General features: G+C 67.1%; 210 protein-coding genes, 2 tRNA genes, 1 pseudogene and 1 riboswitch (2 of these 214 only partly in view). Of the genes and pseudogenes, 91 read left to right on the plus strand and 122 right to left on the minus strand.

All coding sequences use genetic code 11. From position 1 onward, the window contains the following. The 4 genes from OJA40_RS15515 to OJA40_RS11405 form a co-directional block, all read left to right on the plus strand. Window positions 1–23 carry the end of a UPF0175 family protein gene (locus tag OJA40_RS15515; protein WP_118838283.1) on the plus strand. Its footprint begins 235 nt before the window's first position, so only the last 23 of its 258 coding nucleotides appear in the window; its start codon lies off the left edge, out of view; its stop codon occupies window positions 21–23. 192 nt (window positions 24–215) lie between these two features. Beyond that, window positions 216–491 (plus strand): DUF4926 domain-containing protein, encoded by a 276-nt coding sequence (locus OJA40_RS11395; protein ID WP_119841353.1) that lies wholly within the window; start codon window positions 216–218, stop codon window positions 489–491. Window positions 492–580: 89 nt separating this feature from the next. Further along, a complete protein-coding gene (locus tag OJA40_RS11400) occupies window positions 581–886 on the plus strand; it encodes a hypothetical protein (RefSeq protein ID WP_259045185.1) in 306 nt (101 codons plus the stop codon). After that, the gene (locus OJA40_RS11405; RefSeq protein ID WP_208423497.1) at window positions 877–1,215 is read left to right on the plus strand and encodes a hypothetical protein; all 339 of its coding nucleotides are present in this window, start codon (window positions 877–879) and stop codon (window positions 1,213–1,215) included. The genes OJA40_RS11400 and OJA40_RS11405 overlap by 10 nt, the downstream gene beginning before the upstream one ends. 58 nt (window positions 1,216–1,273) lie before the next feature. On the opposite strand, the gene OJA40_RS11410 is transcribed toward OJA40_RS11405, so the two are convergent. Continuing rightward, window positions 1,274–1,666: a hypothetical protein gene (locus OJA40_RS11410; protein ID WP_259045187.1), complete on the minus strand. Its 393-nt coding sequence runs from the start codon at window positions 1,664–1,666 to the stop codon at window positions 1,274–1,276. Between the two features lie 345 nt (window positions 1,667–2,011). Here OJA40_RS11410 and OJA40_RS11415 point away from each other — a divergent pair, with 345 nt between their 5' ends. The 6 genes from OJA40_RS11415 (at window position 2,012) to OJA40_RS11440 (ending at window position 5,749) form a co-directional block, all read left to right on the plus strand. After that, on the plus strand, window positions 2,012–3,526 hold the full coding sequence (locus tag OJA40_RS11415; protein ID WP_263810722.1) for a capsule assembly Wzi family protein: 1,515 nt from the start codon (window positions 2,012–2,014) through the stop codon (window positions 3,524–3,526). Window positions 3,527–3,633: 107 nt separating this feature from the next. Beyond that, window positions 3,634–4,140 carry a Uma2 family endonuclease gene (locus OJA40_RS11420; protein WP_259099951.1) on the plus strand — a complete coding sequence of 169 codons (507 nt, stop codon included), beginning with the start codon at window positions 3,634–3,636 and terminating at the stop codon, window positions 4,138–4,140. 157 nt (window positions 4,141–4,297) lie between these two features. Continuing rightward, entirely contained in the window at window positions 4,298–4,441 is a 144-nt protein-coding gene (locus OJA40_RS11425) for a hypothetical protein (protein ID WP_162713362.1), read from the plus strand. Window positions 4,442–4,578: 137 nt separating this feature from the next. Next, window positions 4,579–4,962: a chorismate mutase gene (locus OJA40_RS11430; RefSeq protein ID WP_251941156.1), complete on the plus strand. Its 384-nt coding sequence runs from the start codon at window positions 4,579–4,581 to the stop codon at window positions 4,960–4,962. A 104-nt stretch (window positions 4,963–5,066) separates the two neighbouring features. Continuing rightward, window positions 5,067–5,498, plus strand: coding sequence for a hypothetical protein (locus tag OJA40_RS11435; protein WP_103016371.1), 432 nt, complete (start codon window positions 5,067–5,069; stop codon window positions 5,496–5,498). Between the two features lie 95 nt (window positions 5,499–5,593). Beyond that, window positions 5,594–5,749 (plus strand): hypothetical protein, encoded by a 156-nt coding sequence (locus OJA40_RS11440; RefSeq protein ID WP_158442683.1) that lies wholly within the window; start codon window positions 5,594–5,596, stop codon window positions 5,747–5,749. 214 nt (window positions 5,750–5,963) lie between these two features. On the opposite strand, the gene OJA40_RS11445 is transcribed toward OJA40_RS11440, so the two are convergent. Then, window positions 5,964–6,878, minus strand: coding sequence for a tetratricopeptide repeat protein (locus OJA40_RS11445; protein ID WP_263810725.1), 915 nt, complete (start codon window positions 6,876–6,878; stop codon window positions 5,964–5,966). Window positions 6,879–7,419: 541 nt separating this feature from the next. Here OJA40_RS11445 and OJA40_RS11450 point away from each other — a divergent pair. From OJA40_RS11450 to OJA40_RS11470, 5 genes are all read left to right on the plus strand, one after another. Next, complete coding sequence (locus tag OJA40_RS11450; protein WP_208424622.1) at window positions 7,420–8,433, plus strand: sugar phosphate nucleotidyltransferase; 1,014 nt, start codon at window positions 7,420–7,422, stop codon at window positions 8,431–8,433. Window positions 8,434–8,742: 309 nt separating this feature from the next. After that, window positions 8,743–11,202, plus strand: a complete 2,460-nt coding sequence (locus OJA40_RS11455; protein ID WP_251963181.1) for an endonuclease MutS2 — start codon at window positions 8,743–8,745, stop codon at window positions 11,200–11,202. A gap of 170 nt (window positions 11,203–11,372) precedes the next feature. Further along, the gene (locus tag OJA40_RS11460) at window positions 11,373–12,338 is read left to right on the plus strand and encodes a 2-hydroxyacid dehydrogenase (protein WP_251963182.1); all 966 of its coding nucleotides are present in this window, start codon (window positions 11,373–11,375) and stop codon (window positions 12,336–12,338) included. A gap of 184 nt (window positions 12,339–12,522) precedes the next feature. After that, window positions 12,523–12,987 carry a DUF4783 domain-containing protein gene (locus tag OJA40_RS11465; RefSeq protein WP_011403425.1) on the plus strand — a complete coding sequence of 155 codons (465 nt, stop codon included), beginning with the start codon at window positions 12,523–12,525 and terminating at the stop codon, window positions 12,985–12,987. Between the two features lie 144 nt (window positions 12,988–13,131). Further along, complete coding sequence (locus OJA40_RS11470) at window positions 13,132–17,220, plus strand: ATP-binding protein (RefSeq protein WP_263810728.1); 4,089 nt, start codon at window positions 13,132–13,134, stop codon at window positions 17,218–17,220. Between the two features lie 18 nt (window positions 17,221–17,238). Here OJA40_RS11470 and OJA40_RS11475 read toward each other — a convergent pair whose 3' ends face one another. Further along, the gene (locus OJA40_RS11475) at window positions 17,239–18,495 is read right to left on the minus strand and encodes a M48 family metallopeptidase (RefSeq protein ID WP_208424619.1); all 1,257 of its coding nucleotides are present in this window, start codon (window positions 18,493–18,495) and stop codon (window positions 17,239–17,241) included. A 140-nt stretch (window positions 18,496–18,635) separates the two neighbouring features. Here OJA40_RS11475 and OJA40_RS11480 point away from each other — a divergent pair, with 140 nt between their 5' ends. Together OJA40_RS11480 and OJA40_RS15660 are read left to right on the plus strand one after the other, a co-directional pair. Then, a complete protein-coding gene (locus tag OJA40_RS11480; RefSeq protein ID WP_103016063.1) occupies window positions 18,636–18,866 on the plus strand; it encodes a UPF0175 family protein in 231 nt (76 codons plus the stop codon). Window positions 18,867–18,938: 72 nt separating this feature from the next. Continuing rightward, on the plus strand, window positions 18,939–19,337 hold the full coding sequence (locus OJA40_RS15660; RefSeq protein WP_480918973.1) for a PIN domain-containing protein: 399 nt from the start codon (window positions 18,939–18,941) through the stop codon (window positions 19,335–19,337). A 413-nt stretch (window positions 19,338–19,750) separates the two neighbouring features. On the opposite strand, the gene OJA40_RS11485 is transcribed toward OJA40_RS15660, so the two are convergent. From OJA40_RS11485 to OJA40_RS11515, 7 genes are all read right to left on the minus strand, one after another. Continuing rightward, on the minus strand, window positions 19,751–20,044 hold the full coding sequence (locus OJA40_RS11485) for a helix-turn-helix domain-containing protein (RefSeq protein WP_013061263.1): 294 nt from the start codon (window positions 20,042–20,044) through the stop codon (window positions 19,751–19,753). Between the two features lie 54 nt (window positions 20,045–20,098). Then, a complete protein-coding gene (locus tag OJA40_RS11490) occupies window positions 20,099–20,428 on the minus strand; it encodes a type II toxin-antitoxin system RelE/ParE family toxin (protein ID WP_103016062.1) in 330 nt (109 codons plus the stop codon). Window positions 20,429–20,538: 110 nt separating this feature from the next. Next, window positions 20,539–22,311: a malto-oligosyltrehalose trehalohydrolase gene (gene treZ / locus OJA40_RS11495; protein WP_263810733.1), complete on the minus strand. Its 1,773-nt coding sequence runs from the start codon at window positions 22,309–22,311 to the stop codon at window positions 20,539–20,541. 190 nt (window positions 22,312–22,501) lie between these two features. Then, the gene (gene malQ, locus OJA40_RS11500) at window positions 22,502–24,022 is read right to left on the minus strand and encodes a 4-alpha-glucanotransferase (protein ID WP_259250315.1); all 1,521 of its coding nucleotides are present in this window, start codon (window positions 24,020–24,022) and stop codon (window positions 22,502–22,504) included. Between the two features lie 120 nt (window positions 24,023–24,142). Then, window positions 24,143–25,876 carry a PH domain-containing protein gene (locus OJA40_RS11505; protein ID WP_263810734.1) on the minus strand — a complete coding sequence of 578 codons (1,734 nt, stop codon included), beginning with the start codon at window positions 25,874–25,876 and terminating at the stop codon, window positions 24,143–24,145. After that, window positions 25,876–26,409: a PH domain-containing protein gene (locus OJA40_RS11510; protein ID WP_263810735.1), complete on the minus strand. Its 534-nt coding sequence runs from the start codon at window positions 26,407–26,409 to the stop codon at window positions 25,876–25,878. The genes OJA40_RS11505 and OJA40_RS11510 overlap by 1 nt, the downstream gene beginning before the upstream one ends. A gap of 108 nt (window positions 26,410–26,517) precedes the next feature. Then, window positions 26,518–27,057, minus strand: a complete 540-nt coding sequence (locus OJA40_RS11515) for a shikimate kinase (protein ID WP_263810737.1) — start codon at window positions 27,055–27,057, stop codon at window positions 26,518–26,520. Between the two features lie 123 nt (window positions 27,058–27,180). Between OJA40_RS11515 and truA the strand changes: the two genes are divergently transcribed. The 5 genes from truA to OJA40_RS11540 all read left to right on the plus strand — a co-directional run bounded on the left by truA (window position 27,181) and on the right by OJA40_RS11540 (window position 31,804). Further along, window positions 27,181–28,020 carry a tRNA pseudouridine(38-40) synthase TruA gene (gene truA / locus OJA40_RS11520; protein ID WP_208427546.1) on the plus strand — a complete coding sequence of 280 codons (840 nt, stop codon included), beginning with the start codon at window positions 27,181–27,183 and terminating at the stop codon, window positions 28,018–28,020. A gap of 117 nt (window positions 28,021–28,137) precedes the next feature. Then, the gene (locus OJA40_RS11525; protein WP_231847344.1) at window positions 28,138–28,326 is read left to right on the plus strand and encodes a hypothetical protein; all 189 of its coding nucleotides are present in this window, start codon (window positions 28,138–28,140) and stop codon (window positions 28,324–28,326) included. A 68-nt stretch (window positions 28,327–28,394) separates the two neighbouring features. Continuing rightward, window positions 28,395–29,702 (plus strand): arginine deiminase, encoded by a 1,308-nt coding sequence (locus OJA40_RS11530; protein WP_263810738.1) that lies wholly within the window; start codon window positions 28,395–28,397, stop codon window positions 29,700–29,702. Window positions 29,703–29,872: 170 nt separating this feature from the next. After that, window positions 29,873–30,856 (plus strand): YpdA family putative bacillithiol disulfide reductase, encoded by a 984-nt coding sequence (locus OJA40_RS11535; protein WP_011403438.1) that lies wholly within the window; start codon window positions 29,873–29,875, stop codon window positions 30,854–30,856. Window positions 30,857–31,306: 450 nt separating this feature from the next. After that, window positions 31,307–31,804, plus strand: a complete 498-nt coding sequence (locus tag OJA40_RS11540; protein WP_251942034.1) for a DUF4920 domain-containing protein — start codon at window positions 31,307–31,309, stop codon at window positions 31,802–31,804. Window positions 31,805–31,932: 128 nt separating this feature from the next. On the opposite strand, the gene OJA40_RS11545 is transcribed toward OJA40_RS11540, so the two are convergent. The 4 genes from OJA40_RS11545 to tatA all read right to left on the minus strand — a co-directional run bounded on the left by OJA40_RS11545 (window position 31,933) and on the right by tatA (window position 36,542). Continuing rightward, window positions 31,933–33,273 (minus strand): NAD(P)-dependent oxidoreductase, encoded by a 1,341-nt coding sequence (locus tag OJA40_RS11545; protein ID WP_239498334.1) that lies wholly within the window; start codon window positions 33,271–33,273, stop codon window positions 31,933–31,935. A 220-nt stretch (window positions 33,274–33,493) separates the two neighbouring features. After that, window positions 33,494–34,360: a succinate--CoA ligase subunit alpha gene (gene sucD, locus OJA40_RS11550; RefSeq protein ID WP_208427475.1), complete on the minus strand. Its 867-nt coding sequence runs from the start codon at window positions 34,358–34,360 to the stop codon at window positions 33,494–33,496. A 174-nt stretch (window positions 34,361–34,534) separates the two neighbouring features. Then, complete coding sequence (locus tag OJA40_RS11555) at window positions 34,535–36,088, minus strand: amidase family protein (protein ID WP_208427474.1); 1,554 nt, start codon at window positions 36,086–36,088, stop codon at window positions 34,535–34,537. Window positions 36,089–36,179: 91 nt separating this feature from the next. Then, window positions 36,180–36,542 carry a Sec-independent protein translocase subunit TatA/TatB gene (tatA, locus tag OJA40_RS11560; RefSeq protein WP_208427473.1) on the minus strand — a complete coding sequence of 121 codons (363 nt, stop codon included), beginning with the start codon at window positions 36,540–36,542 and terminating at the stop codon, window positions 36,180–36,182. A gap of 398 nt (window positions 36,543–36,940) precedes the next feature. Between tatA and add the strand changes: the two genes are divergently transcribed. Beyond that, window positions 36,941–37,930 carry an adenosine deaminase gene (gene add / locus OJA40_RS11565; protein WP_263810741.1) on the plus strand — a complete coding sequence of 330 codons (990 nt, stop codon included), beginning with the start codon at window positions 36,941–36,943 and terminating at the stop codon, window positions 37,928–37,930. A 317-nt stretch (window positions 37,931–38,247) separates the two neighbouring features. Continuing rightward, complete coding sequence (aroA, locus tag OJA40_RS11570; protein WP_251942033.1) at window positions 38,248–39,540, plus strand: 3-phosphoshikimate 1-carboxyvinyltransferase; 1,293 nt, start codon at window positions 38,248–38,250, stop codon at window positions 39,538–39,540. Window positions 39,541–39,715: 175 nt separating this feature from the next. Here aroA and OJA40_RS11575 read toward each other — a convergent pair whose 3' ends face one another. Next, a complete protein-coding gene (locus OJA40_RS11575; protein WP_013061280.1) occupies window positions 39,716–40,015 on the minus strand; it encodes a putative quinol monooxygenase in 300 nt (99 codons plus the stop codon). 225 nt (window positions 40,016–40,240) lie between these two features. Between OJA40_RS11575 and OJA40_RS11580 the strand changes: the two genes are divergently transcribed. Further along, complete coding sequence (locus OJA40_RS11580; protein ID WP_013061281.1) at window positions 40,241–40,534, plus strand: hypothetical protein; 294 nt, start codon at window positions 40,241–40,243, stop codon at window positions 40,532–40,534. 87 nt (window positions 40,535–40,621) lie between these two features. Here OJA40_RS11580 and OJA40_RS11585 read toward each other — a convergent pair whose 3' ends face one another. The 3 genes from OJA40_RS11585 to OJA40_RS11595 all read right to left on the minus strand — a co-directional run bounded on the left by OJA40_RS11585 (window position 40,622) and on the right by OJA40_RS11595 (window position 43,830). Beyond that, entirely contained in the window at window positions 40,622–41,563 is a 942-nt protein-coding gene (locus tag OJA40_RS11585; protein WP_013061282.1) for a universal stress protein, read from the minus strand. A 44-nt stretch (window positions 41,564–41,607) separates the two neighbouring features. Further along, the gene (locus OJA40_RS11590; RefSeq protein ID WP_011403448.1) at window positions 41,608–42,261 is read right to left on the minus strand and encodes a response regulator; all 654 of its coding nucleotides are present in this window, start codon (window positions 42,259–42,261) and stop codon (window positions 41,608–41,610) included. A 195-nt stretch (window positions 42,262–42,456) separates the two neighbouring features. Then, window positions 42,457–43,830 carry a sensor histidine kinase gene (locus OJA40_RS11595; protein ID WP_237701908.1) on the minus strand — a complete coding sequence of 458 codons (1,374 nt, stop codon included), beginning with the start codon at window positions 43,828–43,830 and terminating at the stop codon, window positions 42,457–42,459. A 243-nt stretch (window positions 43,831–44,073) separates the two neighbouring features. Between OJA40_RS11595 and OJA40_RS11600 the strand changes: the two genes are divergently transcribed. From OJA40_RS11600 to OJA40_RS11610, 3 genes are all read left to right on the plus strand, one after another. After that, window positions 44,074–44,919, plus strand: coding sequence for a universal stress protein (locus tag OJA40_RS11600; RefSeq protein WP_208426356.1), 846 nt, complete (start codon window positions 44,074–44,076; stop codon window positions 44,917–44,919). Window positions 44,920–45,054: 135 nt separating this feature from the next. Then, window positions 45,055–45,894 carry a phage tail protein gene (locus tag OJA40_RS11605; RefSeq protein ID WP_263810743.1) on the plus strand — a complete coding sequence of 280 codons (840 nt, stop codon included), beginning with the start codon at window positions 45,055–45,057 and terminating at the stop codon, window positions 45,892–45,894. 45 nt (window positions 45,895–45,939) lie between these two features. Beyond that, window positions 45,940–46,890 (plus strand): L-lactate dehydrogenase, encoded by a 951-nt coding sequence (locus tag OJA40_RS11610; RefSeq protein ID WP_208426354.1) that lies wholly within the window; start codon window positions 45,940–45,942, stop codon window positions 46,888–46,890. 79 nt (window positions 46,891–46,969) lie between these two features. Here the strand turns inward: OJA40_RS11610 and ispG are convergent, their stop codons facing one another. The 3 genes from ispG to OJA40_RS11625 form a co-directional block, all read right to left on the minus strand. Continuing rightward, window positions 46,970–48,166 (minus strand): flavodoxin-dependent (E)-4-hydroxy-3-methylbut-2-enyl-diphosphate synthase, encoded by a 1,197-nt coding sequence (gene ispG, locus OJA40_RS11615; RefSeq protein WP_208426353.1) that lies wholly within the window; start codon window positions 48,164–48,166, stop codon window positions 46,970–46,972. A gap of 128 nt (window positions 48,167–48,294) precedes the next feature. After that, a complete protein-coding gene (locus OJA40_RS11620) occupies window positions 48,295–49,221 on the minus strand; it encodes a rhomboid family protein (protein ID WP_263810744.1) in 927 nt (308 codons plus the stop codon). A gap of 350 nt (window positions 49,222–49,571) precedes the next feature. Then, window positions 49,572–50,237 (minus strand): rhomboid family intramembrane serine protease, encoded by a 666-nt coding sequence (locus OJA40_RS11625; RefSeq protein WP_263808934.1) that lies wholly within the window; start codon window positions 50,235–50,237, stop codon window positions 49,572–49,574. Window positions 50,238–50,387: 150 nt separating this feature from the next. On the opposite strand from OJA40_RS11625, the gene OJA40_RS11630 reads away from it, so the two are divergent. The 4 genes from OJA40_RS11630 (at window position 50,388) to OJA40_RS11645 (ending at window position 55,998) form a co-directional block, all read left to right on the plus strand. Next, window positions 50,388–51,143, plus strand: a complete 756-nt coding sequence (locus OJA40_RS11630) for a UDP-2,3-diacylglucosamine diphosphatase (protein WP_208426350.1) — start codon at window positions 50,388–50,390, stop codon at window positions 51,141–51,143. Between the two features lie 51 nt (window positions 51,144–51,194). Further along, complete coding sequence (locus OJA40_RS11635) at window positions 51,195–53,570, plus strand: penicillin-binding protein 1A (RefSeq protein WP_208426349.1); 2,376 nt, start codon at window positions 51,195–51,197, stop codon at window positions 53,568–53,570. A 364-nt stretch (window positions 53,571–53,934) separates the two neighbouring features. Further along, complete coding sequence (locus OJA40_RS11640) at window positions 53,935–55,230, plus strand: metallophosphoesterase family protein (RefSeq protein WP_208426348.1); 1,296 nt, start codon at window positions 53,935–53,937, stop codon at window positions 55,228–55,230. A 225-nt stretch (window positions 55,231–55,455) separates the two neighbouring features. Beyond that, window positions 55,456–55,998, plus strand: coding sequence for a hypothetical protein (locus OJA40_RS11645; protein WP_263808937.1), 543 nt, complete (start codon window positions 55,456–55,458; stop codon window positions 55,996–55,998). Between the two features lie 136 nt (window positions 55,999–56,134). Here the strand turns inward: OJA40_RS11645 and ispE are convergent, their stop codons facing one another. From ispE to OJA40_RS11700, 11 genes are all read right to left on the minus strand, one after another. Then, a complete protein-coding gene (ispE, locus tag OJA40_RS11650; RefSeq protein ID WP_208426346.1) occupies window positions 56,135–56,989 on the minus strand; it encodes a 4-(cytidine 5'-diphospho)-2-C-methyl-D-erythritol kinase in 855 nt (284 codons plus the stop codon). Between the two features lie 73 nt (window positions 56,990–57,062). Beyond that, a complete protein-coding gene (locus tag OJA40_RS11655) occupies window positions 57,063–58,022 on the minus strand; it encodes a homoserine kinase (protein ID WP_208426345.1) in 960 nt (319 codons plus the stop codon). A gap of 176 nt (window positions 58,023–58,198) precedes the next feature. Next, window positions 58,199–60,676 carry a bifunctional aspartate kinase/homoserine dehydrogenase I gene (gene thrA / locus OJA40_RS11660; protein WP_263810745.1) on the minus strand — a complete coding sequence of 826 codons (2,478 nt, stop codon included), beginning with the start codon at window positions 60,674–60,676 and terminating at the stop codon, window positions 58,199–58,201. Between the two features lie 108 nt (window positions 60,677–60,784). Next, a complete protein-coding gene (locus OJA40_RS11665) occupies window positions 60,785–61,642 on the minus strand; it encodes a purine-nucleoside phosphorylase (RefSeq protein ID WP_263810746.1) in 858 nt (285 codons plus the stop codon). Between the two features lie 298 nt (window positions 61,643–61,940). After that, entirely contained in the window at window positions 61,941–63,137 is a 1,197-nt protein-coding gene (locus OJA40_RS11670; protein ID WP_263810747.1) for a DivIVA domain-containing protein, read from the minus strand. 181 nt (window positions 63,138–63,318) lie between these two features. Next, entirely contained in the window at window positions 63,319–64,077 is a 759-nt protein-coding gene (locus OJA40_RS11675; RefSeq protein ID WP_263810748.1) for a YggS family pyridoxal phosphate-dependent enzyme, read from the minus strand. Between the two features lie 149 nt (window positions 64,078–64,226). After that, complete coding sequence (locus tag OJA40_RS11680) at window positions 64,227–64,457, minus strand: CPXCG motif-containing cysteine-rich protein (protein ID WP_011403466.1); 231 nt, start codon at window positions 64,455–64,457, stop codon at window positions 64,227–64,229. A gap of 42 nt (window positions 64,458–64,499) precedes the next feature. Further along, window positions 64,500–67,046, minus strand: a complete 2,547-nt coding sequence (locus OJA40_RS11685) for an ABC transporter permease (RefSeq protein WP_263810750.1) — start codon at window positions 67,044–67,046, stop codon at window positions 64,500–64,502. A gap of 162 nt (window positions 67,047–67,208) precedes the next feature. After that, window positions 67,209–67,718: a GAF domain-containing protein gene (locus OJA40_RS11690; RefSeq protein ID WP_263790475.1), complete on the minus strand. Its 510-nt coding sequence runs from the start codon at window positions 67,716–67,718 to the stop codon at window positions 67,209–67,211. A gap of 67 nt (window positions 67,719–67,785) precedes the next feature. Continuing rightward, entirely contained in the window at window positions 67,786–68,070 is a 285-nt protein-coding gene (locus OJA40_RS11695; protein ID WP_208426062.1) for a DUF427 domain-containing protein, read from the minus strand. Between the two features lie 499 nt (window positions 68,071–68,569). Beyond that, complete coding sequence (locus OJA40_RS11700; RefSeq protein ID WP_263810751.1) at window positions 68,570–69,511, minus strand: ABC transporter substrate-binding protein; 942 nt, start codon at window positions 69,509–69,511, stop codon at window positions 68,570–68,572. A gap of 85 nt (window positions 69,512–69,596) precedes the next feature. Next, window positions 69,597–69,719, minus strand: a riboswitch (TPP riboswitch). A 478-nt stretch (window positions 69,720–70,197) separates the two neighbouring features. Between OJA40_RS11700 and OJA40_RS11705 the strand changes: the two genes are divergently transcribed. The 3 genes from OJA40_RS11705 to OJA40_RS11715 all read left to right on the plus strand — a co-directional run bounded on the left by OJA40_RS11705 (window position 70,198) and on the right by OJA40_RS11715 (window position 73,318). Then, entirely contained in the window at window positions 70,198–70,905 is a 708-nt protein-coding gene (locus OJA40_RS11705; protein ID WP_263809769.1) for a ferredoxin--NADP reductase, read from the plus strand. Between the two features lie 415 nt (window positions 70,906–71,320). Then, window positions 71,321–72,511, plus strand: coding sequence for a carboxypeptidase-like regulatory domain-containing protein (locus OJA40_RS11710; RefSeq protein WP_263810752.1), 1,191 nt, complete (start codon window positions 71,321–71,323; stop codon window positions 72,509–72,511). A gap of 129 nt (window positions 72,512–72,640) precedes the next feature. Then, entirely contained in the window at window positions 72,641–73,318 is a 678-nt protein-coding gene (locus OJA40_RS11715; protein WP_263810754.1) for a potassium channel family protein, read from the plus strand. A 102-nt stretch (window positions 73,319–73,420) separates the two neighbouring features. Here the strand turns inward: OJA40_RS11715 and OJA40_RS11720 are convergent, their stop codons facing one another. The 5 genes from OJA40_RS11720 to OJA40_RS11740 all read right to left on the minus strand — a co-directional run bounded on the left by OJA40_RS11720 (window position 73,421) and on the right by OJA40_RS11740 (window position 76,654). Continuing rightward, window positions 73,421–73,735 (minus strand): hypothetical protein, encoded by a 315-nt coding sequence (locus OJA40_RS11720; protein ID WP_263790460.1) that lies wholly within the window; start codon window positions 73,733–73,735, stop codon window positions 73,421–73,423. A 291-nt stretch (window positions 73,736–74,026) separates the two neighbouring features. Beyond that, window positions 74,027–74,512: a DUF2214 family protein gene (locus tag OJA40_RS11725; protein WP_263810755.1), complete on the minus strand. Its 486-nt coding sequence runs from the start codon at window positions 74,510–74,512 to the stop codon at window positions 74,027–74,029. A gap of 72 nt (window positions 74,513–74,584) precedes the next feature. After that, the gene (locus tag OJA40_RS11730) at window positions 74,585–74,992 is read right to left on the minus strand and encodes a hypothetical protein (RefSeq protein WP_263808445.1); all 408 of its coding nucleotides are present in this window, start codon (window positions 74,990–74,992) and stop codon (window positions 74,585–74,587) included. A 46-nt stretch (window positions 74,993–75,038) separates the two neighbouring features. Continuing rightward, window positions 75,039–75,827 carry a hypothetical protein gene (locus tag OJA40_RS11735; RefSeq protein ID WP_263810758.1) on the minus strand — a complete coding sequence of 263 codons (789 nt, stop codon included), beginning with the start codon at window positions 75,825–75,827 and terminating at the stop codon, window positions 75,039–75,041. 434 nt (window positions 75,828–76,261) lie between these two features. Continuing rightward, window positions 76,262–76,654: a TIGR03643 family protein gene (locus tag OJA40_RS11740; protein WP_263808448.1), complete on the minus strand. Its 393-nt coding sequence runs from the start codon at window positions 76,652–76,654 to the stop codon at window positions 76,262–76,264. A gap of 539 nt (window positions 76,655–77,193) precedes the next feature. Here OJA40_RS11740 and OJA40_RS11745 point away from each other — a divergent pair. Then, window positions 77,194–77,577 (plus strand): hypothetical protein, encoded by a 384-nt coding sequence (locus OJA40_RS11745; RefSeq protein ID WP_263790450.1) that lies wholly within the window; start codon window positions 77,194–77,196, stop codon window positions 77,575–77,577. A gap of 17 nt (window positions 77,578–77,594) precedes the next feature. On the opposite strand, the gene OJA40_RS11750 is transcribed toward OJA40_RS11745, so the two are convergent. Then, the gene (locus tag OJA40_RS11750) at window positions 77,595–77,843 is read right to left on the minus strand and encodes a hypothetical protein (RefSeq protein WP_263790448.1); all 249 of its coding nucleotides are present in this window, start codon (window positions 77,841–77,843) and stop codon (window positions 77,595–77,597) included. Between the two features lie 578 nt (window positions 77,844–78,421). Here OJA40_RS11750 and OJA40_RS11755 point away from each other — a divergent pair. After that, window positions 78,422–79,462 carry a zinc-dependent alcohol dehydrogenase family protein gene (locus tag OJA40_RS11755; protein WP_263810759.1) on the plus strand — a complete coding sequence of 347 codons (1,041 nt, stop codon included), beginning with the start codon at window positions 78,422–78,424 and terminating at the stop codon, window positions 79,460–79,462. Window positions 79,463–79,500: 38 nt separating this feature from the next. On the opposite strand, the gene OJA40_RS11760 is transcribed toward OJA40_RS11755, so the two are convergent. Beyond that, window positions 79,501–80,568 (minus strand): zinc-dependent alcohol dehydrogenase family protein, encoded by a 1,068-nt coding sequence (locus OJA40_RS11760; RefSeq protein WP_263810761.1) that lies wholly within the window; start codon window positions 80,566–80,568, stop codon window positions 79,501–79,503. A 182-nt stretch (window positions 80,569–80,750) separates the two neighbouring features. Further along, complete coding sequence (locus OJA40_RS11765; RefSeq protein ID WP_263810762.1) at window positions 80,751–81,188, minus strand: hypothetical protein; 438 nt, start codon at window positions 81,186–81,188, stop codon at window positions 80,751–80,753. Window positions 81,189–81,624: 436 nt separating this feature from the next. Here OJA40_RS11765 and OJA40_RS11770 point away from each other — a divergent pair, with 436 nt between their 5' ends. From OJA40_RS11770 to OJA40_RS11810, 9 genes are all read left to right on the plus strand, one after another. Continuing rightward, window positions 81,625–82,446, plus strand: coding sequence for an uS10/mL48 family ribosomal protein (locus tag OJA40_RS11770; protein WP_263790439.1), 822 nt, complete (start codon window positions 81,625–81,627; stop codon window positions 82,444–82,446). 260 nt (window positions 82,447–82,706) lie between these two features. After that, window positions 82,707–83,225, plus strand: a complete 519-nt coding sequence (locus OJA40_RS11775; protein ID WP_263810763.1) for a 3'-5' exonuclease — start codon at window positions 82,707–82,709, stop codon at window positions 83,223–83,225. A 164-nt stretch (window positions 83,226–83,389) separates the two neighbouring features. Then, the gene (locus OJA40_RS11780) at window positions 83,390–83,905 is read left to right on the plus strand and encodes a single-stranded DNA-binding protein (protein WP_263810764.1); all 516 of its coding nucleotides are present in this window, start codon (window positions 83,390–83,392) and stop codon (window positions 83,903–83,905) included. Window positions 83,906–84,083: 178 nt separating this feature from the next. Further along, window positions 84,084–85,637, plus strand: a complete 1,554-nt coding sequence (locus OJA40_RS11785) for an HAL/PAL/TAL family ammonia-lyase (protein ID WP_263810765.1) — start codon at window positions 84,084–84,086, stop codon at window positions 85,635–85,637. 100 nt (window positions 85,638–85,737) lie between these two features. After that, window positions 85,738–88,293, plus strand: a complete 2,556-nt coding sequence (locus OJA40_RS11790) for an ATP-dependent helicase (RefSeq protein WP_263810766.1) — start codon at window positions 85,738–85,740, stop codon at window positions 88,291–88,293. Between the two features lie 769 nt (window positions 88,294–89,062). Further along, window positions 89,063–91,486, plus strand: a complete 2,424-nt coding sequence (locus OJA40_RS11795; RefSeq protein WP_263810767.1) for a TonB-dependent siderophore receptor — start codon at window positions 89,063–89,065, stop codon at window positions 91,484–91,486. 192 nt (window positions 91,487–91,678) lie between these two features. Then, window positions 91,679–91,987: a hypothetical protein gene (locus tag OJA40_RS11800; protein WP_208426045.1), complete on the plus strand. Its 309-nt coding sequence runs from the start codon at window positions 91,679–91,681 to the stop codon at window positions 91,985–91,987. A 35-nt stretch (window positions 91,988–92,022) separates the two neighbouring features. Beyond that, window positions 92,023–92,304: a hypothetical protein gene (locus OJA40_RS11805; protein WP_208426044.1), complete on the plus strand. Its 282-nt coding sequence runs from the start codon at window positions 92,023–92,025 to the stop codon at window positions 92,302–92,304. Window positions 92,305–92,317: 13 nt separating this feature from the next. Next, complete coding sequence (locus tag OJA40_RS11810; protein ID WP_208426043.1) at window positions 92,318–93,943, plus strand: PepSY-associated TM helix domain-containing protein; 1,626 nt, start codon at window positions 92,318–92,320, stop codon at window positions 93,941–93,943. 485 nt (window positions 93,944–94,428) lie between these two features. Here the strand turns inward: OJA40_RS11810 and OJA40_RS11815 are convergent, their stop codons facing one another. The 12 genes and pseudogenes from OJA40_RS11815 to OJA40_RS11860 all read right to left on the minus strand — a co-directional run bounded on the left by OJA40_RS11815 (window position 94,429) and on the right by OJA40_RS11860 (window position 102,145). Beyond that, a complete protein-coding gene (locus OJA40_RS11815) occupies window positions 94,429–94,647 on the minus strand; it encodes a hypothetical protein (RefSeq protein ID WP_263810768.1) in 219 nt (72 codons plus the stop codon). Window positions 94,648–94,895: 248 nt separating this feature from the next. Further along, a complete protein-coding gene (locus OJA40_RS15625; RefSeq protein ID WP_272506861.1) occupies window positions 94,896–95,075 on the minus strand; it encodes a hypothetical protein in 180 nt (59 codons plus the stop codon). A gap of 370 nt (window positions 95,076–95,445) precedes the next feature. Next, a pseudogene (locus OJA40_RS15630) lies at window positions 95,446–95,595 on the minus strand (hypothetical protein); the annotation flags it as partial. Window positions 95,596–95,610: 15 nt separating this feature from the next. Further along, on the minus strand, window positions 95,611–95,871 hold the full coding sequence (locus OJA40_RS11820) for a PIN domain-containing protein (protein WP_208426040.1): 261 nt from the start codon (window positions 95,869–95,871) through the stop codon (window positions 95,611–95,613). After that, window positions 95,861–96,097, minus strand: coding sequence for a hypothetical protein (locus tag OJA40_RS11825; RefSeq protein ID WP_208426039.1), 237 nt, complete (start codon window positions 96,095–96,097; stop codon window positions 95,861–95,863). The genes OJA40_RS11820 and OJA40_RS11825 overlap by 11 nt, the downstream gene beginning before the upstream one ends. A 282-nt stretch (window positions 96,098–96,379) precedes the next feature. Further along, on the minus strand, window positions 96,380–96,736 hold the full coding sequence (locus OJA40_RS11830) for a type II toxin-antitoxin system PemK/MazF family toxin (protein WP_208426038.1): 357 nt from the start codon (window positions 96,734–96,736) through the stop codon (window positions 96,380–96,382). Next, window positions 96,733–96,966, minus strand: coding sequence for a DUF2281 domain-containing protein (locus tag OJA40_RS11835; protein ID WP_208426037.1), 234 nt, complete (start codon window positions 96,964–96,966; stop codon window positions 96,733–96,735). The genes OJA40_RS11830 and OJA40_RS11835 overlap by 4 nt, the downstream gene beginning before the upstream one ends. Before the next feature lie 245 nt (window positions 96,967–97,211). Next, a complete protein-coding gene (locus OJA40_RS11840) occupies window positions 97,212–99,257 on the minus strand; it encodes a tetratricopeptide repeat protein (RefSeq protein ID WP_208426036.1) in 2,046 nt (681 codons plus the stop codon). A 162-nt stretch (window positions 99,258–99,419) separates the two neighbouring features. Next, on the minus strand, window positions 99,420–99,878 hold the full coding sequence (locus tag OJA40_RS11845) for a hypothetical protein (protein WP_208426035.1): 459 nt from the start codon (window positions 99,876–99,878) through the stop codon (window positions 99,420–99,422). A gap of 273 nt (window positions 99,879–100,151) precedes the next feature. Further along, window positions 100,152–101,051 carry a restriction endonuclease gene (locus tag OJA40_RS11850; protein ID WP_208426034.1) on the minus strand — a complete coding sequence of 300 codons (900 nt, stop codon included), beginning with the start codon at window positions 101,049–101,051 and terminating at the stop codon, window positions 100,152–100,154. Window positions 101,052–101,097: 46 nt separating this feature from the next. Beyond that, window positions 101,098–101,859 (minus strand): TIR domain-containing protein, encoded by a 762-nt coding sequence (locus OJA40_RS11855; RefSeq protein ID WP_208426033.1) that lies wholly within the window; start codon window positions 101,857–101,859, stop codon window positions 101,098–101,100. 73 nt (window positions 101,860–101,932) lie between these two features. Next, window positions 101,933–102,145, minus strand: coding sequence for a hypothetical protein (locus tag OJA40_RS11860; RefSeq protein ID WP_263810770.1), 213 nt, complete (start codon window positions 102,143–102,145; stop codon window positions 101,933–101,935). 284 nt (window positions 102,146–102,429) lie between these two features. Here OJA40_RS11860 and OJA40_RS11865 point away from each other — a divergent pair, with 284 nt between their 5' ends. Continuing rightward, window positions 102,430–103,413, plus strand: coding sequence for an integron integrase (locus tag OJA40_RS11865; protein ID WP_208426031.1), 984 nt, complete (start codon window positions 102,430–102,432; stop codon window positions 103,411–103,413). 107 nt (window positions 103,414–103,520) lie between these two features. Here OJA40_RS11865 and OJA40_RS11870 read toward each other — a convergent pair whose 3' ends face one another. Together OJA40_RS11870 and OJA40_RS11875 are read right to left on the minus strand one after the other, a co-directional pair. Continuing rightward, a complete protein-coding gene (locus OJA40_RS11870; RefSeq protein ID WP_263808465.1) occupies window positions 103,521–103,955 on the minus strand; it encodes a hypothetical protein in 435 nt (144 codons plus the stop codon). Window positions 103,956–104,033: 78 nt separating this feature from the next. Continuing rightward, on the minus strand, window positions 104,034–105,287 hold the full coding sequence (locus tag OJA40_RS11875; RefSeq protein ID WP_208426248.1) for a protoporphyrinogen/coproporphyrinogen oxidase: 1,254 nt from the start codon (window positions 105,285–105,287) through the stop codon (window positions 104,034–104,036). A 136-nt stretch (window positions 105,288–105,423) separates the two neighbouring features. On the opposite strand from OJA40_RS11875, the gene hutH reads away from it, so the two are divergent. Further along, window positions 105,424–106,944: a histidine ammonia-lyase gene (gene hutH, locus OJA40_RS11880; protein ID WP_208426249.1), complete on the plus strand. Its 1,521-nt coding sequence runs from the start codon at window positions 105,424–105,426 to the stop codon at window positions 106,942–106,944. A 63-nt stretch (window positions 106,945–107,007) separates the two neighbouring features. On the opposite strand, the gene OJA40_RS11885 is transcribed toward hutH, so the two are convergent. Next, the gene (locus tag OJA40_RS11885) at window positions 107,008–108,390 is read right to left on the minus strand and encodes a TIGR01777 family oxidoreductase (RefSeq protein ID WP_263810771.1); all 1,383 of its coding nucleotides are present in this window, start codon (window positions 108,388–108,390) and stop codon (window positions 107,008–107,010) included. Between the two features lie 288 nt (window positions 108,391–108,678). Here OJA40_RS11885 and OJA40_RS11890 point away from each other — a divergent pair, with 288 nt between their 5' ends. The 3 genes from OJA40_RS11890 (at window position 108,679) to OJA40_RS11900 (ending at window position 114,582) form a co-directional block, all read left to right on the plus strand. Next, a complete protein-coding gene (locus OJA40_RS11890; protein ID WP_263810772.1) occupies window positions 108,679–109,791 on the plus strand; it encodes an efflux RND transporter periplasmic adaptor subunit in 1,113 nt (370 codons plus the stop codon). Between the two features lie 145 nt (window positions 109,792–109,936). Beyond that, a complete protein-coding gene (locus OJA40_RS11895; RefSeq protein ID WP_208426252.1) occupies window positions 109,937–113,077 on the plus strand; it encodes an efflux RND transporter permease subunit in 3,141 nt (1,046 codons plus the stop codon). Between the two features lie 161 nt (window positions 113,078–113,238). Beyond that, window positions 113,239–114,582: a TolC family protein gene (locus OJA40_RS11900; protein WP_208426253.1), complete on the plus strand. Its 1,344-nt coding sequence runs from the start codon at window positions 113,239–113,241 to the stop codon at window positions 114,580–114,582. A gap of 52 nt (window positions 114,583–114,634) precedes the next feature. On the opposite strand, the gene hisG is transcribed toward OJA40_RS11900, so the two are convergent. After that, the gene (gene hisG, locus OJA40_RS11905) at window positions 114,635–115,486 is read right to left on the minus strand and encodes an ATP phosphoribosyltransferase (RefSeq protein ID WP_208426254.1); all 852 of its coding nucleotides are present in this window, start codon (window positions 115,484–115,486) and stop codon (window positions 114,635–114,637) included. A 124-nt stretch (window positions 115,487–115,610) separates the two neighbouring features. Beyond that, entirely contained in the window at window positions 115,611–115,874 is a 264-nt protein-coding gene (locus OJA40_RS11910; protein WP_208426255.1) for a phosphoribosyl-ATP diphosphatase, read from the minus strand. Between the two features lie 278 nt (window positions 115,875–116,152). On the opposite strand from OJA40_RS11910, the gene OJA40_RS11915 reads away from it, so the two are divergent. Beyond that, window positions 116,153–116,752, plus strand: coding sequence for a biotin transporter BioY (locus tag OJA40_RS11915; protein ID WP_208426256.1), 600 nt, complete (start codon window positions 116,153–116,155; stop codon window positions 116,750–116,752). Window positions 116,753–116,800: 48 nt separating this feature from the next. On the opposite strand, the gene OJA40_RS11920 is transcribed toward OJA40_RS11915, so the two are convergent. Continuing rightward, a complete protein-coding gene (locus OJA40_RS11920; RefSeq protein ID WP_208426257.1) occupies window positions 116,801–116,995 on the minus strand; it encodes a type II toxin-antitoxin system Phd/YefM family antitoxin in 195 nt (64 codons plus the stop codon). Between the two features lie 817 nt (window positions 116,996–117,812). Between OJA40_RS11920 and OJA40_RS11925 the strand changes: the two genes are divergently transcribed. Next, window positions 117,813–118,259 carry a PEGA domain-containing protein gene (locus OJA40_RS11925; protein ID WP_208426258.1) on the plus strand — a complete coding sequence of 149 codons (447 nt, stop codon included), beginning with the start codon at window positions 117,813–117,815 and terminating at the stop codon, window positions 118,257–118,259. Window positions 118,260–118,368: 109 nt separating this feature from the next. Here OJA40_RS11925 and xseB read toward each other — a convergent pair whose 3' ends face one another. Continuing rightward, complete coding sequence (gene xseB / locus OJA40_RS11930) at window positions 118,369–118,572, minus strand: exodeoxyribonuclease VII small subunit (protein ID WP_208426259.1); 204 nt, start codon at window positions 118,570–118,572, stop codon at window positions 118,369–118,371. 176 nt (window positions 118,573–118,748) lie between these two features. Between xseB and OJA40_RS11935 the strand changes: the two genes are divergently transcribed. After that, window positions 118,749–119,522, plus strand: a complete 774-nt coding sequence (locus tag OJA40_RS11935) for an SDR family NAD(P)-dependent oxidoreductase (protein WP_208426260.1) — start codon at window positions 118,749–118,751, stop codon at window positions 119,520–119,522. Between the two features lie 9 nt (window positions 119,523–119,531). On the opposite strand, the gene OJA40_RS11940 is transcribed toward OJA40_RS11935, so the two are convergent. Continuing rightward, window positions 119,532–120,608: a YjbQ family protein gene (locus OJA40_RS11940; protein WP_263810773.1), complete on the minus strand. Its 1,077-nt coding sequence runs from the start codon at window positions 120,606–120,608 to the stop codon at window positions 119,532–119,534. A 290-nt stretch (window positions 120,609–120,898) separates the two neighbouring features. Next, window positions 120,899–122,128, minus strand: coding sequence for an exodeoxyribonuclease VII large subunit (gene xseA / locus OJA40_RS11945; RefSeq protein ID WP_208426262.1), 1,230 nt, complete (start codon window positions 122,126–122,128; stop codon window positions 120,899–120,901). A gap of 251 nt (window positions 122,129–122,379) precedes the next feature. On the opposite strand from xseA, the gene OJA40_RS11950 reads away from it, so the two are divergent. Both OJA40_RS11950 and OJA40_RS11955 read left to right on the plus strand, forming a co-directional pair. Continuing rightward, window positions 122,380–122,919, plus strand: a complete 540-nt coding sequence (locus OJA40_RS11950) for a low molecular weight protein-tyrosine-phosphatase (protein ID WP_263790361.1) — start codon at window positions 122,380–122,382, stop codon at window positions 122,917–122,919. A 76-nt stretch (window positions 122,920–122,995) separates the two neighbouring features. Next, window positions 122,996–123,868 (plus strand): fructosamine kinase family protein, encoded by an 873-nt coding sequence (locus OJA40_RS11955; protein ID WP_208426264.1) that lies wholly within the window; start codon window positions 122,996–122,998, stop codon window positions 123,866–123,868. A gap of 20 nt (window positions 123,869–123,888) precedes the next feature. Here OJA40_RS11955 and OJA40_RS11960 read toward each other — a convergent pair whose 3' ends face one another. Genes OJA40_RS11960 through OJA40_RS11975 form a run of 4 tightly spaced genes read right to left on the minus strand, consistent with a single transcriptional unit; the run spans window position 123,889 to window position 127,085 of the window. Next, window positions 123,889–124,200: a 2Fe-2S iron-sulfur cluster-binding protein gene (locus tag OJA40_RS11960; protein ID WP_208426265.1), complete on the minus strand. Its 312-nt coding sequence runs from the start codon at window positions 124,198–124,200 to the stop codon at window positions 123,889–123,891. A gap of 41 nt (window positions 124,201–124,241) precedes the next feature. Further along, complete coding sequence (locus tag OJA40_RS11965; protein WP_013061341.1) at window positions 124,242–124,466, minus strand: hypothetical protein; 225 nt, start codon at window positions 124,464–124,466, stop codon at window positions 124,242–124,244. 56 nt (window positions 124,467–124,522) lie between these two features. Beyond that, window positions 124,523–125,572: a Brp/Blh family beta-carotene 15,15'-dioxygenase gene (locus OJA40_RS11970; protein WP_263810774.1), complete on the minus strand. Its 1,050-nt coding sequence runs from the start codon at window positions 125,570–125,572 to the stop codon at window positions 124,523–124,525. Window positions 125,573–125,609: 37 nt separating this feature from the next. Continuing rightward, window positions 125,610–127,085, minus strand: a complete 1,476-nt coding sequence (locus OJA40_RS11975) for a phytoene desaturase family protein (RefSeq protein ID WP_263810775.1) — start codon at window positions 127,083–127,085, stop codon at window positions 125,610–125,612. 228 nt (window positions 127,086–127,313) lie between these two features. Between OJA40_RS11975 and OJA40_RS11980 the strand changes: the two genes are divergently transcribed. From OJA40_RS11980 to OJA40_RS12000, 5 genes are all read left to right on the plus strand, one after another. Then, window positions 127,314–128,018 carry a hemerythrin domain-containing protein gene (locus OJA40_RS11980; RefSeq protein WP_208426267.1) on the plus strand — a complete coding sequence of 235 codons (705 nt, stop codon included), beginning with the start codon at window positions 127,314–127,316 and terminating at the stop codon, window positions 128,016–128,018. Between the two features lie 45 nt (window positions 128,019–128,063). Next, entirely contained in the window at window positions 128,064–129,446 is a 1,383-nt protein-coding gene (gene hemN, locus OJA40_RS11985; protein ID WP_208426268.1) for an oxygen-independent coproporphyrinogen III oxidase, read from the plus strand. Window positions 129,447–129,501: 55 nt separating this feature from the next. After that, window positions 129,502–130,641 carry a glycine oxidase ThiO gene (gene thiO / locus OJA40_RS11990; RefSeq protein WP_208426269.1) on the plus strand — a complete coding sequence of 380 codons (1,140 nt, stop codon included), beginning with the start codon at window positions 129,502–129,504 and terminating at the stop codon, window positions 130,639–130,641. An 8-nt stretch (window positions 130,642–130,649) separates the two neighbouring features. Continuing rightward, window positions 130,650–132,146 (plus strand): nitronate monooxygenase, encoded by a 1,497-nt coding sequence (locus tag OJA40_RS11995; protein WP_208426270.1) that lies wholly within the window; start codon window positions 130,650–130,652, stop codon window positions 132,144–132,146. 118 nt (window positions 132,147–132,264) lie between these two features. Beyond that, window positions 132,265–132,753: an RrF2 family transcriptional regulator gene (locus tag OJA40_RS12000; protein WP_208426271.1), complete on the plus strand. Its 489-nt coding sequence runs from the start codon at window positions 132,265–132,267 to the stop codon at window positions 132,751–132,753. Window positions 132,754–132,784: 31 nt separating this feature from the next. Here the strand turns inward: OJA40_RS12000 and OJA40_RS12005 are convergent, their stop codons facing one another. The 10 genes from OJA40_RS12005 to OJA40_RS12050 all read right to left on the minus strand — a co-directional run bounded on the left by OJA40_RS12005 (window position 132,785) and on the right by OJA40_RS12050 (window position 142,174). Beyond that, entirely contained in the window at window positions 132,785–133,531 is a 747-nt protein-coding gene (locus OJA40_RS12005; protein WP_263808479.1) for a LytR/AlgR family response regulator transcription factor, read from the minus strand. Window positions 133,532–133,572: 41 nt separating this feature from the next. Further along, window positions 133,573–134,712 carry a sensor histidine kinase gene (locus OJA40_RS12010; RefSeq protein ID WP_263810777.1) on the minus strand — a complete coding sequence of 380 codons (1,140 nt, stop codon included), beginning with the start codon at window positions 134,710–134,712 and terminating at the stop codon, window positions 133,573–133,575. A 43-nt stretch (window positions 134,713–134,755) separates the two neighbouring features. Then, the gene (locus OJA40_RS12015) at window positions 134,756–134,911 is read right to left on the minus strand and encodes a hypothetical protein (RefSeq protein WP_208425414.1); all 156 of its coding nucleotides are present in this window, start codon (window positions 134,909–134,911) and stop codon (window positions 134,756–134,758) included. A 17-nt stretch (window positions 134,912–134,928) separates the two neighbouring features. Next, window positions 134,929–135,782, minus strand: a protein-coding gene (locus OJA40_RS12020) for an IS5 family transposase (protein ID WP_272506845.1) whose coding sequence is annotated in 2 segments (ribosomal slippage) — window positions 134,929–135,405 and window positions 135,408–135,782 — 852 coding nt in all. Because the reading frame shifts where the segments join, the coding sequence is not laid out codon by codon here. 57 nt (window positions 135,783–135,839) lie between these two features. Continuing rightward, window positions 135,840–136,433 (minus strand): ABC transporter permease, encoded by a 594-nt coding sequence (locus OJA40_RS12025; protein ID WP_208425413.1) that lies wholly within the window; start codon window positions 136,431–136,433, stop codon window positions 135,840–135,842. Between the two features lie 130 nt (window positions 136,434–136,563). Continuing rightward, window positions 136,564–137,417, minus strand: a protein-coding gene (locus tag OJA40_RS12030; RefSeq protein WP_272506845.1) for an IS5 family transposase whose coding sequence is annotated in 2 segments (ribosomal slippage) — window positions 136,564–137,040 and window positions 137,043–137,417 — 852 coding nt in all. Because the reading frame shifts where the segments join, the coding sequence is not laid out codon by codon here. Then, entirely contained in the window at window positions 137,398–138,438 is a 1,041-nt protein-coding gene (locus tag OJA40_RS12035) for an ABC transporter ATP-binding protein (protein WP_263810779.1), read from the minus strand. The genes OJA40_RS12030 and OJA40_RS12035 overlap by 20 nt, the downstream gene beginning before the upstream one ends. A 154-nt stretch (window positions 138,439–138,592) precedes the next feature. Next, window positions 138,593–139,429: a tetratricopeptide repeat protein gene (locus OJA40_RS12040; RefSeq protein WP_263810780.1), complete on the minus strand. Its 837-nt coding sequence runs from the start codon at window positions 139,427–139,429 to the stop codon at window positions 138,593–138,595. 87 nt (window positions 139,430–139,516) lie between these two features. Further along, a complete protein-coding gene (locus tag OJA40_RS12045) occupies window positions 139,517–141,727 on the minus strand; it encodes a TonB-dependent receptor (protein ID WP_208425410.1) in 2,211 nt (736 codons plus the stop codon). 237 nt (window positions 141,728–141,964) lie between these two features. Further along, entirely contained in the window at window positions 141,965–142,174 is a 210-nt protein-coding gene (locus OJA40_RS12050; RefSeq protein ID WP_112903401.1) for a hypothetical protein, read from the minus strand. 256 nt (window positions 142,175–142,430) lie between these two features. Between OJA40_RS12050 and OJA40_RS12055 the strand changes: the two genes are divergently transcribed. Continuing rightward, window positions 142,431–142,739, plus strand: a complete 309-nt coding sequence (locus OJA40_RS12055) for a hypothetical protein (protein ID WP_112903403.1) — start codon at window positions 142,431–142,433, stop codon at window positions 142,737–142,739. Between the two features lie 74 nt (window positions 142,740–142,813). On the opposite strand, the gene bioB is transcribed toward OJA40_RS12055, so the two are convergent. Together bioB and OJA40_RS12065 are read right to left on the minus strand one after the other, a co-directional pair. Next, window positions 142,814–143,893, minus strand: coding sequence for a biotin synthase BioB (gene bioB, locus OJA40_RS12060; RefSeq protein ID WP_208425409.1), 1,080 nt, complete (start codon window positions 143,891–143,893; stop codon window positions 142,814–142,816). Window positions 143,894–144,155: 262 nt separating this feature from the next. Next, window positions 144,156–144,815 carry a DUF3267 domain-containing protein gene (locus OJA40_RS12065; protein WP_208425408.1) on the minus strand — a complete coding sequence of 220 codons (660 nt, stop codon included), beginning with the start codon at window positions 144,813–144,815 and terminating at the stop codon, window positions 144,156–144,158. A gap of 314 nt (window positions 144,816–145,129) precedes the next feature. Here OJA40_RS12065 and OJA40_RS12070 point away from each other — a divergent pair, with 314 nt between their 5' ends. The 4 genes from OJA40_RS12070 to folB all read left to right on the plus strand — a co-directional run bounded on the left by OJA40_RS12070 (window position 145,130) and on the right by folB (window position 149,665). Beyond that, window positions 145,130–145,528, plus strand: coding sequence for a hypothetical protein (locus tag OJA40_RS12070; protein WP_263808485.1), 399 nt, complete (start codon window positions 145,130–145,132; stop codon window positions 145,526–145,528). Window positions 145,529–145,756: 228 nt separating this feature from the next. Then, window positions 145,757–148,030, plus strand: coding sequence for a sensor histidine kinase (locus tag OJA40_RS12075; RefSeq protein WP_263810781.1), 2,274 nt, complete (start codon window positions 145,757–145,759; stop codon window positions 148,028–148,030). Window positions 148,031–148,238: 208 nt separating this feature from the next. Continuing rightward, window positions 148,239–149,177 carry a PfkB family carbohydrate kinase gene (locus OJA40_RS12080; protein ID WP_208425406.1) on the plus strand — a complete coding sequence of 313 codons (939 nt, stop codon included), beginning with the start codon at window positions 148,239–148,241 and terminating at the stop codon, window positions 149,175–149,177. 59 nt (window positions 149,178–149,236) lie between these two features. Further along, window positions 149,237–149,665 carry a dihydroneopterin aldolase gene (gene folB, locus OJA40_RS12085; protein ID WP_208425405.1) on the plus strand — a complete coding sequence of 143 codons (429 nt, stop codon included), beginning with the start codon at window positions 149,237–149,239 and terminating at the stop codon, window positions 149,663–149,665. A gap of 7 nt (window positions 149,666–149,672) precedes the next feature. On the opposite strand, the gene OJA40_RS12090 is transcribed toward folB, so the two are convergent. Both OJA40_RS12090 and OJA40_RS12095 read right to left on the minus strand, forming a co-directional pair. Beyond that, the gene (locus tag OJA40_RS12090) at window positions 149,673–150,527 is read right to left on the minus strand and encodes a type 1 glutamine amidotransferase (RefSeq protein WP_208425404.1); all 855 of its coding nucleotides are present in this window, start codon (window positions 150,525–150,527) and stop codon (window positions 149,673–149,675) included. Between the two features lie 111 nt (window positions 150,528–150,638). Then, a complete protein-coding gene (locus tag OJA40_RS12095; protein WP_208425403.1) occupies window positions 150,639–151,334 on the minus strand; it encodes a Maf family protein in 696 nt (231 codons plus the stop codon). 85 nt (window positions 151,335–151,419) lie between these two features. Between OJA40_RS12095 and OJA40_RS12100 the strand changes: the two genes are divergently transcribed. After that, a complete protein-coding gene (locus OJA40_RS12100) occupies window positions 151,420–152,277 on the plus strand; it encodes a ParA family protein (protein ID WP_263810782.1) in 858 nt (285 codons plus the stop codon). Window positions 152,278–152,355: 78 nt separating this feature from the next. Here OJA40_RS12100 and OJA40_RS12105 read toward each other — a convergent pair whose 3' ends face one another. Both OJA40_RS12105 and OJA40_RS12110 read right to left on the minus strand, forming a co-directional pair. Next, window positions 152,356–152,682 (minus strand): DUF8026 family protein, encoded by a 327-nt coding sequence (locus tag OJA40_RS12105; RefSeq protein WP_208425401.1) that lies wholly within the window; start codon window positions 152,680–152,682, stop codon window positions 152,356–152,358. 3 nt (window positions 152,683–152,685) lie between these two features. After that, on the minus strand, window positions 152,686–154,143 hold the full coding sequence (locus tag OJA40_RS12110; RefSeq protein WP_208425400.1) for a sodium-dependent transporter: 1,458 nt from the start codon (window positions 154,141–154,143) through the stop codon (window positions 152,686–152,688). Window positions 154,144–154,334: 191 nt separating this feature from the next. Between OJA40_RS12110 and OJA40_RS12115 the strand changes: the two genes are divergently transcribed. Continuing rightward, window positions 154,335–155,525 carry a M20 metallopeptidase family protein gene (locus tag OJA40_RS12115; protein ID WP_208425399.1) on the plus strand — a complete coding sequence of 397 codons (1,191 nt, stop codon included), beginning with the start codon at window positions 154,335–154,337 and terminating at the stop codon, window positions 155,523–155,525. 25 nt (window positions 155,526–155,550) lie between these two features. Here OJA40_RS12115 and OJA40_RS12120 read toward each other — a convergent pair whose 3' ends face one another. From OJA40_RS12120 to OJA40_RS12145, 6 genes are all read right to left on the minus strand, one after another. Next, a complete protein-coding gene (locus OJA40_RS12120) occupies window positions 155,551–156,204 on the minus strand; it encodes an alpha/beta hydrolase (protein ID WP_208425398.1) in 654 nt (217 codons plus the stop codon). A gap of 46 nt (window positions 156,205–156,250) precedes the next feature. Further along, a complete protein-coding gene (locus OJA40_RS12125; RefSeq protein WP_263810783.1) occupies window positions 156,251–156,814 on the minus strand; it encodes an LOG family protein in 564 nt (187 codons plus the stop codon). 104 nt (window positions 156,815–156,918) lie between these two features. Continuing rightward, window positions 156,919–157,479 carry a DinB family protein gene (locus OJA40_RS12130; RefSeq protein ID WP_208425397.1) on the minus strand — a complete coding sequence of 187 codons (561 nt, stop codon included), beginning with the start codon at window positions 157,477–157,479 and terminating at the stop codon, window positions 156,919–156,921. Window positions 157,480–157,517: 38 nt separating this feature from the next. After that, a complete protein-coding gene (locus OJA40_RS12135) occupies window positions 157,518–158,702 on the minus strand; it encodes a ribosomal protein uL16 3-hydroxylase (protein ID WP_208425396.1) in 1,185 nt (394 codons plus the stop codon). 147 nt (window positions 158,703–158,849) lie between these two features. Then, a complete protein-coding gene (locus tag OJA40_RS12140) occupies window positions 158,850–159,038 on the minus strand; it encodes a zinc ribbon domain-containing protein (protein WP_208425395.1) in 189 nt (62 codons plus the stop codon). A gap of 58 nt (window positions 159,039–159,096) precedes the next feature. Next, window positions 159,097–159,285: a hypothetical protein gene (locus tag OJA40_RS12145; protein ID WP_208425394.1), complete on the minus strand. Its 189-nt coding sequence runs from the start codon at window positions 159,283–159,285 to the stop codon at window positions 159,097–159,099. 134 nt (window positions 159,286–159,419) lie between these two features. Here OJA40_RS12145 and OJA40_RS12150 point away from each other — a divergent pair, with 134 nt between their 5' ends. The 8 genes from OJA40_RS12150 to OJA40_RS12185 all read left to right on the plus strand — a co-directional run bounded on the left by OJA40_RS12150 (window position 159,420) and on the right by OJA40_RS12185 (window position 166,517). Next, on the plus strand, window positions 159,420–160,121 hold the full coding sequence (locus OJA40_RS12150; RefSeq protein WP_423816503.1) for a DUF4159 domain-containing protein: 702 nt from the start codon (window positions 159,420–159,422) through the stop codon (window positions 160,119–160,121). A gap of 273 nt (window positions 160,122–160,394) precedes the next feature. Beyond that, window positions 160,395–161,693: a serine hydroxymethyltransferase gene (glyA, locus tag OJA40_RS12155; protein WP_208425418.1), complete on the plus strand. Its 1,299-nt coding sequence runs from the start codon at window positions 160,395–160,397 to the stop codon at window positions 161,691–161,693. Between the two features lie 98 nt (window positions 161,694–161,791). Then, on the plus strand, window positions 161,792–162,400 hold the full coding sequence (locus OJA40_RS12160; RefSeq protein WP_013061373.1) for an orotate phosphoribosyltransferase: 609 nt from the start codon (window positions 161,792–161,794) through the stop codon (window positions 162,398–162,400). Between the two features lie 57 nt (window positions 162,401–162,457). Then, window positions 162,458–163,318, plus strand: a complete 861-nt coding sequence (tatC, locus tag OJA40_RS12165; RefSeq protein WP_208425392.1) for a twin-arginine translocase subunit TatC — start codon at window positions 162,458–162,460, stop codon at window positions 163,316–163,318. A 39-nt stretch (window positions 163,319–163,357) separates the two neighbouring features. After that, entirely contained in the window at window positions 163,358–165,013 is a 1,656-nt protein-coding gene (locus OJA40_RS12170) for a S41 family peptidase (protein ID WP_208425391.1), read from the plus strand. Between the two features lie 141 nt (window positions 165,014–165,154). After that, window positions 165,155–165,766 (plus strand): class I SAM-dependent methyltransferase, encoded by a 612-nt coding sequence (locus tag OJA40_RS12175; protein ID WP_208425390.1) that lies wholly within the window; start codon window positions 165,155–165,157, stop codon window positions 165,764–165,766. An 87-nt stretch (window positions 165,767–165,853) separates the two neighbouring features. Further along, window positions 165,854–166,291, plus strand: a complete 438-nt coding sequence (locus OJA40_RS12180; RefSeq protein WP_208425389.1) for an NUDIX domain-containing protein — start codon at window positions 165,854–165,856, stop codon at window positions 166,289–166,291. 151 nt (window positions 166,292–166,442) lie between these two features. Beyond that, a tRNA-Arg gene (locus OJA40_RS12185) sits at window positions 166,443–166,517 on the plus strand. 144 nt (window positions 166,518–166,661) lie between these two features. Here OJA40_RS12185 and OJA40_RS12190 read toward each other — a convergent pair. From OJA40_RS12190 to OJA40_RS12230, 9 genes are all read right to left on the minus strand, one after another. Continuing rightward, complete coding sequence (locus OJA40_RS12190; RefSeq protein ID WP_208425388.1) at window positions 166,662–167,564, minus strand: universal stress protein; 903 nt, start codon at window positions 167,562–167,564, stop codon at window positions 166,662–166,664. A 365-nt stretch (window positions 167,565–167,929) separates the two neighbouring features. After that, the gene (locus OJA40_RS12195; RefSeq protein ID WP_263810786.1) at window positions 167,930–170,773 is read right to left on the minus strand and encodes a putative LPS assembly protein LptD; all 2,844 of its coding nucleotides are present in this window, start codon (window positions 170,771–170,773) and stop codon (window positions 167,930–167,932) included. Window positions 170,774–170,861: 88 nt separating this feature from the next. After that, window positions 170,862–171,845: an ROK family protein gene (locus tag OJA40_RS12200; protein WP_208425386.1), complete on the minus strand. Its 984-nt coding sequence runs from the start codon at window positions 171,843–171,845 to the stop codon at window positions 170,862–170,864. Window positions 171,846–171,923: 78 nt separating this feature from the next. Continuing rightward, window positions 171,924–172,220: an FtsB family cell division protein gene (locus OJA40_RS12205; RefSeq protein ID WP_011403551.1), complete on the minus strand. Its 297-nt coding sequence runs from the start codon at window positions 172,218–172,220 to the stop codon at window positions 171,924–171,926. A 15-nt stretch (window positions 172,221–172,235) separates the two neighbouring features. Then, on the minus strand, window positions 172,236–173,525 hold the full coding sequence (eno, locus tag OJA40_RS12210) for a phosphopyruvate hydratase (RefSeq protein ID WP_208425385.1): 1,290 nt from the start codon (window positions 173,523–173,525) through the stop codon (window positions 172,236–172,238). 259 nt (window positions 173,526–173,784) lie between these two features. After that, window positions 173,785–175,140: a tetratricopeptide repeat protein gene (locus OJA40_RS12215; RefSeq protein WP_208425384.1), complete on the minus strand. Its 1,356-nt coding sequence runs from the start codon at window positions 175,138–175,140 to the stop codon at window positions 173,785–173,787. 133 nt (window positions 175,141–175,273) lie between these two features. Then, on the minus strand, window positions 175,274–176,614 hold the full coding sequence (locus tag OJA40_RS12220) for an outer membrane protein transport protein (protein WP_263810787.1): 1,341 nt from the start codon (window positions 176,612–176,614) through the stop codon (window positions 175,274–175,276). Window positions 176,615–176,662: 48 nt separating this feature from the next. Then, window positions 176,663–177,997, minus strand: coding sequence for a hypothetical protein (locus tag OJA40_RS12225; RefSeq protein ID WP_263810788.1), 1,335 nt, complete (start codon window positions 177,995–177,997; stop codon window positions 176,663–176,665). Window positions 177,998–178,202: 205 nt separating this feature from the next. Next, entirely contained in the window at window positions 178,203–178,988 is a 786-nt protein-coding gene (locus OJA40_RS12230; protein WP_263810789.1) for a glycogen/starch synthase, read from the minus strand. Window positions 178,989–179,764: 776 nt separating this feature from the next. Here OJA40_RS12230 and OJA40_RS12235 point away from each other — a divergent pair. Beyond that, entirely contained in the window at window positions 179,765–180,391 is a 627-nt protein-coding gene (locus OJA40_RS12235; protein WP_263810790.1) for an ABC transporter ATP-binding protein, read from the plus strand. A 69-nt stretch (window positions 180,392–180,460) separates the two neighbouring features. Next, window positions 180,461–180,835, plus strand: a complete 375-nt coding sequence (locus tag OJA40_RS12240) for a hypothetical protein (RefSeq protein ID WP_208425380.1) — start codon at window positions 180,461–180,463, stop codon at window positions 180,833–180,835. Here OJA40_RS12240 and OJA40_RS12245 read toward each other — a convergent pair. From OJA40_RS12245 to OJA40_RS12255, 3 genes are all read right to left on the minus strand, one after another. Further along, entirely contained in the window at window positions 180,832–181,689 is an 858-nt protein-coding gene (locus OJA40_RS12245) for a DUF4097 family beta strand repeat-containing protein (RefSeq protein WP_208425379.1), read from the minus strand. The two genes, OJA40_RS12240 and OJA40_RS12245, sit on opposite strands and share 4 nt — an antisense overlap. 339 nt (window positions 181,690–182,028) lie before the next feature. Beyond that, the gene (gene lipA, locus OJA40_RS12250) at window positions 182,029–183,027 is read right to left on the minus strand and encodes a lipoyl synthase (protein ID WP_208425378.1); all 999 of its coding nucleotides are present in this window, start codon (window positions 183,025–183,027) and stop codon (window positions 182,029–182,031) included. 233 nt (window positions 183,028–183,260) lie between these two features. Then, the gene (locus OJA40_RS12255) at window positions 183,261–183,815 is read right to left on the minus strand and encodes a GNAT family N-acetyltransferase (protein ID WP_263810791.1); all 555 of its coding nucleotides are present in this window, start codon (window positions 183,813–183,815) and stop codon (window positions 183,261–183,263) included. 252 nt (window positions 183,816–184,067) lie between these two features. Here OJA40_RS12255 and OJA40_RS12260 point away from each other — a divergent pair, with 252 nt between their 5' ends. Together OJA40_RS12260 and lat are read left to right on the plus strand one after the other, a co-directional pair. After that, the gene (locus OJA40_RS12260; protein WP_208425376.1) at window positions 184,068–185,783 is read left to right on the plus strand and encodes an amidohydrolase; all 1,716 of its coding nucleotides are present in this window, start codon (window positions 184,068–184,070) and stop codon (window positions 185,781–185,783) included. 82 nt (window positions 185,784–185,865) lie between these two features. Beyond that, window positions 185,866–187,254, plus strand: coding sequence for an L-lysine 6-transaminase (lat, locus tag OJA40_RS12265; RefSeq protein WP_208425375.1), 1,389 nt, complete (start codon window positions 185,866–185,868; stop codon window positions 187,252–187,254). 86 nt (window positions 187,255–187,340) lie between these two features. Here lat and recN read toward each other — a convergent pair whose 3' ends face one another. Continuing rightward, window positions 187,341–189,059, minus strand: coding sequence for a DNA repair protein RecN (gene recN / locus OJA40_RS12270; RefSeq protein WP_208425374.1), 1,719 nt, complete (start codon window positions 189,057–189,059; stop codon window positions 187,341–187,343). A gap of 139 nt (window positions 189,060–189,198) precedes the next feature. Further along, on the minus strand, window positions 189,199–192,681 hold the full coding sequence (gene secA / locus OJA40_RS12275; RefSeq protein WP_208425373.1) for a preprotein translocase subunit SecA: 3,483 nt from the start codon (window positions 192,679–192,681) through the stop codon (window positions 189,199–189,201). A gap of 350 nt (window positions 192,682–193,031) precedes the next feature. Between secA and OJA40_RS12280 the strand changes: the two genes are divergently transcribed. After that, window positions 193,032–193,934 carry a universal stress protein gene (locus tag OJA40_RS12280; RefSeq protein WP_263810794.1) on the plus strand — a complete coding sequence of 301 codons (903 nt, stop codon included), beginning with the start codon at window positions 193,032–193,034 and terminating at the stop codon, window positions 193,932–193,934. 74 nt (window positions 193,935–194,008) lie between these two features. On the opposite strand, the gene OJA40_RS12285 is transcribed toward OJA40_RS12280, so the two are convergent. After that, a complete protein-coding gene (locus tag OJA40_RS12285) occupies window positions 194,009–194,956 on the minus strand; it encodes a tyrosine-type recombinase/integrase (RefSeq protein WP_208425372.1) in 948 nt (315 codons plus the stop codon). A gap of 494 nt (window positions 194,957–195,450) precedes the next feature. Here OJA40_RS12285 and corA point away from each other — a divergent pair, with 494 nt between their 5' ends. The 3 genes from corA to OJA40_RS12300 all read left to right on the plus strand — a co-directional run bounded on the left by corA (window position 195,451) and on the right by OJA40_RS12300 (window position 197,980). Continuing rightward, window positions 195,451–196,533, plus strand: coding sequence for a magnesium/cobalt transporter CorA (corA, locus tag OJA40_RS12290; protein ID WP_208425371.1), 1,083 nt, complete (start codon window positions 195,451–195,453; stop codon window positions 196,531–196,533). Window positions 196,534–196,647: 114 nt separating this feature from the next. Next, window positions 196,648–197,220, plus strand: a complete 573-nt coding sequence (locus tag OJA40_RS12295; protein ID WP_208425370.1) for a hypothetical protein — start codon at window positions 196,648–196,650, stop codon at window positions 197,218–197,220. 370 nt (window positions 197,221–197,590) lie between these two features. Next, on the plus strand, window positions 197,591–197,980 hold the full coding sequence (locus tag OJA40_RS12300; RefSeq protein ID WP_263810797.1) for a hypothetical protein: 390 nt from the start codon (window positions 197,591–197,593) through the stop codon (window positions 197,978–197,980). Between the two features lie 134 nt (window positions 197,981–198,114). On the opposite strand, the gene OJA40_RS12305 is transcribed toward OJA40_RS12300, so the two are convergent. The 3 genes from OJA40_RS12305 to OJA40_RS12315 all read right to left on the minus strand — a co-directional run bounded on the left by OJA40_RS12305 (window position 198,115) and on the right by OJA40_RS12315 (window position 200,915). Next, complete coding sequence (locus OJA40_RS12305; protein WP_208425369.1) at window positions 198,115–198,855, minus strand: transporter; 741 nt, start codon at window positions 198,853–198,855, stop codon at window positions 198,115–198,117. Window positions 198,856–199,135: 280 nt separating this feature from the next. After that, window positions 199,136–200,014: a mechanosensitive ion channel family protein gene (locus OJA40_RS12310; protein WP_208425368.1), complete on the minus strand. Its 879-nt coding sequence runs from the start codon at window positions 200,012–200,014 to the stop codon at window positions 199,136–199,138. Between the two features lie 40 nt (window positions 200,015–200,054). Continuing rightward, window positions 200,055–200,915 carry a hypothetical protein gene (locus OJA40_RS12315; protein WP_208425367.1) on the minus strand — a complete coding sequence of 287 codons (861 nt, stop codon included), beginning with the start codon at window positions 200,913–200,915 and terminating at the stop codon, window positions 200,055–200,057. A gap of 354 nt (window positions 200,916–201,269) precedes the next feature. On the opposite strand from OJA40_RS12315, the gene OJA40_RS12320 reads away from it, so the two are divergent. Then, window positions 201,270–203,054: an SLC13 family permease gene (locus tag OJA40_RS12320; RefSeq protein WP_272506587.1), complete on the plus strand. Its 1,785-nt coding sequence runs from the start codon at window positions 201,270–201,272 to the stop codon at window positions 203,052–203,054. 141 nt (window positions 203,055–203,195) lie between these two features. On the opposite strand, the gene OJA40_RS12325 is transcribed toward OJA40_RS12320, so the two are convergent. Together OJA40_RS12325 and OJA40_RS12330 are read right to left on the minus strand one after the other, a co-directional pair. Then, the gene (locus OJA40_RS12325; protein WP_263810798.1) at window positions 203,196–203,891 is read right to left on the minus strand and encodes a 2-oxo acid dehydrogenase subunit E2; all 696 of its coding nucleotides are present in this window, start codon (window positions 203,889–203,891) and stop codon (window positions 203,196–203,198) included. Continuing rightward, window positions 203,870–204,961 (minus strand): biotin/lipoyl-containing protein, encoded by a 1,092-nt coding sequence (locus tag OJA40_RS12330; protein ID WP_263810799.1) that lies wholly within the window; start codon window positions 204,959–204,961, stop codon window positions 203,870–203,872. Before OJA40_RS12330 ends, OJA40_RS12325 begins: the two co-directional genes overlap by 22 nt. An 82-nt stretch (window positions 204,962–205,043) precedes the next feature. On the opposite strand from OJA40_RS12330, the gene OJA40_RS12335 reads away from it, so the two are divergent. Then, window positions 205,044–207,443, plus strand: coding sequence for a sodium-translocating pyrophosphatase (locus OJA40_RS12335; RefSeq protein WP_208425877.1), 2,400 nt, complete (start codon window positions 205,044–205,046; stop codon window positions 207,441–207,443). Window positions 207,444–207,532: 89 nt separating this feature from the next. On the opposite strand, the gene pth is transcribed toward OJA40_RS12335, so the two are convergent. From pth to OJA40_RS12360, 5 genes are all read right to left on the minus strand, one after another. Then, a complete protein-coding gene (pth, locus tag OJA40_RS12340; protein WP_208425876.1) occupies window positions 207,533–208,099 on the minus strand; it encodes an aminoacyl-tRNA hydrolase in 567 nt (188 codons plus the stop codon). A gap of 100 nt (window positions 208,100–208,199) precedes the next feature. Then, window positions 208,200–208,895: a 50S ribosomal protein L25 gene (locus tag OJA40_RS12345; protein ID WP_263808515.1), complete on the minus strand. Its 696-nt coding sequence runs from the start codon at window positions 208,893–208,895 to the stop codon at window positions 208,200–208,202. 225 nt (window positions 208,896–209,120) lie between these two features. Further along, on the minus strand, window positions 209,121–210,068 hold the full coding sequence (locus OJA40_RS12350) for a ribose-phosphate diphosphokinase (protein WP_208425882.1): 948 nt from the start codon (window positions 210,066–210,068) through the stop codon (window positions 209,121–209,123). A gap of 46 nt (window positions 210,069–210,114) precedes the next feature. After that, window positions 210,115–210,188, minus strand: a tRNA-Gln gene (locus OJA40_RS12355). 146 nt (window positions 210,189–210,334) lie between these two features. Continuing rightward, window positions 210,335–211,618 carry an eIF2B alpha/beta/delta subunit family protein gene (locus tag OJA40_RS12360; RefSeq protein WP_208425874.1) on the minus strand — a complete coding sequence of 428 codons (1,284 nt, stop codon included), beginning with the start codon at window positions 211,616–211,618 and terminating at the stop codon, window positions 210,335–210,337. Between the two features lie 182 nt (window positions 211,619–211,800). Between OJA40_RS12360 and OJA40_RS12365 the strand changes: the two genes are divergently transcribed. Both OJA40_RS12365 and OJA40_RS12370 read left to right on the plus strand, forming a co-directional pair. Next, window positions 211,801–212,469, plus strand: a complete 669-nt coding sequence (locus OJA40_RS12365; RefSeq protein ID WP_263810801.1) for a tetratricopeptide repeat protein — start codon at window positions 211,801–211,803, stop codon at window positions 212,467–212,469. A gap of 170 nt (window positions 212,470–212,639) precedes the next feature. Then, on the plus strand, window positions 212,640–213,263 hold the full coding sequence (locus tag OJA40_RS12370; RefSeq protein ID WP_208425873.1) for an outer membrane beta-barrel protein: 624 nt from the start codon (window positions 212,640–212,642) through the stop codon (window positions 213,261–213,263). A gap of 73 nt (window positions 213,264–213,336) precedes the next feature. On the opposite strand, the gene OJA40_RS12375 is transcribed toward OJA40_RS12370, so the two are convergent. The 8 genes from OJA40_RS12375 to aat form a co-directional block, all read right to left on the minus strand. Beyond that, window positions 213,337–213,642, minus strand: coding sequence for a NifU family protein (locus OJA40_RS12375; protein ID WP_208425872.1), 306 nt, complete (start codon window positions 213,640–213,642; stop codon window positions 213,337–213,339). Between the two features lie 145 nt (window positions 213,643–213,787). After that, the gene (locus tag OJA40_RS12380) at window positions 213,788–214,912 is read right to left on the minus strand and encodes an Mrp/NBP35 family ATP-binding protein (protein WP_208425871.1); all 1,125 of its coding nucleotides are present in this window, start codon (window positions 214,910–214,912) and stop codon (window positions 213,788–213,790) included. Window positions 214,913–215,160: 248 nt separating this feature from the next. After that, entirely contained in the window at window positions 215,161–216,123 is a 963-nt protein-coding gene (locus tag OJA40_RS12385; protein WP_263810802.1) for a Ppx/GppA phosphatase family protein, read from the minus strand. Between the two features lie 6 nt (window positions 216,124–216,129). Further along, entirely contained in the window at window positions 216,130–216,972 is an 843-nt protein-coding gene (prmA, locus tag OJA40_RS12390; RefSeq protein ID WP_208425870.1) for a 50S ribosomal protein L11 methyltransferase, read from the minus strand. Between the two features lie 25 nt (window positions 216,973–216,997). Then, the gene (gene ubiE, locus OJA40_RS12395) at window positions 216,998–217,732 is read right to left on the minus strand and encodes a bifunctional demethylmenaquinone methyltransferase/2-methoxy-6-polyprenyl-1,4-benzoquinol methylase UbiE (RefSeq protein ID WP_208425869.1); all 735 of its coding nucleotides are present in this window, start codon (window positions 217,730–217,732) and stop codon (window positions 216,998–217,000) included. A gap of 304 nt (window positions 217,733–218,036) precedes the next feature. Then, a complete protein-coding gene (gene pfkA, locus OJA40_RS12400; RefSeq protein WP_043553081.1) occupies window positions 218,037–219,011 on the minus strand; it encodes a 6-phosphofructokinase in 975 nt (324 codons plus the stop codon). A 70-nt stretch (window positions 219,012–219,081) separates the two neighbouring features. Beyond that, on the minus strand, window positions 219,082–220,047 hold the full coding sequence (locus OJA40_RS12405; protein WP_263808522.1) for a DUF1460 domain-containing protein: 966 nt from the start codon (window positions 220,045–220,047) through the stop codon (window positions 219,082–219,084). 37 nt (window positions 220,048–220,084) lie between these two features. Further along, a complete protein-coding gene (gene aat / locus OJA40_RS12410; RefSeq protein WP_208425866.1) occupies window positions 220,085–220,768 on the minus strand; it encodes a leucyl/phenylalanyl-tRNA--protein transferase in 684 nt (227 codons plus the stop codon). A gap of 149 nt (window positions 220,769–220,917) precedes the next feature. Here aat and OJA40_RS12415 point away from each other — a divergent pair, with 149 nt between their 5' ends. Beyond that, window positions 220,918–221,433 (plus strand): biotin/lipoyl-containing protein, encoded by a 516-nt coding sequence (locus tag OJA40_RS12415; protein WP_221231612.1) that lies wholly within the window; start codon window positions 220,918–220,920, stop codon window positions 221,431–221,433. A gap of 26 nt (window positions 221,434–221,459) precedes the next feature. After that, entirely contained in the window at window positions 221,460–222,464 is a 1,005-nt protein-coding gene (locus OJA40_RS12420; RefSeq protein ID WP_263810804.1) for an SDR family oxidoreductase, read from the plus strand. Window positions 222,465–222,533: 69 nt separating this feature from the next. Here the strand turns inward: OJA40_RS12420 and OJA40_RS12425 are convergent, their stop codons facing one another. After that, on the minus strand, window positions 222,534–222,764 hold the full coding sequence (locus tag OJA40_RS12425; RefSeq protein ID WP_208425864.1) for a hypothetical protein: 231 nt from the start codon (window positions 222,762–222,764) through the stop codon (window positions 222,534–222,536). A 126-nt stretch (window positions 222,765–222,890) separates the two neighbouring features. Then, window positions 222,891–223,142, minus strand: a complete 252-nt coding sequence (locus OJA40_RS12430) for a hypothetical protein (RefSeq protein ID WP_208425863.1) — start codon at window positions 223,140–223,142, stop codon at window positions 222,891–222,893. A 583-nt stretch (window positions 223,143–223,725) separates the two neighbouring features. On the opposite strand from OJA40_RS12430, the gene OJA40_RS12435 reads away from it, so the two are divergent. Continuing rightward, a protein-coding gene (locus OJA40_RS12435) for a DUF4864 domain-containing protein (protein WP_263790199.1) crosses the window boundary here: on the plus strand, window positions 223,726–223,948 show its 5' portion. 203 nt of this gene lie beyond the right edge of the window; 223 of the gene's 426 nt are visible here — the first part of the coding sequence; it begins with the start codon at window positions 223,726–223,728; its stop codon lies off the right edge, out of view.

A 223,948-nucleotide genomic window follows, 5' to 3' on the forward strand; every position in this document is an offset into this window, starting at 1 on the left:
TGACGTGGTTGGGACGGATATGACGGTCATCAGCGATGCCTCGCCCTGACCGACGCCGTCCGCAGGAGGCGAGGAGGGAAGTATCCCGACGGCTATCGGGATGCGCCGTTGATTAATCTTGCGCGGATTGAAGCCCTCCACCTTCTTCCAGATCTGAGACCTGGGGCCTCGACTGGTAACAGCGTATCCCCTTTCTTCATCGGACCGGTAGGACCATGATCGAAGAACACGATCGAGTGGCTCTCACGACGAAAGAGCCCGGCGCGGGACTAGAACCGGGGGACGTGGGGACGATCGTCCACGCGTATTCTGGGGGAGAGGCCTTTGAGGTTGAGTTTGTCACCCTCACGGGAGACACCGTGGCCGTGCTGGCCGTCGACCGGGACGAGGTGCGCCCGGTTCAGTCACGGGAGTTGACTCACACCCGGAGCTTGGAGTGGGGAAAAGAGGGTTCTGCTCTTGTCGGTACTCACCGGATTCCTGAAGAATAGAACAGCTCGACAATGTGGGAGACGGTCTCGTGTATCCGAGGATGCCTTTCCCGACCCGAGAGAACCCATGACGAGATCGCCGCCCGACCGTGCCCTGTTTTTCTCCCGAAGTTGGAGCCCACCTACTGAAGGCGACGCGTTCTCAAGACCTCGATGCGGCCTTCGAAACGGTCTTTTCGGAGTACTTGTCTCTGAAGATCGACAGTCTCGAGCGTTCGATTAAGCGCAAGGAAGAAAAGTGGGGCATGGAGTTTTCTACCTTCAAGCGCCGACTGGAGGAGGATGACTTGCCGGGAAAGGCCGATTCCTACAGTGTGGAACAGGACTTCTGGGAGTGGGAGGAGGCTGAAACGCTCAAGGCCCACTACCAAGAGGTGCAGGCGGAATGGACGTAGCGACCTTCCTCTCTTCGTTGCTGGATGCGTTGGCGGATCGGCCGTTTGTCCAGTCTGTCGATCTGGAGACGGAAGCCATTGTTGTCAAAGGCCGGGTGTTGCTCGACCAGGACCGCTTCCTGGAGGTCTACTTCAACGAGCAAACGGGGACCATGGCATTTGCCCTGATTGAAGACGACCAGCAGCGCATCTGGGGCGCCGACTATGATGACCTACGTGGATGGTACGTGCATCCGTTTCGGCACCCAGATCAGCACGAGGATGTAGAATCAATGACGATTCGGGAGGTGGTCGAAAGACTGGCGAAGATGTGGAATCGTCTACCATAGTCTGTCTGCACACCGAAGACTGAGGCCGGGACGTAGGTCCGATCAACTCTTTTGGGTATCAGTCTCTTGAATGCCTCTGAGGCTCGTAGTCTCGAAGAGCGTCGCAGAGGTGTCGATGAAGCTCCTCGAACGTGAGGCGGGCGTACGCCTCGCCTGTCCGCACCAGCAGCGGATCGACGTACTCTTGAGGGCTGCGCTCAGTACCCTTGCTCGTCTGTTCTGTCACGAACACGACCGCACGCATGAATTCGTGCTCCCCGTGCTTGTTGGTTTCGAGTGGGGGCGGGAGAAACGCGCCGTAGGGATCACCGTCCTCGTATCCCAGGCCAGGCGTGGGAGAGCCAATGTGCGAGGGAACCCCTTGGGCTCGTACACGGACCCAGTCGCAGTCCAGGTGTGCGCGGCCCTGATGCGGAAACTTGAGCGTCCAGAGGGTTGCGTAGATGCTCATATCGGGGCGAAGACTGAAGTCTCATGTGGCGGCACTGGGACGTAGTACCGATCCCACTGCGAGGTTTCCCCAAAACGTTGATGTGAGGGCGGCCGGGCGTGCGGACCACGCTCTCCTCGAACAGGGCACGTCGAATGAGGCCGTTGCACACCCACGATGCCCCTGTTCTGGGGGGCAGCCATCCATGGAACCGTGTCCTGGTGGAGGGGGCGGATGACGATCGAGGGGCACTGCATGAGGCGAGCGCTCCGGGCGACGAGTCGGAACAAGGAGCGTCCACGCCGATGGACACGGGCGTTCTACGCATCGCCTCGACGCGCCGACTGCGAACACGCCGACCGCCCCATGACGGCTTCTTCCCGACATGTCCACCCCGGATGCACGACCCGGTACACAAGGGCCATCCCGGCCAGCCTGATCGTCTGGGCGGGCCTCTGCGCCTTGCTGATGGGGGCGTCCGCCCGGCCCGCGCAGGGGCAGGGCGGGGGCCCGATTCAGTCGGAGGTGTCGGTCTTCGGGGCGGGGGCGAGCACGGAGGGGCTGCCCTTCTGGCTGGGCGCGAACCAGTACGGGCGGCTGGGCCGGAGCGGGACCCCCCTCGGGGCGCGCCTCGCGGCCCGGCGGCCCTTTTCGGGCGTAAAGGGCGGGCTCGACTACGCCGTCGGGGCGAGCCTTCTGGGACGGGCCTCCGCCAACAGCACGCTCCACGTGCAGGAGCTCTACGGGCAGCTCCGGTACGGGCCGTTGCAGCTGACGGCCGGGTGGAAGAAGCAGGTCATCGGCCGGGTCGACACGGCCCGCTCGCTCGGGGGCATCACGCGGAGCGAAAACGCGACGCCCCTGCCGAAGGTGCGCGTGTCGACGCCCGGCTACGTGCCCGTCCCCGGCACGAACGGATTCCTGGGGGTGAAGGGGTACCTCGCCCACGGGTGGATGGGGGCAGACCGGGTGGTGCAGAATGCCTTTCTGCACGAGAAGTACGGGTACCTCCGCCTGCTGCCCCCCGAGTGGCCGGTGACGCTCCACGCGGGGCTGATCCACCACGCGGTCTGGGGCGGGACGCCGACGGACGCGGTGGCGGGCCGGGAGGCGGGGGCCTTCCGGGACGGCCTTCGGCAGTTCGGCCGCGTGTTCTTCGCGCTGCGCGACTCCGACGAGCGGGGGCCCGACCACATGGGCAACTACGACTTCAGCGTCGACGTGACGGCCGGGCCTGTGGAAGCACAGGTCTATCGCCAGTTCTTCTTCGAGGACAAGCCGGGCCTCTGGTTCCGGAACGTGTGGGACGGGCTCTGGGGCGCAGGGCTGCGGCGGACGGGCGGGCCGGCCCTGGTGGAGGCGGTCCTGTACGAGCACTTCCGGTTCATCCGCCAGAACGCCAAGTACGCGGAGGGGCAGCGGGCGGGGGCGGACCGCAACTTCAGCCAAGGCCTCTACCGGTCGGGCTGGACCCACCGGGGACGCACGATCGGCCTGCCGCTCGTGACGCCGCCCGCGGGCACGCCGGGCGTCCCCGACGACCGGCCCGGCATCGCCAACAGCCTCGTCGTGGCTCATCACGTGGCCGTGGAGGGCACCGTGCGGCCGGGCCTGTCCTACCGGCTCACGGGCACCTACAGCGAAAACAGCGGCTCGAAGAGCCTGTGCTCGGACCCCGAGTGTACAGACCTGCTCGACGACCGCTTTTCGCGGACGGGCCAGTGGTCGTTTCTGGTAGAGGCCTTCGGGCGGGTGCCGGGGACGGAGGCGCTTGCCTACGACCTGGGCGTGGCGGTCGACACCGGCGACTTTCGCGAGGAAAGCGTGGGCGTGCGGGTCGGCCTCACGTGGCGGGGGCTGCACGATCCGCTAGGCCGCTAGGCGGGGGGAACAGGCGGGCGGGGCGGACAACAGAGGAAGGGAACGGATCCTGTTTCGGGGCTGAGCGTTTTGGGATCTGCATATACATGAACTCTAATTGTCCAACCATGCCTGCGCCTACGACCGCAGAACAGGACCAGCAAGAGCGGTGGGTGGAAATTCGCTCGGATCCCGTTCTCCGCGAGCTTCCTTACAAGATCGAAACCAACCGCAGAGGACAGCTGATTTTGAGTCCACACTCCGCGTCGCATTCCGACACGCAGGGCGACCTCATCGCTCTTCTGCACGAGCACGCAGGCGGGGGACGGGTCCGGCCGGAGTTCCCCATCGTGACGGCGAAGGGGACAAAGGTTGCCGACGTCGTCTGGTGCACGGCCGCGCGGAGGAACGAGATGGAAGAGACGGGGGATCCCCCCACCTTGGCCCCGGAGGTGTGCATCGAAGTCATGTCCGAGTCGAACGACTGGGACGAGATGGACGAGAAGCGTGCGCTCTATCGCGAGGCGGGAGCCAAGGAGGTTTGGGTTGTAACCGAAGAGAAGAGCATCCGCTTCTTTGCCGATGAGGAGCGAGACACGTCCGATGTAATCCCGGGCGTCCCAAATCGCCTGTGAGGAACGGTTGGTGTTCAGAACGTCTGCGGGCAGATTGTCCTTCCGAATTGTCTGGAGAGACGAGGCTGACCGAACTGGATACAGTAAATGTTAGAGTTCTGTGTAGAACCGAACGGGCGTTGACATCCCTGCCTGCGTACCGTACCGTACGGTAGTCATGAATCAGCGCGCTCTCCCATCCGCCATTCCGTCCGCGGCCAGCGCCTCTGTCGGCGCGACCGAAGGCCGCTGCGCCTTTGCCCGCTTCTATCTGGGCTACGTGTATGTCTATTTTTATCTCTGGACGGCCGGCGGCTCGTAGCGCGCGTACCCTCTTGTTGTTGCACCCCGCCGGCCGATCGCCTTCGGCCCCGGCGGGGTTTTCGCATGTGTGGGCCGATGGCGCCGCGCCCGGTGGGTCCCCCGACGCATTCTGACCCCCACGCCAGCGACCCACCCATGTCCACGTCTCCCAGCCCAACGACCGTGCCGGAGGCCCGCGCCCGCATCGACGAGATCAACGAGCGGGTCGTGGAGCTGCTCGCCGAGCGGCAGGCCATCGTCGACGCCCTCTGCGAGTTGAAGGCCGACGCCGACCGCACTGTGCGCGACCCCGAGCGCGAGGCCGAACTGCTGGCCCACGTCCGGGCCGTGGCGGACGAGGCGGGCCTGCCGCCCACCCTCGCCGAGACCCTCTTCGAAGAGATCCTGGCCCACTCCGTCGAGCGCCAGCGGCGCCAGCGGGCCGACGGGGCCGCGGGGCCGTCCGCCGAGGAGCCGTCCGCCGAGGAGCCCGCGGAGAAGGCGACCGGGGCCGTCTCCACGTGTGGGGCGCAGGCGTAGGCGGGGCCCCCTCCGGCGATGTGCCCGCGCCGCCGGGGCCGAATCTCTCGGGACGGGCGGGCATTCAAGACGGGCCTGTTCTCGTGAATTGGTTGGCGTTCCTCATGAGCTCGTCCTCGGACCGCCCGGACTTCGTGCCGGAGTACAACAAGCCGGATGCGCCCGGCCTGCACATGAACTTCGACAACACGGTCTCGCTCTACCACATAGTGCGGCCGGACGACGACTTCGAGACGGCGGCGCAGGACGTCTTTGCGCTGCTCAAGGAGGCGCAGGCGGAGTTTCCGGACTGGCCGCGGGTCCTGTACCTCGACATTCAGGGGCACGCCCGGGACGACGAGCGCCTGGAGGAGGACATGGTGGAGCTGCAGCAGGAGTTTCTGCTCGCCGCCATGGGCAAGTTCTTCACCGCCCTGGCCCTGCCGCTCGTGTCGGTCGTCAACCCGGACGACCAGGTGAACGACCTGCCGGACGAGCTCGTCCTGCAGCCCCCCGATGCGGAGCTGCCCGAGGAGACGGCCTGGCCCAAAGAGTGAGGCCCCGAACGGGCAGCCTTGTCGGCCAGTCGGGCGAGCCCCGACGCCGGTGCCCCCGCCGTTCATTCTTCCCCGCGAAACGCACAGTTGCCCCCATGATGCTTCCCATCGCCCTTCTCCAGCGCGCCGCATCGTTCCAGGCGGACGCGCCGGTCGGGACGGGCATCGAGTGGCTCACCCTGGCCGCGATCTTCGTGCCCGCCGTGCTTCTCGTCGTGCTCGTCTACTGGGGGGCCCAGGAGACGGTGTGAGAGGGGCCCCGCCTCTCCCTCCACTCGGGTGGGGCATGGAGCCGTGGGCCCATCCCGCCCAGGGGCAGACTGCCCCCACGGCCCCGCCCGGCGCGCCCTTCGCTGATGAGTGGTAGGTTCTGAGGACGAGGCGGTGCACCGTCAACACGAAACGCCCGCGCCGGAGGGCACGGGCGTTCCGAGGGACACCGGAATGGCGCGGAGCAGCGGCGCGTCACACGTCGTCGCACTCGTTCTCCAGGTAGTGGTTGGCGCGGGCCTCGTAGTCGCCATACGTGGCGTTGGCAAACGTCTCGCAGGCGGAGGCCTTGTTGCCGGTTTCCATTTGCGACTCGGCGATCACGAAGTGGAACTTCGCGGCGTCGCTGCGGCTGCCCTGGTGCATCTCAAGTCCCTGGCGGGCTGCTTGAATGGCCTGCTGGTACTGCCCGCTCTCGTAAAGGGCCGTGCCGCGGTAGAACATCGCGTTTGCGTTCGGCTCCACGTACTCGGTCATCTGGTCGAGGGCGCTCAGGGCCTTGTCGATCTGGGCCTGCGACGGGCTGTCGCCCTGCAGGGCCTTCGAGGCGCGGGCCAGGAACTCGTCCCGGATGCGCTCGGTGGCTAAGCCCGCCACGCGGGTGTTGCCCACCTCGTTGCCCACCTCAATCGCCTGCCGCAGCGACTGCAGCCCGGCCTCCGTGCTGTCCTCCATGTTGATGAGGGCCAGGCCCTGGTTGTACTGGACGGTGGGGTCGGCGTCCGTGTACTCCTGCAGCGTCTTGAAGTGGGACAGGGCGTCTGTGTAGTTCTCCTGCTTGAGCGCGGCGCTGCCGGCGCCCTTGAGGCTTTCGATGAGGTTGTTTTCAATCTTCCCGATGAGGTCGTCGAGCCCCAGCTTCTGGGCCAGCTCGATGGACTCCTCAAACCGCGTGGCGGCCACCTCGTAGTTCTCCGCGTTTCCGGCTTTGGCGCCTTCCTTGTACGTCTGCTGCAGCTCCTTCTTCAGCTTCTTCTTCTGAGCGTTGGACAGGGAGTTGTCGCTTTGAGCACGCACGCTCCCGGCGCCAAGCTGGAGCCCGAGCAGGCAGGCAAATGCGACGACCGTCCAGCGGGTTGCGAGAGCGCGGGGTAGCCAGTGGGTATTCATGACTGGAAGACTGGTTGCGGGGAAGAATGAAAAAACCGTCGACGTCAAACACTAGACACGGTAGGAGTGCCCCGTACGTTTGTTTCCGGGGCCGAGGGCCCCGACGCCGACGGGGGCAGGCCGGCGGGCGGGAGGGCCGCCGCTGCCGTCGTTGTGGAGTTCAAAAGGTACAACGTCTGTGCCGGAAGTGCAGCCGGGCCGACGAACCGGACGTGCTCGCCGGCCAAAGGGGCCGCGGCCCGCGGTGGGCTTCCAGAACGGTCGAAAATATGAAGACGGCCTGGGGGGTGGGGCGGGCGAGGACGGGGGCGGGTCGTAGGCGGCAGTGCGCAGCGTTGTCCAGAATCGAGGACATTCCGGACCCGCCGAAAGAGGGGCGGTGCACGAGAAAATCGCGGCGGGCGCGCTGGCATTCGGCCCCCGATCTCGTTATTATCATGGCGGCGTCGCATCGAACGCGCACTCGACATGCGAGTGTCTCCCGCGCGTGGACGCCCACGGCCGTTCTTCTCGTTCTCTGCGCAACGCATCAATTCTGCCCATGAAGCTCATCGTTCCCATGGCGGGGCGGGGCACCCGCGTCCGCCCGCACTCGCACGTCACCCCCAAGCCGCTTCTCAAGGTGCGAGGGCGGAGCATCGTCGAGCGCATCGTCGACACCTTCTCCCGCGTCCTCCCGGCGCCCCCCGACGACGGCGTGTTCGTCCTGGGGCCCGACTTCGGCACCGAAATCCGCGACCAGCTCACCGCGCTCTGCGACGAGCGGGGCATCACGCCGCACTTCCCCGTCCAGGAGGAGGCCCTCGGCACGGCCCACGCCGTCGGCTGTGCGGGCGAGCACCTCCAGGGCGAGGGCGTCGTGGTGTTTGCGGACACGCTCTTTGGCCTGTCGGGCGAGGTGACCCTCGGCGACGCCGACGTGGTGGCGTTTGTCCGCGAAGTGGACGACCCGCGCCGGTTCGGCGTTGCCGTGCGCGACGGGGAGGAGGTCACCGAGCTCATCGAGAAGCCCGACGACCCGGTCTCCAACGAGGCGCTCATCGGGATCTACTACCTCCGCGAGCTGGCCGACCTGAAGGCCGGCATCGACCACGTCATCGAGACCGACATGAAGGGCGCCGACGGCGAGTACCAGCTCACCGACGCGCTGGACCACCGCCTGCAGGAGGGCGACGTGTTTACCACGGCGGGTGTGGACGCGTGGATGGACTGCGGCACGATCCCGGCCCTGCTGGAGACCACCGGGCGCGTCCTGGAGCGGGAGTCCGGCGACGCCCGCCAGGGCACCGTCGAGGACAGTGTCATCCACGACCCGGTCTACATCGGCCCGGGCGCGACCGTTGAGAACGCCGTCGTGGGTCCGCACGTCTCGATCGAAGAGGGCGCGACCGTCTCCGACGCGGTGGTGCGGGACAGCATTGTCTTTGCCGGCGGCACGGTCGAGAACGCGGTGCTCGCCGACTCCGTTATCGGGCGCCACGCCGCGGTCGACCTGCGGCCGGAACGCCTTAACGTGGGCGACCACTCCCAGGTCAACGTGGAGCTGCGCAGCTAGGGAGCGTCGGGCCCCACCGAGTCCGAGGACGTTGCCGCCGTATCGACGGCACAGGGGCCCGCTGCGTGTGGATTTTGGGTGGACTACGGCATTTGGCGCCGCTGAGGGCGCGTGGGCCGCGTGGCGTTGGAGCAGCCGGGCCGGTCGATTGTTTATGATCCTGCGCCAGGCGGCGATGGCCTGCCGGGCCGGCGGAGCAACGGCCGGCCCTTCCGTGAACGGACACGCGTGAGAGGCGGATGTCGTTTTTCGCGCCCCGGTTCACGGCCCCCGAGCGTCCCCCCTTCACCCTTGCGTGCTACGCGCCCCATGGAGACGTACCCGGACTCGCTGGATGAGAAGCTCGGCTTCGACGTCGTGCGCGACCGCCTGGCGGCCCGCGTGCAGAGCCCGCTGGGCGAGGAGCGGCTGGCGTCCATGCGGCCGGCCCGCACGATGGACTGGCTGCGGGGCGAGCTGGGGCGGGTGGAGGAGCTGCAGGGCGCCTTTCAGTACGGGGACTCGGTGCCGCTCAGCCCGATGTACGACCTGCGGGACGCCCTCCGCCGCGCCGCCCCGGAGGACGCCTACGTGGACCCGGAGGACCTGATGGCGACCCGGCGGACCCTCGTCACACTCCGGCGCCTGAAGAAGCACTTCGAGGCGCGGCGCGAGGACTACCCGCGGCTGGCCGACGCCGTGGCGCGGGCCACCCCGCTCCCGGATCTCGAAGAGACGATCGCGTCGATCCTCGACGAGGACGCGTCCATCCGGGACGACGCGTCGCCGGAGCTGCGGCGCCTGCGCCAGCAGATTCGCTCGAAGGAGGAGGAGCTCCGCACGACGCTCGACAAGGCGCTCCGCCACGCCGTGCGGGAGGGCCACGCCACCGGCGAGCAGGCCACCCTCCGCGGCGGGCGCATGGTGATCCCGGTCCGCGCCAGCGCGAAGGGGAAGGTGGAGGGCTTCGTGCACGACCGCTCCGCCAGCGGGCAGACCGTCTACATCGAGCCGGCGGCCTGCCTGGAGCTCAACAACGAGGTGCGCGAGCTCCAGAGCGCCGAGCAGGCCGAGATCGAGCGCATCCTGCGCCGGGTGACCGACCACGTGCGGGCCGAGAGCGACGCGATTGAGGAGAATCTGACAGTGCTGGCCCAGTTCGACCTGCTGCGCGCGAAGGCCCGCTTTGCCAACCGCTTGGGCGCCGTCGTCCCCAAGCTTAACGACGAGGGCCACGTCGAGATCTACGAGGGCCGAAACCCGGTCCTGCAACTGCACTTCGAGGGGCGCGATGCCGGGGGCGCCACCGACGGGCGCGCCTCGGGCGAGGAGGAGGCCCTCCCGCCGCGGGAGGTGGTTCCCCTCGACCTGGAGCTCGGCGCCGACTTCCGCACGCTCGTGATCACCGGCCCCAACGCCGGGGGCAAGACGGTGACGATGAAGACCGTCGGCCTCTTCTCGCTGATGCTCGCCTACGGACTGCCCCTTCCGGTGGCGCCGCACTCCTCGTTCCCGCTCTTCGACCAGATTGTGGCCGACATTGGGGACGAGCAGTCCATCGAGGACGACCTGTCCACCTTCAGCTCGCACGTCTCCAACCTCCGTCACATGCTCTCCGCGGTCGGGGAGAACGCGCTCGTCCTGATCGACGAGGCCGGCACCGGCACGGACCCGGACGAGGGAGCGGCCCTCGCGCAGGCGGTGCTGGAGCAGCTCACGGAGGCCGGCGCCCGCACGATCGCGACCACCCACCACGGGACGCTCAAGACGTACGCCCACGAGGCGGAGGCTGTCGAGAACGGGTCGATGGAGTTTGACCAGGAGACCCTGCGCCCCACCCATCGCTACCAGGAGGGCGTGCCCGGGTCCTCCTACGCCTTCGAGATTGCCCGGCGCATGGGCCTGTCGGGCGACCTGCTGGACCGGGCCCGCACCCTGGCCGGGACCCAGAAGACGGCCATGGAGAACCTCATCACCACGTTCGAGCGGCGCACGCAGGAGCTGGAGGACGAGCTCTACGACGCCCGCAAGGCCCGCGAGAAGGCCGAGGCGGAGCAGCAGCGCTACGAGGAGAAGACAGAGAAGCTGGAGAAGGAGCGCGACGCGTTTCGCCAGCAGGCCCTGGAGGAGGCCGAGCGCATCGTGGAGGAGGCCAATGCCCGCATCGAGAACACGATCCGCGAGATCAAGGAGGCCCAGGCCGAGTCGGACGCCACCCAGGAGGCGCGGGAGCAGCTCGAAGACTACAAAGCGGACCTCCAGGCGCGGCGCGAGGAGGCGGCGCCGGAGCAGGACGCGGCGCCGGCGGAGGCGGACGGGGCGTCGCCGGCGGCCGCCGGCGGCCCCATCAACGAGGGCGACCAGGTGGTGGTGGACGACGGGTCGACCGCCGTGGAGGTGCAGGAGATCGAGGACGGAGAGGCCCGCCTGCTGATGGGCTCGATGCACATGCGCGTGTCGCTCGACCGCCTGACCCGCGTCGGCGGGCCGGAGTCTGCGGAGCCCGACGAAGAGGATACGGGCGGCAACGCCGAGATGGCGGCGCTGGAGGCGAGCCCCTCGATCGACGTGCGCGGGGAGCGCGTGGACGAGGCCCGGCGGCAGGTGCAGCACTTCCTCGACGACGCCGTGGCGGCCAACCTCGACACGGTCGAGATCCTCCACGGAAAGGGCACCGGGACGCTCCGCAATGCCCTCCACGAGATGCTTTCGGATCGGCCCGACGTGGCGGACCACCGCAAGGCCCCCATTGAGGAGGGCGGGGCGGGCGTGACGAAGGTAGACCTCTGACGCCAGGTAGGGCGCGCGGGTACGTCCAGGGGAAAGCGGGGTCCCATTGTTTCCGTCCCTGCCGTTTCCGGCTGCGCCTGTGCCCTCCCCGCTGGACGAAACGCCCGCCGCTTTGTAGCTTCGTGGGCGACAGCCCGACTCGACGACGTTCCTTAGTAGCCCTTCCACCGATGGCCCACATCGTTTCGACGCGCCCCCTCATCGACGGGGGCCTCTCCGGTGTGCGAGACGAGCACACCCTTACGGTCTGTGACCCGCCCGACGGCAGCACGCGCTCCGTCGATGAACTCATCGCCCTGGCCGACGGGGCCGACGTGCTTCTGTCCGTGCTCGCCGACCCGATCACGGAGGCGCTGTTCGAGGCCCGCCCGGGGCTGCAGATGGTGTCGCAGTACGCCGTCGGGGTCGACAACATCGACCTGGAGGCGGCGGAGGCGCACGACGTGGCCGTCACCCACACGCCCGGCGTGCTGACCGACGCGACGGCGGACCAGGCGTGGGCCCTGCTGCTGGCCGCCGCCCGGCACGTGCCGGCGGCCGACCGGTACGTGCGCGACGGCCGCTTCGAGCGCTGGGAGACGACCCACTTGATGGGCATGGAGCTGGCCCGCAAGACCATCGGCATCGTCGGCATGGGGCGGATCGGGACGGCGGTCGCGCGCCGCGCCCTCGGTTTCGGGATGGAGGTGATCTACCACAATCGGACGCGGGCCAATCCGACCGTGGAGCGCCAGGTGAGCGCCCGGCACGTGGGGCTAGGCGAGCTGCTGACGACGAGCGACGTCGTCTCGCTGCACTGCCCCCACAACGACGAGAGCCACCACCTTCTCGACGCGGCGGCCTTCGCGAAAATGAAGGCGTCGGCCCTGCTGGTGAACACCGCCCGCGGGCCCGTCGTCGACGAGGCGGCCCTGGTGGACGCGCTCGAACGCGGCGAGATTGCCGGGGCGGGGCTCGACGTGTTCGAGGACGAGCCGGAGGTGCACCCGGGGCTGATGGAGCAGGACCGGGTCGTCCTGGCGCCCCACCTGGGGAGTGCCACCACCGACACCCGCATGCGGATGGCCCAGATGTGCGTGGCCTCCATCACGGCGCTTCTGGACGGGGCCGAAAGCGTGCCGCACCGCCTGGTGTAGGCCGCCGGCGGCTTCTGAACCGGGCGGCTTGGTGGACGCCACTGTGTGCGGCGCCGGACGGTTGGCGGCGGGGGAGCGGCCCGGCGGCCTGTAGAGCGGGATCGGTTCGTTTTTTGCAGGCATGGATCCGTGATCAGATCCATCGCGCTGTCGTTCACTCTTTGCCGGTTGGTTTCCTGCGTCCATGTCCGTCCCCAAATCGCTGGTGGTGCTCCTGGTCATCGGAATTGGAGGGGCCCCATCCGTTGGTCGGGGACAGCCGGCAGACTCGACGGCGTCGGGCCCGGGCTCGACGATCGAGGACACGTCCGCGGTGGCCCGGCGGGTGGCGACTGCGTTTGCGGAGGGGAACGCCCGCCGGCTCCTCACGCCGTCGGCCGACCGGGTCGAGATCAGTCTCTTCGGCAACCGCACCTTCTACAGCAGCTCGCAGGCCGTGTACGTGCTGCGGGAGTTCTTTCGGCGCCATCCCTCCGGCCGCTTCGCGGTGGGGGACGTGATGGAGGCCGGAACGAGCTTTTTCGTCCGGGGCGAGTACGAGGAGGCCCGCATGGCCCGCCGGCACCACGTCTACGTGCGGCTCGACCAACCGCAGGGCAAGGACCTGTGGAACCTGCACGAGGTTCGGATCGAACATGCTGCCAAGTGACGAGGGTGCTGGGGGAAAAACCGCCGATCCCTGAAGGGAGCGCGTCTGTCGTGGGCCCCGGGCCGATTGGGCCCATCTCCCAAGGGGGGCTCGCTCGTCTGTGGACTCGTAGCTCCGGTGCGCGTGATGGATCGTCTGCTTCGTATGCTCCGCCGTCGTCCCTGGGCCTGGGGGGTGGGCCTGGGGATATGCGTCGGGCTTTTGGTGACGGCCGGGCTCCGGACGTACGCGGTGCAGAGCGTTGCGGCGAACGCGGCGGCCCGCCAGGAGGCGACCGTCGAGGCGGCCCTTGCGACGATCCAGGAGCGGTTTGAGGGGCTCCGCGACCGGCTGCACGACCGTGCGGAGGGGCTCGCCGCCGACTCGACCATCTGGCAGGACCTGCGGGCGTGGCGGGAGCAGGGCACGCGCCCGGCGCGCCTTGCCCAGTACGTTTCCGCGCGCCCGCCTGCCGCCCGCATGGCAATCGAGGTGTACGCCCCGAACGGGCGTGCCCTTGCGTGGGCGGGGCCGCAGGTGCCCGTTGACAGTGCACAGGCGGGGAAGGGAGGGGCCGCCCGGCCCCGCACGGCCGTCGTCCGCGACGGCCGTGGGCGATGGGCCCTGGCGGCCTGGGCCCCAGTGACCCGTGGGGGCACACGGCTGGGGGCCGTGCGCGTCGTCCGCGTCGTGCGGTACCGGCCGCCCGTGCAGAACCGGTACGTGCAGGCGACGAGCCTGGAGGCCCAGTGGAGCCGGGCGACCGGCGAGCTGGTGCGGGTGCGCTGGAGCGGGGCCCCACCCGCGACGCCTCACCGGGCGCTTCGGGGCCGGAACGGCGCCGTCCTGGGGTACGCGTCCGTAGAGCCGCCCCCGCCCGACCGGCTCGTGGACCGGACGGCTGCGTTTTACACCGATCTCCTCGCGGCCGGGGCCGTCGGGCTCCTCGGGTGGGCTCTCGCTTTGGGGGGACACTGGTACCTCCGGCTCGCCCGGCGGCCGGGGCTGCGTCGCCACTGGCGGGCCCGGCGGGCGGCGGCGGGGCGGCTTGCCCTCGTCGCGCTCCTCGCGGTTGGGGCCCGCTACGCGATGCTGGCGCTCGACGTGCCGGCCCGGTGGGCGGGGCCCGGCTCGGGCATCGCCCCTCTCTTCAACCCGACGTACTTCGCGTCGACCCTCGGGGGCGGCCTGTTTCGGTCCATTGGGGACTTGCTCCTTACAGGCGTGTGGGCGGCGGGGCTTGCCACCGGGGTGGTCTACCTGGCCCGGCACTACCGCCCGCGGGCGGAGGCGCTCAGTGGGCTTCCGGAGGCCTTTCGCCGATACGCGCCGGACCGGCCGCACGCGGCTCGCTATCTGGGGACCCTGGTGGGGCTCGTGGCGGGCAGCCTCGGGGCGATTGTGGTCCTCGCCTTCATCGTGCGGCGGGCCGTCTTCGACAGCACCCTCGACTTCTTTGCCCGCACCGGGCTGCTCCCGGAGCCGCTCGTGCTGGGGGTGCTGTGCGGCCTGTTTCTCCTGGTGGCGGCCGGCATCCTCGTCGGGATCGGGGGCACGTGGGGGGCCCTGCGCCGCCTGCTGCACCATCGGCCCCGCAGCTGGCCGCGGGGCATTGGGCTCGTGCTCGGGACGGGGCTCTACGGCGGGGCGCTGGCCGCGCTGTACCTCGGCACGGACGTGCAGGCCTTCGTGTCGCTGCCGTACGTGCTCGCCCTGCTCGCGGGCGTGGGGGGGCTGGCGACCTACGGCCTCGTGGGGCCGGCGCACGGGGACGAGGCCCTTACGCTACGGGGGCTGCTGGGGGGCCTCTTCGCGGTCACGTTGCTGCTCTACCCGTTGCTGTACGCCGGGATGGACGCGAAGCGGCAAGAGCACATGGTCGACGCCGCGCGGTCGTTCGAACGGGGACAGGACCCGCGCGTCCTCTACTCGGTGCGCCGGGTGCTCCGGTCGGCCGCCGAGGCGCTGGGGCCGTCCGTCCGGGCCGCGGACCCGGCGTCCGAGGCCCGCCTCGATTCAATTGCGCCCCAGGTCGTGCGGGAGTCGCTGCTGTCGTCCCTCGCGACGTACGAGGTGCGCCTCAGCGTGCTGGAGTGGGACGGAACGGTGCGCCGCCAGTACACGGCCGACGGGCCCGTGGCGGCGGGGGAGCAGACCGAGGACGCGGCCCGGCGGGCGTTCGCCGGCCTGTGGTCGCGCTACGGGCAGCGCCCGGGGCCCGTGGTCGAGCAGTTGTCGACGGGCGCGCCCGTGCGGACCGCCGAGACGCGACGCGTGCAGTACGCCGGGCTGCTGGGCGTCCCGACGGGGGGCGAGTTCGTAGAGGGCTGGGTGCTGGTCCGGATCGAGCCGCAGTCCGTGCTGCCCGGAACGGGATTCGGCCTGTCTCGGGTCTTGCTGCCGGACGGCTCGTTCGGGGACCTGTACGCCGATCTGTCGCTCGCGGAGTTCCGGGACGGACGCCTCGTGCGGAGCGTGGGCGAGGCCTTCGGCCGGGCGCGCCTGCGGCCCCCCAAGCGCGACGCCCTCCGCGGAAAGCCGGGCGTGTGGTGGAACGAGACGGTGCAGGGGCGCGAGTACCTAACCCACTACCGCCGCTTTGTGCCGGTGGGCGAGACGACCCCCTCGACCGTGGCGGTGCGCATCCCGGCCACCCTGGCGTTCGATCATCTCTACTACCTGCTTCGGCTCACCGTCGCCGGCCTTTGTGTGGGGCTCGTCGTGTACCTGCTCGGGCTCTATGTGCGGCACCGACGGGGGCGCCTGCCGGCCTCGCGCGTGCGCTTCCGCAACAAGGTCCTGAATGCCTTCCTGGTCGTCGGAATCGTCTCGATGGTTGCCGTGGGCGTCGTGGGGGTGCGCGTGGTGACGGGCGAGAACGAGCGGGCCATCGAGCGGCGCATGCACGACCAGCTCACCCGGGTCGAAGAGACGCTGGCCCTGGCGGCCCGCCCCGGCGAGCCCCTGTGGCGGACGGCGGAGCGGATGGACGTGGACACCCTTGCCGCCCGGGTGGGGCTCGACCTGCACCTCTACGACGAGGGGCGGCTCGCGCGCACGAGCCAACCCCGCCTCCGCCGCGACGGGCTGGTGGACGAGCGCCTGCCGGGGGGCGTGTACCACGAGCTGTACGACGAGGCCTACCGGTTCGTCACCGCCGAGGGGTCCATTGGGCAGTTTCGATACCGGGTCGGGTACCGGGCGCTGGTCGACGAGACGGGGCGGCCTCGGGTGGTCGTCGGGGTTCCTACGCTTGCGCAGCAGGAGCAATTGCAGGAGGAAAAGTCGCGCACCCTGGCCTACCTCTTCGGGGCCCTGCTGCTGCTCGTCGTGGTGGTTATGCTCACGGGCGTGGTCCTGGCCAATGCCCTGGCCCGGCCCATTGCCCAGCTCCGGGAGGGCCTGGAGGCCGTGGGCGAGGGCCGGTTCACGCGCACCCTCTCCGTCGATACGCGGGACGAGGTGGGCGACCTCGTGCAGACGTTCAACGAGATGCGCGATCAGCTCGCCGAGAGCCGGCGCAAGCTGGCCCGCCAGGAGCGGGAGCTGGCGTGGCGCGAGATGGCCCGTCAGGTGGCCCACGAGATCAAAAACCCGCTCACGCCCATGAAGCTGTCCATCCAGCACCTCCGCCGGGCCTTCACGCGCACCGACGACGCCACGGACGCGGCCGAGTTTGCGGAGGTGTTCGACCGCATCACGAGCACGCTCGTGGAGCAGGTCGAGTCGCTCGTGCGCATTGCCGACGAGTTTTCGACCTTCGCCCGGCTGCCCACCCGCGTCCCCGAGCCGATCGACCTGGTCGAGGTGGTTCGGGGGGCCGCGTCGCTCATGGAGGAGGAGGCGGCCAACGCCGAGGCCCTGGCCCTCGACCTGCCCGGCGACCCGTTGGTGGTGGAGGCGGACCGCGAAGAGCTGCGCCGCGTCTACATCAACCTCCTCAAAAACGCCCTGCAGGCCCTCCCCGACGACCGGGAGGGACGGGTTCGGGTCACCGCGCGCCGTGAAGAGAACGCGGGCGACGGGCCGTCGGTCTACAGCGAGGTGATCGACAACGGCACCGGCATCCCGCCGGAGGTGCAGGACAAGGTCTTCGAGCCCAACTTCTCAACGAAGACGAGCGGCACGGGCCTCGGGCTGGCCATCGCCCAGAAGAGCATCGACGAGCTGGGGGGCGCGATCGGCTACGAGACGACGGAGGGGGAGGGGACGACGTTTTGGATCCAGCTTCCCCTCGTGGACGAGCCGGCCTGAGGAGGACGCCGGTCCGGGCTACGCGGCCGTGGAGCCCGACCGGGCCGCGGCGCGAATCTGCTCGATGCGTTGGGAGAGGGGCGGATGGGAGTACTCCAGCGCCACCGTGAGGGGGTGGGGCGTGAGGTTCGAGAGATTGGTTTCCGCGAGGCGCTTTAGCCCGCCGACGAGCGGCCCGTCCTGGTCGGTGGTCTCCACCGCAAAGCGGTCGGCCTGAAACTCGTGGCGGCGCGCCCAGGCGTTGAGCGGGATCGAGAGCAGCAGGTCCACCGGCGAGTAGACCAGGCCGAAGAACAGCAGCCCCGTGTAGACGGACGGCTGGTCGACGTAGAAGGCGTGGAAGAGGCCCTCCACCTGCAGGAAGAGGGAGAGCAGCAAAAAGAGGACGCCGGTCTGCACCACGCTGGTGGCGATGCGCTGCGGGATGTGGTTGAGCTTGTAGTGCCCCATCTCGTGGGCCACCACCGACCGCAGCTCGTCCACGGACAGCTGCTCCACGAGCGTGTCGAAGAGCACGATGCGCCGGTTCCCCCCGAAGCCGGTAAAGAAGGCGTTGGCCTTGTTCGAGCGGCGCGACCCGTCCATCACGTAGACCTCGCCGACCGGAAAGTCGACCGAGTCGGCGTAGGACAGGATCGATTCGCGAAGCGTCCCCTCCTCCAGCGGCTCGAAGTCGTTGAAAATCGGCATCAGGTAGCGGGGGGCGAAGAACTGGAGGAGGAGCATCACCGCCGTCACCACGGCCCAGGCGTACACCCAGCCGTACGGGCCGGTGGACTGAAAGAACCAGAGGATCGCGGCCAGGAGCGGCCCCCCAAGGGCCACCCCGAGCGCGACGCTCTTCAGCAGGTCCAGCGCGAAGGTCCGAGGCGTCGTCTCGTTGAAGCCGAACCGCTCCTCGATCCCGAACGTGGAGTAGAGCGAGAACGGCAGCGCCAGCAGTCCGCGCCCGAGGACGAGGAGGCCGATGTAGCACAGCCCCGTCCCGATCGGCCCGAAGCCCCAGCCGCGCACGACCGTATCGAGCCCCTCGAAGCCGCCCGCAAACCAGAAGACGAGCAGCACTGCCAGGCCGAACGTGGACGACACGAGCCCGAAGCGGGTCGTCGTGCGGGTGTATGCTTGGGCGCGCTCGTACTCTGCCTCGTCGAACGTATCGCGAAACTCCGCCGGCAACTCGGGCTGGAGGTGGCGAAGATTGAGGAGGTCCGAGCCGAGGTTGAGGACGTACTCGGCCAGGAGGGCGGCGAGGATGAGGGCGGCGTAGGTGTTCACGTTGGCTCTGGGTTAGACTCAACCGGCTCGGGACGGTCGAATGAATGGACGGGCGACGGCGGGGTTCAGTTTTTTAGAACCGCCGTGGGAGCGGGTCGTATGCGTGATTGAACGGTCTTTTCACCAAACGCCGGGAAAAAATGCAGGTAACCATCGACCTTCCGGACGACGTGGGACTGGACGAGCACGAGGCGAAAGAACGGGTCGTCGCGTTGCTGTACGAGGCGGGGACGCTGTCGGAGAAGCAGGGATGCGAGGTGCTTGGACTCTCGCGTCGGGCCTTTCAAGAGATGCTCTCGGAGCACGACGTGGCGTACATGAACAGCGATCCGGAGGACATTCAGTATGAGTTGCGACATCGTCGCGAGTGATTTTGACGCCCGCAGTCCCGTCGGAATAAGCAAACCGATTGCTTTGACCCCGTGGAAGGCTGGGACATCCTCGTGAGCGATACCGGACCGTTGATCAGCCTGGAGTCACTTCCAGCGGGGTTTCAGTGGATCCGGTCGGTCCTCGACCGGCTCATCATTCCGCCGACTGTGCTGGGGGAGGTTGCTCATCCGTATGGGGGACGACAGGCGTTTCTGGAAGACACAGGACTTCGTCGTCTGATTGACGTGCGGCGCCCAGGGACTCTCTCGGAGAAAACTCTTGCATCAGAGTGGCACGTGTTAGATGAGGGAGAGCAAGACGCGATTGCTCTTTCTCGACAACTTGGACAACCTCTCCTGATCGAGGAAACGGCCGGCCGCCGCGTGGCTAGAAGCCTCGGATGTGAGATCTCAGGAACCGCTGGGCTGATTGATCGAGCTCGCCAGGAAAATTTTCTCTCTCTGACATAAGCAGAGCGAATGTGGGAGGTTCTACTGGAAGAGAATCGGATTTCCGAGTCCTTGTACCAGTCTCTGGTGCAGAACGAATAGTGGTCTACCGCTCAGCGGGCAGAACGGCCCTCCGATCCGTCGGCAGCGCCTGCACGTCAAGGGCCGCATCGGCCTCGACGACGGCCCCGTCAACACGTCCGACCACGTCCGCCTCGCGAGCGCGCCCTGAGGCGGCAGATGGCGACCGTGGGCGGGCTGTGCGTGGACGCGTGGAGGTGCGGAGGAATGGAAAAAGAGCCGACGCCGGAAGTCAGCTCGACTGAAAGATCACAGTCTTGGGGCGTGTGAAGGAGATGGTGGCAGGAGAAACGGACAGTAACCGTGGGTCGAGGGGATAACTGCTTTGCTTGGTTTGCAGGGTGACGTGTTGCTCAGGCGTTCTTCGGCCGCACGTTCACGTCGACCTCCAGCCCCGCCCGGTCCAGCATGTTAATCAGCGCGTCGATGCTGAAGGCCTGGATCTTGCCGTTCGTCAGTTCGCTGATCCGGGCCTGCGTCGTGCCCAGCTCCTCGGCCGCCTCCGCCTGCGTGATGCCTTGCTCTCGGAGGGAGCGCTCCAGAGGGGCCATCAGGCGGGCCCGCACACGGAGGTTCTCTGCTTCTCCACCCTCAAAGCCGAGATCTTCAAAGACATTGCCGGTCGATTCGGTGATTTCGTTTTCCATAACTGAGATGGTCTTGCAAGAGAGAACACTGACTTAAAGGCTGTGGGTGCGAGGTCACTCACCAGCGTGTTCTTTCGCGATCTTGTAGCGTCGGCGACCGATGTTCAGATGCCGCTCCGGGGTCTTCCGAGACGTTTTCTTAAAAGCATGGAGCACATAAATCGAGTCGCCAAACTTTGCTACGTAAAAGATGCGGTACTCATTGCCGTACTCCTTGATGCGGAGCTCGTAGGTTCCAGAGCCGATTGTCTTCATCGGTTTGAAATCCGTCGGTTGGTCGCCGCGCTGGACTTTGTCAAGCTGGTAACCGGCTTCCCTGCGGACATCCTCCGGGAATGTGCAAAGGTCTCCTCGGCTCGATCCAACAAAAGCGAGATTTTGCACGAGCGTCGGGACTATTCAGCGGATGTGCCGCATCACTTTATATTGAAATCGATATAAAGTGATCCAGGTTGTTCTTTAGTTCAATAAAAAAGTCGGGCGGATGGCTCCATTCAGTCCCCCTGCACTACCACCGCCCCGGGCCGCGAAAACGACACCGTCTCCTCTGTGAGTGCAGGCGGACGCGGGGCCGGGGTGTAGCCGGCCTGCTCGGTGTGAAGCAGTACGGAAGGCCCCGAGGCCAGGTCCAGATCGGCGGTGCCCTCCAGATTTACGGCAACGTGGATCGGGGGACGCTCCAGCCGAAGCGTCGTGTCGCTCGGCGCCTCCACGGTCAGCTCGTCGCCGAGCCGTGGGCGCAGGGCCAGCAGGTCGTGGTAGAGGGCCAGCACGCCGTCGTGGGGCGGGCGGGTGGGCTCGTCCCAGTCCAGCACGCTGCGCTCGAAGGGGGCCGGGGCCTGCGGGTCGGGCACCGCGCCCTCAAACCCCGAGAAGTCCGCGAACTCGTCCTTGCGCCCTTCGGTGACCGACGGGCCGAGCTCCTCGTCGTGGTCGGTAAAGAACTGGAACGGCGTGGACGCCGCCCACTCCTGGCCCATGAACAGCAGCGGCACCTCCGGCACCACGCAGAGGAGCACCGAGAGCGCCCGGTACGTCGCGGGCGACACGTCGCCCGTGAGGCGGGTGCCGGTGGGCCGGTTGCCCACCTGGTCGTGGTTCTGGATGAACACGACGCACTGCGTCCGGTCGACCGGATCGGGATCGGTGCCGCGAGGGCCGTCGAAGTGCTCCGAGTGTTCACCCCGGTAGAACCAGCCGTCGCGCAGGGTCGTGGCGATGTCGGCGGCCGTCGTATCCTGGTAGTCGCGGTAGTAGCCTTCGGTGTCCCCCGCCGTGAGGACGCGCAGCTGGTGGTGCAGGTCGTCGCTCCACACCGCATCGAGCCCGTAGCCGCCGTCGTCGCGGGGCTGCACGAGGCGGTTCAGGTTGCGGCGGTCCTCGGCGATGAGGTGCCGTTCGGGGCCGTCGACGTGTTCGCCCACCGCGGCCGATAGCTCCCCCAGAAAGTGCGTTTCGCTCTCATCGCGGAGGGCGTGGGTGGCGTCGAGGCGGAGGCCGTCGACGTGGTACTCGCGCAGCCAGTGCAGCGCATTGTCGAGGAAGAAGCGCCGCACGCCCGCCGAGCCCTCGCCGTCGAGGTTGACGGCCGGGCCCCAGGGCGTCTCGGACGTGTTGGTGAGAAAGGGGCCGAAGGCGTTGGCGTAGGCCCCGTCCGGCCCCAGGTGGTTGTAGATGACGTCCAGGAGCACGGCCAGGCCGGTCTGGTGGGCCGCGTCCACGAGGCGGCGCAGGGCCTCGGGCCGGCCGTAGGCGCGGGCGGGGGCGAACCAGGCCGCCGGGTCGTAGCCCCAGTTCCGGGCGCCCGGAACGTCGTGCACCGGCATCAGCTCGATCGCCGTCACGCCCAGGTCCCGCAGGTACGCGAGCTGCTCCCGCACGGCATCGAAGGTGCCCGCCTTGGTGAAGGCGCCCACGTGCAGCTCGTAGATGACGAGGTCCTCCCGGGCCACGCCGTCCCAGTCGTCGTCCTCCCACGCATAGGCGCTCGGGGCAATCACTTCGGACGGCCCGTGCACCCCTTCCGGCTGGAAGCGGGCGGCGGGGTCGGGAAAGGGGCCGTCGTCGCCCAGCCGGAACCGGTAGCGCGTGCCGGGGCCGGCGGCGTCCGTGGTGCACGCGAACAGGCCGTCCTCGGTCTCCGACAGGGGGAGGGACGGCCCGCCGCTGAGCGCCAGGGTGACGGCGTCGGCTGCCGGGGCCCAGACGCGGAACGTGACGGCGTCGTCGTGGGGGTGGGCGCCGTGGAGGGGAAAAGAGGGAGACATGCCAGACGGGGACAAAACGGGGGGCGGTACGGAGGGCGACGGCCGCTGGAGAGGCCACGCCGGAGACGGACGGCGCCTGCGCCACGCGTCCGGAAGGCGATCGGGCAATCGCGGGGAGCCGTCCCCGAATCGGCCCTACCCGGTGACGCGACGCCCGGCGCAGTGCGACCGCGGGGGGCAGGGCGAGAAACTAGTCGCCGTATCCGGACGCCCGGCCGTACAGGTGCGTGAGTTGCGCGAGCCGCGTCTCGTCCTCCTCGGCGATCCGGTCGGGGGTGAAGCGCCATGCCCAGTTGTCCCCCATCGTCCCCGGGGTGTTGATGCGGCCCTCGCTGCCCAGCCCAATCACGTCCTGAAGGGGCGTCACCACGCGGTCGGCGACCGACGCCATCATTGCCCGAAGCGCCTGCCGGTGGACGCTCTCGTCGGGGTTCGTGTCGGGCAGGTTGAGGTACGAGTGCGCAAAATTGCGCTCCTTGTCGGAGAGGTCGTCCCGCCACCAGCCGACGATCGTGTTGTTGTCGTGCGTGCCGGTGTAGGCGACCATGTTGCGGCGGTGGTGGTGCGGGAGAAAGTCGTTGTCCGGGCCGCCGCCGAAGGCGAACTGCAGGACGGCCATGCCCGGAAAGTCGAACGTGTCCCGCAGCGCCCCTACCGAATCGGTGACGATGCCGAGGTCCTCGGCGACGACGGGCAGCTCCCCGAACTCGTCCTCCATGGCACGGAAGAACGCGGCCCCCGGCCCGCTCTCCCACGAGCCGTCGATGGCGGTATCGTGCCCGGCAGGGATCGACCAGTACTCGTCGAAGCCCCGGAAGTGGTCGAGCCGCACGAGGTCGAACAGCTCGAATGCGCGCCGCAGTCGCTCCGTCCACCACGCAAAGTCGTGCTCTTCCATCCGGTCCCACCGGTAGAGGGGATTGCCCCACCGCTGGCCCTCCGGGCTGAAGTAGTCGGGCGGCACCCCCGCCACCGACGTCGGGGTGCCGTCGTCGTCGAGCCGGAAGCGCTCCTGGTGGGCCCACACGTCGGCGCTATCGGGGGCCACGTAGATCGGCAGGTCCCCAAACAGCCGGATGTCGCGGGCGTGGCAGTAGGCCTGCAGGGCCGTCCACTGGCGGTGGAAGAGGTACTGCCAGTAGACGTGTCGCTCGATGGCGGTCTCGTGTTCGTCGCGGGCGCGCTTGAGGGCCTCCGGGTCGCGCCGCACGAGGGCCGAGGACCATTCGGTCCAGGCGGACCCGCCGTGGGCGTCCTTCAGGGCGGCGTAGAGGGCGTAGTCGTCGAGCCAGGCGGATTGGGACGCCCGAAACTGCTGCACGCGCGTCGCCTCCGGGGTCGATACGTCGGCCCGAAACCGGCGGAAGGCCGTGCGGAGGACCTTCCGCTTGCGGGGGACGAGGCGCGCGTAGTCGACGTGGTCGGCGGGCAGCTCCGTGAGGGGGGCGAGGTCGTCCTCCGTGAGGAGCCCGTCCTCCACGAGCGGCTCGGGGCTGATCAGAAGCGGATTGCCGGCAAACGTGGAGGGGCTGGAGTAGGGCGAGGCGCCGGGCCCGATGGGCCCGACCGGCAGCACCTGCCACAGCCGCTGGTTGGTGCGGGTGAGGAGGTCGGCAAACTGAAACGCGGCCGGGCCCAGGTCGCCGATGCCGTACCGGCTGGGCAGGGCGCTGACGGGGAGGAGAAGGCCGCTCGTGCGTCGAGAATCCACGGGAGAAAACGGTTGATGAGGAGGTTGTCGGGATGGGGGCGGCGCGCCGCTGCGGGCCCCGAACCGGGCGCGACGAGTGCGAGACGGGGCCGTGGCGGGCCGGGGGGCCCGCGGCCCGGGTCACTCGGGGGCCTCGTCGACCGGAAGGTGGGGCCGCTCATCGGGGGCGAGCCGCGTGTCGGGGGCGCCGGTGGCGGCCTCCACCCGGCCCCGGTACAGCCGCCGGAAGCGCCGGTAGAGCGTGTCGAACTGGGCGTCGGCCTCCGCGGCGGGCACGTCGATCACCTCGGGGTACTCAAACGTCGCGGCCCCGGCGGTGTCCACGAAGAGCGTCTTGAGGCCGAGCCGGCGCTGAAAGATCGACGCGGTGGCGTGGAAGACGTGAAACTTCTCGACCGGCAGGATCCACAGGTAGTGCGACAGCACGCCCCGGCGGATGTAGAAGCCGTCCTCGCCGCTGGCGTACATGTGATTGCGGTACTGAAGGACAGCCCATCCCAGGATGAACGGCACGAGCCCGAACCCCCACCAGGGCAGGACGACGCCGCCCAGGTGCAGCCAGCCCGCCGGCCAAAAGTAGACGGCGGGCAGGAGCAGCGCGGCGAGCACCGCCGTGTACCGGATGAACCGGCGGCGAATGGTCAGGCGCGAGACGCGTGTGAACGACTCGGGCAGCTGGACGGAGCGCACCTGGCGGGCCAGGTCGAGAATGCGTTCCGCGCCGGCGAAGGGCGCGATGACCCGGTGGCCCTGCTCCTCCACGTCCAGCCCGATCGTCTGGACCTTCAGCTCGTACCACCCGAAGGCCCGCATAAACGGGTTGGTGCGGAGGATCAGCGCCTGCACCTTGTCGAGCGGGATCGTGCCCTCCGTCACCGTAAACAGGCCGTGGCGCTTGCGCAGCTTGTCGCCGTCGAGCCACAGCCGAAAGTTGTAGTAGCGCGCCACGTGGACCCCGATGCCACTGAGCCATCCCAAAATGATGGCGGCCCCCACCGTTGCGAGGATGGCCAGGGCGGGGTGGCTGAAGACGATCTCCGACACCCACTCCATCCGGCCGCGGGCCCGGAGCACCCGTTCGACCAGTGCCTCTGGGTTGAAGAGCTCGAGCACCGTGAAAATCACGGCGAGGTAGAGCAGAGAGAACCGGAACGCCCCCGACAACAGCACCCGCCGCAGCGGCATGTCGAGCAGCGTGTCCCTGTCGGCGGCGTCTTCGGCGTCCGCGTTCGCCGCCGCCGCGTCGCTCCCCTCCGCGTCCCGCTGGAACGACCGGACCACCTGACGGATCTTGCGGGCCTCGTCCTGATGCACATACTCCAGGCTGCCCTCGGTGCTTGTGCTGCCGGCCGTCTCGAGCTTTACCTTCGCGATGCCGAACAGCCGGGCGACGAGGTTGCGTTCGATCTGGATGTTCTGGACGCGTTCGATGGGGATGCTCCGGTTTTTCCGGTTGAACACGCCGCTCTGGATGACAATCTGTTTCGGCGTGATGCGGTAGCTGAACCGCCAGTACTGGAGCAGGATGGCCGGCAGGGCAAACACGCCGTACAGCGCGCCGAGCACCAGGGAGGTGACGTTCTCCGTCGAGCCGGGGTTGCGAAGAATCGGGAGCAGGATGATCACCAGGGCGGGCAGGCTGGTGCCCACCCGCAGGAGGAGCGTGAGCGGATGCAGGCGCTGCGGCTCACGGACGGCCCCGAGCGTCGTTGCGGCCGCGTCCTCCGCCGCATCGGTCGGGTCGGCCTCCGCATCGGTCGGCTCGGCCTCTGCATCGTCGGCGGGGCGGTCCGGCACTGGGGGCGGGTCCTGGCGCCCATCGGAATTGGGCTCCGCAGGGGAGGAGGGCGGCATCACACCGGCTCTTCAGTGAGCGGATCTTCGAGGATAAAGCGCTTGATCTTGTCCCGGATCGTCTCGGCCTCCGACAGGGGCAGGCCGGGGATCACGACGTCGCTGCTGCGCGACCCGGCGGTGTGCACCACGAGGCGGCCGAGGGCGAATTCCCGCTCGATCAGGTCCTGAGACACGTCGACGTGCTGGATGCGCCGCAGCGGCACGATCGTGCGGACGTGTTGCAGGACCCCGTGCTCCATGTAGAGCTCCTCGGGCCGCAGCACGAACCCCCATGCCCGGTAGCGAAGGCGCGGCCAGGCCACGCAGTAGAGCACGCCCCCCACGAGAACCGTCCCCGACAGCACGCCGAAGGGAAGCCAGGAGTCGGGCGAAAACAGGTGGGTGAGGTCGTAAAACAGGGCGGGAAGAAACAGAAACATCGAAAAGGCGGCCATCTTGATCGCCCAGACGGGCCGGATTGACGGGTCGAGCGATCGGATGGCGTCGCCGGCCGCCACGTCGGCAACGGTGGCGTTGGCGGGGGCACTCATAGAACGGGTCGACGAGGGTCCAAAGCGTGGCGGACAAGCAACTCTATTGAAACAGGGACGCCGCGCGAGGTTTCCGCAGGCGCGCGGCCGGGGGAGCGGCCCCGGCCCTCACGCGGGCTTGGCCTGTGTCGTCACGACCTCGACGATCCGGCCGACGACCTCCTCGACCGGACGGTCGGCATCGAGGGTGTGGTGGGCCGCCTCGTAGGCGGGCCGCCGCTCGTCCAGCATCGCCTCGATGCGGGTGCGCTGCTCGTCCCGCGGCAGTCGGGTGCCGGTGTCGTCCTCCAACAGGGGGCGCCGGGTGTCGTCGTCCGCTACGCGCCCGAGCACCGTGTCGACCGGGGCCTCCAGGTACAGCACGAGGCCGTGCTCCTTCGCGAAGGCCCGGTTCGCGTCGTCCACGAGGGCTCCCCCCCCGAGGGCCACGACGAGGTCGTCGGTCGTGGCCGTTCGGCGGAGCAGGTCGCGTTCGAGCTCGCGGAAGCGCGCCTCCCCCTCCTCCGCGAAGAGGGCGGGAATGGAGCGCCCGGCGTGGGCGGTGATGAGGCGGTCGAGGTCCAGAAACGGCTGGCCGAGCCGGGCCGCGGCCTCGGGGCCCACGGTGGACTTGCCGCTTGCCATGAAGCCGGTCAGGTACACGCGCATAGAAAACGGTCTGAAGTTCGGAAGGAAGGCTGTACGGGAGGGCATCGTCTTCTGCGAGAGACCACTCCATGCCCGACGTCGTACCAGGGGCTCCGGCACGCGTCCCACGTCTCCCGATCAACGATGCCCCGATATCGATTGCTCGTCGAGTACGACGGAACCGACTTCCACGGGTGGCAGATCCAGCCGACCGTTCCGACGGTTCAGGGGGCGCTGGAGGAGGCGGTCGACACGGTGGTCGGAACGGCGTGCCGGGTCACCGGCTCCGGGCGCACGGATGCGGGGGTGCACGCCCGCGGCCAAGTGGCCCACGTCGACCTGCCGGAGGCCCGCGATCCGTACCGCCTGCGGCGCTCGCTCAACGGCCTCACGCCGGATGCCGTGGCGGTGCGTCGGGTGGAACGGGCGCCGGACGACTTCCACGCCCGCTACGACGCCCGTCGGCGCCGCTACCACTACCGCCTCCACACCCAGCCCTGCGCGCTGGGGCGGTGGGGGCGCACCGAGGTGCGTCCCGTGCCCGACTTCGACCGCATTCGGGCCGCCACGCCCGACCTGCTCGGGCGGCACAACTTCAGCTCCTTCTGCCTCACCCAATCGGAGACGGAGAACCGCGTCTGCACCCTCACGCACCTGCGGTGGGTCGACGAGGCCCGAAGGGGCTTCTGGCGGGTCGAGGTGGTCGGGACCCGCTTTTTGCACGGCATGGTGCGCGCCCTCGTGGGGACCCTCGTGGAGATCGGGCACGAGAAGCGCGCCGCCGACGCGCTTCCGGCCGTGCTGGCGGCGCGGGACCGGCGGGCGGCTGGGCCGTCCATGGCGCCGGAGGGACTGGTGCTGGAGGCCGTCCGGTACGAGCAGCCGCTGTTCGACGACGGGCAGGGCGATCCGCTCGTGCCGGCGGTGAGGCGGGAGGCGGAGCCGGCAAGAGGCGGCGCCGGGCGGGGGCCGGCGCGCCGCTGATGCGAGAGCGAACGGTCGTCTCACGTCGACCGCGACACGTTTGCGGCAGGGTTGTAACAAAGGTGGGGGCGCGGTCCGTTGCCCAAGGCCCATCCCCTCAAAAGACCCCGTGTCTTCATGGACCTCGACATCCGCACCGTTCTTCGCTGGCTCATCATCGGCGTAATTGCACTCCTCGGCCTCAGCCTCGTGGGCGTGCTGGTGGACGTGGCGGGGGCGCTGCTCCAGCTCGTGCTGAAGGCGGGGGCGGTCGTGCTCGTGGTGCTTCTCGTGATTCGCGTACTGGAGGGCGTGCGGTCGGGGTAGGTGGCTTTTCTCCGGGTTGATTTCGACCTTACGGGTGCACAATTCCTCCCGAAAAACCCCCGTTTCCCGTGGACACGGTTCAGGCGTCCCCTACCCCTTCCGTTGAGCAGTCGTCGGCCTACAGCATTCCCGCCGAGGCCCATTTGCTCGAACAGGTCATCGTCCACACCCCCGGGTCGGAGATGGAGCTCGTGTCGCCGGCGAACCGAGAAGACCTGCTCTTCGATGACATCCTCTTCGTCGGCCACGCGCGGCAGGAGCACCTGCTCATGTGCTCGGTCTTTGAGAAAATTGTCGGCCGCCCCGACGCGGTGCTCCAAATTAAAGACCTTCTGCTCCAAACGTTCGAGGCGGCCGAGGAGGCCCGTCACGCCTTCGTGGAGAAGCTGTGCCGAAGCCTGCCGGAGCAAAACCTGGGGGCCGTGGAGGACGAGCTGAAGCGGTTCTCTCCCGAGGAGCTCCAGCAGTTTGCCCTGACCGGCCAGTCGGACCTCGCCATCCGGGCCCAGCCGGTGCCCAACCTCATGTTCACGCGCGACCTCGCGGCGGTGGTGCACGACCACATCATCCTGAGCCACGCCGCGACGGTGGCGCGGACGCGGGAAAGCATCATTATCAACGTCATCCTGCACCACCATCCCCGATTCGCCCCCCACAGCGACAAGGTCATTGAGCTGCCCCCCGGCGTCACCTTTGAGGGGGGCGACCTGCTCGTGGCGAGCCCCGACACGGTCCTGATCGGCCACTCGGAGCGAACCTCGCTCGGGGCCATCATGGCGATTGCGCACGAGTTGTTCGAGCGCACGCCGGTGGAGCATGTCCTCGCCGTCGACCTGCCCAAGCGGCGCGCCACCATGCACCTCGACACGGTGTTTACCTTCGCGTCGCCGGAGGAGGTGATCGTCTTTCCCCCGCTCCTCGAAACCCATGGCTTCGGGTACGCGATGCACTTCACCGCCGCGGACGAGACGGGACGCTTCGTGACGGACATGCGCCGCAACCTGCGCGACGTGCTCGACGAGCTGCTCGATCGCGACCTGACGTTCATCCCCTGCGGCGGCACGGAGCGCCTCCACCAGGAGCGCGAGCAGTGGACGGACGGGGCCAATGTGTTTGCGGCCGCACCGGGGGCCATCCTGGGCTACGAGCGCAACAGCCGCACCTTCGAGCGCCTGCGGGAGCACGGCTACCGAATCGTGTCCGCCGAAAGCTTCCTCTCCTACTTCGAGTCGGGAGAGTTTCATCCCGGCCGGGAGAAGGTCGCAATCCAGTTGGGGGGGACCGAACTGTCACGGGGACGGGGGGGGCCGCGCTGCATGACGCTTCCGGTCGCCCGCCACGCCACGCCGTCGGGCGACGCTCCCGCGGGCGAGTAGGGGCGTCGGGGAAGAGCCGGGTGCGGCGCCCGCACACAGGATGCCGCGTCCTGGGGCGCCCCGGGCTCGTTCCCCCATTCTTCCATTCTCCAACGCAGGCCCCGAAACTGCCGCCCGCGCCTGCAGGTTCAGATAATATGTCGATCTTCTGAACCCATTTTCCGGTGCTTATGCGTGACGTGATTATTATCGGGGCCGGCCCCGTCGGGCTGGCCTGTGGCGTGGAGGCCAAGCGCCGCGACCTCGATGCGCTCCTCATCGAAAAGGGCGCGCTCTGCAACTCGTTTATCGGGTACCCCACCCGGATGGAGTTTTTCTCCACCCCGGGCCCGCTGGAGATTGGAGGGCACCCGTTCCCGACCCGCGACTACAAGCCGCGCCGCGAGGAGGCGCTCGACTACTACCGCCGCGTCGCCACGACGGAGGACCTGAACCTGCGCCTCTACGAGCCCATGACGGACCTGCGGGGGCAGGATGGGCACTACACGGTCGTGACCGAGAACGACACGTACGAGGCCCGAAAGGTGGTGGTGGCCACCGGCTTCTACGACGTGCCCAACCAGATGGGCGTGCCGGGGGAGGACCGCGACAAGGTGCGGCACTACTTCAAGGAGCCGTTCCCGTACGCCCTCACGGACGTGGCCATCGTGGGCGGGGCTAACTCGGCGGTGAAGGCGGCCCTCAACTGCTACCGCCACGAGGCGAACGTGACGATGGTGGTGCGCGACTCGGCGCTCGACGACGGGGTGAAGTACTGGCTCCGGCCCGACGTGGAAAACCGGATCGACGAAGGCTCCATCGACGCCTACTTCGACACGACCGTCTCGGCCATCGAGTCGGACACCCTCCACCTCGACACCCCCGACGGGCCGCAGACCATCGACAACGACTTCGTCCTCGCGATGACGGGGTACCGGCCGAACTACGACTTCCTGGAGCGGCTCGGCATCGCCATCCGCAACGACGAGGCCCGCACGCCGGTGCACGACGAGGAGGGCACGTTCGAAACGAACCGTGACGGCCTGTACCTCGCCGGGACCATCTGTGGCGGCTGCGACACGAGCCGGTGGTTCATCGAGAACGGGCGCGTCCACGCCGAGAAGATCACGGACCACATCGCCGCCACGCTCGACCCCGAGCCCGCCGTGGTGTAAGGGGGAGGGGATACCCCCCGAGCCATCGCTGGGGCTTCAGATCCGAGCCCCGGGTTTTCGTTCCCGGAGCCTCATCCGACTTCACGCAACTCCTGCTCGATGAGAGCGACTGTCGGGGCGCGAACGGCTCCTGAACTGGCGTTCCTCGGGGCTAGGCCGGTCCGTCGGCGGGATGGGGCACAGACCCGCGGTCCAAGGCCGCCCGTGGCGCGTGTCTCAACCCGATCGGGCAGTCGCCGCGTCTCCGGTGGGCCGGCGCGGCCCGTGTGAACCCGTTCCTGCTGACCCTGTGTGGTCGGTTGCGTCATCGTTGCCTGAGCCCATCCCCCGCATCGGCTCTTGTCGCAGGCGACGGCGCGGGCGCTCTGCTCGGGCCGAAAGCGCCCCCCGAGCCCACACGCTCCCCGGACGCATCTCTTCTCCCTCACCGTTCCGAAACGCAAAACCGCAATGTCTACGCTGGGTCGTCTCTGCTCCCTGCCTGTCCTCTTTTGCTTCGCCGTGCTTGCCGGCGCCTGCCAGTCGGAGCCATCGTCGCCCCCGGACGCGGCTGCGCAGGCGCAGGACGTGCAGACGTACGGGGCGTCCGTCGATACGGCGGCGGCGCGGGCGGCGGCGGAGGTGGCGGCCAAGCCGTCGAGGCTTGCCGACACGACCGTGACAGTTCAGGGACGCATCTCGACGGTGTGCCAAAAGAAGGGGTGCTGGCTCGCGCTGGACACGGGCACGGCGATGCCGATCCGCGTGCTCGTGCCGCGTACCGACGACGGGTACGAGTTCACGGTGCCGACGACACTGGCCGGCGAGGCCACGGTCACGGGCACCCTCCGAACCGTCGAGCTTGACTCCGCCACGCAGAACCATCTTGCCGAGGACGGGGCTTCGTCGGCACGCGCCCGAGAAGTGCAGATTGCGGCGACCGGCATTCGGGTGGTGCCCGACGCCTGACCGCCCGTCTCGGGCAGTGCTGCGGCGCAGCTGCATTCGCTACGCTGACCGGTTGCTCCGTCCGCGACGGAAGAGGAGATCGGCCCTCACCCCCCCCTCCGCGTCGAAAGGCGGCCCGCCGGTGGGCCTCACGCCGTGTCGTTCACCTTGAACTGGCGGAGGGCCCGAATGGCGTGGGGGTCTTCGGAAAGCGACGTGGCCGCCTCAACGAGCTGACGGAGCTGGTCGTCGCTCAGGGGCTGGTCGATCGCGTTTACGTCGTAGGCGATGCCGAGGTCGGGAAAGTCGCGGTGGCTCGACTGGAGGTTGCTGGCCCCGGCCTCGTAGATGGTGTCGTCGATCGCCTTCTTGGTCCCGCGCACGTCGCTGTGCACCACGGCCAGCACCCAGTGGGGGAGTTCGGCGTTCACGCCGATCGTGTGCCCCTGCCCGAAGACGGTGTCGCGGACGGTGCCCTGCTCGTTTAGGAGCCGGGTGGAGGTGCTCATCCGCGAGGCAATGCGGGGCTGGGCCTCCTGCGTGGCGGCGCCGATGTGGGGGGTGGTAAAGACGTTGTCCATCTCGGCGTACGGGTTGGTCCAGTCCTCGTCGGCGCTGCCCGGCTCCTCGGGGAAGACGTCGACTGCCGCGGCGCGCACGTGATCCTCGTCGATGGCCCGCTTCAGGTCGGCCGGGTCGTACAGAAAGCCGCGGGCCGCGTTGATGAAGGCCCGCGGGCTGTTGTCCGGCCGGTCCGCGCCGAGCTGCCGGAAGTGGCTGTAGTCGAGCAGGCCGCTGTTGGGCTGTCCCTGCGGGTCCTCCGCCGAGACGTGCACCGTCACGAAGTCGCCCTTCCGAAACGCCTCCGCGAGGCTGGAGCACGAGGTCCAGCCCAGAGTGGTCCCCACCTCACGGGCCACGTCCGCCTCGTCGTAGAAGCGAATGTTCATCCCGAAGGCGTCGGCCAGGCGGGCCAGCTGCTTGCCGATGTTGCCGAGCCCAATGACGGAGAGGGTCTTGTCCATCAGCTCGTAGCGGCGGGTGCTGTCCTTCGTCCACAGGTGCCGCCGTCCCGTTTCGTTGGCGGTGTAGAGCCGGCGCGCCAGCACGACCATTTCGCCCATCACCATCTCCACGACCGACCGGCCGTTGCTCACCGGGTCGTTGAGCACGAGCACGCCCTCGTCGGCACAGGCCTGCTTGTCGACGGTGTCGTCGCCGATGCAGCACAGCATGATGGCCGCCAGGTTGTCGGAGGCCTGTACCACGTGCTCGTCGACGACGAACTTGCTGCGCTTGTAGATGAGATCGTGCTGGCCCTGGCGCAGCCGCTCGACCATCGCGTCCTGGTCGTAGCACTCCGGTTTGGGCACCCGATCCGGCTCGATGCCCTGTTCGCGCAGGAGCGTGTCGAGGCTCGGGTCCGGCTCCTCCAAGATCAGGGCCTTTTCGAAATGATCGTTGAGGAAGCGCGTCTGCAGAGACTCCATGGTGTAGACGGAGGGTTCGCGAAGCGGGAGGGTGGGCGTAGACCGACTAGATACAACGGAAGCCCCCATTCCGTGCAGGGGACATCCGTAAAAAACGGGCCACGTTTTCGGATGGATGAGGGGACAACAAAGAAGCCGCCGGGCCGGGGGGGCGCGGCGGCTCCTCAGTCGTCGCGACGGCAGGGGGCGCCGTCGGCAAACCGGCATGCCCCGCACCGGGTTACAGGACGTCCTGCACCGTCTCGCCGATGAGGGCGGGGTTTTTGACCACGGTCGCGCCGGCCTCTTCGAGCGCCTGGAACTTGGCCTCGGCCGTGCCGGAGCCGCCGGACACGATCGCGCCGGCGTGGCCCATGCGGCGGCCCGGCGGCGCCGTGCGCCCCGCGATGAAGCCGAAGACGGGCGTGTCCATGTGGTCCTGGACGTAGCGGGCGGCCTCCTGTTCGTCGGTGCCGCCGATCTCGCCGATCAGGACGATGCCGTCCGTGTCGGGGTCGTCCTCGAACAGCTCGAGCGCGTCGATGAAGCGCGTGCCGATCACCGGGTCGCCCCCGATGCCGACCGCCGTGCTTTGGCCGAAGCCGGCCCGCGTGATCTGGTCGACGGCCTCGTAGGTGAGGGTCCCGGAGCGCGAGATGATGCCGATGGAGCCGGGCTCAAAAATCATGGCCGGCATGATGCCCACCTTGGCCGCGCCCGGCGTGATGACGCCCGGGCAGTTCGGGCCGATGAGGTGGGCGCCCTTCTTCTTGACGTACTGGTAGGTGGGCTTCATGTCCGCCACCGGAATCCCCTCCGTGATGCAGATGATGACCTCGGCCCCCGCGTCGGCGGACTCCTGAATGGCGTCGGCCGCGAACGGAGGGGGGACGAAGATGATGGACGTGTTGGCGTTTTCCTGCTCCACCGCCTCGGCGACGGTGTTGTAGACGGGCCGGCCCAGGTGCGTCTGGCCGCCCTTGCCGGGGGTGACCCCCGCCACCACGTTGGTGCCGTAATCAATCATCTGTTCGGCGTGGAAGGTGCCTTCCGAGCCCGTAAAGCCCTGCACCACAACGCGCGTGTCGTCGTCGACGAGAATGCTCATGCGTTCGGGAAGTTTGGAGTGGGAAGTGTGGAGTGTGGAAGGGGGGATCGGGAAAGTGACCCGGAGATACAGCTTATAGCCTAATGGACGCCCCCAAAAAGCGCCAGGGACCGGAACGAAAAACCATCCAAAACCGGAGCGTGACGCGTGATCTTTTCCGCCGGTCCGTTCCTCTCACGCATCACTCTTCATGATTGCGTCGCCGACGCGCAGGAGCAGCGCCTCGTCGAAGTGGGGCCCGAGGACCTGCAGCCCCACCGGCAGCCCCGGCGTGTCGGGGTGCTCACCGATCGGTACCGTGAGGCCGGGCAGCCCCGCAAGGTTGGCCGTGACGGTGTAGATGTCGTTCAGGTACATTTCGAGCGGGTCGTCGGTCTTCTCGCCAAGCCGGAACGGGGGGGTGGGTGTCGTGGGCGTGATGAGGGCGTCGACGTCCTCGAAGGCCCGTTCGAAGTCGTGGCGGATGAGGGTACGCACGCGCTGGGCCTTCTCGTAGTACTTGTCGTAGTAGCCGGCGGAGAGGGCGTAGGTGCCGAGCATGATGCGACGCTTCACCTCGTCGCCGAAGCCCTCGGTACGGGTGCGGGTGTAGAGGGCGTCGAGGGTGCTCTGCTCGTCGTCGAGTTGGGCTTCGAGGGTGTCCGCGCGCGCCTCATCGCCCTGTGCGCGGGCAGTGGCGAGCTCCTCTTTCAACTCCTCGCGGCGCTCCTGGAGGGCCTGCTTCGTCTCCTGCAGGTCGGCCCGGTGGCCGTAGCGGATGCCGTCGTAGCGGGCGAGGTTGCTGGAGGCCTCGGCCGTGGCGACGAGGTAGTAGGTGGCCACGCCGTACTCGGTGTGGGGGAGGGACACCTCCTCGACGATCGCGCCGGCGTCTTCAAGCGCGTCGACCTGCTCGCGCACCATGCGGCGGATGTCGTCGTCGAGCCCCTCGGCGAAATACTCTTTCGGAAGGCCGAGGCGGAGCCCCTCCACGCCGTCGCCCAGCGCCGCCGTGTAGTCGGGCACGTCGACCGGGGCGCTGGTCGCGTCGCGCTCGTCCTCGCCCGCGATCACGTTGAGGATGGTCGCCGCGTCCTCCGCGCTGCGGGTCAACGGGCCGATCACGTCGAGCGACGACGCGAACGCGACGAGGCCGGAGCGGCTGACGCGGCCGTAGGTGGGCTTCAGGCCCACGGTGCCGCAGAAGGCGGCGGGCTGGCGCACCGACCCGCCCGTGTCGCTGCCGAGGGCGGCGTGGCACAGGCCGGCGGCCACCGCCGCGGCCGACCCGCCGGACGACCCGCCCGGCACGTACTCGGAGGCGTGCGGGTTGCGCACCGGGCCGAAGTGGGACGTTTCGTTCGACGAGCCCATCGCAAACTCGTCGCAGTTCGTCTTGCCGATGAAGATGGCGCCGGCGTCGCGGAGGCGGTCGATGACCGTCGCGTCGTAGAGCGACGAGAAATCCGCCAGCATCTTCGACCCGCAGCTGACCGGGTAGCCGCGGATGCAGATGTTGTCCTTGACGGCCAGGACGAGGCCCGCGAGCGGGCGCGGGTTGCCGCGCTCACGCTGGCTGTCGAGGTAGCGGGCGTGGTTCAGGGCGCCGTCCTGGTCGACGCTCGTGAACGCGTTGATCTCGTCGTTGCGCGCGTCGATCCGCTCCAAAAAAGAAGAGACCAGGGCTTCACAGCTGGTCTCTCCGGCGTCGAGGGCGCGACGGGCATCGGTAAATGTCGGGTACTCCATGCGTAGACGGGAAAACTCTGCGGAGAGGGGGGCGCAGCGAAGAGAGGGGACGGGACGTGGACGAGGCCCGGCTCCAGCGAGCCGGGGGCCGCTAGGAGGGCTGCTCCTTCTCCTGCCCCTGGGCGTTCGACTCGGCGGCGCCTGAAGACGGCGAGCCGCCGTCCGCCGGCTCCTCGGCGGCCGGCTCCGAGGGACGGCCCTGGGGCTGTCCCTGGGGACGTTGCTGTTGGCCCTGACGGGGCTGGGGGGCGCCCTGCTGCGGGGCCTGCGGCTCGTTGATCTGACGCCCCTGCCCCTCGTTCTCAATCTCGCGGGAGATCTCGTTCGTCGCGCTCTTGAACTCCCGGATGCCCTTGCCGATGCCGCGCGCAATTTCGGGGATCCGCTTCGCCCCGAACACGAGCAGTAGGACCAGGAAGATGATAATCAGTTCGGGAAAGCCGATGCCGCCCATGGGAATCGTGGAGGGCTTGGTGGGAAGAAAGAGAGCACGCGCGTTCCGGCTTGTCAGCTGCCTCGAGGCGGGCAGACACGACCGACAGCGCCAAAACTGGCACCTGTAGCCGGACGCGAGGCAAACGAGGCGGGGGAATGGGGGTTCCAGCTTGTGTGGCCTCCGCAAAGATGAACGCGGTTCCCGAAACAGCCCCCCGTGCGGGCATGTATCGGTGGAAAACTTTTTTCGCCATGTGCCCCTGACCGCCCGCTCGGGCCCCGGCGATGCTCGTGTGTTCTTCGTGATGCGCCCCCCCATGCCGATGTCTTCCCCCCGCCCCCGACGCCGCGACGCTTACCCAAGACGACATTCGGAGCTGGCCGAAGGCCGAACTGCACTGCCACCTCGACGGCTCGGTGCGGCTGGAGACGATGCTCGACCTGGCGCAGCAGCAGGGCAAAATGAGTGTGCTCCCCGCCGACAGCGTGGCCGGGCTCCGCGACGAGCTCCGGCAGGTGGAAGCGTCCGGTACCCTGGAGGCGTACCTCGCCTGGTTCGACTACACGATTCCGCTGCTCCAGACCGAAGCGGCGCTCCGGCGGACGGCCTACGAGCTGGCGGCGGACAACGCGGCGGAGAACGTCCGGTACCTGGAGGTGCGGTATTCGCCCATCCTTCACGTCGAGTCGGACCTGTCCCTCGAGGCCGTGAACGACGCGGTGATCGAGGGGCTCCGGCGGGCGGAGGCGGACTTCGACATTACGACCTCCCTCATCGTCTGCGGCCTTCGGGATCGGTTCGAGAGTGCGTCGATGCGGCTGGCGGAGCTGGCCGTCGAGTATCAGCACGAAGGGGTCGTGGCGTTTGACCTGGCGGGGGGCGAGGCGGGGAATCCGCCGAAGGGACACCTCCACGCGTTCTACCGGGCCCGCAACAACCTCCTCAACCTCACGATCCACGCCGGGGAGGCCTGGGGCCCCGACTCCATCCGCCAGGCGCTCTTCTACTGCGGGGCGCACCGCATCGGGCACGGCATCTCGCTGCGGAAGGACCCGGAGCTCATGCAGTACTTTGCCGACCACCGCATCCCGCTCGAAATCTGCCCGACCAGCAACGTGGACACGCAGGCGGTGCCGAGCCTGGAGGCCCACCCCATCGAAACGTACGTGCGGTCCAACATTCCGGTCACCGTCAACACCGACAATCGGCTCTTCAGCCGCACCTCGGTGACGAAAGAGCTCTGGCGCGTGCACCAGCACTGCAACCTGGAGGCGCGCCATCTCCGCGAGATTGCCCTCAACGGGTTCCGGTACGCGTTCCTGCCGCACCAGCAGAAGCAGGACCTGCTCCGGTCCGTGACGGACGACTTTCCGCTGGCGGAGACCGCCGAGACGCCGCTGTGGTAGTTTCGGGTGTGGGGAAACGGGCGAACGGGAGAGAGGGAGTGTAGGAGAGGGGAAGAATGTGAAAGAGCTGGACGACGACGGCTCGGCCTGTCATCTGGTTCGATCCTGGGAGGTCTGATTCCTATCATGCCCCAAGCTAATTTGATCGAATAGATATGGAAAAAGGGGACACGGAGACGCGGTGAGGTCGCGTCCTCCATTCTCCCCGTCCCCTGTTCTCCGCGTCCCCGCGCCGAGCCGAACGAGGCGCTCCCCCAACGAGTCCAGTTTGGCTTGTCAGAGTCCTCTTCACTTCTCGCCAATCATCCCCACCGCCCATGGTTCAGACGATCGATCAGGCCGCCTCCCTGCGCGGCACCGTGTCCCTGCCCGCCGACAAGTCGATCTCGCACCGCTCCGCCCTCCTGTCGGCGCTCGGGACGGGGCGCTCGCGGGTGTACAACTTTCCCGACTCGGCCGATCCGCAGTCGACCCTCGACTGTGTGCGTACCCTCGGAATCGAGGCCAGCCGGAACGACGAGGGCGTGCTCGCGATCCACGGCCGCGGGCTCGGGGGGCTGCACCCGCCGAGCGAGCCGCTCGACTGTGGAAACTCCGGCACCACCATGCGCCTGCTCTCGGGCATGATGGCCGGCCAGGAGTTTGGGAGCGTCCTGACCGGGGACGAGTCCCTGCAGCAGCGGCCGATGGAGCGCATCGCCGACCCCCTGCAGGCCATGGGGGCACGGATTGACCTACGAAGTGGACACGCGCCCATCCGCATCCGCCCGCAGCGTTCGGACGGACTGCGGCCCCTCGAGTACCGGCTGCCGGTGGCCTCGGCCCAGGTCAAGTCGTGCGTGCTGCTCGCCGGGCTGTACGCGTCGGGGCGCACCGTTGTGATCGAGACGACCCCCTCGCGCGACCACACCGAGCGCATGCTGGGCCTGGAGGTGCAGGAGGTGGGCGGCGAACGGCACATCATCGTGGAGGAGGACCACACCGTGCCGGCCGTCGACTGGTCGGTGCCCGGCGATTTCTCGGGGGCGGCCTTCTTCCTGGTGGCTGGCACGCTGGTGCCCGACAGCGAGCTGCACCTCGACGACGTGGGCCTCAACCCGTCGCGCACGGCCCTGCTCGACGTGCTGGACGGGATGGGGGCCGACATTACGGTTGAGAACGAGCGCGTGCAGGGCAGCGAGCCGGTGGGCGACATCACCGTCCGCTCCGCGTCGCTCTCCGGCATCGACATCGGGGGGCGTCTCATCCCCAATCTCATCGACGAGATTCCCGTCATCGCCGTGGCCGCGGCCTGCGCGGAGGGGCGCACTGAGATTCGGGACGCGGAGGAGCTGCGCGTGAAGGAGACCGACCGCCTCCACGCGATGGCGCAGAACCTGGAGGCGCTGGGGGCGAAGGTGCAGGAGCGAGAGGACGGCCTTATCATCGACGGCAACGGCCCCAATCTGTTGGGGGCCGCGGTGACGAGCCACGATGACCACCGCATTGCCATGGCAATGGGCGTGGCCGGCCTCGTGGCGCACGGCACCACCACCATCTCGGACGCCGAGTGCGCCCGCGTGTCGTTTCCGGGCTTCTGGGACGAACTCTCGCGCGTGTCGGTGTCCTAGGGGCACGTCCGGGTGGCCTCGGAGAAGGGGCCGTGTCTGGAGGGAAACGCGGAGCACGAAGGATGCCCGCGGCGATGCGTCGGTTGCCAGCCCCGCACACACGATCGAGGGGTGGGCCCCGGCGGCCCGTGCCGACTACGGCCGTCCGCCGCCGGGGGCCGGCCCGCAACCTGCGCTACTTGGCCGCCAGGACATCTACGTGCTCGATCTGGGGCGGCTCCTCGAGAAGCTCGTCGGCGTGCTCCATCAGGGCCGCAGCAATGTCGCCGTCGAGGTGTGCCTGTCGGCCCTCTTCGCCCGCGAAGGTGTCGAAGATGCCGAAGGTGGTGTCGTCGATCTGGAGGGCGTACCAGGAGACGGTCTTCTCTTCGTCCTCGGCGAGCGGAAGGGCGTCCTCAAGGAAGGTGCGGACCTCCTCCACCTTGTCGGGCTTTGCGTGCAGGCGAGCGAGGAGCGATTTCTGTTCGTTGGCCATGGTGGGGATGGAACCGGATTGGGGAAAGGGGCAAGAAAACTGGTACTGGCAGTGCCGCCAGGTCTGCTTTCTGTAATTCTCGGGCCGTGGCAGTGTCTCCCCGCAAGCGTTACCATCCCCCAATATCTTGAGGCTGTCGGCAGGGCCCGCTGAACGTCTTTGGGGCCACAGTATACCTGTCCGCCGCGCGGTCATGTCGTGCATCTGCAAATAATCCCTCCGACCATGAGGCCCCCTTTCTCCGGCCCGAACGGTCCCCGTTCTCTCACCGACCGGGAGGCGAAGGTCGCCCGTCGGGTCCGTCGGGCCCTTTACCTGCCGGAATCCATGTCGGAGGAGGAGGTGGCGCGGCAGTTTCGGGACAGTGTGGCCTGGCGACGAGCGCGGCTGGTGCTGGCGAGCGAAGAGTTGCGCGGGCGGCTCGCTGAGGCCCTCGGGCCGCTCGCGTCGCGGATGCGTGGCCACGCTCGGTCTCTATTCCGCCGCGCACGAGGAGTGTGGGGGCGGCTCTGGGAGTAGTGAAGGGGCGCGTTCGGGCAGGGAGGGGCGGCCGGGCCGACTGGGCGCCCCCGCGGTCCCCCCGACAAGGCCGGAAGCCGGCCCGCGCTACGCGTCCTCGCCGTCTCGGGACGGGACGAGCGACTTCCCGAAGCTTTTCACGGTGAAGACAGGGCAGGAGGCGCTTCGTGTCACCTTCTCCGCCACGCTCCCGATGAGGAAGCGCTGGAGCCCCGTGCGGCCGTGCGTCGCCATCACGACCAGGTCGGCGGCGTGGTCCGCGGCGAAATCCACGATGTCGCGGGCGGCGTAGCCGGCGAGCACGTGCGTGTCGATTGGCGCGTCGACGTCGCCGAGGTCCGCCGCCAGCGCCTCGAGGGCCTCGCGGGCCCGCTCCTGCACGTCGGGCTGGGAGGGAGCGAGCGGATCGATGCCGTACGCGGTCGGGAAGGTCGCCTCTTCGACCACGTGCAGGAGGTCGATCGACGCGCCGTAGGCGTCCGCCAGGGCCGTGGCGTGGTCCACCACGAGGGGCGACTGCTCCGACAGGTCGACAGGCACGAGCACGCGGTCGATCGGCGTTCGGGCGGGGGCGTCCTCGTCGTCCGCGAGGACCGTAAACACCGGGCAGGGCGCCTGGCGCACCACCTCTTCGGCCACGCTCCCGCTCAGCAGACGGTCCATGCCCTGCCGGCCGTGGGTGCCCATCACCACGAGGTCCATGTCGTGCTCGGTGGCCTGCTCCACGATCGCCGTCTCGGGCGAGGTGCTGTCCGTCTGGGCGTACACGACCGGCACCGTGCCACGCTCCTGCGTCACGGTTTGGACCTCCACGCGCTGGGGGGCCGCGTCGTCGACCGCGCCCCCCTCCACGGGGGTCACCGGCAAGAAGTCCATGGGGTTGGACGCGTCCCCGTCGTCCGGCGTCACCACGTTGAACACGCAGATCGTAGCGCCGGACCGCAGCGCCAGGTGCGCGGCGTGGGCGAATGCGTCCTCGGCCACCGAGGAGAAGTCGGTCGGGAATAGAATGGTGTCAATGTTGAGCATCGGAAGGGGGACAGAATCAGAGACGAAACGGTGAGGGAACGAGGTTACGTGCTCTCTTCGCTTTCCACCCACTGCACGGCGTGCTTCATGAGCTCGTTGGCGGAGTCGAGGTTGAGCTTGTTCTTGATCCGGGCCCGGTACGACTCGACGGTCTTGACGGACAGGTGGAGCCGCTCGGCGATTTCGCGCGTCGAGAGGCCCTGGCCCGTCAGCTCAAACACCTCCAGTTCGCGGTCGCTCAGCACCTCGAGCGGCGACTGCATGATGCGCTCGCGCCCGCCCTCGGCCATGCTCTGTAGCAGTCGCTCGTTGATCTCTTCGCTGACGAAGATGCGGTCGTTGAGCACCTTCCGGATGGCCTGCACAATGTCGTCGCCGGCCTCCTGCTTCATTACGTAGCCCCGCGCCCCGGCCCGGATGCAGCGCTCGGCGTAGAGGGTCTCGTCGTGTCGCGAGACGACAAGAATCTGCACGTCGGGCACCCGCGATTGGAGGTGCTTGATGAGCTCCATCCCGCTCATGCCGGGCAGGGAAATGTCCACGATGACGAGGTCGGGGGCCAGGTCCTCGATCTCGCTGAGGGCCTCCTCGGCGCTGTCCATCTGGCCGGCCACGTTGAGGTCGGCCTCCGCCTCGATGGTGCGGGCCAGGCCCTTTCGCAGAAGCGGATGGTCGTCAACCAGGGCGATGTCTTCCATGGGAGGGCGCGGTGTGGCGGCAAAAGAAGAAAACGTGCATCCCGGCTCCGATCCAGATGGCCTCGTGCGGTCACCAGACAGGATAACGTGTGTTGCGGGAAACAGAAAGTACCGAGGCGGGCCGGGCGTCTGTACCGGGCGCCCGTCGTCTCCCCCTGTGGGGGATCGCCCGACGGTGGCACGTCCCGACGTGCTTTACGACTCGGCCGGCACGGGGGACGAGGCCTCGTCCACGGGCACATCGGCCGTTCGGGGGATCGTGCAGGTCACCACCGTTCCGTCTCCGGGGTCGCTCGTGATCTCGAGGCCCCCTCCGATGATGCGGGCGCGGTACTGCATGATGTGGACCCCCATCCCGGACCCGTCCGACACGCCGGGATCGAAGCCGGTGCCGTCGTCCCGCACCTGAAGGCGGATCTGCTCGTCGCCGGAGGCGAGAATGACCTTGATGTTGTCGGCCTCGCCGTGGCGCACGGCGTTGCTCACGGCCTCCTGGGCGATGCGGTAAAGGTGCGTCGCAACGGTGTTGTTGTGGACGAGAACGGTGTCGACCTCCCGGAACGAACACGCCACGTTGAACATCCGCACGGCATTCTGGGACAGGCGGCGCAGGGCCTCGGTCAGGCCGTTGGCCTCCACGTCCACCGGAATGAGGCCGTGCGACAGGTCGCGGGCGTACTGGTCGGCCTCCTTGACGTGGTCGGTGATCTCGGCCATGTCCGCGGCGCGCTCGTGGCCCTCCTCCTCCAGCTGCCGGGCCAGGTCCTGACTCAGCAGGCCGATGCCGGTCAGCATCTGCCCGAGGCCGTCGTGCAGGTCCTGTCCAATGCGGCGGCGCTCCTCTTCGCTGATCTCCAGGATTTCCTTCTCGAGCCGGCGCCGCTCGCTAATGTCGCGCACGATGCCGGTGAAGAGGATTCGATCGCCCAATTCCACTTCGCTCACGGCCAGGTCCATCGGGAAGGTGGATCCGTCCTTGCGACGGCCCCATACCTCTCGTCCAATGCCGATGATGCGCTTGCGCCCGGTCTCGTGGTAGTTCCGAAGGTACTCGTCGTGCTCGTCGCGGTACGGGGGCGGCATGAGCACCTTCACGTTCTTCCCGATCACCTCTTCGGCGTCGTACCCGAAGATGTCCTCGGCGGCTTCGTTGAACGACTCGATCTCCCCGTCCGCGTCGATCGTGATGATGCCGTCGACCGTCGTTTCGAGGATGGCCTGGGCCTTCGCCTCGCTCTCGCGCTGGGCCTGGCGCACGCGCTTGTAGCGGAGCACCACCGCCACTGCGGTCCAGAGGCCGGCCAGCACCAGGCCGCGCTCCATGAGCGCCTCGGCGGGGACGGAGGCCGCGAACTCAAGGGCGCACCCGAGCCCGACGAACGCCGTCGTCAGGAGGCCAAATCCGATCGTGGGGCCCCGCCCTTCGAGAAAGAGGGTCAGCAGAATGACCGCGACCTGAAGCATCTCCACGGTCGCCCCCATCGGGAGCATCCAGTCCAGGAGAAAGAACGCCCCGGACAGCAGGCCGAGGCCGACGTAGAGGGGAATACGTCGCGAAGGGAGGGGCATGCGGGCGAACAGGGGGCGAAGCATAGAGGCACCGAGAGCAACGAGGCGGCGTGGCGTGGTGCCGGGGACGTGGGGCGTGCCCCCACGGTCGCTCTCTGGAAGCTCCTACGACGGAATGGAGCGGCTGCCGGACCGACGAAGCAATCCACGAGACGCTTTTTACTAATGCTTTTTGCGGAGCAGAGTTCGTCGCGTCCGCCTTTGTTGGCGGCAGCGCCTTCTCGTCACCCGTCCCGGCCCGCAATGCTCCACGCCGCCCACATTCTGTGTCTGGGGTCGTCCACGTCGGCGGCTGGCACACAGGCCGCGCATCTGGCCCGTCGCACCGGGGCGACGCTGCACGTGATGCCCCGCCCGTCCGGCCGGGCCGGCGCCGGCCCGACGGGGGCGGATCCGGGCTCCGGGGCAGAGGCGGCGGTGCCGGCGCACGTCGTCGAAACACACCCCCGCTCCGTGACGGCGGTGCTCCAGTACGTGGGGGACGCGGACATCGACCTCGTGGTGGCCGACACCCCGCTCGACCGCGGGCCGGTTCCGCCGCTTGCCACCGACCTGACCCGGGCCCTCACCCGGCGCCTCGACCGTCCCGTTTTCGTCGTGGAGCGCCAGGACGACCCGGACGTCGTTCAGCGTCTCCTCGTCCCCACCGACCTGTCCGCCCCCGCCCTCCGCGCCTTCCGGCACGCCGTGGCGCTGGCCCGCCTGTACGACGCCGCCATCGATGTCCTGCACGTGATCGAGTCCGTCCCGTACGTGGCCCTGACGCCGACGGATCGCCTTTCGTTGGGGGCGACGACGCTGTCGGAGCGGCGCGGGCGCCGCCGGCTCCGCGCCTTCCTGCAGGAAGGCGAGGCGGCGGGCGTACAGGTGCAGTCTCACATCATGCGTGGCGCCGCCGCGGATCAGATTAGCCGCTTTGCGAACCAGGGCGACGTGGACTTGATGGTGCTCTCCGCCCACGGCAGCGACGCGGAAGAGGGCCCGCTTGGGCCGGTTGGGGCGCGCGTGCTGGGGCGGGTGACCCGTCCCCTGTTCCTGGTACGAGCCTCCGGCCCATCGCTCCTCGGCCCGCCCGACGACGCGGCGTAGCCGCATCGGAAGCGGGGGCCGCACGGTTGTGCCTCGCTGCCCGGGATGGACGCCGTCGGCCGTCTTCCTTACATTGGGACTGCTCACATCGGGACTGCTCCCGCTCGCCGCCCTTCTGCATCGGTTTCCCCATTCATGCCTCCGTCTCCCCCCACCCCGGATCAGGAATCGCCCCCCGCGACGCTTCCGGCGCCGTGTCCCACCCAGCCCGTAGCGGGCCGCCCGGTCGACACCGACACGCCACTGTTCGACTGGACGCCGGTGCCCGACGCGACCCGCTATCGGGTCCAGATCGCACGCACGGAGGCCTTCGAGGCCGTCCACTACGACGAGATCATGGATCGCGGCACCGCCGTGTCGCTCGGGGCCGTGCTCCCGGACGCGGACGCCACGGCCTGTTGGCGCGTGCGGGCGGAGCGGGCGGACGAGGCCCGGTCCGACTGGAGCGGGCCGGCCCGCTTTGCGGCCCCGTCCGCGGGGCTGGAGTCCGCGGCGGGCACGGTCCGGGTGGAGGCGCCGCCGGTGCCGCTCCACCCCACGAGCAACCAGACCCCCCCGCTCGACCAGAGCGCCGTTCCGTTTACGTGGGAGGCCGTGCCGGAGGCCACTGGGTACCAGCTTCAGGTGGCGCCGGCCGACGCCCCTGAGGACCCGGTCGTCGACTGTACGGTTGACCAGACCACGTCGGTGACCCTCTACGACATGTTGTCCGGAACGGGCACGTCGTTTCGATGGCGTGTGCGCCCGCTCTTCCGCGTGGCCGAGCCCGGGCCCTGGAGCGATCCGGTGCCGTTCGTCGTTGCGCCGGCGGCGGACGAGGAGCGTGCGCCCGAGGGCGAAACCCCGCGGGCGGGGGCCCGGATCGCGGGGCCGGCCACACAGGCACGAACGAGCACGACCCTCTCGCTCACTGTGTCGCTGTTTGCCGTGCTGAGCTTCCTCGCCACCATTGCACTCATCATCCTCGCCGGGTAGTGCGGCGAGGGGTCTCGATTCGTCCCCACACCGCCCGTTCGTTCCATGATTCAGCGACGCACCGTCGGCATCGTCGGCACCGGCAACGTCGGCACCGCGGCCGCCTACGCCATGTTCAACCAGAGCCTCGCCAGTGAAATCCTGCTTCTCGACCAGGACACCCGCCGGGCCGAGGGGGAGGCCATGGACCTGATGCACGGCCAGCAACTGGTGGGGGGCATCACGTGCCGCGCGGTCGAGTACGCGGCCCTCAGCAATGCCCAAATCATCGTCCTCTCGGCGGGGGCAAGCCAGCAGTCGCCGGACGAGACGCGGCTCGGGCTGCTGCAACGCAACGCGGAAATCTTCCGCGAGATTATCATCCAACTCGACAAGCACGCGCCGAACGCCATCCTCGTGGTGGCGACGAACCCCGTCGACGTGCTCACCTACATCTGCCAGGAGCTGAGCAGCCGGCCGAACCGGCGCATCCTGGGCACCGGTACGCTGCTGGACACGGCCCGCTTCCGGGCGCTGCTCGGGCGGCACTACGGCGTGGACCCGCGCTCGGTGCACGCGTACATCCTCGGGGAGCACGGCGACTCCGAGGTGCCCATCTGGAGCAACGCCACGATTGGGGGCCAGAAGATCCGCGGGGAGACCGTGCTGGGGAAGGAGTGGGAGGAGGCGGCGATGCAGTCGATCTTCGAGCAGGCGCGCGACGCGGCCTACGAAATCATCGACCGGAAGGGCCACACGGACACGGCCATCGGCCTCGTCATTGCCCGCATCGTCCGTGCCGTGCTCGAGGATCAGCAGAACGTGCTGCCCGTCAGCACGCGCCCCGACGGCGCGTACGGCATCGACGACGTGTGCCTGAGCGTCCCGTGCGTCGTGGGGCTGGAGGGCATGGAGAAGCGCGTGGACCCGGGGCTCAGCGACGAGGAGCGACAGGCCCTTCGCGATTCCGCACAGGCCCTTCGCGACAGCCGTGCCGACTTGACGGTGGGGACGTAGGGGCATCCGGCGGGCGCGCCGGGGCGAGGAGCGACGACGCCCGGAATCTACGACGTCCGGGATCTACGACGTCCGGGATCTACGACGTCGGAAGGTCCGGCTTGGTGACGCCGGTCGCCTCCGCGGCGTCTTCGTCGGCGGCCTCGTCGCCTGTCGGGGCGCCGTCTCCGGTGGCGCCCGTAGCGGGGGCCTCGTCGCCCGACTCGTCCTCCTCGTCCCAGTTCTCGATGGCCTCCAGGACGGTGTCCACGATTTCGTCTTCCGGGACGGTGTCCACCACCTCGCCGTGCTTGAAGAAGTGCGCGCGGCCCCGTCCCAGAGAGACGCCGAGGTCGGCCCCTTCGGCCTCCCCCGGGCCGTTGACGGCGCAGCCCATGAGGGCCACGTCGAGGTTCTTGTCGAAGCTCTTCTCGGCCACGGCCTCTTCTACCTCTTCCACGACCGAGAAGAGATCGCCCACGAGCCGCCCGCAGGTGGGGCACGCGATGATGTTGACGCCGGGCCGCCCGATGCCGAGCGACTTGAGGATGCGGTGGCCCACCTTCACCTCCTCCACCGGGTCGGCGGCGAGGGAGACGCGAATCGTGTCGCCGATGCCGTCGGCCAGCAGCGAGCCGATGCCGATGGAGCTCTTGACCGTGCCGGTGTCGAGACTGCCGCTCTCTGTGACGCCCAGGTGCAGCGGGTAGTCCGTCTCCTCGGCCACCTTGCGGTAGGCCTGAATCATCATGTAGGGGTCGGAGTGCTTCACCGAGATGACGATGTCCTCGAAGTCGTTGCGCCTGCACACCTCCACGTGGCGCATCGCGCTCTCGAAGAGGGCCTGCGGCTTGGGGTAGCCGTGCTTGTCGAGGATGTCCTCTTCCAGGGAGCCGGAGTTGACGCCAATCCGGATCGGAACGCCGGCCTCCTTGGCGGCCTCCAGCACCTCGCGCTCCCACTCGCGCTTCCCGATGTTGCCGGGGTTGATGCGCACCTTGTGGATGCCCGCCTCGATGGCCTTGAGGGCGTACTGGTAGTTGAAGTGAATGTCGGCCACGACGGGCACGGGCGCCCCCTGCACGATGTCGTCGAGCGCGTCGGCGTCTTCGGGACGGGGCACGGCCACGCGCACGATGTCGGCGCCCGCGTCCGCCACCCGCTCAATTTCTTCGAGGGTCGTCTCCACCTCGTGCGTCTTCGAGACGGTCATGGTTTGTACGGAGATCGGCGCCCCGCCTCCGATTTGGACATCACCAACCTGAACGGGGCGGGACGAGCGACGAGGACGTTCCATAGACCGGGGCGAACTTAGTGACGAAAGGGGGTGTGAAGGCAGAGAGGGCAAGAATGGATGCCGTATCCGGGGCCCCGTGTCGGGGCCCCACGACCGGTGCGTGAGGGGCGTCCCGTGCTTCTGGGCCGTCACGACTCGCTGGCCTCGTACAGAATCCGCTTTTCCTCCTCACTGAGCGCGTCGTACCCCTCCTCACTGATTTTGTCGAGGATGCGGTCCACCTCCTTGGTATGCCCGGAGGACGGGGCCGAGGCCCCGTTCGTGTCGCCGGGGCGCTGAGCGGGGGCGGAGCCTGAGGAAGAAGAGCCCGAAGAGGACGAGGACTGGAACCAGCCCGTGACGCGGTCAAGCAGTCCGGAGCCGGAGCGGCGGGAGGAGCGGCCCCGAAACAGGACGCCAATTCCGGGCAGCGTCCCGAGGGCGCCCTGCTGGTTCTTGGCGTAGAGGAAGCCGGTAAGGGCGCCGCCCCAGTGGGCCGCGACGGCCGTGTTGCCGCCGGGGCGCAGCGCCATCAACGCGTCGATGCCCAAAAACCCAATGACGACCCACAGGAGGGGCACGACCCCAAAGAAGAGCAGTCGGATCTGCTTGTACGGGTACAGGATCGCCACGGTTGTCAAGACACCGAGCACCGAGGCGGAGGCCCCCAGCACCGGAATGCTCCGCCCGCCCTGCATCCCGCCCGAAATGCTGGGCGCGATCGGGCTCAGGAGCAGACAGATGAGCGCGCCGCCGACGGCCGTCGTGAGGTAGACGCTCCAGAACTGGTCCGAGCCGTGCATCCGCTCAAACTCGCGCCCCACCCAGAAGAGCAGGAGCATGTTGATCCCGATGTGGAACAGCCCGGTGTGCATGAAGCTGTACGTCACCAGCTGCCAGGGCTCCAGCAGGATGTCCGGAAACACCGGGTGCAGCGCCAGGTGCGACCGGACGAACATGAGCCCGGTGCTCCACAGGTTGAGGAACTGCAGAGCGACCCACACCACGACGTTAATCGTGATGATGGTGCGCAGCGCCGCCGGCTGCTGGTAGTACCACGTCTTGAAGTCGTACACGGTCGATGGCTGGGCTGTTGACCCCAATCAAAGGCAAAACGAGAAAATGGCGCCGTTCTGGACGTGCCGTTTCCTAAATACACCGCCTTATACCGCGGAGTGAGGGCAAGGTTTGCTCGGGGGACGGTCCCGATCGGCCGGTTTGCGTTCGGTGGGCGATCGTCACGTTCCTCATATTTGGCGTTGTTGGATTTGGCGTCGTTGGACAGCGTGATGCGTGAGGAGTGATGCGCGATTCTGAAAGCTCACGTCTCCCGCATTACGTCACGCCTCCCGGTTCGACCGTCGAAGGAGGCGTACGGTCGGAGACTGAGTCGACCTCGATACGGCCAGTTGTCCCCTGGATCCCCTTACCACCGCATTACCCGATCCGGCTGTACCGGCAGCTTGCCCCGCCAGTACTGGATGAGGAGAAAACCAATCACCATGCCGCCGAGGTGGGCAAAGTTGGCCACCCCCGCCTGTGTGCCCGTGACCGCCGAGTAGAGCTCCAGTGCCCCAAACCCGGCGACGAGCCACTTGGCCTTGATCGGAAACAGAAACCAGATGTAGATTGGCTGATTCGGAAACATCATGCCGAAGGCCAGCAGGATGCCGTACACCCCGCCCGAGGCCCCCACCGTCGGGATCGGCGCGCTCACGAACGCGAGGTGGGTGAGGGCGGCGCCGATGACGCACGCGAAGTAGAAAAACACGAATCGCTGCGAGCCCCAGCGGTTTTCGACCTGAACCCCAAACATCCAGAGGGCGAACATATTGAAGAACAGGTGCCCAAAGCTCCCGTGCAGGAAGCCGTAGGACACCAACTGCCAGGGCCAGAAGTCGGGACCGGCGGTGCCGGGCGGGTAGAGGGGCATGAGGTCCAGCACGCTCGCCAGCATTGAGGACCGCGCCAGCGTCTCGGCCGCCACAAACTGGGCCAGGAAAAACAGGCCGTTGAGGATGAGGAGGTTCTTAATCACCGGCGGCATCACCGAGACCCGAGTGGGCGGCCGGTACTGGGTGCGTTGCGGCATGCGATACGAACGTCTTGTTCGGAGGGGGAGAAAACCGCACGGCAGTGCGGATCCAGTCAACAATCGTACAGCCTGCGGGGCCGTGCGTTCGGGCGGCGGGGGCCGGGTCCCATCACCATCGCGTCACTCGTCGCCTGCCTGTTCGGTCCCGTGGTTCTCTTTGTTTCCGACATGCACTTTGGGCGCGGGGCCCGCTCGGCGGAGCGGACGAAGGAGGCGGCGCTCGTCGAGTGCCTGAAGGCCCACGCGTCGGCCATCGACCACCTGTACCTGCTAGGCGACGTGTTTGACGGGTACATCGAATACCGCCACCTTGTCCCGAAAGGGTTCGTTCGGTTCCAGGGCCTGCTTGCGCGCTGGACCGATCGGGGCATTCCGGTGACGTACCTGCTCGGCAACCACGATCCGTGGCACCAGGACCACTTCTCGGAGGAGTTGGGGGTCACGCTCGTTCCCGACTCGATCGAGGCGACCCACTTCGGGCGACGCCTCCACCTCGCGCACGGCGACGGCCTGGCGGCGACCGACCCGCCGCGCTCCTGGGTGCGGGCCCTGCTCCGCCACCCGGTGCCGGTGCGGCTCTACCGGGCGCTGCTGCCCGCGGACATCGGGCTTGGCCTGGCGCGCTGGGTGAGCCGGCGGCTCCACGACCCGGACGCGACGGACGCGGCCACGCCGGCCCGCCTCCGAACGCAAGCCCACAGGCTCCTTCGGCACGAGGCGCTGGACGGGGTCGTGCTGGGGCACGGCCACGAACCGGCCCTGGACCGCGGCCCGGACGGGGTGTATCTCAACACCGGCAACTGGTACGAACGACGGACCTTTGCCCGTTTGGACGAGGCGGGGCTGCGCCTCCAGCACTGGAACGGCACGCGCGCTCAGGGCATTGAATCCGTTCCGTCGTGACGGGGCGCACCGGCCCCGTTCGCCTGTTCTTTTGTACCGGCCCGCTGGTCCATGTCTGAGTGGTCCTATTCCGACGAAGAGCTCGATCAGTACTTCCGTGACCGGTCCGCCCGGGAGGGCAATCGACCGGGGGAGGGCGCGTCGGGGGACGAAGAAGACGGACACGGGCGTCCCACCACCGGCTTCCGGGGCTTCTTTCACCGCCGGATCGCGGACCCGTGGGCGGCCCAGGCCGCCGCTGTGCTCTCCGTCCTCACAGGGATGCTGGCAATTGGGGTGCTGGCAGGCGGTACGTACGTCTGGACCCTGACCGACGACATCCCGTCGACCGAGCGCCTGGAAGACCCCACCATGCAGCTGGCCACCATCGCCTACACGGCCGACGGCGAAGAGCTGGCCCGGTACGCCCGCCAGAACCGCTCCTGGGCCCCCTACGACAGCATCTCGTCCCACGTCACCGACGCGCTCATCGCGACGGAGGACCAGCGGTTTTACCAGCACTGGGGCGTGGACCCGCAGGCCATCGTGGCCGCGGTGGCCGACATCCTGACCGGCAACTTTCGGGGGGCGTCGACCATCACGCAGCAGCTCGCGCGCAACCTGTACAACGAAGCGGTGGGGCGGGCCGTCACCATTCCGCGCAAGGTCCGAGAAATGGTGACGGCCGTGGAGCTGGAGCGGCGCTACACGAAGCGGGAGATCCTGGAGATGTACCTCAATACCGTGAGCTTTGGGGGAAACGTGTACGGCATCGAGTCCGCAGCCCGGACGTATTTTGGGCGGCGCGCCGCGCGGCTCGATCCCCTCCAGGCCGCCACCCTGGTCGGGATGCTGCGGGCGACCACCTACTACAACCCGGTGCGAAACCCGCAACACGCGAAGCAACGGCGCAACGTGGTCCTGCGGCTGATGCGGGAGCAGGGCGCCATCAGCGCCGCCTACTACCGCGACCACGTCGACGACCCGGTCCGGGCCGACTATCACTCCTCCCGCCTCTCTGCGAGCCTCGCCCCGTACTTTGCCGAGCACGTGCGCACCACCCTCTCGGACTGGGCCACGGACGAGGAATACAGCGACCATCCCCTCCACGGCCGCGACATTTACGGCGACGGGCTGCGGGTATACACGACCCTCGACTCCAAGCTGCAAAAGCTGGCCCGAGCGTCGGTGGAGCACAACATGACCGCGCTCCAGAAGGTGGTGGGCTACCAGTGGAGCGAGCCCTCGCCCGGCCTCTACAGCAGCTCGCTGGAGGACTACCGGTCGCTGACGCCCGGGGAGGACTACGAGCCGTTCGCCCACTTCTGGGCGTCCAACCCCGAGGTCCTGAACGACTTCATCCGCCAGACGACCCGCTACGACACGCTTCGGGCCCGCGGGAGGGGGCCGAAGGCGGCGGTGGACCGGCTCCGCGACGCCCCGTCGTTTCTCGACTCGCTGAAGGCGGCGAAGAGCCGCCTGGGGGCGGGGCTTGTTTCCCTCGACCCCCGGAACGGACACGTAAAGGTGTGGGTGGGGGGGCGCGACTTCGAAACCGAAAAGTACGACAAGGTCGGGACCGCCCGGCGGCAGCCGGGGTCGACGTTTAAGCCGTTCACTTACACCGCCGCCATCGACAACGGCTACTCCCCCTACGACACGCTCCTCGACAGCACGTTTACCTGGAAAGACGCGGGGGCGGACACGACGTGGTCCCCCCAGAACTACGACGGAGAGTCCTCCGGGGAGATGCTGACCCTGAGCCAGGGGCTGGCCAACTCCAAAAACACGATCACGGCCCGGCTCGCGCTCGACCTGAACCCGCAGACGGTCACCACGTACGCCCGCCGAATGGGCATTCCGGACGAAACCCTGAAGGCGGTTCCGTCCATCGCGCTCGGCACCAGCAACGTGCGGCTGCTCGACATGGCCGCGGGCTATAGCACCCTGGCGAACGGTGGGCTCTACAACGAGCCGGTCGCCATCACGCGGGTCGAAGACCGGTACGGCAATGTGCTCTGGGAGTCGTCGTCGAGCCCCCGAGAGGCACTCTCCAAGCGGACGGCCTACACGGTCGTCGACATGATGCGGGGGGTGATCGACTATGGCACCGGCGTGCGCATCCGCACGCAGTTCGACCTTGGGGAGTACGATCTGGGCGGAAAAACGGGGACCACCGACCGGGCGGCGGACACGTGGTTCATGCTCATGCACCCCGAATTGGTGAGCGGCTCCTGGGTGGGCTTCGAAGACCAGCGCCTGACCTTCCGGACGGGCTTCTGGGGGCAGGGGGCGCACACCGCGCTCTTCCTCGTCGGCGACTACTACCGGCGCATCACCGAGTCGGACACGGTGTCGCTCGCAAACACGTCGTTCCCGCTGGTGGAGGGCTACGGCGCCCCGGAGGACACCACCGGCAGCCCGAACGGCGGGCGCGTCGGGTGGTAGGAATCGCGGGCGAATTTCGAGTTGCGATTTTTGAAGGGGCGGTTTCCGGTCCCCCCTTGTGATTCGGGCAGCGTCAAGCAATTCCGTCCGGACTGGAGGCGTCTTAAGCAGAGTGCTGAGCGCGAGTGCGACCGCGGACTCCCGGGGTGCGAAGCGGAGCCGATAGACCTCCTCGGGTGGGGCGATAACGCCGGATGTGAAGAGATTCACTCCGAAAAGACGTCTTCGCTGCGCTCCGGGTGCTTCGGTTGTTCGGCAGCCCTCTCAGAACGACGCGTCCTTCGTGGCTTTGAAGGACCTCTCGATCGTGCGTCCTGGCATGGTCCCCTTCCCATTCGTCCCTCGAAATTCGTAATTCGACACTGTGACGCTGCTGCACACCGCGGACATCCACCTGGGGTTCAAGACGCACGGACGGCGCGATCCGGACACGGGCCTGAACACGCGGCTCCTCGACGTGCGGCGCTCGTTGGAGGCCGTGGTCCAGCGCGCCCTCGACGCCGACGTGGACGCGTTTCTGTTCTGTGGGGACGCCTACCACACCGCCGACCCCACCCCCACACAGCAGGACATTTTTGTCCAGTGCCTCCGGCCCCTCGCCGACGCGGACATTCCGGTCGTGCTGATCGTGGGCAATCACGACCACCCCGTCACGTTTGGCCGGGCCTCGTCGCTCGACATTTTCGACCACATCGCCGGCGCGGTCCACTGCTACCGCAAGCCGGCGCCCAGCGTCCAGGTCCTCGACACGAAAAGCGGGCCGCTTCAACTCATCCCGCTGCCCTGGCCCATCCGCAGCCAAATTCTTGCGAGGGACGAGTACCGCCGCATGTCGCCGGATGAGATTCGGCAGTTCGTGGAGGAGCACTACGTGACCTACGTCCAGCGCCGGGCCGCCGAGATCATGGAGGAGGAGACCGGCATCACGCCCGAGGGCACCGAGCACGCCCTGTCGCCCGACGTGCCCACCGTACTGGCGGGACACGTGACCGTGCAGGGGGCCGCCCTGTCCGGCTCGGAGCACACCACCACGATCGCGTCGGAGCCGAAGTTTACCGTGGGGCAGCTTGCCGTGCGTCCCATCGACTACGTGGCCCTGGGCCACGTGCACCGGCCGCAGAATCGCAACGAGGAGGGCCATCCCCCCGTCGTGTATTCCGGCAGCATCGAGCGCGTGACGTTCAATGAGGCCCAGGAGGACAAGGGGGTTCAGTTGGTGGACATCGACCCGGCGCGCGACCCGGGGACCCAGACCACCTTCGTGGAGACGCCGGCCCGCCCGTTCGTCGCGGTTTCGGTCGACGCCCGGGACGCGGACGCCCCGACCGAGCAGGTGCTGGCGGCGATCCAAGAGCGCGATGTCGCGGACGCCATCGTGCGGGTCCGGTACCGCGTGCGGGAGGAGCAGGTGGCGCAGGTTGACCCTGAACGGCTCCGGGAGGCCCTTGCGGCCGCCGACACGGTCGCCGGGATCGAACGCACGGTAGACCCGGCCGACCGCAAGCGCCGGACGGCCGTCACGCGCGAGTCCGGACTCGAAGAGGCGGTGCGCCAGTACGTGGGGCAGCATGACGAGCTGTCCGGACTGGAGGAGGACCTCGTGGAGACGGCCCTGGCGCTCGAGGCGGGGCTGGAGGCCGACGAGGCGAACCCTGGGTGAGCACCGCTCCCCACCGGGCACCTAAGGCGACTCGTGAGCCTCTTCTTACCCCCAAGGCGATCGTGCCGAATCTGTAATTGACACCATCGCCCCGAGGCACGGTTGAATGTTCGCCCACCTACCTCCATGTTATGGACATCCCATTATTCATTCCGTGCTCGAAACTGGGGACGTACGGCTGTACAGGGCGTACGGACAGTTTCGCAATCAACGCATCAAACACCCGTGGATATCGAAAATCGTACTGTAGTCGTCCCGCGAAAGGAAGACACGACCAAGGAGGAAGAGCCCGTCGAAGTGTGGCCGCTGGTTGAGGCGGCCCTCGACAAGGTTGACGCCGACCCGACCACCTACCAGGCGGCCCAAGCGGCCATGGAGGTGAGCGATGGCTGTGCAACCCTGGCCAACTTCTTGATCAGCCAGGCCGAGCAGGTCGAGAAGATGGACTACCGTTTCAAGGTCCCCCTGGTTGTGCTCGGCGCCAAGCTTGCCCGCGAGGACGACGGTTCTACGACCATTTACGACCCCGGCGAGGGAGCCTTTCACTTCGAGACCGACGATCACCACTTTGCCTTTGAGGTCTACGAGGACTGGACGGTCGACTGGGAAGAGGTGACCGACCGGATCGAAAAGGGATACAACTGGGACGGCGTCGAGAAGCAGGTCTGGGCCCTCGACTGGCTCATGGCCTATCTTGAGGTTCCCTCGGACGACTACATGGTCGACGACGAAGGGGACGACGACGACCAGTATTACAGCCGCATCTGACGGCGGCTGACGTCCTTCGTGGTCCCGGCCCCACGCCGTCCGCCGTACCGCTCTGGGGGGAGTGCTTCCGAGGGAACACCCGTTCTGTACCTGTTCCGGCCAAACAGCCAAACCAGCCCCCCGGTTGCGCCCGAGATCAGTTCGGCGCCGGCATGAGGTGGGTGCGGAGGTCCAGCGGCTTCAGTGACTGAAGGGCCGCCCGGGCTGCGGCCGTCTCTTCGAAAAGCCCGTACACGGCACTGCCGGACCCGGAGAGGGAAACGCAGGCCGCGTCTGTCTCCTGCAGCGCCGCTCGCGTCGCATCAACCGCTGGCTCCGCCGCCGCTACGGGCGCTTCAAAGTCGTTGGTGAGAACCTGTCCCCAACGGGATAGGTCATTTGAGAGCACGAGACGCCGTAGGTCGGGCCGGTTGGCCTCTGTGGGGGAGACCCGGTCGTAGGCCCAGGGGGTGGCGACAGCGACAGACGGCACGGCGATGAGTAGAGAAAACGGCAGGCGGTACGATGTGCCGTCTTTGGAAAGTGGCGAAAGCGTGTCGCCGCGCCCGGTGGCGTAGGCGGCCGGCGCATCCTGGAGAAAAAACGGCACGTCGGCCCCGATCGTGCGTCCGATCTGTCGGAGCACGTCGGGAGACGGGTCCACGTCCCACAGCCGCGCGAGGAGCCGGAGTGTGGCCGCGGCGTCGCTGGATCCACTGCCCAGGCCGGCGCCGTACGGCACCCGCTTCTCGAGGTGAAGGTCGGCGCCTGCGGGCACGTCACACGCCGCCGCAAGCCGGTGGGCCGCCTGCAGGCACAAGTTGTCCCTGTCTGTGGGGAGCGACGGGTCCGAGCATGTGAGGGAGAGGGCGTCGGCGGGCGCCGCGGCAATCGTATCGGCCCAGTCGATCCGGTGCAGGATCGTTTCGATGTCGTGGTACCCGTCGGGGCGCCGACGAAGGACGTGGAGGCCCAGGTTAATCTTGGCCGGGGCATCTTGGACGAGGGGCATCGACCGGGGGACGGGACGGTGAGAAAACGCGCGAAGCAGTGTAGATTTGGGCTGCCCTTCTGTCTTCCCGTGCCTACGACGACTGCGAGTCGGCAGGGGGGCGCGCGGCGACACGGGCCCCCTTGGAGGGAATGGGGGAGATCCAGGCCTCCGTGGACACGTCGTGCTGCGCGAAGGCCTCGACCATGGCGTCCCGCACGCGCTCGGCCTGATCGGGCCCCTCGCACCAGGCGAACAGGGTGGGGCCGGCGCCCGAAAGCGAGCAGCCCAGGGCGTCGTGCGCCCGTGCCGCGTCCTGCACGTCCGCGAAGCCGGGAACGAGCGCGGCCCGGTGGGGCTCCACGATCAGGTCGCGCAGGGCGCGCCCGATGAGCGCGAGGTCGTCGCGGTAGCAGCCGGCCACGAACGCGCCCAGGTGCGCCGTCTGCCGGACCGACTCGGACAGCGGAATCGTGTCGGGCAGGCACGCCCGTGCCTCCCGGGTCGGGAGGACCCGGTCCGGGTGGACGAGGACACAGCGGATGCCGGAGGGGACCGGGATCGGCACTACGTCCGGGGGGTCCATCTCGCGGGTGAGCACGAGGCCGCCGAACAGACAGGGGGCGACATTGTCGGGGTGCAGGTCGCCGCTTGCGACGGCCTCCCCGGCCAGCGCGTGGGGCAACAACGCCGCCCGCGACCAGGACGCCGAAAGCAGCTCGGCCCCGGCCACGACCGCGCCCACGGCGGAGGCGGCCGAGCCCCCAAGCCCGGACCCGAGTGGGATGCCCTTCTCGATGGACACCTCGAAGCCGCCGCTCATGCCCGTGGCGTCCCGAAGAGACTGCAGGGCGACGGTGGCCGTGTTGTCGGCGGGCGTGGTGGGCAGGTCGGGGACGCGCCCGGTGATGGAGCCAACCCGCACCGTCGGGTCGTCGAGCCGCCGCACCGTCACCCGGTCGCCGAGGCCGTCGAGGGCCCCCCCCAGCACGTCGTACCCCACGGCCACATTCCCCATGGAGGCAGGGGCGAAGACGGTCACCTCACTTTTCATTGTCTGATCTGATCATTGTCTCATCTCTTTCGGCGGGGAAGTTCTGAGGTCGGAATTGGGTTTACAAACCTCAGAATGGTCCGTTCTGCTCCCGCAACCGCCTCCTACGCTCCCACTCATCTGTTTTTGGTTTGTCTGCACGTGCGCCCAGACGCCCACATGCAATCACGCCCGACCTACGACATCAGGCGGAGCAGGTCGGCAAAGACGCCCGCCGCGGTGACCTGGGGGCCGGCCCCGGGGCCCTGCACGATGAGGGGGGTCTCGTCGTACCGGTCCGTCTGAAAGCGGACGATGTTGTCCGTGTGGTTGATGCGGGCAAAGGCGTGGTCGGCGGGGTAGCGGCGCAGGCGCACCGACGCGTCGCCGTCCCGCGTGACGCCGCCCACAAACCGGAGCACTTGGTTTTCGGCCCGGGCGTCCCGGAGGAGTTTCGTCATGTCCGCGTCGTGCTCGGGAAGCCGGTCCAGGAAGGTCTCAACCGAGCCGTCGCGGAGCGGCCCCGGCACGAGCCCGTCCACGGACACCTCGTTCAGCTCTAGCGGCACGCCCATTTCGCGCGCCAGGATGACGACCTTGCGGGCCACGTCCATGCCGGAGAGGTCGTCGCGGGGGTCGGGCTCGGTAAAGCCCTCCGCCCTGGCCTGACGGAGAATGGCGGAGAAGGGTCGGTCGCCGTCGAACGCGTTGAAGAGGTACGAGAGCGTGCCGGAGAGGATGCCCTCGATCCGGTGCACCTGGTCGCCCGTCTCGGTGAGGCTGTTGAGGGTCTGCAGGATGGGCAGGCCCGCCCCCACGGTCGTCTCGTACAAATACTGGGGCCCGGGCCCCCGGCTGGCGGCCTGCAGGGCCTGGTGCGTGGTCCACGTGTCGGTATTGGCCTTCTTATTGGGCGTCACCACGTGGATGCCGCGCTCCAGCCAGTCCTCGTAGCGCCGGGCGATGGGGGCGCTGGCGGTGCAGTCGACGATCACCGTGTGCGGGTGATAGTCGGTCTGTACGTGGTCGACGAAGGCGTCGAGGTCGGTCGCCTCTCCTGCAGACAGGTCGGCCCGCCACGTTTCGAGGTCGAGGCGCTGCTCGGCCCGGAGCATGCGGGACGACGCGGCGATGCCGCGCACGCGAAGGTCGATGTCCTGTTGGTCGCGGAGCCGGCCGGCCTCGGTGCGAATCTGGTCGAGCAGGGCCGCGCCGACGTTGCCGGCGCCAATGACGCCGATCGACAGGGTCCGCTTCGAGAGGTAGAAGCCCGCGTGGGCGGCCCGTAGGGCGCGGCGGGCGTCGTCCCCGTCCACCACGGCGGAGATGTTGCGCTCCGAGGACCCCTGGGCGACGGCCCGCACGTTGACGCTGGCCTCGCCCAGGGCCCCGAAGAAGGTGGCGGCGACGCCGGGCGTGCCGGCCATTTGGTCCCCCACCACGGCGAGGATGCTGCAGTGGGGCACCAGCTCGACCGTCCGGAGCTGGCCGCGGTCCAGCTCGGCGTAGAAGGCGTGCTCGGCGGCCTCACGGGCGACCTCGGCCTGGGCCTGGGGCACGGCGAAGCAGATTGAGTGCTCGGAGCTGCCCTGCGAGATCAGGATGACGGACACCCCTTCCTCCTCCAGCGCGTTGAAGAGGCGCCGCGCGATGCCGGGCACCCCGATCATGCCACTGCCCTCCAGGTTGAGGAGGGCCACGTCGTCGATCGTGGAGAAGCCCTTCACGACCGACGCGCCGTCGTCGTTGAGGTGAATGCGGGTGCCGGGCCGGTCCGGCGCAAAGGTGTTGCGGATCGTGATCGGAATCTCGTGCTCGACGGCGGGCGACAGCGTGCGCGGGTGAATGACGCCGGCCCCGAAGTAGGCCATCTCCATGGCCTCCTCGTAGGAGAGGGCGTCGAGGCGGCGCGCGTCGGGGACGTACTGCGGGTCGGCACTCATCACCCCGTCGGTGTCCGTCCAGATCGTGAGGGCCTCCGCCTCCAGCAGCGCCGCGAAGAGGGCGGCGGAGTGGTCCGAGCCGTTCCGCCCGAGGGTGGTGGGCACCCCGTCGGGCGTGGTGGCGATAAAGCCGGTGGCAACGATCACGTCGGGGGTGTCGTGCGCGGCCCGCCAGTCGGCAAACCGTTCCTGAGTGGCTTCCCAGTCGACCACCGGACCCATCTCCTCGTGGGTGACGACGAGCACCTCGCGGGCGTCGCACACGGCGGCCGACAGCCCCCGATGGCGCAGCACCCCCCCGAGCACGCGGGCGGACCACAGCTCGCCGTACCCGGCCACGAGGTCGCGGGTCGTGTCGGGGGCCGTGCCCATGAGGCGGGTGGCCCGAAGCACGTCGGCCAGGTCGTCTAGGTCCTGGTCCAGCGTGCGGAGCACGGAGGCGGCGGCGTCCCCGTCCAGCAGATCGGTCACCACGGCCCGCTGATCGTCGCGCAGGGACTGAAGGCGATCGGACAGTCCGTCGGCGTCGGTGTGGGCCTGCTCGGCGAGGGCAAGCAGGCGGTCGGTCACCCCGCTCATGGCCGACACAACGACCGCGACCGGCGGGGGGTGGGCACCGAGCAGGTCGGCCACGTGCCGGATGCGGGCCGGGTCGGCGAGGCTGGTGCCGCCGAACTTGTGAACCCGCCAGCTGGCGGGCGCAGGGGCGGACGATTCCACAGACGATTCCATACGAGGAGGCGAATTAGGGGGGTGGACCCGTGGCGGGCGACTTCAGCCTCGACCCGCAAGAGAACAACGCCGGTCGTCCCTGTGCGGCCGAGACGGGCGGGGGAGGGTTTATTGGGACCCCACCTGCTCGTTCGCGGCGACGGTGGCCACGAGGAGGCGATGGAGCTGGGAACGGCCCGTTTGGAGGGAAGGGCCCTCCGAGGACGGGGCGCCATCCTCCTCCGCCAGGTGCTGCGCGGTGAGGAGCGTGAGGGCCATGACGTGCACGCCCATGTGGCGGGCCGCAAGCACTTCGGGCACCACGCCTGTTCCCACGGCGTCGGCCCCCAGCCGACGGGCCATCCGGTGCTCGGCGGTCGTTTCGTGATGGGGGCCCAGGAGGCCCATGTAGATGCCTTGCCGCAGGGGGACGCCCGCGCTCCGGGCCGCGTCGCTCGCCCGTCGCCGGAGCGTCGCGTCGTAGGGGGCGGTCATGTCGGGGAAGCGCGGGCCCCACTCCTCCACGTTGGGCCCAACGAGCGGGTTCTGGCCCTGAAAATTGATGTGATCGGTCAGCAGCATCAGGTCGCCGCGATTGGCCTGTGCGGTGACGCTGCCGGCCGGGGCCGCCAGCAAGAGCGAGTCGACGCCCGCGGTGGCGAGCATGCGCACGGGGAAACTGACCTCCCGGGGCGTGTGTCCGTCGTAGAGGTGGAACGCCTGGTCCAGCTCGACGACCTGGGTCCCGCCGAGCGTACCGATCGTGAGCGTGCCGTCCGACGCCGGGTAGTGCGGAAGATTGGCGTACGGAATCGTGTGCTCGACCGTCCCCGCCTGAAGAACATCGTCGAGGTCCACGTCGCGCATGATGGCAACGGTGGGGGAGGCGTCTAGGTCGGGGAGGGCGGCGGCCGCCGCGTTGACCTGTTGTTTGTACGCGGCGGTACCGTCGGCGGTGAGGGCGGAGGCGTCGGCGGCCGTAGACATGCGGAGGGCGGATTGAAAGCAGTGTGGCGCGGAGGAGGGCGAGACGACCCGGGACTATGTAAACACGCAGAAATACGTTTATTCGAGAGTCATTCTGAGCGACCGACGACCGGAGGAAAAAGCGAGTCGACGAATCTTACTGGGTCCAGCGCGAACGCTGATTGGGGCATATACCGGCCCGAAAGCCGCTTCTGCTGATCTTCGAAGAGATTGATTTCATCAGTCGCTTCGCTCGTGTCTCGACCCCGCTTCGCTGCGCCCGGAATGACTTGTTGGGAAGGGTCTTTTGCGTGTCTACTTAGTCCTCCATGTCTTCGAGGATGCTCCAGATCTTCTCGATCTCCTCGGAGGTGGCGTCCGGGTCGTCCCCGGAGCGGCTTTTCTGTTTCGACTCGTCGGTTTGGTCGGCGTCGGACGCCTGGGCGTTGGGGGCGGCGTGTGCGTCCTGGTTCGATTGGGAGGGGGCATCGGCTTGCTGCCCCGGCGCGTCGGCCTGGGGGGCGGACTGTTCGTCCCGCCCATGGGGACGGTCTTCAGGGGCCTCCGGTTCGGAAGAGGGCTGTTCCGCCGGGGCGTCCGGCTCCGAGGAAGAGCGGGGCGTGGGGGCGGCCTCGCTCGCGACATCGTCCGTGAACACCTCCGACGGGGCGCGCTCCTCTGGAGACTCCTCGGCCGGGGCGTCGGCGTCGGTCAGCGGCTCGGTTTCGGCGAGAACGTCCTCGTCGGGCGAGGCGGGACCGTCCGCGTCTGTGGACGGGGCCGTGGATGGGTCGACGGTTGGGGGCGCCTCGGACGCGTCCGCGTCGTCGACCGACGCGGCATCCGGGGCGGCCGGCTCCCTGTCGGCGGCCTCGTCGTCCGCCTGGGTCAGATCCGGAGCGGAGGGGGCGCCGGATGGGCCTCCGGGGCCGGCCGGCGATTCGGGCTCGGGCGACGCGGCCTCGTCGGTCGACGGCTCCGCGGCTCCGGGCGAAGGGGGATCGGAGGGGGCGTCCTCCCGGTCGTACGCCTCCAGCACCTCAAGCTCCGAGTTGAGGAAGCCGCGCAGCCGCGCGACGGCCTCGGTGCGCCGGTTTTGGAGGTGGCGGATGTCGGCTTTCAATTGCTCGCGCTCGGTCTCGGCGTCGCGTTTGATCTCTTGGGCCTGGTCGCGGGCGTCCTCCACGATGCGCTCGGCGTCGCGCTCGATATCGGCCGCTTCCGCCTTGGCGTCCTCCACGATGCGATCGGCCTTTTCGCGGGCGTTCTGGAGCGTTTCCTCGGCGTTTTTGCGGGTCTGGTCGAGGGCCTGCTGGAGGGCCTCCTCGACCTCCTGGTAGTGGTCCATTCGGCTCTGCAGTTCCTCCACCTTGTTCTTCAGGCGGCGGCGCTCGTCGTCGAGGTCCTCCCACTGCTCGGCCACCATGTCGAGAAACGCGTCGACCTCCTGGGGGTCGTACCCGCGGAGGCTCCGGTCAAACTCTCGCTTTCGAATGTCGAGCGGCGTGAGGTTCATGGCGACTGCGGCTTGGATCGGGGGACACGTGCAGCAATGGGGGGCGACCGCGCGGGACGAACCGCTTGTCCTGTGCGATCCGCCACGCGAAGCAGGGAGGCTCCGAGGTTTACCCTGTGTGCACCGGGCGGCCCGAACACTGTTTCGGGCCACCCCGGTCTCTGAGAGGGGGGAGGCCGGCTTAGTCGTAGTCGCGCGGCCCGAAGATCGATGTGCCGAGCCGGATCATGGTGCTTCCTTCTTCGATGGCCACCTCGAAGTCGTTGCTCATCCCGATGGAGAGTTCGGTCATCTCCACCTGCGGGTTGCCGGACGCGTCGTAGGTGTCGAACAGCTCCCGCATTTTCTGAAACTCGCCCCGCACGTCTTCGGGGTCGTCCACGAACGAGCCGAGGGCCATGAGGCCCTCGACGGCAAGGTGGTCGTACTGGGCGCAGTGGTCGAGGTACTCGTGCGTCTCGGACGGGTCGAGCCCGTACTTCTGGTCGTCGCCCGTAATGTTGACCTGCACCAGGCACGGGAGCACGCGGTCGTTCTTGGCGGCCCGTTTGTTGAGCTCCTCTGCGAGGCGGGGGCTGTCGAGCGCGTCGAACCAGTCGGCGTGGCGGGCAATGAATTTGGCCTTGTTCCTCTGCAGATGGCCCACCATGTGCCACTTCACGTCGCCGCCCTCGACGGCGCCCGGGCGGGCCTTTGCCTTGTCGCGAAGCTGCCGGGCCCGGTTTTCGCCGAAGTGCTCCAGCCCCACGCCCGCGCCGGATTCGATGGCCTGCATCGGAAATGTTTTGGAGACGGCGACGACCGTGATCTCGTCGGGGGACCGCCCGGCCCGCCCGCAGGCCTGAGCGATGCGCTCACGGATGGACTCGACGCGTTCCGTCACGGCTTCGGGGCGGATCTGGGCTTCCACCTCCGGCGTGGCGTCCGGAATCTTGCTCATGTGCGGGACAAGGTTGCGTGTTGCGAAGCGTCTGCGAGCCGGGTATTGGTATTCGGGGGTGGGCGCGCATGATCCGGTGCGGGCGCCCCCGGCGGTTGGGTGCGTCCGGGGCGGGGGCACCCTGCCTCGCGTGCAAACCCGGCGCGTGGCTACTGGGTCGGCTGCACGTCGAACGACACGACGCGGCCGCCCTGTGCGACGATGTGGACGCGCAGGGGGCGGCAACAGACGCCACAGTCCTCGATGTAGGTCTGCTCGCGGACCGACGGGTCGACGAGCACGGCGGTCGTCTCCCAGCAGTGCGGGCACGTAAATGACTGCTCGCGGACGTTCACGGCGTGAGGGGCGTTGGGGAACGAATAGCGAGTGGGAGGGGCCACGGGCAGGGGCCGGGGACCACTGGCCAGGCCACACAGGGGCCCTTACGTCTCCGTCCGCAGCACGTCGAGCGGCGGGCGGTCGTAAAGGCCGCGGCTGTTCCAGAGGCCAATCGCGATGGTCACGAGCACGGCGAGGACGAACGCCGCGAGAAGCACGAGCGGCGCGACCACGAAGGGCCCTTCGAAGACGAAGTAGGAAAGCCCCCACGCGCCCGCCAGGGCCAGCAGCAGGCCGGTCGCGGCCGCAAAGGCCCCGAGGAAGAGATACTCCACCGTCATGATGGTCTGCACGGTGCGGCGCGAGGCGCCCAGCGTTTTCAGAAGGACGCTCTCCTCGGCCCGCTGGTAGCGGCTCACCACCACCGCCCCGGCCAGCACGATAAGCCCCGTGAACACGCTGAAGAGGGCCATAAACCGAATCACGTACGCGAGGCGCCCGAAGAGGTCCTGGAACGTGGAAAGGATGAGGGACAGGTCGATGGCGGACACGTTCGGGTATTCCTGCACCACGTTCCGCTGCGCCGCGGCCGCCACGTCGTCGTTCGGGGTGCGCCCGAGCAGGACGTGGGTCTGTGGGGCCGCCCCGAGCACGCCCTCGGGAAAGACCACGAAGTAGTTGGTGCCGATGCGCTGCCAGTTCACGTCGCGCAGGCTGGAGATGTAGGTCGTAACCGGCCGGCCCTGCACGTCGAACGTGAGGGTGTCGCCGACGCCCACGTTGAGCTCCTCCCGGGCCATTTCCTGCTCCATCGAGATGGGAACGGCCTCGCCGGACTGCATCGGGTTGCCCTCGACGGAGCCGACGAACTCGCCCGCCACGACCGTTTCGCTCTCGGTGAGGTGGTCCCGGTACGTGACGCGGTACTCGCGCTCGTAGGCCCAACTCACGTTGACCGTTGAGTCCTGCCGCAGGGCCTCGAGGGCGCGGCCCTGCAGGGCCTGCAGGCGTGTCGTCACGATGGGCTCGCTGGCCAGGACCGGGGCGCCTGCCTTCTCCACGGCGTTGCGGACGCCGTCGATCTGGTCGTTCTGGATGCCGAACATCACGAGGTTGGGGCGGTTCTCGCCGCCGGCCACCTGAATCTGCTCCAGGAGGGTCCGCTCCACGAGCACGAGGGTCGTGATGAGAAAGACACCGAGGCCGAGCGTCAGCAGCAGCACGGTGGTCTGGTTGTGGGGCCGGTACAGGTTCGCCAGGCCCTGCCGCCAGGGGTAGGACCAGGAGGTGGGGAAAAAGCGGCGCACGCCCGCCATGATGCCGCGGGCCACGAGGGCGAGCACCCCGAACACGGCGCCCACGCCGACGGCGTAGCCGAGCCCAATTTCCCAGGTGGGCGCCTGGAGCACGGCGATGCCCGAGACCGTGGCCGCCACGGCGATGGCCACGGCCCACCGGGCGGGGTCGCGCCAGCCTCCCGTCGAGGGGGCCACCTCGGTGCGCAGCGCCTGGAGCGGCGAGACGCCCCGCACCTCCAGCAGCGGCCACAGCGCGAAGAGCAGCGTCACGCCCAGCCCGACGACCAGCCCCAGGCCCACGGCGGTCCACGACACCGCGAAGGCGACCTCAACGGGCAGGAAGTCGGCCAGGAGGCGCGGCACGAAGGCCTGCAGGGCCACGCCGAGCAGGCTGCCGAGGCCGGCCCCAATCAGGCCCAGCACGCCGGCCTGGGCGAGGTAGATGCGGAACGTGGGCCCGGCCTTCGCCCCCAGACAGCGCAGGACGGCGATCGAGGTGAGGCGGCGCTGGACGTACACGTGCACCGCACTCGCCACGCCGAGGCTCCCCAGCAGCAGCGCCACGAAGCCGGCGAGGCCGAGGAACCGATACAGGTCGCTGAGGCCGTCCTGCCAGCCCGAGGCCGCCTCCTCCACAGTATCGAGGTCAAGGTCGTGCCGGTCCAGGTAGGGGTCGATCCCCGCGATCAACGAATTCAGGTCGCGGGTCTCCGCGAACTCGAACATCACCTCGTACTCCACGCGGCTCCCGCGGCCGAAGAGAGATGTGTCGAGCCGGGCGCGGGGCAGGTAGACGCGGGGGCTGGCGGCCGAGGTAAAGCTCGACTCGCCCGGGGCCTGCTTCAGCTCCCCGAGGATGGGATACTGCGTGTCCCCGATGCGGACGGAGTCGCCCACCTCCACGCCGAACTGGCGCAGGAGCGCCCCGTCCACGAGGGCGCCGTCCTCGGCTTGATAGCGGGCCGCCGCGTCGCCGGGGCGCGTCTCCAAGGCGCCGTAGAACGGAAAGCCGCCCTCCACGGCCCGCACGGCGGAGAGCCGCGTGCCGCCGGTGGCGGGAAAGTAGGCCATCGACGCGAACGAGATGCGGCGCGACTGGGTGCCGCCAATCGAGTCGAGGAGCGCCTCGGTGGAGTCCCGAAACGGCGCATCGCTCTCGATCTTCAGGTCGGCCCCCAGGAGCGTCTTCGCCTCCCGGTCGACCGTCCGCGTCAGGTTTTCGCCGAAGCCCCGAATGGCCACGAGGGCCGCCACGCCCAGCACCATAGCAGAGAGGTAGAGGGCCAGTCGGGTGCGGCTGCCGCGACTGTCGCGCCAGGCCATCTTGAGAATCCACGGGACGTTCTCGCTCATTCGGGCTCTGAAAAGCGTCAGGAAAGTGGCGAGAGGAGAGGGCAAGACGTGAGCCGGAAGAGGCCCGACGTGTGGCGCCGGAGGCCACGTGTCACGGCCGAGGTTCACAACGCCCGCTGGGGACGGGGGGCCGCCCCAAGGGTTGTCTCAGCTCTCCAAGGGCTACCTCAGTTCTGTGTCGCCGAATTGCTCGCCGAGGTCCCGACACAGGGCCTCCAGGTGCTCCCGGTCGGTCGGGTCGAACGCGCCGAGCGTGTCGGAGTCGACGTCGAGCACGGCCAGCAGGTCATCGCTCGGCGTAAGGACGGGCACGACGACTTCCGACTGGGTGGACGACTGGCACGCGATGTGGTCCGGGGCCTTGGACACATCCGGCCACAGCTGCGTCTCGCGGGTCCGCGCCGCCGCCCCGCACACCCCGCGGCCAAAATCGATGTGGAGGCAGCCGTGCGGGCCCTGATACGGGCCCACGAGCAGCGTCTCATCGGACACCGCCCGGTAGAACCCGGTCCAGTCGTAGTGGCCGAACGAGTGGTGGAGTTCGCACGCCACGGTGGCCATCGCCGACACCCAGTCGGTCGGGCCGTCCAGCAGCGCGTCGATGCGGCGACGGGTGTCGGCGTAGCGCTCGGCTTTGTCCGATGCGGTGGCGGGGGAGGCAGGAGAAGGCATCTGGGGCGGGCGGTCGTGTGTGAACGTAGTCAGGGACGGCCCAACGGGCGGACCGCGAGGGGCAGTGCTACTCCGTCACCTCCACCTGACTGGTGTAGAAGGCGACGTGGTCCTTGAGCTCGGAGGCCTCGTCGGACGGATCCGGGTAGTACCAGGCGGAGTCCTCCGCGCGATTGCCGTTGTCCACCAGGTCGTAGTAGTGGGCCTTGCCCTTCCACGGGCAGGTGGTGCGGTGCTCGCTCTTCTTAAAGTAGTCCTTGTTCAACGACGCGGGCGGGAAGTAGTGGTTGCCTTCAACGACGACGGTATCGTCGCTCTCGGCAAGAACGATGTCGTTCCAGGTGGCTTTCATGGTAAGCGGTCGGTTGTGATCAGAAGTGAACGTGATGGTCCTCGTCTTGCAAGGCACGGGGTGTCTTTGATAGCATAGGTGTTACGGGCCCGCGGTCCACAGGTGCCCCGTCGTGTCGAAGTTGTTGCAGTGTCAGGGGGGAGCGCCGCCCCTGCCGTGATTGGTCCTGAGAGGCGTCCCGAAGCGTGCGGACCTTCCAGGGCGCCCTCAGCAGCAGGAAACGAATGGCCATGGCGCCCTCCACGACGCCGGCAATCACGAGGGCCACGACGAGGACTGACGTTTGGGGGGCAGCATGCCCACGATCCCAACCCGATCCACAGCGTGGCCGGTCCGTAGAAGAACGGAAGCGTGCAGTCGATCCCCCGTCGTTGTTGCTCGTTGGACAGCGCGTCGTACGCCGCCCGGTCGGGCATGTTGAGGACGGAGGGGGGCCGCACGGCGGACGACGAGCTGGCGGGTCGACGCTCGCGCCCTTTTTCGTGAAAGCGCGGGCGCTTCATCTGAGGGCCGCCGCGGTCTCTTGCGACGGCGTTCCCGGCCCGGGGAGCGCGAGGGCGTTCGTCCAGTACGCCTCCTTCCCGGGGCGGTCGTCGATCAGGTCGCGACCTGCCATCCAGGCCTCCAACTGCCCGTAGTACTGGGCCGTCATCGACAGGTCGTACGTGAAGCACGGCAGGGTGGCCCCAAAGATCGCGTCGGTCTGTGCGTCGTCGAGGTCCGCCCCGGTGCGCCGCGCGTAGACGGCCCGCGCCTCCGCCGGGCGCTGGTGCAGAAGGTCGATCCCACGGCGCAGCACGTCCACGAGGCGGGCGAAGGCGTCTCGGCGCTCCTCCAGCCGACTGGGCGTGCTGATCAAGACGAGTTGGCAGAAGTCCGGGATGCCCCAATCCTTGAGGGCGAAAAACTCCGCGTCGAGGCCCCGCTGGGCCGCCTCCACGAGCTCGAAGTTATAGAAGGCCAGGGTGGCCGCGTCGGCCTCTCCGTCGACCAGGGCGTCGGTGTGGTAGAAGCCGTAGTCGACCGGCGTGAACGCGTCGGGGTCGTACGTTCCGCCGTTGGCCGCCACCATCGAACCGGCGATCGCGGGGCCGCCGGGGCCGGGGGCCCCAGGATATTGCAGGCGTGTTCCGGCGAGGTCGCGGGGGCGCTCAATGCCGGCGTCGGGGCGGTACATCACCCCGCCGTTGGTGTGCAGGAACCGGGTGAAGCCGACGACCGGTCGGCCGGCGGCGCGGTCCTCAACGAGGTGGAGCGGCTCGGTGACCGCCACGTCCATGTCGCCGTCTTCGATGGCGGTGACGGCGTCGAGATGCTCCTCCGGCTCAATGACCTCGAGGTTCAGGCCGGCGTCTTCGAGCCAGCCGTGTTCTTTGGCGAGAAGAAGGGGGGTGTGATCCGGGTTCAAGAACCACTCGAGCCCCAGGCGAATCGTGTCCATTTCGGGAACGGAGGTTGTGCTGGCGATTGACGAGAAAAGAAGCGCCAGCAGTGCCTCCCCTGCCCACGGCCGTGGGTGAAGAGCGGGACGGGCCAAGACGAGTTCCTACGCCGGTGCGAACCGGGTCAGGTTCAAAGGGTGTGATCTCAGCCTCGACTGCACTGCACTGACCACAGGCACAGGTGTCGAAGCACCCCTAGCGCATGTACGGCCGTATCATAAGGGGTGCCCGAATCGACGTCAATGCCCACCCGGCGGAAATTTTTGCAAGCAGTGGGGCGTGGCGATCCTGTTACAGTACAGGGGGCCCTGTGGAGGGCGGCCAGGGGAATTCGTTTGGGGACGCCACGCCACGTCCCCTCAACCCATACGCCGTCGCCACCCTGCCGGGAACGCTCAGCGGATGCCTCCTCGTGACAGGCGGACTGAGACACAACAACTTAACTAAGCAACCAAAATCGCCCGCCCCCGGAATCTTTCCGGCCGTCCCCCGTTGCTTCCTTCTAGCAAAAACCCACAAGAACCCGTTTCCAGTTTTTAAAGGAAGCAGTCTCGTACGTCGGCCCTGCGCCGCCCCTTCTGTACGTTTCCACCCCATCCGGACTGCGGTCTGCCGACCATCATCCTCGATGTAAAGCGGCCTGCACTCCCCTTCTGAACTCTACCAACGCAAGAACCCGTCCCCCATGGCTTCCGACACGCTAGAGACCACGCTTACCTCCATCCACCAGATGACCCCTCGGGTCAAGCAGTTCATCCTTGAGGCGGGGGACCACACCTTCGCCTACCAGCCGGGCCAGCACGTCGTGATCAAGTTTGAGCAGAACGGAGACGTCGTCGGGCGGCCCTACACGCCGGTCAACCTGCCGGGCACCGGGGCCCTGGCCCTCGGCATCAAGCGCTACGACGGCGGCACGGCCTCGACCTGGATGCACGACCGGTCGGTGGGGGACCAGGTCACCGTCACCCGGCCCAGCGGCAACCTCCATCTGCGCGACTTGGACCGAGATGTCGTGTTCCTCTCGACCGGGACGGGCATCACCCCGATGATCGCGATGCTCAAGCAGTACCTGAGCGAGGGCAGCGGCCGGGCGGCGTTCCTCTACGGGGAGCGGACGCAGGAGGACATCATGTACCGGGAGACCCTCGACCACCTGTCCGCCGACCACGAGAATCTGGAGGTGCTCTACTCCCTGTCCGACGAGGACTGGGACGGGCCGACCGGGCACGTGCAGACCCACCTGGGCGATGTGGTGGACGAGCGCTTCGAGGACCCGCACTACTACATCTGCGGGATCCCCCCGATGGTGGTCGACAGCGAAGAGATGCTGCAGGAGGAGGGCGTCGACGACGGCCGCATCTTCACCGAGGGCTGGGAAAGCGACGCGGTGTAGCCTGCGTGCCTCCCTGGGAAGCCCGTCGCCTCACATCCGCCGTGTGGCTTCCGACCCGGCTTCCACCCCCGTCGCTTCGGATTGCCGCTGTGCTTTACCACCTGTCCCGCTGTGGACGGTGGTCCCGGTGACCCAAACCGGACCGGCTCCCGACCATGGAGGCTGTGGATCTCCCCGCGGGTGTGGCTCCGACGAAGGCGCTGCCCGAGCGGATGCGTCTCCTGCCTCGGCGCAATTGTAACCCTGGCGCAGTTGTAACGCCCTGCCCCTGTAACGCCCTGTCCCCGCCGGGCACACACGATCAGGGGATGAGTGCGCGGCCGGAGATGGGCGCCCATTGTCCTCGCCCACGCCATGGAGAGCAGACTCCGTCTGTCCCACCTACACTGCTTCTTTTCCGGATTGCCTTCGTCCCATGCGTCGTGTCACAGGGGGGCCCCATCTCGCTTTCTTCCTCTGCCTCTGTGCGCTACTTGGCGCCGGGCAGGCGGCCAACGCCCAGCAGCCCGCCCCTGCACGCGGACGGGCCACCCTGGTGGGCACCGTCGTAGACTCGGCGACCGGCGCCCCCCTGTCGGACGTGAACGTTTTCATCGCGGAGAGCATGCGGGGGACGACGACCGACGACCAGGGGCGCTTTCGGCTCACGGGCGTGCCGCTCGGGGCGCAGCAGCTGTACGTCTCTTTCGTGGGGTACGAGTCGGCGTCCCGGAGCCTCAACCTGCGGGAGGCGAGGCCGTATCGGTTCGAGTTTGCGCTGCCGGAAACGGTCCTGGAAGGAGAGGGCGTCGTCGTCGAGGCCGAGCGGGACGAGCAGTGGCAGCGGCGCTTCGAGCGATTTAAGTCGGCCTTTCTTGGCGAAACCCCCAACGCGGAGCAGGCGAACATCCGAAACCGGGAGGTGCTCAGCTTCGACGGGGGCCTGGGCTCGCTGGACGCCTTTGCCGCCCGCCCCATCGTGATTGAAAACCAGGCCCTCGGCTACCGGGTGGAGTACCACCTGGAGGACTTCAAGGTCACCCAGCGGCGGACACAGTACGATGGGGAGCCGTTCTTTGAAGAACTGGAGGGCACCCCGGCCCAGGAGGCGGAGTGGGAGAAGGCCCGCCGGGAGGCATTCCTCGGGTCCTTCCACCACCTCATGCTCGCCATGATTGAGGGTCGGGTCGAGGAACAGGGCTTCAAGCTGTTCTACCGCCAGAACGCACCGGGCGGCCCCCCCGGCAGCTCGTCGTCGGGCCCGCCGGGGAGCGGCGGCTTTGGATCGGGCTTCTCCGGGGGCGGACGGATGTCCATCGAGGTGGGCGACATCATGACCGAGGGAGACGGGCCGGACGAGCACATTCTTGACTTTCAGGGGGCGGCCGAGGTCATCTACCTCGGAGAGAAGCAAAGTGAGGCCTATTCGGCCTGGCGGGAAGAGCGCACCGGGCGCCGGGGCGGACGGGCGCCCCGCTACCAGACCTCCCAGTTCTGGCTGGAGCGGGGCCCGGCCACCGTCGACTACAAGGGCGAAGTCGTGGAGCGGTACGGCGTGACGGTATCGGGATACTTCGGGTTCGAGCGGGTGGCCGACCAAGTGCCAAAGGGGTACCGTCCGCAGTAGGCGCCGATGCGGGCGGCCGAAACCCTTCTCCGAGGCGACGAATACAGCCCGTGGGGATCTTGATTCCACGTCCTCACGGCACGCGGCCCGCCGCGCGTCCTCGCATCTACCAGAAGCCCATCCACCCACATGACTGCCATTTCCACCCCAGACTCGGAGGATCTCCACATCATCATCGCCGGGGCCGGGCGCGTCGGGCACCGGACGGCCCGGGTCCTGAGAGACCAGGGCCACGACGCGTATCTCATCGACAAGGACCCGGACATCGTCGAGGACGCCCGGCAGGCGCTGGGGGCGACGGTTATCGAAGGGGACGCCACAGACCCGAAGGTGCTGGCGCAGGCCGACCCCAAGCGGGCCGATGTCCTCGCTGCCCTCACGGAGACCGGAGCAACAAACTTTGCAATCTGTGCGGTCGTCAAGCACCTCACCGGCGACATCCGCACGGTTGCCCGGATCGAACGGCCCGATCAGCTCGACGAGGAGGGCACGTTCTTTGACCGGGTGGTCTACCCGGAACGGGCCGGGGCAAAGTCCGCGGTTAATCAAATCCTGACCGGGGACACGCGGGTCTTCGAGGACGTTACCGGCGACCTTGACGTGGCGGAGGTTCAGGTCGCCCTGGAGGCCCCGGCTGCCGGCAAGCAGCTGGATGCCGCCGCGCTCCCGGATCAGAGTCACGTCGTGTTCGACGTCACCAACGACGAGGTGCCCCAGCCCGGCACCGAGCTCGTGCCGGGACACCGGTACCTGATTGTGGCGGCCCCCGGCGTGGCCCGTGAGGCGCGGAGACGACTGGTCGGCTAGCGCCGAGGCCGCCGAGACACACCGCTCAGTGGGGGCGGAGGGGCGGCTGTTCCTCTTCTGCTCCCGGCTGGTGCCCAGAGACACTCGTGGCCCCGCGCCTCGCTAACCCGACGCGGGAAGGTAGTTCATCCCCTCCCCGACCGGGTCCGCCAACTGGAGTTCATCGACGACGTGCCGCTTCGTATTGGGCCTCAGCTCCGTCCACCGGGCATGGGCGAGACGGCCCAGTTCGATCGGGCTGCCGTACACCTCGTACCACTCCTCTGCGAACTGCTCGCCTCGTTGTTCGCTCACTCTGCGGCGCAGCTGCTGTAATTTCTCGGCCTGCCGCTCGAAGTCAGGGGTCCGGCTTCCGAACAGTCGCTCGAACTGGTCCAAAAGATCGGAGCGGGAAGGGATAGAGTCTGTGTCGTCCATCGGCCTGTTGGTCTGTGGGGGAGCGTGGAGCAGTCGCCCGACTGCGGTCATTGGGACCCGCGGCCAGCTGCCAGGCACCTGCCAGGAATCTATGCCGCTGGGGCAGGAGGTTCTGGTCCACAAAATGTGTGCGACGTTAAATGAGAACGGCCCGGTGGTCTGTCCATGCGCGCCTCCCTTCCGGTGTGATGTGGAAGAAATGTCGGAGGCGACCGTGCGAACCTGCCGGCAAGAGGGGGCGTGGGCGCACGCGGCATCGTCACCGGGTGGGGGCCGAGCTCCCCCGGCGTCTCAGCCGAGCCCGTAGTGCAGTGCGCTGCCGAGAAGGGGGAGGAGGGTCAGCAGGCCGAGTTCAAGCCCGACGGTGCCCCGCAACCTCCCGTTGCGAGCGGCTGAACGCGAGGGAATCGAGAGTCCCCACAGGTTCTGAACGGGCACGTCCTCGCCGTTGAGCTCGGCCTGCCACCGCAGAAACGTGAGCGTGGGGTAGATGGACGCCACGCCGACCAGCGTAAACAGCCCGACCTTCGTCCACAGCACCGGGCTTTGCATGTAGTAGGCAAACCCTTTTCCAAAGTACAGAACCTGCACCGCACCGGTGACGAACACGCCGACGGCGGCAATTCCGTACACGAGGTCGGCCGTGCCCAGTGACCGGGCCGTGGCGGCATCGGTGGGGCCGCGCAGCAGGGCGTACTCGGCCGCCACCGCGGCGTAGGTGAGCATGAAGCTGAGGATGTGCAGGTACAGCACGAGCGCGGAGGACCAGAGGGCCATCGGCATACGCAGATTGGCGAAAAACAAGTGCGAGGGCATGCCCAATGTGCCACAGGGTTCCCCGGCGGCCCGCTACGCCGGCACTCCGGCCGCCGGCACCCGCCGCACGGATGCGACGCGCCCGTTCTCGAACCGAACGTGGAGCCAGGACGGCGTCGCAGTGTCCTCTGCGTCGTAGATCAGCAGCGGGCGCTCGCCGTCGGACGCGTAGGCCCGGGGGACGCCCCGAAGCAAGATCACCTGTCGGCGGGTCATGCCCACCGCCACCGTGCCGCGGCGCAGGGCGTGTTCGATGGAGGGCGAAACCGAATGCGTGTCAAGGTAGTGCTCAAGCGCCGCGCAGCACAGTGGTGGGCCGCCGGTGCTGTCGCTCCCGCCGCCCCCAGGTGCGGTGAGCACGTACCCGAGACCAGCGCCCACGTACACCAGCAGGGCGAGTGTGGCCGGGAGGACATGCGAGACGAGCGGGAGATCAGGCATACCAATCGTGGAGGCGGGAGATCGTTGGGCGCCTCGTCGGACGCGTTCACTGCTTGGTGCCGGCTGCGTCGCCCAGCGCCGCCCTCACCCCGCCCACGGTGAGGCGGAGAAACGGCCCCTGCATGCTGGCGTCCGGGCCGCCCCCGAGGCGGCTCTGCCCGAGCTGCCAGTCGGAGCTGAGGGCGGAGAGCAGATAGCCGCCCCGCAGGCCGAGACGAAGCCCATCGCCCCCCGGCGTGCCGAACTGATACTCCAGCCCCGCCCCTAGGCTCACCAGCAGGCTCCCCGTGCTGAGCGTGGCGGACCGGTCCGGGTCGGCGAGAACATCGTCAAAATGGGTCGAGCCGTCGTCCCCAATGTTGAGCAGGAGGCCGCCCGCCCCGACGCCCGCCGTCGGGAACGCGCGCAGCCGAGGGGTCGGCTCAATCCAATACCCCAGCGACAACAGCCCGTACCCGCCCCCGAGAAAGACATCCCGCCCCTCAAACCCCTGATTTGGGGCGAGGAGGCCGTTCAGCTCAGCCCCCAGCAGAATACGACCCGCCACGACACGGTACGTGCCTCCGCCGATGGAAAGCAGCTCTGTGGAGAAGGTCGGGTAGCCGTTGGCGGACAGGCGGTCGTTGAGCGGCCCGAGATCAGTACCGCTCACGCCGATGGCTACGTAGCTGCGCTCCTCGGGCGCCTCGCCCGCATCCGCCGTGGGCCCGTCCTGCGCGACCACTGGGGGGGCGGCGGCAGCCAGCAGGAGGCCCCCGACGAGGAGCGCCTGGGCGGGGAGAAGGAGAAAGCGCGGGCGTGCGGACGAGCAGGCAGGGGGTGTCATCCGGTACATCAGCACGGAGGCATCTGTGACCAGTTGTTGAGACAGAGAGAAACGACCGACGCCCACGCCCGGACCGGCAAATGCCATCCGCTGCCGAGGGGACCGGTGCCGAAGTCCCCAGCCCCGAATCCCTGCGCCCGTCGCCTCCTTGCAGGAAGTCATTCGGCACGAAAGAGGCGAAGGTTCGCCTATTTTATCAAAAGAAGACCCTTTTATCATCTTTATTACGCTTGTTGCCCGGGGAGGTGGCTCTACAGTGCCAACGGCCGGGCAGGCGCTCGGGACGGTGACGGGGCGGCGTCTAGAACAGACGGGCAGATTCTGTCTCGTCTGCTGGGGGACGGTGTGCCCGCCTGTGCGAAAAACGAAGCGGTCGGCCCGCGACGAGTCGCCTTCGGAAGGGGTGCTGAACGGCCCATCAGCGTCTCGCGTCCCGCCGGTTGCTACCCGTCCGGGTCCGGGTCGTCGTTCTCGGGGACATCGGGTGCGTCGTCCGTGTCGCCCGGACGGTCCCGAAACGGAGACCCATCCCCCAGATCTGCAGGGGAATTCGGTCCGTCGAGGGGCTCCAGCGAACGGGCACCGGGGGGGCGTTTGCTGACCGAGTCGGTCAGAGACTGTCGGGCGGCATGCTTCGACGGGCGGCCGCTGACCCGCTCGCGCCAGAGCTTCCAACTCGACCGCTTCAGTCGGGCGCGCATCAGTGCGATGACGGCCTCTTCGTCGAGTCCGTACCGCGCCTCGATGGCCTCGAAGGGCACGTCGTCTTTCCAGGCCATGCCGATGACGTGGGACACGTCTTCATCCGAGAGGTTGTGGTCGCTTTGGACGCCCATGGCGAGCGAGAAATCTCAACGTAGAGCATACGTGGCGAAACGGCCCACCTCAAAGGCGCGGCACGACGGCTCCCCTCAGCCGACGGCGACTGGGGACCTGACGGGAAACGGACGGCCCTCGAGCCGAAGCGTATCTGTGCCGTCCATCGGGCGGGACAACTCATCAACTTGGACATGGACGGCACGACGATCGATTCGCCCAGGGCCTGGACCCGAGAGTAACAAGGTCGAAAGGTTGCGCGGTCGACCCAGGCGCCGCGGATCCGCTCCCGTCGATTGAGCGGGGCTGTCTACCGTTTGGCGGGCGCAGCCCAGGAGGGGGGCCTGATCCGTCTCCCGGATCGGCATCGTCCCTGACCGGTTCCGGGTATCCGCTGAACGAGACGACCGGCAGCCTGCATGTGCATTTGAAGGGCGAAGACAAAAGACGAAAACAAACCGTGCCCTGGGGCTGCCGCCTTCCGGACGGGGAGGCCCCGAGGGGCGCTCAGCGGAAGTCTTTAAGGGGACTCCCTTCGTGTCATCAGACCTCATTCACCGTGAACTACGTCCGCAGCGCCCTCACCTACGGCGCGATTTTTTGCCTGATCGGCCTGCTTCTCTTCTTTTTCGGCGGCCTTTTGCTCGGCGGCGAGTCCCGCCTGCCGGCGCCCCGTGGGGGCTGGGCGGGGGGACGAGCCGGCGTGGCCTCCGTCCGGGCCGGCATGCTGTTCGTGGCACTGGGGGCCGGGCTGGGCATGCTGGTGGCCCTGTGGGTGCAGGCGTCCTGGGGCGAGACCACCGCGGTTCTCGTCATCATCGCCGGGGGGATCTGGGCCTTTGGGCCGGCGGGGGTCGACGAGGTCGGGGAGGTGCTGTGGCGGATCGGTCGGGTGTGGACGGCCATTCTGGAGTGGGGCCCCGATCCGGGGTGGGGGCCGTAACACCCAGTCCGGAGGTGTCATTCCTGCCGGTCCCGCATGAAGGCCCTCAGGACCCGGCTCTGCCTCTTGAGGTACGTCGTGTCCGTTTCTTTGATGTTCGACATCGCCTCATCGGGCACTTCGTAGAGCACCTGACGGCCGCGTCGCAGTGCCCACGCGGCTACGGGATAGCCCTCGCAGGGCGCCCCCCGGCGCGTCGCCCGCGCCACGGCGGCCCGGCGCACGTTCAGGTGGCGGGCAAGCTCCGACTGAATGAGTCGCTGCATGGTTGCTGGAAGACGGTCAGGGAAGGAAAAGAACTGAGCGCAGTGCGGCGGGGCGGGCACGTTTGCCGGGGCCCTGCGTGCCCCGGGCCCTCTCTGATGCCTCGTCCTCGTCGAGACCACGGTCTCAAGAGGATGCGCAAGGAATCTCAGTTCTGAGGCGCCCGGGAGGTTCCCCGCCTGGGGCACAGCTACACGAGGCGACTGTCACCATCCGGGAAAATGGACCCGCCCGCAGTTCGTTTTCGTGCCGCACTGCCCCCTGGGGCCGGCCCAGATTCCGCAGGGGACGGGCGCAGGGGCTGAAAATGCTGAGCTCCCTTCAGCAGGTGCGGAAAGCAGTACAGACTTGTAACAAACCCGCCTCCGCCCCTCCCGGCTGCGTTCACACGCTTGTCAGAGGGGGACGAACCATTCAACCCGGCCCTGCCCCCCTCCTTCCTCAGAAACGTAGGAGGCATGCCCCCGTGAACGAAAAGGAATTTGATCCGGCCGCCCTACCTGCCGCGGCGGCGTAGAGCCACGGGGCCCCGTGGCTTCGTACCGAACTCTCCGTTCCAACCCTGACGCTCCCCCAACCGATGAGAGCCGCCGTCTTCCACGAGCCGGGCGACATCCGCGTCGAGGATGTGCCCGATCCCAGCATCGAAGCGCCCACCGACGCCATCCTGCGCATCACCCGCACGGCGATCTGCGGGTCGGACCTGTGGTTCTACCGGGGGCACCGGGACTACGAGGCCGGCTGGCGCACGGGCCACGAGCCGATGGGGGTGGTTGAGGACGTGGGCAGTGAGGTGCGCTCCCTGGAGCCCGGAGACCGCGTGCTGGCGCCCTTTGCGATCAGCGACGGCACCTGTGAGTTTTGCCGGCAGGGGCTGCACACCTCCTGCGTGCACGGCAACGTCTGGGCCGCAGAACACGACGGCGCCCAGGGGGAGGCCGTCCGTGCGCCGCAGGCCGACGGAACGCTCGTCAAAATCCCCGAACGCGCAGAAGGGGACGCGTCGCTGCTCCGGGCGCTGTTCCCACTGACCGATGTGATGGGCACGGGGCACCACGCGGCCGTGTCGGCGGGCGTGGAGGCCGGCTCGACCTGTGTGGTCGTTGGCGACGGGGCCGTGGGGCTCTGTGCCGTGCTGGCCGCCCAGCGGCTCGGGGCCGAGCGCATCATTGCGATGGGCCACCACGAGGAGCGGCTCGAGAAGGCCCGCGGCTTCGGCGCGACGGACATTGTCTCCAGCCGCGGGGAAGAGGCGGTCGAAGAGGTTCGAGAAATGACGCGTGGCGGCGCACGTCACGTCATGGAGTGTGTCGGCGCCGCCTCGGCGATCGAAACGGCGATCAGCGTGTGCCGGCCGGGAGGGACGATCGGCTACGTCGGGGTTCCGTTCGGGGCCGAGGACGGAGGCCTGGACATGTTTCGGCTCTTTCGGGAGAACATCACGCTGCAGGGCGGCATCGCGCCGGTGCGGGCGTACATCCCCGAGCTGATGGACGACGTCCTTGACGGGACGCTCGACCCGTCGCCCGTCTTCGACAAGACCATCGGCCTGGAAGAGGTGCCCGACGGCTACGCCGCGATGGACGAGCGGGCGTCCATCAAGGTGATGGTGGAGCTGTAGCGGGCCCGGCGCGCCGGTTCCTCTCGGGGAGCAAGGGGTCACACCTCTGCCTGCGTCCTGCCTCCCCCGAAGTCATCAATCACGGCGATGCCCGTGCCGGCGAAGGTGCCCATCTGCCGCAGGCGATCGGCCGCCTCCGGAAGCGAGATCGTCTGCCGGACGAGCTGACGGGGATGGAGGCGGCCCGTCTCGATCATGTTGAAGAGGGCCGGATAGCGGTGGGCCTGCAGGCCGTGTGCGCCGCGCACCTCCAGCTCGTCGGCCACCACGCGGTCGAAGGGAATGGCGGTGCGTGCGTGCTCGTCCACCAGGAGGCCGACCTGGACGTGTCGCCCGTGCGTCCGCAGGTTCGCCACGGAGTTGCGGCACGTGTCCGGGCTGCCCAGGGCGTCGAGGGAGAGGTGGGCGCCGCCCTGGGTGGCCTCGCGGACGGCGGCGGCCACGTCCTCGGTGTCGTCGGCGTTGATCGTGCGGCGGGCCCCCACCTCGTCGGCGAGCGCGAGGGCCGGATCGGCAATGTCCACCGCGACGACCCGGGCGCCGGCGGCCCGGGCAATCATGACGGCCGACAGGCCCACGCCGCCGCACCCGTGGACGGCCACCCACTCGCCGCTGCGCACCGCTCCCTGGTCGACCACGGCCCGGAAGGCGGTGGCGAAGCGGCAGCCGAGGCTCGCCCCGGTGACCGCGTCGATCGACCCCGGAAGGCGGACCAGGTTCTCGTCGGCGTAGTCGATGGCCACAAATTCCGCGAAGGCGCCCGGGCCGGAAAACCCGGGCTGAAACTGGTCCGGGCACACCTGGTGTTGCCCGGCCCGGCATTGCTCGCAGGTGCCACAGCCGCCCACGAACGGCACCGTTACGCGCTCCCCCCCAGACCACTCCTCCACACGGTCCCCGACCGCCGTCACGATTCCCACGACCTCGTGCCCCGGCACGTTCGGCGGGGTGATCATCGGGTCGTGTCCCTTCCAGCCGTGCCAGTCGCTCCGGCACACCCCACACGCAAGCACCTCCAGCACGACGCCCCGCGGCGCAGGGGGGGGCCGTGAAACCGTCCGGAGCGTCAGGGGCGCGTCAAATTCGTCGTAGACGAGGGCCTTCATGGAAACAGGCCTTCATGGAAACAGCGGGACACGGCAAGGGAAGGACGGTCCGCTATACGGGAACGTGGGCGCCGTGATGCAGGCGGGGAACGACCGTTGGGGGAGGGGAGGGACAGCGAACCCCGAGACGCGCCTGGGCCAGTGGGCTGGGACGAGATGGGATACGGCGCCCGGCCGACCGCTTAGGACAACGAAAACAGCTGCAGGGACGAAAGGTACTGGCCGATGTGGTACAGGGAGGGGGTGCTCCGGTCCCGTTCCGCAATCCACTCCCGGGCTTCCGCTGGGGCATCGGTGGGAAGGAAAAGCGGAGCGGCCTCGGCCTGCCGAAACCGCTCGTTGAGGGCCTCCATCTCGGTTCGGGCAATCAGATCATCCTCGTGGACGACCGCGACGTACTCAACGCCGGCCGCCGCTACCTTTGGCATCCACTCCCGGACCAGCCACTCTATGCTAGAGCGTTGATGGGCCGTCACATTCCGTGCATCGACGATTAGTCCAGCCGCCGCGCGCGACCGCACAAACTCGAGAAGCTGGTTGGCGCCGTACCGAAACTCTTCTCCTGTGGGCTGTCCCTTCCAGCGAAACCGGACCGCGTTGATGTCAGCATCAACCTCCATTGAGTACAACCGGGATGTGCCGTGGGGGGAAGGCATGGCCGATCGGGGTCAACCTGTTCAGATGCCAGTGTGGACGGCCTCTTCCGTTGGAGCAACGGGGCAAGGGACGACAAAATGGGCCCCTCGCGGTGCCGACACGAAGGGAGCAGGCACAACGAAAATAAATTTGATGTACTTCAACACTGGAGTTATCGGGCACAACGCGGGGGTTTTAAACTCGGCGTTCCGGGCATCGGGTGGAGAATGGAGGACAGCCCCGGCCCCGGCGGGGGACGTGAAAAACTCCGAAACAGACACATGACGTGGAGACCCTACCCCGCTGGGTCCCGTTACTGGACAGCGTTTGGCCTGCGGGGCCGATCCGACCCCTGGCATCAGGGGGCGGAGGCACCGGTGGTGTGCGCGTAGGGTCCTGCCTCACAGATTGATTGTTTGTATGACCGACTCGCCTGTGTACTCCGCTCAAGACGCTCCCAACTCCGCCGAGGCGGAGGGGGCGACGTACCTCAAAACGTGCAGCCGGTGTGGGCAGCTGGTGCGGATGGCCCGGTCCGAGGATGGGACCTGGCGCTCTCTGGAGCCGGCGGCAGAGGGGGCCTCGTCCCAGCACCCCCACGAATGCGGGTCCGTCCCCAGGATCAGTCAGGACTGGAGCCTTCAGGACCTGACTCACCCACTCACCTGCCGGCTCGACTGCTGGTGGTGCGGGGAGGAGGTGTACCTACACACCGACGGCAGCGGCCCCTTCACGCTCTTCGACAACCTGAGCTGGCCGTGGCCGACCCACGACTGCTGGCATCAGCAGCGTGACGAGCGAGACCGGGCCCTCCTGAAGCTCGAAAGCGATCTTCGGGCCGGTGGGTACCAGGGGCAGGGCCGCCTGGTCAACCTCGCGCCCTCCTCCATTCCGGACGCAATTCCCCCGAAGGGCCGCAAGAACCCGCCGGTGCTTCAGATTCGCCTCTCGAGCACGGATCACCAGATGGTGGACCGGGCCGTCCGGCAGATCACCCAGTTCGTATCCGACCGCCAGCCCCGGGCGCCGGTCGCGGTGCCCCTTCCGGTCGGCAAGAAAGCCGCCGCGGACGAGCGCCAGGGCAGGACAAACGGACCGCCGAGCCGTGACGAGTCCTTCAGCCAGCACATCCACCACCGCGCGATTGAGATGTGGACGGCAGGGCCCAAGCTGGTCGCCCAGCTCGGCCAGGTGCAGCTGCCGGAGGCCGTAGACGTCACCGTCCGGCAGGCCAAAAGTTGATCTGCGGGAAACGATCCCACCTCGCCTCAACACGCCCGGTCCGCAAAAAGTTACCGTGTGTGGGCCGGGACGGCCGACGCGGAAGAGGCATCCGGTACATCTCCCGCTGCGCAGAGGAGGATGGACGCGCCTTGTGCCCAGTTCCCCGGTCAAGACCAAAAACAAGACCCAAAAAGAGGCCGGCCACAGGAAGAGGGAGGCACGCGCGCCCCAGAAGCCGCCTCGATCGAAAGCCCCCGATCAACCACCCCTGCTCGGCAATGAACGTTTTTCTCGATACAGAGACCACCGGCTCGGGGCCCCAGGATGCCGTGATCGAGCTTGGCGTCGTCGCGGCCCAGGGAGAGGTGCTCATTCACACCCTCGTGGCGCCCCTGGCGCCGGTGACCCGTGGGGCCCGGCGGGTGCACGGCATCACGGATGAGGAGCTGGCGGAGGCGCCCCCGTTCTCGACGGTTGCCGACCGGCTGGACACGGTCCTAGCCGACGCCGGGTGCGTATGGACCTTCGGGCCCACCTACGACCGGCGGATGCTGCTTCAGACCGCTGCCCTGGCCGAGTGCCCCGAAACCCACCGCCGGATTCAGGACAGCACGTGGCAGGATCTGCAGCCCGACGCCACCCGCGTCCTCGGAGACGCGGAACGGGTCGCGCTCACCGACGCGGCGACGCGCCTGGACGTATCAATTCCGACGGAGGGGCATCACCACCGCGCCCTCTACGACGCCAAACTTGCACGCCGGGTGTGGACGAGCGTCCGCCGCCCCGCCTCTGGTTGAGGGCGGCCTGCGGCCCCTGTCGGCGCGGTTTGAGGCGTGCAACCAGAGCGGCCCCAATCGCTTGAACAACTGCACGACGCGGAGGCCTCTTCGCGCTCCGGCAGCGGTTCGGCACCGACGCCCCTACGACCTCGACACTGTCCTTCACAACCCCACTGAACGCCATGGCTCGAAGCGTAAACAAAGTTGTCCTGATCGGCAACCTCGGGGACGATCCGGAGCTCCGATATACCGGCAGCGGGACGGCCGTCTGCAACATGAGTCTCGCCACCAACGAGTCCTACACCAACAGCGACGGGGAGGAGGTCCAGCAGACCGAATGGCACGACGTGGTGGCCTGGGGCCGCCTCGGAGAAGTGTGCAACGAGTACCTCGAAAGGGGCTCGCAGGTGTACTTCGAAGGAAAGATCGAGACCAACCAGTGGGAGGACCAGGACGGCAACACCCGCTACTCGACGGAAGTAAAAGCCCTGGAGGCGACATTTCTCGGGGAGGGGCCGGGCGGGGCCGTTCCCGGAGGCGGACAGCCGGCGCAAGGCCAGAGTCCGGCCCCCAGCCAGCGACGCGCCGGCGGCCAGGGGGGCGGCGCCTCGGGGGGAGGGCCGCCGAGCCAGTCTGGCGGAGATGGACAGCCCGGTGGCGACGAGACCTTTGAGCCCGACGATGACCTCCCGTTCTAGGCGGTGCGAACCGGTCTGGGGACGCGTCGGCGCCACGAGAGGCTGGCCTCTCAGGTCCCCGGTTGGCGCATCGATCTGCTTCGCGGGAGGCGCCCGTCTCTGCCCCGACCGCGTGCACTCGTCCAGCTGTGCTGTCCGGTGTTTCGTCTGTCAGAATCCCCTCAGTTGACGCCCGCCCATGCCCACCCCTTCTGCACCGGACACGCCCGCATTGCGGATCGGCCCGGATGTCGCACTTGCCTGTGAGGACATCGAAGCGGCGGCCCAGAACGAGCACACGCGCCTCCGAACGACCGATGCGGCCACAGAAGCCCTCGCGTCCTCGCGTGCCGCCTTGGAGCGTGCCCGGGACGCCGGACGTCCCGTCTACGGCGTGACGACCGGCCTCGGGCCGCTCGTGGACGAGGCCGTGGAGGCCGACGAAGAACCGGCGTCGGCCCACGAGCCGTCCCCCGAAGGCGACCGTGGACGAAAATTGATTGCTCACCTCGGTGCGGGGGCCGGGTCGTTTGCGCCCCCGCCGCTCGTCCGCGCCACGATGATTGCGCGACTGCAGACGCTGGCCCAGGGCCACTCGGCCGTTCGGCCCGCCCTCGTGGACGAAGTGATCGAGGTGTTCGAGTCCGGCCTGATCCCGGCGGTCCCGGAAATCGGGTCCCTGGGGGCGAGTGGCGACCTCACACCGCTCGCCCACATTGCTCGAGCCTGCACCGGGGAGGGGGCGGTGGTGGCGAGCGACGGCGAGCTCGTGGACGCGGCCGAGGCGCTCGACGAGGCCGGGCTCGATCCGCTGCGGCCGGGGCGCCGCGACGCCCTCGGACTGGTCAACGGGACGGCCTTCATGACGGCCTACGCGGCGCATGCCGTGGCCCGCGGGCGGCGTCTGCTGGAGCGGGCCGAGGCCCTCACAGGCCTGATCTACCGGCTTCTGGGGTGCTCGCGGGAGGCGCTGGATGCGGACCTGCATCAGGCCCGCGGCCACTCCGGGCAAGTCCAAAGTGCCGCCGCAATTCGGGACGTGGCGACGCGGGAGGGGGCGCGTCCCTCGGAAGAACGCCCGCTTCAGGAGGTGTACTCGCTCCGCTGTGCCCCCCAAATCCTGGGGGCGGTCCGTGAGCAGCTCCGGCACGTCCGTGACCTCGTCGAGACGGAGCTGAACGGGGCCACGGACAATCCAGTGTTCGACACGGACGGGGCGGACGTCCTTCACGGGGGCAATTTTCAGGGCCAACAGGTGGCGTTCGCCGCCGACGCCCTGAACGAGGCCCTCACCCAGGCGGGTGTGCTGGCCGAGCGGCAGCTGGACGTGCTCCTGTCCCCGGACCAGAACGGCGGGGCCCCGCCGCTGCTTGCCTGGGAGCCGGGCCCCAACAGCGGGTTCGGCGGCACGCAGCTGACCGCGACGGCCCTGGTGGCCGAGATGCGCAACGACGCGCAGATGGCGGCCACCTCCTCGATCCCAACGAACGGGGACAACCAGGACGTCGTCTCCATGGGCGCCCTTGCGGCCCGACGGGCGTACGGCCAGACCCGCCCCCTCGCGACGATCCTGTCGATCCTGGGGCTGGCCCTGACCCAGCTGACCCACCTCCGTGCGGAGGGCCGGGCCGAGGGGGCCGCGCCCGACCTGCCCGGGTGGATGCCGGCGGTCGACCCCGTCCGTGAAGACCGGGCCCTCCGGGCCGAGATTGCCGACTGGACCGACCGCTGGCTGGCCCCGTCCGCGTCGTAGGGCCCCGTCCCCGTCGCGGAGAGCACTCGAAGGCGGCCCGGAGCACGCATCCCGGGCCGTCCTGCCCCACCGGCCACGTTTTGAACCCACCCCCCACCGCATGATTGCCCGCGAGCACCTAACCGACGAGCAGACCCGAATCGTCCAGCACGACGAGGGGCCCGCGCTGGTGTTTGCCGTGGCGGGGGCGGGAAAGACGACGTCGCTGGTTCACCGCATCGCGCGCCTCGTGGAGGACGGCGGCGTGGCCCCGACCGACATTCTGGCCAGCTCCTTCAGCCGGGCCACGGCGCAGGACCTGGAGGACGGGCTGACCGCGCTCGGGCTGCCGGACGTAAATTGCCGCACGCTGCACGCGCTGGGCCGGCAGTTTCTGAAGTGGGCCGAGGCGGAGCACCACTGGTCGCGCCGGCTCGGGGACGAGGACCTCAACCCGTCCCGCCTGGGGCCGGTCCTGGCCGGCCGCGCCCTCACGCGCCTCGCCCGCGAGCGGGACCTCGACGACCACGAGCTGGACATCGATCGGGGCGAGCTGGAGGACCAGGTCAGCGCGTGGAAGGCGCAGCTCTGCTACCCCGACCTGGACGAGGCGGCCCTCCCGCCGGCGGCGCGCGAGCAGGCCCGCCAGGCGGAGCACGACAATGAGGACTTCGTCACCCTGTACCAGTACTACGAAGAAGAGCGGCGGCGGGAGGGGTGGGTCACGTTCGACGACATGCTGCTGGAAGGGTGGGAGGCGCTCCTCCGGTTCGACGACCTGCGGGCCCGGGCGCAGCAGGCGTACGAGCACGTTCTGATCGACGAGTTTCAGGACATCAGCCGCGTCCAGTACGAGATGCTCGACGTCCTCACCGAGCCGGACCGCAACTATATGGCCGTGGGCGACGACGACCAGTGCATCTACGAGTGGCGCGGGGCAGATCCGTCGTTCATCCTGGACTTTCGGGAGGCCTACGACGCCGACGAGTACCTCATCCGGGACACGTTTCGGTCGCAGGCCCCGCACACGGTTCTCGCCAACGCGGTCATCGCCCACAACGACCACCGGCGCGAGAAGCACCTCAACCTCACCCGCGGCTTCGGCGGCAGCACGCAGGTCCACGCCGCCGACGGGGCCGACGCCGAGGCGACCCACGTGGCCGGCGCCGTCGAGTCTCAGCTCGACACGGGCCGCACCCTGCCCGAGATGGTGGTGCTCGTCCGCCAGTACGCCCAGACCCCCTCCCTGGAGCAGGTCTTCATCGACCGCGACCTGCCCTACCGGATCGTGGGCAACGTGCCGTTCTACCGGCGGCGCCCGGTGCAGGTGCTGCTCCGGCACCTGTTCTGGGGCACCCTCGAGGCGACGGCCCGCGACGACTGGTTCGACCACCGGCGCAACGCGCAGCGCTACGTCGACCGGTTTCAGAAGCTCATGCGGGAGCCGAACCGGTACGTCCGTACGGACCTGATCACGCGCCTCTGCCGCGAAGCGGTGGGCCAGGAGACGGCGATTACGGACCTTCTGGCCGCCTCGACGGGGCAGATGCACGACCGGACCGCCGAGCGGGTGGAGCGCTTCCTGGACACGGCCGACCAGCTCGTGGACCGCCTCGACGAGCCCGCCCACCGGACCGTCGACTGGCTCCTCAAGGCCCTCGACTACGAAGACTACCTCCGGCGCTACAGCGCCTTCGAAGAGCTGGCCGACCGGCGCATCCGGACGGCCCGATCGCTCATCGACTTCGCGCGGGGGCACGCCGACGTCGCGTCGGTCCTGCGCCGGATCAAGGAGATCTCCGCCGACCGCCCCGACCGCGACTCCTCGGCGAACGTGCTGGAGATTCGGAGCATCCACCGGGCGAAGGGCCGAGAGTGGCCCGTCGTGTTTGTGCCGGGCTGCAACGACGGCACGATCCCGACGTCCCGCGACGACAGCCGAACGGCCCTCCCCGACGCGGGCGGCGCAAACGGCGCCTCCGATGCTTCCAGTTCCGGAGATTCCTCCCCGGACGACGCCCCGCCCGCCCGTCGGGAGGAGGAGCGCCGCCTCTTCTACGTCGCCCTCACGCGGGCGCAGGAGCAGTTGCACCTGTCCTACGACCGCACCGAGCCGCCGTCGCCCTTCCTGGCGGAGGCCGACGCCGAGCACCGCCTTGCCCTGTGCGACCGGGTGCGGCAGGCCACCGAGCGGCCGGCCGACGACTGGACCGCCGCGGACGTGGCCTGGCTCTGCATCGGGGCCGGGGAACTGCGCCTCCGCCGCTACCTGGAGGCGTGGTGGGCCCCCACCGAGGCGCAGCGACAGGCCCTCACCGATCACCTCGGCCGCGCAGCGGCGCTCCGGGAGGCGGCGGAGGCCGAAAGTGCGGCGTATGCCCGCCCCCCCGGTGCCGAAGAGAAGGGAGCGCCCGACGCCTCCAGCCCGACGGGGGAGGGAGGCGATGCCCCCGAGACGAACGGGGCCACCGGCCGGGCGGCAGACAAAGACATGGACGAGGCGACGGCCCGGCAGCTGCGGGCGGCATTCGAGGAGGGCCGGGCCGTCGTCGAGGACGCCCTCGGGCTGGCCCCCGACGAGGGCGATGGCGCCCCCGCCCCCGATCACGCCTCGCCCGATGACAAGCCTCCGGGCGTCCCGGAGGACGACGCCGTGGGCGGCACCGTCGCGGAATGAAGGGGGCCGGGGCTGTTTCGACGCGGCCGATCCTTGCCCCCGTCGAGGGCGGCGCGCCGGTCAGGGCGCTACAGGCCGACGAGCAGTCCGGTCAGAATGATTGTCACCATGAGGAGAACCCCCGCCACATAGGTCCAGACGGGGGCCTGCACGAGCCCCCACTGCCAAACGTCAGGGGGGCACTTTGCTTCTGCGGGGCGGGTTCGGGGGGCGTCGCCGCGCTGACTTGATCCGCGCGTCTCAAACTTTCCCTGGATCAGCTACAAATGCTGTGGGTCTAGAGTCGATGTGGCCGGTTCAATATCCACGTCTACATTTTCTTTTGAACACTCGTATCCCTCCGTTTTGATGAGAGGTCCCTTGTCGTTCCTCGCTTCCCGACGAGGCATAGACCTTCATCCTTGGCCCCGATAGACGCTCTGCAGATTTCTCAGGTTGGGCAGCTGTAGTTATTCAGTCCGGGCCGATGGGGAGACTCTTTTCGAATCTGTGCGCCGGGCGCTCTCTTGCTCAACGTTCGCTTAGTCTGTGACCGGCGCTAACTCAAGCATCCATGCGAAAAAGCCGGACCGCCTCCCTTGGGGCGCCGCCCGTGTCTTTCCATTTCATCTTCATGGGCCGGAGGGGCCAAGCTCCTTGAAAAAGCCGAACCCGCCTGCTAGAGTATAGGTGCTCATTGTTTAGAACCAGTCTAAATAAAGTAGACGGCCTGATCAGAGGCTCAACGACCGAACGGTTTTGCTTTTCCCACGGATTCTCTTCTTTTCCGATGTCTCTTTTTTCGTCTATCTGGTATCGTGTTCAACTCATTAGTACTGTTCTAATTGCTGCTGGGCTGGCCGGTGGCTTCCCAACACAGGCCCACGCCCAACAACAATCGACGGGAGCCGTCGAAGGCCTCGTACAGACGGCCGACGGCACGCCTGCTCGCGGTGTGAACGTGTCACTTCAGGGAACGTCTCTCGGCACCACAACGACCGAGGACGGAGGCTATGTCATTAAAAATGTGCCGGCGGATTCTTACACGCTCGTCGTGTCCTACGTGGGACTCGAAACGAAACGGCGTGACATCACGGTGGAGGGGAATGCGCGGACGACGGTACCCACAATCACGCTGGAGGAATCAACGAAGACGTTGGCGGAGGTCGTGGTGGAGGGGGGCGAGCGTACCTCGTACACCCCGTCCTCAAGCCCGTACGTGGCCAAGATGCCACTGGAAGACCTCGACAACCCGCAGGTATACAACGCCATTCCGTCGACCCTCCTCGACGATCAAGTGGCGACGAGCTTCGAGGACGTGATGACGAACGCCCCCGGTATTTTCAAGCTCTGGGAGGCCACCGGACGCGGGAGCGACGGTGCGGGGAGTTATTCGATTCGCGGGTTTTCCGTTCAGCCGACGATGAAAAATGGGCTTCCTGCTCTCACGAATGGGTCTCCGGACCCCTCCAACATTGAACGGGTCGAGATTATCAAGGGCCCATCCAGTACGCTGTACGGCAGTAGCCTCATTTCCTACGGAGGACTTATCAACGTAGCGACCAAGAAGCCTCAGCACTCCTCCCTGAATGGGGAGGTCTCGTACAAAACGAAAAGCTTTGGTCTCAACTCGATGAACATGAATCGAGTGACGGCGGATGTCAATGCGCCGGTCAGTGACGATCTCGCCCTTCGGATCAACGGGAGCTTTCACGATGAGGACAGCTTCCAGGATGCCGGTTTTCGGCGGTCCTTTTTCCTAGCGCCCTCGCTGTCGTACAAGCCGACCAGGGACCTGTCCGTGCTCGTCAGTAGCGAGCTCTACACCTCGGAGCAGACAAACCCGACCATGCTATTCATGAATCGGGCGGTGCCGCTTGAGGCCACGACGGTCGAGGAGCTCGGGTACGACCCGCAGCACTCCTTCACCGACGACGACGTCACGATACGCACCCCGACGTTTGGGGTTCAGGCCCAGATGCAATACCAACTTAGCGAGCAGTGGGAGACCCAGACGGCGGCTTCGTTCAGCTCGGCCTCCTCGGAGGGCTATTATTCATACCTATGGGATGGCCGACGCTCCGAAGATACGTTTACTCGGTTCGTCAACGATCAGGATCAAACCACGACCGGAATTGACGTTCAGCAGAACCTGCTCGGGGACTTTTCCCTGTTCGGTGCTGAAAACAAGATGGTTGCGGGGCTCGAATATTTCCGAGATCGAGTGTCCAACGAAAACAGCGAATTTAAACCCGTTGGGCAGGTAGCAGTCCCCACGTCCAGCCCGGCGGGCTTCTCAAAGTCAGACGTTGACGCCGCGCTCGAGGATGCTAGTCGGAACGACAAGACGACCAAGCAGGCCCGGTACAGTGCCTACGCGTCGGACGTCGTCAATCTCATCCCCGAGTTGTCCGTGATGGCAAGCCTCCGGCTCGATCACTTCGACCAAGAGGGTGACACGTCCACGGAAGAAGACGACTACACCCAGACCACCTTGTCGCCCAAGTTCGGCGTCGTCGTGCAGCCGCTTCCCAACCGGCTCTCGGTCTTCGGGAATTACATGAATGGCTTTCAGAACGTCGAGCCCCAAACGCAGAACGGACAGACGCAGACCTTTGAACCGGAGCGGGCGAACCAATGGGAGACGGGCGTGAAAGCGAATCTCTTTGAGGGCCGGCTCGAAACGACAGCCAGTTACTACGACATCACCGTGTCGAACAAGGTGCGACCGGATCCGGACAACCCCGACGCGAGCATCCAGGACGGCAGGGTGCGCAGTCGCGGCGTGGAGCTCAGTGCGACGGCCGCTCCCGTCGAGGGCCTGCAGCTGATTGCGGGATACAGCTACAATCACAGCGAGAACGAGCAGACCGAGCAGAACGTGGAGGGGCGTCGGCCGGAAGAGGCTGGTCCCGAGCATCTCGTGAACGGCTGGGCACACTACCGCTTGTCTAACGGGCCACTTGACGGGCTCGGACTCGGGATTGGGGGCAACTACGCCAGTGAAAATGTCGTCCTGAATAAGGAGAGTACGGGTCAGTTTACCCTGTCGTCCTACGTTGTGCTTGATGCATCGATCTCGTACGAGACCAATCGGTACCGGGTGGATCTGAAGCTCGATAACCTGACCGACAAGACCTACTATAGGGGCTGGACGACAATCAACCCACAGGCGCCGCGCAGCGTGACGGCGAACGTAACCTACAAGTTTTAGGACGGATGCGACGTAGTAGCCCCCGAGGGTAGGAACCCCGAACGACTTTGTACCTGGCGTGCCCCGTTTCCGAGCCATCATCGACGATGGCTTGGGGCACGATGGCAGGGCGTCGTCTCGTATGGACGTTCACTCGTGGCGGCGTATTTTGCTGTCGATGCTCGTTGGTCTTTGAAGCAGTTGCCCCGCTTTATGCTCGTTGCGACACTCGGACTGACGTACCTGGGCGTATTGCTCTTTTACGCCGCCTCCCCGACCACCGGTGCCGCCCCCATTCTGGAGAGCACGAGGTGGAGCCGTTTCGGGGGGCTGCTCGTTCTGGGGGGAGGGCTCGGGTGCTCCACAGGAATTACGTCCGTAGAAACGGGCATTCTCATTTGGCTGTCAACGGGGATGGCGGCCGGGTCCCTACTTGCGATTGCCGGGCCGCTCGTGGATCGCGTTGTCCCGACCACCGGTCTTTTGGCATTCGGGAGCGCCCTCCTTGGGTTCTTCCTGTGATGCGATCGTCGTTTCGAACCCAGAACACCTCATCCATGAAATACGATTGGTCGACCGGCGAGGCGTGGGGAAAAGCAGGAGCGGGGCTTCTGCTTGGGACTGCGCTGTACCTGGCCTTCTGTTCGTTTTGTGCTACCGGCCTCCCCGTTGTGCAGGACGTGGCCCTCGCCCTCGGGGTGCTGGGGGGCTTTCCGGTGTGGGTGGGGGGCATCTACTACGCTGTGCTTTCAAAAACGGTCGTGCGGGCCTGGCTCGTGCTGGGGACCATGACGGGTCTTCTGGCCGGTGCCGTCCTCTATGTTCGGTTCATTGCATAATTGTCGTCTGGCTGTGTCGAAGCTTCCCGCTCGTGCCTACAAGCTCTCCTGGGATGCCCACTCCGTAACGGGCATCGTCATCGGACTGGCCCTCTTCGTAATTTTTGCGACCGGGGCGCTTGTTCTCTTTCGCGGCGAGATCCGGAAGTGGGAAGAACCGAAGCTGCGGGCACAGCCGGGAGAACGCATCTCGCTCGACGCTATGATCCAACCCGTTGTCGATTCCCTGAGCGAGGACGGGGCGTCCCCGGCGCGTCTGCGGATGAGTCTGCCGGAAGGAAGGGACGACAACCTGTTTGTGCAGGCCACCGGGGAGGGCATGAAGGCGACGCCGAACGTATGGGTCAATTCGACGACGGGAGAATGGGTGCGCACGCCCGAAGAGGGGGCCGTCACGCAGACGTTGTACTACCTCCACTTTTTCTACCAGCTCGGCCGGTGGGGGCTTCATCTGGCGGGCCTCCTCGGGGTGTTTGGGCTACTGGCCGTGGTTACGGGGACGGCGATGCACCTCGACCGTATCGTCAAGGATTTCTTTCAATTTCGGCCCGGCAAGTCCCTGCGGGTGGCGTGGGCCGATGCGCACAAGGTCCTGGGCACCATCGGCCTCCCTTTCCAGACCATGTACGTATTTACGGGCGCCTACCTCGGGCTGTTGGGAATTGTGGCCCTGCCGTACGTCCTGTTGCTGTTCGACGGCAACTCGACGGACTATCTGCGCGAGGCCGGATACTATGCGCCTGCGGTACAGGTGGATTCCGTGGCGTCCGCCTCGGCGGAGCGGCCTCGACTCGAGCGGCTTGCCGCCCGGGCCGAGCGCGCATGGCCCGACTTCGACCCGAAGAAGATGATCGTCCACCACATGGGGCAGCCCAACAGCCGCGTTGAGGTCGTTGGGTACCAGCACGGGGCCGTCTTCGGGGGGACCGGCTCCGTCGTCTTTCACGGGGCCACCGGTGAAGAGTTGTTACGGACGCCGCCGAACGAGGCCAACCTATTTAACGAAGCCGTGCAGAGCATAGAGACGTTGCACTTCGCGCGATTCGGAGGCATGGCACTCAAGATGCTTTTCTTTCTGCTGGCGATTGCCTCCTGTGCCGTCATCCTTACGGGCAATCTCACGTGGCTGGAGGTACGGGACACAGAAAATCGAATCGTGAACCGGATGCTGGCTCGTCTCACAGCGGGCACGGCTACGGGCTTTTTCCCCGCCGTCGCCGTGCTGTTTCTTGCGGATCGGGGGATGCCCGAGGGCGTCCCTAATCCCAACTGGTGGAGCGCCCTGTTCTTCTTCGGGGGGTGGGCTGTGGCGGTCGTCTACGCCCTCTGTCGTCGCAATGTGGCCCGCACCCACCGGTCGCTGCTCACGATCGGAGGGGGAATGGCCATGCTTGTTCCCATTGCCAATGGCTTGACGACGGGGGCCTGGCCATGGGCGGCCTGGACGGCTAGGCAGTGGGCCGTGCTGGGGGTCGACCTCGGGGCCGTCGGCTGTGGCCTCGGGGCCCTCGGCACGGCCGTCCTCTTGAACGTGGAGGCCTCCTCGGATAAAGACAGCGCTTCGCCGCCGTCGTCCGCCTCCAATTCGGCGTCAGATTTCGCGCCAGAGCCCACCCCCGTCTCGGTGGCACCGGACTAACTGCAAACAAGCCCGGAGGCACGGAATCGAGGAGCGACGGGAGAGACGTATTTCCTATTTGCGCCACGTCGACCGACGATCGGGTTCGACGAAGGACGCTCGGGCGTCGCCTGTCCGTAAGCATCTGATCTACGGACCTTGGGGCTTATGGCCTCTCCGCCGTTGCCCCGTTTCGGGCAGGGACACGCGCCGCGAGGGGGCGAAGTACAGTTGGAATTGACGAGACCACGCTCGTTAGGCGACACTCTTGATGCTAACGTGTAAGCAAAGCCAGTCTCCTGGAGGGGGGCGCCTGGCCGACTGTGTGTTCTGTGGGCTTGAGTGAGGTCGGTGTGGGCCTGTCATGGCGTCGAGGGCCACTTTACGGACAGCCGGTGTCAGAGTGGCTGGACCCGTGTCCTCGCTGCGTCAAATGAACTGGGGATGAGGAGACGATGACTCGGACGCCTCCTTGCGGCTGAGAGCGTGAATCGTGTGGGCAACCATCACACTGAGCCCCAATCCGGACCGTCGGCCGCCCCCTGCATGACGACCGGGACGGACAGGCTCCACGTTGCGCCCTGCAGGGCCCACTGTACCGCCCCCCGCAGGCCGGGACCCAGCGCCATTGCGAGCAGCAGCCCGCCGTGGAGGCAGCCCGAAATCCAGTCGTGTGCCAAGGTCTTCTCGCGCACCGGGGCCTCCGTGGAGCGCCGGTGCCACATCCAGGCGCCGAACGCAGCGCCCGCGATCGTCCAGGTCGTCAGGAAAATGGCGACCTCGGTCCCCGAGCCAAACCGCGGGAGGTGCAGCCCAGGGGGCGAGAGCTCAATCGACCTCGCGATCAGGCCCGTCCACTTCGCTCCGCACGAACGCCCGCTTCAACGTCCCGTCGCTGGAGAACCCGTCCCAGTTGGCCTCTCGGCTCGCCTCCGCCAGGTAGCGTGCCTCATCTTGGATGTGACGAAGAGACTCAGTCTCCGATCCCGACGTACTCGACGCTCTGCAAGACGTGGGGACCGATGTGAGGGCCGGGCGCCTCGGGGGGCACCAACGCCACTGGACGCCCAAATTCTTCTTCTAAAAGAAAGGAGACAGCCATGAAGTTGTCGAACGACTTTTCTCCCGGCACAAACTCGACCAGAAGATCCACGTCACTTTCAGCGTCGGGACCCCCACGCTGGAAGGATCCAAACAGGCGCAATCTGTGCCACCCCGAGCCGACGCAAATTGTCTCGGTGGTGCTGCAGTCGCTCAATCAAGTCTTTTCGGGTCTGAACTGTAGCTATATCAGTCTAGAAACCGCCAGCAATCGCGGATGTTGCTGCGCAGCATAACGACATAGATCAGCTGAAGTGGGCGCGAAAAGGCCCGGCGGAATTCAAGACGGTAAATCGGCCTCGGCCCGCGGGGTCTACATTCGCCAGCGTCGCCACTCCCGAGTAGCGGAGGCGCAACCGATCGGCTGACTTCGATCCATAACGGCACCGGCCCATTTTCAGCTGTACCCCAGGGTTATAGGGCTATCCGTTCTGCCTACTCCATTCAAGGAACTCCACCGGTTCCATGATTGGAATTCCCCGAAACGGATCGAGCTCTAACAAATCCGAGTCTCCACTCACGATACCGCCTGCGGCCTCGCTCACTGCAAGCTCCAGAAACTTATCGTCATCCGGATCACGACAAGCCTAAATCTCCTCCGTCGGATTCGCAAATCGACTCTGTTCAACCAGCGCTTCTGTGAATGCGCCGCGTTCTTCTGGGGGAAGGTACTCGTCAAACTTTTCGCGGGCAATCACCCCATCGATTTCCTCAAACGTCGCTCTTGAAAGTAAAACGACGCCAGTGTCCAACGCATGTTGGAACGCCTCTCCCGGTGTAGAGCCTCGGAATAGAGCAGCGCTGACGAGGGCATTCGTGTCGAAGGCGTAGCGGCGATCACTCTTCATTCAGAATCTCGTCCAATTTCTCTTGCGTCAGTCCGCGTTCTTGCGCCCGCTGGCTGATCTCGTCCATAATCTCTTCGAGAGACCGCCCGCGCTTTCGATGCTGGACAGCTTCCCGCAACCTGCTGCTAAGAAGCGCTTCAAGCTTGCGTTTTTCCTCGGCCGACGCCGACTCGTACGCCGCTGCAACATCGGCGCTGACCTGAAGATTGATCGTTTTTGTTTCCATGGCTGAAGTGTCCTCTCATGTAACAGGAGACACAGAATGCTGCCTCAGCAACGTCAGTGCTGTTTCTGAAGCACCATAACGTGGACGCTCACCTGACCCGGGCACGGGAAAAGGTTTGCTCCAATCTACGCCGATAGAACAACTACGTCCGACGAGTTTTCTATCTGCTCGCGTCGTCACCGCCGTTCAGCACAAACGAACTGCACTACCGACAGCGCACGGAAACGGCAAGAGCCTGGGTTCAGGTGAAGCGGGCGTGTTATGCGGCCCCGACTGCCCCGTTCAGTTCGTTTGGCTTCCTCCAATCCACTCTGCGATCCGCCGCCGAACCCGCTGTATACGATCCGAACTGATCTTCCCAATCCTTCCCTCAAGGATATTTCCCTCCACAACCGCAAGTCGGCTGATTCGAACCACACTCGCCTTTTTGAGCCCCGATTGCTGAAAGTCGCTGTCTCCTTCCTCAATCAACTCGTCGAATCCCTCGATTTGCTGGTGGAGCTGCGAGGAAATCATGCAGATCAGCCAGTCGTCGTACGGGCCTGGAACCTCGCTTATCAACAAAGCCGGACGAAGCTTTCCCTCCGCCAAATCCGTACGGGGAAATCGAAACAGAACGATCTGACCAGGATCTTTCACGACGACGTAAACCGCTCTTCGAGATCTCCTTCTGTGTACTCAGGCTCTGTCTCTTCCTCGATTCCCCGCATTGCAGAAGCTAACGAGAACTGCGTCCATTCCTGCTCCTCTTCGCGAGCCTGCACCCGCTCTGTTTTCGTGAGCAGATATTCTACGAAGTCAAGGACCTCAGCCTGCGTTTGCTCCGGAAGGCGTTGAACCTGCTTGTTGATCTTCTCGGCAACTTTCATGGTCCGAACGGAGGATACGGAAGGATCTGAATTCAACAGTGCATACGACAACGCGAACAATTCGGTTCAAGTCACTTCCTGCAGGCCGCATAACGTGAACGCTCACCTGCGAAAAGTCGCGGCATTTCCACCGCTAATGGCAAAGGAAGTAACGACGTTCAGGGAAGGTAAATTGGCCTTCTCTTTTCGTCAGGTGCAGCGATGTGTTATACCCCCATACTGTACATACCGAAAATGGAGAGACTCTATCCTTCATCAGGAAAAAGTCCCAACTCGTGGTTTAGTGCTTTTAAAACTAAGGTGACTGTATCATCGTGGATATCCTCAGGACTAAAGTTTTTGGTAGATTCATGTAACTTTTTCTTCGAGACGGACAAGCGGCTTGCGATCCATCCATATTCAGCACTTGCCTCCCGGAGTGCTACCAGCGCCATAAACAGCATAATTTCTGTGAGTCTCTCTGAGGTTTCCTCATTGGAAAGATCGCTTGTAAACGAATGAGCAAATGGTCGACTGGCTGCACTTACCGCTTCCTCGACAAGAGAGTAAATTTTTTGCTGCAGTGAGACGAGTGCGTCAACACTCACTGTATTCTCCTCGACTGAATATTTCATCCCAAGTCCGAAAGGAACGGCGAGAAAAGTTCTTAGGGCCTGCTGGACCTGTTCTTCCTCCGGAGCGGGATAGCCAAGGTCATAAAGATTATGATCTTCATTCCAGTATTTAGCCACCGGAGTGCTTTGCCTGAATTTCGTGTACTGCGGAAAAAACCAAAGGGCACGGATGCACTGATCAATTGAGAATCCTGAAGCTCGGAGGGATACCTCATCTATTCCGGCAAGCTTGAGGCACTCATCGATTAGGTCCCAGGCCCTCTCAATATTATCCTCCATGCTCTCAAGACGTATCAGCCTAGCACGGGTATCATAGAATCTTGGGTCACTTTCGAGGCGTCTCTGCCAAAACTGCCGAGCGTCGCTGGTTACTTCCGATTTTGTTTCAATGAGCTGTGCTAGCACATCGGACTTCAGACTCGTTAACCCCTCATGTCCAGGTTGATGAGCCAGCCCTCTATTGATCCATTCAAGAGATTCCTGAAATCTTTCGGCCCGGTAGTTTGACAGGCCGAGCCAGTACCAAGTGCCTGGGTTCTGAGTAATCCATTCCGGATTATGCTTTACACCTCGCTCGAGAAATGTAGCTGCTTGACCCGGTTTGTCAAAATCTATAATGAGGCTGATACCTTTACTAATTAGTGCCTCTGGCTTCGTTGGCTCCAGTTCAAGTGCGCGATTGAAGCACTCCATCTCCGCTTCGTGGTCATCAACTTGGTGGTATGCACTTCCTAAGTTTTTTAGTAGTGATGGCTGTTCGGATTTATCAAGAGCCTTCTCGTACGCTTCAATAGCTTCTTCCGCCTGCCCCAAAGCACTAAGAGCATTTCCTAAATTATAGAGGTCGGCCCAACTTGGGTCGGACTTCTCCTCAACTATTTCTCGAAAGCCTTCGCACCCCTCCTGAATAGCAGTCCTATTGTTTTCTGAGATCCCTTTTTCCGTCAGAGTAGACGCTCTAATCAAACGGAGCTTCTTCCTACTAAGTCCGACCTGGGAGGCCCGATTGAGACTCGTGATTGCTTCATCATATCGGTGAAGTTGGTATTGAGCTACCGCACGAAGATGCCAAGCCTGACTAGATTCGGGATGTTCTCCAACGAATTGCTTCAACCGGGTTGCTGCACGCTCGGGTTCTTCTGACTTTAAAAGTTCAAATACTGTTGAAAGCTCTTCTTCCAGCTCTTCTTCACTTCCGATATTGAAAAGGAGCTCCGGAGTGTCCCGCGACACCTCTACAGAGAGATATTTTCTTGCTAAATCAGGATGTGCCTCTTCCAGTTGAAGGCGCAGCCATTCTCTCGAAAATATGACTAGGTCCCAGACATACTTTTTCCAAAGCTCTTCGGACAACTGATCTCTGTCAATTCCACGAGCCTTCTGGGATGTTACATAAACTAAAGTCTCGAACTCATACTCACGCTCATCTAATCGTTCTGCGTCCTCGCGGAGCTTGGTCTTCCAATCATCGCGAAGGCTAAATTGAAAAAAGCAGACGTTGCCATGCCGCCCTCTTCCGCGTCGAGGATATTCCTCCGCATCTCTGCCTCCATCTTGGGGCTCAATCGGCTCTATTTCCTTATAACCGTTTCTGTATAGAAGGTCGGTGGCCAGCCGCTCGAAGGACCAAGAATCAAGTTCATTATCTATGGTCCAAAGTACTTTGTTGAGCGACATATATATTTATTTGACCTGAAGGGATAACGAGAAGATCAAACAGAATATAAGGATAGATCGACCTCTGTCTGCAATTTTTCCATTCACTGGTGACATCACTTCTACCCGCCCGGCTACCCTTGCCTGAAACGGCCCTCGCCCATTTTCAGCTGTAGAACAGGGTTATGTCTGCGATACTTCAAGAACAGTACATCCGTAGTTTGTGTATCGAGTTGGGTATACTGTTTGATGCATCAGTCTGGTATTCTCATCAATACCCCTCAGTTCTGGAATTTCGACATTACCCTCCCAGAAATCGCTAATCTCCTCTCGCTCATCTGTATTCTCACCCTCATGTACACCAGCAATCATCACAAACTTGTAAACCTCACGGCTATGGTACCGCTGGTCCATAATCCTTAGCTTTTCAATGTCATGTTCGATCGAAACCTCGTCACGATCGTTAGGAATCCACTTCACTTCTAGGGCGACAGAAAGGGATGGATATTCCTTCTCTTTCGCCTCAAAGTAAAAATCGATTCTATAGTGGTCACCCGACCTGCTCGTCTGTTGGGCTATTTCCTCTGAAAACACTTCCCACTGTTTGTCAGCGGCGACACGGACGACCGGACCGTAGAGCATATACTCCGAATAGGCTGGCGACATGCCGCACCTAGAAACATAGGTGAGATAGCCTGTTACTCCCTCGGACGCAGTAACAACAAGCGCTTTAGCTTTCCGACTCGACATCACAGAAATTCTTCTATTCAAGGACAGGCATAACGGGGAAAGCTCTACGGCGCAGGGCAATGTCGACACCACTCTCGAAACGAGCAAAAGCTTTCCATCGCGGCACGCCGACCCGCCGAGGCGAATCCCCCCTGGGTTCGCAGCAGCGCCGTGTTATTCCGCACCTTATATCACTTCACCCGTATCAGGGTCGATATTGAACTTTTCTAAATCTCGATCAAATAAAAATATGTCTCTATCCTCTGTACCCTGCACAACCAATTCAGCAATCAGACCAGACGCCACATCGATATCTTCAATGATGTGGTGAACTTCGTAGACAGCGGTAAGAGCTGCCATTGGAATGCCGCCTCTATCTTCGACCTCGATCAGACAGTTCGTTACGTCAATATGATGTCTAACCATTCCAGCGTCTTTATCATCATACTCGCCGATTTTTTCATCGATGAATTCGTGTAACTGAGTTTTTGAGCCGTCAGAGTGGATGTAGACTGGATCTCCCTTGAGGAGACTGCTACTGAGCTCTGCTGCTTCGAGGTCGTTGAAGAACTTTCGCTTTGCTTCATCGCTCGATAGGTCGAGCTTCACCTCTGGCTGACCTCTTGTGATGTACGTGACGTTGACGCGGATTGAGCCGATATACTGGTCGTCATCTTTCTCTTCATACTGTCGAAGCACAACGAGCTTTATGCCCTTATGCTTAGCAAACTTCCGTGCATCCTGAGTAAAACCGTTGCAGGTAAGAATCATGGCTTCATCTGCCAATGCGTCATCCACCACTGCCCAGAAGCTTCGCACGATGTCTAGCCCCACCTTGCTGCCAGACACGTCGAAGTCCTTGCATTCGACAATGACTCGTTTCGTGGCGCCGTCTACCTCAAGGTCAACGTCAATTTGGTGGGATACGGCTGACTCTCCGATCAACCTCACATCATGCACTACCGCGCGAGACTCGTCAAGTGCTTTAAGGACTAAGGCGGCAAGTCTTTCGTACTTAGTTCCCTTCTTGGTAGTGTCGGAGTGACTAAATCGATCGTGGATATTTTCGTATCTAGACTGAGGCACAAAGTTAAGGGTTTATTGCGAGGTATAACCTATAATTATACCCTTCTCAGATAGAAGCCTTCGATACCTTTTCAGGACTCAATACAAATCCAGCCGACCTCAACCTGTCGACAAGTTTAGGCACTGTTTCTTTCACATGGTCGTTGAAGCCAATATATAACACTCCTTGAGCGTCAGACGGAACTTCAATATGTCCCTTTTTCAAGATTGCCACATTCTGGCGACCGAGCGCGGAAATCAACATCCCCATTTCCAGAACAACGTTCTGACGAGCACGAGGCTGGGCTTCATCAGGGCCGTCCTTCTTGGCGTATCCCATGTCATCAGGGGTTAGCAAAACTATTCCAAAGCGAACACTGGAATCACCCGGCCCGATTTCTTTCTCAAGTGCTTCTATGATCGTTAGCCCTTCACCAGCGGTATTGGCTAGAACAAACGGATCCAACCCCAACTTGTGAAGGATAAGCTCAAGTTGTTCACGGGCAGTGTCATCGTGTCCATGTACAACAAATATCTTCTTACTAGCCGAACTTGGATTCGTCGGCTTCTCCGGCTCAGAAACTGATTCAGCAGTACCTGAGCCCGAATTTCCTTCGCCCGTATATTCAGTTACATCTTCCTTCAACTGATCCTTCTTATCCTTCTTCCCTTGAAACTGCACAGTACCAGTTCCAGGATACCAGTTGCAGATTCCTCCCTCTTCGGTGCGTATCTGATAGCTGTGCTCATTTTCCTCTACTGACGATATTCCGTGACCGCTCCCAGAAATTATCGTCTTCAGTTCTTCAAGCGATCCGTCGTGGGTCATACTCATATTTTTAAGATCCTCAATATTACCTATAACAAATTGGGCACGAGGGAGATAGACAGAATCATTCTCACTAGTCGAGGACGAATATTACATTGCCCCCTCCAGCAGATGCGATCCGTTGCATTTCATTTGACATGAGGTCCCCTACATCTTTGATCCTCACGGTCGCTCCCGAGCTTGATGCAGCGGATGCAATCCGTTGGAGTTCGTTTGCCATTTTTCCGTTAGCGCTTATTTCAACACCACCACCTGCTGAGACGATTCGCTGAATTTCGTTGGTCATCAGATTAGCCATTGTGACTGTAGTCTCTGGTCTGGTTTGACTACGATGGGTATAACATATCTTATGCCGATCGATTCCGTCATATCCCACTGTATGGATCGGCATAATATGAAGCGACAGGTCGGCTAACCGGAGGCCTTCCAACAATTTGCAGAAACGGCGTGAGTGTTATGCCGAAGCGATCCGCATAACAACGTTATGCCGACCAGTGTGAGCGTGTCTCCACGATACAGGTTTGTACTGTATACATCAAACCAAACGACTCGGTCGCCTTTCCTCCCGCCATGGACGGTTCGTCTTCGGATGGCTCGTCTCCCGTCTTGGATCGCGTCCGGTCGGCCTGTTGCCGAAAAGGCTATACCTACCAGACCGAGAAGACCGACCTCCGCTGGATCATCCGCTACGTGAAGTACCACGGCACCAAGCATCCTCGGACGTTTGGGAAACCGGAGGTCCGAGAATACCTGCCCTACCTCGCGACCGAGCGAACCGTCGCGGCCTCGACCCAGAATCAGGCCCTGAATGCTCTTCTGTTTCTCCATCGCGACGTGCTCGGGGCCGAGTGGGACCGGGTGTCCAACTTTGATCGTGCACGGGAGCCGGAGCGGCTTCCGGTCGTGCTCACCCAGGCGGAAGTCAAATCCGTGCTCAGGCACATGGACGGCCCAAACGGCCTCGTGGCTCACCTGCTGTATGGGGCCGGGCGTCGCCTTTCGGAGGCCCTCGGACTGCGGGTGAAAGACCTGGACTTCGAGTACGAGCAGATCACCGTACGGCAGGGCAAGGGGAAGAAGGATCGCCGAACGCTCCTGCCCGGCACCCTTGCGGCCCCGCTCCGGCGGCAGCTTCGAAAGAGCAAGGCGACCTGGAAGGAGGATCTGGAGGCGGGCTACGGAAGGGCCTCGCTGCCGAAGGCCCTCGAACGGAAGTCCCCGCACGCGGCGACAGAGTGGAGGTGGCAGTATGTATTCCCGTCCGTCCGGCGGAGTGAAGACCCGAGAAGCGGCGGCATCAAGCGGCACCACCGCTCCTCCTCCGCCGTGCAGAAGGCGGTCAAGCGTGCGGTGGAGGACGCAGGCATTGCCAAGTCCGCCAGTTGTCACACCCTGCGGCATTCCTTCGCCACCCACCTTCTGGAACAGGGGACGGACATTCGCACCGTGCAGGAGCTTCTCGGCCATCAGGATCTCCGTACCACGCAGGTCTACACGCACGTCCTTCAGGACGGAAAAGCAGGGACGCGGAGCCCTCTTGAGACCATGGAATGAGGCAGGAGGCTACTGAACGGGGGTCTGAAAACCCTGGACTGTATTCGGGTGTTGTGGAATTTATTCTGTAGTTGTGGGCCCTATTGTCTGAAGAGAAGAGCTCGGGGCTACGGCGCCGCCGCTCCGTGCCCCAGCATCCACAGCGCGAGCCCGGCCCGCAGCGCCCAGGCGACGGTGCGGAGCCAGTTCGTCGCGACGAGGCGGCGGTGGGCCGCGGCGTCGAAGCCGTCGATGAGGCGGGCGTGCAGCGGCACCTGCACGAGGCCCGTGGTGCCCCAGATGGCGAGCACGAGCGCCAGGCCCGCCCAGCCCCCCCACGGGGGCAGGCCCGGCGGCGGGGCCCAGGCGATCCATCCCGCCGTGGCGAGCTCCACCGTCATGGCCGGCCCCACGATCCAGGTGATGCGCCGCATGTGGGCCGCCTGGAAGGCCGCGTAGTCCGCCGTCCGCACGTAGGAGAAGAGGGGGTAGTGCACGCGCTGGACGATGAGGATGACCCCGAACATGAGCCAGGTCGCCGCGGCGTGGACGGAGAGAAGCATGGAGTTGAATGAGAGACCGTGCACCGGTGAACGCTCAGGGGATTGAGAACGATCGACCGAGGGGAGCGGGCCGAACGCCTATTCTGTGTGGTCGGCCCAGACGGCCTCCGCGGCGGCCCGGCCCGCGGCGAGGGCGCCGTTGAGCGACGCGGTGCGGCGGTGGTCGCCACATACGTACAGACCGCGGCGCCGGCGCACCGGCCGCTCGTGGGGAGACAGGAACGGCGGGGCCTGTTCGGGCAGGGCGTAGGGGATGTGCTGGGTCTGGAGGTGCGTCCAGCCGCCCGCCGCCAGCCCGAACCAGTCGATCAGCTGGGCCCGCACCGACCGCTGGAGTGCCGCCTCACCTTCCGCGGGCGTGCCCACCACCACGACGGACACGAGGGCGCGGTCGTCCGGCGCGTAGCCGGGCGCCACGTCCGACGGCACGGCGAGGTTGTTGATGGGGCCGACGCCCTCCCCATTGAGGACGAGAAACGGCTCGTCGAGCGGGGACTGGGGGGCGTCGTAGTAGAGACAGATCGTCGACCGGCCATCGGTCGGGGACACGTCGCCCACCAGCCGGTCCGCCGCCGGCGCGTCCGTGGCGACCACCACGTGCGGGGCCTCCATCGTCCCGCCGTCCGCCAGCGTGACCGTCTGGCCGTCGACCGCCGCCACGGGCGTGTTGAGCCGCACGGCCGCGTCCGGCAGGTCCGCGCGCATCTGCTTGGGCATCCGGTCGATGCCGCCGGCCGGCAGCACCGTCCGCCCCTCCGCGAACATCTTGAAGACGAACTCGAACATGCGGCTCGACGCCTGCAGGGCGCGGTCGAAGAAGATGCCGCCGAGGAAGGGCCGGAAGAAGCGGTCGATCATGACGGAGGAGAACCCCCAGCGCTCCCGAAGCACCTCGATCGTGGGGCGTTCCGCCCGCTCCATGATCTGCGGGATCGACCGGCCGGCGAGGGCCTGGCGCAGGCGCAGTACCCGCAGCTTGTCGGCCAGCGTGCCGATGCGCGCCAGGACGGTGCGCGGGGCGTCCCACGGGTGCCGCCGCGGGTCGGCGACGCGCTGGAAGCGGCCGTTGTAGCGCACCAGGGCGCCGTCGTGGAAGGGGTGGAGGTCGAGCGCGTCGTAGTCCAGTTCGCGCTGCGTCTCGGGGTAGGCCGTGAGCAGCACCTGAAAGCCGCGGTCGAGCCGAAAGCCGTCGACCGTGTCGGTGCGCACCCGTCCGCCGACGCGGTCGGACGCCTCCACCACCTGCACGGTGAGGCCGCGCTCGTGGAGGTGGCGCGCACAGTTCAGGCCGGCCAGCCCGGCCCCGATCACGAGAACGTCGGGGGGTGCCATGAGGGAGCAAGGGTGCGTGGGAAAAATACGGAGCATAAGCAACGTCCCACCGGCCCTTCCGTTCGAGCAAAGTCCCGAACGAACGCGGCGATCCACCTCGTCTTCCTACGTCTCTTCCAATTAGCCCTCGTCTCCTATGCCGCCCGTCCGCCCCGACGCCTCGGTGCAGATCGATTCCCTCCACGCCGACCTCGACGCCCGCCTCTCGGCCCTCCGGGCGGACCCGACCCCCGTCGACCGGTCGCGAGACCGGGTGGAAGATGCGCTGGGCGACGGCGAAGCGCACTACGGCATCAACACCGGCTTCGGGGCGCTCGCGCAGAAGCGTGTGCCGGAGGACGACCTGGAGACGCTCCAGCGCAACCTCGTCTTCAGCCACGCCGTGGGGGTGGGGGACCTCGTGCCCAAGGCCCTTAGCCGCCTCATCCTCCGCCTCAAGATCCACGCGCTGGGCCTGGGCCACTCCGGCGTCTCCCGTGAGACGTTCGACCGGCTGCTCCTGTTTGCGGAGCGGGATCTCGTCCCGGCGATCCCGAGCCGGGGCAGCGTCGGGGCGTCGGGCGACCTCGCGCCGCTGGCCCACCTGGCGCTGCCGCTGCTGGGCGAGGGGCGCTTCTGGACGGAGGACGGCACAGACGTGCGGCCCGCCGGGTCCGTCCTCGACGAGCACGACCTCGCGCCGATCACGCTGCGGCCGAAAGACGGGCTTGCCCTCATCAACGGCACCCAGCAGATGAGCGGGTACGCGGCCCACGTGCTCCACGAGGCGCAGCGGCTCGTCAAAATCGCCGACCTGCTGGCCGCCATGAGCCTGGAGGCGCTGCAGGGCAGCATCAAGCCGTTCGACGAGCGGGTGCATGAGGTGCGGCCGCATCCCGGGGCGCAGCAGGTGGCCGCCAACGTGCGCACCCTGCTCACGGACAGCGAGATTCTGGCGTCACACCGCAACTGCGGCAAGGTGCAGGACCCGTACTCCCTCCGGTGTGTGCCGCAGGTGCACGGGGCGAGCCGCGACGCGCTTCGCCACGCCACCGACGTGGTGGAGCGCGAGATCAACAGCGTGACCGACAACCCGCTCGTCTTCGAGAACGGCGACGTGATCAGCGCCGGCAACTTCCACGGCCAGCCCCTCGCCCTGGCGCTCGACCACGCCGGCATCGCGCTGGCGGAGCTGGCCAGCATCGCCGAGCGCCGCATCTACCTGCTGCTGGCGGGCCACGACGGCCTGCCGGAGCTGCTGATGGAGGACACGGGCCTCAACTCGGGCTACATGATGCCGCAGTACACCGCCGCCGCGCTCGTGTCGGAGAACAAGAGCCTCGCCCACCCGGCGTCCGTCGACTCCATTCCCACGAGCCGGGGCCAGGAGGACCACGTGAGCATGGGCAGCGTCGGGGCCGTCCAGCTGCTCGACATCCTGGAGAACGTGGAGCGCGTGCTCGCCATCGAGCTGCTCACCGCGGCGCAGGCACTCGACTACCGCCGGCCGCTGCGGCCGGGTCGGGGCGTGGAGCGGGCCCACGAGACCGTCCGCCAGACGATCTCCCACCGTGAAGAGGACTACCTGCTGGAGGACGACATCGACCAGAGCCTGGCGTTTGTGCGGGACGAGGCCCTACTGGCATCGGTGGCCGAAGAGCTGGAGGCGCTGGGGTGAGTGTGCGTGATGCGTGAGGGCGTGATGCGTGAGGTGAGGATTCGAGTAGTCATGAATTACGCGTCACGCTTCAGTCCTCCCCAGCACGTGCCGCAGGCCGTCCTCCAGCGCCGAGAAGCCAAAGTCGTACCCGGTCGCTCGCAGGCGCTCGGGCACGACGCGGGCGCTGGTGAGAAGCATCTCGTCCGCCATCTCGCCGCCGACGGTGCGGACCACCGACGACGGGACGTTCAGGAAGGCCGGGCGGTGCAGGACGTCGGCGAGGGTGTCCGTGTACGCCTGCATCGTCACCGGACGCGGCGCGGTGAGGTTGACGGGGCCCTCCAGGGCGTCGGTCCAGAGGGCGTGGTAGATCCCGCCGATCACGTCGTCGAGCGTGATCCAGGGGAAATACTGGTTTCGCCCCCCCACGCGGCCCCCGAGGCCGAGCCAGAAGGCGGGGAGCATGAGGCGGAGCGCCCCGCCGGCGGGCGTCAGGACGATCCCGGTGCGCATCTGCACGGTGCGGATGCCGGCGGCCGCGGCGGGTGCGGTGGCGGCCTCCCAGGCCTCGCAGACCTCGCCCAGAAAGCCCGCGTCGCGCGGCGCGCTCTCCTCCGTGATGCGGTCGGTCCCGTGGTCGCCGTAGTAGCCGACGGCCGAGGAGGAGACGAGCACCTCGGGCGGGTCGTCGAGCCCGGCGAGCGCCTCGGCCAGCAGCCGGGTTCCGTCCGCCCGGCTGGAGTAGATGCGCTGCTTCTTCGTGGGCGTCCAGGGGCCGAATACGTTTTCCCCCGCCAGGTGAATCACCGCGTCGATGCCCTCCAGCTTGTCGGCCTCGACCCGGTCGGTGCGCGGGTCCCACAGAATCTCGTCGGTGCCCGTGGGGCCGGAGCGCGTAAGGCGCTTCACGGTGTGCCCGCCCGTGGTAAGGAAGGGCACGAGGCTCGACCCCACGAGGCCGGAGGCCCCGCTCACGGCAATCGTCAGGGCCTGTTCGTCGGGATTGTACCGCCGGTGCAGCGACAGGTCGCGGCGCGTAATGCGGTGGCGGTACGCGAACTGGCGGCGCAGCTCGGCCTCCAGCCACGGCGCCGCCTGGCGCCCCAGCGCCCCGCCCGGCGGCTCGTACTCGACGCGGTCCGTGAGGGTGGCGCGCGCATCGTCGTCCGCGGCGGGCTCAAACCGGTGCGTGTGCTCCCAGTGGGGGAAGGGCCCCTGCACCTGTCGGTCGCAGAACTGCCGGCCGGGCTCCACGTCGTGGTGCTCGGCCACCCACCGCACCGCCAGCGGCCCCGGCCCGACGCGCAGGACGGCCCGGTCGCCCTCCCCGATCCCCTCGAACGACTGGAGCCGCACCGGCGCCCACGGCGGCGTCAGGCGCTCGAAGGCCCCGGGGCGGCTGTGCCAGGTGAACAGGGCGTCGGCGGACGCGCCGAGCGAGCTGGAGGCGGTGAACGTGTGCATCGCGGCGGAGCGGCGTCGACGAAGAAGAGAAAAGGGTGCACGTAACGGACTCGTGGGCGGCGGGGGCGGTTTCGGGAGGGCGGCGGTCCGGCGGGACGGGCGCGTGTGTCGGCGGTTCCGGAATCCGAGCACTCCGCAACGCGAGGGCGTGATTCGTCCACAAAGCACATCGCCCGTCGAACCAAGAATCGCTCGCCGGGTAGGATTTTCTCTCCGATCCGACGTCCGTCCCATTGTGGGCCCGGCGCCCGTGGCGACATGGGCCCCTCCAGATCCTTTCTGCCTGCTATGAGCGACCCCCCTTCCTCTTCTGGTTCCTCGTCGGAGTCCGGGACCGAGTCCGGATGGACGCCCCGAACCAAGCGCGGCGTGGCGCTCGGGGTCGTCGTGCTCGTGGTCGTCGGGCTGGCGCTGCCAAAGATGGGCGGGTCCGAGTCGTCCGGCGGCGGCGGGGACGACGCGCCGATGCGCGTGGACGCGACTGCGCTTCAGCCCGGGACGGTGACCGAGCGGATCCGCACGAGCGGCACCCTGCGCGCGGACGAGTCGGTGGAGCTGACCGCAGAGACGGCGGGCAAGGTCACCGACATTCGCTTCGAGGAGGGCGACCGGGTGAACGAGGGGGCACTCCTCGTGCGGATCAACGACGCGGAGCTGCAGGCCGAGAAGGACCGCCTGGAGCACCGCCTGTCGCTGGCCACCGACCGGGCGGAGCGTCAACAGCGGCTGCTGGAGGAGGGCGGGGTGAGCCAGGAGGAGTACGACGCGACGGTGAACGAGGTGGAGGTGCTGCGGGCGGAGCTGGACCTGGTGGCAGCCCGCATCGGGAAGACCCAAATTCGGGCCCCCTTCAGTGGCGTCGTGGGGCTGCGGGAGGTGAGTACGGGGGCCTACGTATCGCCGCAGACGACCATTGCGACCCTGCAACGGACCGACCCGATCAAGCTCGATTTCTCGGTCTCCGCGCAGTACGCCGCCCGCGTGCAGACGGGCCAGTCCGTCATGTTCCGCGTGCGCGGCCTAGAGCGGACGCTGGAGGGAACCGTCTACGCCAGCAACACGCAGGTCAGCACCGACACCCGTACGCTTCGGCTGCGGGCCCGCGCCCCGAATCCCGACGGGGCGCTCCGGCCCGGCATGTTCGCCGACGTGACCGTTCCGCTCGGGCAGATGACAGACGCAATCGTTGTGCCGTCGTTCGCAGTGGTGCCCACCCTCGACGGCCAGCGCGTCTTCGTGGCCGAGAACGGCGTCGCCCAGCCCCGCAACGTCACGCTCGGCGTCCGCACCGACTCGACCGTCCAGGTCACCGACGGCCTCTCGCTCCGCGACACGGTCATTACCTCCGGGATTCAAGACCTTCGGGCGGGCCTGCCCGTTCGTGTCGAAACGCTTGAATGATGCGGGATACGTGATGCGGGATACGTGAAGCGGTTTTCCTGCCGGCGTTCACGCATCACGATTCACGCATCATGCACTCCAACGTTTGTTCCTGTTTTATCCGTTTCGAGCCGGCGGAACCACCGTCAGAAAACACCCCACACGCATGAGCCTCTACTCCCTCAGCATTCGGCGGCCCGTCCTGTCGACGGTGTTTGCGCTGCTCATCATGATCTTCGGGGCGGTGGGGTTCTACTTTTTGGGCGTCCGTGAGTACCCGGCCGTCGACCCGCCCATCATCAGCGTAAGCACCCAGTACCGGGGCGCCAACGCCGACGTCATCGACTCGCAGATTACCGAGCCGCTGGAGGAGCAGATCAACGGCATCGACGGCATCCGCACCATCGAATCCGTCAGCCGCGAGGGGCAGTCCACCGTCACCGTTGAGTTTGACCTGGGGGCCGACCTCGAACGGGCCGCCAACGACGTCCGCGACCGCGTGAGTCGCGCCCAGCAACAGCTCCCGCCCGACGCCGAGCCCCCCAGCGTGTCGAAGTCCGACGCCAGCGCGCCGCCGATCGTGTTTCTGAACATCGAGTCGGAGACGCGGAGCCTAATGGAGCTGACCGAGATCGCGGACAAGCGGTTCAAGGAACGCCTCCAGACGATTGAGGGGGTGAGCCGGGTCGACATCTGGGGCGAGAAGACCTACTCGATGCGCCTGGAGCTCGATCCGCAGAAGTTGGCAGCCTACGACCTGACGCCGCTCGACGTGCGCCAGGCGCTGGACCGGTCGAACGTCGAGCTGCCGTCGGGCCGCATTGAAGGGGAGACGATCGAGCTGACGGTGCGGACCAAGAGCCGCCTCGAGACCACCGAGGACTTCAACGCGCTCCTCCTCAAGCAGAGCCCCGACGGGCAGACCGTTCGGCTGGAGGACGTGGGCCAGGCCGACATTGCGCCCCTCAACGAGCGGACGCTCCTGCAGCGCGACAACGTGCCGATGGTAGGGGTCGTGCTGCGGCCCCTCCCGGGGGCGAACTATATCGACATCGTGGACGAGTTTTACCGCCGGATCGACGACATCGAGGCGGAGCTCCCGAGCGACCTGGAGCTGGGCATCGGCTTCGACAACACCGAACCGATCCGCGACAGCATCAGCGAGGTGCAGCAGACGATCTTCATCGCGTTCCTCCTCGTGGTGCTGATCATCTTCCTCTTCCTCCGCGACTGGCGCTCCACGATCATTCCGCTCATCGTGGTGCCGATCGCGCTGACCGGGTCGTTCTTCGTGATGTACGCGATGGGCTTCTCCATCAACGTGCTCACGCTGCTTGCGCTCGTCCTGGCCATTGGGCTGGTGGTGGACGACGCCATCGTCGTGCTGGAGAACATCTACGCGAAGATCGAGGAGGGGAAGGACACGATGGTGGCGGGCCTGGAGGGGACGCGCGAGATCTTCTTCGCGGTCGTGGCCACCTCCGTGTCGCTGGTGATTATCTTCGCGCCCATCATTTTCATGGGCGGGCTTACCGGCCAGCTCTTTCAGGAGTTTGGGATGGTGATCGCCGGGGCGGTGGCCTTCTCCTCCTTCGTGGCGCTCACGCTCACGCCGATGCTGTCGACGCGCCTGCTCAAACAGCGGGACGAGAAGCCGTGGATCTACCGCAAGACGGAGCCGGTCTTCGAGTCCCTGACCGACGCCTACCGCCGCTCGCTGGCGGCGTTCATGGAGTACCGCTGGGCGGCGTTCGTCATCATGGCCGGGTGTATCGTCGTCATTACCACCTTCCACTTTACGCTGCCGCAGGAGCTGGCCCCGCTGGAGGACCGGAGCCTCGTGCGCATGAACGCGACGGCCCGGGAGGGGGCGACCTACGACTACATGAGCGGGTACGTGGACAAAATGTACGAGGCGCTGAACGAGACCGTCCCGGACGAGCACCAGCGATCTACCATCTCGGTCACCTCGCCGGGCTTCGGGGCGGCCAGCTCGGTCAACTCGGCGTTTATGTTTATGCGCCTCGTGCCGCCGTCGGAGCGGGACGTCTCGCAGATGCAGTACGCCGACAGCCTGCAGGCGGCGCTCGGGGAGCTGGAGGGGGCGCGCACCTTCGTCTCGCAGGAGCCGACGATCTCGGTGGGCGGCGGGGGCGGGGGGCTCCCCGTCCAGTACGTGCTGCAGACCTCCAGCGTCGAGAACCTCCGCGGGGCACTGCCCACCTTCCTGGAGCGGGCCCGTCAGCAGGAGGAGCTGGGCGTCGTGGACGTGAACCTGAAGTTCAACAAGCCGGAGCTGCAGGTGGAGATCGACCGCGACCGGGCCAACAACATCGGCGTCTCCCCGCTCGACGTGGCGCAGACGCTGCAGCTGGCCCTCGCGGAGCAGCGGGTGGGCTATTTCGTGCGGGACGGGGAGCAGCGCCAGATTCTCGCGACGGTCGACGAGGAGGACCGCGACGCGCCGGTCGACCTGACGAGCCTGTACGTCCGGTCCGCGAGCGGGGAGCCGGTGCCGCTCGACAACCTCGTGTCGGTGAGCGAGCAGGCCACGCCGCCCCAGATCTTTCGCTTCAACCGCTACATGTCCGCCACGGTGAGCGCACGCCCGGCGCCCGGCAACACGATCGAGGACGGCATCGGGGCGATGGACCGCGTGGCGGACGATGTGCTCGGCCCGGCGTTCTCGACCACCCTCACCGGCCAGTCGCGCGACTTTCAGGAGACGTCGAACCAGCTGCTCTACGTCTTCGGGCTGGCGCTCGTCCTGATCTACCTGGTCCTCGCGGCCCAGTTCGAGAGCTTCCGCGACCCGCTCGTCATCCTCTTCACCGTGCCGCTGGCCCTGGCGGGGGCGATGCTGTTTCTCTGGTACTTCAACCAGACGATCAACATCTTCAGCCAGATCGGCATGGTGATGCTGATCGGGCTCGTGGCCAAGAACGGCATCCTCATCGTCGAGTTTGCGAACCAGCGCAAGGCGGCGGGCCTGTCGATCCGGGAGGCCATCGAGGAGGCCGCGGCGGTCCGCTTCCGGCCCATCCTTATGACCGCCCTGTCTACGATCCTCGGCGTGCTGCCCATTGCGCTGGCGCTGGGGGCGGGGGCGCAGAGCCGCGTCCCGATGGGGGTGGCCGTCATTGGCGGGCTCCTGGTGGGCACCGTTCTCTCGCTCTACGTGATTCCCGCCACGTACACCTACCTCACGAGTGAGGATGCCGGGCCCGCACTGGTGGGCGAGGGCGGGGCTGGCGGGGACGGGCTGCCGGAGGAGGAGGTGGCGCCGCAGCAGATGCCGTCCTCGTAGGGGGCCGGAGCTGAAGAGCGTCCCCGTCACGTCCAACGAGGCGGCTTCGTATCGCGGGTTTGATGCGTGACACGTGATACGTGAGGGAGGCTACCGACCGTCGATCACGCATCACGAATCACGCATCATTCCGCCCGCATCACCCTTCACCCGTCCCGTACATGAATCCGCTTCGTTGTCTCGTCCCGGCCCTTCTCGCCGGGGCCGTGCTCGTGCCGTCGCCCGCCCCCGCTCAGCAGTCGCCTCCTCGAGACACCCTCCGCCTCGACGCCGCCGTGCAGCGGGCGCTCGACGACAATCGGCAGGCCCGCATCGCGCGTCGCGAGACGGACATCGCCGAGAACAACGTCTCGCTCGGGAACGCCGGCTTTCTCCCCACCCTCTCGGGGCGGGCCAACTACTCAAAAACCCGCTCCAACTCGGAGCAGGTCTTCCTGTCCGGCGAGACGCAAAGCACGGACGGGGCGACGTCGACCCAGTCCGGGGCCGGGGCGGACCTCCGGTGGACCGTGTTCGACGGCCTACGGCCCTTCGCGACCTACGACCGCCTCGGGGCGGAGCGCGACCGGCAGGCGGCCGCGACCGACGAGCAGGTCGAAACCCTGGCGGCCGACGTGATTGAGGGCTACTACGACGTGGCGCGGCAGCAGCAACAGCTCGCGGTGCTGCGGGAGGCAGTGGCCATCTCCCGCGAGCGGCTGCGCATCGTAGAGCTCCGGCGGGAGCTCGGGTCGGCCTCCGACCTGGAGGTGCGGCAGGCGCGCGTGGACCTGAATGCCGACTCGACGGAGGCCCTGCGGCAGGCGGCGGCCCTCACCAACGCGAAGACCCGGCTCAACCGGCTGCTGGCCCGCCCCGACGACGCGTCCACCCGGTACGCGGTCGCCTCCGCGATTGAGGTGGACACGAGCCTGCAGTACGCGTCGACCCAGCAGACGGCGCTCCGGGAGAGCCCTGCCCTGACGCAGGCCCGCGAGGCCCTGCAGGCGGCCCGGGCCGAGCAGCGGGAGCTGCGGGCCGACTTTTTTCCCACGGTCGACCTGACGGCGGGCCTCAGCTACTCGCAGCTCAACGCCGAGAGCGGCTTCGTGCAGGAGAACACGAGCACGGAGGTGACCTACGGGGTGTCGCTCACGCTCGATCTCTTCAACGGGCTGAACCGGTGGCGCCGCACGCAGAACGCCGAGGTGCGTGCCACCAACGCCCGCCTCGCCGTGGAGGACGTACGGGCCCGGCTCGTCACTGAGCTCACGAACGCCTACGAGCGGTACCGGAACCGCCTCCGCCTCGTGGACCTCGAGCGGCAGACCCTAAAGGCCGTGCGGGCGAACGTGGACGTGGCCCTGGAGCAGTTTGAGCAGGGCACCATCACGAGCGTCGAGCTCCGCGAGGTGCAGGAGCAGTTCATTCAGGCCGAGAGCCGCCTCCTCACGGTGCAGTTCGAGGCGAAGCAGGCAGAGGTCGAGCTGCTGCGCCTCAGCGGCCAGCTGCTCGACCGATACTAGGAGCCCCGTCTTCATTTAGGCCTCGAAGCCCCGAGCGGCCGCATGGCCGGGGTCACATCCGGCAGGTGCGGATGTCGGTGACGATGATGCCGCGGGCGTCCAGCTCGGTGAGGTCGTCCATCACTGCGTTGACGGACTCCCGCTCAATCATGGCCTTCACGGCCACCCATCCGTCCTTGTTGAGGGGCGACACGGTGGGGGACTCGATGCCGGGGGTGATCTTGCGGGCCTCGGGAAGGTGGTCCTCTGGCAGGTCGTACTCCACGACCACGTACTCCCGGGCCACGATGATGCCCTTCACCCGCTCCGCGAAGTGCTGGGCGGCATCCTTCTCCATCGTGTGTCCGTTTTGGGCCACCAGCACCGCCTCGGTGTTCAGGATGGGGGCGCCAACTGTCGTGAGCCCGGCCTCGTCGATGGTGCGGCCGGTCTGGACCACGTCGGCGATGACGTCGGCCACGCCGAGCTGGATCGAGATCTCGACGGCCCCGTCCAGTGAAATCACACGCGCGTCCACGCCCCGCTGCTCCAGGTCGCGGCGCACGAGCGTGTCGTAGGACGTGGCGATGCGCGTGTCGGCGGTAAAGGCGTCGGGCGTCAGGCCACTGGACTTGGGCGCGGCGTAGCAGAAGCGGGCCGCCCCGAAGCCGAGATCCAGCACATGGGTCACGTCGGCCCCGCTGTCGTAGGTGAGGTCGAGGCCCGTCACGCCCAGGTCGATGATGCCCTTGCTCACGTACGTCGCGATGTCGCGGGGGCGCAGAAAGACGAACTCGACGCCGTAATCGGGGTCGCGCACGGACAGCTCGCGGCCGCGGCGGCGGCAGTTGTAACCGGCCTCGTCGGCCAGGGTCACGGCGCCGTCTGCGAGGGCGCCTTTGTTGGGGAGGGCGATTTGTAGCATGAGGGGAGTCGCTTGGTGGATGAAGATGGTTTGTCGCTCGGGCCTGCGCGGGGGGGGCGGAAGGGGGAACCGGGTGCCGGCGTCCAGGGGCCAGCGTGTCCGTCGCCCCCACGTGCCCGCCGCCTCACAAGTGCTCGTAGACGTCCTCGAGGTCGAGGTCGCACGCGATCATGAGAACCTGCAGGTGGTAGAGAAGCTGAGAAATCTCTTCGGCGGTGCGGTCCGGGCCCTCGTGTTCGGCGGCCATCCACACCTCTCCGGCCTCCTCGATTACCTTCTTGCCAATGGCGTGGCGCCCCTCCTGTACGGCCTGGACGGTTCCGGAGTCCGGGTCCTGCTGGTCGACCTTGTCGGCGAGCTCGGCGAACAGTTCCTCGAAGCGTTTCATGACACGGGAGGGTCGGGGAAGGGAGTCAACGACAGAATACAGGACGGGCCCGCCCTCGAAAACGACCCGACGGACGATTGGCGAAGAATTCAGGGCGGCCGGCCCTCCGGCCCGTCGATGAACTCTCCAGAATCCGAGTCGCGGAACGGCCGGCGGCGTGTGGGGACCGTAAAAATTCGCGAAGGGGCGTTCGGCGGACTTGCAGGTTGGCGGTCTGCTTTAGTATGTTCTGAACCCAGCACACAGTCCTGTACAAACAAATCGACACACCCGCGCCCATGTCCAATTTGCTCTCGCTCCAGTCGTCGCACACGGCCCTCGTCGACGCGCTCCGTGAGGAACGGGCGTCCGCGCTTCTCCAGGCGGTTGGCGTGGTTGGCTTTGCCCTACTGACGGCCATTGCGGCGCAGGTGAGCTTCCGGGTGTACCTTTGGGAGGTCCCCATTACCCTGCAGACGGCGGCCGTCTACGCCAGTGGGTTGTACCTCGGCTGGCGCAACGGCCTGCTTGCGCAGGCGCTGTACCTGGGGCTCGGCCTCTTTCTGCCGGTGTTTGTAGGAGACGGGTACGGCACGAGCTACCTCTTCGGCGTGGTCTCGTCCGGCTACCTGCTTTCCTATCCGCTCGCGGCGGCGGCCATCGGGGCCCTCTCGAAGCGGTGGAACGCGTTTTCCGGAAGCACGCTCGCCTCGATGGTCGGGGCCGGGATTGTCTTCGTGTGCGGCGTCGTGTGGTTGCACTACGCGGCCGGGCACGGCACCTGGATGGAGTCGATCGACAAGGGCTTTCTCCGCTTCGCGGTGATCGACCTGGTGAAGGTGCTCGGCGTCGGTCTTCTCTACAGCGGGACGCGGTACCTGGCCCGCGACGATGCGTAGCGGTCGGAGGGCGCGGGGACGGCGGGTGTGGTGGGGCCCCCGCCCTCTCTACAGGTCGTTGAGATCGACCTCCTCCTTGATGGCCTTGTAGGCCTCCCAGGAGATGAGCACGGCGTGCGGTTCATTGTTCTTCTGAATGAGTACGCCGTTGTTCGTCGATTGGACCTGCTCGATGAGGTTGGAGGTTTCCGACCGCAGCTCGGTGATGGTTGCGACGGCGTCTACGCCTTCGGTATTGTACATTGGTGGGGGGAAGAGACTCGTGCAGAAGGTGACGATTCACTGGGCGGACGCATAATCACGGGCGACCGTGATTTCTGTCCTTGGAGTTCGTGAAGTCTATCCCACGATTTCCAAAGAAACTACTTCATTCTTTTGGGAAAGATCCCGGGACAAGGACAGAAAGAACTGAGGTGAGCGAGAGAAATACAATACGAGAAGTGTGTGGACGGATGTGTCGCAGATGACCTCCATCATCCACGTCTGCATCGCCGGCCCCCCTTGCCACGTGCGGCGCCCTCCTGCGGGCGGCGAGGGGCTGGAGCGCCTCGGCGTGGCAACCTGGGTTCCGGTCGCGAACGCGTGTCGGTTCACCCTCTAGGACACTGGTCGCTTCCCGGAAGACGGCGTCGTGCACGGAGCGCTTCTCCGTCTTCGAGACCCGCAGGCATGGACGGCGCTCGGAAGGGCACGAGCCGGGTAACAAAAACCGCCTTCATTTTGTGCGACGGCGGGTGTCTCTCGTTACGCCTGCCGACCGTACGGGCCGTTCTCGAAGCGCTTCGTGCGGAGGACGCCCTCGACGCATTGGTGGTCTGCATGCCCTGTGCGGAAGCCCGGGGCATTCGGCCGGAAGACCGTGCGCCGTGGGCCACGTCCGGTGCGGCCGACGACCTGGCATGGCAGGCGGCCGGGCACGACACGACGATGACGTTCCGAGTGGGGACCGGGCGACGCGGCCGACCGCTGGGACGCTCGGCAAATACCCAGCCGCCCCGAAGCGGGCATGGTATTTGTCCGGTAACGTTGGGGAATCCTTCTCCGAAGAAACCGCCTCCTCATGCCCCAGTCGACCCCGCTTGTTCCCAGTGCCCTGCGGAGCCTTCTCGTGCTCGTTGCATCCGTGGGGACGGTGGGATGTGCCACCCTCATTCACGGGTCCTCGCAGGAGATTGTGGTGGAGTCCACCCCCTCCGAGGCGCAGGTCGAGGTGAACGGCCGTCCCGTCGGGGAGACGCCCACGACGACGGTTCTGAAACGGAACCGCGAGTACTCCATCAGCATCTACCAGGAGGGGTATGAGCCCCACCACACCACCCTTCGTCCGGGGCGCAGCCTCTGGGCCACGGTCAACCTGCTAAACTTTTTCGTCCCGGGCCTGCTCGTGGACGCCTCCACCGGGGCGTTGTATTCCCTCGACCCCGGCACCGTGGCCCCCGAACTGCAACCCGTTGACTCAACCGCGGTCGACCGGCCCCCGTCCGACCAGGAGGGCGGGGCGCCGTAGCGCCTGTGCGGAACCGGGGCGCTCCTGCGGTGAAAACGAGGGCGGCGACGGTGTGTCCGCCCCGGCGCTCGCACCCGGGTGCCACCACTACAGAGCGGCGCCCACAGGACTAATCGATCGACAGCTCACTCACGCGCTGCTCGGCCTCCTCCAGCCGGTCGAGGCATTCGTTGGCCAGGGCCACGCCCTCCTCGTAGGCGTCCAGGGCCTCATCCAGCGAAGGGGAATCGTCTTCGAGGGTGTCGACGATGTCTTCGAGGCGCTCCAGGGTGTCTTCGAACGTGCGGTCGGCGGCGTCGGGGGCGTCGGGCATGGGGGGCTGAAGGGAAGCAGTCGGGCGAAGGAAGAGACGAGAGGGGTCAAAAAACCCTTGTTCAAATGCGTTGAAAGCCGGGTCGGTTCGGGAAGAAGGGATGGACGGGGACCGTGGCGGTGTCTATCCTGTGCCGTGAATGTGGCTCGTTTCCTTCACCATGCTCTTTTCCTGCTATGGACCTCGGACTTCAGAATCGGACCGCTATCGTCACCGGCGCGAGCCGCGGCATCGGCAAGTACATCGCACAGGCCCTCGCCCGCGAGGGGTGCGACGTGGCCATCTGTGCACGCACCGCCTCGGACCTCGACGAAGCCGCGGCGGAGGTGCGGGAGGAGGGGGCGGAGGTGCTCGCCCTGCCCATGGACGTGACGGAGGCGGGGGAGCCGGAGCGCCTCGTTGAGGAGACCTACGACCGATTTGGGCGCATCGACACCTATGTCGGCAATGTGGGCGGCAACCGACGGGGCAGCTTCGAAGAACTGTCCGACGAGGACTGGGAAGACCTGATGGACCTGAACTTCATGTCGCACGTCCGCGTGAGCCGGGCGGCCGTTCCCCACATGCGGGAGGTGGAGGGCGCCTCCATCTGCTACATCTCGTCCATCTTTGGGCGGGAGCTCGGCGGCGCGGGGTTGTCTCTCTACAACACCACCAAATCGGCCCTCATCAGTGTAAGCAAGGTGATGGCCCAAGACCTTGCCCCCGAGATCCGCGTCAATAGCGTGGCGCCAGGCTCCATCCGATTTTCGGGGGGCAGCTGGGACCAGCGTGTGAAGGAGAACCCGGACGAGATGGAGCAGTTTGTCGAGGAAAACATCGCGATTGAGCGCTTCGGGCGGGCCACAGAAGTGGCCGACGCCGTCACGTTTCTCTGCTCCGAGCGGGCCAGCCTCATCACCGGGGCCTGCATCAACGTGGACGGCGGCCAGAGCCAGTCGCTGATCTAGGCGCGGCGGCTACTCGAAGCGGGTAAAGGTGGCCCGGACGCGGCGGGTCTGCGGCTCGGAGGGACGCCACTGCACGAGAATGGGGCTCTGGTAGCGGCCCTGTTCGATTGTCCCTTCGCCGTTGGCCTCGTCCTCGGTCACGAGCAGGCTGACCGACCGCTTCATCCGCAGGAACCGCTCGGCCGGCACCGCGAGGCACTTGTCGATGATGCGCTCGATCAAGGACTCGCTTAGTCCCAGGGCATCAACGACCTTGTTGACGAGCCGGACGAGGTCGTACTTCGCGTAGTTCTTGGCCTTGTTGGGAATGGCGCCGGGGTCGCGGAGCATGTTGCGGCCCTTCCGCGCCATGAACTGCAGCGGGTCCTGAAGCACCTCCACCAGGTCGTGCTTCATCAGGAGGGTCTCGTACTCGTTCACCGTGAGGCCCACGTGCTTCTCCTCGGGGACAAGTTCGAGGTGCACGCGGCCCGTGCTGATCCCGCGTGCGGCCAGCCGCTCGTGCAGCGCCTTAAAGATGCCGAGCCGCGGGTCCCGTAGGCTCACCGAGTCGATGGAGTGGTCGGAGACCGGCACCTCGAGTTCGGCCTGGTCGACGATCCGTTCGTTGTCGTACCCGATGACGGTCGTGCGGCGCTCGCGGCGGTCCTGGTTGTCCTTGTTGATTCCGTCCAGGTCAATGAAAAAGACCGGCCGGGCCGGGGTGCTGGGGTACGTGACGCAGTTTTCGAGCCCCGAGCCGATGAATGTGAGGTGGGAGTCGGCGTTGCGGGGCTCCGTGCGGCGCTGCTTCGGACTCAGCTCCTTCCGAAGGTGGAGCTGGTCGTGCTGGTAGTCCGCCCCGTAGGGAAAGAGCTCCCGAAAGGGATCTAGAAACTCGTGGACCTGGTCCTGGCACTGGTCGAGCCGGTTGCAGATGGTTTCCTCCAGGTAGCCGGCCGTCGTGTGGTACGAACAGTAGAGGGCCTGTTCGTGGTTGCGCAAGAACCCTTCGGCTTCCTGCTCCACGTGCTGATTTACGTCGATGACGTCCACGCGCTGCTCCGGCTGAAACTGAATCGTAAGTTGGGTCGGGTCCGAAGCCATAGATCGCGGGACGTTGACAGTCGGGCCGGCCGTGGGGCAGAGAGGCGAAAAGGCGGTGGGCATGCCGGGCCATCATTGGAAAAGGGGATAACGGCACCCGGCAAAGAACGGTCGGATGTACAGCCTACAAACAGGGCGGTTCCTGGTCAAGGCCTTGCGCTCCCTTCCCGTGTGCCCCGTGTGCAGGAGGGGGGCGAGACGCCGACTTTACGATGCCGTGACATCTTCGGCAGGGGGGGAATGGGCGTGGGGACAACCGCCTGGGCGCCTGGGGAGGGGGACCGCCAGGGTCATCCATCGTCCGGAAGCACCTCGGCGTCGCGGTGCCCGTCCTGGAAATGGAGCCGCACCCGGTCGCCGCCCCGAAGCGACTCGGCGGATTGGACGGACGTGCCGTCTTGAGTAAGGTGCACGTAGCCCCGGCGCAGGGGCTGCTCGGGGTCGAGGGCGTGCAGGCGGTCGCGGAGACGCGTGAGGCGCGTGCGGGCCCGGTCGACGGCCCGGGCGCCGCCCCGCCCCAGTCGGTCCACGAGGGCGTCGAGGTGCTGGCGGTGCTGCTCCAGGCGACGGGCCGGGGCGTGGAAGGCCCGCGACGCCACGAGCGCGTCGACGCGCTGGCGGGCATTCTGGAGGCGGCCCGTGACCCGGGAGCGGAGGCGGTCGTGTAGGGCGCGCACGCGATCGGCCACATCCCGTCGGTCCGGCACCACGCGTTCGGCCGCCGCGGACGGCGTGGCGGCCCGCTCGTCGGCCACGAGGTCGGCAATCGTCACGTCCGACTCGTGCCCCACGGCGCTCACGACCGGCAGATCGGACGCGTCGAGCGCCCGCGCCACCACCTCCTCGTTAAACGCCCACAGGTCCTCGGTGGAGCCGCCGCCCCGGCCTACGATCAACAGGTCGGGCCGCTGGGCGTCGCCCGTGGGCAGGTCGTTGAAGGCCGCCACTGCGTCGGCGACGGCCCGGGGGGCGTCGAGGCCCTGCACCGTCACCGGACACAGCACCACCTCGGCCGGCGGAAACCGGCGCGCCAGGCCCGACTGGATGTCGTGGATCGCCGCCCCCTGGCCCGACGTGACGACGCCAATGGTGTCGGGGAACGCGGGCAGTGCCTGCTTGCGCTCGGGGGCGAAGAGCCCTTCCGCCTGCAGCTTCTGCTTGAGCGCCTCGAACGCCTTCTGCTGGGCCCCCTTGCCCGCCTGTCGCATCGCCTGCGCCTGAATCTGCAGGTCGCCCCGCCGTTCGTAAACGGAGGCGTGGCCGTTCACGCGGACCTGCATGCCCTCCTCGGGCTCGAAGTAGACGTACTGCGTGAGGTGCTTCCACATCACACAGCGGATCTGTGCATCCTCGTCCTTGAGGCTAAAGTAGCAGTGGCCGGACGCGGCCCGCGTAAAGTCGGACAGCTCCCCCTCCACCCACACGTCGTCGTAACGGTCCTCGACCAGGTCGCTCAGCCCGCGGGTCAGTTCGGCGACGCTGAGCACGGGATCGTCGGAAGTGTTGTTCGTGGGGGACATCTGTTACAGGAGCGGCTGCGGGACAGTGACGTACATCGTGGGGGCCGGAAAGCGACGGCCCATGGACGAATGGGGGACGGGGCGGAGAGATTCCGTCCGGCCGCCCGGCTTCAGGAAATGTTACGTGAGAGGTTTTTGAACGCCGGACCCTGCAGGGGCCCGCAGGGGCCCACCCCCGGCACACCGTGTGCGCCGCTCCGTACAGCATGTTGACTTCGGCCGCTCACTCTTCGATACATTGTGCAGGCGTCATGTCCGATCCCATCCGCATCCAGTTCGTGTGCCTCGGCAACATCTGCCGGAGCCCCCTCGCGAAAGCGGTCTTCCGCGACAAGGCAACGCAGGCGGGCCTGGTGGAGCACTTCGAGATCTCATCCTCGGGCACCGGCAGCTGGCACGTCGGCGACACGGCGGACGACCGGATGCGCCGGACCGCCCAGCGCAATGACCTCTCGCTGGAGGAGCACCGTGCGTCGCAGTTCGAGGCCGAAGACCTGGAGCGGTTCGACCACATCTTCGTGATGGACAAGAGCAACCTGAACGATGTCCTCCACCTCGACGAGGGCGACCAGTACGGCGGCAAGGTGCGGCTCTTCCGCGAGTTCGATCCGAAGCCGGACGACTACCAGGTCCCGGATCCCTACCAGGGCGGGCGCAAGGGGTTCGAACGGGTCTACGAGATCGTCGAGCGGACCGCGGACATGCTCCTTCATCGCCTCGCCGACGAGTACGACCTGATCGACGTCGAGGACGAGCAGGAGGGAGCCGAAGAGCAGGAGCCCGGCCACTGATCCGGCCCCTTCCCGAGTGGGCGGCGACGCCCGTCGCGCTCGTTTCGTGCCCGCGCCCAGTCCCACACTCCATCGTATGCTGCCGGATGCGCTCCGTGACCCCCTGGAGGAGCGGCTCGACGCAACGATCGAGTCGGTGGCGTCCGTCCGGGGCGGATGCATTGCAAACGCGTGCCGCCTTGAAACCGACGCCGCGCCGTTTTTTCTGAAGTACGGCCCCGATGAGGTGGCGCGCACCTTTCCCGGCGAGGCGGCGGGCCTGGAGGCCCTCGGCGCGGCTAACAGCCCCCTCGTGGTGCCGTCGGTCCACGACACCGCGCCCGCCACCGACGACCGTCCGGGGTTTCTCGTCATGGAGTGGGTCAACCCGGGGCGCAAGGGCCGGCGCTTCTGGGACCGGTTTGGGAACGGGCTCGCGGCCCTGCACCGCCACACCGCTGACGCGTACGGGTTTGGCCCGGACAACTTCATCGGCCGACTGCCGCAGTCGAACGCGTGGACCGACGACTGGCCGACGTTCTTTCGGGAGCAGCGGCTGGCGCCGCAGGTGGACATGGCGCGGGAGCGCGGCCGGTGGCGCGACGGCTGGGGGACGGCGCTCGCCACCCTCTACCGGCGCCTTCCAGACATCCTCCCCAGGTCGCCCGAGCCGTCCGTCCTGCACGGCGACCTCTGGAAGGGCAACTACCTGGTGACCGCCGTCGGCGACCCGGCCCTGGTCGACCCCGCTACGTACTACGGCCACCGCGAGGCGGATCTGGCCATGACCGAACTCTTCGGCGGCTACGACGACCGCTTCTACGACGCCTACCGGTCGGCGTGGGGGCTGGCGCCGGAATACGAGACGCGCCGCGACGTCTACAACCTCTACCACCTCATCAACCACCTCAATCTCTTCGGGGGCGGCTACGCCGCGCAGGTGGAGGACACCCTTCGTCCCTTCAAGTAATTGAGGCAGTCGACGGGAGGCTACAGGCGGACGGTCATGTCGTGATCGACCGTCACGAGGCAGGAGAGGCGCCCCACGCCCATGCCGCTGAGTGTGCTGTCGAGGGCCTGCGTGGGCGGAGGGGCGCCCTCCACGATCTCGACCACGCACAGGCCGCAGTGGCCCCGCCCCCCGCAGTTGGCAATGTCCGTAACGGCATTGTGGGGCGAGTGCCCGTGGCGGCGCAGGGCCTGTCGCAGCGTGATGCCCGGCTCGGCCTCGATCTCGTGTTGGTCGGCCTCGGTCTGTACGGTAATTGTGTGCGTGTCGGTCGTGGGGGCGGTCGTGCTCATGGCGGGGGGGCGGGTAGACCGGAACAGTGAAGGGATGGGCGTTAGGCCGCCGTCTCGTTGGGCGGGTCGGCCAGTTGGTACTGGACGCGACGATACAGCAGGGTGGCGGCGGTCCCCCACAGGGCCACGCCGAGGGGCGCGGCGCCCCACCACGAGAGGCCGGTGAGAATGTGCACGGCGTCGGCGAGGCCCGCGGCCACAAACACGAGGGCCACGGCGAAAATGATGGAGTCGCGGACGATGACCTGGTCGGCATCCATGGACATAGGCGTACGGGAGGTTGAGTAGGCAGTCGATTCGGGAAGGGCACAACGGGGTGGGGCTACGGCACGTACCAGATGCCCCGCGCCGGATCCAGCCACTCGCCCACGACGATGTGGGGCAGCGCCAGGAGACAGACGAAAATGGTGTAGAAGGCCACCGCCCCGCCGAGCAGCCCGGCGCCGCCCAGGGGATTCGGGACGAGCACGTAGAGGCCGGCCATGAGCCCGAACGTGACGAGCGCCCCTACGACCATCGCCGCCCAGGTGAGGGGGAGCGACAACCGGTCCGGTGCCGGGGCGTCGGACGCGACGGCCGTGGTGCGGGCGGTCTGGCGCAGGGTATACCAGAGCGGGAAGTAGAGGCCCACCGCCAGCATCATGGGGACGAACGTGAAGTAGGCGACCAGGAGCGTGGTCTCGGCCACATCCGTGAGCCACGCCCTCGACAGGCCCCCGGTATACAGCCCCCCACCGAGGTGGGCCACGAGGGCGAGGCCGTAGACCGTGCCCACCGCCACCTGCACGTCCGGGAGGCGCGTGGCCAGCGGCAGGGGGCCCGCCGCGCCGAAGATGTGCACCATGTAGGTGGAGAACGTCACGTAGACGCCGGGCCAGGCCAGCAATGGCACCAGCATGACGGCGCCGCCCCGCACGAAGGCCGCCAGGCCGCGCTGCCACGACGACTTCAGGTGCTCGGTCCCGCACAGGGCGTCCATCACCTTCAGCCCGCCGTGCCCGCCCTTGATGACCGCCGTGGAGAAGGCCAGGCCGAGCGCCACGACGGGCGCCACGAAGAAGAAGCCCACGAAGCCGGCGAGGAAGGCGAGGTACAACACGATGTACCGCAGGCTGAAGGAGACGCGGCGGTGGCGCAGGTTCTCAAAGTGCTCGTAGCCGCCGTGGGGCAGGTTGAGGGCCACCATTCCGATGAGGTACCCCACCATCTGCGCCTCCATCGAGAGCGACACGTCGAGCAGCGCGGCAAGGCCCCCCCCGACCGCCAGGGCCCCGAGGGTGATGCGCGAGCCCCACACGGCGAGCGTCGCGGGGGACTGCGCCGGGGCCTGGCGTGGGGGAGCAGAGACCGACGAAGCAGCAGGGGAAGCCATGGGGGAGAAGGGCTGCGTGAGAAGGCGGGTGAGAGGGCTACGCGGGGGTGTCGGCGGCGATGGCCTGGGCGGTCTGCTCGCCGCTAATCAGGCACATCGGCAGTCCGACGCCCGGCTGCGTGTCCGCGCCGGTGTAGTAGAGCCCTGGGGCCGTGTCGGCCCGGTGAGCGGGGCGCAGCGGGCCGGTTTGCCACAGCGTATGGGCGAGGCCGAGGGCGTTGCCCTTCGGCTGCCCGAAGTGGTTCGCGAAGTCCGAGACGCAGGCCTCGTGCTCCACTGTGATGCGGCCCCGAAGGTCGACTGCGTGCTCGGCCAGATCCTCCAGCACCCGCTCGCGCATCCAGGCGCGACGGGCCGGCCCGTCGTTGAGCCCCGGTGCAATGGGCACCAGAATAAACACCGAGTGGTGCCCATCGGGGGCGTAGGAGCGGTCGGTTTTGGAAGGAACGTGAATGTAGTAGGCCGGATCGGTGGGCCACCCGGGGTCGTCAAAAATCGTCTCGAAGTGTGCGTCCCAGTCCACGGGAAGCACGAGGGAGTGGTGGCGGAGCGGATCCACGTCGCCCTCCACGCCCAGGTAGAGCAGGTAGGCGGACGGGCCGTAGGTCTGCCCGTCCCAGTGCGCGTCGTCGTGGTCCCGCTGGTTGGGCGGAAGGAGCGTCCGCTCCACATGGGCCGGGCTGGCATTGGCCACGACACAGTCGGACGCCTGCGTGTCGCCGTTCGTGCGCACCCGCATGCCGTCTCCGTTCGGCTGGATTCTGGAAACGGGGGTGTTGCGCTCAAGGGTGACCCCGAGGCGATCGGCCAGGTCCACGAGGGCGTCGACGAGCACCTGCATGCCGCCCACCGGGTGAAAGACGCCCTGGTTGAAGTCGACGTGGCTCATCAGCGTGTACAGGGCGGGCGTGTTGTAGGGCGAGCCCCCGAGGAAGACCAGTTTGTACTCCAGAAGCTGGCGCAGCTTCGGGTGCTCCACGTAGCCCCCCACGTGGCGGTCCATCGACCGAAGCAGGGGCAGGGCCCATGCCGCGCGCAACAGGTCACCGTCGAGCCAGTCCCGGAGCCGCGCCCGCCGGGGATAGACAAACCGGTCCATTGCGAGCTCGTAGACGGCCTCGGCGTGGTCGAGGTACTGACGGAACGCGTCGGCCGCCCCGTCCTCGTAGGCCTCAAGCTTCGGCGCAAGGGCGTCCGGGTCGGCCGGCACGTCGAGCCGGTCGCCATCCTTCCAGAAAACGCGGTAGCTCGGGTCGAGGCGCTCCAGCTCGTACGCCGCGTCGACGGACGTGCCGAACGACTCGAAGAAGCGTTCGAACACCTCCGGCATCAAGTACCAGGAGGGCCCTGAGTCGAAGCGAAACCCACCGGACGCGAACGAGCCGGCCACCCCCCCGAGGTCGTCGTGCTGTTCGAACAGGGTGACGTCGGCCCCGGCGTCGGCGAGGTGACACGCCGCCGAGAGTCCGCCGATGCCGCCGCCTACAATGGATACAGAGTCCGGAACCGTCATGAATGCTGTGGCCCTGGGTGCGTCAACGTAGCACTATCTCTATTCGTGCGTGGAGAGAGAAGATTCTCTATTTCAGATAAAAACATGTTCTTTTCTCTAAAGTAACGTTCTGCGCTGGGGACCGCCGGGCTCCTCCATTACCCTTGATACTGTAGTGCCGGAGGGCGCTCCGGCCGGTATTGCTTCTGAGCCTTGCACGTGATCGTCCTCACCAGTCTCCGTTCGCCCATGCCTGCTCTCTCCCCCGACGCGCTTCTCGTCGACCTCATAGACGAACGGCCCACCCGGGCCCGCATTCTCGACCGACTCGGCATCGACTGGGGCCGGATGGGCGACCGCTCCCTCGCGGAGGCCTGCGAGGCGCAGGGGCTCGACCCCGAGACGGTCGCCCGGATGCTCGACGTGGCGGTCGAGACCGTGCCCACCGAGGGCAATCCCGAATGGCTGTCCGTCTCCCTGCCGGACCTGATGGACCACATCCAGTCCACGCACCACGACTACCTGCGACGGGCGCTGCCCCGCCTCTCGAAGCGCCTGAAGAGGGCACGCCGGGCCCCGGACGCGGAGGCGTCCCCGTGGTTCGAACGGGTCCGCGGGGCCTTTCAGGCCTTGAAGTCGGACCTGATGACGGCCCTCCGGCGGGAGGAAGAGTACGTATTTCCCGCCATCCGGACCGTTGCCGAGGGACGGGTGCTGCCCGACGGGTCCACCCCGAGCCGGGAGACGCTCCGGCACATGGCGGACCAGCACGACGACACGAAGACGAAACTGGGGCGTCTCCGGTCGCTGACGGATGGCTACCAGGCGCCGGAGGGGGCGGATCGGGGGCTCCAGGACGTGATGAATCGACTGCACGAGCTGGAGGTGGACCTGCGCCGCCACCTCCACGAGGAGCTCCACATCCTCTTCCCCCGCGCGGAGTCGCTCCTCTGATCGCCGCCCGTGCGCCGTCTCCTCCTGTAGATTGTGTGCCCTGCCATGAACGTTGACCTTGACCTCCTTCGCCAGTACAACCAGTCGCTTCCCCGCTACACGAGCTACCCGACCGCCCCGCACTTCGGGGAGGGCGTGGGGCGGGAGACCTTTCGGGCAGAGGTGTGGCGGGCCAACACGGCCGCGCCCGAGGCGCCGCTCTCGCTGTACCTGCACCTGCCCTTCTGCCGGCAGCTCTGCTACTACTGCGGGTGCCACATGAAGGTCACGCACGACCCGGAGCGCATCGCGAAGTACCTCCGCTACCTGAGGCGCGAGATCGATTTGCTGGCCCCGATGCTGTCGTCGGGCCGGCCCGTGACCCAGGTGCACTGGGGCGGCGGCACGCCCACCCTGCTGTCCCCGGAGCAGATCCGGGAGCTGGGTGAGCATCTTCGCGACCGCTTCCGGGTGGCGCCCGACGCCGAGATGAGCATCGAGGCCGACCCTCGGGGGCTGACGGAGGACCACATCGCCGCGGCCCGCGAGATCGGGGTGAATCGTCTGAGTCTCGGGGTGCAGTCGTTCGACCCCACGGTGCAGGAGGCCATCAACCGGGTGCAGCCGGAGCGGCTCACGCGAACCGCCGTGCAGTGGGCGCGAGACCACGGCATTGAGAGCGTCAACCTCGACCTGGTGTACGGCCTTCCCCACCAGACGCCCGACACGATGGCCGACACGCTCGGCGGGGTCGTGGACCTCGCTCCGGACCGGATTGCGCTGTACAGCTACGCGCACGTCCCGTCCGTGCTGGAGCACCAGCGCCTCATCCCGGAGGAGGCGCTGCCGGCCCCGACCGGGCGGCTGCGGCTCTTCAAGCAGGCGCTTGAGAGGCTGACGACTACGGCCGGCTACCGGTTCATTGGGCTGGACCACTTCGCGATGCCGGACGACGAGCTTGCGCTCGCACAGGACAACGGCACGCTCCGCCGGAATTTTCAGGGCTACTCGACCCGCGCCGGGGCCGACGTCTACGCTTTCGGCGTTTCCGGCATTCACCAGCTCTCGGGGCTCTACGCCCAGAATACGAAGAACCTGCGCACGTACTACGACCAGATCGACCAGGGCGAGCTGACCGTCTATCGGGGCTATCGACCGACCCAGGAGGATCGGCTGCGGCGCCACGTCATCATGCAGCTCATGTGCAACGCCGAGGTGCAGAAGGGAGCGGTCGAGGCGCGATTCAACGTCGACTTCGACGCCCACTTCAGCGCGGCCCTCGACCGCCTGCACCCCCTGGAACAGGACGGGCTCGTCGCGCTGGGCCCGGACGCGATCACCGTGCGTCCGCCGGGGCGGCTCCTCGTGCGCAACATCGCCTCGGCGTTCGACGCCTACCTGCACGACGCCGCTTCCCACGAACAGCCGGCCTACTCCGAAAGCGTATGAGGCAGGGGGACTGAGCCTCTACGCGCACACGCATCTCACCGATTTTGACCGTCGCATGTCTCGCAGCCATCCACACACGCTCATCATCGGTGCCGGCATTATCGGGCTCTCCATCGGGTGGGAACTGGCCCGGGCTGGGGGGCACGTGGTCCTCTTCGAAGCCGGCGAGGCCGGGCGCGGAGCCTCCCACGTGGCGGCGGGAATGCTCGCGCCGGACGCCGAACTCGAATTTGAGGAGACCACGCTCCACGCCCTCAACACGGAGAGCCGCCGGCGCTGGCCCGCCTTTGCGGATGCCCTGGAGGCGGACACGGGGGCGGACGTGGGGCTGCGGACGGAGGGCACCTTCATCGTGGCCGACGACCGCGACGCCGCCGAGGCGCTCCAGCGCCGCCATCGTTTTCAGCGGGATCAGGGGCTGGACGTGGAATGGTGGTCCGGCGACGAGGCCCGCGCCCAGGAGCCGTTTCTGGCGCCGCGCCTCTCGGCGGCGCTCTGGTCCCCGAATGATCATCAGGTTGACAACCGATCGGTGGTGGACGCGCTGCAGACGGGCGTGCGGAAGCACGGGGGGCGCCTGCACGAGCATACGCCGATCGAGGCAGTGGATCCCGACGCAAGCCGCCCCGCCGTGGTAACGGCAGACGGAGACCGCGTGGAAGGAGACACCGTGGTTGTGGCGGCGGGGGCCTGGTCTCGCTCGCTCGATGGACTCAACGGCGCGCTGCCCATCCGCCCCGTCAAGGGCGAGGCGATGGCATTGGAGGGGACGTCCACCTTCGACCTACGACACGTTGTGCGCGGGCCGGACGCCTACGTGGTGCCAAAGAGCGGCGGGCGCGTGGTGGTGGGCGCGACGGCGGAAGAGGACGGGTTTAACGACGACGTGACTGCCGGCGGGCTTTACGAAAACCTGGAGGGCGGGTGGGAGGTGGTGCCCGGCCTGCTCGACCTGCCCGTCGAATGCACCTGTGCCAGCTTCCGCCCCGCCAGCCGCGACAATGCACCGGTCCTCGGCCCCGTCGCGCCGGGCGTCGTGGCGGCCACCGGGCATTACCGCCACGGCGTTTTGCTGACGCCGATCACCGCCCAGGAGGTGGCCCGCTACATCCGTACCGGTACCCTCTCCGACTGGATCGAGCCCTTCCAGCCGGCCCGCTTCGACACTGTTTCGCCTGACGTAGCACAAACATAGCACTGATTATGTCTTCCTCCCCTTCGGCCCTCTCCCGCATGTCGCCTCCCAACATCATCCAGGGCGGCATGGGCATCGGGGTCTCCAGCTGGCGCCTCGCCCGCCATGTCGCCCGGCGGGGCGAAATTGGCATCATATCCGGCACCGGCATCGACTCCGTGGTCGTGCGTGAGCTCCAAGAGGGCGACCCCCACGACCGACGCCAAATGCTGGCCGACTACCCCGACGAAGAGATTGCCGACCACCTGGTTGAGCGGTTCTATCGGCCGGACGGGCTGCCGGCGGACGAGCCCTACGACCTGCTGAACATGCATCCCTTCGAGCCGTCGGTCCGCTCGCAGCGCATCCTTGCGGCGGCCACCTACACGGAGGTCCGGCTCGCGGCGGCGGGGCACGAGGGGATGATCGGGATGAACCTCCTGGCGAAGTTGAAGCGCTACACGCTGCCCTGCATCTACGGCGCGCTGCTGGCGGACATCGACATTGTCTCCATCGGGGCGGGCATCCCGATGGAGGAGGCGCGCCAGATCCCGAAGCTGGCGGCGGGCGAGCCGGCCGCCCTGCGGCTGGATGTGGACACGAGCCAGGCGCCCGACGCCGACGACGCCTACGCGTACCGGTTCGACCCGGCCGACGTGCTCGACGCGCCCCCGACCCTCGACCGTCCACTGTTCCTGCCCATCATCTCGTCCGACGCGCTGGCCCGCATCATGGACGCCAAACTGCCAGACCGGCGCGTGGATGGATGGGTGGTGGAGGGGCCCGTTGCGGGGGGGCACAACGCCCCGCCCCGAAACAAGAACTACGCGGACGACGGCACGCCGCTGTACGACGAGCGCGACGAGGCGGACCTGGAGGCGATTCGATCCCTCGGGAAGCCGTTCTACCTGGCGGGCGGACACGGCTCGCCCGAGGGCCTCCGGGCCGCCCACGAGGCGGGTGCCGCCGGCATTCAGGTGGGGTCGCTCTTCTCCCTCACCGACGAGTCGGGCTATCCCCCCAGCACCACGCGCCGCCTCATTCGGGGGCTGCACACCGGAGAGATTGAGGTCAGCACGGAGGGCCGGGTCTCGTCCACCGGCTTTCCGTTCAAGGTGCTCACCGCCGACGGCACGCTGGCCGACGCGGAGGTGTACGAGCGACGGGCGCGCATCTGTGACCTCGGCTACCTGCGCGAGCCGTACCTCGATGAGGAGGGACGCCTGATGGGCCGGTGTCCGGCAGAGCCCGTCAAAACGTACGTCAGCCGCGGGGGCAACGAAGAAGAGACGGAGGGGCGGGCCTGCCTGTGCAACGCGCTGATGGCCAACATCGGGCTCGGCCAGCAGCGAGGGGCGCGCGCCGAGCCGCCCCTGTTTACCGGGGGTGATGCGCTCGAAGACCTTCCGCTCGGGTCGGTCGAGGACCCGCAGTACGACGCCGACGACGTCATTGACTACCTCTACCAGGACGTCCGGCCCCCGCGTGTGTCGAGCCCGTTACGACGGCCGCAGCCGGCCGATTGACGAGGGGGCGGGCGTCCCGGGAGGGGAACGCTGCCAGAACGGACCGGTGCATAATTGTGACACGCACACACCCCGTGTCGACTCTGCGGCACCTTCCCCTCACGGCCCCAACGTCCAGATGCTGCTCTCAAGAAGCTGCGAGTACGGACTGCGCGCGATGCTGTACCTGGGCACCCTCGAGGACGACGAGGCGGCGGAGGACGAGGACGCCGGCCCCACCCGCGAGTACGTCTCGATCCAGACCATCAGCGATGACCTGGAGATCGGCTTCTCGTTCCTGACGAAGGTGTTTCAGCAACTCAACGACGCGGGGCTTCTGACCTCGAAGCGGGGGCCGGGCGGCGGGGTGGCCCTCACCCGCGCGCCGGACGCCATCAGCCTGTACGAAATCGTGGTGGCCATCGACGGGAACGACCTGTTTGAGGAGTGTGTGCTGGGCCTGCCGGGCTGTGGCGAGGCCGAGCCGTGTCCCCTCCACGAGCATTGGACCGAGGAGCGCGACCGCATGAAGACGACCTTCCAGCGGACGGCCCTGAACGAGGTGCCGGACGTGCGCCTCACGCCGTTCGTCGACGACCTGGCGGAGGCCGACGGGGCCTCGGCGTGAGCCTGTCTCGCGCCTCGGCAGGGCCGGCGGCTCACACGAGCCGGTCGCGGATCTCGGGGGCGTAGGAGCGACTCACCCGGACGGTGGTGCCGTCGTCGAGCACGGCCTTGTACCCGCCCGAGCCGTCGCTGTAGAGGTGGTCGATGGCCGGGAAGGCGAGAATGTGGGAGCGATGGACCCGCATAAACCGCGTCGGGGCGAGGCGGTCCTCCAGCGCGCCGATGCCCATCGACGACAGGTAGGTCGTCTCGTCGGTATGGAGCTTCGAGTAGTCGCCCGCCGCCTCCACCCATCGAATGTCGTCGGGGTCGACGGGGATAATTTTGTCGCCGTGGCGCACGTAGAGCCGCTCCGGCGAGTCGTCGGTCTCGGTCTTGGCCTCCTGCAGCAGCGTCGCCAGCTGGTCGGCGTAGGCGTCGTCGTCCCGGTCGTGACGCTCCAGCGCCCGCTCCACGGCGGTCCGGAAGCGGGCCCTCGTGTACGGCTTCAGAAGATAGTCGACCGCCCCCGCCTCGAAGGCGTCAATCGCGTACTCGTCGTAGGCGGTGGAGAAGATGATGTCCGGCAGCGTGTCGATCCGCTCCAGCACGTCGAAGCCGTCGAGGCCGGGCATCTGCACGTCGAGGAAGACGAGGTCGGGGGCCGTCTCGTTGATGGCTTCAATGGCCGCCCGTCCCGTCCCGCACTCGCCGGTCACCTCGATGCGGCCGAGCTCCTCCAGGTACTCCTGGATCAGGCTGCGGGCGGGCGGTTCGTCGTCGACAATGAGGGCACGCACAGGCTGGGGGCGGGATTGGGGGAAAAAAGCAGTGCGGGGCGTTAGGAATCGGCGGCGCCGTTCCGAGGGATGGAAAACCAGACCTTGAAGCCGGTCGGGTCGTTCCGGGCAGTGTGGAGGGCGGCGTCGGGGCCGTAGGTGCGTTCCAGGCGCGTGCTCGTGGTGGCGAGGCCGGTGCCGTCCGTCGAGCCCGCGAGCGGGTCGTCGGCGTCCGGCCCCACGCCGGTATCTTCCACGTGCACGTCGAGTGTGTCGTGCTCGGCGGTCACCGCCACGGTGACCGAGCCGCCGTCCTCGCTCGGGGCGATGCCGTGGCGGAGTGCATTTTCCACAAGGGGCTGCAGTACCATCGGCGGCACCGGGGTGTCCAGCGCGTCGGTGTCGGCGTCGACGTCCATCCGGGCCCGCAGCCGATCCGAAAAGCGGTGCCGCTCCAGGTCGAGGTACCGACGAGTAAAGGCAACTTCTTCCCGCAGCGGAACGAACTCCCGATCCGGACCCTCCAGGGCGTACCGCATCATGTCGGACAGCTTCGCGATCATCTCCCGGGCCTGCTCCGGGTCCTGACGGAGCGTCGCGCTGATCGAATTCAGGGTGTTGAACAGAAAGTGCGGATTGACCTGGGCCTTGAGGGCGGCGAGCTGTTGTTCGCGGGCCATGGCCAAGAATTCGGTGGCCTGCCGCTCCTTCTGCCGGAGGCGCTGGACGTTCCGGACCAGGTGGTAGAGGGAAAACTGGATGATGTAGACCGTGAGGTTGGCGAACAGGATCCACTGGTACTGCGCCCCGATCTCCGCGGCGATGCTGGGGGCAAACACGGCCCGAACGACGGACAGGTACGACTCGAGCCCGCCCCAGGCGTAGAGGGGGCCGAGACACAGGTGCGCGCCGAGGGTCCACCCCCAGTGCGAGCGATCCATCTCGCGCACCGCGACCCACCAGACCGGCACGCTGTAGAGGCCGAGCACGAGAACGAAGATAAGCTGCCCGGCGAGGAGGCCGATGAAGGGGGCGTTGGGCTCCTGCTGGGCGATAAAAAACGCGTAGAGAAACGCATAGAGCGTCCAGCCCGCCGCGGCCAGCCCAACGCCTTTGGCCGTGATCGTCGGTTTCGGTGGGGCCTGGGTCTGGAGGGTGTCCAGGGACGCGTCGAGGTCGGTTGAGGGGGGCACCGACGACATGTCTGCTCGGTTCGTTGCGAAGAAGTCGGTTTGCCAGGGCGGGTTACGACCACCGGAAGGCCCACGCCGCCACGACGGTGCTTGCGAGACCCGTTCCTGCAAGGACGAGCCCCGCCGTCCCGTTCCACTGGCCGTGCAGCCAGGCGTCCTGCAGGAGGCGGGTGACATGGGTGAGCGGCAGGGCGAGGCTCGCGGTCACTAGGCTGCGTCTGATAATTATCGCTTCAGGTATTCCTCGACGAACGCCCAGAGCACCATGGCTTTGTAGTGGCTTGCTTTCTTCTCATATCGGACGACGAGGCGCCGCCGCTCCTTCAGGTGACCAACGCAGCGCTCAACCGTATTTCGGTCGCGGTACCTCTGGTCATCGCAGGTTGGTGGGCGCCCAGGGCCTTCTCGAACACCCTTGCGAGCCGGGATGGCCGACTCGATGCCTCGTTCGGCGAGCCAGCGGCGGATCCAGGCAGCGTCGTAGCCACGGTCTCCAGCGACTGCCTCGGGGCGTTTGCGGGGCCGTCCTCTTTGGCGGGGGACCGATACTTCGTTCATTAGGTCGGTGAAGAAGGCCGACTCGTGGCGCTGCCCGGCCGACAGGACGGCTCCCAGAGGGAGGCCTCGTCGGTCTGTAAGCAAGTGTATCTTTGTAGAGAACCCACCTCGGCTGTAGCCGAGCGCCGGGCCTACGCCTTCGTCCCGCCTGCTTCGGGCCCCTTTTTATCATCGTTTGGTCCGCCAGCGGCGGCTCGGGCGGCCTGTACGATGGTGCTATCCACATTGAACTGGCTCCAATCGATACGGCCCTCTGCGTCGAGTTCCCCTTGAAGATGCCGTACGATCGACTCAAGAGTACCATCTTCGGCCCAGCGTCGGAATCGGTCGTACACCGTTTTCCAGTTTCCATACCGCTTGGGCATATCCCGCCAAGGTGCTCCCGATCGGAGGATCCAGAAGATTCCGTTGATGACCTGCCGGTGATCGTTGTACGGACAACCACGTCCCTCAACTTCCGGCAGGAGGTGTTCGATGCGTTCATACTGCTCGTCAGTGAGTTCATAGCGGCGTCTCGGCATGACAGAAAGGCCCAACCAGTCTAATAGACAGTGCGGGCCGTTCATACAGCCTTTTTATCAGACAGTGCCTAGCCAGTCGGGAAAGAGAAACTGCGGAATGGCCGCCCCCGAGAGAAACAGCATCGGAAAGAAGAGCGCCATCCCGACCGACTGGGCCGCGCGGGCCGTAGGCATCAGGGCGCCGAGCAGGAAGCCGAGGCTCAAGAAGGCGATCCCGGCGAACAGCAGCGCGCCGAGGGCCAGCAGGGAAGATGGGGGCAGGGGCACGGCGTACGCGATGGGGGCGGCGACGAGAAGCAGGGCCGTGCTCACGAGGAGCATCACGAGGTTCACGGCGGCCTGTGTGCCCAGCACGATTGTGGGGCGGAGCGGGGTCGCGCGAAACCGGCGCAGGATGCCCTGATCGCGCTGCGTCGCCAGCGTGATGGGCAGGCTCAGCAGGCCGAGGGATCCGATCGTGAGGGCCACGTAGCCGGGCACAGCGCGCGTGGTGTAGCCGACGTCGCCGGGCGCAGAGGCCGGGCCGTTGCCGAAGATGGCACCGAAGGCGAAGAGGAGAAGGAGGGGAAAGCCCAGCGTGAAGAACGTGGCGGACGGCTCCCGCAGGAAGAGCTTCGACTCGGTCCAGGTGAGCGTGAGGAAGGCCTTCATCGGTCGGACGTGGCTTGGGCGGGGATGCTGAGCAAGGGAAAGGGGGCTGCGTCCAGCCTGACTGGGGGCATGAGTTTCTGCGTCACGAGTCATGAGTCATGAGGGTGCTTTGCTAGGCTGCGTCTGATAATTATCGCTTCAGGTATTCCTCGACGAACGCCCAGAGCACCATGGCTTTGTAGTGGCTTGCTTTCTTCTCATATCGGACGACGAGGCGCCGCCGCTCCTTCAGGTGACCAACGCAGCGCTCAACCGTATTTCGGTCGCGGTACCTCTGGTCATCGCAGGTTGGTGGGCGCCCAGGGCCTTCTCGAACACCCTTGCGAGCCGGGATGGCCGACTCGATGCCTCGTTCGGCGAGCCAGCGGCGGATCCAGGCAGCGTCGTAGCCACGGTCTCCAGCGACTGCCTCGGGGCGTTTGCGGGGCCGTCCTCTTTGGCGGGGGACCGATACTTCGTTCATTAGGTCGGTGAAGAAGGCCGACTCGTGGCGCTGCCCGGCCGACAGGACGGCTCCCAGAGGGAGGCCTCGTCGGTCTGTAAGCAAGTGTATCTTTGTAGAGAACCCACCTCGGCTGTAGCCGAGCGCCGGGCCTACGCCTTCGTCCCGCCTGCTTCGGGCCCCTTTTTATCATCGTTTGGTCCGCCAGCGGCGGCTCGGGCGGCCTGTACGATGGTGCTATCCACATTGAACTGGCTCCAATCGATACGGCCCTCTGCGTCGAGTTCCCCTTGAAGATGCCGTACGATCGACTCAAGAGTACCATCTTCGGCCCAGCGTCGGAATCGGTCGTACACCGTTTTCCAGTTTCCATACCGCTTGGGCATATCCCGCCAAGGTGCTCCCGATCGGAGGATCCAGAAGATTCCGTTGATGACCTGCCGGTGATCGTTGTACGGACAACCACGTCCCTCAACTTCCGGCAGGAGGTGTTCGATGCGTTCATACTGCTCGTCAGTGAGTTCATAGCGGCGTCTCGGCATGACAGAAAGGCCCAACCAGTCTAATAGACAGTGCGGGCCGTTCATACAGCCTTTTTATCAGACAGTGCCTAGACTGTGGTTCTGTATTCGAGACGTGAGGAGACAAGGCGGGATCGTGGGACTCATCGGTGAGGGCGAGGAACACATCCTCCAGGGTAGCGCGCTCGGCGTGCAGGTCGTTTGGCGTGACGCCCGCGTTGGCGAGGCGGCGCACGACGGTCGTGAGGAGGTCCTCCCCGCCTCGCGTCTGCACCTGACCGTCCCCGATCGCGACATCCTGTATGCCGTCCGCCGTGCGCAGGGGATTGGGGTCAAAATCGGGCGGCGCGTCGAACCAGACCCGATACGACGCGTCGAGCCGATCGATGAGGGCCTGTGGCGTATCGAGGGCCACACACTGCCCGTCGTCCATCATGGCCACCCGGTCGCAGAGCGCCTGGGCCTCGTCCATGAAGTGTGTGACGAGAAGGACGGTGGTGCCGGAGGCCCGGACCTCGCGGAGCAGCTCCTGCGTGCCGCGACGCGCCTCCGGGTCGAGCCCCGTCGAGATCTCGTCGAGCACCACGAAGTCGGGGTCGTGCACCAGCGCGAGGGCCACGAAGAGCCGCTGCTTCTGGCCGCCGGAGAGGGCGCCGAACGAGGCGTTCCGCTTGTCCCCCAGGCCCCACCGGTCGAGGAGCGCGTCGCGGTCGGTCGTCTCGGGATAAAAGGAGGCGAACAGGTCGAGGGCCTCGCGGACCGTGATGCGGTCGGGCAGGGCGGCCGCCTGCAGCTGGGCGCCAACCCGGTGGTAGAACGGGTCGCGTGCCGCCTGCTGCGGGTCCATGCCGAGCACGCGCACGGTGCCTTCGTCCGGCTTCCGGAGCCCGAGGGCACACTCGACGGCGGTCGTCTTGCCCGCGCCGTTGGGGCCGATGAGGCCGAAGATCTCGCCCGTCTGTACCTCCAGAGACAGGTCGTCCACGGCGACCGTGGAGCCGTACGTTTTGCGAAGGGACTGCAGGGAGAGGGCTGTGGTCATCGGGGACGGGGGGGCATGTGAGGAAGGGGAAGCATCGATTCGGGCCGGGCCGGCGGATTCATCGTCATGGCGCATGAGTCATGAGTTGAAGGGGCACGATTCGAAGAGTCTGGGGCATTTTCGCGAGACCCTTGGAGGTTGGGTTGAGGGTCTGTTAGCTCTGCTTTTCGTCGAGCTTGGGCAGGAGGACCTGCTTCACCCATCCGTAGTCGGGATTGAGGTCGAGGGCCGTCTCGAAGGCCGTGCGGGCCGGGTCGTACCGCTCGGCGTCCATATGGGCGACGCCGACCCAGGCGTGCGCCTCGGCGTGGCCCCAGCTGGGCATCAGCGGGTCCTCGGTCGAGGCCTGCTCCGCGAGGCGCGCGGCCTTCTTGAACTTCTTGAGGGCCTGTTCTTTGTCGCCCCCGAACATGCCAGGCGCGTAGAAGTCCGACGTGCCGTCGATGATCCACACGCGCGGATTGTTGGGGCCGTGCGCCTTCGCCCGTTTCATGGCCTCGTTGGCCTTCGGGCCCAGCGACATGCCCTGCATCGGGTTCATGCCCATCATTTGCCCGTAGCACCCCGACAGCAGAGCCCAGGCGTCCGCCATCGTTCCGTTGATCTCCGTGGCGCGCTTGAGGTGGCCGATGGCGTCTTCGATCACGCGCTCGCGCCGGTCTTCGTTGTCCTCGGGGAGCCGGTTCGACATGCGGTAGTCGGCGAGGGCGGCGTAGTAGTGGGCCAGCGCCGCGCGGTCGCCCCCAGTGGCCTGCTTGGCCCAGGCGCGGGCCTGCTTCAAGGCGTCGAAGGATCCCTCGTCGGTGGCCTCCCGAATCTGGGTTTTGACCTGCCGGAGAAGCGAGTCGGTCGCTGCGGACCCGAGGGCAGGGGAGGTCGGCGACGCAGGGGCCATCGGCGGGCTCGACCCGCAGGCCACGAGCCCGACCAGAAGAACGCTGCCGAGGAGGAAAGCGAATGTTGTTCGAGGGAGCGTCGGGGTTGAGAGCATGGGGCATTGCGGGATGAGGGAAAAGAGCACGTTGATGCGTTGCGGCTGGCGACCGTGGGGGCATGCATGGGGGCAACAGGACCCGTCTCAGAGCGTGAGCGTGAGGCCGACGTAGACCGACCGGCGGAAGTCCGTCCGCCGGTACCGACGGGTCGAATAGTCGGGCGAGTAGGTCACATCGACGGCGTTGGCCCGGTCGAGGACGTTGTTGAGCGCCGCGTAGACGACCATATTTTGTGTGCGATTGAAGGGCCAGAAGTAGCTGACCTGCAGGTCGAGGCGGTGGTAGGCCGGAAGCCGCGCGCCGCCCACGGGCCCGTCGACCGGCAGGAGGGCGCCGGACTCCAGCCGCTCGGTGCCCACGACGGGCGTGAAGGGCCGGCCGGTGACGTAGCTGTAGGTGCCGCCGACCCGGAACTGGTCGATCACGCGCACCTTCCCGACCGCCGTGATCTGGTGCGTCAGGTCGTAGGGGGCCGGCCCGTCGTCCAACTCCACATCCGTCCCCCGGTCACGGGGCTGGGTGCGATGGGAGCGGAGGAGGCTGTAGGAGGCCCAGCCGTTGACGCGCGTGCCGAGAAACGATCCGTACTTGGCGAACAGATCGATGCCCCGTGCGACGCCCCTGCCGTCGTTGGCGTAGCGCGAGGACCCGGTGCGGACGACCAGGTCGCAGTACGGCTTGTGGTAGGCCTCCGCGCGGAGCAACAGGTGCTCCCGCTCGTGGCGCAGGCCGAGCACGACGTGCTGCGCGCGTTGGGCGCCGAGCGTATTTTCGCCCACGTGCTCGCCGTAGGTGTTGAGCTCCGGAAACTGGTGGTAGAGGCCCCAGGCGGCCCGCAGCTGCGTGTTCGGCGCGAACGACCAGGCGAGCCCCACCCGCGGATCGACGACCGGACGGCCCGCCCGGCTGTGGACATCGGTCCGCAGCCCGGCCCGCGCGACGACCGACGAGGGCAGGCTCGATTCGACCTCGACGTACCCCCCGGCCCGCGTAGCCGGAAGCGATTCGTCGATCGAGCGTATGGCGGCGTCAGGGGCCACCACGTCCGGCTGTGTGGGAACCGTGCCGTCGAATCGGTAGCGCCGACGCTCCACCGTGCCGCCGGTGCGAACGGTCCAGTCCCCGCCCCCGCGCGTCGCGTCGACGCGCAGCGTGGCGGCCCGGTCGGTGGGCGACAGGTCGAGGGCGCCAAGCGTCCTTTGCGACGTGTACGCGTTCCAGGAGGCGCTCGACTCCACGGTCCATCCCTTCGCCTGGGCCCTCCACTGCAGGTTGTAGAGCTGATTCGTCGTCCGGCTCCGGTAGACGCCGGTGTAGGTGCCTTCGGTCGTCTCCACGCCGATGCGGTTGCGGCGGGCAAAGGCAAGAAGCTTCAACTGCCCGGTGGGGCCGTAGTCCCAAGTCAGGCCCAGGGTGCCGTCCAGGCCCTGCGGCACGGTGGCGTAGTCCCCGCGCCGACCGTTGACGCGGAAGAGCACCCCGGTGAATGACCGGTTGCCGGAGACCCGGAGGCCGAGCTCGTCCCCCACGAGCGGCTGGTCGAGGGAGACCGACGCGGCGGCGAGCCCGAGGTTTACGTACCGGCTGGATTCCTCCGGGCGGTCCTTCGATTCCATCGCGAGGACGCCCGAGAGCGCGTTGCCGTACTGTGCCGAGAAGCCGCCCGTGGCAAAGGTGGTGCCGCCGACGAGGAAGGGGCGCACGGCGCCGAACGACCCCCCCGCCGGGGACTCGTAGCGGTACGGATGGGAGACCGTCGCCTGGTCGAGCAGGGTCTTCGTCTCGGTCACGTCCCCGCCGCGCACGAACAGGCCGGCCCCGTCCCCCGGCGCGGCCACGCCCGGAAACGACTGCAGGGCGCGGAACAGATCGCCGGCGGCGCCCGGGGTCGTCACGGCTTCGGTCGAGCCCAGCGTTGCCTCGGAGGGCGAGCCGGTCGAGAACGTCTCGCCGGTGACGACCGCCTCGCCGAGCTCGATGCTCTCGGCCCGAAGCGTGAACCGCACGGTGCTCGTGTCGCCGGCGCGGAGGCGGAGGGACCGTTCGACGGGGGGGTAGCCGACGGCCGAGGCCCGCAGGACGACCGACCCGGTGCGCGTTGTTTCGAGGCGGAACCGGCCGTCCCCTCCGGCCGCGGTGCCGACGGCGGCCCCATCAAGCTGCACGTTCGCGTAGGGGACCGGCGCGCCCCGCGCGTCGCGCACCTGGCCTTCCACGACGGCGGGCTGGGCCGGGGCCACGCTGGGAATGAGCGCGAGCACGAGGGCAAGGCCTCCAACGAAGCGGCGACACATGGCGAGGATGGGGGGCGAGGATCAGATCATCCGCAATGGCATCCTCGCATATTCGCCGTCTGGGCCTCGCGTTTGGAGGGACTCGACGAGTCGCGTCTGCCCTCGCCGGGCCGTGCGTCGCGCCGATGAGTGAGCAGGGCTGGGTCCCGAGACGCGTCGTCAAAAAAGGTCGTCAAAAAAGAAAGGCCGACCCGCCAACTGGCGAGCCGACCCGAAACAAGTTGAATGAGGGCCTCCTTAGGCGACGACCTCCGCCTGCTCCTCGGGGACCGGCATGGCGTCGAACCGCACGCCCTGGTCCCCCGGATACGGTTCGTGGTGGTCGTGCTGGTTGCGCCAGATTTCCTCCGGGATGCCCTCCGGAAAGGCGTCACAGACCGCCTCGTCGTCGCGGTCGCGGTCGAGATGCGTACAAGACTTGCACATTGATTCGATGTCGTGGGCCATGGCTGCCGCTCCCTGGTTTTGTGCGGGTCTATTGAGAAACTTCACAAATCTGAACACCCTCGATTCCGGGAAGATCCACTGCGGACAAAATTTAGAGTCGGTCTAAATCCAGTCCCGACCGGCCCGTACGTCGTCTACGGCGGGAGAGAAGGACCGGTCTCGCCCGAAATTTCACGAAGGGCGGTTGTACGTTCCGGTGCCGCCGATTTATTTAGACTCTGTACAAACAAGTAGCCTTTTCAAGCCGACGTCGGCCATGCAACTGGAAGACATTGAGCGCGAAGCCCCTGTCGACTTTTCGGTGTGCGACCGCCCCGGCCAGGCCTGCTACAAGTACTGCCTGCGGGGGAAAGGGTGCACGTTGGGCGTGCTTTTCGAAACCTCAACCTGCGTCTGCTTTGAGTGGCTTACCGAGAACGGGCAGGCGGTCCCCTACCGGCCTGAGCTCCGCTACAAGGCGTGGCCGAAGCGAACGGTTGCCCGCCTCGTAGAAGACGGGTGGTGGGAGCCAGAGCCGGAACCGCCCGATGCGGTGCCTGCGTCGTCGTCCGCGCAGGGCGGGTGAGTCCGGTCGCCGGCGGTGGCGGAGACGACGTGCAAACGCGCTGGGCCCTTCGCTTCGGGCGGTCGCACAAGCAATCAACCGGCAGGGCCGGCCGAGGGCTGGCGCCTCCGGTCGGCAGCCTCGGAATCTCCGGACGGTGTGTCGTCGGCCGTTGCGGGCGTCTGCCGTTCCGGGCCGTCCTCGACGATCACGGGCTCGAACCCGGCCTGCTGGATCATCCGGTGGTCTTTGGATTCGCCCTGTCCCCCGGTGGTCAAGTATCCGTCGGTGAAAAAGGAATTGGCGGCGTACAGGGCCAAGGGCTGCATCTGGTCGAGCACGACCTCGCGTCCGCCGGCCATGCGGAGGTCCGCTTCCGGGTGGACGAGCCGAAACATGGCGAGGGCCTTCAGGCAGTCTTGGGGGCGCACCTTATCTACGTCCTCCAGCGGGGTGCCGGAGCGGGGATTGAGGAAGTTCACCGGGACCGACTCGACCCCGATCTCGCGGAGGGCCAGGGCCAGGTCGACCCAGTCCGCGCGGGCCTCGCCGAGCCCAATGATCCCTCCACAGCACGCCTCCATGCCGGCCGCCTTGGCCTGCTTGACCGTCTCGACCCGATCACTCCACTCGTGGGTCGTCACCACGTTTTCGAAGTGGTCGCAGGACGTCTCCAGGTTGTGGTTGTACCGGTCCACGCCCGCATCGGCCAGCTTTTCGGCCTGCTCCGCGCCCAGCAGTCCGAGGGAGGCGCACACGTCCATCGGATACCTCTCCTTGATGCGGCGTGTGGCCTCACAGACAACGTCGACCTCGCTGGAGTGGGGGCCCCGGGTGGCCGTCACGATGCAGTAGGTCACCGCCCCCTTGTCCCAGGCGGCCTTGGCGCCCTCGACGATCTGATCCACCTGCTGCATCCCGTACTGCTCGGGGTCGCTGTCGAACTTGAGGGACTGGCTGCAGAACGCGCAGTCCTCCGGGCACACGCCGCTCTTGGCGTTTTGAAGGACGTGGATGCGCACGCGCCGCCCGTGATGATGCCGCCGGACGCGAAAGGCGGCGTCGAGCAGGGCGAGCACCTCATCGTCGTCGGCGTGCACGACGTCGAGCGCCTGCGATGAAGAAAGGGGCGTACCGTTCAATACTTGAGTCGCCAGGGTTCGCCAGGCTGTCATGGGCACCGGGAAGGTGGTTGGGGTAGCGTGCGGGGGGGCATCGGGAGGCAACCCTTCCTCTCGTGCTCCGCCGAAACGATGTTGGGCTTGTGGGGGGAAGCCCTTTCACAGGGAAAGAAAATCCTGCTTCAGGAAAAACCCTGACCGTTCCTTTTGGGACTGTCTTCGAAAAATATGACAGAGCGTACGGGCGAGGCGACGATGCCCCCCTTGAAGTCTCGGCCTCGACGAGATCGACCGGGGAGCCGGAGTGCCTCGGGAGTTACCCGAGGGCAATCACAAACCCGACGGCTGCCGCGACGGCGGAGAGAGCCGCGAGGAACAGGAGGTGGAGGAACGACGGCGAACTGTCGCCCGCCGTGGCGTCCGGCAGGTCGTCTTCCGAAACGGGTGGGGGCGGGTCGGGCCCGGCGTCGTCCACGACGAGGCAGCCGACCTGCCGAGGGTGGTCCTGGACCCAGGCGTCGGCGGGCACCCCCACGAGAATCCAGAGAATGAGGAGGTCCCCGGCCGCGGCCACCAGCATCAGAAACCCATAGAACGTTGGGGGCCAGTGGCCCGTCACCAGTCCGACGCCCAGTGGGCCCGCGCCCAGTACCAGGCCGGGCAGGGCGAGGGTGCGCCGGTACGAGCGGGCCCGGGTGGGGACGGTGCACTCCGCGAAGGGGGTGAGGGCCGCCCAGTGCACCCCGAACCGGACCTCCGGCCACGACGCCCCGCCCCACACGTGCCCGAGGCCATGCAGGGCCTCGTGGAGCACCACGCCGACCGTGAAGGCCGAGAGGAACAGCAGAATGCCGCTCGGGTCGGTGGGAAACGGCGGATCGGGCAGGCCCCAAAGCGCAAGGTACGGCCCGAGGGTGAGAAGGGCGATGGGGGCGAGGAGGGCTGCGCCCCGGACCTGCGCCTCGGCTGGGGGCAATACGGCACGGCGCGGCCGACGCGGAACGCTGGAGGCGGAGGGCGGACCGGAGTCGCTGATGTGGACGGGCGGGTTGCGTGAGCGGTAGCGGGCGAATCGTGGTGCCCCGCAGCCGGACACCCAAAAGACAGTCGTTGAAAGACAGTTGTGCAAAAAATACGCCGGATCGGCATCCTGTTCTCCTTCGTTTCCGGGATCGGAACGACCGTGTCGCCGGGAATTTCGATGAGGAGTGTGACCCGCACCTGCCCGGCGATCGCCGGGCCCGGACGCGCTCGTCTCTCCGTTCCTCCCCCCACACGCTTGCCTGTCTGATGCGCGTGACCCTGACGCACGTTGACGTCCAGGTCGTCCCCTTCGGTTCCGGCGAACAGGACGACCGGTGGGACCTATTCTCGGGCCCGGATCTCTACTACGAGGTGTACGATCCGGATGGGGCGTGCCTTCACACCAGCGCGGTGGTTGACGACGTAGGCCCCCGTGATCTCCCCGTAACGCTGGACGCCGAGGTCGTCCTGCAAGAAGCTGGGTGGCACGTTCTGCGGCTGCTGGACGCGGATCTGATTGAAGACGAAGTCGTGGGGTGCGTGGACTTTGCGCCGGATCGAATTCTCGACGGGCGCTCGGCCTCTACGCCGGCCCGCGCCGTTCGGCTGAGCGATGGGGACCTGACCCTACAGCTACAACTGGCGTGGACAGACGACCAGTCGTGACGTCGGGGGGCGACGGCCGGTGGAAGCGATAACGCCAGGGGATGGAACGGGGCTTGCTCCTGCTATCCTTACACGTGCAGGGGATTTTCCGTCGGTCGTTTCCCCCGAGGACGATCTGCCGGCATATTCTCGTTTGGGGATCGGTGCTCTCGTGCCGCAAATCGGGACGTGTAGATTCCCCACACAAGGAGAAATTTGTTCCGCTCCACGCTGTCGTCAATTCCGGCCATGTCTTTGTCCGTTCCGTCAGGGGGGGCCGTGTTCTGGGGATATCTGTTGGCGTTCGTCGCCGCAAGTCTTGCGTGTCTGGGGGCCGCCTGGCGGGCCTGGTCCATCCCGTATGCCGGCACGCGGCACAGCCTTCTCGCGTTTTTCCTGACCAGTGCCGCGTGGGCGGGGGCGTACATCGGATTTCTTCTGCCGGTGTCCCCCCTTGCCAGACACGTTTTCTATCAGATCAGTCTGGTCGTGGGGTTTGGCACCGTGTGGGCGTGGCTGTGGTTCTGCTCCGCGTACACCGGACGGGCAATCCATCGCGACGCCTCGGCCCAGTGGTTTGCGATCGTGGTGTACGGGGGGGTGACCCTGCTAAAGGTGACGAATCCCTTCCATCACCTCTACTACACGCTGGAGACAGGACAGGGAGGGGTCTTCGACCTCGTCATTCGCCATGGGCTTTTCTACTGGGTCGTGATGGGCGTGGCCTACGCGTTGGCGACGGCCGGCTACCTGATGCTGTTCGAGATGTTCTGGAAGACGGAGACCCGAACGGGGCCGCTGGCGGCGCTCACGGCGCTCACGGCGGTTCCGGCGGTGCTCAACATTACGGGGCACGTCAATCCGACCCTGCAGGACATTCCCCACGAGCCGCTGGGCGTGGCGGTGTTCGCCATCGGCGTCCTGTTCGTATACAGCTACCAGTTTCAGGCCGTCCGCCTGGCCGGGAGCCTGTCGGCCCCCACCATCATGCTCAGTGCCGACGGGCGCATTAAGGACTACGGGCGGCGGGTCATCGACCTGTTTCCGAGGATGGAAGACCGATCCGCAATCGGCAAGCCCCTGGGGGCGGCCCTGCCGGAACTGGCACAGACGCTCGAAGAGGACCGGTCCCTACTGGAAACCACCGACGGGTCCGCCCCGCGATACTACCGAATCGTCGAGACGAGCCTGGGGGCGACCGGCGGGAGCGACGTGGTGGTGCTTTCCGACATCACCGAGCGGGAGCGGCGCGAGCGGGCCCTGCGCGACCGGCAGGAGAAGGTGGAGGCCCTCTACGCGGCCGTCAGCCGGCTGCTGCGGGCCCAGGACAGGAAGGAGGTGGGGAGCGTCGTGCTTCGGCTCGTGAACGAGGTGTTCGGGTACCCGCTGGTGAGCACCCGGTTCGTGGAGGACGGCCGGCTCGTGCCGGTGCAGGGGTCCCCACAGATCGCGGAGCACATGCCGTCCCAGCGCCCGCCCGTCGACATTGAGGGGGAAAGCCTCCTGGCAGAGGTGTACCGGGACGAAGAGCCCTTCGTGGTCGACGACCTGCGTGCCGTTGAGACACAACTCGACTACGGGGCGGCCCGCGCGGCGGCCTGTTTCCCAATCGGGACGCACGGCACCATCGCGGTCGGGGACGTGGAACGGGGGGCGATCGATTCGTTCGACAGTGGCCTCGTTGAGGTGCTTGCGGCCCACGCCGCCGTGGTGCTCGACCGGCTGGATCAGGAAGAGGCGCTCCGAACGGCGAAGCAGGAGGCCGAGGAAGCGAGCCAAATGAAGTCGGCCCTTCTGGCCAACACGAGCCACGAATTCCGCACGCCCCTGACGTCCATCATCGGGTTTGCGGAGGAGATCGCAACCATGGCCGAGGACGACGACGCCCCGATTGGTCGGTTCGCCGACCACATCGAGAACAGCGGGCGTCGTCTGCTCGGCACCCTCGACGCAATTTTGAACCTGTCGCGCCTGCGGGGGGGGACCCTGCGACGCCCGTCGGAGCCCACCGACATCACCACCGTCGCCGAAGAGGCCGCCGACCAATTCTATCCCGAGGCCGTGGAGGCGGACATCACGCTGCGGATGGAGGCGAACGGAGGGCCGGTCTGGACGCGGGCCGATCCCGAAGGGCTCCGGATTGCCCTCCAGAACCTGATCTCCAACGCGGTCAAATACACCGATCCCGGCGGCGCCATCTGGATCCGCGTCCGGACGGGCGACGAGGCTGCGGTTCTGGAGGTTGAAGATACGGGGGTGGGCATGGACCCGGCGCAGACCGAAACGTTGTTTGAGCCCTTCCGACAAGAGTCAGAGGGCATGGGCCGTGAATACGAGGGCACCGGGCTCGGGCTCGCAGTCACGAAGGAGGCCGTCGAGCAGATGGGCGGCGCCGTCGAGGTAGAAACGGAGAAGGGAGCAGGCTCCCGCTTTACCGTGCGGCTTCCGGAGGCGGAGGCGCCCGAGAAGGTTGGCGCCCCGAGCGCGTCCGCTCCGGTTGGGAACGCAGACGCATCCTCCTGAACGTTCCGCCTCCCTCACACACGTGGAGGAACCCGTCCGGCACCACGCCAATGCCAGCACTCCTGCCAACCACCCGAGGCCCCTCATCCCGGAGCACAGAGAACGGGCCGCCTTGTCATAGAATTCGCACGCGGGACGTGTCGAGTGTGCGCCCGCGTGGTTACATTTCGCCCTGTTCACAAGCCGTACAGAAGGAGCTTAACCGCCCGTGAGCATCCTTGCCGTAGGGACTGTTGCCTTTGACTCCATCGATACCCCGTTCGGTTCTGCCAAGCGTGTGCTAGGGGGCAGTGCCTCCTACCTGACGCTCGCCGCCCGCCACTTTTGCGAAGACGTCCGCCTCGTGGGCGTCGTCGGGGGCGATTTCCCCGACGAGTACCGCCGGACGCTGGCCGACGGGGGGGTCGACCTTGAGGGCCTTGAGGTCGAGGAGGACGGCGAGACGTTCTTCTGGCACGGCGAGTACCACTACGACATGAACGAGCGGGACACGCTCGACACGCAGCTCAACGTCCTCGCTTCGTTCGAGCCGGACCTCCCGGAGAGCTACCTCGACAGCGACATCGTGTGCCTCGGCAACCTGGAGCCGGGCATTCAGCGCGATGTGCTGGATCAGGTGGACGATCCCGACTTCGTGATGGCCGACACGATGAACTACTGGATCGAGAACACCCCGGACAGCCTCCGGACGACCCTCTCGCAGGTCGACTGCTTCGTCATCAACGACGCCGAGGCCCGCGAGCTGGCGGACGAGCCCAACCTGGTCCGCGCCGCGTCCCTGATCCGTGAGATGGGCCCCGAGACGCTCATCATCAAGAAGGGGGAGCACGGCGCGCTTCTCTTCACCGACCACTCCGTCTTCAGCGCGCCCGCCTACCCGCTGGACGACATTCAGGACCCCACGGGGGCCGGCGACGCGTTTGCGGGCGGGCTTGCCGGGCACCTGTACCAGTCGGGCGGCCTCGACCCGGAGGCCCTCCGCCGTGGGGTGATCTACGGAAGCGTGATGGCGTCCTTCGTCGTGCAGCGCTACGGCCCGGACAAGCTGCTCGACCTCACCCGGACCGACATCACCGAGCGGGCCCGCTCGTTCCGCGAGCTGGCCGCCATCCCCACGCTGGTGCCGCTCGACAAGCAGCTGGCGTAGCGCGTGGCCGGGCGAGACGGCCCCTCCTCTTCTCGTCACTCCGTTGCAGTCTGCCTTCCATGTCTGAGTCTGTCCCTGACACCGAGCCCGAGGCGTCCCCCTCGACCGATTACACCACCACCGGGACGGTCCGTCTCGTCAACGCCGTCTTCTACGGCCACCACGGCGTCATGGAGGAGGAGCATCGCATCGGCGGCCGGTACGAGGTCGACGTGAGCGTGGGGCTTGATTTCGAGGACGCAGCCCTGCACGACGACCTAGACCGCACGGTCAACTACGAGCAGGTCTACGAGTTCGTCCGGCAGCTGGTGACGGAGAACAACTTCTACCTCATTGAAAAGCTGGCGTACCGCATCGCACACAAGGTGCTGGATACCTATCCCGACCTGGAGGGCGTGGAGGTGACGGTCCGGAAGCCGGACCCCCCGGTCGGGGGGACGTGCGATCGGGCCGAGGCGACCTACACCATCGACGATCCCGGCACGTGAGGCGGAGTCAGGCCGGACGCGGGGACGACCGGCGTCGGTCGACGGACGGTGCGACATCGAGCGCCCCCGTGTGGTCCGTGGGGTGAAGGGAGGCGGGCGCGACCGACGGATGAGGACGGGCCACGAAGGTCACGAGAAAGTCGTAGAGCAGGTTGTCCACCTCCGTGGTGTCCGCCAGGGTGTCGAGCACGCGCTGCACGGTTTCCGCGTCGGGGAGCGCCGAGCGGTAGTACTCGCGGTACACGAGGATGCGCTCCCGCTCCCGCCTCGCGTCGAGCTCGCTGTGAAACTGCGTGCCGTAGACCGGTGCGCCGTTCAGGCGGAAGGCCTGGTGGGGCTGGTCGTTGCGGGCGAGCTCTGTGCTGTCGGGGGGAAGCTCGACCACCCGGTCGTGGTGGCCCATGTTCGCCTGAAAGCGGGGCGAGAATTGGCAGAAGAGGGGGTCGGCGGCCCCGGCATCGGTCCGTTCCACCCACCCACAGCCCAGTTCGGAATGGTCGGGGTCGTGCACCACCTGCCCCCCGAGCGCGCGGGCCAGCACCTGGTGCCCCCAGCACGAGCCGAGGGTGGGCAGCGCCCGGTCGACGGCGCGACGAATGAGGTCGTGCAGCCCGTCGGTCCAGGGGTAGGTCTGGGTGGCGGAATACTTGCCGGCGCCGCCGATGAGCAGGGCGTCGACCGCGTCGAGCGAGACGGAGGTGGGGTCGTCGCCGCGGGCGACGTTGACGGTCTGGAACTGATCGGGACGGAGGCGCGTCCGCTCCAGGAAGCAGGTCTGCTCCTGTGCTTCCATCCGGGGGGCGCTCCGGCACTGGACGAGCAGGGCGCGAAGGGACGACGACGTGAGGGGCGAGTCCACCATAAATTAGGGAGGCCCCGTGCGGTGGGAGGGCCCTGGATGAGCAAGAATGCGAGGCGCTGCGGCGCCTGTCCATACGCTGGTCCCCGGAACAGGTTGACGAAACGGGACCCGCTAGGCGGACGACGCCTCCAGGAGGTCGGCAAACGACGCGCGCAGCGTGCGGTAGAGCCGGCGGAGGGGGAGGCCCACGACGTTGTAGTAATCGCCCTCAATCCGCTCGACGAAGAACGGGGCGGTATGGTCCTGGATCCCGTAGCCCCCGGCCTTGTCCAGCGGCGACCCGGAGGCGACGTAGGCCCGAATCTCTGCGTCCGAGAGGGGCCCGAGCACCACGGCGGTCGTCTCCACGGCGGTGGCCGTCCGATCCGACCCGGCATGCACGAGGGACACGCCGGTGTAAACGGTGTGGGATGTGTCCTGGAGACGGCGAAGCATGGCCCGAGCGTGGGAGGAATCTTCGGGCTTATTGAGAATTTCCCCATCGTGGGCGACCACCGTGTCGGCGGCCAGGACGAGGGCCGAGGGGCGGTCGGCCGCCACCGGACGGGCCTTTCGGCGCGCAAGGGTGCGAACCGCCTCAGCGGGCGCCACCGAGGGCGCCAGCGTCTCGTCCGCGGGGCTCCCCCGCGTCTCGAAGGGAACGTCGATGCGGTCGAGCAGGGCACGCCGCCGCGGCGACTGGGAGGCCAGAAGAAGTGGGCAGGAAAGTTGCAGAAGTGGGTTCATCGGATGTGTCGAGCCCTTGCTGGACCTGTGCGTCGAGAAAAACGGGAGGGGGGCGCAAAAGTTACGCTTTGCTCTCACCACGTCGGGCGGGGCCCCGCGTCGGGGTTGACACCGGTCCGGAAAGCACCTACTTTTTCCTCCTCTACCTCCACCGGCCGTCTACGCTATGACCGTCCTGTCTGTCTGCAACCACAAGGGGGGCACCGGAAAGACCACCACGACCATCCACGTCGCGGCGGCGCTGGGATTGTCGGGCTGGCGGACGCTCGTCATCGACCTCGACCCGCAGGGCTTCCTCACGCACACGATGGGCATTGAGGAGCCCCCCTCCGACCAGTCGGTGGCGGCCTTCTTTGACGCCGACGCGGACCCGGGGCGCATTCCGATTCAGGAGGCCGCGGGGTTCGACCTAATCCCCTCCTCCAGCACCCTGACCCGCCGGATGCGGGACCTCAACAAACCGACCGATGTGCTCTGGGTGCGGGAGGCCCTCCAGCGGCTCGACCTGGAATACGACCTGTTGCTCTTCGACACGGCCGCCGCCGTGACGGTCTACAGCCTCAACGCGCTCGTTGCGAGCCAGCACGTGCTGATCCCTGTGCTGCCGGAGTACCAGTCCGTGGTGGGGGGGGAGCAGACCTACCAGACCACGCAGCTCGTCGAGAAGAAGCTCAATCCGCGCCTCGACACCCGGCAGTTCCTGTTTACGCAGGTCGACGCGCGCAAGCGCATACACAAGACCTACCGCGAGTACATTCGCGAAAAGTACGGGGGGAAGGTGCTGGACACCATCGTCCGCACCAGCACGTCGCTGGCAAAGACGCGGGACGGAGCGACCACGGTTTTCGACCACGACTCCAGTTCGCGCGGGGCGCTCGACTACGCCAACGCCACCGACGAACTGATGACACGTCTGCAGTCGGCGTCCGAGGACGCGAGTCCGGAGGCGGACCCGGCCGCTATCGCCCCGAACGACCTCTCGGCGGGGGCCGCCCCGGAGGTCAGTGAAATGCTAAGCTCGTGATTCCGCGACGCCCGCCCCCCAGAGCAGAATCCCCGTGGGGGGACATGCTCCGATCCAGGGGGCCGTTCCACGACGCCCCTAAAGCGGATCGAGGCGGTCGACCTTGGTCCTCGACCACCCGTAGAAGTGACGATCCGTGGACTGGAGGGTGTCCACACAGTCGTTGTAGGCCGCCCGGGCCGCCGCCACGTCCGGATGGGTCGGGTCCGGGTGGGTCTCGATCCAGTGTCTGAGGTCGTCCAGCGCGCGAGGCGAATAGGTATCGAGGTCGCTTTCGGTGTCGAGCAGGGCCATCTTCTGTTCTTCCTGGCGGAGCGTATAGACGAGCGTCCAGATCGAGACGCCGAAGAAGGCCAAAACGCAGAAGGCCATCGTGGCCCATACGTCCACGGGCAGTCCAAGCATGGGTTATCGGGTCTGTTCGCGGGGCAGTGAATCAGAGCGGTCCTCCAGGGACGCCATGAGCGCGTAGCCGAGGACGGGAATGCCGAAAAAGACGGCGATGCCCCCAATCATCTCCGGCGTGCCGAAATTCGCCCAGGCGTAGTTCGCGACGATCAAGAGCATCACGAGCGGAATCACGTACTGCACCACCGGCCCCCAGAGCGACCCCACGTACAGCCCGGCGTTGCGGTTGATCTCGAGCACCCGGAGCTTCTCGGGGCCGAGGTGCCCCATGGACCAGCCGATGGCGCCGATGATGGCGAGCGTGGAGAGGGGCAGGCCGAAGTTGCCAAACACGAAGTCGAGGAAGTTCAGCACGCCGGGCGAGTACGCGCTCCCGAGGCCCAGAAGCCAGATGACCCCGCACACCCCGATCACCGTCTGCTCCCGGCTCAAGCGCGTTTCTTCGCTGAGGGTCGTCACGCTCACCTCCGTGATGAGGATGGCCGAGGTGAAGGCGGCCAGAAAGAAGCCGAGGAAGAACAGGATGGCCCACAGCGCGCCCCCCGCCATCTGCGGAAAGACCTGCGGCAGGGACACGAACGTGAGGCTCGCCCCGGACCCCGGGTCCAGGTCGAACGCGAAGACAATCGGGAAAATGGCGAAGGCCGCCAGGATGCCGATGCTCGAGTTCCCGATGACGGTGAAGACGCCCCCGCCGGTCGGAATGTCGTCGTAGTCCGGCAGGTAGCTGCCGACGGTGAGGGCGATGCCCCACCCGAGGCCGGTCGAGAAGAGAACCTGTCCCAGGGCGGTGATCCAGGTCTGGCCGAGCCCGAGCTTGCCCCACTCGATGCCGAACGTGAAGGCGAGGCCCTCGGCGGCCCCGGGCAGCGTGAGGGCGCGGATCATGATCGCGACGAGGGCGAGCACGAGCCCCGGCACTGCGTAGATCACGAGCCGCTCCACGCCCCGCCGGATGCCGAGGTACAGAATGGCCGCGACCAGGGCCATTACGGCCGTGTGGCTGCCGATGGACCAAACGCCGCTTGCGCGAAAGCCCTCCCAAAATGCCTCCGGCGCGAAGCCCGCCGACGTGAAGGTGAAGAGCAGCGAGTGCACGGCATAGTACAGCGTCCACCCCACGACGGGCGCGTAGTACGACATCAGGGCAACGTTCACGATCAGCACCACCACCCCCAGTCCCACCATCCCCCGCGACGAGGCCACCTTGCGGAAGGCCCCGATTACGCCCTTGCCGGCGTAGCGCCCGAACGCGACCTCGGCGATGAGGCCGGGAATGGCGAGCACGAGCAGGAGCACGAAGTACGCGAGGAGAAAGGCCCCGCCCCCGTTCTCGCCGGTCACGTAGGGGAAGCGCCAGATGTTGCCGGCCCCCACCATGGCCCCGAGCATCGCCATCAAAAACCCGAAGCGCGAGCCCCACTGGGCGCGCGAGAGTTCAACGTCTTGGTCGGGCATCAACGCGGTGTCGCTGTGGAAAAAGCGCGAGCAGCCCTAAGGTAGGAACAACGAATCGAAATTTCGAACGCCCGTCGGGAGCAGGAAAGAGGCGGTCGGCCGGGTGGGGAGGACGAATCATCCAAGAGAACCGTTGGTTGTCGGACACGCCGCAGACCAACCGAACTGCTCCGCCCCCGCCCCCCTATCCGATGCTCGATGCCGTTAAGTCTGACGCCGACGACCTATACTCGGAGATCGTTGCATTTCGCCGCACGTTGCACCGGCGGCCCGAGCTGTCGGGGGCGGAGCACGAGACCGCGCGGCGCGTGGCGGAGCGGCTGACGGCCCTCGGCCTCGATGTCCGCACAGGGGTGTACGACACGGGCGTGGTGGGCACCCTGCACGGGGGGCGGCCGGGGCCGACCCTGCTGCTGCGGGCGGACATGGACGCGCTCCCCATTCAGGAAGAGACGGGCCTCGACTGTGCCTCGGAGCACGAGGGGGTGATGCACGCGTGCGGGCACGACCTCCACACGTCCTCGCTGTTGGGCACGGCCATGATTCTGGCACGCCACCGCGAAGAGGTGCACGGGCAGGTGCGATTCTGCTTCCAGCCCCACGAGGAGCGGGTTCCCGGCGGGGCTAAGTTTATGATCGACGAGGGCGTGCTCGACGAAACGGGCGATACGCCGGCCCCCGAGGCCGCCTTTGGGCAGCACGTGAAGCCGAGCCTCCCCCCCGGGACCCTGGGCATCCGCGCCGGCGACTTCATGGCCTCGGCCGACGAGGTGTTCGTGACGGTGACGGGCGAGGGCGGACACGCGGCGAACCCGCACGAGGCGGTGGACCCGACCTACGTCGCCAGCGAACTCGTCGGCGGGCTCCAGTCGCTCATCAGCCGCCGGTGCCCGCCGGGCGTGCCGTCGGTCCTTACCATCGGGCGCCTGGTGGCGGACGGGGCCACGAACGTAATTCCCGAGGCGGCCCGCCTGGAGGGCACCTTTCGGGCGATGGACGAGGCGTGGCGCTTCCGGGCGCACGCCCTCTTCCGTCAACTCGTGCACCGCACCGCCGAGGCGCACGGGGCGACGGCCGAGGTGGAGGTGCGCGAAGGATACCCGGCGCTCCACAACCACGAGACGCCGACGACGCTCGTGCAGGAGGCCGCCCGCGAATACGTGGGGCCGGAGCGGACCGTGGAGGCGGATCGGTGGTTCGCGGGCGAAGACTTTGCCTATTTCCTGCGCGAGTGTCCGGGCACCTTCTACCAACTCGGGGTGGGCAGCGAGCACGGCCTCCACACGTCCCGGTTCAACCCGGACGAGGAGGCACTCCGCACCGGCACGGGGTTTATGGCGTACTTGGCGTGGCGCTACGGCCGCGAGCACGCCAGGGCGTAGGAGCGCCCCGGACACGCGCAACGCGTCAGGACGCGACCAGCGCCCGCAACGGGGCCGGGTCGATCTGGTGCCCGCCCTCGAAGGTACGCGTCGTCACGGGAATGTCGTGGGCCCGGAGGCGGCGCCGAACGGCGGCCCATCGGTCGTCGGTCACGTATGGGTCCTCCGTTCCGGCCACGAGGGTCAGGTCCAGGGCGCGCAGGGCAGCGGCGTGCTCCGCGAGGTCGAGGTCGTGGGCCGGGGCCCCGCCCCACAGCACCAGTCGGTCGACGGCCGTGTCGCCCAGCAGGGCCCACCGGCTGGCGGTGGCGGCCCCCTGCGAGAAGCCCAGCACGTGTAGGGAGGGGGGCACGTCGTCGGCAAGGTGACGGATCGTCGCGTCGAGGGCGTCGACGTAGTCGGACACCTCGGCCTCGCGTGCCTCGCGGGTCATCCAGGAGGCGCCCACCTGCTCGTGCTGGGCCATCCCGTCCACGTAAAACCGGGACAATCCCTCCGGCGCAACGACGCAGCGGTCGGGGGCCACGAGGGGGGCGAACGCCGACACGAAGTCGGCGGCGAGCTGGCCGTAGCCGTGCAGCACCACCCACCACGACGCGGCGGTGGCGGGCGTCCCGAGGGTTGCCACGCGGGCCGTGCGGGCGACCTGGAGCGTATGGAGGCGCGGCTCGGCGGACATGGACGGCTTGGCTTCGATAAACGATGCGTTGAGGGCCGAAGCGGGCTCAGGCCATCTGGCCGTCGGCGGCCGTCATTCTTTCGATTCGGTCCAGCACCGCCTCGGCGGACGACACGACCTCGACCAGGTCGGTCGCGGCGGCCCGCGCAAACCGGCCGTCCCGCAGCTCGTCGAAGAACGAGAGGAGCGTGTCGTAGAAGCCGTCCGCATTCAGAAGGGCGATGGGACGGTCGTGATAGCCGAGCTGCCTCAGGGTGAGCACCTCCATCAACTCCTCCAGGGTGCCGTAGCCGCCGGGCAGCGCGGCGAACGCGTCCGCGTTCTCGTACATGATCCGCTTGCGCTCGCGCATCGTCTCGGTTACGACCAGCTCGTCGGCGTCGTACGCGATGCCCTCCCGGTCCTGCAGTTTCGACGGGATGACGCCCGTCACCGTCCCGCCGGCCTCGTGGGTTGCCTCGGCCAGCACGCCCATCAGGCCCACCGCGCCGCCGCCGTAGATCAGCTCGTGGCCCCGGCGCCCCATCTCTCGCCCGAGCGCCTCGGCCACCGGCGGGTAGGTCTCGGCGATGGCGTTGCTCGAGGAGCAATAGACGCAGATGGCGGACATAATCGGCAGGAGGGGAGGGGGAGGAAAAAAAGACGTGTGCTCGGGCCGGCGCGGCAGGCCCGTGGTGGGCCTGGAGCAAGAACCAGGCGGGCCCAACCGCTACGTTAAGACGAGTGGAGGGCGCGCAGGGTTCGTCGGGCCTGGTCCAGGTGCCGCCGCTCGTGGGCCAGGGTGGCCTCAAACCAGGCCCCCAGGCTGATGCGCAGAAGGGGAATGGCGGGGGATCCGAATCGTATCCGGCGCAGGTCCAGGCCCTCCGCGCCCCCCACGCAGTCCGCGAACCGACCCTGCAGGCCCAAAAACTCGTCCACCGCCTCATTGGGGTAGAGCGTATTCGGGGCGTCCGGCTCGAATAGAGAGGGCGCGTCGAAGGTCCAGCCCGACGACGGCTCCAGAACGTGCGCAAACCAGCGACTGACGACGCCATACTCGAAGGGCGGTGTGCCGTACGGCCCCTCGGCGCGGCCCTGCCGGATCTCGTCCTCCATCGCCCGCAACAGCAGCCACCCGGCCGTGTTCAGGTGATCGATGCACTGGACGACGGACCACGCGTCCGGATCCGGTCGGCGTCGCATCGTGGCGGCGTCCGCGTCGGTCACGAGTGCGGTCGCCTCGTCCTTGAGGTCGACGAATCCGGTACGGTACTCGTCGAGCTGGGGGTGCATCGGCAGGGGCAAAGACAAGAGGATCGATCGGCGGGCGCCTACGCCGCGTCCCACTCCAGAAGGCCATCGTTGACCAGGGCCACGAGCAGGTCCACGAACGCGTCGTCCTCAAGGTGGGGGGTGAGGGCGTCGCTCGGGATCTGCTGGCGCCCCGTCACGAGGCGGGCCGCGTAGGCCCGGTCGGGGGACAGGTCGATGGGCGATCCGTTCGCGAAGAGGGTGACCGACCCGTCGTCGTGTTCGATGAAGGCGAGCCGGGATACCGGTCCAGGCCGCAGCCCGTGGCCGGCCCGGAGCATGTCGGTAAGTTCGTCGTCCGTGACCGGCGTCTCCGGGGGCACCGCCTCGCGGTCCCGACCGGGACGCGTCAGGTACTGCCCGAACCACTGATCGATGGCGTCATCATCGCGCACGAGGTCGCGGAGGAGGCGGCGTACCGTCTGGCGGGCGTCGTCGTGGATTTCACCGGGGTGGTCGACCGGCGACAGGTCCGGGTCGCTGTACCGTGCGTCCGGGCCGACCGTGTCCATGGCCTGCTGCAGAAAGTTCCCCACGAGGTCCTGGTGCCGCGGGGCCCGGAAGCCGACCGAGTAGGTCATGCACTGGTCGTCGGTGGCGACCCCGTAGTGGGCCACCCGCGGCGGCAGGTACAGCAGGTCGCCGGGGCCGAGCACGAACTCCTCCTCCGCCTCAAAATCGGCGAGAATGCGCACGTCGAGGTCCGGCACGATCTCCTCGTTGTCCACCGGCTCGGACCCAATTTGCCAGCGTCGGTGCCCCGCGCCCTGCAGCAGAAAGACGTCGTAGTTGTCGATGTGGGGGCCGACGGTGCCGTGCGTGGGGGCGTAGCTCACCATCACGTCGTCGAGCCGCCAGTCGGGCAGGAAGCGGAAGCGGTCTAGCAGGGCGCCGACCTCGGGAATCAGGCGGTCCACCTCCTGCACGAGAAGCGTCCAGTGCGTCTCGGGCAGGTGGAGAAACTCCTCCGAGGCAAACGGGCCGTGCCGCAGCTCCCACGGGTATTCACCGCCCTCTTCCAGGAGGAGCCGGCTCGCGACGCCGTCCTCGCAGGCCAGGCCGGCCAGCTCCTCCGGAGACAGGGGCGACCGGAAGTCCGGCAGCGCGTCGCGGACCACGAGGGGCCGTTCCTGCCAGTAGGTGTCGAGAAAGTCGGCGGGCGAGCGGTCGCCCAGGACAGGCGACGTGGGTGGGGCGGGCTGCATGGGAAGAGAGGTTGCGAACGAAGAACGGACAGGTCAGGGCAACGAGCCTCGGTCTGGGGCATCGGTGATGCGTACAGAGTGAAACGTGACCTGCGCATCCGACGTGGGCCCCCACGCTTCCCGTTGCCACGCATCACACCTCACGCGTCACGCCCCCAGCAAGTACATCAGCCCCTCAAGGGCGGGCCAGAGGAGGAGCAGGGCGAGAATCCACGCGACCCACCGCACGCTGGCGCTGCGCTGCGGAAACTCGTAGCCGCAGTAGGGGCACTCTTCCACGTCCCCGGTGTCTTCGAATTCGAGGGCGCAGGCGGGACACTCCCGAGGGGACGGCATGGTCGAGGGGATGGCATGGTGGGAGGCGTTCGGGTTTGGGGCGTCGATTGGCGGTGGGCTAGAGCTGCGAGGCCAGCTCATTCAGCATCATTTCCACATCCTCCTCGGCAATGTCGTCGGGGTTGGGGCCGGGAAACCCGGGGTCCGGCTCCGCCGGGGCGGCGTCGAGGTCAAGCTGGTTGAGGGCCAGGGCGGCTGCTCCGGCGGCCGCGGCGGAGAAGAGGAGGGCCTTCGTGAACTTGGTCATGGCGGTCGGCAGACAGGGCGAGAAACAATCGAGTCACATCAACGGGAAGAGGGAGGGGGAGTTCTCCAGTCGGTCCGAACCTAGTCGGGGCATGCAGGTTCGTGGCAGTGCACAGTCTGATCTCCCACTCCCCCGTGGCGCCCGTGTTGCGTTCCCTTCTGGTTCGCCTTCCGATTGTGGTGGGGCTCGGTCTCGTGGGGCTCGTTGCGAGTGCGACCGACGCCCGGGCGCAGGACGACGCCTCCGTCCCCGTGGCCCGCGTGAAGTATGATGGGGGAGGCGACTGGTACAGCGACGAGGAGTCGTTGCGGGAGCTCTTCGCGTTTGCGCGCCAGCACACGCTCCTCGACGTAGGGCCGCAGGAAGAGGCCGTCGAGCTCAGCACGGACAAGCTCTTCACGTTTCCGTACCTGTACCTCACCGGCCACGGAAACGTCACCTTCTCCGAGGCGGAGGCCGACCGCCTGCGCCGGTACCTGCGTCAGGGCGGCTTCCTCCACATTGACGACAACTATGGCCTCGACGAGCACATCCGCCCCGAATTGGAGAAGGTCTTTCCGGACAAGAAGCTCGTGGAAGTGCCCTTCGATCACTCCATCTACACGACGCCCTACGACTTCTCGGACGGGCTCCCCAAAATCCACGAGCACGACGGCGAGGCGCCGAAGGGGTACGGCTACTTCGACGACCACGGCCGGCTCATGGTGTTCTACACCGTCGAGACGGACCTGGGGGACGGATGGGAGCCGGCCCCGGTGCACAGCAATCCCCCAGAGAAGCGACGGGCGGCCCTCCGGATGGGCACGAACATTCTCATGTACGCCATGACGCACTGAACACAGCGGCAGTGCCACGCCTCTCCACTCGTCCCTCCCGGTTGCGATGAACCCCCTTTTCGTGGCCCTCGTGCTGGTAGCGGGCGGGTTGATTGTCACAAACCCAGGCATGGAGGCCTTTCAGTCGTTCGGTCGGACCCAGGGGGCGAACCCCATCTTCCGCATTCACGTTCGATCCTCACGTCCATTTGTACTTCCACACGTTGGGAGGGCCTCGGCGACCGATCGTCGGGGCCGCCCTGCACCGTTGCTTTCACAGTGTTTTCTGTTCCGATGAGTGCGCTCCGCAACCAAGATCCCGAAATCCACGACGTCATCCAGAAGGAGGTCCAGCGCCAGAACGACGGGCTGGAGCTCATTGCGTCCGAAAACTTCGCCTCCCGGGCCGTCATGGAGGCGATGGGCACGGCCCTTACGAACAAGTACGCGGAGGGCCTGCCGGGCAAGCGCTACTACGGCGGATGCGAGGTGGTCGACCGGGCCGAGGACCTGGCCCGCGAGCGGGCGAAAGAGCTCTACGACTGCGACTGGGTGAACGTGCAGCCGCACGCGGGGGCCCAGGCCAACTCCGCGGTGTATCTGACCCTCCTGGACCCCGGCGACACCTTCCTCGGCCTCGACCTGTCGCACGGCGGCCACCTCACGCACGGGTCGCCCGTCAACTTCTCCGGCATTCTCTACGAGGCCGAGTACTACGGGGTGGAGGAGGCGACCGGCCGCATCGACATGAACAGGGTCCGCGACCGGGCGAAGCAGGTGCAGCCGAAGATGATCTCGATCGGGGCCAGTGCCTACCCGCGCGACTTCGACTACGAGGCCTTCCGCGAGATCGCCGATGAGGTCGGCGCGTTCCTGTGGATGGACATGGCGCACACGGCGGGGCTCATTGCGGGCGGGGTCCTGAACGACCCGATGCCGCACACCCACGTGGTGACCACCACGACGCACAAGACGCTCCGGGGCCCCCGGGGCGGCATGATCCTGCTGGGGGACGACTACGAGAACCCGATGGGCAAGACGGCCCGCAAGAGCGGGCGCACGAAGATGATGAGCGAGCTGCTCGACTCGGCCGTCTTCCCCGGCACGCAGGGCGGCCCGTTGATGCACGTGATCGCCGCAAAGGCCGTCGGCTTCAAGGAGGCCCTCCGGCCCTCGTTCGCCGAGTACACCCAGCAGGTCGTCGACAACGCGCAGGCAATGGGGGCCGAGCTCCGCGAGCGGGGCTACGACCTCGTCTCCGACGGGACGGACAACCACCTCGTCCTCATCGACCTGCGCAACAAGGGGCTCACCGGCAAGGAGGCCGAGCAGGCCCTCGAAGCGGCCGGCATCACGGCCAACAAGAACATGGTGCCGTTCGACGACAAGAGCCCGTTCGTCACGAGCGGGCTGCGCCTGGGAACGCCCGCAATGACCACCCGCGGGTTCGGGCCGGATGCGTTTGTCCACGTGGCGGAGATGATCGACCGGGTCCTTCAGGATCCCGCGGACGAGGACACGCAGGCAGCGGTGGAGCGGGAGGTGAAGGCCCTCTGCGACCAGCACCCGCTGTACGAGGTCGCCATGGCGTAGGCGGGAACGACCCTGCGCGTCGGACGGTTCGAGATCCAGTGCGAAATCTCTGCTCGCGTTCGCCCGCCCTGCTCACTGGACGACCTGCGTGTGTCCCCATGCCGTCGATGGATCGCGGTACATTTAGCTCTTCCTCCCGGGCCGAACTCATCGAGATCGGCCGCAAGCTCTACGAAGAGGCCCTGGTGCGCCGGGAGGATGAGCTGATCACCGATCCGCGGGGCCAGCCGATCGGGTGGCTCCTGGACACACGCGTGCCCACACTCGACGGGGAACTGTTCACGGAAGTCGGGTCGGTGATTGCCGAGCGGCTCCGAGAGCGGGGCGCCCGCCAGGTGGTGGGGTACGGGTTCGGGGCTCATCCCCTCGTCTGCAGCGTGTTGGCCGTGAGTGAGGGCGACGAGTTTAAAGGAGGGCTCATCCGGGAGGAGCGGAAGGAGCACGGGCGGCGCCGGCTCGTGGAGGGGCCCATCGACGCCGACCAGCCCGTCGTGATGGTGGACGACATCATCAACAGCGGCCGCAGTGCCTCCGAGGCCCTTCGCCTCGTGCGCAGTGCCGGGTTTGCGGTTGACGGGCTCCTGACGCTCTTCAACTTCACTTGGAGCAACGGCCAGGACCGCATCGAGGCGGAGGGCCTGTGGGTCGACTCCCTCCTCGACCTCAACCTGCAGGAGGGGACGGGCAGCGGGTCCGACAGCGCGTAGGGACGAAATCGAAACAGCTCAGGACGAACGCTTTCGCCGGATTGCAGTCACGGTCGTATGCCCGAGGTTCCATCCTCACAGACGGACACGCCCGCCGGGGTGCAGGGAGACGGCGCTCCGGGCAACGGGGCGCCCCCGGACGAGCAGGGGGTCATGTCGTTTCTGGACCACCTTGAAGAGCTGCGTTGGACCCTCATCAAAGCCGGGGCCGGCGTGCTCGTCGCCATCGCGGTGTGCTCGTTCTTCAGCGAATGGATTGTCGACCAGGTCCTGATCGGGCCCACGCGGCCGGATTTTTTCATGTACGACGTGCTGGCCCTGGAGCCGGAGAGCCTGGAGCTGCTCAACCGGACGATCACCGGCCAGTTCTTCGCGGACATCGGGACCATCATCGTCGTGGGGCTCATCGCCGGGTCGCCGGTCGTGGTCTTCTACCTCTGGCGGTTCATCGAGCCGGCCCTCTATCCCAGCGAGAAGAAGGGCATGCGCTTCTCGGCGGTCTCGGCCACCTTCTTCTTCCTGCTCGGCGCGGCCTTCGGGTACCTCATCCTGACCCCGCTGGCCCTTCAGTTTTTCGCCCAGTACACCCTCTCCGAGCAGATCGTCAACCAGTTCGACATCATGACCTACTTCAGCATGGTGACGTTCTGGACGATGGGCACGGGGCTGCTCTTTGAGCTGCCGGTGGTCGTGTACTTTCTAGCAAAGGTGGGCATCCTGACCCCGGAGGCGATGCGGGCGTACCGGAAGTATGCGCTCATCGCGGTGCTCGGCGTGGCGGCGTTCCTGACCCCGCCGGACCCGATCTCGCAGATCATCGTCGCCGTGCCCCTGCTGGGCCTGTACGAGCTGTCGATTTACGTGGCCAAATGGGTTGCGCGGCGCCGGGCCCAGGCGCTCGGCATGACGGACGAGTAGGCGCTGTCGCGTTCCCCCGCATCAGTCCCCACCGGGCCCATGCGTCGATCCCGGGCAACCGTGTCGCTACTGGGAATGGCCCTCGCCGTGTCGATGGGCATGGGGGTGCTCGTCGGATTCTGGGCGCCGGATGACGACCTGTTCGAGCTCCGCAAGGGCCTCCGGATCTTCGGGGCGGTCTACGAGGAGGTGGTCACCGGCTACGTGGAGCCGGTGGACCCGGGGCACCTCGTGCGCGTGGGGGTCGACGCCATGCTGAAGGAGCTGGACCCCTACACCACGTACGTCGACGAGGCGGAGAATGCGCGGATCGACATCATCACGGACGGGCAGTACGGGGGCGTGGGGCTCGACATCGGGCGCCGCAACGGCGCCCTGACGGTGGTGGCGCCTGTTGCCGGGGGCGACGCGTACCAGCAAGGGGTGCGCACGGGGGACGTGATCACCGAGGTGGCGAACCAGCCGGCGGCCTCGCTGTCGGTGGAGGACGTGGAGGCCCTGCTCCGCGGGCCGCCCGGCACCACCGTCCCCGTGACGGTGGAGCGGGCGGGACGGCCCTCGCCCTTGACGCTGACCCTGACCCGCGAGCGCGTGGAGCTCCGGGACGTGACGTATCAGGGGCGTGTGGGTTCGGAGCGGGAGCTCGGGTACGTGAAGCTGGAGCGCTTTACCCGTGGCGCACCGGGGGCGGTGGAGGCGGCGCTCGACGCCCTTCGGGACACGGGGCCCCTTCAGGGAATTGTGCTCGACCTGCGGGACAACCCGGGAGGGCTGTTGCGGGCGGCCGTCCGGATCACGGCGCTCTTCGTGCCGCAGGGCACCGAAGTCGTCTCCACGCGGGGGCGTGACGACGGTGAGACCGAGTCGTACACGACCGACCGTGTGCCCCTGCTGCCCGAGACGCCGGTCGTGGTCCTCGTGAACGGACAGAGCGCCTCGGCGAGCGAGATCGTGGCCGGCGCCCTGCAGGACCACGACCGGGGCGTGGTGATGGGCACAACCACTTACGGAAAGGGCCTCGTGCAGAACGTCCGGTCCCTGCCCCACAACACCGCCCTCAAGCTGACGACGGCCCAGTACTACACCCCGAGCGGCCGCACCATTCAGCGCCTCGATGCGAACCCAACGGACACCACGGCCCCTCCATCCCGGGTGCACGAGACGACGGGAGGCCGCACTGTGCGCGACGGACACGGCATTCGGCCGGACGTGCGCGTGGCGTCCCCGTCCCCGAGTGCACTGGGGCAGGCCCTGACGCGTCGGGGCGTCTTCTTCCGCTACGCCAACCACTACGCCGCCACCCACGACACACTCGCCGCTGACTTTTCGGTCGACGAGTCCGACCTGGGGGCCTTCCGGGCGTGGCTCGACCGCGAGGAGGTGGCGTACCCGCTCCGGGCAGAGCGGACCCTCGACTCCCTCCGGGCACGCATCGAGGCGAACGGCTACGAGGGCCTGCGGGACGAGACGGCGGCGCTGGACGAGGCGCTGGGCGAGGCGAAAGCAGCGGCGTTCGAGCGGCACGCCCCGGCCCTGATGCGCCACCTCCAGCGCGAAATCCTGGCCCGGTACGTCAGTGCCCGTCGGCGCATCGAGGCCCTGCTCCCAGCGGACGAGCAGGTAACGGCGGCGACGGCCCTCCTCCAGAATGCGGACCGCTACGAACGGATTTTGACCCCGGAGACGGAACGGTGACGACGCTGACGAGCGGAAGATGAAACGACGAGGCGATGGGGGCACGGCGGCCCCGTCGCCGTCCATATTCCGAGGGGCCCCTTTGCGCCGGGGACGGTGGCCGGCCCTTTCGTTTGTTGATCCTTTCCTCCCGGACCGCCCATGTCCCTCTACCAACGCTTTTTTGCCCACACCCTTGCCTGGGGCGATGACGCCCAGGACCGCCTCTACGGCGACCACAAGCGTCGGCTCTTCGCGGGCCTGGAGGGCACCGTGGTCGAGATTGGGCCGGGCACGGGCGTCAACCTGCCGCACCTGCCCGACGGCCTCCGGTGGATCGGGCTGGAGCCGAATCCGCACATGCACGGGTACATCCGGGAGCAGCTGGAGGGCCGCGCCCTCGACGCCGAGATCCGCACCGCCCCGGCCCAGAAGACGGGCCTGCCGGACGAGAGCGTAGACGCCGTCGTCAGTACGCTCGTCCTCTGCTCCGTCCCCGACGTGATGGACACGCTGGCCGAACTGCGGCGCGTCCTGCGCCCCGGTGGGCGGCTCCTGTTTATCGAGCACGTCGCGGCGGAGCGGCACACGCCGCTCTGCTGGTTTCAGCGCGGAATTCGGCCCGTGTGGCGGGCCGTGGCCGACGGGTGCCGTCCGGATCGCGACACCGGTGCGCAGCTCCGGCGAGCGGGGTTCTCGACGGTCGAGATGGAGCGGTTCGACATTGGGGTCCCGCCGGTGTCGCCCCACATCGTGGGAACGGCGACGAAATGAGTCCAAAAGGGGCCCGTGGCGGGAGGGACCCCGGCGTGTGAGTACGGGGGATGTTCAGTGTTCGCCCATAGACCCAGTGTTGTGTCGATGCCTACGGTCCATCTTCTTGCGCGCGCCGTCGTGCGGGAGGCCAATCACGTGCTCGTCGTTCGGGCCGAGGGGCAGCCCCACACGTTTCTGCCGGGCGGCCATCGGGAGCCCGGGGAGGGCCTGGAGGCCTGCCTGCGCCGCGAGCTCCACGAGGAGCTGGGGGTGCGCGCCGAGGTGGGCCGCTACCTGGGGGCCGTGGAGCACCAGTGGCGCCGCGACGGGGAGCGTCAGTACGAGATCAACCACTGCTACGCGACCACGAGTCCCGCGCTCACGGTCGACACGCCTCCGCAGGCCGAGGAGGGGTACCTGTCGTTCGCCTGGGCGCCCGTCGACCAGCTCGACCGGGTGTCCCTGCAGCCGCCGCCCCTGCGTGCCCTGCTGGCGCGGACGGACGCGGCGGACGCTGCGTGGTGGGGGTCTACGGTTCGTTGACCGTCGCGGACCGCCAGCACATTCCGGCCCCGTAGAGCCAAGGGGGCTTCTGGGGCGTCGTCGCGCATTCCCCATTTCTTTAGAGGGGGACCGCATGGGATCCAGGATCCCGCCCCGACGACGCGTGTATAGACCGTGCTTTAAGAAAAAAGGGCCTGTAGCTCAGCCTGGATAGAGCATCGGCCTTCGGAGCCGAGTGTCGGGGGTTCGAATCCTCCCGGGCCCGCCCTTGGTGCCCTGAGCCCGCCTCCAGTGTCGCTGGAGGCGGGTCTTTGTGTCGGCGTCCGCGGTGCATCGCTCCCTGGTCCGTAAGGCGCACGGCCCGGATTTTGGGACGCACGCAGCCATCCCAGGAAGGGGGCCCCTGGTTTTAATCCGATGTCGGGAAGTCGCGGGCCGCGAGCACGGGCCCGTTCGCCTCCCGAAGCACCTCCTCGGTGACACTGCCCAGCATCGCGCGCCGGACGCCCCGAAGGCCACGGGTGGCCATGACGACCAGATCCGTCTCGTGTGGGGCACTGCGAAGAATGCTCGGCGCCGGCTCGCCCCGGTGCACAACGTAGGACACCGTCAGGTCTCCGCCTGCCAGATCGCTGCCCCAGTCTTCGAGGGCCGTTTCGGCCTTCTCCTTCGTCTTGTGGCTCGTGACCGTCGGGGACTCCGGGCCGTAGACCGAAGGGGTATCGGGCGTTTCGACGACGTGCACCAGCTTCAGGGGGGCCTCATAGATCGTCGCGAGACGACCGGCCTGCTGCAGGGCGCCCCGGGACGGATTCGAGAAGTCGACCGGCGCCACGATCCGCTCGACGGAGGCGGCCGCCTCTTCGTCGTCGGGGGACTGGACGGTAAAGACCGGAGTGGGGGCGGTCCGTAGGGTCTCCTCCGCCACGCTGCCGTAGAAGGCCCGCTCGACGCCCCGACGCCCATGGGTCCCCATCGCGATCATGCCGACGTCCTTGCTCTCGGCGTACCGTACGAGGGCGGGGGCGACGGCGTCTGCCCGCTCGGCGTTGAAGGTGAGGCGGCCGTCGTCTGCGTCGAGGCCGTGGGCCGAGAGGGCGTCCTGGCACCGCTCCTCAAACTCGTCTTCAAGCTTGTAGGTCGGGACGGGCGAGCGCGGCTCCCGCTGGAAGGGGCCCTGCGGCACCTCCTGAACGTGCATCAGGTGCAGCCGGGCGTCGGTTCGTTGGAGAAGATCGGCGCCGTAAGCGAGGGCCCGCTTCGAAGAGGGGGAGAAGTCGAAGGCGAGCAGAAGGTCGTTGAGTTCGAACATGAGATGGGGGAGAGGGGAACGTATCGGTTTTCAGGGCACTGAAGTGAAGGGGCGAGGCGGGGGCGTCCGGCCCCACCCGCTCGTATCGAAGTCGTGAGGCACGATTGGCGTTCCGGGCCGCAACTGCTCGGACAGCAGGGGACGAAGACCAGGACTGACGCTCGCTGGGCAAGCAGGAAACAGAAACCGCCAGGGGGGGTGCAGGGGAACAAGAAAAACGACAGGCGGCCGTCCGGGCATGCCCCACGCGCAAACGAAAGGCCCAGGGGTGAGGTCCATCTGGCGTGTGGAACCCGTGTGCACGGACCGGGGCCCAGGCCTCCAGACGGCCGGGCCGCCGTTGCACCGGGCGCGGCCACGATGGCTTACGGAATGGAGCTGCCGGGTCCTCCCCCGCCGGCCACGCTGCTCGCCGTGTTGCGGAGGCGGTTTCCGAAGCCGCCCAGGGGACCGTCCCGGCCCGAGTTTGGAATCTGGAGCCGAAGCAACTGGGACAGCTGCCCGCTCTTGACCTGGAGGCTGAAGCTGTACGACTGGCGCGCCCCGAAGGGGACCCAACTGAAAGACATCACCCAACACCGGCAGCGCCCGATGTCCCGGTTGAGGTTGATGCTCGTAGTGGCCAGCTCGTTCTGAACAAAATCGTAGCCCGTGCGGCCTTCCAGGGACCATCGGGGCGTTACGTCGAAGCTGAACCGGGTGTTGAGTGTTGTGGTCTGGCCCTCAATCTGCTTCCGCGGCTTGCGGAAGCTGTAGTTGAAGTCAAAACTCAGCGTCCAGGGAATATCCGTGCCGAGATAGCCCGGCTGGGGCCCGGAGGCCCGGCCCCGTTCGGGGCGGCCTGTGGCGGTCCGCCCCCCGCCCGACTGCCGGCCGGGGCGGGTGCCGACCCCGCTGCCCCCGCCGCCTCCCTCGAACGAACTGCTGAGGTTAAGGCTAAAGCGTGTGAGGCGGACCGGCGTGAGGGGGCTTTCCGAAAACATGTAGCGGTCGACGCGTCGGAGGCGGCGCCCGTCGCCGTCCCCGGTGGGACGGAGTGCGTAGGGGGAGAAGGTCATGGACGACCGGACGCTAAAGTCGCGGATCGAGGTGCGGGCCCGGAGGCCAATGTCGCTGAGCTTGAAGGCATCGGCCGTGAAGTTGTAGGCGGCATCCAGGTCGAAGTCCAGCAGCTTGATCGTCTCCTCGTCCGTCTCCCCGGTCGAGTCGACGCGCACCTGTTTCGTTTCGAGCTCGTTGTCGAGCCGGAAGCTCAGGGTGCGCTGCTCGTTGCTCCCGCGCACCCGGTTTCCGCTGAGAATGTCGTACCGGACCGGGTCGCCCTCGTCGTTCAGCACAGGGTCTCCGTTCGCGTAGCGGAGCGGGCGCGTCCGTCCCCAAAAGGGGGCGTTGAAATTGGGACTGTAGCTAAACGAGAGGGAGGGCGAGACCCGGTGGCGGAGGCCCTGGAAGGGGCCGACCCGGATTGGGAAGAGGCCGTACAGCTCCGTGTTCGCCGAGATGCCCGTCGAGAAGTCCCGCCGGGCGTAGAAGCCCTGGACCCGCCGTTCCTCGGTCGTGCGGGTGGTGTCCTCCGCGGTCGTGTCGCGGTCAACGACGCGGCGGAGGGTGCTGATGCGCCAGTCCGAGTTGTACCGAAAATTGGGGCTGAGGCTGAGGTTATAGCGGTTGACCCGGAAGGAGGCACTCACCGGGATCTGGTGCGTCGCGCTGAAGTCGAACTGCTCGTCGTCGCCGGTGGCGGTCCGATACTTCTCCCGGTCCACGAGTGCCTCGTACCAGGCGATGTCGGCGACCCGGTCCGCCTCCAGGGAGTCGCCCTGCTCGCGGAGTTGCTCGACGTCCCGCGGGGAGAACGAGTAGCTGTTGTCGACCGACAGGTCGTAGGAGGTCGTGATCTTCTCGAACCACCGCTCGTCGCCCACCGCCTGCTCCACCTCGAAGGGCTTAAACGAGCGCTGCGAGAAACTCAGGCTGGGAAGGGTCATGGACACCTCCCCGCTTTGAAGCTGCTGCCGCTGGTTGGCACTGAGGGTGAGGTCTTTGCCGCTTCCGGGCCAGCTTTTGCTGTAGCGCAGGTTCGACGAAATCTCCTGGCTGACGGCGTCGTCGTAGTTGTTGCTGTTGCGGCGCGCGAAGTCCGTCGAGGTGGCCAGGTTGATGTCGCCGCGGATGGATGCGGTGGGGGAGAGGTCCTGACTGTGTTGCCACTGGAGCTGGCCCCGGTGCCGGTTGGTGAAGTCGGGGTCCTCCTCCTCCCCAATTTGGGTGCGCCGGTAGGTGAGGTCCACGCTCCCGTCGTAGTTGTATCGCTTGCTGTACCGGAATATGGGGTTAATCTCGAAGCTGCCCTTCGACCAGACGCTGGCCTGGAGCTGCAGGTCCGTGTAGGCGTTCATCGCGAAGTACCAGCCCCAGTTGCGGAGGAAGAGGCCCTTTTCCCGGTCTTGGCCGTAGTTCGGCGCCAGGGGGCCGCTCCGGCGGCCCGACACGTTGGGCAAAAACCCAAACGGGAGCCACAGGGGGGTGGGGATGTCGAACAGGTACAGGTGAATGGGGCCGGTGTAGACCCATTCCCCGTCGACCTTCATCTGGTTGGAGCGCAGCGAGTAGGAGGGGGTCTCGCCGGGGGGGCAGTCACAGGTCGTGTACCTGCCCTCCTGCACAAACAGGGTGCTGTCCTCGAACGCCTTTACGGCATCGCCCTGCACGTAGCCGTCCTGCTGCTGGGTGCGGGCCGTCACGACCCGGCCCCGTTTGGTGCGGAGGCTGTAGGAGAGGGCCTCTCCGGTGAACGACTGGCCGCCGCCCTGTTGCCCGCCGCCCCGCTCGAACGTCGGGCGGGTTTGTGCGGTGTCGGAGGGGGAGCCGAACGCCTCCAGGACGCTCGTCTCGAGGTTCATCTCGATGGTGCCGGCCTTCAGGGTCGCGCCCTGGTACGACATCTGTGCCTGGCCGTGGAGGGTCCCGTGGTCCGCCGAGTCGGTGGGGGTCACGATGACCAGCGAGTCTGACGCCGCGAACTCCACGCCGGCGGCGGCGTCGGAGCCGGCGCCCGGCGCCCCCGAGGCGGACGGTTGCTGAGACGGGCGGGCCGAGTCGGGGATGGCGCGGCGGTCCTGGGCGGCGCCCGGAGGGGCCAGGAGGGCAAACACGAGTAGGGCGCCGAGCCCAACGGTCAATCGGTCCGGTCGGAGGGAGCGAAGCACAGTCACCAGGCGGTGGGGTAGGCACGAACCGTCCCGCCCCGGGCCCCGTGCGCACATCGCGTGTGGCGGCGGATGGGCGGGCCGACGGCTATCGGGTTCCAACCTGGGCGTCCTTGCCCTCAAAGGCGAGGCGGGCCGCCCCGAGAAGGCTGGCCTCGTTCCCGAGGTCTTCCCGGTGAATTTGGAGGTCGTCCCGAAGGCCCGGCGTGACGAAGCGGGGGAGGACGTCGCGGGCAGGGTCGAGGATATAGTCCCCGGCCGCGGAAACGCCCCCGCCCACCACAATGGTTCGAATGTCCAGAAGATTTACGGCGGACCCGAGCACGCACCCGAGCTTGTGGCCGGCCCAGGCCAGCATGGCCTGCGCAAACGCGTCGCCCTGCGTGGCCGCGTCGTACAGCGTGCGGGGCGACATCTGGTCCAGGTCGCCCTCCACGAGGTCCCGGACGATGCTGTCGGGGTAGTTGACGATCCGGTCGCGGGCGTGACGGGTCAGGAATCTCTGGCCGAGGTAGCCCTCAATGGCCCCGCCCACGCCCGTGTTGGCGAACGGCCCTTCGTAATCGACCGTCATGTGTCCAATCTCGCCGGCCCCGCCCGTGCTCCCCCGAAAGATTTTGTTCTGGTATATGATGCCGCCGCCCACGCCGGTGCCGAGGGTGACCATGATAAAGGAGTCGACGGGCCGGCCGGCCCCGTGGAAGGCGGATCCGAGGGCGGCCACGTTCGCGTCGTTCTCCACGATGATGGGGAGGGACCGGCCGAGTCGCGACTGAAGGGATGCGCGCAGGTTGACGGATTCCCAGTCGTCGATATTGGGCGGGTGGGAGACCGTCGTGCGCTCCCAGTTCACGGCGCCGGGGGCCCCAATCCCAACGCCCGTCACGGCCTCCGGCGGGGCACGATCGATCAGGTCCGCGACGAGGCCCGTGATCTGGGACGTGACGTGCTCGGGCCCCTGCCGGGCCTCCGTGGGACATTCGGTTTGTTCGAGCAGGCCGTCCTCGCGGGCCACGAGGGCGGCCTTCAGGTTTGTCCCGCCAATGTCAACCCCAACGGCGTACGAACTCATGCTAGTCCGTGGAGTGGGTGATGGGCAGAGAGGTGGGGGCCGGGAGGCCCCGGTCGTGGGGCGCCGGCGTGTCTCGTCTCATTCGGCGGGCTCGACGCGGTAGATGGTTTCGCCGGGTCGTTTCATGCCGTACTCCTCACGGGCGATCCGTTCGACGAGGCTATCCGACAGGGGGCGGTCGAGCTGAGAACGAAGGCGCTCAATTTCTGCGCGGAGGTCGGCGTTCTCCCGAGCGGTCGCCTCCAGTTCCTGGTGCCAGCGGTATCGCTGCCAGAGGCTGTGGCTGTCGAAGAACGCAACCCAGACCAGCACACCGCCCAGCAGAAGGCCGAGCCCCCACCGCACATGGCGACCGGAGAGCGTGGAGTCGGGCATGGTGGGCGGGGTCGCTTAGTTCGTGAGGGGGAAGGCGTCGAGGCCAGGGTAGTGGGCCGTCGCCCCCAGCTGCTCCTCGATGCGGAGCAGCTGGTTGTACTTGGCCACCCGGTCGCTTCGGCTGGCCGAGCCGGTCTTGATCTGGCCCGTCCCGGTCGCCACGGCCAGGTCGGCAATCGTCGTGTCCTCGGTCTCGCCGGACCGGTGGCTGATAATTGCCGTGAACCCGTGCGTGTGGGCCGTCTCGATGGCGTTGAGCGTCTCGGTCAGCGTGCCAATCTGGTTGGGCTTGATCAGGATGGAGTTGCCGCAGCCCTCTTCGATGCCCCGCGTAAGGCGCTTCGTGTTCGTGACGAACAGGTCGTCGCCCACGAGCTGCACCTCGTCCCCGATCGCGTCGGTCAGCATGGCCCAGCCGTCCCAGTCGTCCTCGTCCATGGCGTCTTCGATCGACAGGATGGGGTACCGGTCGACCCACTCGGCCCAGTACGCGACCATGTCTTCGGAGGACCGCTCGGTCTCCGGGTCGCTCTTCCAGAAGACGTACGCCTCGTCCTCGACCATTTCGGCGGCGGCGGGGTCGAGGGCCACGAAGACGTCCGAGCCGGCGGTGTACCCCGCCTTCTCGATGGCGTCGAGAATGAGCTCCACGGCCTCTTCGTTCGAGCCGAGGTCGGGCGCAAAGCCGCCCTCGTCCCCCACGGCGGTGCTGTAGTCGCGGTCCCGAAGCACCGACGCGAGGGTGTGGAAGACCTCCGCGCCGGTGCGGAGGGCGTCGGAGAAGGAGTCGGCCCCCGCCGGCGCGATCATGAACTCCTGCATGTCGACGTTGTTGTCGGCGTGCTCGCCCCCGTTGAGGATGTTCATGAGCGGCACCGGAAGGGTGCGCGCGGTGGCCCGTCCCAGGTGGCGGTACAGCGGCACGCCCAGGGTGGCGGCGCCGGCTTTCGCGGCGGCGAGGGAGGCCCCGAGGATGGCATTTGCTCCCAGGGTCGACTTGTCCTCCGTCCCGTCGAGGGCGCGGAGCGTGTCGTCGATCGCCACCTGCTCGAGCACGCTCATGCCGTGCAGGGCATCGGCCACCGCGTCGTTGACGTGGCCGACCGCCCGGAGCACGCCCTGCCCGTGATAGCGATCGGCGTCTCCGTCGCGGAGCTCGACGGCCTCGTACGCGCCGGTCGACGCCCCGCTCGGAACGGCGGCCCGGCCCAGCACCCCCTCCTCGGTGGTGACGTCGACCTCGACCGTAGGGGTGCCGCGGCTGTCGAGAATCTGGCGGGCGGTGACATGTTGAATCGAAGCCATACGGGACGGACGTGCGGAGTGCTGAGACAGGCGGTGACGAAGACCGCGCCCCGCAGTGCGATGGGAACGAGGTCTATTTGTTAACTACGTGGTCGGCGTCCAGAACCACAAGACCGAGTCAGCAAGGGCGTTCAAAATGATCGGCCGTGCTCGCAGACGGCCGGCACACGGATGAGGCCCGGCCTTCCTCCGTGACAACGAAAAGGGCCGACGGCCTCAACGGCACGCCGGCCCCTCTGCTCTGCCGAAAACGTCCGAGTCATCCGGAGGACGGGGCCGACCGGACGGAGGTCGACTCGCCGATCCAGGAGTAGCAGCCGTAGTCGATGGTAAACGACGCGCCGCGCTCCCAGTCCTCCCGGTAGAAGATGTCTTCCTTGGTCGGAAACACCTTTCGGTACGTCCGAATCTTGCTGTCCGCGACCGAGGAGATTGAGGAGTCGACTTCCTTGGCCTGCCGATACTTGTCCACGGCGGCCCAGTACACGGCCTTGTCGTTCCGGGCCATTTCGCCCCCGCTGCACTGGTTCACGGCACGTGCGTACAGGTCCCCGATGGCAATGTACGCCCGTCCAAAGCTGTCCTTCATGTCGATGGCCTTCTGGAAGGCCCGGCGGGCCTGGGCGAGCTGCTTCATCTTCTGGTAGGCCGTGCCCCGGTTGAAGTGATCCTCGGCCTTGAGCTCGGCCCCCTGCTTCTCGGCCCGCTTGTACGCCCGAAGTGCAGCCTCCGGGCGGCCGTCCTCAAGACGCATCTGTGCAATCTCCCGGACCGTCTCGGCCGACGGTTCCATCTTGATGAGGCGCTTCGAAAGCTCCGAGGCCTTCTTGATGTTGCCCTGCTGGTTGTACGCGTCGAAGAGCTCCGTGAGCAACTGGGTGCTGTCCGGGCTCTGCTCCACCTGCTCCTCCAGGTACGCGATCTGGGCCTGCGGGTTTTTGCCGAAGATGTCCTCACGGACCGAGCTGATCATTCCGGCCACCTCCTCGTCGTCGCCCCGCTTCGACTCGACCGTGTTGGCGAAGTCGAGGGCCTTTTGCAGATTGTTGTTCTCGAGATGCGACTGCAGCACCTGCTGAATGTAGTAGGGATCCAGCTCCTTCGGGGCCATCTCAAAGGCCCGTCGGTAGTGGGCCGTCGGGGTCTCAAGCCCCTCCATACCGTCCGGGAGCGAGCCCTGATGCTTTTCGAGGAACCGGCCCTTGCGCCGCTCCCACTTGTACGGCGTGTACTCGAGGTCGTACTTCTCGATGTTCTCCGAGGCGGACGCCAGGTAAGTCGCCGCGGTGTCCAGGTACGCCTTCCGGACGTCCTCCTTCGTGGCCTGCTCGGCGAGCCCCTCGTAGAGACTGATCACGCGGCGGTAGTTGTCGTCGTCCCCGTCGGGGGTGCCGGGGGCATTTTCGAGTATCCAGAGCAGATCGCTCCGCGCACTTTCGAAGTTATCGTTCTTGTAATTCTCGTAGTAGAGGCTGTAGTGCATCAGCTTCTCCCGTTTGCTCGGCTCGCTGTCCTGCGCGGAGGCCGGCGGAACCGCCACGAGGAAGGCAAGCCCTGCGCAGAGGGCACCGACCACGAGAGACTGAAACCGGAGGAGGGGGGCAGATTGAGGCATATTGGGGGCAGTTCTGTCCGATATTTTGAACAGGCTAGGGCCTTAGACTGGACGCTCATCGTTGAGTTTCAGTCAAGAGGGCCCGTGGCGGGACCTGTTCGGCGAGGGGATGACCCGCGGATCCCGGAGAACGCTACCGGAGCTTGCGCCGCTGGAACCACCGTTCGCCGAAGTTCACGTGAAGAGAGACCCCGAAGAACCGGTCGCGGACGAGGGAGTTGGTGGTCGTCCCTCGCGTTCCGGCAGTTGTATTCAGGTCAATTCGCGTGCCAGAGAGAGAGGTGGGGAGGCTGATGCCCGCAGTGAGGGCAAATTCGTAGAGGGTCGTCTCCCGATCCGGGCGCACGTACATCCGCTCCGCGTATCCCCCGAAGCGGTAGGCCGCCTGGGCAAAGTACCCGGCCAGCTGATCGTCGCCGGCGGGCACCACCTCGGCCCCGGTGGAGAGGCGCCATCGATCCGCGAGGGTGCCCGGGCCGCCGGCCGGAAAGCGGGACGGGACGGTTTCGGAGGCCCCGGTGGAGAAGTCGTTGGAGAAGGTGCTCCAGGGCTCGAAGGCCCCATCGAGGACAACTGTCCAGCGGGCATTGGGCTGATAGGACAGCCCCAGGCGGCCCTTCCACGGCAGCGTGACGTTCCCCCGCTCGGTGGACAGGGTGTCCCGGGCGAGGTCCTCGTCGAGGGTGCGGTACTGCTCGCCCGACAGGTTGGCCGGGAGGGTCACGGAGGCCCCGATGGAAAAGGCGTCGTCCTCGGCGAACACGTCGGCGAGGGCGAGGTGGCCGCCGAGCGTGCTGGTCAGTCCGGAGAGCTGCACGCCGTCGGAGACGATGGTGTTGCGGAGCTGAGGGGCTGCCCACGTCGTGCGCCGCCGCCGCTCGAGGGTGCCAAACAGAAGGTCGGCGGTGGCCCCGACGCTCAGCATGTCGTTGACCCGGTATCCCAGCCCGCCCCGCAACCGATGAAGGCCGCCGGATCCGGAGAAGGTGGTCTCGTATCTCGCCTCTGCGTCCTGACGAGGGCCAATGGGCTCCTGTCCCGTGCGGGTGGCGCTGTAGTTCGAGCGGGAATAGGGCTGGAAGGAGATGCCCACCCCGAGAGAGCGTTCGTAGAGCGGGAAGTTGAACTGGAGGGCCTGCACGTTGCCGGAGCTGAGGCGCCCGGAGTTGCCCTGGCCGTCCTCCACGCTGGTGGAGCGGTAGGCGGCGCTCCCGGACAGGCGCGTGAACACCTGGTCGCTCCAGAGGGCCGGATTGGCGTCGGGGTTGTAGTTGAGGGAGCGGAGCGCGTAGCCGCCGCCGCCCATCGCGTCGCTCTGGGACGACGAGAACTCCACCAGGCTCCCCATCCCGAACCGGGAGTAGATCGTGCCCTCGCCGTTGGACTGGGCCTGCGCCGGGGCGGGAGCGCCCAGGAGTCCGAGGGCGAGGCAGACGATCCCGAAAAGCAGATGAAGACGCGTAAACACTCGCATGAGACTGTCGTGCAGTCTACAGAAAGAAGGCCGGGCGGCAATCATTGTCTAGAGCGGCGTTACGGTCAGGGTGGCACGGGGGCCGTCGACAGGCACGAGAACGGGAAGTGTGGTGGGCAGGCCGGGCTGGACGGTGGCGGCCCGGTTGACGGAGGTGTTTTCCCGGTCGGCGACGTGGACCCGAAATGTCGTGAAGACCGGAGACCGGTCGTCGCGGACGCGCTGGAACGACTGCCGAAAGGTGGAGCGTGCCACACCGTCCGGGACGAGGGCCGACGCGGGGGCCGCCGACGGAACGAGCGGGAGGACGCAGGCCTCGTTCGCATCGGAAAGCGTCACGGCCCCCACCACGGGGCAGGAGGGAGCCCCCGAAGACCGAGTGGCGATGACGCGGTAGCCCTGCGGCTGGGGCCGCTCAAAGCCGGACCGGGTCTCCAGCGCGCTCGTGTCGTTGGGCACGAAAATATTGGCCTGGTTCAGCGGGGCGCTTTCGAGGGTGTCGAGGGGGCTTTCGCGAAAGGCCCATTCCATCGCCAATCCCTTGCCGACGCCGCCCTGCATCAGCCGGTAGCCGGGCGGTGGGGCGCCGGCGCCCGTCCGCTCAATGTGAGTGAAGGTCTTCAGGCCCGGGTAGTCGGCCGTGGTGGCGTCATCACCGGAACCCGTCCGGAGCCGAAGAGAAGCAGTCGACGAGGAGAAGCCCACGACGGCCTTGCTGTTCGGCGCGACGATCTTAAAGCCGAAGAACGCGTCCTCAAAATCACCCCCCGTCCTGCGCAACGTCCCTATGTTCTCGCGGACCCAGGACGCCTTGAGCCGAATGGTGACCAGCGAGTCGGACGGGTTGATCTGGGCCTCGTTTATGGACACCGGGGAGGGGGCGGCGTCGAAGCTCGCCGTCGCCCGGGCGGAGTCCATGTCGGCCTCCGACGTCAGGTCGTACACCTCCACGTCCATCGACTCGGACGAAGATCCATGTAGGTAGTCCGTCGTCGTCAGGCGCAGCTCGGCGGTGAGTGAGCTTGGATCAGCCGAAGCAATGTCGGAGGGGAGATCGTCACGGCCCGCAAAGTCGACATATCCGTCCGTCGTCACGACGCCCGTCCCCGGCGTCGGGTCGTCGACTTTCCCAACTAGAAACCGCCATGCCCCTTGGTTCTGAGACTGGGCCGGAGGGCGCCCCTGCGCACTATCTCTCGCAATCCCCGTGATGGGGGCCACCGTCGTGTCGCGGACGTCAGGCGTCACGTCGAGGGTGGAGGGACTGCCGCCCTGCAGCCCAGAGCCCACCCCCAGCCCGACGTCCGACGAGTCGCTGCAGGCGGTGAGCGAGACGAGTAGCGCGCCCCCAACGAGAAGCGCAGGGAGCCAGGAAGACCTCATAGACATCGGCATTGCGAGCGGCGAACGCCGGTTCGGTACAAAAGGCGAGGAGGGGCCCCCGAATGCACGACGCACTGACGCAGAACATCCGAACGGGAGCGATGCCGTGGGGGGCCCGACGGTTTTGCGCCAAGGGCACGGGCCCGTCCCGGAATCGGGTCCCTGAATGCCACCTGGAAGCAGGGTGTTTCTCGGCGGGGGAATCCTACGCAGGGACTTCACCGAGCATTTGATCGTACAGCGCCACCGTTTGCTCGGTGCGCGGCTGGGGGTCGTCCTGAAATCTGGATGCGTCCTCGCCCGGCGTGCCATTGGCCGAGGCCCCGTCCGGAGGGAGAATTGTAGCGTCCGCGTGGGTGCGGCCGACCTCCGAGAGCGTCGCCCCGGCGTTGCCGTCGATCGGAAGGTCCATCGTGTCGGCAAACGAGGCCTCAAGGGTCGTGGCCGGCGCCTGTCCCCCGGGGGTGAAGACCGACTTCGTGGCGCTCAGCAGGTCGTCGTCCGCGTAGGTGGTGGCGAGAAGGGTCGGAAGGAGGCCACTGATCCACCCGAAGCCGTGGATCAGGTCCGGGCCCCAGCGCAGCTCCCGAAGCGTCTCCAGCACGGAGCGGTTGAAAAACAGCGCCCGGTCCGCGTTGTCGTCGAACGCGCTGCCGTCGCCATCGGTCGCGCGGCCCGAGCGGCCGAAGTATCCCTCATGGTCCATAAAGTAGACCTGCAACTGCACGTCCGGCACCGAGGCCACCTTCACGGAAACCGACTCGGTGTTCGTCCCCATCGGGACGTCTGTGTCCGAGAGGCGGATGACCTCGTGGAGGCTGTGCTTCCGCTCGTTGATGTCCCCGTAGCAGGGCATCATGATTCGTACTTCGAAGTCCCCGGCTTCCTGTACCTGCTCGGGGAGCGACCGGGTGAGGGTGGCGAGTGGGGACTGCTCGGTGAACGGCGCGAGTGCTTCGGCGACGTACAGAAGACGGTAGGAGGAGGCCATGTGCATCAAAGGATTTGGGAAGACAACGGTGGGTGCGGACGAAAGGCGTCCTGCCCGGACGAAAGGCCCGAGCGGCCCTCGGTCCAATCGGTGGGGCGAGGCGCGGCCGGGCTGTTGCTGAGGGCGCGCACGAGGCAGGAGTGCCCCACAGCGGAAAGATCCCGGGTCGAAAACGGAGACTGGCCCGAAAACTGCGGCAACCAGGCCATAACGGCTCCGTGCCTCAGCGTTGATTCTGAAGGTTCTGTGTTAGCGGACGCAATGATCCACTGGTGTGCTTTTCATAAAAACAAAGATATTGCTATTTGCCCCGGAAATCAACTTCAAAAACCACTGCCCCGAAGAAGTCGCGTCAAAACCGTGAAAATTTGAAATTGGCCGGGGGCTAATTGCTTCCTCGGGAGGGGACGTTGCTCGTCTGCGCTCAGCCCCCGTTAACGAGGGCTTCCAGCCGGGAAAAAGGACAATGTCAGAACGACGCGTGAGTGACGACCCTTGTCGAGGGGCCTCCTGGGAAAGAGAGACCGGTCGGCTGAAACCATCCTTCCGGCGAGGCACCGTCCGATCCGTCGGCGTCATGCCAACAATCCTGTGGGCCCCTGGTCCTGTAGTCCAGGGCCACGCGGCCTCGTTCGTCGATGTGCACGGCGGTATGGCGGTCCGGGCGACCGGCACGATGCCCCCGGATTGGCCGGCAATTTCTTTGGGGTTGGTGGGAGAAGGCTGTATCTTCCGTACCACGAACGACTCTTCGCGACGAGCCGTTTTGCTGCCGCATGCCGACCCTCACGGCCGAGCACGTCGGGCACTACTTTGGACGACTGCTGCTCTTTCGAGAGCTGTCGGTGACCCTGCACGCGGGGCAGACGCTGGCAGTGACGGGGGCCAACGGGGCCGGCAAGTCGACCCTTCTCCGCATCCTGGCCGGCCTGCTCACGCCCCGCACCGGTCGCGTGGTGCTTACCGTAAGCGGAGCCCCTGTGCCGGACGAGGAGCTCCCGCTTCGGGCCGGGCTCGTGGCCCCGGCCGTCGGCGTCTACGAAGAGCTCACGGCGCGCGAGACCCTTCGCTTTCTGGCCCGTGCACGGAGGGTGGCGGACCCCGCAGCCCGGATCGACGAGGTGCTCGCTCGGGTCGGGCTCGCCGGTCGGGCCGACGACCGGGTGGGGACGTACTCCTCAGGCATGCGGCAGCGGGTGAAGTATGCGGCCGCGCTGCTCGCCACCCCCCCGCTCCTGCTTCTCGACGAGCCCGCTGCGAACCTCGATGCGGCCGGGCGGGAGATGGTCGCGTCGATTACGGAAGCGTGGCGGGCACAGGAGCGCCTCCTCGTCGTGGCGACGAACCGACCCGATGAGGCAGATCGACACGATCGGCAGCTGCGCATCGAGAACCACCGGTAGCGCCTGAGGCGTCCGGTGGGGGCGTCCCTCCTCGATTTCTGTTTCCTCAAGTGTGCATTTCTTCCGCCCATGGCCCACGACACGACCGAAATATACGTACGGGACCTTTCCGAAGACGCCGCTGCCGACTGGTTGCAGGGCGCCTTTGAGGGCCTCGAACAGGTGCAAGAGGCCCCAATTGTCACCTACGAGGGGCGGTACGACGGAGAGGCCGTTCCGGTGCAGATTACCGAGCAGGTAAAAAACGGGCCGTACACCAGCATCTGGTTCAACGCGCCCCGGCTGCCGTGGGAGAGCATCCGGGAGTGTGCCCGGGCCGCGCACGACGCACTCGGGGCCGAGGTGCTCTGCTACCTGAATCAACCCAAGGAGCCGTGGCGCATGCTGCGGATGGAAGCGGGCGAGATGGAGCGGGTCGACGAACGCACCCTGGACGACTTCTAGGGCTGGTCGACGGCCTCGCGGGCCTCCAGGGGGTGTACCGTGACTGCACCGGGCGGGGCATCGAGGGCAAGCGTGGGCCCGCCGCCGTTGAAGGCACGGCCCTTGTCGTTGCTTGAAGGGGGGCCGAAGGCCTCATCGACGACGAGGCCGGTACTATCCAGGTCCGTCTGGAGCGTAAATCCGGCCTCCGCGGGCAGAAAGAAGCGCAACGTGCCCGAATGGATCTCCGCTGTGCTCGGCGCGGAAAGGGTCTCGAAGGCGACGGACGCGTCTCCGGAAAAGACATCGAGCGCGACCCCTCCCCGGATGCCGGTTGCCGTGATCCGTCCGGAGTGGGCGCCCAGGTCGAGCATCCCGTCGACCGAGTCGACTGCCACGGTGCCCGCGTGGGTGTCGATCTCCACGTCGCCCTCTACACCAGAGACATCGATGGTGGAGGCGTAGTCCTCGATCTCGAGCGTTGCCGTCTCCGGCATCGTGACGTGGTAGTGGGCGGCCAGGTTGCCGCCCGCACTCGGAGAAATGCGGAGGAGGCCCGGAATGTGAAGTGACCAGGAGGCTCCGTCCTGGTCGATCGAGAAGCCCTGATCGGTCCGGCGGACGATGGCGTTCGACGCCACCATGGAGTCTTCGGCGCTCACCGGGGCGATCCTGTAGGCAAGCCGGTCCCGCTCCCAGGTGGTGACGGTGATGGTGCCCTCATGGGTGTCGACGGCGACCGCCCCGTCGGCGGCAAGGGGCACCGTATCCCCCACGGTGCGGGCCGGATCTTGTGCGGCGGCGGAGGGGGCGACGCCCAGGCTGAGGACAGCGGCGGCGAGCGGGGCACAGAGCGAGGGGACGGATCGAGGCATGGGGGACGAGGTGACTGCGCAACAGACGATGGGAGGGCCCGCGAGAACCCGCAGGGGCATCCCATCAAACGAGAACACTCGCCAATCCGTTACACCCGTCGTCGAAATAAAGCCGCAGCGAGCCGGAACGCGGCCGTGTGTCGGCTCCCGGCCGTCCCCACGAGAGGGAACAGCGTTCGCCCTGACCGCGCGTCTGCGCACGTGACGCCCTGCCGGGCGGCCCACGAGCCCTTTCCGTGCGGGAGACCGGCCGCGTTCACCTGTGAATGCCCACCTGCCGCCCGAAAGGAGGGAGGCGGGGCGTCTCGTTCCTGAAGCGACTGCGGACTGGGCCGCGAATTACACGTGCTCCTCGGCGTGGTAGGACGAGCGCGTGAGCGGACTGCTCTCGACATGATCGATGCCCTTTTCCTCGCCGACCTCCTTGTACCAGTCGAACACCTCGGGTTCGACCCACTTCTCGACGGGGAGGTGGTGGTCGGTCGGCTGCATGTACTGGCCGATCGTCATCACGTCGAGCCCAATCTCGACGAAGTCCTCCATGATCTCCAGAACCTCTTCTTGCGACTCGCCGAGGCCCACCATGATGCCGCTCTTCGTGCGCAGGCCCTCCTCCTTCGCCCACCGGAGGACCTTGAGGGAGCGCTCGTAATCGGCCTGGGGCCGGACGCGGCGGTAGAGGCTGGGCACCGTTTCCACGTTGTGGTTAAAGATGTCCGGCTCCGCCGCAAAGACCGTCTCGCAGGGGTCCCGCATGCCCCGAAAGTCGGGCGTGAGCACCTCGCAGGTCGCGCCCAGGTCGTGGATGCGCTCGATGACCTCCGCAAAGATGGGCGCGCCCCCGTCCTCCCGCTCGTCGCGGTTCACGCTGGTAATGACGGCGTGGTCGAGGTCCATCTTGTCGACGGCGTCGGCCACGCGGCGCGGCTCATCCCAGTCGAGGCCGTCCTGGGGCTGCCCCGTCTTGACGGCGCAGAAGCCGCAGGAGCGGGTGCACACGTCGCCCAGAATCATAAACGTCGCCGTGCCCCGGCTCCAGCACTCCCCCATGTTCGGACAGTTGGCGCTCTCACAGACCGTATGGAGGTCGTGGTCCTCCACGGTCTGGCGGACCTCGGTGTACGATTCGCCTTGGGGAAGGGAGACGCGGAGCCACTCCGGGCGCTCGCCGCGTTTGTTCTTGTTGGTGTTCTCGACGACGGGCAGTTCGACGAATCCAGGATCGCCGTCGCCCGAGGGGCCAATGGGGTCGGGCTCTACGGCGCCCAGGTCCGTGTCGCCGGGCATCGTGGGCTCGTTCTCGGAGGTGTCCGGGTCGCGGGTCTCGGTGGTGGACATACGCAAAAGGGAAGTGTCAATCAGCCGACCATCGGGGCGGACAAGCGGCCCGCCGGGGTCGGCACGAAAACACGGAAGAGAAAGTACGTAGGCCCGCGATGCCCGTTCCTCTCTCCGGGGCGGCCGGCCGGTTCGCGCCGGTCCCCAGCAGACAGGTAACAGGGACGTAGGCTTTACCAAAAAGGCGGAACGATGGAGGAGGCCGATCGACGGGGCGGAATGAGGCCTCCCGATCAGCCACGGGCCCCGTCGAGGTCCGCACGCAGCAGGCCAAAGTAGCGGACGTCTACCAGGGCCCCGTCTTTTTCGCGGTGCTTGCGCAGGCGGCCCTCCTGGCTGAATCCGGCCTTGTGCAGAACCCGGGCCGACGCCTCATTCCAGGCGAAGACCTCTGCCGTGAGCCGCACCACGTCCAACTCCGTGACGGCGTACTCGGCGTACCGGGTGACCGCCTTGGTTATCAAGCCCCGCCCCCAGTAGGGCTTTGCGAGCCAGTAGCCGACCCGGGCACGGTGGGAGGCGCCGACGTCGAGGTCGTCGGCCCCCACCACGCCGACGAGTCGCCCATCGGCCCGACGGAGGGCGAAGGTCGTCTCTCTGGGCTGCTCGGCCCGGTGCTGGATCCGGCCCTCAATCCAGGCGGTGGCGTCGTCCTCGGTGTAGGGCCACGGGATGTCGAGGGTGTTCTCCCAGATCTCTTTCTCCTGCAGGTGTTCGACCACCGCCGCTTTGTCCCGCCGCTCCACGCCGGAGAGACGGAATTTGCCGTCGAGGGGCCGTTCGTTCATGAGGGGATGCGTTCCATAGACAGACAGCGCGCCCAAAGAACGAGCGCAGAACGGGTGTGCTCCGCCGCGTCCGTACCGGATGGGCAGGCCATCGGGGGGGACGGGGCCGGTGGAGCGTCGCAGCGGCGTCGAAGCCGGCGCGTGAGGCCCGCACGCCTTGACAAGGCGTCCCGGAGTCGCGAGACTGTATAGGCCGTTCCGAAACCAAGAAGGAGACGGTTCTGATCTCACTGACCGATCCGACGCTACGTCATGGCCCGCCGGTCGCTTGTCCTTTTCGCTGCCCTTGCCCTGGTGGGCTGTTCGTCGTCCCCGACGGCCGACCTCGTGCTGACAAATGGAACTGTCGCCACGCTCGACGACGACCACGGGCGAGTGGAGGCCCTGGCCGCCGCGGGCGATACCCTCCTGGCCGTCGGCAGTGCCGCCGAGATGGACCGCTACGTGGGGGCAAACACCCGGGTCGTGGACCTCGACGGGCGCCTCGCCGTGCCTGGCTTCATCGAAGGGCACGGCCACTACATGGGCATGGGGCAGGCACAGATGCAACTCGACCTTCTGGGCACCGCGTCGTGGGGGCGGGTGGTGTCGAAGGTGGACTCGTCCGCCGACGAGACGGCCTCCGGCGCATGGGTGGAGGGGCGCGGCTGGCACCAAGAAAAATGGACCTCGACGCCCGAGCGCATGGTGCGCGGCTTCCCGACGAACGCGCGTCTCAACCAGGTGGCGCCCGACACCCCGGTGTACCTGACCCACGCCAGCGGCCACGCCGCCATCGCCAACGACGCGGCCCTGGCGGCGGCGGGGATCGGGCCGGACACGCCCGACCCGGAGGGGGGCACCGTCGTGCGGGGCGCACAGGGGCGGGCGACCGGCGTGCTTCTCGAAACGGCGGCCGGGCTGGTCCAGGAGGCCCTCGACGCGTCGCGGAGCGATATGCCCCCGGAGCAGCGTCGCGAGCGGCGCCGCGAGCAGGTGCGCCTCGCCGCCGAGGAGGCGCTCGCGAATGGCGTGACGAGCTTTCAGGACCAGGGGGCCTCGTTTGAGACCATCGAGCTGTACCGCACGATGGCCGCGAACGACGAGCTCGGCATTCGGATGTACGCGATGGTGTCGCAGGGCGAGGTGACGCCCGAGACCCAAGAGCGCCTGGCCGAGATCCGCACAGTGGGGGCCGCCGACCACCACCTGACGGTCCGCGCCATTGGGGAGGTGACGGTCGACGGCGCCCTCGGCTCCCGCAGCGCCTGGATGCTGGAGCCGTACGACGACGCCCCGACCGACACGGGCATCAACGTGACGCCGATGGAGCGCGTCCGCGACATCGCGGAGATTGCGCTTGAAGAGGACTACCAGATCGCCGTGCACGCGATCGGCGACCGCGCCAATCGGGAAAGCCTCGACCTGTTCGCGTCCCTCTTCGACCAGGAAGGAGTGGAGGGCGAGGCGCTCCGCTGGCGCATTGAGCATGCCCAGCACCTCCACCCGGACGACGTTCCGCGCTTTGCCGACCTCGGGGTGATTGCTTCCATGCAGGCCATTCACGCCTGCTCCGATGCCCCGTACAATTACCAGCGCCTCGGGGCCCAGCGGGTGGACCAGGGGGCCTACCCCTGGAACACGCTGTGGGCGGATGGGGCCGTGGTGGGCAACGGCACCGACGTGCCCGTCGAGAAGATCAATCCCCTCGCGAGTCTGCACTGCACCGTGGCCCGCCAGGTGCCCGGGACCGACACGACGTTCACCCCCGACGAGACCCTCACGCGTCGGCGGGCGCTCCAGTCCTACACGATCAACAACGCCCGCATGGCGTTCGAGGAGGACGTGAAGGGCACCCTCACCCCTGGCAAGCTGGCCGACGTGACGGTGCTCTCCAAAAACATCCTGACGGGCCCGCCGGAGCGGCTCCGGGAGGCGACGGTCGACTACACGATCGTGGGGGGAGAGGTGGCCTACGCCAACGAGTGACGATTCCGAATGGAGGGAAACGTCCCCGCGGCTGGCGAATTTCTATATCCCACTCGGTCACTTTCACGAGCCCGTCCCCCTTATGGAAGCGGTTTCCCCAAACTCGGTTCGTCCTGCTGAGGTCAAAGAGCTTCTGTCCGAGCACATGCTGACGAAGGGCATGATGCCCATGGTGCTCGACATGGAGGCGAGTCAGGGCGTCCGGCTGCACGACCAGAAAAGCGGCCGCTCACTCATCGACCTGTTCGGCTTTTACGCCTCGAACCCCCTCGGGATGAACCATCCGAAGATGAGTGGGGACGAGGCGTTCATGGAGCGGCTGGTGGACGCGGCCCTCAACAAGGTGACCAACTCCGACGTCATGACCGGACACATGGCGCGGTTCGTGGACACCTTCGACCGGGTGGGCATTCCGGACTACCTGCCGTACACGTTCTTCATCTCCGGCGGGGCCCTGGCCGTGGAGAACGCGCTGAAGACGGCGTTCGACTGGAAGGTGCGCAAGAACCATCAGAAGGGATACCGCCGCGAGGTGGGGCACCAGGTGCTGCACCTGGACCAGGCCTTTCACGGGCGCACGGGCTACACCATGTCGCTCACGAACACGGCCGACCCGCGGAAGACGATGTTCTTCCCGAAGTTCGACTGGCCGCGCATCACGAACCCGAAGGTCCACTTTCCGCTCGATGCCGACGAGCAGGAGCGCGTGCGGGCCCACGAGGAGGAGGCCCTCCGACAGGCCAAGCGCCACTTTCACGAGCGCGAGGACCAGATTGCCGCCGTCATTCTGGAGCCGATCCAAGGAGAAGGGGGCGACAACCACTTCCGGCCCGCCTTTCTGCGAGACCTGAAGGCCCTGGCCCACGAGAACGACACCCTACTCGTGTTTGACGAGGTGCAGAGTGGCGTCGGCATCACGGGCGAGTTCTGGGCGCACCAGGCCCTGGGCGTAAAGCCCGACATCATGGCGTTCGGCAAGAAGTCGCAGGTGTGCGGCATCCTGGCCGGGCGCAAGCTCGACGAGGTGGACGATCATGTTTTCGAGACGCCCAGCCGCATCAACTCCACGTGGGGCGGCAACATCGTGGACATGGTACGCTTCGACCGCATCCTCGAAATCATGGAGGAGGAGCAGCTCGTGGACCACGCGGGACGGGTGGGGACGCACCTCCAGCACCGGCTGCACGAACTGGCGGAGGAGTTCCCGGCCGTGTCCAACGTGCGGGGCGAGGGCCTCATGACGGCCTTTACGCTTCCGAGCACCGAGTACCGCGACCATGTGGCCCAGCAGACGTACGAGGAGGGGGCCATCATTCTCGGGTGCGGCGACCGGTCCATCCGCTTCCGCACGCCGCTCACAATCACGGAGGATGAGGTGGACGAGGGCATGGCCTGCATCCGCCGCGCGCTAAAGACGATGGCGAGTGCGCACGGCCCACACGCCGACGAGACGCGGTCCCACGCCCAGTAGGGCACCTTGCGCCCAGTAGGGCACCTTGGCGTTGCGCGGGCCGGAGTGCCCCCCCGGCCGGGCGTCCCGACGGGGCCCCGACGAGGTCACTCCTCGCGCTCGCCGGCGGCCATCAGTTCGCGGGCGCTCGCGAGGGCGGCGTCGGTGATGTCCTCGCCGCTGATGAGGGAGGCGACCTGCGTGGCCTGCTCGTCCTCGTCGAGCCGGTGGATCGTGGTTTTCGTGGTGCCGTCCTCCACGATCTTTTCCACCTTGAAGTGGCAGTCTCCGAGGGCGGCGATCTGGGGAAGGTGCGTGATCGTGATGATCTGGTGGTAGCGGGCCAGGTCGTGCATGCTCTCGCCCACGCGGCGGGCCATGTTGCCGGAGATGCCCACGTCGATCTCGTCGAACACGAGGATGGGGAGCCGCTCGCTCTTGGCGAGGATCGTCTTGAGCGCGAGCATGATGCGGCTGATCTCGCCGCCGGACGCGACCTCGGCGAGGGGCATGGGGGACACGCCGACGTTGGTGGAAATGAAGAACTCGACCTGGTCCATCCCCTTCTGAAACGCCCGGTAGTGGGCGTCCGCGTCGTCGGGCTGGATCCACCCGTCGGGGTCCTCCTGTCGCGTGAAGCGCACCTCGAACTGGCTGTCGGGCATCCCGAGCGTGCCCAGCTCCGCGAGGATGGCGTCTTCGATCCGGGTGGCCACCTCGCGGCGCTTCTGGGAAAGGCGCTGCGCCACGTCCGTCAGGTCCGCCTTCGCCTCGTCGATCTGCGCGTCGAGGCGCTCCAGGTTGCCCTCAAAGTCCTGGGCCAGCTCGTACTTCTCGCCGATTTCGCGCCGGTGCTCCAGGACGGCCTCCAGGCTGCCCCCGTACTTCCGCTTCAGCTTCTCGATCTCCGTGGTGCGCTCCCGAATGTCCTGCAGGCGCTCCGGGTCGAACTCGACGTGGGCGTTGTAGTCCTGCAGGAAGTTGGCCAGCTCGCTGACGATGATGCGGGCCGACTCGATCTCGTCGACGTGCTCCTCGAACGCGTCGTCGATGCGGGCAAGGTCCTGCAGGTCGTTGCGCGAGATCACGAGCTGATCGTGCAGCGCGTCCTCGCTCTCGAAGAGCCGCTCGTAGAGCTCCTTGGTGGAGGCGTAGAGGTGCTCGGCGTTTTCGAGCACGCGCTGCTCGGCCCGCAGCTCGTCCTCCTCGCCGGGCTGGGGGTCGACGGCGTCAATCTCCTCGATCTGAAACTCGTACAGCTCCTTCTGCTGCCGCAGCTCCCGCTCGCGGGCGGCCAGCGCCTCGCGCTCGTCCACGAGGGTGGCCACCCGGCTCCGCTGTTCCCGGTAGCTTTCGACGAGCCCGCTCAGCCCGCCGAAGCTGTCGAGCAGGCGGAGGTGGGTTTCGGTGTGGAGGAGGCTCTGGTGCTCGTGCTGGCCGTGCAGGTCGATCAGCTCGCCGGCCACCGTCCGCATCACGTCGAGCGTGGCCGGGGTGTCGTTCACGAAGCCGCGGCTGCCCCGCTCCGTGATGCGGCGGCGCAGGATGACGCGGGGGAGGGGATCGGTGGGAATCTCGTTTTCCCGGAGGACGGCCCGGATGCGCTCGGTGTCCGCGTCGTCGAAGATGCCCTCCACGACCGCCTTCGAGGTGCCCTCCCGCACCACGTCGGTGTTGGCCCGCTCGCCCAGAATCATGCGCAGCGCCCCGATCAGGATCGACTTGCCGGCCCCCGTGGCGCCCGTGATGATGTTCAGCCCGCTCTCGAACTCCATCTCCAGCTCCTTGATCAGGGCATAGTCCTGAACGGACAACGACTGCAGCATGGCAGAATGGGGCTTTCAAATTACGGATTGAAGACCGTGCGGGGGCAAGGCCCGAACGCCCATCCTCAATCTGTAATCGTCAGTGGAAGAGGGGTCGCCCGGCCGACGCAGGGCCATCGTGCGCGGCGGCACGGCCGGATCACGACACCAGGGACCAGCCGCCCTGATTGATCTTCTTCTTGGCGTACTTCCACTTCATCTCCGTGGTCTCGCCGTTGGCGTTGTTGCGGACGGTGACGTACTCGTTGCGGCCCGGCTCGTCGGCCACGGTCACCGGCTGCTTCTCCTCGACGGTCGGGTCGCGCTCGGCGGCCTCGCCCTCCTGGCCCCCGCCCCCGTCGCCGTCGGCGTCGATGCTGTAGTCCGGCTGGGCGGAGTCGTGCTGGGTCTGGGCGTTGCGCTGGCTGAGACGGCCCTTCGGCCCCTCGCCCGTGGTCTGCACCTCGTCGTCGACCACCGGCCCGGCGCGGAAGACGAGGGAAACGACCTCCTGGCCGATCTCGGCCATCATGTCGGAGAAGAGGTCGAACGCCTCCATCTTGTACTCCACGACCGGGTCCTTGCGCCCGAACGAGCGGAGGCCGATGCCCTCCTTCAGCTCGTCGAGCTCGCGCAGGTGGTCGGTCCACTTCTCGTCGATCGTCTGGAGCATGGCGGTGCGCTCGAGCGCCTCGTTGATCTCCTCCCCGTTCGTCTCAAGGGCCTCGTCGACGTCCGCCACGGCCCGGATCGCGTCCTGGCCGTCGGTGAAGTCGACGAACACCTGCTCGATCATGTCGTCGCCGCGTTCCTGATTCAGGTCGCGCAGCGTCTGGTAGAACGGCTGAGCAATGTTGGCGCGCTTCTGTCGGTAGTAGTCGGTGGCCACGTCGTAGACGTGGTCCACGACGCCGTCCTCCCCGAGCTGCACGAACTCCTCGCGGTCCATCTCCAGGTCGAAGGCGAGGGTGCGGAGGAGGTCCTCCCGCAGGCCCGCGATGTTGCCCTGCCCGTAGTGCCGCTCCACGAGCGCCTCGATGTACTCGTAGAGCATGTTGAGCACCTGGCCGTGGAACCGCTCGCCGGTGAGGGCCTCGCGGCGGCGCTTGTAGATGACCTCGCGCTGCGAGTTGAGCACGTCGTCGTACTCCAGCTGGCGCTTCCGGATGGCGAAGTTGTTCTGCTCCACCTTCGACTGCGCCCGCTTGATGCTCTTGTTGATCCAGGGGTGCGTGATGACCTCACCCTCCTCGATGCCCATGCTGTCCATGACCTTTGCCACTCGGTCCGAGCCGAAGAGGCGCATCAGGTCGTCCTCGAGGGAGACGTAGAACTGGCTCTCGCCCGGGTCGCCCTGGCGCCCGGCGCGGCCGCGCAGCTGAAGGTCGATGCGACGGCTTTCGTGGCGCTCCGAGCCCAGGATGGCCAGCCCGCCGAGCTCGCGCACCTCGTCGGTAATCTGGATGTCGGTCCCGCGCCCCGCCATGTTCGTGGCGATCGTGACGGAGCCCTTCTGCCCGGCCTCGGCCACGATCTGGGCCTCCTCCTTGGCCCGGTCCTGCTTGGCGTTGAGCACGTTGTGGGGGATGCCTTCCCGCTCGAGGGTGCGGCTGATCGTCTCGGACACCTCCACCGAGGCCGAGCCCACGAGCACCGGCTGGCCGCGCTTGTTGTACTCCTTGACCTTCTCGACGATGGCGTTGTACTTCTCCCGCTTCGTCTGAAAGACGAGGTCGTCCTTGTCGTCCCGCCGCACCGGCTCGTGGGTGGGGACGACCACCACGTCCAGGTCGTAGATCTCGTTGAACTCCTCCGCCTCCGTCTCCGCCGTGCCGGTCATGCCGGACAGCTTGTCGTACATGCGGAAGTAGTTCTGGAGCGTGACGGAGGCGTAGGTCTGCGTGGCGTTCTGAATCTCGACCTCTTCCTTCGCCTCCAGCGCCTCGTGGAGCCCTTCTGAGTAGCGGCGCCCCTCCATGACGCGTCCGGTGTGCTCGTCGACGATCTGTACCTTGCCCTCCTGCACGATGTACTCGGTGTCGCGCTCGTACAGGGTGAACGCCTTGAGAAGCTGCTCGATGGCGTGGACGCGCTCGGCCCGCTCCGAATAGGTGTTGTAGATCTCGCGCTTTGCCTCCTGGAGCTCCTTCTCCAGCTCCCGCTTGTCGTTCATGTACTTGTTCTCGCGCTTCTCCTGAGGCAGGTCTTCCTCCTGGAGCGCCTCCTCCAGCTCGTCGACCTTCTTCTGGTACTCGTCCTCGACCTCGGCAATCTTGTCGCCGACGACGGGGAGGACGAACAGGTCCTCCGACGCGTCCATAATCTTGGCAATGTACGCCTGGCCCTTCTCCGTCATCTCCACGGTCTGCTTCTTCTCGTCGACCGAGAAGTAGAGCTCCTCGTCGACGAACGGCATGCGCTTGGCGTTCTCCTGCAGGTAGAAGTTCTCGGTCTTCTGCCGCAGGCGCTCCATGCCGGGCTCGTTGAGGAGCTTCTGGAGCTGACGGTTCTTGGGGTAGCCGCGGGAGGCCCGGAAGAGGGACAGGCCCGCCTCGTCCTCCAGCTCCTGGGCGCGTCGCGAGTCGCCTTCTTCTTCGGCTTCTGCTTTCTCCTCCAGCAGCTCGCGCGTCTCCTTCACGAACGACCGCACGAGGCGGCGCTGGGCCTCCACGAGCTGCTCCACCGGGTCGCGCAGCTCCCGGTACTCGTCGTTCTCCTGGTCGGGCACCGGGCCGCTGATGATAAGCGGCGTGCGGGCCTCGTCGATCAGGACCGAGTCGATCTCGTCGATGATGGCATAGTGGTGGCCCCGTTGCATCAGCTGCTCGGGGCGCACGACGAACGAGTTGTCCCGCAGGTAGTCGAAGCCGATCTCGTTGTTGGTGCCGTACGTGATGTCGGCCTCGTACGCCTCCTTGCGGCCCTCCGTGTGCGGGTCGTAGCGGTTGACGCAGTCGACCGTGAGGCCGTGAAACTCGTAGATGGGCCCCATCCACTCGGTGTCCCGCTCGGCGAGGTAGTCGTTGACCGTCACGAGCTGGCAGCCCCGGCCCGTGAGGGCGTTGAGGTAGAGGGGCATCACGGCGGCCAGCGTCTTTCCCTCGCCGGTCTTCATCTCCGCGATGCGGCCCTGGTGGAGCACGATGGCGCCCAGGATCTGCACGTCGTAGGGCACCATGTCCCATTCAATCTTCGAGCCGCCGGCCCTCCACGTCTCGCCGAGCATGCGGCGGCACGTCTCCTTCACGACGGCGAACGCCTCGGGGAGCAGCTCCCACAGCGTGTCCTCCACGACGTCCTGCCACTCCTCCTCGAGCTCGTCAAACTCATCGTACAGGGCGTCCCGCTCGTCGAGGGAGAGGGCCTCGCCCTCCATCTCGGTTACCTGTCCGTCCCCGCCGACGGGGCCCTCCAGGCCGGGGGCCCGTTTCAGCTTTTCCCGAATCTCGTCCTGCCGCGCTTCGATGTCGGCCACGGCCTCCCGAATCTCTGCCCGAAACGCGTCGGTCTTGGCGCGGAGCTCGTCGTCCGTGAGGTCCTGAAGCTCCTCGTAATGGTCGTTGATCTCTTCGACGATGGGCCAGAGCTTATTGAGCTCCCGCTCATTCGGGTCGCCGAACAGATTCTTGATCCATTCAAACATATGTGCGAAGAGGGCGCGTGCCTGGGAAGAGAGACGACGAGTCGCATGCTCCAGCGGCGGCGTCCGCCGTATCGACGCCGCCCAAACGAGGGGCGGCGGCGAGATACATCACGGTTGTCACGGAAGGCGCCGGGTTGCGTTCCCGCTCGGCCTGGCATAGGCGCCCGGGGGCTCCGGAGTGGCCTGGGGGGCAGAAGCCCGCTGAGGGGACGCAGCGGGGCCCCGAACCCAACGGGGCCCATGTAGTTTCTGTAAATGAAAACGGGTAGGGGGCGTCTCTCCAAAGCGGGGGCGGCGCTCGGGCGTCGAGGGGAGCCCGTCCCAATTTCATTGCCTGCCTCCACCGGGCCATGCTTGTTGTCAATAAAATTCTGGTGCCCCACGACTTTACGCCCGCCTCGGCCCGGGTGCTGCCCCATGGACTCGCCCTCGCCGCGAAGATGAAGGCGCGGTTTTATGTGCTTCACGTGACCGATCGGTCCGACGCCCCCTACCCGGCCCGAGACCTGCCGGCCGTCCGAAAGACGCTGCAACGGACCGGGGCGGTCTCGGAAGAGGCCCTGCGCGCGGTGCCCATTGAGGGCGTGTCCCGCACCGACGGCGGCGTGGCCGAGACCATCCACCGCTTCGCCGACGAGGAAGAGATCGACCTAATTGCCCTCGGCACGCGGGGCCGGGAGGGGGCCCGCCGGCTTCTGCTGGGGAGCGTGGGCGAGACGGTGATCCGCCGCGCCGAACGCCCGGTGCTCGCCCTGCGCGGGAAGGGCGTTGGCACTCCGCCCGTGCCCGGAATGCTGGACCGCATCCTCGTGCCCGTGGATTTTTCGGAGAATGCGCGGGAGGCCGCACGGGTGGCGGCGGAGTGGGCCCGCGTCTTCGACGCACGGGTAGACCTCCTGCACGTCGTGACGGGCAGTTCGGCGTCGCCCCCTGAACAGGCGCCGTCCGTTTCGGACGAGGAGCACGCTGGCCCTCAGAAAAAGGCCCGACGGGCACTGGCGAGGATGGGCCGAGGGCTGGGGGCCCTGGGCGTTCCGGTGGCGGTGCACGTCCGATCCGGCGCGGCCGCGTCCACGATCGCTGCATTCGCCGAGGCCGAGGAGGCGGACGCCATCGTCATGTCGACGCGGGGGCGGACGGGGCTGGAGCGGTTCCTGCTCGGCAGCGTGGCGGAGGCCGTGATCCGGCACGTGCCCTGTCCCGTGCTCACGGTGCGGACGTACGGCCGGTCCATCCGGGCGCTCGCGGACTGAGCGGCCCGGTGCATCGGGGGGCACATTGAGGGCCGGCGCCGCCTCGCCCCGCCCCCATCAGTGCGTTCGGCTCTCTACACGTCCAGCTCCTCCAGGTCCGCCGGGTCGCGTTTGAGGAGGCCCTGCTTCTTGTAGTAGATCATCGTCGTGTCCAGGGTGCCGTGGCGCATGCGCTCCTTCACCTCTTCGAGCGGCATGCCGTCGTTGAGCCAGAGGAGGGCGGCCGTATGGGTGAGGCTGTGCGGCGTGACCCCCTTGCGCTTGATGCCGGCCTCCTTGAGGTAGCCGTTGATGCGGCTTCGCACCGACCGGGTTTGGAGCCGCTGTCCCTTCGACCGGTGGCCGTGCGAGACAAACAGCGGATCCTCGGGGTGCACGTCGTCGCGGGTGTCGAGGTACGCCTCCACGGCTTCCAGCACGGGCGGATCGAGCGGCGCCTCCTGGTCCTTGACCTCGCGCCCCTTGCCCTGCACGCGTAGCACCGGGCCCATGAGGGTGTGCTCCAGGTCCTCCACGTCGGCCCGCACGATCTCGATCTCGCTAAGGCCCGCGTAGAGCATGAGCGAGATGATGGCGTGGTCGCGCTTGTCGATCTGGGTCGCGTCGTCCACGACTGCCTCCAGCTCTTCGATGTCGGACTCCGTGAGCACGGAGCGGGAGTGCGTCTCGGGCCGCCGGTTGCCCTTCACGCCCGTGGCCGGGTTTTCGGTCAGCGCGCCGATGTCGGTCAGGTACTGGCAGAAGCGCCGTAGGGCTGTCAGGTAGGTGGACACGGAGACCTGGCTCAGGTCGCGGTCCTCCATCAGGTAGCGCTTATACTCGCGCACCCCGTCCTCGGTGAACCGGAAGGTGTTCTGCTGGACGAACCACTTCTCAAACGAGTTCAGGGAGCGGCGGTACGTGCCCACCGTCTCGTCGCTTTTGTCCTCCAGGTAGTCGTCCTGGAAGGCCTGCAGGTGGTCGCGCAATTCCCGGAGGGAGAGCTCCAGCTCCGGGCCGGGTGAGGATGTGTCGTCGGGCATGGGATGGGGCGCAGAGAAAAAGAGGAACCGTCGTCGTGTAATCAACGGCCCACGCTGGACGGTGTCAATAACGGAATCCGACAGGCGCCCTGTCCTGAGTGGCCGTCCCGTGTCCGACCCTTCTCCCTGGTGGGATCTTCGAAGACCGGCCCCGGCCTCCTGATCCCCAATCTGCCCGTACCGTTCGTCTCGTCCTTCAATGGCTGCCCACTTTCTTCACCGGACAGGTGGCCCGGTGGGGGCCTTTTCCTCGGCTACCACGGGGGGTACGTGGGATGCCTCTTCCTTGCTGCGACGCAGCACGACGCGCCTCCCGCATTCAGCACGGCCATGTGGACCGTTGTCGCTCCCCTGACGGGGCTCCCCCTGCTCGGGGCCTCCGCGCGAGGGGGGTGGGGCGAACGCCACTAGACGGGCCGCCACGCACGAGAATCCTTCGGGCAGTCCCCCCGTTGGCTCCCAAAGACGTTTCGCCCTCGTCAGCCAGTGCCTGCATGTCTTTTGAGGACCGCGACCCGGCCTCCCTGTCCCCGGAGCAAAAGGTGGGGCTGCCCCCCGGCTCCGTCGTGTTTGTGGGAGAGGACCGCACCGAGCCCGTCCAGTTTCGGGTTCTGGAATACGGGCCCGACCATCTCGTTGAGACCGACAACGAAGGCCTCGACGAGGTGCTTACGTACCGGGACACGGCGCCCGTCACGTGGATCAACGTCACGGGGGTTCACGACGAGTCCGTAATCCGAACCGTTGGGGACCACTTCCACGTCCATCCGCTCATTCAGGAGGACATCGCCCACACGGGCCAGCGGCCCAAGCTGGACCCCCAGGACGACTATCTCTACCTCGTTGTCAAGATGCTCTACTTCGACGAGGATCGGGGCGGCGCCCTCCGGGCCGAGCAGGTGAGCTTTCTGGTGGGGGAACGCAATCTCATCTCGTTTCAGGAAGACCCCGGCGACGTGTTCGATCCCGTCCGCAAGCGCATCCGCAACGGGCGGGGTCACATCCGCGACCGGGGCCCGGATTACCTTGCCTACGCCCTCCTCGATGTGATCGTCGACCACTACTTCGTGGTCTTGGACGAACTGGGGACCCGCACCGAAGACCTCGAAGACGAGATCATGAGGGAGAACGGTTACGACGTGGAGGACGACATCCACGACCTGCGCCGCGACCTGATCTTCATGCGCCGGATGACGTGGCCGATGCGGGAGCTTCTTCACCAGCTCGAACGGCTCGACTCGTCCTTCTGGGCGGATGACAACCGGCCCTACGTGCGCGACACGTACGACCATGTGGTGCAGGTGCTCGACCTCGTGGAGGCGCTCCGCGACACGGCGAGCGGGCTGCACGACCTGCACATGACGTCCATCAGCAACCGCATGAACGAGATCATGAAGGTGCTGACGATCATCGGGACGATCTTCATCCCGCTCACGTTCGTGGCCGGGATCTACGGCATGAACTTCGAATACATGCCCGAGCTGACATGGCACTGGGCCTACCCCGCCGTATGGGGCCTGATGATCGTCACGGCCGGGGCGCTCCTGGTGTACTTCCGCCGCCGCGAATGGATTTGAGGGGACGTTCTATGCCCCTCGTCTCGCCACGCGAACTTCGGGGCTGCCCCTCGCGCGACACGGGTCCTCAGAACAACACGTTTTTCCGCACCATCCCTACCCCTCTTCTCCCTGATGCCTTCTTCCGACTCTGCCGACCCAGCCGTCTATCAGCGCGGCGATGCCCTCGACGAGGTTCTGCCGCCCGAGTCGACCGGAAGGGGGCCCTCCGCCGCACGCTCGACGGAGGAGTGGGCCGCAGACGCAGGAATCTACGACCTTTCGGAGCAGGAGTACTGGAACTGGCTTGCGACGCTGATCCGGGAGGGAAGCGAGCTCGATGAGCATCTGGACGACATCCTCGAGGACGTATACGACCTGGAGCCGGCCTTCTACAGCCGGAACGGGCGGCGAGCGCTCCAGGAGCGCCTCCGCCAGCTTCACGAGGTGCGCACCTCCGTGCGGGCGTTCGAGCAGGACGTGGAGCAGCTCTCGTTCGTCTTCGCGAGGGCCGACACGGTCGAGACCGGTGGGGCAGACAACGCTGAACTCGTCCTGTCGGGCATCAAACGGACGTACGACCGCGCCTACGACCTGTGCCTCTACAAACTGGACCGCATCAGTGACGGCTGGGTCACGGCCACCAACCTCCTGATTAGCCTGACCATCCTCGTCGTCACCATCCTGTTCTGGTTGGAGTTCCGGTAGCGGCGCGGCCCCGACGAGGCGGTTGATTGTGACCATCCGGGTCGCTGATTGGGACGGGGCCCCCCTGGATGTTTTCCTCGTGTTGCCCCTGGTTTTGGATGGCCGTGGCGCCGAGCGCTCTGCTCGACGCGTACGTGCAGCTCCCCCTTGCCAACCGGGTCCGGCTCCGTGGGGGGCTTTTCAAAGCGCCGTATAGCGCCGAATTTCTCACGCCGCGACCGCTACCCTGGGGGCCTTCAACGGCACGCGGGGCCTCAGCACGAACGACAACGACAACCTGCTCTACCTGGCTCGCCTGTCCGGGTCGCTGCCCGCGGGGTCCGGCACGCTCGACCTCGGCGCGAGTGGGGGGTATAGCATCGACGACGGCGTGACCATCCCGAACACGGCGACGTCGTATTCGGGCACGCGGGCCCTCTTCCAGGCCGACGCCCAGTACGAGACGGAGCGGTGGCTCGTGGCCGGGGCCCTGCACGCGGCCGACCTGGAGCATGACGGGCCCACCGTCCCCGAAACACAGGCCCAGTCGCCCGTCGGCTACTACGTGACGGGCGGGCTGAACGTCCACGACCGGCATCAGGTGCTCGCGCGGGTGGAGGGCTACGCCCCCGATACGCCCGGTGCGTCTCCTGACGACCAACTCGTCCTGGGCTACAACTACGACGCCTCCTCGGTCTTCCGGGTGGTGGTAAACTATCAGGCCTCCACGGAGGACCTTGCGGAAGGCTTCCTTACGGGGCGGCTGCAGATGGCCTTCTAGTCCGACGTCGTGCCGGGCACCCCCGCACAACAAGAATGGGGGCATCCGCCGGTCGCACATCACGCGACGGGTGGAGGCCCTCATTTTCGATTTCCTATGGTGGAGAGGTCCGGGGCGGGTCCCCGCCAGACCTGTTAGAAGCGGTGGGCCAGGCCGAGGCCGGCGAAGAAGGCGCTCCGGTTCTCGTCGAGCTGAAGTCCGGTATTGACGTCCAGCTGCGTGTCCGGGCTTGACAGGAGGCTGAGGCCTGCCTCCACGTAGTTTGTGTTGAGGCCCGTGGAGTAAAAGCCGGCGTAGCCGACGTACGCGCCCACACGGTCGGTAACGCCGAAGCTCAGCGTCGGGATGAAAAGGTAGGAGGGGTCCGCGTCGCCGCCGTAGGGGACCTCCGTCCCGCCGTTGACCGAGATCCCGAGCCCCTCGCCGAGGGCCCCGTCGTAGGCGAGCGCCAGCGTTTGGGACACGCGGTCGGACTCAAATGCGCCCGTTCCGGTCGGGAGGGTCCAGGTGCTCACCAGGCTGAAGGCGGAGAGGGACGACTGGGCGAGGCGGAGCTTGCCGCCGACGCTCGTGCCGGTGTACTCGGTGCCGGGGGCGTCGAGCGCAACGGAGCCCACGCCGCCCCGCAGCTCCAGCACGTCGGCCACGCCGTACCGGAGCAGAAGCTGCCCGAGCTCGCCGTTCGTCCCGAAGTCGTCGTTGGCCGCGGCGGCCCCGAGCTCGGCCTGGACGGTGCCGGGGGCGACCGTCGTTGTGCCGTCCCCGAACCCGGGACGGTCGGCGGCGATCTGTCCCGTCGCGGACGAGGGGGCCAGCCATACAACGGCGAACGGGAGGACAAGAGCGAGAGCAAGGCGGGTCGAAGAGAGGTTCATGCGTCGGAAAAAGGCGGTTACGAGAGGGAATGACGGAGAGACGAGTGAGGGCCGCAGGGGGCTATGTAAGCACGCAGAAATACGTTTATTCGAGGGTCATTCTGAGCGACCGACGACCGGAGGGAGGAGCGAGTCGAAGAATCTTACTGGGTCCAGCGCGAACGCTGATTTGAGAATATACCGGCCTGAAGGTCGCTTCTGCTGATCTTCGAAGAGATTCCTCGACTCCGCTTCGCTGCGCTCGGAATGACTTGTTGTTAAGGTTCTTTTGCGTGTCTACTTAGGTCGGTTCCGGATCCGGGGCGGAGGGGGACGGGTCGTCCGTTTCGCCCGCCTGCTGTACCGGAAAGGGGGTCGTCTCGCTGCCGGTGTAGAGGGTGCGGTGGGGGAAGGGAATTTCGATATCGTGCTCGTCGAAGGCTTCCTTGATTTCGACGGGAATGCTGTTGCGGAGGTCGAGGAAGTGTTCGGTCTTGGCCCACACCGAGAACTGGTGATTGATGGACGAGTCCCCGTAGCCCTGAAAAATGATGAGAGGGGTCGGTTCTTCGAGGCACAGGGGGTTGCGGTCCGCCACCTCCATCAGCACCTCGCGCACCTCCCGTAGGTCTTCTTTGTAGGCCACCCCCACCTGCAGGTCGACCCGCCGGATGGGAAACCGGCGCAGGTTGGTCACCTCCGACTTGATCATCGTCTCGTTCGGGATGCGGACGAACAGGTTGTCGAAGGTGCGGAGCTTGACCGAGAGCAGGTCGACCGAGAGCACCTCGCCGGTGGTGCCGTTCACGCGGATCACGTCGCCGACGGCGAAGGGCCGCTCGCCCAGCAGGAAGAGGCCACTGATGACGTTGGAGGCCGACGTTTGGGAGGCAAACCCGATTGCGACGGTCAGGATGCCGGCCGCCCCGAGCAGTACGCTCAGGTCGAACCCAAGCTCCATGAGGGCCGAGGCCGTGAACAGCCCGGCGATGCCGTAGAGCGCGCCCCGCCGGAGGATCATGGCCCGCTGGGCGTCCTCCTCCGCGAACAGCCGCGCGAGCCCGTTGCCGGCCAGGCGGCCGAGCGCAAGGCCGACGAGGATTTTTAGCAGGGCCTTGAGGGCGCTTACGGCCTGCGGGCTCGTCAGGTAGTCGACGGCGAGGGTCCACCACTGCTCCATGGGACGGTTCGGTTGGGAAAGAGAACGTTGCGGGGAGGCGCTACGGGGCGAAGAGCGTGCCCACGGCGCTGAACGTGCTCGTGAAGAGGCTCTTCTTGGTCGTCTCGCGGGGCTCTTGGAGGCGCTCGGCCGCCTTCGCGTCGGCCGGAGGGCCGCTGCGGACCTGCACGTCGGCCCCCTCCCGGTCGGCCGAGTGCGTCATCGTGACGCCCTGGGTCCAGAGCTGGTCGTTGGGGGTCGCGTACAGGGCGAGGTGCTGCACCGGAAGCTGCACCCGCTCCAGCGCCAGTGGGTCCACAGCGGTGTTTCGGACCCGGAGCGGCGTCACGGCCCGGTGGTCGCGGCGCGGAAGGGCGTCGAGGCGGAGCCGGCCGGCGGTGCGGGTCGCGTAGCAGAACTCGCCGTCGACGGTGGAGGCCCCGAACCACGTGTCGGACATGCGGAACGACGGCACCTCCTGCAGCTTCCGGTCCGAGTCCGAGAGCGTGATCTGAATCCAGAGGGCCGTGCTCAGGTACAGCGTCACCGACTCCTCCGGGGGCACGTACAGCGGATGCTCCGGCCGCGAGACGACCGGCCGGTCGGCCAGGGCCGGCCGCAGCGCAATGCGCGGCTCGGTGTCGCCGAAGCTGTAGCGGCTGGTGTGAACGGCCGGATCGTCTGTGTCGAGAACAGGCGCCATGTCCGCCTCCGAAAGGGGGCTCGTGACGTCGCTTCGGTTGGACAGGGGATCCGCGGGCCCGGCGTCGGGGGACGGCCGATGAACGATCCGCCACTCGCGGTCCGTGCGGTAGAGCCAGAGCGTCGACGGGCCGACGGCCCACCGGCCGCCGGTCTGCACGTCAAGGGAGACCGTGCCCCACCACGGCGTCGGGTCCCCGTCGGGCGTGGAGGGCTCCATGGTCCGGCTGGGGAATTGGAAGAAGAGGGCGAAGGGGCGCGAAAAGAAAGCGCAGTCTCGGCAATCGCCATCCAAGCAATCGCCATCCAAAAATAAAGGCAGAGGCGCCCGTGGGCAACCGGAAGAGACCGCGTGTGCAGGGCAGCCGTACGATGCCGCCGAGCCGGCCGAGTGCACGCCCCGACATTTCCATAAGATCGGAAGGATTTCGGGCGGCGTGGCCCTGGTGGTTGTGTCTCCGAGGCCGGCTCTTCACCATGTGCGTACCCATTCCTCGTCCTTCGCCTCGCTCCAGCCTCTCCACCCGTGGCTTCGCTTCTTTTGGCCCAAACGGCGCCCGTCTTTACCCTCGACATGTTCGTCGTGTTGGGGCTCATCGCCGTCGTGCTTGTCCTGTTCATCACGGAGGTCATCCCGATCGACATGACCGCCCTTGGGGTCATCGTGGCGGTGGTGCTGCTGGAGCCGTGGACGGGCGTGGGGCCGACGGATGGCGTGTCGGGCTTCGCGAGCCCGGCCACCATCACGGTGCTGGCGATGTTCGTGCTCAGTGAGGGCGTCCGGCGGACCGGGGTGCTTCGGCGGATCGGGAATTGGATCGTGGACTGGGCGAAGGGGAGCTTCTACAGGCAGTACGGGGCGCTGGTGGGGCTTTCCGGCACCACGGCGGGCGTCATCAACAACACCCCCGTGGTGGCGATGATGATTCCGATGGCGATCAACATTGCACGCAAGACGAAGATGTCGCCGTCGAAGCTGCTGATGCCGATTTCGTTCGCGTCGATGCTGGGGGGAATGCTTACGGTGATTGGGACCTCCACCTCCATCCTGGCGAGCGACGTCAGCGCGCGCCTGATCGGACACCCGTTTTCGATGTTCGAGTTTACGGCGCTGGGGGCGCTCGTGCTGACGACGGGCGTCGGGTACCTGATGGCGGTGGGGCACCGGCTGCTGCCGGAGCGCATCAAGCCGGAAGAGGACCTGACCGACGAGTTTGAGATGAGCGGCTACCTGACCGAGGTCGTGGTGACTGAGGCCTCCCCCCTCGTCGGGGTGGCGGTCCGGCAGGCGCTGACCGCGCTGGACCTGGACATCGACGTCGTGCAGATGCGCCGCGACGGAGAGGCGTTCGCCGCTCCGCTCGGGCCCAAGCAGTTTCGCGCGGGCGACGTGCTTCTGCTGCGAACGAGCCGCGATTCGCTAGTGGAGCTGATGCAAACCCAGAAGCTGGAGCCGGTGGTGCACACGAAGATTACACAGAAGGACGTCGAGATTGAGCAGGAGAAGGAGGTGCTCATCGAGATTGTCCTCTTGTCCGACAACCCGATCATTGGAGAGACGCTCCGCTCCATTCAGTTCGCGCAGCGGTACGACGCCTTGGTGCTGGCCCTGCGGCGCTCTGGAAAGTTGCTCTACGACGAAATTGACGCGATGCCGCTGCGCGGGGGCGACACGCTGCTGGTCCAGGCGTCGGCCCCCGCCGTTGAACAATTCGAGCGGAACCGGACCTTCGTGGTCGTGCAGGACGACGAGGAGACGTCCTTTCGGAGCGAAAAGCTCCCGCTTGCCCTCGGCATCGTGGGAGGGGTAGTCGGGCTTGCGGCGCTGGAGGTGATGCCGATCCTCGTTTCGGCCCTGGGCGGGGTCGTGGCCATGGTGGCCACCGGCTGCGTGCGGCCCACCGAGGTGTACGAAGCGGTGGACTGGAGCGTGATCGTGCTCCTGGCGGGCCTCATTCCGCTGGGGATGGCCATGGAGCGGTCCGGCACCGCGGCATACCTGGCCCACGGGGTGACGGCGGTGTCGGAGGGAATCCCCGCCGTCGCGCTCCTGCTCGTCTTCTACGTCTTCACCAGCCTCGTCACCCAACTCATCAGCAACAATGCCAGCGTCATCCTCATGATTCCGATGGCCGTGGAGGCGGCCCAGCTGACCGGGGCGGACCCGTTCTCGTTCGTCCTGGCCGTCACGTTCGCCGCGAGCGGGGCCCTGCTCACGCCCATCGGCTACCAGACGAACCTGATGGTGTACGGGCCGGGCGGGTACCGCTTTACCGATTTCCTACGGATGGGGGCGCCGCTCCAGGTGCTGCTCGCCTTCGTGACCTGCGGGGGCATCTGGCTGCTGTGGGGCGTGTAGGGGCGGGGCCGACCTTCTGGCTCCCGTACCGCCGCTCCCACTCGATGTGGGGCCATCCGACAATGGGGCCGGCGTCCTCGCACGGCAGGCTACAGGGACGGGGCCCCGCGACCGATCTGAGTGGGGCGGGGGGCGTCGGGGTTAGAACAGGTCCGCGTCCGCGGAAAAGGACTCCAGCTCCGTCACGACGCGCTGCAGGAAGCTGGACCCCATGGCCCCGTCGATGATGCGGTGATCGTAGCTGAGGGAAAGGTACATCATGTGGCGGACGGAGATGGCGTCGCCGAGGCCGTCGTTTTCCACGACGACCGGCCGCTTCTGAATGGCCCCGGTGGCGAGGATGCCCACTTGCGGCTGGTTGATGATGGGCGTGCCCATCAGGGAGCCGAGTGAGCCGATGTTGGTGACCGTGAAGGTGCCGCCCTGCAGCTCATCGGGCTGGAGCTCCTTGTTGCGGGCGCGGTCGGCCACGTTTGCCGCCTTGCGGGCCAGCCCCGACACGTTGTAGTCCCCCGCGCTGCGAATGACTGGGGCGAGGAGGCCCTTGTTGCCAATGGCCACGGCGATGCCGACGTGGAAGTCGTGCTTGATGACAATCTTGTCGCCCTCCACGCTCGCGTTGAGCAGGGGATGTTCGCGGAGCGCCTCCACCGCGGCCTTCACGAAGAAGGGCGTGTAGGTGAGCTTTACGCCCTCACGCTCCAGAAAAGCCTCTTTGGTGGCCTCCCGGAGCTGGACGAGGCCCGTCACGTCGGCCTCGGCGAACGAGGTGACGTGGGCGGACGTGGCCTTCGACCGCACCATGTGCTCGGCGGTCATCTTGCGCATCCGGTCCATGGGCTGGACCTCGATGCGGTCGCCGTACTGCTGGCGCAGCTCCTCGTCGCTCGGGCCTTCGCCGACCGTGTAGTCGCCGCGGGCGCCTGCTCGCGTTCGTCGAGGTAGGCGAGCACGTCCTCCTTCGTCACGCGACCGCCCCGGCCGGAGCCGTCCAGCGATTCCAGTTCGCTCATGCGAAGCCCTTCCTCCTTCGCGATCGAGCGCACGAGGGGCGAGTAGAAGCGCCCGTCGTCGCCGCGGCGCGTAATCGTTTCTTCGGGGGCGCGCTGCGGCTCGTCGGCGTCGGGCACCGCCCCGTCGCCGGAGGGGGGCGTAGAGGGCAGCTCCGCCTCGTCGGCCTCGGGGGCCGTCTCCTGCGTGGCGTCGGGCTCGTCGGACGCGGGGGGCTCCACCGACCCGGCCTCCGCCTCCGAGGCCAGGAGGGCCACGACCGTGCCCACCTCGACGGTTTCGCCCTCCTCGACGAGCTTCTCGGTGAGCACGCCCTCGGCGGGGGAGGGCACCTCCGTGTCCACCTTGTCGGTGCCAATCTCCAGAATGGTCTCGTCGATGGCGACCGCCTCGCCGATGTCTTTGTACCAGGCGACGACGGTGCCCTCGGTAATGCTCTCGCCCATCTTGGGCATCACGACCTCCACCTCATCGCCGGAGGGGGCCGGAGACGCAGCCTCTTCTGAATCCGTCTCTGGGGGCGTCGCCTCCTCATCCGCATCCTCCTCGGCGTCCGCATCGGAGGCGTTGTCCGCCGCCTCGTCCGCGGCCGCGTCGTCGTCGGCCGGGGCCTCGGCGGGGGGGGCCTCGTCGGCGTCCACCTCCGCAGCTGCTGCTTCGGTGTCTAGCGTTGCGATGATGGTGCCCACCTCCACCGTGTCGCCCTCCTCGACGAGCGTCTCCGTCAGCACGCCGCCCTTGGGGGAGGGCACTTCCGTATCGACCTTGTCGGTCCCGATTTCGAGCAGAATCTCGTCCTGCTCCACCTCGTCGCCGGGCTGCTTGTGCCAGGCAATGACGGTGCCTTCGGTAATGCTCTCGCCCATCTTGGGCATTTCAACGTCAACTTGTGCCATGATTTCGGTCGTGTGCCGTGCAGTGAGAATGCGTGGTGGCGGTCCGGGGAGACGCCGTGTGGAAGGACTTCCAATGTAGGGAATGACGCCCACGAATCAAATAGTGGGACGGTTCTGGCGCATGTGGAAAATCGGAGGGCGCGGCAAGAAACGATGGCAAAAAACGGAAGAATCAGGGCTGGCGGTTGCGTTCTTCGTCGCCAGCAAAGATCCTAAAGAACCTTCGCACAGCGCAGAATTGCCAACGCCTTTGAGCCGGGGCCGCTGCGCCTCCGCGCCCGTCACGGGGCTTCTAATCCAGAAGCCCGTCTTTCCGTCTCGTTTGAGAACCGATCACAGTCTCTCTTCTGTCGTGAAGCAGCTTGTCGTCGCCAACGCCCCGCTCGTTGCGGGCATCGCCTCGCTCCTTGCGCTCGCCTTCGCCTTTTACCTCGTCCGGTACATCCTCCGCCAGGACGCCGGCAACGAGCGCGTGCAGGAATTGTCCCGAGACATTCAGGCCGGGGCGAAAACGTTCATGACCCGTGAGTTCCGGTACCTCGCCATCTTCGCCGTCGTCGTGGCGGTCGTGTTGTACTCCATGCCGGAGACCGGGCTTCCGACGACCATCGGGTTTCTCGTCGGGACGGTGGCCTCGGGGCTGGCCGGCTGGATCGGCATGTGGATCGCGACCAAGTCCAACGGGCGCACGGCCCACGCCGCGCAGACCAGCTTCGCCAAGGCGCTGAACATCGCCTACTCGGGCGGCTCCACGATGGGCTTCTCGGTGGTGGGGCTCGGGCTGCTGGGCCTGGCCGTCATCTACGCCCTGTTTCCGGAGCACAGTCACGCCTGGCTCGGCTACGCCTTCGGGTCCTCCTGCGTGGCGCTGTTTCTGCGGGTGGGGGGCGGCATCTACACCAAGTCCGCCGACGTGGGGGCCGACGTGGTGGGGAAGGTGGAGGCCGGCATTCCGGAAGACGACCCCCGCAACCCCGGCGTCATCGCCGACAACGTGGGCGACAACGTGGGCGACGTGGCCGGCATGGGCTCGGACCTCTACGAGTCGTACGTCTCGGCGGTGGCGGCGACCATGTTCCTCGGCGCGGAGGTGGACTTCGCGGCGGCCTTTCCCAACCTCGGGTTCGAGGACCTGGGGCTCATGATTGCCTTCCTCTTCGGGGTGCTCGGCATCGTGTCGTCCATCATCGGGTACTTCTTCGTGAACGCGGGGGAGGGGACCGACGTCTCCTACGAGCAGCAGGCGGCCAACGCCCGGTCGGCGCTGAACCGGGGCACCACGGTTGCCAACGTGCTGACGAGCCTCCTGGCCCTGGGGCTTATCTTCTGGCTCGTGCCGGCCGGGGAGTCGGCCGCGGCGGTGATCGACGACGCAACGGCCTCGATGGACGTGCGCTGGGCCCTCTTCCTGACCATCCTGTCCGGCCTCATCACGGGCGTCGTGATCGGGAAGGCGACCGAGTACTACACCTCCGAGTACGCGCCGGTAAAGCAGATTGCGGAGTCGGCCGAGACGGGGGCCGCAACGACCATTATTGAGGGGCTCGGCACCGGCATGTTGAGCACGGTGGTGCCCGCCCTGGCGGTGTCCGTCGCGACCCTGCTGGCGTACTACCTGGGCGGCCTCTTCGGCATCGCGCTGGCTGCGCTCGGCATGCTGCTCACGCTCGGCGTGGTGCTGTCGACCGACGCCTACGGGCCGATCACCGACAACGCGCAGGGCATCTCCGAGATGGCCAACCTCGGCCAGGACGTGCGGGAGCGCTGTGAGGCGCTCGACTCGGCCGGCAACACGACCGCCGCGATCGGGAAGGGCTTCGCCATCGGCTCCGCGGCGCTGGCGGCGCTCGCGTGGCTGGCGACCTACTTCTCGGAGGCGGCGGCGCAGAACCTGCTGTCGCTGGAGGCGGGCGTCAACCTCATGAACCCCGCCGTCCTGGTGGGCCTGCTGCTGGGCGCCATGCTGACGTTCTACCTCTCCTCGGTCGGCATCCACGCCATCAGCCGCGGCGGGGCGGCCGTCGTCAACGAGGTGCGGCGCCAGTTCGACGAGATCGACGGCGTGCGCAGCGGGGACACGAAGCCGGACTACGCCCGGTGCGTGGACATCACGACGGGCGCGGCGCTGCGCGAGATGATGCTGCCCGGCGTCGTGGTGCTGGTGGCGCCGGTCGTGGTGGGCGCCCTGCCGGGCCTCGGGGTCGAGGCGCTGGCGGGCCTGCTCGCCGGCGTGCTGATGAGCGGCTTCCTGACGGCCATCTTCATGTCGAACGCCGGGGGCGCCTGGGACAACGCCAAGAAGTACATCGAGTCCGGCGTGCACGGCGGCAAGGGGGGCGAGGCGCACAAGGCCTCCGTGGTGGGCGACACCGTGGGCGACCCGCTGAAGGACACGGCAGGGCCCTCGCTCAACGTGCTCATCAAGCTGATGGGCAAGGTGGCGGTCATCTTCCTGCCCCTCTTCGCCTACCTGCTGGGCTAGCGCGTCCTCACATTCTGTGTCTTCCTGTCCCCCCGGCTGGGCGTTCCGGTCGGGGGATTTTGTTTGAGGCCCACGCCGGCGGAGGCGCGTCAGTTGAAGCGGTTCATCGCCGCGTCGATGTCGTCCCGGGCCATCGTGAGGACGGCGTCCTCGGCGTCCTCACGGGCCGACCGGGCCGCCGGCCGCTGCTCGTCGGTGAAGGGGGAGAGGACGTAGTCGGACTGGCGGCCGTCGGGAAAGTCGTCACCGATGCCGACGCGGAGGCGGGAGAATTCGGTGGTGCCGAGCCGCTGGGCCACGTGGGCGAGGCCGTTGTGCCCCCCGCTGCTGCCCGACGGGCGGAGCCGAATGGTGCCGACGGGAAGGTGCAGGTCGTCGACGATGACGAGCAGCCGGTCGATTGGAAGGTCGTAGTGGTCCCGAAGGCCCGCGACGGCGTCGCCGCTCCGGTTCATGTAGGTGAGCGGCACGGCCAGCCCGATCTTCTGATCGACGTACCGCCCCCAGCCGACGAGCGCGTCGGACTGGTGCTGGAGCGAGATGTCGAGGCGTCCGGAGAGCCCGTCGATGACCTGATGGCCGACGTTGTGGCGCGTGTCTTCGTACTCGGCGCCCGGGTTGCCGAGGCCAATGGCGAGCAGGGAGGGGGTGGACATGCGGTCTCAAGGAGTGGGGGGAGACATAGAAAAGGGCGACCGGGGTCGGCCGCCCTTCTGGGGGTAAAATGGAGGGGCGTCGGCGCGCGGCCGGCTGTGCTTACTGATACTCCTCGTCCGCGCCGCCCTCGCCGGCTGCCTCCTCGCCCTCGGCGGGCTCGCCCTCTTCCGTGTCGACGGCCTCGCCCTCTTCGGCAATCTCCTCCTCTGTGAGCTCCCCCTCTTCCTCTTCGGCCTCGGTCGTGGGGGCGGTCTCGATCTGCGGCGCCACCACCGTGACGAGCGTCTGGTCCCTCGACGTTTTGATCTCGTAGTCGGTCTCGAGGTCGTAGACGTGCAGCGAGTCGCCGATGACGAGCTCGCCGATGTCGACCTCGATCTGGGCGGGAATGTTTTCGGGCAGCACCGAGATCGTGAGCTCACGGGCGATCTGCTGCGTGTCGCCGCCGTTCTGCTGGCCCACCGGAATCCCGGTGTAGTTCAGCGGCACCGTCAGCGTAACCTCGTCGCCCTCTTCGAGCGCCTGAAAGTCGGCGTGCAGGGGCCGGTCCGTGAGCGGGTGCAGGTCGTAGTCCTTCAGGATGCAGTTCCACGTGTCCCCGTTCATCTCGACCTCAGCCACCGGGGCCGAGCGCCGGTAGATCAGCTTGTTGAGGGCGGCGATCGGAATCTGCAGCGGGGTCGACTCCACGGTGCGCCCGTACAGCACGCACGGGACGCGGTCGTTGTTGCGGATTTCGCGGGCGGCCTTCGAGCCGGTCTCGCGCGGCTGGGCTTCGATGACGGGGGCGTCCATGACGGGAAGACGGTCCGGTGAAAAGGGTGACAGCAACCGGGGCAGATGACCGATCGCCTCTCTATGCAGAATGCATGCTAAGTCCACCCCTCCGTTTGGTTCCAGGGGGGCGGGATCGATTCAAGCAAAATAGACGCCGACGGGCTGGTGGGGCCCATCCGGGCCGCCCGGGCGCCTCGCCCCAGCCCCCCCCCTGGTTCCTGCCGCACGGGAGAGCGGGCCCTGCTAGTCGGTAAAGAGCGTGGAGACCGACCGGTCGGTGTAAATGTGGCGGATGGCCTTGGCGAACAGGTTTGACACGCTTACCACCTCGATGCAGTCGGACGGGCGCTTGAGGGGCACCGTGTCGGTGATCATGAGTCGCTCAAGGGGGGAGTCCTCGATGCGGTCGTAGGCCGGGCCGGAGAGGAGGCCGTGCGTGCAGGCCGCCATGATTTTCAGGGCGCCGTGGTCCTTGAGCGCCTTCGCGGCGCGGGTCAGGGTGCCGGCCGTATCGACGATGTCGTCGATGATGAGGACGTCCTTGCCCTCCACGTCCCCGATCACGTTCATCACCCGTGCTTCGTTTTGACGGGGGCGGCGCTTGTCGATGAGGGCCAGGTCCACGCCCAGGCGCTGGGCGTAAGCGCGGGCCATCTTGAGGCCGCCCACGTCCGGGGCCAGCACGACGAAGTCGTCGAGGTCGAACTGGCGAACGTGGTCGGTCAGCACGGTGGAGCCGTACAGGTGGTCCACCGGGACGTCGAAAAAGCCCTGGATCTGGGCGGCGTGAAGCTCCATGGTCAGGATGCGATCCACGCCGGCGGAGGTGAGCATGTTGGCCATGAGCTTCGCCGCGATGGAGACGCGCGGCTGGTCCTTGCGCTCCTGTCGGGCGTAGCCAAAGTAGGGGATTACGGCCGTGACGCGTTCGGCCGAGGCCCGCTTGGCGGCGTCGATCAGGAGGAGCAGCTCCATCCAGTTGTCCGCCTTCGGATGGGTGCTCTGAATGATAAACAGATCCGCTCCCCGAATGGACTCCTCGAACCGCACGTAGATCTCGCCGTCCGCAAAGTCGCGGATGCTGAGGTCCCCGAGGGTCGTGCCGTAGGCTTCGGCAATCTTGTTGGCGAGGGCCGGGTTGGAGCGGCCCCCGAAGATGGCGACGCGGTGTTCATTGCTCGACGCACGCATGAGTGGACGGGGCACCGGGGCGGCAGCGGTCAGGGGGATAGAGAGCTGGTTGCCCGGGGTGGATTCGAACCACCACTAACGGCTCCAAAGGCCGCTGTCCTGCCATTAGACCACCGGGCAATGCGGGGCGCGCGGTCTCCTTTTTGTATTCCTCCTGTAGGGTAGAAAAGAACAGGGACTGAGTCAACGAGCCAACGGGGGATCAGTTCGTGAAGAGGGGCTGAGAAGTACCGGGTTACAGACGGGACGGCCCCCAGGCCCGGCCGTCAGGTCCAGGCGCGGAGTTCGGTGAGCTCCTCCGTTACGGTGTCGATCGCGTCGGTCGTCAGCCTGCCCCGATCGGTAAGCAGGCCCCCGGTGACGAGGGCGGCGGGAGTGGTGTCAAACCGAGGGGCCCATACCTCCACGTCCCGAGAGCCGTCGTACACGGCCCGGTCCGCGGCGGACTCGCCGGACGCACCGTCGTCCACTGCGATCTTGTCGACGGCGCACGCGGCGTACACCGGCACATCGGCCCGACGCGCCGCGAGGGCGGCCCCGTACGTTCCGGCCTTATTGACCACCGCCCCCGAAGGCTGCACCGTGTCCGCCCCCACGAGCACGGCGTCGACGCTGCCCCCCTGCAGGCGACGCGCGACGGCGGCGTCGGGGAGGAGCGTCACGTCGAGGCCCGCTTCGGTGAGGCGCTCGGCGACGGCCACGCCCTCGTCTCCGGGCGCCGAGACGGCCACGCTGACAGTGGGCGACGGGTCGGCCGCCTGCAGGGCCGACAACACGGTGCCGGAGCGGGACAGGGTGAGCACGTGGGTCCCGCTTGTTTGCGCGGCCGCGGTCTCGGCCGCCGCCGCGTCGGCCGCCAGGGCGTTCTGGATGGCCTCGTGGGCGTTGGTTTCGACGGCATCAGGAAGGAGCTCCGGACCGCTCGCGTGCATGGCGTGGTGCAGCCGGTTCACCAGCGCCGCCATCGACGGGCGGGCCTCCAGCAGGCGATGCGCGGTGCCGATTAGGCGCCCCCGGGCATCCTCAATTGTGGCGGCCTCGGAATGGGCGAGCATGCCGGCCCGGTCGCGGAGGACCTCCAGGGCCCGAATGGAGAGGTCGGCCGACCCGTGCGTCGTGTCGTTTGCGAGGCCGAGGATGGACGGCGCCACGCGGCGGTACGAGGTCCACAGGTCCGGCACCGTGTCGCGCCGCAACAGTACGGTGGGGGAGGCCCACTCGACCTCCTCGGTCTCCCAGTTCGTCTGGATCGACCGGCTGTCGACGTCGAAGAGGAACGGGTGCACCCGCCAGTGCGCCCCGTGGTCGTCGTCCTCGACCGTGAACGCCGAGCCCTGCCGCCGGGGATGCACGTCGGCACCACGCAGGCCGGTCTCCTCCTCCACCTCCCGCAGTGCGGACGCCGTGGGATCGCCGTCCTCGACGTGCCCGGCAACGGCGCCCCACCGACCGGGGTACGAGCCTACCTCTTCGCTGCGGCGAAGCAGCAACACTTCGCCTCGGTGTCGGAGAAACACGGTGACGACGGGCGTCGGGTCGGCGTCGGGCATGAGAGAAAGACCAGAACACGTGCAGGGAAGCAATGCGACGAAGGGACTGCCTCGCACGTGCCCCGCCGCTCAGCGATCCGCCTCTGAAAGAGCACGGTTGGAAATTTTGCGTCCGATTACTACTACAGAAGTAGTAATAAAGTAGAGGCACCTGCCGCCACGTCGATCCTTCCCGATTTTCTTTGGCTCCTGCTGGACTGCGCGTGGTGGACACCACCCTGACCCACCAGTCGGGGGATCCCCGCCTGTGGCGCCGTCGGGCCGACCTCGCGTTCGAACGAGAGAATCTCAAGAGGGCGCGTCGCGCGTACGTCCGCACGCTGGCCGCGGGCGACTCGTCGGCGACGGTGTACCGACGGATTGGGCTCGTCGACGTGCGCCGCCAGCAGTATGCCCGAGCCCTCCCGTTCCTGCGGCAGTCCCTGCGGCGCGACTCCAGTCACGCCCGTACGACCCTCTATCTGGGCGTTACGTACCTGCGGCTCGACAGCCTGCGCCGGGCGAGCACGTACCTTCAGAGGACCATCGACCAGGAGGCGCGCGGGCCGATCACGAAAGCCCTGGAGCACCACGGGGCCGTGCACAGTCGGCGCGGGGACGTCTCCGCCGCGATTGACGCCTACCAGACGGCGCTTCATCTCCGACCGGAGCGGACGGCCCTCTACTTCCGCCTCGCGACGGTCTACGACGAGCACTACCGGGACAAGACGCCGGCGGCCCGCTACTACCGCCGGTTTCTCCGGGCACACGAGGGGGCCCTTCCTGAGCTGCGCCGGTACGCGACGTCTCGTCTGAAGGCCCTCCGCCCCACCCTTCACATGCAGCAGGGCCCCGCGTCGTCGAACGAGTAGGGGCGGGATCCCAGTGAGGACGGCCTTGTTAGAAGGTTGTGCAAAGCGAATGATCCTCGGGCACGGCGGAGCGGGGGGCGACGAATGCCTCGCCGCTAGCTGGCCCGGACTGCCTGAGCACGTCCATTCGACGCTTCGAAGGGCCTTCCCTGGACTCGACTTTTCGCTTTATGCGACGGACCGCTGCGCTTCTCGTCTTCTTCGGCCTTGTTCTAAGCACGCGCGTGTCGGCGCAGCCGGCGGTCTCCGTCCGCGGAAATGTAGGGGCGGCGTTCTTTCAGTCGCCCGAAGGCCTGAACAATGTCTTGAACTCCGGGGTGGACCTGGGGCTTGGGGCAGGGCTCGAGGTGTACGATGGGTTGGAGGTCGTCCTGCAGGGGAGCTACGACCGGTTTACCCTGAACAGCGACAACGTCGCGCTTCTGGACGACAACCTACCGGTCGGGACGTCGGTGGAGGGCGGTGCGCTGAACCTCATAAACGGGACCGTCGGGTTGCGCTACACCCTCAAGAATCAGAGCGATGCCCATCCGTACGTGGCGGGGGGCATCGGGCTGTACCGGACCGAGCTCGCGGAGGCACAGGTGCGCCAGGGGGACAATCTACTTCCGGAGCGGTCCACGAGAGGAAGGGGCTTTCACCTCGCGGTCGGGTCTAACTTTCGGGTCGATGAGACCTACGGGGTCTTTTTCGAGCCGCGGTACGTCGTCGTCGACACGGACGGCTCGGATCTTCAGACGGGGACTTCGACCCGCTATGTCACCGTTCGCCTGGGGATGGAGGTGCAGTTTTGATCCCCCAGGATCGGCAGAGAAGGCGTCGACTGGGGCGCACGACGAAAGCAGATGGCGCAGAGGGTACAGCGGCCTATGCGGCCGCCGCGGCGTTGACCGCCTCGACCCGCTTTATTTTCGGGACCGACCGCTTGAGGGCCTGCTCGATGCCCGCGCGCAGCGTCATGGTGCTCATGGGGCACGACCCACAGGCCCCCAGCAGCTCGAGCTCCACGACATAGTCGGCGGTCACGTTCAGCAGCCGGACCGACCCGCCGTCCGCCATGAGGTAGGGGCGGATCGTGTCGAGGGCCTCCTCGATGTTGTCGCGCAGTTCCGGGTCGATGTGTGGGGACGACCCGTCTTCGGTGTCGGGGGAGGAAGGCACGTCGTCGGACATAAGGCGTCGAGGCGATTGCGTGAGGCGGCGTGAACCCGGACATCGTACTTCTTCAGTCCCTAACGGACGGGACGCGGGCGCGTTCGCAACATGTGCGGGGCGCGGCCCTGTTCGGTGTCGTTCCGGGCCGGCAGCCGGGCGGCCCTTATTCGTAGAGGATCTCGATCTTCTGCGTCGGGTCGTCCTCGGCGTTGCGGAGGGCAACCTGCTCGGTGAGCTGATCGGCGATCTCGGCAAACGCCTGGGTCGAGGCGCTGTCCGGGGCGGACCGCACGATGGGGGTGCCCTGGTCGCTGCTCTTGCGGATCTCCTGCTGAATCGGCACCTCCCCGAGAAACGGCACGTCGAGCTCCTGGGCCAGCTCCTGGGCGCCCGCCCGGCCGAAGAGGTAGTATTTGCGGTCCGGCTGATCGGGGGGCGAGAAGTAGGCCATGTTCTCGACCATGCCCACGACGGGCACGTTTACGTTGTCGAACATGGCCTTGCCCTTCCGCGCGTCGGCGAGGGCGAGGTCCTGCGGCGTCGAGACGATGACGGCCCCGGTGAGAGGGATGGTCTGGACGATGGTGAGCTGGACGTCGCCGGTGCCGGGGGGGAGGTCGAGGATCATGTACTCGATGTCGCCCCAGTCCACGTCGCCGAGAAACTGGCGCACGGCCTTCGTGACCATCGGCCCGCGCCAGACGACCGCCTGATCGGGGTCGACCATGAAGCCCATCGACAGGGTTTTGACGCCGTGCTTCTCCAGCGGCACCATCTTGCGCTCGTCGTTGACGCGCGGCTTTTCGCCTTCCATCCCCATCATCTTTGGAATCGAGGGGCCGTAGATGTCGGTGTCCACGAGCGCCACCTCGTAGCCCTGCTCGGAGAGGGACATCGCCAGGTTGACGGCGACGGTGCTCTTGCCCACCCCGCCCTTGCCGCTGGCTACGGCAATGGTGTTCTGCACGCCGTCCTCGCCGCTCGTCTGCTGCTTCTCGCCCCCCTGATCGCCCACCATCACGTCGTCTCCCAGCGGAATCATCTCGCTGTCCACCTCCACGTCCACCGTCAGTTCACGGCTCACTTCTTCGTGCAGCAGGCGCCGGCAGGCCTCTTCGACCTGGCTGGCGAAGGACCCGTCCGGGTCCTTTACGACGACGGTGAATGAGACGTGCCCGTCCTCGATCGTGAGGTCCTTCACCATGTCGAGCCGGATAATGTCCTTTTCCTCCTTTGGATGCTTGATCTGTCGGAGGACATCCAGAACGTCTTCGCGGGGGACGGACATGGAAGCAAAAGAGCCGGTGCGGCAGAATGCTGAAGCGATACACTCCACCACAGGAGCGGGTGGATGTTCCTCTCAGCGGCGGAGATTTCCGCCGAATTCCCGCGTCCCGCAACGCCGGGTTGCCGGGGCTGCAGCCTCTAGAAGGAGGGGGCGATCGGAAACGTGAAGGCACCCGGAACGGCAGGGGGAAAACTGACAGGGAACAGGGCCCGGCGGGCCCGGATGGGCGGCACTCGGGGGGGCACTGATTAGGACGGGGAGGCCGGCGCCGAGGCCAGAAGGCGGAGGGTCAGGCCGTGCCGCAGTTCGTAGGGGCTCACGCGAAGATCATCCAGGTCGTAGTGGGCCAGAACGCGGTCGAGAAGGATCACGCCCATCGGAAACACGTCGGCCCGCCCTGCCATCGCCTCCGGGTGCAGCTCAAGGATGCCGTCGACGGACCGACCGAGGAGGCGCTCGCGCCAGTCGCGGACGTCCTCCCGAGAGAGCACGAAGCCGCTGCCGTGCAGGGCGTCCCAGGTGCTGGCGGGGCCCGCGTGGACGAGCGCCAGGGCGGCGGCGGTGCCGGCCGTCCCGATGAGCATGGGGGCATCCCCGACCGCCGGCGCGCGGGCCGCAAGGGCCTCGTCGACGACCTGCGCGGCCGTCTCAACGGCACCGGGGGACGGGGGCTGCGACGCGAAGCAGCGCTCGGTCAGGCGCACGCACCCGACGTCGAGGCTGGCGTGATCCCGGATGGCGTTGGCGGGCGACGAGCGCGTTTGGGCTGGGGCCGTGCCGGCGATGAGTTCCGTGGACCCGCCGCCCACGTCAACGACCAGGCATGCGCCCGAACGGTCGTCGAACGCCGCGCGGGCCGCCGCAAAGCTCCACGTCGCCTCCTCGGTGCCGGAGAGAAGATCGACGGACAGCCCCAGGGCGTCCCGCACCGACGCGAGAACGGCGGCCCGGTTCGCCGCGTCGCGGAGGGCACTCGTGCCGGCGGCCGAGACCCGATCCACGTCGTACGTCCGGGCCTCCTGGAGGTGGTCGCGCAGTGCATCGAGGAGGCGCCCCTGCGCCTCCCGGCCAATGCGGCCCCGGGCATCCATCCCCTCCCCGAGCCGCACGAACCGCTCGGCCGTGTGGAGGCGGCGCAGCCCGGTTTCGCCCTGTTCAGCAACGAGGAGCTGAGCCGTGTTCGTGCCGATGTCGATGGTGGCGAGGCGCATGGGGCGTCAGGGGGATGGGGAGCGAGCGAATCGACCGGCCCACCATCCCTCCTCCGCAGCCTCTGCGTCGAGGGCAAGGCCGTGGGACGCAGCCGCATCGCGGATGTCGTCGCGCTGTGGCCGAAGGAGGCCGGAGAGAAGAAGGGCGGCGCCCGGGGCGAGGCGGGCGACGAGGGCCGGCATCAACTCCAGCAGGACGCGTCGCGTGATGTTTGCGGCCACGAGGTCGTACCGGGTGCCCGGTGCGACGTCCACCGACCCTTCCTGTACGGTGACACAGTCGGTCTCCTCATTCCGGCGTACGTTCTCGCGGGCGTTGCGCACCGCGTCGGGGTTGGTGTCCACCCCCCGTGCCGCGTCGGCACCGAGGCGGCAGGCCGCGATCGCGAGCACGCCGGTCCCGGTGCCCACGTCGAGCACGCGATCGCCGGGGGCGAGGGCCTCGGCCAAAAGCCGCAGGGCCAGTCGCGTGGTCGCGTGGTGTCCCGTGCCGAAACTCATTTCGGGATCGATGCGGAGCACCGTGGCGTCGTCCCGGCCGGACGGAGGGGCCACCGAGGTGGGGCAGACGAGGAACGGCCCGGCCCGCACGGGCGAGAGGGTATCCTCCCAGACGGCGTTCCAGTTCTTCGGTTCCAGGGGCCGAATCGACAGCGCATCGGGGTGCCCGTCGGCGGCCAGGCGGGCTTTCAACTGCTTCTGATCGACGGCGGCCCAGCGATCGGCCGGCACGTAGGCGCGGAGTTCGGTGTCGGTCTGCACGAAGCCGGTGGCGGGCTCTTCCAGCTCCGCCAGAAACGGGGCGTGCTCCACGGGCGGAATGGTGAGAGTGAGCTCGATCGTGTCCATCTCATCACGCAGGCGTCGTTGTGCTTCATCGCACCCGACCCGTGTAGAGGGAGGCGATGCCGAACGTGAGGGGCGTCCACGTTAGGTCGACGAAGCCGGTCCCCTCCATCCGCCGAAGAAAGTCCACCCCGTCCGGAAATGCCGCGACCGAACTGGGCAGGTACTCGTAGGCCCCCTGGTCGGGGCTCAGCAGGCCGCCGACGCGGGGCAGGACGTGGCGGCTGTACCACGCGTAGAGCTGCTTGACGGGCGTCGTGCGGGGCGTGCTAAACTCCAGGACGACGAGGGGGGCGCCCGGCCGCAGGACCCGTCGAATGTCGCCGAGGCCGGCGTCGAGGTCCTCGAAGTTGCGCACCCCAAACGCCACGAAGGCCGCGTCGAATGCGCCGTCGTCGAACGGCAGGGCGGCGGCGTCTGCCTTCTGGAGCGCAATTCGGGCGGCAAGGCCCGCCTGCTGAATCTTCTCCCGCCCCCGGGCCAGCATTTTGGCGGAGAGGTCGATGCCGATGGTCTCGCGGGGATGAAGGGCGCGCTGGACCTTGAGGGCCAGGTCGGCGGTGCCGGTCGCCACGTCCAGCACCCGCCGCGGCTGCTCGGCCCGCAGCGTCCGGACGGCCCGGGACCGCCAGTACCGGTCAATGCCAGCACTGAGGACCCGGTTTAGAAGGTCGTAGCGGGGGGCCACGGCGTCGAACATAGACTCCACGGCCTCTGCCTTGCCGTCGGCCTCGCCGATGGGGGGATAAGAGGGGTCCGGCATCAAGGTGGGGACTGTGAAAACAACACTGTGAACAACAACGGGAGCGCGCCCGACTGAGCAATCCGTCCTTCTGGCGCATTCGTTTTGACAGGGACGAATGCCCCGGTTAAGGAACAGCATGGGCTGGGAAAAGGGTCCGACGTACACCCGAGCCAATGTCTGCTGCTCAGGAACGTCTCGCAGGCATCTCTACCTGGTCCTCATATTTCGTCTCTGTGCCAATGGAGTACGAGAGCGACGCGACGACCACGCCTGGCGCCTACTGAGCCCTGTCCGGGGCATTTTGGGCCCCACCGCCACACGGTCAGCTTAAAATTTGCGTCAGCTTCAGCAGGTCGTAGTCGATCGACTTGCGCCGGCCATAGACGTTGCGGAGGGGCGTGAGCTTGATCTCGTTGTTGGTCATGCCCACCATCACATCCGAGTGGCCGTCCATCAAGGACTCGACGGCGGCCACGCCGAGGCGGCTCGCCAGAACCCGGTCGCTGGCCGTCGGGGCGCCGCCCCGCTGCGTATGGCCGAGAATGGTGGAGCGGAGCTCGATGTCCGAGAAGGCCGCGTCGTCCCGCAGCGCCCGCTCGATGCCCTGGGCCCCGCCCAGCTCGTCCCCCTCGGCCACGACCACGATGGTGGAGCGCCGCTGGGCCGTCATGAGGGACAGGATGCGCTCCTTCACCATGTCCATCTCCGTGATGGTTTCGGGGATCAGGATCAGTTCCGCTCCGCCCCCGATGCCGGAGTTGAGGGCAATAAACCCGGCGTCCCGCCCCATCACCTCCACGAGGAACAGCCGGTTGTGGGCGTCGGCCGTATCGCGGATGCGGTCGATGTTGTCGATGGCCGTGTTGAGGGCCGTGTCGTACCCGATCGTCTGGTCGGTGCCGTACAGGTCGTTGTCGATGGTTCCCGGGCAGCCCACCACCCCGAGCCCGTGTTCGTCGTAGAGCTTCGAGGCCCCCCGAAACGTGCCGTCCCCCCCAATGGCCACGAGGGCGTCGATGCCGTTCTCGCGGAGGCTGTTGGCCGCCGCCCGGCGTCCCTCCTCGGTGCGAAAGGCCTCCGACCGGGCACTCTTGAGGATCGTGCCGCCCGACTGCAGGATGTTGGAGACCGAGCGCCGCTCCATCTCTACGAAGTCGGCCTCAATCATGCCCTCGTACCCGCGACGGATGCCCATCACCGCAATGTCGTTGGCGATGGCCGTGCGGACGACGGCCCGGAGGCATGCGTTCATGCCCGGGGCATCGCCGCCACTGGTGTACACGCCGAGGCACTCGATGTCCTGCATGGTCGGTCGAGAGGGGTCGATGACGGGGAAAAGAGACGAAAGCAGCGGCCCGGGCTGGCCCTCACCGGACGGGCCGAGGGCGCGCCACCACCATACCAATCTGACGATCGATCGTCCGAACGTACCGTTGAAGATCGGGCGAAACCGTCACGCCGTCGGTGAGAGAGGCGTGCAGGAGGCCGGCCGTGTTCGGCCCGCTACCGGGGGGGACGTAGACGAGCCCGGTGTGGGCCACGTCGAGCCCGTCGATCGAAGAAACGAGCGCCACGATGTCCCCGGCCCGGAGCTGGTCATAGACGGCACGGATCGAGTCCTGCGGCACGTACCGCACCGGATCGTGCCGCTGTTGCGCCCGCAGGCGCGCTTCCATCTCCTGCACGCAGGCAAAGAGGCTGTCGTCGGTGGCGAATCGGTTGTACGCCGACCGGTGGGCGCTCATGAAGTCGAGCGTATCGCGCAGGGGACGCCCCTCCAGCTGCGCGCCCAGCCGCCGCACATGGCCCCGCTCCGCGTTGTCGGCAATCCACTCCGTGAAGTAGTGCAGCCGCCCGCAGTAGCCCACCGGCCCGCCCTCGCGGTACCGCTGCTCCGCAAGGCGTCGTGCGAAGCCCGCGTACGTTGTGTCGGACGCCTGGGCGCCGCGGGCCAGGGCGAGGGCGGTCTCGACAAACGTCACGCAGTCGAACCCATCGAAGCGAGCGACGAGCGTTTCGGTCGTGGGGGCGTCGAGCGTGCCGGTGCGGTAGGGACGCCCGCGGAAGTGACGTCCCACGGCCTGCACCACCGGCCCGATTGAGTCGGTGGCCTCCGAGTGCGACAGGGCCGTCTGCAGGGCCGCCCCGAAGCGATCGGCGGTCGTGTCCGGCGGGGAGAGCACGCTGTCCGGCAGGGCCAGGGACCCACTAGATGGCGAAGACGGGGCCGCTTCGGTGGGGGCATCAGGGCTGGACTGGCAGCCGCTCAGCAAGGAGAGGCCGACGAGCAGCCCCGGCAGCGCGACGAGCAGGCTTCGGAGAGGTGCGGGCATGGCGGGCGGGGCTGGAGTAGACACGTCGCGTCCGGTTTCACCCATTCGGGGGCGACTCGTTTCCGCGCGGGGTGGGGGCCGCGGCGGACAGCTCGGACACGGGGGTGTCGAGAGCCGCCGCGTCGGCGTCGGCGAGGGGCCACCAGTTGGGGGTGACGTCGAGTGCCCGGATGAGCTTTTGCTCGAACGTGGACCGGGGGACGGTCGCTACGCCAAAGCGTTCGAGGTGGTCGGTGGAGTACTGCGTGTCGAGCAGCGTAAAGCCGCCCGCCCGCAGCTGCCGCACGAGATGGACGAGTGCCACCTTCGAGGCATTGCTGACCCGGTAGAACATCGATTCGCCGAAGAACGCCCCTTTGAGGCCCACCCCGTAGAGCCCGCCCGCCAGGTCCCCGTCCTGCCAGCATTCCACGCTGTGGGCGTGCCCGCGCTCGTGGAGGGCGGTGTAGACCCGAATGATGCGCGGGGTGATCCAGGTGCGGGCACGGTCCGCACAGGCCTCAATGACGGACGTGAAGGCGCGATCGGCGGTCACCGAAAACTCCCGCCGCCGCACCCGCCGACGAAGGTTGTGGGGGATGTGGAACGCATCGAGCGGAAGGTGCGCCCGCGGGTCCGGAGCGTGCCACCGCACGATGCCGGTGTCGTCGTCCCCCATCGGAAAGACGCCGTTGGCGTAGGCGCGGATCAGGAGATCGGGCGTAAGGTCATCATCGGGCATGGACGGTGGCCGGGAAGGACGGTGAAAGGACGGGGGCGAGCGGAGGGGGGCGATGCGTTTGGGGTCTCGTTTCGGCATAAAACTATGCCCACGGGTGTGAGTTTGTGTCGGGTGATCGCGTCGTTTTGCCCCAAACAGATGCTTCCCTCATGGACGCTTCGGACGGTCAGGTCTACCGCGCGCTCGTCGACGATCGGGCGTTCGATATTGCGATTCAGGACGACCAACTCGTCGTGGACGGCGAGGCGAAAGACTACACCTTCGAAGTGCTGCGGGAGGGCTACGTGTCGATGATTGTGGACGGCGCGAGCGTGCCCGTGTCGGTGGAGCCGACGGGGGAGGACACACTGCGCGTGACGATCGACGGGCGGCGCACGGAGGTCCAGGTGAAGGATGAACGCGACCTGCTCGTGGAAGAATTTGGGCTCGGGGAGGAGGCCGTGGCGGGGGGCGAGGTGCGGGCGCCCATGCCGGGCCTCGTGCTCGACCTGCTCGTGGAGGTGGGCGACGAGGTGGCGGTCGACGAGGGCCTTCTGGTGCTGGAGGCGATGAAGATGGAGAACGAACTGAAGGCCCCGTCCGGCGGCGTCGTGCAGGCCATCCACGCCGCGAGCGGCGACGCGGTGGACAAAGACGCGCTGCTAATTGAGATTGAGGCCGCGTGACCCCCACCGAAGACCGTCGTCGATCCATGGCTTCTTCCCATTCTGTTCTCGTCACCGGCGCCACCGGCTTCGTCGGCTCCGTCCTCACCCGCCAGCTCGTCGACGCCGGGACCGACGTGCGCATCTTCCGGCGCGACACCTCGTCCCTCGACCTCTTGGGCACGTACGCCGAGCGGGTCGACCACGCGGTGGGCGACCTCCGGCGGGCCCGAAGCCTGTACGAAGCGATGCGGGGGGTCGACCGGGTCTACCACGTGGCGGCCAAGGTGAGTTTTGCGCGGGGCGACCGGGCGGCCGTCCGGCAGGTCAACGCGGACGGCACGGCCCACGTCGTCAACGCCGCCCTGGAGGCCGGGGTCGACCGGCTCGTGCACACCTCCAGCATCGCGGCCCTGGGCCGCCCGCCGGAGCCGGACGGGACGATTGACGAGACGACCGAGTGGCAGGGCCTGCCCCACCGCTCCGCCTACGCCCGGTCCAAGCGCCGGGCCGAGTTGGAGGTGCACCGCGGCATCGCCGAAGGGCTCGACGCGACCCTCGTAAACCCTTCGCTCGTCTTCGGGGTGGGCGGGCCCGAGACCAACACGCGCCGCATTGTCGACGCGGTGCGCAGCGGCTGGCTGCTCGCCGTGCCGCCGGGCGGGACCAACGTGGTGGACGTGCGTGACGTGGCGGCGGGCCTGCGGGCGGCGATGCAGAAGGGCGAGACGGGCCGTTGCTACTTCCTAGGGGGAGAGAACCTGTCGTGGAGGACGCTCGCCACGACGCTTGCAGAAGCATTTGCGGTGGCGCCGCCGCGCTATACAATTCCGCCGTCGATTCTACGAGTCGGGGGCATGCTGGCCGAGGGCGTCGCCGCCCTCACCCGCACGCAGCCGATCCTTGCACGCACCACGGCCCGAACCGCCGCCCGCACCTACCGCTACGACAACAGCCGTGCCCGCGCCGAGCTTGGGTGCACGTTTCGGCCCTTTGCGGAGACGGTCCGACGCGTCGCTGCCGTGCTGTCCGGGGACGCCCCGATGCCGTAGCCGAATGCGCTCGGGGACACCGCGCGTGGGGACACCGACGCGGCTCTTCCCCCGTGCCCGGGGCCGTCGTCAACCCCCGAGCTCGGAGACGGCCCGTGCGATCGTGTACGGGACGAGCGCGAGGACCAGGCCCAGCACCGCCACGGCGATCTGTTGCTGTCCGCCCCGTACGGCGTAGAAGTGGGTCGTGACGAAGACGCCGGCCCCCACCGAGCAAAGGATCGAGAGCGTCCAACAGAGGGTGCGGACCGCCCATCCTGCCCACGACAGAATCGACGATGAGGAGTCGCTGGAAGACATGGCGGGGGATGTAGTCGGTGCAAAAGAGAGGAGGAACGGAACGGGCAGCCCAGGCATCGATCGGACGCGGCATGCCGCCGCCGAGCGCGGCGCAGAGGCGGGCGTGCCGAAGCGCTCCGGACAGGGTCACGTCCCGTCCGGGGTCCGGTTGGGCCGGGACGCATCGGCGAAGACGCGACGCCCGGCCAGTGCCGTGCCGGCGACCATGGTCAGCCCCCCGCCAACGTACGCCATCGCAACTCCACCGGTCGCGACCCCCAATCGAATGGGGAGGTCTGCGGGCATCACGTCAATCACGAGACCGCCCGCGGCCACCGCGGCGCCGACCACGAGGGCAAATCGAGAGAGTCGCTCTACGTACATGGAGAGGGACGTCACGGTCGCGGGGGCGCTGGCGAGAGCCGGAAGTGCGTGGGGCGAGAAGAGTCTTCACGGTCGGGACCCACAGGGTCGCATGCCTCTCCCACGTCCGCTGGAAAAATACGTTCGAGGCCTCAGCGCCTAGAACCTGAAAGTCAAGCTACGTCCCCGCCGTCGACAGTCGTCGATTGGGTGTTCGGACGCGCGGGGGGCGTCACAGGAACGGGCCGGATGTTACGGTTCTCCGATTCTTGCGCTCTGCCCCGTCGATCACGAAAGGACTTCCTTCGGGGCGTGTTGACGTAGATCCGTGTTGATCCAAGGGCAAAAGCAGTTCTGTCGCGTTGTCCCCGGCGTTTGGGTCCGAAGTCCGGAGAAGCGACCGGACGGGGGGCCCCACGCAGAAAAGGAAGCCCGGCTGTTGAACCCCGATGCCGACGACGGCGTCGGGCCCGTGTCCTCTTGCTCAGGTGCGTTCGCCATGCGTGTCGCCGCCCCGTTTTGCCTGTCTCTACTCATGTTCGCCGTCTCGTGGATGGGGGACGGAGAAGAACGCCGACGGGCCCTCCCCAGCGCTCTGCCTCATTCGAGTCCCCCGACCATGACCACCGCTGCCGATTCTCTCCCCGAGCCGTCTCCCGACCTGTCCCCGATGCAGGTGATTCGCCTGCAGGTGGAGGCGCTCGGCAGCAACGACACGCCGTACGAGGATGCGGGCATCGAGGCGGCCTTCAACTTTGCCTCCCCCGCCAACAAACGCGCCACCGGCCCGCTCCGTCGATTTCGACGGCTGTTCGAGACCCCCGCCTACGGGCCCATGGTCG

Source organism: Salinibacter pepae (assembly GCF_947077775.1).
Lineage (GTDB): Bacteria > Bacteroidota > Rhodothermia > Rhodothermales > Salinibacteraceae > Salinibacter > Salinibacter pepae.

What these genes read in the sequence shown, in the direction of transcription:
- OJA40_RS11395 (WP_119841353.1), top strand. Translation starts at nt 216, where the DNA reads ATGATCGAAGAACACGATCGAGTGGCTCTCACGACGAAAGAGCCCGGC.
- OJA40_RS11405 (WP_208423497.1), top strand. Translation starts at nt 877, where the DNA reads ATGGACGTAGCGACCTTCCTCTCTTCGTTGCTGGATGCGTTGGCGGAT.
- OJA40_RS11410 (WP_259045187.1), bottom strand. Translation starts at nt 1,666, where the DNA reads ATGAGCATCTACGCAACCCTCTGGACGCTCAAGTTTCCGCATCAGGGC.
- OJA40_RS11415 (WP_263810722.1), top strand. Translation starts at nt 2,012, where the DNA reads ATGACGGCTTCTTCCCGACATGTCCACCCCGGATGCACGACCCGGTAC.
- OJA40_RS11420 (WP_259099951.1), top strand. Translation starts at nt 3,634, where the DNA reads ATGCCTGCGCCTACGACCGCAGAACAGGACCAGCAAGAGCGGTGGGTG.
- OJA40_RS11425 (WP_162713362.1), top strand. Translation starts at nt 4,298, where the DNA reads ATGAATCAGCGCGCTCTCCCATCCGCCATTCCGTCCGCGGCCAGCGCC.
- OJA40_RS11430 (WP_251941156.1), top strand. Translation starts at nt 4,579, where the DNA reads ATGTCCACGTCTCCCAGCCCAACGACCGTGCCGGAGGCCCGCGCCCGC.
- OJA40_RS11435 (WP_103016371.1), top strand. Translation starts at nt 5,067, where the DNA reads ATGAGCTCGTCCTCGGACCGCCCGGACTTCGTGCCGGAGTACAACAAG.
- OJA40_RS11440 (WP_158442683.1), top strand. Translation starts at nt 5,594, where the DNA reads ATGATGCTTCCCATCGCCCTTCTCCAGCGCGCCGCATCGTTCCAGGCG.
- OJA40_RS11445 (WP_263810725.1), bottom strand. Translation starts at nt 6,878, where the DNA reads ATGAATACCCACTGGCTACCCCGCGCTCTCGCAACCCGCTGGACGGTC.
- OJA40_RS11450 (WP_208424622.1), top strand. Translation starts at nt 7,420, where the DNA reads ATGAAGCTCATCGTTCCCATGGCGGGGCGGGGCACCCGCGTCCGCCCG.
- OJA40_RS11455 (WP_251963181.1), top strand. Translation starts at nt 8,743, where the DNA reads ATGGAGACGTACCCGGACTCGCTGGATGAGAAGCTCGGCTTCGACGTC.
- OJA40_RS11460 (WP_251963182.1), top strand. Translation starts at nt 11,373, where the DNA reads ATGGCCCACATCGTTTCGACGCGCCCCCTCATCGACGGGGGCCTCTCC.
- OJA40_RS11465 (WP_011403425.1), top strand. Translation starts at nt 12,523, where the DNA reads ATGTCCGTCCCCAAATCGCTGGTGGTGCTCCTGGTCATCGGAATTGGA.
- OJA40_RS11470 (WP_263810728.1), top strand. Translation starts at nt 13,132, where the DNA reads ATGCTCCGCCGTCGTCCCTGGGCCTGGGGGGTGGGCCTGGGGATATGC.
- OJA40_RS11480 (WP_103016063.1), top strand. Translation starts at nt 18,636, where the DNA reads ATGCAGGTAACCATCGACCTTCCGGACGACGTGGGACTGGACGAGCAC.
- OJA40_RS11485 (WP_013061263.1), bottom strand. Translation starts at nt 20,044, where the DNA reads ATGGAAAACGAAATCACCGAATCGACCGGCAATGTCTTTGAAGATCTC.
- treZ (WP_263810733.1), bottom strand. Translation starts at nt 22,311, where the DNA reads ATGTCTCCCTCTTTTCCCCTCCACGGCGCCCACCCCCACGACGACGCC.
- OJA40_RS11505 (WP_263810734.1), bottom strand. Translation starts at nt 25,876, where the DNA reads ATGCCGCCCTCCTCCCCTGCGGAGCCCAATTCCGATGGGCGCCAGGAC.
- OJA40_RS11510 (WP_263810735.1), bottom strand. Translation starts at nt 26,409, where the DNA reads ATGAGTGCCCCCGCCAACGCCACCGTTGCCGACGTGGCGGCCGGCGAC.
- OJA40_RS11515 (WP_263810737.1), bottom strand. Translation starts at nt 27,057, where the DNA reads ATGCGCGTGTACCTGACCGGCTTCATGGCAAGCGGCAAGTCCACCGTG.
- truA (WP_208427546.1), top strand. Translation starts at nt 27,181, where the DNA reads ATGCCCCGATATCGATTGCTCGTCGAGTACGACGGAACCGACTTCCAC.
- OJA40_RS11525 (WP_231847344.1), top strand. Translation starts at nt 28,138, where the DNA reads ATGGACCTCGACATCCGCACCGTTCTTCGCTGGCTCATCATCGGCGTA.
- OJA40_RS11535 (WP_011403438.1), top strand. Translation starts at nt 29,873, where the DNA reads ATGCGTGACGTGATTATTATCGGGGCCGGCCCCGTCGGGCTGGCCTGT.
- OJA40_RS11540 (WP_251942034.1), top strand. Translation starts at nt 31,307, where the DNA reads ATGTCTACGCTGGGTCGTCTCTGCTCCCTGCCTGTCCTCTTTTGCTTC.
- OJA40_RS11545 (WP_239498334.1), bottom strand. Translation starts at nt 33,273, where the DNA reads ATGGAGTCTCTGCAGACGCGCTTCCTCAACGATCATTTCGAAAAGGCC.
- sucD (WP_208427475.1), bottom strand. Translation starts at nt 34,360, where the DNA reads ATGAGCATTCTCGTCGACGACGACACGCGCGTTGTGGTGCAGGGCTTT.
- OJA40_RS11555 (WP_208427474.1), bottom strand. Translation starts at nt 36,088, where the DNA reads ATGGAGTACCCGACATTTACCGATGCCCGTCGCGCCCTCGACGCCGGA.
- tatA (WP_208427473.1), bottom strand. Translation starts at nt 36,542, where the DNA reads ATGGGCGGCATCGGCTTTCCCGAACTGATTATCATCTTCCTGGTCCTA.
- aroA (WP_251942033.1), top strand. Translation starts at nt 38,248, where the DNA reads ATGGTTCAGACGATCGATCAGGCCGCCTCCCTGCGCGGCACCGTGTCC.
- OJA40_RS11575 (WP_013061280.1), bottom strand. Translation starts at nt 40,015, where the DNA reads ATGGCCAACGAACAGAAATCGCTCCTCGCTCGCCTGCACGCAAAGCCC.
- OJA40_RS11580 (WP_013061281.1), top strand. Translation starts at nt 40,241, where the DNA reads ATGAGGCCCCCTTTCTCCGGCCCGAACGGTCCCCGTTCTCTCACCGAC.
- OJA40_RS11585 (WP_013061282.1), bottom strand. Translation starts at nt 41,563, where the DNA reads ATGCTCAACATTGACACCATTCTATTCCCGACCGACTTCTCCTCGGTG.
- OJA40_RS11590 (WP_011403448.1), bottom strand. Translation starts at nt 42,261, where the DNA reads ATGGAAGACATCGCCCTGGTTGACGACCATCCGCTTCTGCGAAAGGGC.
- OJA40_RS11595 (WP_237701908.1), bottom strand. Translation starts at nt 43,830, where the DNA reads ATGCCCCTCCCTTCGCGACGTATTCCCCTCTACGTCGGCCTCGGCCTG.
- OJA40_RS11600 (WP_208426356.1), top strand. Translation starts at nt 44,074, where the DNA reads ATGCTCCACGCCGCCCACATTCTGTGTCTGGGGTCGTCCACGTCGGCG.
- OJA40_RS11605 (WP_263810743.1), top strand. Translation starts at nt 45,055, where the DNA reads ATGCCTCCGTCTCCCCCCACCCCGGATCAGGAATCGCCCCCCGCGACG.
- OJA40_RS11610 (WP_208426354.1), top strand. Translation starts at nt 45,940, where the DNA reads ATGATTCAGCGACGCACCGTCGGCATCGTCGGCACCGGCAACGTCGGC.
- ispG (WP_208426353.1), bottom strand. Translation starts at nt 48,166, where the DNA reads ATGGAACGTCCTCGTCGCTCGTCCCGCCCCGTTCAGGTTGGTGATGTC.
- OJA40_RS11625 (WP_263808934.1), bottom strand. Translation starts at nt 50,237, where the DNA reads ATGCCGCAACGCACCCAGTACCGGCCGCCCACTCGGGTCTCGGTGATG.
- OJA40_RS11635 (WP_208426349.1), top strand. Translation starts at nt 51,195, where the DNA reads ATGTCTGAGTGGTCCTATTCCGACGAAGAGCTCGATCAGTACTTCCGT.
- ispE (WP_208426346.1), bottom strand. Translation starts at nt 56,989, where the DNA reads ATGCCCCTCGTCCAAGATGCCCCGGCCAAGATTAACCTGGGCCTCCAC.
- OJA40_RS11655 (WP_208426345.1), bottom strand. Translation starts at nt 58,022, where the DNA reads ATGAAAAGTGAGGTGACCGTCTTCGCCCCTGCCTCCATGGGGAATGTG.
- thrA (WP_263810745.1), bottom strand. Translation starts at nt 60,676, where the DNA reads ATGGAATCGTCTGTGGAATCGTCCGCCCCTGCGCCCGCCAGCTGGCGG.
- OJA40_RS11665 (WP_263810746.1), bottom strand. Translation starts at nt 61,642, where the DNA reads ATGTCTACGGCCGCCGACGCCTCCGCCCTCACCGCCGACGGTACCGCC.
- OJA40_RS11670 (WP_263810747.1), bottom strand. Translation starts at nt 63,137, where the DNA reads ATGAACCTCACGCCGCTCGACATTCGAAAGCGAGAGTTTGACCGGAGC.
- OJA40_RS11675 (WP_263810748.1), bottom strand. Translation starts at nt 64,077, where the DNA reads ATGAGCAAGATTCCGGACGCCACGCCGGAGGTGGAAGCCCAGATCCGC.
- OJA40_RS11685 (WP_263810750.1), bottom strand. Translation starts at nt 67,046, where the DNA reads ATGAGCGAGAACGTCCCGTGGATTCTCAAGATGGCCTGGCGCGACAGT.
- OJA40_RS11690 (WP_263790475.1), bottom strand. Translation starts at nt 67,718, where the DNA reads ATGCCTTCTCCTGCCTCCCCCGCCACCGCATCGGACAAAGCCGAGCGC.
- OJA40_RS11695 (WP_208426062.1), bottom strand. Translation starts at nt 68,070, where the DNA reads ATGAAAGCCACCTGGAACGACATCGTTCTTGCCGAGAGCGACGATACC.
- OJA40_RS11700 (WP_263810751.1), bottom strand. Translation starts at nt 69,511, where the DNA reads ATGGACACGATTCGCCTGGGGCTCGAGTGGTTCTTGAACCCGGATCAC.
- OJA40_RS11705 (WP_263809769.1), top strand. Translation starts at nt 70,198, where the DNA reads ATGGCTTCCGACACGCTAGAGACCACGCTTACCTCCATCCACCAGATG.
- OJA40_RS11710 (WP_263810752.1), top strand. Translation starts at nt 71,321, where the DNA reads ATGCGTCGTGTCACAGGGGGGCCCCATCTCGCTTTCTTCCTCTGCCTC.
- OJA40_RS11715 (WP_263810754.1), top strand. Translation starts at nt 72,641, where the DNA reads ATGACTGCCATTTCCACCCCAGACTCGGAGGATCTCCACATCATCATC.
- OJA40_RS11720 (WP_263790460.1), bottom strand. Translation starts at nt 73,735, where the DNA reads ATGGACGACACAGACTCTATCCCTTCCCGCTCCGATCTTTTGGACCAG.
- OJA40_RS11725 (WP_263810755.1), bottom strand. Translation starts at nt 74,512, where the DNA reads ATGGCCCTCTGGTCCTCCGCGCTCGTGCTGTACCTGCACATCCTCAGC.
- OJA40_RS11730 (WP_263808445.1), bottom strand. Translation starts at nt 74,992, where the DNA reads ATGCCTGATCTCCCGCTCGTCTCGCATGTCCTCCCGGCCACACTCGCC.
- OJA40_RS11735 (WP_263810758.1), bottom strand. Translation starts at nt 75,827, where the DNA reads ATGTACCGGATGACACCCCCTGCCTGCTCGTCCGCACGCCCGCGCTTT.
- OJA40_RS11740 (WP_263808448.1), bottom strand. Translation starts at nt 76,654, where the DNA reads ATGGGCGTCCAAAGCGACCACAACCTCTCGGATGAAGACGTGTCCCAC.
- OJA40_RS11750 (WP_263790448.1), bottom strand. Translation starts at nt 77,843, where the DNA reads ATGCAGCGACTCATTCAGTCGGAGCTTGCCCGCCACCTGAACGTGCGC.
- OJA40_RS11755 (WP_263810759.1), top strand. Translation starts at nt 78,422, where the DNA reads ATGAGAGCCGCCGTCTTCCACGAGCCGGGCGACATCCGCGTCGAGGAT.
- OJA40_RS11760 (WP_263810761.1), bottom strand. Translation starts at nt 80,568, where the DNA reads ATGAAGGCCCTCGTCTACGACGAATTTGACGCGCCCCTGACGCTCCGG.
- OJA40_RS11765 (WP_263810762.1), bottom strand. Translation starts at nt 81,188, where the DNA reads ATGGAGGTTGATGCTGACATCAACGCGGTCCGGTTTCGCTGGAAGGGA.
- OJA40_RS11770 (WP_263790439.1), top strand. Translation starts at nt 81,625, where the DNA reads ATGACCGACTCGCCTGTGTACTCCGCTCAAGACGCTCCCAACTCCGCC.
- OJA40_RS11775 (WP_263810763.1), top strand. Translation starts at nt 82,707, where the DNA reads ATGAACGTTTTTCTCGATACAGAGACCACCGGCTCGGGGCCCCAGGAT.
- OJA40_RS11780 (WP_263810764.1), top strand. Translation starts at nt 83,390, where the DNA reads ATGGCTCGAAGCGTAAACAAAGTTGTCCTGATCGGCAACCTCGGGGAC.
- OJA40_RS11785 (WP_263810765.1), top strand. Translation starts at nt 84,084, where the DNA reads ATGCCCACCCCTTCTGCACCGGACACGCCCGCATTGCGGATCGGCCCG.
- OJA40_RS11790 (WP_263810766.1), top strand. Translation starts at nt 85,738, where the DNA reads ATGATTGCCCGCGAGCACCTAACCGACGAGCAGACCCGAATCGTCCAG.
- OJA40_RS11795 (WP_263810767.1), top strand. Translation starts at nt 89,063, where the DNA reads ATGTCTCTTTTTTCGTCTATCTGGTATCGTGTTCAACTCATTAGTACT.
- OJA40_RS11800 (WP_208426045.1), top strand. Translation starts at nt 91,679, where the DNA reads ATGCTCGTTGCGACACTCGGACTGACGTACCTGGGCGTATTGCTCTTT.
- OJA40_RS11805 (WP_208426044.1), top strand. Translation starts at nt 92,023, where the DNA reads ATGAAATACGATTGGTCGACCGGCGAGGCGTGGGGAAAAGCAGGAGCG.
- OJA40_RS11815 (WP_263810768.1), bottom strand. Translation starts at nt 94,647, where the DNA reads ATGTGGCACCGGCGCTCCACGGAGGCCCCGGTGCGCGAGAAGACCTTG.
- OJA40_RS11820 (WP_208426040.1), bottom strand. Translation starts at nt 95,871, where the DNA reads ATGAAGAGTGATCGCCGCTACGCCTTCGACACGAATGCCCTCGTCAGC.
- OJA40_RS11825 (WP_208426039.1), bottom strand. Translation starts at nt 96,097, where the DNA reads ATGGAAACAAAAACGATCAATCTTCAGGTCAGCGCCGATGTTGCAGCG.
- OJA40_RS11835 (WP_208426037.1), bottom strand. Translation starts at nt 96,966, where the DNA reads ATGAAAGTTGCCGAGAAGATCAACAAGCAGGTTCAACGCCTTCCGGAG.
- OJA40_RS11840 (WP_208426036.1), bottom strand. Translation starts at nt 99,257, where the DNA reads ATGTCGCTCAACAAAGTACTTTGGACCATAGATAATGAACTTGATTCT.
- OJA40_RS11845 (WP_208426035.1), bottom strand. Translation starts at nt 99,878, where the DNA reads ATGCTCTACGGTCCGGTCGTCCGTGTCGCCGCTGACAAACAGTGGGAA.
- OJA40_RS11855 (WP_208426033.1), bottom strand. Translation starts at nt 101,859, where the DNA reads ATGACCCACGACGGATCGCTTGAAGAACTGAAGACGATAATTTCTGGG.
- OJA40_RS11860 (WP_263810770.1), bottom strand. Translation starts at nt 102,145, where the DNA reads ATGACCAACGAAATTCAGCGAATCGTCTCAGCAGGTGGTGGTGTTGAA.
- OJA40_RS11865 (WP_208426031.1), top strand. Translation starts at nt 102,430, where the DNA reads ATGGACGGTTCGTCTTCGGATGGCTCGTCTCCCGTCTTGGATCGCGTC.
- OJA40_RS11870 (WP_263808465.1), bottom strand. Translation starts at nt 103,955, where the DNA reads ATGCTTCTCTCCGTCCACGCCGCGGCGACCTGGCTCATGTTCGGGGTC.
- OJA40_RS11875 (WP_208426248.1), bottom strand. Translation starts at nt 105,287, where the DNA reads ATGGCACCCCCCGACGTTCTCGTGATCGGGGCCGGGCTGGCCGGCCTG.
- hutH (WP_208426249.1), top strand. Translation starts at nt 105,424, where the DNA reads ATGCCGCCCGTCCGCCCCGACGCCTCGGTGCAGATCGATTCCCTCCAC.
- OJA40_RS11885 (WP_263810771.1), bottom strand. Translation starts at nt 108,390, where the DNA reads ATGCACACGTTCACCGCCTCCAGCTCGCTCGGCGCGTCCGCCGACGCC.
- OJA40_RS11890 (WP_263810772.1), top strand. Translation starts at nt 108,679, where the DNA reads ATGAGCGACCCCCCTTCCTCTTCTGGTTCCTCGTCGGAGTCCGGGACC.
- OJA40_RS11895 (WP_208426252.1), top strand. Translation starts at nt 109,937, where the DNA reads ATGAGCCTCTACTCCCTCAGCATTCGGCGGCCCGTCCTGTCGACGGTG.
- OJA40_RS11900 (WP_208426253.1), top strand. Translation starts at nt 113,239, where the DNA reads ATGAATCCGCTTCGTTGTCTCGTCCCGGCCCTTCTCGCCGGGGCCGTG.
- hisG (WP_208426254.1), bottom strand. Translation starts at nt 115,486, where the DNA reads ATGCTACAAATCGCCCTCCCCAACAAAGGCGCCCTCGCAGACGGCGCC.
- OJA40_RS11910 (WP_208426255.1), bottom strand. Translation starts at nt 115,874, where the DNA reads ATGAAACGCTTCGAGGAACTGTTCGCCGAGCTCGCCGACAAGGTCGAC.
- OJA40_RS11915 (WP_208426256.1), top strand. Translation starts at nt 116,153, where the DNA reads ATGTCCAATTTGCTCTCGCTCCAGTCGTCGCACACGGCCCTCGTCGAC.
- OJA40_RS11920 (WP_208426257.1), bottom strand. Translation starts at nt 116,995, where the DNA reads ATGTACAATACCGAAGGCGTAGACGCCGTCGCAACCATCACCGAGCTG.
- OJA40_RS11925 (WP_208426258.1), top strand. Translation starts at nt 117,813, where the DNA reads ATGCCCCAGTCGACCCCGCTTGTTCCCAGTGCCCTGCGGAGCCTTCTC.
- xseB (WP_208426259.1), bottom strand. Translation starts at nt 118,572, where the DNA reads ATGCCCGACGCCCCCGACGCCGCCGACCGCACGTTCGAAGACACCCTG.
- OJA40_RS11935 (WP_208426260.1), top strand. Translation starts at nt 118,749, where the DNA reads ATGGACCTCGGACTTCAGAATCGGACCGCTATCGTCACCGGCGCGAGC.
- OJA40_RS11940 (WP_263810773.1), bottom strand. Translation starts at nt 120,608, where the DNA reads ATGGCTTCGGACCCGACCCAACTTACGATTCAGTTTCAGCCGGAGCAG.
- xseA (WP_208426262.1), bottom strand. Translation starts at nt 122,128, where the DNA reads ATGTCCCCCACGAACAACACTTCCGACGATCCCGTGCTCAGCGTCGCC.
- OJA40_RS11950 (WP_263790361.1), top strand. Translation starts at nt 122,380, where the DNA reads ATGTCCGATCCCATCCGCATCCAGTTCGTGTGCCTCGGCAACATCTGC.
- OJA40_RS11955 (WP_208426264.1), top strand. Translation starts at nt 122,996, where the DNA reads ATGCTGCCGGATGCGCTCCGTGACCCCCTGGAGGAGCGGCTCGACGCA.
- OJA40_RS11960 (WP_208426265.1), bottom strand. Translation starts at nt 124,200, where the DNA reads ATGAGCACGACCGCCCCCACGACCGACACGCACACAATTACCGTACAG.
- OJA40_RS11965 (WP_013061341.1), bottom strand. Translation starts at nt 124,466, where the DNA reads ATGTCCATGGATGCCGACCAGGTCATCGTCCGCGACTCCATCATTTTC.
- OJA40_RS11970 (WP_263810774.1), bottom strand. Translation starts at nt 125,572, where the DNA reads ATGGCTTCCCCTGCTGCTTCGTCGGTCTCTGCTCCCCCACGCCAGGCC.
- OJA40_RS11975 (WP_263810775.1), bottom strand. Translation starts at nt 127,085, where the DNA reads ATGACGGTTCCGGACTCTGTATCCATTGTAGGCGGCGGCATCGGCGGA.
- OJA40_RS11980 (WP_208426267.1), top strand. Translation starts at nt 127,314, where the DNA reads ATGCCTGCTCTCTCCCCCGACGCGCTTCTCGTCGACCTCATAGACGAA.
- hemN (WP_208426268.1), top strand. Translation starts at nt 128,064, where the DNA reads ATGAACGTTGACCTTGACCTCCTTCGCCAGTACAACCAGTCGCTTCCC.
- thiO (WP_208426269.1), top strand. Translation starts at nt 129,502, where the DNA reads ATGTCTCGCAGCCATCCACACACGCTCATCATCGGTGCCGGCATTATC.
- OJA40_RS11995 (WP_208426270.1), top strand. Translation starts at nt 130,650, where the DNA reads ATGTCTTCCTCCCCTTCGGCCCTCTCCCGCATGTCGCCTCCCAACATC.
- OJA40_RS12000 (WP_208426271.1), top strand. Translation starts at nt 132,265, where the DNA reads ATGCTGCTCTCAAGAAGCTGCGAGTACGGACTGCGCGCGATGCTGTAC.
- OJA40_RS12010 (WP_263810777.1), bottom strand. Translation starts at nt 134,712, where the DNA reads ATGTCGTCGGTGCCCCCCTCAACCGACCTCGACGCGTCCCTGGACACC.
- OJA40_RS12025 (WP_208425413.1), bottom strand. Translation starts at nt 136,433, where the DNA reads ATGAAGGCCTTCCTCACGCTCACCTGGACCGAGTCGAAGCTCTTCCTG.
- OJA40_RS12035 (WP_263810779.1), bottom strand. Translation starts at nt 138,438, where the DNA reads ATGACCACAGCCCTCTCCCTGCAGTCCCTTCGCAAAACGTACGGCTCC.
- OJA40_RS12040 (WP_263810780.1), bottom strand. Translation starts at nt 139,429, where the DNA reads ATGCTCTCAACCCCGACGCTCCCTCGAACAACATTCGCTTTCCTCCTC.
- OJA40_RS12045 (WP_208425410.1), bottom strand. Translation starts at nt 141,727, where the DNA reads ATGTGTCGCCGCTTCGTTGGAGGCCTTGCCCTCGTGCTCGCGCTCATT.
- OJA40_RS12050 (WP_112903401.1), bottom strand. Translation starts at nt 142,174, where the DNA reads ATGGCCCACGACATCGAATCAATGTGCAAGTCTTGTACGCATCTCGAC.
- OJA40_RS12055 (WP_112903403.1), top strand. Translation starts at nt 142,431, where the DNA reads ATGCAACTGGAAGACATTGAGCGCGAAGCCCCTGTCGACTTTTCGGTG.
- bioB (WP_208425409.1), bottom strand. Translation starts at nt 143,893, where the DNA reads ATGACAGCCTGGCGAACCCTGGCGACTCAAGTATTGAACGGTACGCCC.
- OJA40_RS12070 (WP_263808485.1), top strand. Translation starts at nt 145,130, where the DNA reads ATGCGCGTGACCCTGACGCACGTTGACGTCCAGGTCGTCCCCTTCGGT.
- OJA40_RS12075 (WP_263810781.1), top strand. Translation starts at nt 145,757, where the DNA reads ATGTCTTTGTCCGTTCCGTCAGGGGGGGCCGTGTTCTGGGGATATCTG.
- folB (WP_208425405.1), top strand. Translation starts at nt 149,237, where the DNA reads ATGTCTGAGTCTGTCCCTGACACCGAGCCCGAGGCGTCCCCCTCGACC.
- OJA40_RS12090 (WP_208425404.1), bottom strand. Translation starts at nt 150,527, where the DNA reads ATGGTGGACTCGCCCCTCACGTCGTCGTCCCTTCGCGCCCTGCTCGTC.
- OJA40_RS12100 (WP_263810782.1), top strand. Translation starts at nt 151,420, where the DNA reads ATGACCGTCCTGTCTGTCTGCAACCACAAGGGGGGCACCGGAAAGACC.
- OJA40_RS12105 (WP_208425401.1), bottom strand. Translation starts at nt 152,682, where the DNA reads ATGCTTGGACTGCCCGTGGACGTATGGGCCACGATGGCCTTCTGCGTT.
- OJA40_RS12110 (WP_208425400.1), bottom strand. Translation starts at nt 154,143, where the DNA reads ATGCCCGACCAAGACGTTGAACTCTCGCGCGCCCAGTGGGGCTCGCGC.
- OJA40_RS12115 (WP_208425399.1), top strand. Translation starts at nt 154,335, where the DNA reads ATGCTCGATGCCGTTAAGTCTGACGCCGACGACCTATACTCGGAGATC.
- OJA40_RS12120 (WP_208425398.1), bottom strand. Translation starts at nt 156,204, where the DNA reads ATGTCCGCCGAGCCGCGCCTCCATACGCTCCAGGTCGCCCGCACGGCC.
- OJA40_RS12125 (WP_263810783.1), bottom strand. Translation starts at nt 156,814, where the DNA reads ATGTCCGCCATCTGCGTCTATTGCTCCTCGAGCAACGCCATCGCCGAG.
- OJA40_RS12130 (WP_208425397.1), bottom strand. Translation starts at nt 157,479, where the DNA reads ATGCACCCCCAGCTCGACGAGTACCGTACCGGATTCGTCGACCTCAAG.
- OJA40_RS12135 (WP_208425396.1), bottom strand. Translation starts at nt 158,702, where the DNA reads ATGCAGCCCGCCCCACCCACGTCGCCTGTCCTGGGCGACCGCTCGCCC.
- OJA40_RS12140 (WP_208425395.1), bottom strand. Translation starts at nt 159,038, where the DNA reads ATGCCGTCCCCTCGGGAGTGTCCCGCCTGCGCCCTCGAATTCGAAGAC.
- OJA40_RS12145 (WP_208425394.1), bottom strand. Translation starts at nt 159,285, where the DNA reads ATGACCAAGTTCACGAAGGCCCTCCTCTTCTCCGCCGCGGCCGCCGGA.
- glyA (WP_208425418.1), top strand. Translation starts at nt 160,395, where the DNA reads ATGAGTGCGCTCCGCAACCAAGATCCCGAAATCCACGACGTCATCCAG.
- OJA40_RS12160 (WP_013061373.1), top strand. Translation starts at nt 161,792, where the DNA reads ATGCCGTCGATGGATCGCGGTACATTTAGCTCTTCCTCCCGGGCCGAA.
- tatC (WP_208425392.1), top strand. Translation starts at nt 162,458, where the DNA reads ATGCCCGAGGTTCCATCCTCACAGACGGACACGCCCGCCGGGGTGCAG.
- OJA40_RS12170 (WP_208425391.1), top strand. Translation starts at nt 163,358, where the DNA reads ATGCGTCGATCCCGGGCAACCGTGTCGCTACTGGGAATGGCCCTCGCC.
- OJA40_RS12175 (WP_208425390.1), top strand. Translation starts at nt 165,155, where the DNA reads ATGTCCCTCTACCAACGCTTTTTTGCCCACACCCTTGCCTGGGGCGAT.
- OJA40_RS12180 (WP_208425389.1), top strand. Translation starts at nt 165,854, where the DNA reads ATGCCTACGGTCCATCTTCTTGCGCGCGCCGTCGTGCGGGAGGCCAAT.
- OJA40_RS12190 (WP_208425388.1), bottom strand. Translation starts at nt 167,564, where the DNA reads ATGTTCGAACTCAACGACCTTCTGCTCGCCTTCGACTTCTCCCCCTCT.
- OJA40_RS12200 (WP_208425386.1), bottom strand. Translation starts at nt 171,845, where the DNA reads ATGAGTTCGTACGCCGTTGGGGTTGACATTGGCGGGACAAACCTGAAG.
- OJA40_RS12205 (WP_011403551.1), bottom strand. Translation starts at nt 172,220, where the DNA reads ATGCCCGACTCCACGCTCTCCGGTCGCCATGTGCGGTGGGGGCTCGGC.
- eno (WP_208425385.1), bottom strand. Translation starts at nt 173,525, where the DNA reads ATGGCTTCGATTCAACATGTCACCGCCCGCCAGATTCTCGACAGCCGC.
- OJA40_RS12215 (WP_208425384.1), bottom strand. Translation starts at nt 175,140, where the DNA reads ATGCCTCAATCTGCCCCCCTCCTCCGGTTTCAGTCTCTCGTGGTCGGT.
- OJA40_RS12220 (WP_263810787.1), bottom strand. Translation starts at nt 176,614, where the DNA reads ATGCGAGTGTTTACGCGTCTTCATCTGCTTTTCGGGATCGTCTGCCTC.
- OJA40_RS12225 (WP_263810788.1), bottom strand. Translation starts at nt 177,997, where the DNA reads ATGAGGTCTTCCTGGCTCCCTGCGCTTCTCGTTGGGGGCGCGCTACTC.
- OJA40_RS12230 (WP_263810789.1), bottom strand. Translation starts at nt 178,988, where the DNA reads ATGGCCTCCTCCTACCGTCTTCTGTACGTCGCCGAAGCACTCGCGCCG.
- OJA40_RS12235 (WP_263810790.1), top strand. Translation starts at nt 179,765, where the DNA reads ATGCCGACCCTCACGGCCGAGCACGTCGGGCACTACTTTGGACGACTG.
- OJA40_RS12240 (WP_208425380.1), top strand. Translation starts at nt 180,461, where the DNA reads ATGGCCCACGACACGACCGAAATATACGTACGGGACCTTTCCGAAGAC.
- OJA40_RS12245 (WP_208425379.1), bottom strand. Translation starts at nt 181,689, where the DNA reads ATGCCTCGATCCGTCCCCTCGCTCTGTGCCCCGCTCGCCGCCGCTGTC.
- lipA (WP_208425378.1), bottom strand. Translation starts at nt 183,027, where the DNA reads ATGTCCACCACCGAGACCCGCGACCCGGACACCTCCGAGAACGAGCCC.
- OJA40_RS12255 (WP_263810791.1), bottom strand. Translation starts at nt 183,815, where the DNA reads ATGAACGAACGGCCCCTCGACGGCAAATTCCGTCTCTCCGGCGTGGAG.
- OJA40_RS12260 (WP_208425376.1), top strand. Translation starts at nt 184,068, where the DNA reads ATGGCCCGCCGGTCGCTTGTCCTTTTCGCTGCCCTTGCCCTGGTGGGC.
- lat (WP_208425375.1), top strand. Translation starts at nt 185,866, where the DNA reads ATGGAAGCGGTTTCCCCAAACTCGGTTCGTCCTGCTGAGGTCAAAGAG.
- recN (WP_208425374.1), bottom strand. Translation starts at nt 189,059, where the DNA reads ATGCTGCAGTCGTTGTCCGTTCAGGACTATGCCCTGATCAAGGAGCTG.
- secA (WP_208425373.1), bottom strand. Translation starts at nt 192,681, where the DNA reads ATGTTTGAATGGATCAAGAATCTGTTCGGCGACCCGAATGAGCGGGAG.
- OJA40_RS12280 (WP_263810794.1), top strand. Translation starts at nt 193,032, where the DNA reads ATGCTTGTTGTCAATAAAATTCTGGTGCCCCACGACTTTACGCCCGCC.
- OJA40_RS12285 (WP_208425372.1), bottom strand. Translation starts at nt 194,956, where the DNA reads ATGCCCGACGACACATCCTCACCCGGCCCGGAGCTGGAGCTCTCCCTC.
- corA (WP_208425371.1), top strand. Translation starts at nt 195,451, where the DNA reads ATGTCTTTTGAGGACCGCGACCCGGCCTCCCTGTCCCCGGAGCAAAAG.
- OJA40_RS12295 (WP_208425370.1), top strand. Translation starts at nt 196,648, where the DNA reads ATGCCTTCTTCCGACTCTGCCGACCCAGCCGTCTATCAGCGCGGCGAT.
- OJA40_RS12305 (WP_208425369.1), bottom strand. Translation starts at nt 198,855, where the DNA reads ATGAACCTCTCTTCGACCCGCCTTGCTCTCGCTCTTGTCCTCCCGTTC.
- OJA40_RS12310 (WP_208425368.1), bottom strand. Translation starts at nt 200,014, where the DNA reads ATGGAGCAGTGGTGGACCCTCGCCGTCGACTACCTGACGAGCCCGCAG.
- OJA40_RS12315 (WP_208425367.1), bottom strand. Translation starts at nt 200,915, where the DNA reads ATGGAGCCCTCCACGCCCGACGGGGACCCGACGCCGTGGTGGGGCACG.
- OJA40_RS12320 (WP_272506587.1), top strand. Translation starts at nt 201,270, where the DNA reads ATGTTCGTCGTGTTGGGGCTCATCGCCGTCGTGCTTGTCCTGTTCATC.
- OJA40_RS12325 (WP_263810798.1), bottom strand. Translation starts at nt 203,891, where the DNA reads ATGGACCGGATGCGCAAGATGACCGCCGAGCACATGGTGCGGTCGAAG.
- OJA40_RS12330 (WP_263810799.1), bottom strand. Translation starts at nt 204,961, where the DNA reads ATGGCACAAGTTGACGTTGAAATGCCCAAGATGGGCGAGAGCATTACC.
- OJA40_RS12335 (WP_208425877.1), top strand. Translation starts at nt 205,044, where the DNA reads ATGACGCCCACGAATCAAATAGTGGGACGGTTCTGGCGCATGTGGAAA.
- pth (WP_208425876.1), bottom strand. Translation starts at nt 208,099, where the DNA reads ATGTCCACCCCCTCCCTGCTCGCCATTGGCCTCGGCAACCCGGGCGCC.
- OJA40_RS12345 (WP_263808515.1), bottom strand. Translation starts at nt 208,895, where the DNA reads ATGGACGCCCCCGTCATCGAAGCCCAGCCGCGCGAGACCGGCTCGAAG.
- OJA40_RS12350 (WP_208425882.1), bottom strand. Translation starts at nt 210,068, where the DNA reads ATGCGTGCGTCGAGCAATGAACACCGCGTCGCCATCTTCGGGGGCCGC.
- OJA40_RS12360 (WP_208425874.1), bottom strand. Translation starts at nt 211,618, where the DNA reads ATGCCCGACGCCGACCCGACGCCCGTCGTCACCGTGTTTCTCCGACAC.
- OJA40_RS12370 (WP_208425873.1), top strand. Translation starts at nt 212,640, where the DNA reads ATGCGACGGACCGCTGCGCTTCTCGTCTTCTTCGGCCTTGTTCTAAGC.
- OJA40_RS12375 (WP_208425872.1), bottom strand. Translation starts at nt 213,642, where the DNA reads ATGTCCGACGACGTGCCTTCCTCCCCCGACACCGAAGACGGGTCGTCC.
- OJA40_RS12380 (WP_208425871.1), bottom strand. Translation starts at nt 214,912, where the DNA reads ATGTCCGTCCCCCGCGAAGACGTTCTGGATGTCCTCCGACAGATCAAG.
- OJA40_RS12385 (WP_263810802.1), bottom strand. Translation starts at nt 216,123, where the DNA reads ATGCGCCTCGCCACCATCGACATCGGCACGAACACGGCTCAGCTCCTC.
- prmA (WP_208425870.1), bottom strand. Translation starts at nt 216,972, where the DNA reads ATGGACACGATCGAGCTCACTCTCACCATTCCGCCCGTGGAGCACGCC.
- ubiE (WP_208425869.1), bottom strand. Translation starts at nt 217,732, where the DNA reads ATGCCGGACCCCTCTTATCCCCCCATCGGCGAGGCCGACGGCAAGGCA.
- OJA40_RS12405 (WP_263808522.1), bottom strand. Translation starts at nt 220,047, where the DNA reads ATGCCCGCACCTCTCCGAAGCCTGCTCGTCGCGCTGCCGGGGCTGCTC.
- aat (WP_208425866.1), bottom strand. Translation starts at nt 220,768, where the DNA reads ATGCCCGATGATGACCTTACGCCCGATCTCCTGATCCGCGCCTACGCC.
- OJA40_RS12415 (WP_221231612.1), top strand. Translation starts at nt 220,918, where the DNA reads ATGGACGCTTCGGACGGTCAGGTCTACCGCGCGCTCGTCGACGATCGG.
- OJA40_RS12420 (WP_263810804.1), top strand. Translation starts at nt 221,460, where the DNA reads ATGGCTTCTTCCCATTCTGTTCTCGTCACCGGCGCCACCGGCTTCGTC.
- OJA40_RS12425 (WP_208425864.1), bottom strand. Translation starts at nt 222,764, where the DNA reads ATGTCTTCCAGCGACTCCTCATCGTCGATTCTGTCGTGGGCAGGATGG.